The sequence below is a fragment of the Marinitoga aeolica genome, assembly GCF_029910535.1.
Taxonomy (GTDB): domain Bacteria; phylum Thermotogota; class Thermotogae; order Petrotogales; family Petrotogaceae; genus Marinitoga; species Marinitoga aeolica.
Genome location: NZ_CP069362.1, coordinates 2,249,187 through 2,444,241 on the forward strand (window position 1 = coordinate 2,249,187; position 195,055 = coordinate 2,444,241).

General features: G+C 26.1%; 189 protein-coding genes, 2 tRNA genes, 1 pseudogene and 1 riboswitch (1 of these 193 running past the window's edge). Of the genes and pseudogenes, 83 read left to right on the forward strand and 109 right to left on the reverse strand.

Translation table 11 applies throughout. The annotated features are described in order from the left end of the window. The 5 genes from JRV97_RS10660 to JRV97_RS10680 form a co-directional block, all read right to left on the reverse strand. A protein-coding gene (locus JRV97_RS10660) for a FecR domain-containing protein (protein WP_280998708.1) crosses the window boundary here: on the reverse strand, nucleotides 1-449 show its 5' portion. It extends 1,660 nt beyond the left edge of the window; the window shows 449 of its 2,109 coding nt (coding positions 1-449); its start codon is at nucleotides 447-449; the stop codon falls past the left edge of the window. Between the two features lie 4 nt (nucleotides 450-453). Further along, nucleotides 454-1,107, reverse strand: coding sequence for a DUF3307 domain-containing protein (locus JRV97_RS10665; protein WP_280998710.1), 654 nt, complete (start codon nucleotides 1,105-1,107; stop codon nucleotides 454-456). Beyond that, a complete protein-coding gene (locus tag JRV97_RS10670) occupies nucleotides 1,100-2,278 on the reverse strand; it encodes an HD-GYP domain-containing protein (RefSeq protein ID WP_280998712.1) in 1,179 nt (392 codons plus the stop codon). Before JRV97_RS10670 ends, JRV97_RS10665 begins: the two co-directional genes overlap by 8 nt. Beyond that, nucleotides 2,271-4,265, reverse strand: a complete 1,995-nt coding sequence (locus JRV97_RS10675; RefSeq protein WP_280998714.1) for a CHASE2 domain-containing protein — start codon at nucleotides 4,263-4,265, stop codon at nucleotides 2,271-2,273. Before JRV97_RS10675 ends, JRV97_RS10670 begins: the two co-directional genes overlap by 8 nt. A gap of 94 nt (nucleotides 4,266-4,359) precedes the next feature. Then, nucleotides 4,360-6,513, reverse strand: a complete 2,154-nt coding sequence (locus tag JRV97_RS10680) for a methyl-accepting chemotaxis protein (protein ID WP_280998716.1) — start codon at nucleotides 6,511-6,513, stop codon at nucleotides 4,360-4,362. A gap of 223 nt (nucleotides 6,514-6,736) precedes the next feature. On the opposite strand from JRV97_RS10680, the gene JRV97_RS10685 reads away from it, so the two are divergent. Further along, nucleotides 6,737-7,192: a chemotaxis protein CheW gene (locus JRV97_RS10685; protein WP_280998718.1), complete on the forward strand. Its 456-nt coding sequence runs from the start codon at nucleotides 6,737-6,739 to the stop codon at nucleotides 7,190-7,192. A 2-nt stretch (nucleotides 7,193-7,194) separates the two neighbouring features. Here the strand turns inward: JRV97_RS10685 and JRV97_RS10690 are convergent, their stop codons facing one another. The 11 genes from JRV97_RS10690 to JRV97_RS10740 all read right to left on the reverse strand — a co-directional run bounded on the left by JRV97_RS10690 (nucleotide 7,195) and on the right by JRV97_RS10740 (nucleotide 19,122). After that, nucleotides 7,195-8,367, reverse strand: coding sequence for a TolB family protein (locus JRV97_RS10690; protein WP_280998720.1), 1,173 nt, complete (start codon nucleotides 8,365-8,367; stop codon nucleotides 7,195-7,197). Nucleotides 8,368-8,370: 3 nt separating this feature from the next. After that, nucleotides 8,371-8,808: a GatB/YqeY domain-containing protein gene (locus JRV97_RS10695; RefSeq protein WP_280998722.1), complete on the reverse strand. Its 438-nt coding sequence runs from the start codon at nucleotides 8,806-8,808 to the stop codon at nucleotides 8,371-8,373. A gap of 91 nt (nucleotides 8,809-8,899) precedes the next feature. Beyond that, nucleotides 8,900-9,841 (reverse strand): glycoside hydrolase family 130 protein, encoded by a 942-nt coding sequence (locus JRV97_RS10700; RefSeq protein ID WP_280998724.1) that lies wholly within the window; start codon nucleotides 9,839-9,841, stop codon nucleotides 8,900-8,902. Beyond that, entirely contained in the window at nucleotides 9,838-10,830 is a 993-nt protein-coding gene (locus JRV97_RS10705; RefSeq protein ID WP_280998726.1) for a LacI family DNA-binding transcriptional regulator, read from the reverse strand. Before JRV97_RS10705 ends, JRV97_RS10700 begins: the two co-directional genes overlap by 4 nt. 11 nt (nucleotides 10,831-10,841) lie before the next feature. After that, nucleotides 10,842-12,302 (reverse strand): beta-galactosidase BgaS, encoded by a 1,461-nt coding sequence (gene bgaS, locus JRV97_RS10710; RefSeq protein WP_280998728.1) that lies wholly within the window; start codon nucleotides 12,300-12,302, stop codon nucleotides 10,842-10,844. Nucleotides 12,303-12,329: 27 nt separating this feature from the next. Then, entirely contained in the window at nucleotides 12,330-13,643 is a 1,314-nt protein-coding gene (locus tag JRV97_RS10715; protein WP_280998730.1) for a GH1 family beta-glucosidase, read from the reverse strand. A gap of 4 nt (nucleotides 13,644-13,647) precedes the next feature. Continuing rightward, nucleotides 13,648-14,553: an ABC transporter ATP-binding protein gene (locus JRV97_RS10720; RefSeq protein ID WP_280998732.1), complete on the reverse strand. Its 906-nt coding sequence runs from the start codon at nucleotides 14,551-14,553 to the stop codon at nucleotides 13,648-13,650. Beyond that, complete coding sequence (locus tag JRV97_RS10725; RefSeq protein WP_280998734.1) at nucleotides 14,546-15,517, reverse strand: ABC transporter ATP-binding protein; 972 nt, start codon at nucleotides 15,515-15,517, stop codon at nucleotides 14,546-14,548. The genes JRV97_RS10720 and JRV97_RS10725 overlap by 8 nt, the downstream gene beginning before the upstream one ends. Nucleotides 15,518-15,522: 5 nt before the next feature. After that, on the reverse strand, nucleotides 15,523-16,380 hold the full coding sequence (locus tag JRV97_RS10730; protein WP_280998736.1) for an ABC transporter permease: 858 nt from the start codon (nucleotides 16,378-16,380) through the stop codon (nucleotides 15,523-15,525). A gap of 1 nt (nucleotide 16,381) precedes the next feature. After that, complete coding sequence (locus tag JRV97_RS10735) at nucleotides 16,382-17,371, reverse strand: ABC transporter permease (protein WP_280998738.1); 990 nt, start codon at nucleotides 17,369-17,371, stop codon at nucleotides 16,382-16,384. 65 nt (nucleotides 17,372-17,436) lie between these two features. Then, nucleotides 17,437-19,122 (reverse strand): ABC transporter substrate-binding protein, encoded by a 1,686-nt coding sequence (locus JRV97_RS10740; protein ID WP_280998741.1) that lies wholly within the window; start codon nucleotides 19,120-19,122, stop codon nucleotides 17,437-17,439. Nucleotides 19,123-19,364: 242 nt separating this feature from the next. Between JRV97_RS10740 and JRV97_RS10745 the strand changes: the two genes are divergently transcribed. From JRV97_RS10745 to JRV97_RS10755, 3 genes are read left to right on the forward strand one after another with little or no spacing between them, the layout of a single operon-like run. Then, entirely contained in the window at nucleotides 19,365-20,003 is a 639-nt protein-coding gene (locus JRV97_RS10745; RefSeq protein WP_280998743.1) for a TetR/AcrR family transcriptional regulator, read from the forward strand. Between the two features lie 58 nt (nucleotides 20,004-20,061). Next, nucleotides 20,062-21,111 carry an NAD(P)H-dependent flavin oxidoreductase gene (locus JRV97_RS10750; RefSeq protein ID WP_407081598.1) on the forward strand — a complete coding sequence of 350 codons (1,050 nt, stop codon included), beginning with the start codon at nucleotides 20,062-20,064 and terminating at the stop codon, nucleotides 21,109-21,111. 13 nt (nucleotides 21,112-21,124) lie between these two features. Continuing rightward, entirely contained in the window at nucleotides 21,125-21,361 is a 237-nt protein-coding gene (locus tag JRV97_RS10755; RefSeq protein ID WP_280998749.1) for an acyl carrier protein, read from the forward strand. Nucleotides 21,362-21,421: 60 nt separating this feature from the next. Here JRV97_RS10755 and ligA read toward each other — a convergent pair whose 3' ends face one another. The 13 genes from ligA to JRV97_RS10820 form a co-directional block, all read right to left on the reverse strand. Then, on the reverse strand, nucleotides 21,422-23,422 hold the full coding sequence (gene ligA / locus JRV97_RS10760) for an NAD-dependent DNA ligase LigA (protein ID WP_280998750.1): 2,001 nt from the start codon (nucleotides 23,420-23,422) through the stop codon (nucleotides 21,422-21,424). Between the two features lie 17 nt (nucleotides 23,423-23,439). Beyond that, the gene (acpS, locus tag JRV97_RS10765; RefSeq protein ID WP_280998752.1) at nucleotides 23,440-23,793 is read right to left on the reverse strand and encodes a holo-ACP synthase; all 354 of its coding nucleotides are present in this window, start codon (nucleotides 23,791-23,793) and stop codon (nucleotides 23,440-23,442) included. After that, a complete protein-coding gene (locus JRV97_RS10770; RefSeq protein ID WP_280998754.1) occupies nucleotides 23,790-25,859 on the reverse strand; it encodes a cell division protein FtsA in 2,070 nt (689 codons plus the stop codon). Before JRV97_RS10770 ends, acpS begins: the two co-directional genes overlap by 4 nt. Nucleotides 25,860-25,909: 50 nt before the next feature. Beyond that, nucleotides 25,910-28,225 carry an endonuclease MutS2 gene (locus JRV97_RS10775; RefSeq protein ID WP_280998756.1) on the reverse strand — a complete coding sequence of 772 codons (2,316 nt, stop codon included), beginning with the start codon at nucleotides 28,223-28,225 and terminating at the stop codon, nucleotides 25,910-25,912. Between the two features lie 3 nt (nucleotides 28,226-28,228). Then, nucleotides 28,229-28,792, reverse strand: coding sequence for a hypothetical protein (locus JRV97_RS10780; protein ID WP_280998758.1), 564 nt, complete (start codon nucleotides 28,790-28,792; stop codon nucleotides 28,229-28,231). Nucleotides 28,793-28,811: 19 nt separating this feature from the next. Next, complete coding sequence (dxs, locus tag JRV97_RS10785; RefSeq protein WP_280998760.1) at nucleotides 28,812-30,647, reverse strand: 1-deoxy-D-xylulose-5-phosphate synthase; 1,836 nt, start codon at nucleotides 30,645-30,647, stop codon at nucleotides 28,812-28,814. Nucleotides 30,648-30,657: 10 nt separating this feature from the next. Next, nucleotides 30,658-31,086 carry a transcription antitermination factor NusB gene (gene nusB / locus JRV97_RS10790; protein ID WP_280998762.1) on the reverse strand — a complete coding sequence of 143 codons (429 nt, stop codon included), beginning with the start codon at nucleotides 31,084-31,086 and terminating at the stop codon, nucleotides 30,658-30,660. Next, nucleotides 31,083-31,532 carry an Asp23/Gls24 family envelope stress response protein gene (locus JRV97_RS10795; protein WP_280998764.1) on the reverse strand — a complete coding sequence of 150 codons (450 nt, stop codon included), beginning with the start codon at nucleotides 31,530-31,532 and terminating at the stop codon, nucleotides 31,083-31,085. Before JRV97_RS10795 ends, nusB begins: the two co-directional genes overlap by 4 nt. Nucleotides 31,533-31,545: 13 nt before the next feature. Further along, nucleotides 31,546-32,103, reverse strand: a complete 558-nt coding sequence (gene efp / locus JRV97_RS10800; protein ID WP_280998766.1) for an elongation factor P — start codon at nucleotides 32,101-32,103, stop codon at nucleotides 31,546-31,548. A gap of 24 nt (nucleotides 32,104-32,127) precedes the next feature. Then, nucleotides 32,128-33,213, reverse strand: a complete 1,086-nt coding sequence (locus tag JRV97_RS10805) for a M24 family metallopeptidase (protein WP_280998768.1) — start codon at nucleotides 33,211-33,213, stop codon at nucleotides 32,128-32,130. A 47-nt stretch (nucleotides 33,214-33,260) separates the two neighbouring features. After that, on the reverse strand, nucleotides 33,261-35,678 hold the full coding sequence (gene mutS, locus JRV97_RS10810; protein WP_280998770.1) for a DNA mismatch repair protein MutS: 2,418 nt from the start codon (nucleotides 35,676-35,678) through the stop codon (nucleotides 33,261-33,263). Nucleotides 35,679-35,791: 113 nt separating this feature from the next. Then, complete coding sequence (gene clpP / locus JRV97_RS10815) at nucleotides 35,792-36,388, reverse strand: ATP-dependent Clp endopeptidase proteolytic subunit ClpP (protein WP_320415407.1); 597 nt, start codon at nucleotides 36,386-36,388, stop codon at nucleotides 35,792-35,794. Further along, nucleotides 36,385-36,630 (reverse strand): DUF370 domain-containing protein, encoded by a 246-nt coding sequence (locus tag JRV97_RS10820; protein WP_129407880.1) that lies wholly within the window; start codon nucleotides 36,628-36,630, stop codon nucleotides 36,385-36,387. The genes clpP and JRV97_RS10820 overlap by 4 nt, the downstream gene beginning before the upstream one ends. A gap of 65 nt (nucleotides 36,631-36,695) precedes the next feature. Here JRV97_RS10820 and obgE point away from each other — a divergent pair, with 65 nt between their 5' ends. Then, entirely contained in the window at nucleotides 36,696-38,024 is a 1,329-nt protein-coding gene (gene obgE / locus JRV97_RS10825) for a GTPase ObgE (protein WP_280998774.1), read from the forward strand. A 5-nt stretch (nucleotides 38,025-38,029) separates the two neighbouring features. Then, nucleotides 38,030-38,590 carry a nicotinate (nicotinamide) nucleotide adenylyltransferase gene (gene nadD, locus JRV97_RS10830; RefSeq protein WP_280998776.1) on the forward strand — a complete coding sequence of 187 codons (561 nt, stop codon included), beginning with the start codon at nucleotides 38,030-38,032 and terminating at the stop codon, nucleotides 38,588-38,590. 1 nt (nucleotide 38,591) lies between these two features. Here the strand turns inward: nadD and JRV97_RS10835 are convergent, their stop codons facing one another. Continuing rightward, complete coding sequence (locus tag JRV97_RS10835; RefSeq protein WP_280998777.1) at nucleotides 38,592-39,158, reverse strand: HD domain-containing protein; 567 nt, start codon at nucleotides 39,156-39,158, stop codon at nucleotides 38,592-38,594. Then, nucleotides 39,152-39,925: a TIGR00266 family protein gene (locus JRV97_RS10840; RefSeq protein ID WP_407081550.1), complete on the reverse strand. Its 774-nt coding sequence runs from the start codon at nucleotides 39,923-39,925 to the stop codon at nucleotides 39,152-39,154. The genes JRV97_RS10835 and JRV97_RS10840 overlap by 7 nt, the downstream gene beginning before the upstream one ends. Nucleotides 39,926-40,049: 124 nt before the next feature. Here JRV97_RS10840 and JRV97_RS10845 point away from each other — a divergent pair, with 124 nt between their 5' ends. Further along, nucleotides 40,050-41,633, forward strand: coding sequence for a 4Fe-4S binding protein (locus JRV97_RS10845; protein ID WP_280998779.1), 1,584 nt, complete (start codon nucleotides 40,050-40,052; stop codon nucleotides 41,631-41,633). Between the two features lie 79 nt (nucleotides 41,634-41,712). Continuing rightward, on the forward strand, nucleotides 41,713-42,375 hold the full coding sequence (sfsA, locus tag JRV97_RS10850) for a DNA/RNA nuclease SfsA (protein WP_280998780.1): 663 nt from the start codon (nucleotides 41,713-41,715) through the stop codon (nucleotides 42,373-42,375). Here sfsA and JRV97_RS10855 read toward each other — a convergent pair whose 3' ends face one another. The 7 genes from JRV97_RS10855 to JRV97_RS10885 all read right to left on the reverse strand — a co-directional run bounded on the left by JRV97_RS10855 (nucleotide 42,376) and on the right by JRV97_RS10885 (nucleotide 48,721). Beyond that, nucleotides 42,376-42,816 carry an SRPBCC family protein gene (locus tag JRV97_RS10855; protein WP_280998781.1) on the reverse strand — a complete coding sequence of 147 codons (441 nt, stop codon included), beginning with the start codon at nucleotides 42,814-42,816 and terminating at the stop codon, nucleotides 42,376-42,378. Nucleotides 42,817-42,837: 21 nt separating this feature from the next. Beyond that, nucleotides 42,838-43,731, reverse strand: a complete 894-nt coding sequence (locus JRV97_RS10860) for a hypothetical protein (protein ID WP_280998783.1) — start codon at nucleotides 43,729-43,731, stop codon at nucleotides 42,838-42,840. Nucleotides 43,732-43,841: 110 nt separating this feature from the next. Continuing rightward, nucleotides 43,842-45,461: an L-glutamate gamma-semialdehyde dehydrogenase gene (gene pruA, locus JRV97_RS10865; protein ID WP_280998785.1), complete on the reverse strand. Its 1,620-nt coding sequence runs from the start codon at nucleotides 45,459-45,461 to the stop codon at nucleotides 43,842-43,844. 14 nt (nucleotides 45,462-45,475) lie between these two features. Further along, nucleotides 45,476-46,615 (reverse strand): NAD(P)/FAD-dependent oxidoreductase, encoded by a 1,140-nt coding sequence (locus tag JRV97_RS10870; protein ID WP_280998787.1) that lies wholly within the window; start codon nucleotides 46,613-46,615, stop codon nucleotides 45,476-45,478. Continuing rightward, nucleotides 46,605-46,883 (reverse strand): (2Fe-2S)-binding protein, encoded by a 279-nt coding sequence (locus tag JRV97_RS10875; RefSeq protein ID WP_280998788.1) that lies wholly within the window; start codon nucleotides 46,881-46,883, stop codon nucleotides 46,605-46,607. Before JRV97_RS10875 ends, JRV97_RS10870 begins: the two co-directional genes overlap by 11 nt. Nucleotide 46,884: 1 nt before the next feature. Further along, the gene (locus JRV97_RS10880; RefSeq protein ID WP_280998789.1) at nucleotides 46,885-48,420 is read right to left on the reverse strand and encodes an FAD-dependent oxidoreductase; all 1,536 of its coding nucleotides are present in this window, start codon (nucleotides 48,418-48,420) and stop codon (nucleotides 46,885-46,887) included. Further along, on the reverse strand, nucleotides 48,407-48,721 hold the full coding sequence (locus JRV97_RS10885; protein ID WP_280998790.1) for a (2Fe-2S)-binding protein: 315 nt from the start codon (nucleotides 48,719-48,721) through the stop codon (nucleotides 48,407-48,409). The genes JRV97_RS10880 and JRV97_RS10885 overlap by 14 nt, the downstream gene beginning before the upstream one ends. A 229-nt stretch (nucleotides 48,722-48,950) precedes the next feature. On the opposite strand from JRV97_RS10885, the gene JRV97_RS10890 reads away from it, so the two are divergent. The 37 genes from JRV97_RS10890 (at nucleotide 48,951) to JRV97_RS11070 (ending at nucleotide 87,823) form a co-directional block, all read left to right on the forward strand. Further along, nucleotides 48,951-49,538 (forward strand): HD domain-containing protein, encoded by a 588-nt coding sequence (locus tag JRV97_RS10890; RefSeq protein ID WP_280998791.1) that lies wholly within the window; start codon nucleotides 48,951-48,953, stop codon nucleotides 49,536-49,538. Continuing rightward, the gene (locus JRV97_RS10895) at nucleotides 49,522-50,019 is read left to right on the forward strand and encodes a transcription repressor NadR (protein ID WP_280998792.1); all 498 of its coding nucleotides are present in this window, start codon (nucleotides 49,522-49,524) and stop codon (nucleotides 50,017-50,019) included. Before JRV97_RS10890 ends, JRV97_RS10895 begins: the two co-directional genes overlap by 17 nt. A gap of 16 nt (nucleotides 50,020-50,035) precedes the next feature. After that, complete coding sequence (ltaE, locus tag JRV97_RS10900) at nucleotides 50,036-51,064, forward strand: low-specificity L-threonine aldolase (RefSeq protein ID WP_280998794.1); 1,029 nt, start codon at nucleotides 50,036-50,038, stop codon at nucleotides 51,062-51,064. A gap of 20 nt (nucleotides 51,065-51,084) precedes the next feature. Beyond that, nucleotides 51,085-52,593 (forward strand): YifB family Mg chelatase-like AAA ATPase, encoded by a 1,509-nt coding sequence (locus tag JRV97_RS10905; RefSeq protein ID WP_280998796.1) that lies wholly within the window; start codon nucleotides 51,085-51,087, stop codon nucleotides 52,591-52,593. Further along, the gene (locus JRV97_RS10910) at nucleotides 52,553-53,677 is read left to right on the forward strand and encodes a GNAT family N-acetyltransferase (RefSeq protein WP_280998798.1); all 1,125 of its coding nucleotides are present in this window, start codon (nucleotides 52,553-52,555) and stop codon (nucleotides 53,675-53,677) included. The genes JRV97_RS10905 and JRV97_RS10910 overlap by 41 nt, the downstream gene beginning before the upstream one ends. A gap of 344 nt (nucleotides 53,678-54,021) precedes the next feature. Continuing rightward, nucleotides 54,022-54,525 carry an NADH-quinone oxidoreductase subunit NuoE family protein gene (locus JRV97_RS10915; protein WP_280998800.1) on the forward strand — a complete coding sequence of 168 codons (504 nt, stop codon included), beginning with the start codon at nucleotides 54,022-54,024 and terminating at the stop codon, nucleotides 54,523-54,525. Between the two features lie 12 nt (nucleotides 54,526-54,537). Next, the gene (locus JRV97_RS10920; RefSeq protein ID WP_280998802.1) at nucleotides 54,538-54,936 is read left to right on the forward strand and encodes a (2Fe-2S) ferredoxin domain-containing protein; all 399 of its coding nucleotides are present in this window, start codon (nucleotides 54,538-54,540) and stop codon (nucleotides 54,934-54,936) included. A gap of 13 nt (nucleotides 54,937-54,949) precedes the next feature. Beyond that, complete coding sequence (gene nuoF, locus JRV97_RS10925) at nucleotides 54,950-56,740, forward strand: NADH-quinone oxidoreductase subunit NuoF (protein WP_280998804.1); 1,791 nt, start codon at nucleotides 54,950-54,952, stop codon at nucleotides 56,738-56,740. Nucleotides 56,741-56,755: 15 nt separating this feature from the next. Next, entirely contained in the window at nucleotides 56,756-58,489 is a 1,734-nt protein-coding gene (locus JRV97_RS10930; protein WP_280998806.1) for an NADH-dependent [FeFe] hydrogenase, group A6, read from the forward strand. A gap of 54 nt (nucleotides 58,490-58,543) precedes the next feature. Then, a complete protein-coding gene (locus JRV97_RS10935; protein WP_280998808.1) occupies nucleotides 58,544-58,969 on the forward strand; it encodes a hypothetical protein in 426 nt (141 codons plus the stop codon). 169 nt (nucleotides 58,970-59,138) lie between these two features. Beyond that, nucleotides 59,139-59,483, forward strand: coding sequence for a ferritin family protein (locus JRV97_RS10940; protein WP_280998810.1), 345 nt, complete (start codon nucleotides 59,139-59,141; stop codon nucleotides 59,481-59,483). A 100-nt stretch (nucleotides 59,484-59,583) separates the two neighbouring features. Next, nucleotides 59,584-61,209 carry a putative manganese-dependent inorganic diphosphatase gene (locus JRV97_RS10945; RefSeq protein ID WP_280998811.1) on the forward strand — a complete coding sequence of 542 codons (1,626 nt, stop codon included), beginning with the start codon at nucleotides 59,584-59,586 and terminating at the stop codon, nucleotides 61,207-61,209. A gap of 242 nt (nucleotides 61,210-61,451) precedes the next feature. Continuing rightward, complete coding sequence (locus JRV97_RS10950) at nucleotides 61,452-61,763, forward strand: ArsR/SmtB family transcription factor (protein ID WP_280998812.1); 312 nt, start codon at nucleotides 61,452-61,454, stop codon at nucleotides 61,761-61,763. A gap of 77 nt (nucleotides 61,764-61,840) precedes the next feature. Beyond that, the gene (locus JRV97_RS10955; protein ID WP_280998813.1) at nucleotides 61,841-62,326 is read left to right on the forward strand and encodes a Na+/H+ antiporter subunit E; all 486 of its coding nucleotides are present in this window, start codon (nucleotides 61,841-61,843) and stop codon (nucleotides 62,324-62,326) included. Further along, a complete protein-coding gene (locus JRV97_RS10960) occupies nucleotides 62,323-62,571 on the forward strand; it encodes a cation:proton antiporter (RefSeq protein WP_280998815.1) in 249 nt (82 codons plus the stop codon). The genes JRV97_RS10955 and JRV97_RS10960 overlap by 4 nt, the downstream gene beginning before the upstream one ends. After that, nucleotides 62,568-62,909 carry a monovalent cation/H(+) antiporter subunit G gene (gene mnhG, locus JRV97_RS10965; protein WP_280998816.1) on the forward strand — a complete coding sequence of 114 codons (342 nt, stop codon included), beginning with the start codon at nucleotides 62,568-62,570 and terminating at the stop codon, nucleotides 62,907-62,909. The genes JRV97_RS10960 and mnhG overlap by 4 nt, the downstream gene beginning before the upstream one ends. Then, nucleotides 62,896-63,141 (forward strand): Na(+)/H(+) antiporter subunit B, encoded by a 246-nt coding sequence (locus JRV97_RS10970; RefSeq protein ID WP_280998818.1) that lies wholly within the window; start codon nucleotides 62,896-62,898, stop codon nucleotides 63,139-63,141. The genes mnhG and JRV97_RS10970 overlap by 14 nt, the downstream gene beginning before the upstream one ends. After that, nucleotides 63,141-63,890 (forward strand): Na(+)/H(+) antiporter subunit B, encoded by a 750-nt coding sequence (locus tag JRV97_RS10975; protein ID WP_407081599.1) that lies wholly within the window; start codon nucleotides 63,141-63,143, stop codon nucleotides 63,888-63,890. The genes JRV97_RS10970 and JRV97_RS10975 overlap by 1 nt, the downstream gene beginning before the upstream one ends. Then, nucleotides 63,891-64,235 carry a sodium:proton antiporter gene (locus JRV97_RS10980; protein WP_280998822.1) on the forward strand — a complete coding sequence of 115 codons (345 nt, stop codon included), beginning with the start codon at nucleotides 63,891-63,893 and terminating at the stop codon, nucleotides 64,233-64,235. Then, the gene (locus JRV97_RS10985) at nucleotides 64,228-65,628 is read left to right on the forward strand and encodes a complex I subunit 5 family protein (protein ID WP_280998824.1); all 1,401 of its coding nucleotides are present in this window, start codon (nucleotides 64,228-64,230) and stop codon (nucleotides 65,626-65,628) included. The genes JRV97_RS10980 and JRV97_RS10985 overlap by 8 nt, the downstream gene beginning before the upstream one ends. Before the next feature lies 1 nt (nucleotide 65,629). Next, nucleotides 65,630-67,471 carry a proton-conducting transporter transmembrane domain-containing protein gene (locus JRV97_RS10990; RefSeq protein ID WP_280998826.1) on the forward strand — a complete coding sequence of 614 codons (1,842 nt, stop codon included), beginning with the start codon at nucleotides 65,630-65,632 and terminating at the stop codon, nucleotides 67,469-67,471. Next, nucleotides 67,468-68,379, forward strand: coding sequence for a respiratory chain complex I subunit 1 family protein (locus JRV97_RS10995; RefSeq protein WP_280998828.1), 912 nt, complete (start codon nucleotides 67,468-67,470; stop codon nucleotides 68,377-68,379). Before JRV97_RS10990 ends, JRV97_RS10995 begins: the two co-directional genes overlap by 4 nt. Continuing rightward, a complete protein-coding gene (locus tag JRV97_RS11000) occupies nucleotides 68,370-68,963 on the forward strand; it encodes a NuoB/complex I 20 kDa subunit family protein (RefSeq protein WP_280998830.1) in 594 nt (197 codons plus the stop codon). The genes JRV97_RS10995 and JRV97_RS11000 overlap by 10 nt, the downstream gene beginning before the upstream one ends. Then, complete coding sequence (locus JRV97_RS11005) at nucleotides 68,947-69,462, forward strand: NADH-quinone oxidoreductase subunit C (RefSeq protein ID WP_280998832.1); 516 nt, start codon at nucleotides 68,947-68,949, stop codon at nucleotides 69,460-69,462. Before JRV97_RS11000 ends, JRV97_RS11005 begins: the two co-directional genes overlap by 17 nt. Further along, entirely contained in the window at nucleotides 69,459-70,571 is a 1,113-nt protein-coding gene (locus JRV97_RS11010) for an NADH-quinone oxidoreductase subunit D (RefSeq protein WP_280998834.1), read from the forward strand. The genes JRV97_RS11005 and JRV97_RS11010 overlap by 4 nt, the downstream gene beginning before the upstream one ends. A gap of 13 nt (nucleotides 70,572-70,584) precedes the next feature. Next, nucleotides 70,585-72,438: an FAD-dependent oxidoreductase gene (locus JRV97_RS11015; protein ID WP_280998836.1), complete on the forward strand. Its 1,854-nt coding sequence runs from the start codon at nucleotides 70,585-70,587 to the stop codon at nucleotides 72,436-72,438. A gap of 164 nt (nucleotides 72,439-72,602) precedes the next feature. Beyond that, the gene (locus JRV97_RS11020) at nucleotides 72,603-75,866 is read left to right on the forward strand and encodes a PD-(D/E)XK nuclease family protein (protein WP_280998838.1); all 3,264 of its coding nucleotides are present in this window, start codon (nucleotides 72,603-72,605) and stop codon (nucleotides 75,864-75,866) included. Next, nucleotides 75,866-79,024 (forward strand): UvrD-helicase domain-containing protein, encoded by a 3,159-nt coding sequence (locus tag JRV97_RS11025; protein WP_280998840.1) that lies wholly within the window; start codon nucleotides 75,866-75,868, stop codon nucleotides 79,022-79,024. The genes JRV97_RS11020 and JRV97_RS11025 overlap by 1 nt, the downstream gene beginning before the upstream one ends. Nucleotides 79,025-79,326: 302 nt before the next feature. Then, nucleotides 79,327-79,417 (forward strand) — tRNA-Ser (locus tag JRV97_RS11030). A 277-nt stretch (nucleotides 79,418-79,694) separates the two neighbouring features. Continuing rightward, nucleotides 79,695-79,869, forward strand: a riboswitch (Lysine riboswitch). Between the two features lie 78 nt (nucleotides 79,870-79,947). Further along, on the forward strand, nucleotides 79,948-80,931 hold the full coding sequence (locus tag JRV97_RS11035) for an aspartate-semialdehyde dehydrogenase (protein WP_280998842.1): 984 nt from the start codon (nucleotides 79,948-79,950) through the stop codon (nucleotides 80,929-80,931). A gap of 4 nt (nucleotides 80,932-80,935) precedes the next feature. Then, a complete protein-coding gene (locus JRV97_RS11040) occupies nucleotides 80,936-82,159 on the forward strand; it encodes a diaminopimelate decarboxylase family protein (protein ID WP_280998844.1) in 1,224 nt (407 codons plus the stop codon). Next, complete coding sequence (gene dapA, locus JRV97_RS11045) at nucleotides 82,152-83,027, forward strand: 4-hydroxy-tetrahydrodipicolinate synthase (RefSeq protein WP_280998861.1); 876 nt, start codon at nucleotides 82,152-82,154, stop codon at nucleotides 83,025-83,027. The genes JRV97_RS11040 and dapA overlap by 8 nt, the downstream gene beginning before the upstream one ends. Beyond that, nucleotides 83,024-83,680 (forward strand): 4-hydroxy-tetrahydrodipicolinate reductase, encoded by a 657-nt coding sequence (locus tag JRV97_RS11050; RefSeq protein WP_280998862.1) that lies wholly within the window; start codon nucleotides 83,024-83,026, stop codon nucleotides 83,678-83,680. The genes dapA and JRV97_RS11050 overlap by 4 nt, the downstream gene beginning before the upstream one ends. Before the next feature lie 15 nt (nucleotides 83,681-83,695). Continuing rightward, nucleotides 83,696-84,388, forward strand: coding sequence for a 2,3,4,5-tetrahydropyridine-2,6-dicarboxylate N-acetyltransferase (dapD, locus tag JRV97_RS11055; RefSeq protein ID WP_280998863.1), 693 nt, complete (start codon nucleotides 83,696-83,698; stop codon nucleotides 84,386-84,388). 8 nt (nucleotides 84,389-84,396) lie between these two features. Beyond that, on the forward strand, nucleotides 84,397-85,587 hold the full coding sequence (locus JRV97_RS11060; protein ID WP_280998865.1) for an aspartate kinase: 1,191 nt from the start codon (nucleotides 84,397-84,399) through the stop codon (nucleotides 85,585-85,587). Beyond that, nucleotides 85,584-86,720 carry an aspartate aminotransferase family protein gene (locus JRV97_RS11065; protein WP_280998867.1) on the forward strand — a complete coding sequence of 379 codons (1,137 nt, stop codon included), beginning with the start codon at nucleotides 85,584-85,586 and terminating at the stop codon, nucleotides 86,718-86,720. Before JRV97_RS11060 ends, JRV97_RS11065 begins: the two co-directional genes overlap by 4 nt. Further along, entirely contained in the window at nucleotides 86,717-87,823 is a 1,107-nt protein-coding gene (locus JRV97_RS11070; protein ID WP_280998869.1) for an amidohydrolase, read from the forward strand. The genes JRV97_RS11065 and JRV97_RS11070 overlap by 4 nt, the downstream gene beginning before the upstream one ends. 20 nt (nucleotides 87,824-87,843) lie before the next feature. Here the strand turns inward: JRV97_RS11070 and JRV97_RS11075 are convergent, their stop codons facing one another. The 3 genes from JRV97_RS11075 to JRV97_RS11085 form a co-directional block, all read right to left on the reverse strand. Further along, on the reverse strand, nucleotides 87,844-88,299 hold the full coding sequence (locus JRV97_RS11075; RefSeq protein WP_280998871.1) for a hypothetical protein: 456 nt from the start codon (nucleotides 88,297-88,299) through the stop codon (nucleotides 87,844-87,846). A gap of 111 nt (nucleotides 88,300-88,410) precedes the next feature. Further along, nucleotides 88,411-89,205: a diguanylate cyclase domain-containing protein gene (locus tag JRV97_RS11080; protein WP_280998873.1), complete on the reverse strand. Its 795-nt coding sequence runs from the start codon at nucleotides 89,203-89,205 to the stop codon at nucleotides 88,411-88,413. Between the two features lie 206 nt (nucleotides 89,206-89,411). Next, on the reverse strand, nucleotides 89,412-89,576 hold the full coding sequence (locus tag JRV97_RS11085; protein WP_280998875.1) for a hypothetical protein: 165 nt from the start codon (nucleotides 89,574-89,576) through the stop codon (nucleotides 89,412-89,414). A gap of 231 nt (nucleotides 89,577-89,807) precedes the next feature. On the opposite strand from JRV97_RS11085, the gene JRV97_RS11090 reads away from it, so the two are divergent. The 16 genes from JRV97_RS11090 (at nucleotide 89,808) to JRV97_RS11165 (ending at nucleotide 110,929) form a co-directional block, all read left to right on the forward strand. After that, a complete protein-coding gene (locus JRV97_RS11090) occupies nucleotides 89,808-91,145 on the forward strand; it encodes a TldD/PmbA family protein (protein ID WP_280998877.1) in 1,338 nt (445 codons plus the stop codon). 13 nt (nucleotides 91,146-91,158) lie between these two features. Continuing rightward, on the forward strand, nucleotides 91,159-92,385 hold the full coding sequence (locus tag JRV97_RS11095) for a metallopeptidase TldD-related protein (RefSeq protein WP_280998879.1): 1,227 nt from the start codon (nucleotides 91,159-91,161) through the stop codon (nucleotides 92,383-92,385). A 72-nt stretch (nucleotides 92,386-92,457) separates the two neighbouring features. Beyond that, nucleotides 92,458-93,999, forward strand: coding sequence for an ATP-binding protein (locus JRV97_RS11100; RefSeq protein WP_280998881.1), 1,542 nt, complete (start codon nucleotides 92,458-92,460; stop codon nucleotides 93,997-93,999). A 107-nt stretch (nucleotides 94,000-94,106) separates the two neighbouring features. Beyond that, nucleotides 94,107-95,819 (forward strand): M3 family oligoendopeptidase, encoded by a 1,713-nt coding sequence (locus JRV97_RS11105; RefSeq protein WP_280998883.1) that lies wholly within the window; start codon nucleotides 94,107-94,109, stop codon nucleotides 95,817-95,819. 44 nt (nucleotides 95,820-95,863) lie between these two features. Beyond that, nucleotides 95,864-97,081, forward strand: coding sequence for an alpha/beta hydrolase-fold protein (locus JRV97_RS11110; RefSeq protein WP_280998885.1), 1,218 nt, complete (start codon nucleotides 95,864-95,866; stop codon nucleotides 97,079-97,081). A 34-nt stretch (nucleotides 97,082-97,115) separates the two neighbouring features. After that, nucleotides 97,116-98,261 (forward strand): MFS transporter, encoded by a 1,146-nt coding sequence (locus tag JRV97_RS11115; RefSeq protein ID WP_280998887.1) that lies wholly within the window; start codon nucleotides 97,116-97,118, stop codon nucleotides 98,259-98,261. Between the two features lie 16 nt (nucleotides 98,262-98,277). Then, on the forward strand, nucleotides 98,278-99,660 hold the full coding sequence (locus JRV97_RS11120) for an amidase family protein (protein ID WP_280998889.1): 1,383 nt from the start codon (nucleotides 98,278-98,280) through the stop codon (nucleotides 99,658-99,660). A gap of 99 nt (nucleotides 99,661-99,759) precedes the next feature. Further along, entirely contained in the window at nucleotides 99,760-100,440 is a 681-nt protein-coding gene (locus JRV97_RS11125; RefSeq protein WP_280998891.1) for a response regulator transcription factor, read from the forward strand. Then, complete coding sequence (locus JRV97_RS11130; protein WP_280998893.1) at nucleotides 100,430-101,860, forward strand: HAMP domain-containing sensor histidine kinase; 1,431 nt, start codon at nucleotides 100,430-100,432, stop codon at nucleotides 101,858-101,860. Before JRV97_RS11125 ends, JRV97_RS11130 begins: the two co-directional genes overlap by 11 nt. Next, entirely contained in the window at nucleotides 101,853-102,629 is a 777-nt protein-coding gene (locus JRV97_RS11135; RefSeq protein ID WP_280998896.1) for a DUF3919 family protein, read from the forward strand. The genes JRV97_RS11130 and JRV97_RS11135 overlap by 8 nt, the downstream gene beginning before the upstream one ends. Before the next feature lie 100 nt (nucleotides 102,630-102,729). Next, entirely contained in the window at nucleotides 102,730-103,713 is a 984-nt protein-coding gene (locus JRV97_RS11140) for an ABC transporter substrate-binding protein (RefSeq protein ID WP_280998898.1), read from the forward strand. 38 nt (nucleotides 103,714-103,751) lie between these two features. Next, nucleotides 103,752-105,443, forward strand: coding sequence for an ABC transporter permease (locus JRV97_RS11145; protein ID WP_280998900.1), 1,692 nt, complete (start codon nucleotides 103,752-103,754; stop codon nucleotides 105,441-105,443). Between the two features lie 20 nt (nucleotides 105,444-105,463). Further along, on the forward strand, nucleotides 105,464-106,543 hold the full coding sequence (locus tag JRV97_RS11150) for an ABC transporter ATP-binding protein (protein WP_280998902.1): 1,080 nt from the start codon (nucleotides 105,464-105,466) through the stop codon (nucleotides 106,541-106,543). A gap of 24 nt (nucleotides 106,544-106,567) precedes the next feature. Next, nucleotides 106,568-107,560, forward strand: coding sequence for an ABC transporter substrate-binding protein (locus tag JRV97_RS11155; protein ID WP_280998904.1), 993 nt, complete (start codon nucleotides 106,568-106,570; stop codon nucleotides 107,558-107,560). A gap of 61 nt (nucleotides 107,561-107,621) precedes the next feature. Further along, nucleotides 107,622-109,820: an ABC transporter permease gene (locus JRV97_RS11160; protein WP_280998906.1), complete on the forward strand. Its 2,199-nt coding sequence runs from the start codon at nucleotides 107,622-107,624 to the stop codon at nucleotides 109,818-109,820. Nucleotides 109,821-109,831: 11 nt separating this feature from the next. Next, nucleotides 109,832-110,929 carry an ABC transporter ATP-binding protein gene (locus JRV97_RS11165; RefSeq protein ID WP_280998907.1) on the forward strand — a complete coding sequence of 366 codons (1,098 nt, stop codon included), beginning with the start codon at nucleotides 109,832-109,834 and terminating at the stop codon, nucleotides 110,927-110,929. Nucleotides 110,930-111,002: 73 nt separating this feature from the next. Here JRV97_RS11165 and JRV97_RS11170 read toward each other — a convergent pair whose 3' ends face one another. Together JRV97_RS11170 and JRV97_RS11175 are read right to left on the reverse strand one after the other, a co-directional pair. Continuing rightward, nucleotides 111,003-111,305 carry a hypothetical protein gene (locus JRV97_RS11170; protein ID WP_280998908.1) on the reverse strand — a complete coding sequence of 101 codons (303 nt, stop codon included), beginning with the start codon at nucleotides 111,303-111,305 and terminating at the stop codon, nucleotides 111,003-111,005. A 225-nt stretch (nucleotides 111,306-111,530) separates the two neighbouring features. Then, nucleotides 111,531-112,724 carry an FprA family A-type flavoprotein gene (locus JRV97_RS11175; RefSeq protein ID WP_280998909.1) on the reverse strand — a complete coding sequence of 398 codons (1,194 nt, stop codon included), beginning with the start codon at nucleotides 112,722-112,724 and terminating at the stop codon, nucleotides 111,531-111,533. Between the two features lie 134 nt (nucleotides 112,725-112,858). On the opposite strand from JRV97_RS11175, the gene JRV97_RS11180 reads away from it, so the two are divergent. Beyond that, nucleotides 112,859-113,275 carry a hypothetical protein gene (locus tag JRV97_RS11180; RefSeq protein ID WP_280998911.1) on the forward strand — a complete coding sequence of 139 codons (417 nt, stop codon included), beginning with the start codon at nucleotides 112,859-112,861 and terminating at the stop codon, nucleotides 113,273-113,275. Beyond that, nucleotides 113,268-113,993 (forward strand): class I SAM-dependent methyltransferase, encoded by a 726-nt coding sequence (locus tag JRV97_RS11185; protein WP_280998913.1) that lies wholly within the window; start codon nucleotides 113,268-113,270, stop codon nucleotides 113,991-113,993. The genes JRV97_RS11180 and JRV97_RS11185 overlap by 8 nt, the downstream gene beginning before the upstream one ends. A gap of 4 nt (nucleotides 113,994-113,997) precedes the next feature. Here the strand turns inward: JRV97_RS11185 and JRV97_RS11190 are convergent, their stop codons facing one another. Continuing rightward, nucleotides 113,998-114,903: an MBL fold metallo-hydrolase gene (locus tag JRV97_RS11190; protein WP_280998915.1), complete on the reverse strand. Its 906-nt coding sequence runs from the start codon at nucleotides 114,901-114,903 to the stop codon at nucleotides 113,998-114,000. A gap of 126 nt (nucleotides 114,904-115,029) precedes the next feature. On the opposite strand from JRV97_RS11190, the gene JRV97_RS11195 reads away from it, so the two are divergent. Then, the gene (locus JRV97_RS11195) at nucleotides 115,030-115,230 is read left to right on the forward strand and encodes a hypothetical protein (RefSeq protein ID WP_280998916.1); all 201 of its coding nucleotides are present in this window, start codon (nucleotides 115,030-115,032) and stop codon (nucleotides 115,228-115,230) included. A gap of 33 nt (nucleotides 115,231-115,263) precedes the next feature. On the opposite strand, the gene JRV97_RS11200 is transcribed toward JRV97_RS11195, so the two are convergent. Next, nucleotides 115,264-116,157, reverse strand: a complete 894-nt coding sequence (locus JRV97_RS11200) for a DHH family phosphoesterase (protein ID WP_280998918.1) — start codon at nucleotides 116,155-116,157, stop codon at nucleotides 115,264-115,266. A 56-nt stretch (nucleotides 116,158-116,213) separates the two neighbouring features. On the opposite strand from JRV97_RS11200, the gene JRV97_RS11205 reads away from it, so the two are divergent. Next, nucleotides 116,214-116,600 (forward strand): VOC family protein, encoded by a 387-nt coding sequence (locus JRV97_RS11205; RefSeq protein WP_280998920.1) that lies wholly within the window; start codon nucleotides 116,214-116,216, stop codon nucleotides 116,598-116,600. A 24-nt stretch (nucleotides 116,601-116,624) separates the two neighbouring features. Here JRV97_RS11205 and JRV97_RS11210 read toward each other — a convergent pair whose 3' ends face one another. Continuing rightward, nucleotides 116,625-117,314 (reverse strand): DNA alkylation repair protein, encoded by a 690-nt coding sequence (locus tag JRV97_RS11210; RefSeq protein WP_407081600.1) that lies wholly within the window; start codon nucleotides 117,312-117,314, stop codon nucleotides 116,625-116,627. A gap of 114 nt (nucleotides 117,315-117,428) precedes the next feature. On the opposite strand from JRV97_RS11210, the gene JRV97_RS11215 reads away from it, so the two are divergent. Next, nucleotides 117,429-118,130 carry a class I SAM-dependent methyltransferase gene (locus JRV97_RS11215; protein ID WP_280998924.1) on the forward strand — a complete coding sequence of 234 codons (702 nt, stop codon included), beginning with the start codon at nucleotides 117,429-117,431 and terminating at the stop codon, nucleotides 118,128-118,130. 30 nt (nucleotides 118,131-118,160) lie between these two features. Here JRV97_RS11215 and JRV97_RS11220 read toward each other — a convergent pair whose 3' ends face one another. From JRV97_RS11220 to JRV97_RS11255, 8 genes are all read right to left on the reverse strand, one after another. Continuing rightward, nucleotides 118,161-119,531 carry an ATP-binding protein gene (locus JRV97_RS11220; protein ID WP_280998926.1) on the reverse strand — a complete coding sequence of 457 codons (1,371 nt, stop codon included), beginning with the start codon at nucleotides 119,529-119,531 and terminating at the stop codon, nucleotides 118,161-118,163. Between the two features lie 101 nt (nucleotides 119,532-119,632). Beyond that, the gene (locus JRV97_RS11225) at nucleotides 119,633-121,000 is read right to left on the reverse strand and encodes an ATP-binding protein (protein ID WP_280998928.1); all 1,368 of its coding nucleotides are present in this window, start codon (nucleotides 120,998-121,000) and stop codon (nucleotides 119,633-119,635) included. Between the two features lie 1,091 nt (nucleotides 121,001-122,091). Then, nucleotides 122,092-122,280 (reverse strand): hypothetical protein, encoded by a 189-nt coding sequence (locus tag JRV97_RS11230; RefSeq protein WP_280998930.1) that lies wholly within the window; start codon nucleotides 122,278-122,280, stop codon nucleotides 122,092-122,094. A 107-nt stretch (nucleotides 122,281-122,387) separates the two neighbouring features. Next, nucleotides 122,388-124,193, reverse strand: a complete 1,806-nt coding sequence (locus tag JRV97_RS11235) for an ABC transporter ATP-binding protein (RefSeq protein ID WP_280998932.1) — start codon at nucleotides 124,191-124,193, stop codon at nucleotides 122,388-122,390. Beyond that, nucleotides 124,153-125,934 carry an ABC transporter ATP-binding protein gene (locus JRV97_RS11240; RefSeq protein ID WP_280998934.1) on the reverse strand — a complete coding sequence of 594 codons (1,782 nt, stop codon included), beginning with the start codon at nucleotides 125,932-125,934 and terminating at the stop codon, nucleotides 124,153-124,155. Before JRV97_RS11240 ends, JRV97_RS11235 begins: the two co-directional genes overlap by 41 nt. A 167-nt stretch (nucleotides 125,935-126,101) precedes the next feature. Continuing rightward, nucleotides 126,102-127,139, reverse strand: a complete 1,038-nt coding sequence (locus JRV97_RS11245; protein WP_280998936.1) for a radical SAM/SPASM domain-containing protein — start codon at nucleotides 127,137-127,139, stop codon at nucleotides 126,102-126,104. Beyond that, nucleotides 127,136-127,420 carry a hypothetical protein gene (locus JRV97_RS11250; RefSeq protein ID WP_280998939.1) on the reverse strand — a complete coding sequence of 95 codons (285 nt, stop codon included), beginning with the start codon at nucleotides 127,418-127,420 and terminating at the stop codon, nucleotides 127,136-127,138. Before JRV97_RS11250 ends, JRV97_RS11245 begins: the two co-directional genes overlap by 4 nt. Nucleotides 127,421-127,614: 194 nt before the next feature. Further along, nucleotides 127,615-127,746, reverse strand: a complete 132-nt coding sequence (locus tag JRV97_RS11255) for a hypothetical protein (RefSeq protein ID WP_280998940.1) — start codon at nucleotides 127,744-127,746, stop codon at nucleotides 127,615-127,617. Between the two features lie 277 nt (nucleotides 127,747-128,023). Between JRV97_RS11255 and JRV97_RS11260 the strand changes: the two genes are divergently transcribed. Both JRV97_RS11260 and JRV97_RS11265 read left to right on the forward strand, forming a co-directional pair. Next, the gene (locus JRV97_RS11260) at nucleotides 128,024-128,539 is read left to right on the forward strand and encodes a hypothetical protein (RefSeq protein ID WP_280998942.1); all 516 of its coding nucleotides are present in this window, start codon (nucleotides 128,024-128,026) and stop codon (nucleotides 128,537-128,539) included. Nucleotides 128,540-128,577: 38 nt separating this feature from the next. Beyond that, a complete protein-coding gene (locus JRV97_RS11265; protein ID WP_280998944.1) occupies nucleotides 128,578-129,621 on the forward strand; it encodes a hypothetical protein in 1,044 nt (347 codons plus the stop codon). A gap of 394 nt (nucleotides 129,622-130,015) precedes the next feature. Here the strand turns inward: JRV97_RS11265 and JRV97_RS11270 are convergent. From JRV97_RS11270 to JRV97_RS11290, 5 genes and pseudogenes are all read right to left on the reverse strand, one after another. Further along, nucleotides 130,016-130,156, reverse strand: a pseudogene (locus JRV97_RS11270) (ATP-binding cassette domain-containing protein); the annotation flags it as partial. Between the two features lie 112 nt (nucleotides 130,157-130,268). Further along, complete coding sequence (locus JRV97_RS11275; RefSeq protein ID WP_280998948.1) at nucleotides 130,269-132,218, reverse strand: ATP-binding cassette domain-containing protein; 1,950 nt, start codon at nucleotides 132,216-132,218, stop codon at nucleotides 130,269-130,271. A gap of 15 nt (nucleotides 132,219-132,233) precedes the next feature. Beyond that, a complete protein-coding gene (locus JRV97_RS11280; RefSeq protein WP_280998950.1) occupies nucleotides 132,234-133,502 on the reverse strand; it encodes a radical SAM/SPASM domain-containing protein in 1,269 nt (422 codons plus the stop codon). Between the two features lie 104 nt (nucleotides 133,503-133,606). Beyond that, nucleotides 133,607-133,744: a hypothetical protein gene (locus tag JRV97_RS11285; protein ID WP_280998952.1), complete on the reverse strand. Its 138-nt coding sequence runs from the start codon at nucleotides 133,742-133,744 to the stop codon at nucleotides 133,607-133,609. 159 nt (nucleotides 133,745-133,903) lie between these two features. Continuing rightward, complete coding sequence (locus tag JRV97_RS11290; protein ID WP_280998940.1) at nucleotides 133,904-134,035, reverse strand: hypothetical protein; 132 nt, start codon at nucleotides 134,033-134,035, stop codon at nucleotides 133,904-133,906. A 277-nt stretch (nucleotides 134,036-134,312) separates the two neighbouring features. Here JRV97_RS11290 and JRV97_RS11295 point away from each other — a divergent pair, with 277 nt between their 5' ends. Then, nucleotides 134,313-134,828 carry a hypothetical protein gene (locus tag JRV97_RS11295; RefSeq protein ID WP_280998942.1) on the forward strand — a complete coding sequence of 172 codons (516 nt, stop codon included), beginning with the start codon at nucleotides 134,313-134,315 and terminating at the stop codon, nucleotides 134,826-134,828. A 38-nt stretch (nucleotides 134,829-134,866) separates the two neighbouring features. Next, the gene (locus tag JRV97_RS11300; RefSeq protein ID WP_280998954.1) at nucleotides 134,867-135,916 is read left to right on the forward strand and encodes a hypothetical protein; all 1,050 of its coding nucleotides are present in this window, start codon (nucleotides 134,867-134,869) and stop codon (nucleotides 135,914-135,916) included. 205 nt (nucleotides 135,917-136,121) lie between these two features. Here JRV97_RS11300 and JRV97_RS11305 read toward each other — a convergent pair whose 3' ends face one another. The 12 genes from JRV97_RS11305 to JRV97_RS11360 all read right to left on the reverse strand — a co-directional run bounded on the left by JRV97_RS11305 (nucleotide 136,122) and on the right by JRV97_RS11360 (nucleotide 145,663). Then, nucleotides 136,122-136,298 (reverse strand): hypothetical protein, encoded by a 177-nt coding sequence (locus JRV97_RS11305; RefSeq protein WP_280998955.1) that lies wholly within the window; start codon nucleotides 136,296-136,298, stop codon nucleotides 136,122-136,124. Continuing rightward, nucleotides 136,295-137,017, reverse strand: coding sequence for an ABC transporter ATP-binding protein (locus JRV97_RS11310; RefSeq protein WP_280998956.1), 723 nt, complete (start codon nucleotides 137,015-137,017; stop codon nucleotides 136,295-136,297). The genes JRV97_RS11305 and JRV97_RS11310 overlap by 4 nt, the downstream gene beginning before the upstream one ends. An 11-nt stretch (nucleotides 137,018-137,028) precedes the next feature. Further along, a complete protein-coding gene (locus JRV97_RS11315; RefSeq protein WP_280998958.1) occupies nucleotides 137,029-137,841 on the reverse strand; it encodes an ABC transporter permease in 813 nt (270 codons plus the stop codon). A gap of 3 nt (nucleotides 137,842-137,844) precedes the next feature. Then, on the reverse strand, nucleotides 137,845-138,006 hold the full coding sequence (locus JRV97_RS11320) for a hypothetical protein (RefSeq protein ID WP_280998960.1): 162 nt from the start codon (nucleotides 138,004-138,006) through the stop codon (nucleotides 137,845-137,847). Further along, entirely contained in the window at nucleotides 137,990-139,330 is a 1,341-nt protein-coding gene (locus tag JRV97_RS11325) for a radical SAM/SPASM domain-containing protein (protein WP_280998963.1), read from the reverse strand. Before JRV97_RS11325 ends, JRV97_RS11320 begins: the two co-directional genes overlap by 17 nt. Next, a complete protein-coding gene (locus tag JRV97_RS11330) occupies nucleotides 139,327-140,622 on the reverse strand; it encodes a radical SAM/SPASM domain-containing protein (protein WP_280998965.1) in 1,296 nt (431 codons plus the stop codon). The genes JRV97_RS11325 and JRV97_RS11330 overlap by 4 nt, the downstream gene beginning before the upstream one ends. 283 nt (nucleotides 140,623-140,905) lie before the next feature. Continuing rightward, nucleotides 140,906-141,649 (reverse strand): hypothetical protein, encoded by a 744-nt coding sequence (locus JRV97_RS11335; protein ID WP_280998967.1) that lies wholly within the window; start codon nucleotides 141,647-141,649, stop codon nucleotides 140,906-140,908. Beyond that, nucleotides 141,642-142,487 (reverse strand): ABC transporter ATP-binding protein, encoded by an 846-nt coding sequence (locus JRV97_RS11340; protein ID WP_280998969.1) that lies wholly within the window; start codon nucleotides 142,485-142,487, stop codon nucleotides 141,642-141,644. Before JRV97_RS11340 ends, JRV97_RS11335 begins: the two co-directional genes overlap by 8 nt. Before the next feature lie 127 nt (nucleotides 142,488-142,614). Next, nucleotides 142,615-142,824: a hypothetical protein gene (locus tag JRV97_RS11345; protein WP_280998971.1), complete on the reverse strand. Its 210-nt coding sequence runs from the start codon at nucleotides 142,822-142,824 to the stop codon at nucleotides 142,615-142,617. Between the two features lie 65 nt (nucleotides 142,825-142,889). Further along, nucleotides 142,890-144,173 (reverse strand): hypothetical protein, encoded by a 1,284-nt coding sequence (locus tag JRV97_RS11350; protein WP_280998973.1) that lies wholly within the window; start codon nucleotides 144,171-144,173, stop codon nucleotides 142,890-142,892. Between the two features lie 4 nt (nucleotides 144,174-144,177). Beyond that, entirely contained in the window at nucleotides 144,178-145,407 is a 1,230-nt protein-coding gene (locus JRV97_RS11355; RefSeq protein ID WP_280998974.1) for a radical SAM/SPASM domain-containing protein, read from the reverse strand. A 121-nt stretch (nucleotides 145,408-145,528) separates the two neighbouring features. Beyond that, nucleotides 145,529-145,663 carry a hypothetical protein gene (locus JRV97_RS11360; RefSeq protein WP_280998975.1) on the reverse strand — a complete coding sequence of 45 codons (135 nt, stop codon included), beginning with the start codon at nucleotides 145,661-145,663 and terminating at the stop codon, nucleotides 145,529-145,531. Between the two features lie 270 nt (nucleotides 145,664-145,933). Between JRV97_RS11360 and JRV97_RS11365 the strand changes: the two genes are divergently transcribed. Beyond that, nucleotides 145,934-147,532, forward strand: coding sequence for a hypothetical protein (locus JRV97_RS11365; protein ID WP_280998976.1), 1,599 nt, complete (start codon nucleotides 145,934-145,936; stop codon nucleotides 147,530-147,532). 215 nt (nucleotides 147,533-147,747) lie between these two features. On the opposite strand, the gene JRV97_RS11370 is transcribed toward JRV97_RS11365, so the two are convergent. The 3 genes from JRV97_RS11370 to JRV97_RS11380 form a co-directional block, all read right to left on the reverse strand. Beyond that, nucleotides 147,748-149,328, reverse strand: coding sequence for an ABC transporter transmembrane domain-containing protein (locus JRV97_RS11370; protein WP_280998978.1), 1,581 nt, complete (start codon nucleotides 149,326-149,328; stop codon nucleotides 147,748-147,750). A gap of 30 nt (nucleotides 149,329-149,358) precedes the next feature. After that, nucleotides 149,359-150,681 carry a radical SAM/SPASM domain-containing protein gene (locus JRV97_RS11375; RefSeq protein WP_280998979.1) on the reverse strand — a complete coding sequence of 441 codons (1,323 nt, stop codon included), beginning with the start codon at nucleotides 150,679-150,681 and terminating at the stop codon, nucleotides 149,359-149,361. Between the two features lie 127 nt (nucleotides 150,682-150,808). Beyond that, nucleotides 150,809-150,940, reverse strand: coding sequence for a hypothetical protein (locus JRV97_RS11380; protein ID WP_280998981.1), 132 nt, complete (start codon nucleotides 150,938-150,940; stop codon nucleotides 150,809-150,811). Between the two features lie 553 nt (nucleotides 150,941-151,493). On the opposite strand from JRV97_RS11380, the gene JRV97_RS11385 reads away from it, so the two are divergent. After that, the gene (locus tag JRV97_RS11385) at nucleotides 151,494-152,168 is read left to right on the forward strand and encodes a DUF2202 domain-containing protein (protein ID WP_280998983.1); all 675 of its coding nucleotides are present in this window, start codon (nucleotides 151,494-151,496) and stop codon (nucleotides 152,166-152,168) included. A gap of 54 nt (nucleotides 152,169-152,222) precedes the next feature. Here the strand turns inward: JRV97_RS11385 and JRV97_RS11390 are convergent, their stop codons facing one another. From JRV97_RS11390 to JRV97_RS11400, 3 genes are all read right to left on the reverse strand, one after another. Then, on the reverse strand, nucleotides 152,223-152,498 hold the full coding sequence (locus tag JRV97_RS11390; RefSeq protein ID WP_280998985.1) for an STIV orfB116 family protein: 276 nt from the start codon (nucleotides 152,496-152,498) through the stop codon (nucleotides 152,223-152,225). Nucleotides 152,499-152,655: 157 nt separating this feature from the next. Beyond that, entirely contained in the window at nucleotides 152,656-153,564 is a 909-nt protein-coding gene (locus JRV97_RS11395; protein ID WP_280998986.1) for a pseudouridine-5'-phosphate glycosidase, read from the reverse strand. Continuing rightward, nucleotides 153,558-154,649: a PfkB family carbohydrate kinase gene (locus JRV97_RS11400; protein ID WP_280998987.1), complete on the reverse strand. Its 1,092-nt coding sequence runs from the start codon at nucleotides 154,647-154,649 to the stop codon at nucleotides 153,558-153,560. Before JRV97_RS11400 ends, JRV97_RS11395 begins: the two co-directional genes overlap by 7 nt. Nucleotides 154,650-154,833: 184 nt before the next feature. Here JRV97_RS11400 and JRV97_RS11405 point away from each other — a divergent pair, with 184 nt between their 5' ends. Next, a complete protein-coding gene (locus tag JRV97_RS11405; RefSeq protein WP_280998988.1) occupies nucleotides 154,834-155,100 on the forward strand; it encodes an SHOCT domain-containing protein in 267 nt (88 codons plus the stop codon). A gap of 48 nt (nucleotides 155,101-155,148) precedes the next feature. Here JRV97_RS11405 and JRV97_RS11410 read toward each other — a convergent pair whose 3' ends face one another. Continuing rightward, nucleotides 155,149-156,081, reverse strand: coding sequence for a radical SAM protein (locus tag JRV97_RS11410; RefSeq protein WP_280998989.1), 933 nt, complete (start codon nucleotides 156,079-156,081; stop codon nucleotides 155,149-155,151). A gap of 94 nt (nucleotides 156,082-156,175) precedes the next feature. On the opposite strand from JRV97_RS11410, the gene JRV97_RS11415 reads away from it, so the two are divergent. Beyond that, entirely contained in the window at nucleotides 156,176-156,997 is an 822-nt protein-coding gene (locus JRV97_RS11415; RefSeq protein ID WP_280998990.1) for a DMT family transporter, read from the forward strand. Nucleotides 156,998-157,296: 299 nt separating this feature from the next. Here the strand turns inward: JRV97_RS11415 and hflX are convergent, their stop codons facing one another. Continuing rightward, a complete protein-coding gene (hflX, locus tag JRV97_RS11420; protein ID WP_320415418.1) occupies nucleotides 157,297-158,577 on the reverse strand; it encodes a GTPase HflX in 1,281 nt (426 codons plus the stop codon). A 135-nt stretch (nucleotides 158,578-158,712) separates the two neighbouring features. Here hflX and JRV97_RS11425 point away from each other — a divergent pair, with 135 nt between their 5' ends. Then, complete coding sequence (locus tag JRV97_RS11425; RefSeq protein WP_280998991.1) at nucleotides 158,713-159,567, forward strand: DUF4382 domain-containing protein; 855 nt, start codon at nucleotides 158,713-158,715, stop codon at nucleotides 159,565-159,567. A gap of 37 nt (nucleotides 159,568-159,604) precedes the next feature. Here the strand turns inward: JRV97_RS11425 and JRV97_RS11430 are convergent, their stop codons facing one another. The 3 genes from JRV97_RS11430 to JRV97_RS11440 form a co-directional block, all read right to left on the reverse strand. Next, nucleotides 159,605-161,197, reverse strand: coding sequence for a gamma-glutamyltransferase family protein (locus JRV97_RS11430; RefSeq protein WP_280998992.1), 1,593 nt, complete (start codon nucleotides 161,195-161,197; stop codon nucleotides 159,605-159,607). Between the two features lie 11 nt (nucleotides 161,198-161,208). Then, nucleotides 161,209-161,952 (reverse strand): sulfite exporter TauE/SafE family protein, encoded by a 744-nt coding sequence (locus JRV97_RS11435; RefSeq protein WP_280998993.1) that lies wholly within the window; start codon nucleotides 161,950-161,952, stop codon nucleotides 161,209-161,211. Nucleotides 161,953-162,045: 93 nt separating this feature from the next. After that, the gene (locus JRV97_RS11440) at nucleotides 162,046-162,879 is read right to left on the reverse strand and encodes a DegV family protein (protein WP_280998994.1); all 834 of its coding nucleotides are present in this window, start codon (nucleotides 162,877-162,879) and stop codon (nucleotides 162,046-162,048) included. A 183-nt stretch (nucleotides 162,880-163,062) separates the two neighbouring features. Here JRV97_RS11440 and JRV97_RS11445 point away from each other — a divergent pair, with 183 nt between their 5' ends. Continuing rightward, nucleotides 163,063-163,881, forward strand: coding sequence for a M55 family metallopeptidase (locus JRV97_RS11445; RefSeq protein ID WP_280998995.1), 819 nt, complete (start codon nucleotides 163,063-163,065; stop codon nucleotides 163,879-163,881). Here JRV97_RS11445 and JRV97_RS11450 read toward each other — a convergent pair. The 13 genes from JRV97_RS11450 to JRV97_RS11510 form a co-directional block, all read right to left on the reverse strand. Continuing rightward, complete coding sequence (locus JRV97_RS11450; protein ID WP_280998996.1) at nucleotides 163,876-164,871, reverse strand: alanine racemase; 996 nt, start codon at nucleotides 164,869-164,871, stop codon at nucleotides 163,876-163,878. The genes JRV97_RS11445 and JRV97_RS11450 overlap by 6 nt on opposite strands. A 49-nt stretch (nucleotides 164,872-164,920) precedes the next feature. After that, complete coding sequence (locus JRV97_RS11455) at nucleotides 164,921-165,688, reverse strand: TSUP family transporter (protein WP_280998997.1); 768 nt, start codon at nucleotides 165,686-165,688, stop codon at nucleotides 164,921-164,923. Nucleotide 165,689: 1 nt separating this feature from the next. Beyond that, nucleotides 165,690-166,145, reverse strand: a complete 456-nt coding sequence (locus JRV97_RS11460; RefSeq protein WP_280998998.1) for a YdeI/OmpD-associated family protein — start codon at nucleotides 166,143-166,145, stop codon at nucleotides 165,690-165,692. After that, nucleotides 166,132-166,416 (reverse strand): hypothetical protein, encoded by a 285-nt coding sequence (locus JRV97_RS11465; protein WP_280998999.1) that lies wholly within the window; start codon nucleotides 166,414-166,416, stop codon nucleotides 166,132-166,134. Before JRV97_RS11465 ends, JRV97_RS11460 begins: the two co-directional genes overlap by 14 nt. Next, nucleotides 166,413-167,033: a hypothetical protein gene (locus tag JRV97_RS11470; RefSeq protein ID WP_280999000.1), complete on the reverse strand. Its 621-nt coding sequence runs from the start codon at nucleotides 167,031-167,033 to the stop codon at nucleotides 166,413-166,415. The genes JRV97_RS11465 and JRV97_RS11470 overlap by 4 nt, the downstream gene beginning before the upstream one ends. A 114-nt stretch (nucleotides 167,034-167,147) precedes the next feature. Continuing rightward, a complete protein-coding gene (locus JRV97_RS11475) occupies nucleotides 167,148-167,843 on the reverse strand; it encodes a rhomboid family intramembrane serine protease (RefSeq protein ID WP_280999001.1) in 696 nt (231 codons plus the stop codon). A gap of 88 nt (nucleotides 167,844-167,931) precedes the next feature. Further along, complete coding sequence (gene rlmD / locus JRV97_RS11480; protein WP_280999002.1) at nucleotides 167,932-169,080, reverse strand: 23S rRNA (uracil(1939)-C(5))-methyltransferase RlmD; 1,149 nt, start codon at nucleotides 169,078-169,080, stop codon at nucleotides 167,932-167,934. A 12-nt stretch (nucleotides 169,081-169,092) separates the two neighbouring features. After that, on the reverse strand, nucleotides 169,093-169,569 hold the full coding sequence (locus tag JRV97_RS11485; protein ID WP_280999003.1) for a peroxiredoxin: 477 nt from the start codon (nucleotides 169,567-169,569) through the stop codon (nucleotides 169,093-169,095). 15 nt (nucleotides 169,570-169,584) lie between these two features. Continuing rightward, nucleotides 169,585-170,508 carry a 1-phosphofructokinase family hexose kinase gene (locus tag JRV97_RS11490; protein ID WP_280999004.1) on the reverse strand — a complete coding sequence of 308 codons (924 nt, stop codon included), beginning with the start codon at nucleotides 170,506-170,508 and terminating at the stop codon, nucleotides 169,585-169,587. Between the two features lie 2 nt (nucleotides 170,509-170,510). Then, entirely contained in the window at nucleotides 170,511-172,199 is a 1,689-nt protein-coding gene (locus tag JRV97_RS11495) for a dynamin family protein (protein ID WP_280999005.1), read from the reverse strand. 11 nt (nucleotides 172,200-172,210) lie between these two features. Next, nucleotides 172,211-173,113 (reverse strand): aldo/keto reductase, encoded by a 903-nt coding sequence (locus JRV97_RS11500; RefSeq protein ID WP_407081601.1) that lies wholly within the window; start codon nucleotides 173,111-173,113, stop codon nucleotides 172,211-172,213. Between the two features lie 112 nt (nucleotides 173,114-173,225). After that, a complete protein-coding gene (locus JRV97_RS11505) occupies nucleotides 173,226-174,599 on the reverse strand; it encodes a carboxypeptidase-like regulatory domain-containing protein (RefSeq protein ID WP_280999007.1) in 1,374 nt (457 codons plus the stop codon). Between the two features lie 14 nt (nucleotides 174,600-174,613). Continuing rightward, nucleotides 174,614-175,084 carry a hypothetical protein gene (locus tag JRV97_RS11510; RefSeq protein ID WP_280999008.1) on the reverse strand — a complete coding sequence of 157 codons (471 nt, stop codon included), beginning with the start codon at nucleotides 175,082-175,084 and terminating at the stop codon, nucleotides 174,614-174,616. A 171-nt stretch (nucleotides 175,085-175,255) separates the two neighbouring features. Between JRV97_RS11510 and JRV97_RS11515 the strand changes: the two genes are divergently transcribed. Continuing rightward, nucleotides 175,256-175,624 (forward strand): PadR family transcriptional regulator, encoded by a 369-nt coding sequence (locus JRV97_RS11515; protein WP_280999009.1) that lies wholly within the window; start codon nucleotides 175,256-175,258, stop codon nucleotides 175,622-175,624. Further along, nucleotides 175,599-175,988: a NifB/NifX family molybdenum-iron cluster-binding protein gene (locus tag JRV97_RS11520; protein ID WP_280999010.1), complete on the forward strand. Its 390-nt coding sequence runs from the start codon at nucleotides 175,599-175,601 to the stop codon at nucleotides 175,986-175,988. Before JRV97_RS11515 ends, JRV97_RS11520 begins: the two co-directional genes overlap by 26 nt. A 36-nt stretch (nucleotides 175,989-176,024) precedes the next feature. On the opposite strand, the gene JRV97_RS11525 is transcribed toward JRV97_RS11520, so the two are convergent. From JRV97_RS11525 to JRV97_RS11555, 7 genes are all read right to left on the reverse strand, one after another. Then, nucleotides 176,025-176,684, reverse strand: a complete 660-nt coding sequence (locus JRV97_RS11525; RefSeq protein WP_280999011.1) for an endonuclease III domain-containing protein — start codon at nucleotides 176,682-176,684, stop codon at nucleotides 176,025-176,027. After that, nucleotides 176,674-177,636: a 2-hydroxyacid dehydrogenase gene (locus JRV97_RS11530; RefSeq protein ID WP_280999012.1), complete on the reverse strand. Its 963-nt coding sequence runs from the start codon at nucleotides 177,634-177,636 to the stop codon at nucleotides 176,674-176,676. Before JRV97_RS11530 ends, JRV97_RS11525 begins: the two co-directional genes overlap by 11 nt. Nucleotides 177,637-177,738: 102 nt before the next feature. Further along, a tRNA-Leu gene (locus tag JRV97_RS11535) sits at nucleotides 177,739-177,827 on the reverse strand. A 102-nt stretch (nucleotides 177,828-177,929) separates the two neighbouring features. Further along, the gene (locus tag JRV97_RS11540) at nucleotides 177,930-178,310 is read right to left on the reverse strand and encodes an SHOCT-like domain-containing protein (RefSeq protein ID WP_280999013.1); all 381 of its coding nucleotides are present in this window, start codon (nucleotides 178,308-178,310) and stop codon (nucleotides 177,930-177,932) included. Continuing rightward, a complete protein-coding gene (locus tag JRV97_RS11545; RefSeq protein WP_280999014.1) occupies nucleotides 178,310-178,711 on the reverse strand; it encodes a DUF2089 domain-containing protein in 402 nt (133 codons plus the stop codon). The genes JRV97_RS11540 and JRV97_RS11545 overlap by 1 nt, the downstream gene beginning before the upstream one ends. A 13-nt stretch (nucleotides 178,712-178,724) precedes the next feature. Continuing rightward, nucleotides 178,725-179,252 (reverse strand): hypothetical protein, encoded by a 528-nt coding sequence (locus JRV97_RS11550; protein ID WP_280999015.1) that lies wholly within the window; start codon nucleotides 179,250-179,252, stop codon nucleotides 178,725-178,727. Nucleotides 179,253-179,689: 437 nt separating this feature from the next. Then, nucleotides 179,690-180,397, reverse strand: coding sequence for an MBL fold metallo-hydrolase (locus JRV97_RS11555; RefSeq protein ID WP_280999016.1), 708 nt, complete (start codon nucleotides 180,395-180,397; stop codon nucleotides 179,690-179,692). Nucleotides 180,398-180,529: 132 nt separating this feature from the next. Here JRV97_RS11555 and JRV97_RS11560 point away from each other — a divergent pair, with 132 nt between their 5' ends. From JRV97_RS11560 to JRV97_RS11570, 3 genes are read left to right on the forward strand one after another with little or no spacing between them, the layout of a single operon-like run. Continuing rightward, nucleotides 180,530-181,237, forward strand: a complete 708-nt coding sequence (locus tag JRV97_RS11560; RefSeq protein ID WP_280999017.1) for a metal ABC transporter solute-binding protein, Zn/Mn family — start codon at nucleotides 180,530-180,532, stop codon at nucleotides 181,235-181,237. Between the two features lie 52 nt (nucleotides 181,238-181,289). Next, nucleotides 181,290-182,477 carry a BaiN/RdsA family NAD(P)/FAD-dependent oxidoreductase gene (locus JRV97_RS11565; RefSeq protein WP_280999018.1) on the forward strand — a complete coding sequence of 396 codons (1,188 nt, stop codon included), beginning with the start codon at nucleotides 181,290-181,292 and terminating at the stop codon, nucleotides 182,475-182,477. Nucleotides 182,478-182,490: 13 nt separating this feature from the next. Next, on the forward strand, nucleotides 182,491-184,560 hold the full coding sequence (locus tag JRV97_RS11570) for a metallophosphoesterase (protein ID WP_280999019.1): 2,070 nt from the start codon (nucleotides 182,491-182,493) through the stop codon (nucleotides 184,558-184,560). 46 nt (nucleotides 184,561-184,606) lie between these two features. Here the strand turns inward: JRV97_RS11570 and JRV97_RS11575 are convergent, their stop codons facing one another. The 6 genes from JRV97_RS11575 to JRV97_RS11600 form a co-directional block, all read right to left on the reverse strand. Beyond that, nucleotides 184,607-185,011: an ATP-binding protein gene (locus JRV97_RS11575; RefSeq protein WP_320415419.1), complete on the reverse strand. Its 405-nt coding sequence runs from the start codon at nucleotides 185,009-185,011 to the stop codon at nucleotides 184,607-184,609. A 33-nt stretch (nucleotides 185,012-185,044) separates the two neighbouring features. Next, nucleotides 185,045-187,843, reverse strand: coding sequence for an AAA family ATPase (locus tag JRV97_RS11580; RefSeq protein ID WP_280999020.1), 2,799 nt, complete (start codon nucleotides 187,841-187,843; stop codon nucleotides 185,045-185,047). After that, nucleotides 187,833-188,987 (reverse strand): metallophosphoesterase family protein, encoded by a 1,155-nt coding sequence (locus JRV97_RS11585; protein WP_280999021.1) that lies wholly within the window; start codon nucleotides 188,985-188,987, stop codon nucleotides 187,833-187,835. Before JRV97_RS11585 ends, JRV97_RS11580 begins: the two co-directional genes overlap by 11 nt. Nucleotides 188,988-189,074: 87 nt before the next feature. Beyond that, nucleotides 189,075-189,650 carry a thymidine kinase gene (locus JRV97_RS11590; protein ID WP_280999022.1) on the reverse strand — a complete coding sequence of 192 codons (576 nt, stop codon included), beginning with the start codon at nucleotides 189,648-189,650 and terminating at the stop codon, nucleotides 189,075-189,077. After that, nucleotides 189,650-190,924, reverse strand: a complete 1,275-nt coding sequence (locus tag JRV97_RS11595) for a ComEC/Rec2 family competence protein (protein ID WP_280999023.1) — start codon at nucleotides 190,922-190,924, stop codon at nucleotides 189,650-189,652. Before JRV97_RS11595 ends, JRV97_RS11590 begins: the two co-directional genes overlap by 1 nt. Beyond that, nucleotides 190,924-192,132, reverse strand: a complete 1,209-nt coding sequence (locus JRV97_RS11600; RefSeq protein WP_407081602.1) for a 2,3-bisphosphoglycerate-independent phosphoglycerate mutase — start codon at nucleotides 192,130-192,132, stop codon at nucleotides 190,924-190,926. The genes JRV97_RS11595 and JRV97_RS11600 overlap by 1 nt, the downstream gene beginning before the upstream one ends. Nucleotides 192,133-192,279: 147 nt before the next feature. Between JRV97_RS11600 and JRV97_RS11605 the strand changes: the two genes are divergently transcribed. After that, a complete protein-coding gene (locus tag JRV97_RS11605) occupies nucleotides 192,280-192,933 on the forward strand; it encodes an HAD family hydrolase (protein WP_280999025.1) in 654 nt (217 codons plus the stop codon). On the opposite strand, the gene JRV97_RS11610 is transcribed toward JRV97_RS11605, so the two are convergent. Further along, nucleotides 192,930-193,700, reverse strand: coding sequence for a Rossmann-like domain-containing protein (locus JRV97_RS11610; RefSeq protein ID WP_280999026.1), 771 nt, complete (start codon nucleotides 193,698-193,700; stop codon nucleotides 192,930-192,932). The two genes, JRV97_RS11605 and JRV97_RS11610, sit on opposite strands and share 4 nt — an antisense overlap. Before the next feature lie 133 nt (nucleotides 193,701-193,833). Between JRV97_RS11610 and JRV97_RS11615 the strand changes: the two genes are divergently transcribed. Then, nucleotides 193,834-194,772, forward strand: coding sequence for a GAF domain-containing protein (locus JRV97_RS11615; RefSeq protein ID WP_280999027.1), 939 nt, complete (start codon nucleotides 193,834-193,836; stop codon nucleotides 194,770-194,772). The last annotated feature ends 283 nt before the right edge of the window (nucleotides 194,773-195,055 follow it).

Below are 195,055 nucleotides of genomic sequence, written 5' to 3' on the forward strand. Positions count from 1 at the left end.
TGTATTACAGTATCGTTTGAAAGAGAATCCCAGATATCTGAATTAGGGGTTTTGTATAAAACATTTCCTCTTTTTTCTAATATTATTAATTTTGTTTCAGGTAAATCCATGCTTTCTTCAATTACTTTTAATTTTAAAACCTTTTCGAATGTTTTATCTTCATTAAAAAAAGTAATAATAGAATCTCCAGGTATTAAAGGAGCAAGAAAGGTTAAATGAGCCTTTCCATCAATCAGGTCAAATCCATCAAATAAAATTAGTGGATCATCAAAACCACCACTTGTAACATCAACATAAAGATGTGTTAGCGTTGTTTGATTTGTTTCAATTTCTATAGGTACACTTTCACCAGCATAAATTGTTGTATTTTCAACATTAATAGAGAATTCTCCAAAAAACAACGATACACTTAGTAAAAATAAAATCACCATTCCCCATTTTTTAAACATAATTTCACCTCCATATGGTTAAATAAGTAATTATTATACTAAACGCCAGTGGGCCTAACTCTGATTTAGTATTTATTTCTTCTTTTTTCATCATAATTAGTATTGAAGATATAATAAATAAAAACGAGAATATTAAAAATAATATATTGCTATAATACTTTATAAAAGGCAAAGAAAATCTAAATAAATATCCCAAATAATCTCTTTTGTAAGGCTTTGAAAATCCATCAATCATATAAAATAATAAACTTATGAAATAAGCATTAAACAATCCAAGTGTAATGATTTTTGTATATTCAGGTAAAATGAAAAAGTTTTGAGGTTTATATAACATACTTGCCAAAATCAACGAAGAAAAATGCATAACTTGGTCTAAAATATAATAAGTATGTGAATTAAATGCTTTTTTTGCTCTATTCTTAAATTTTAAAGTATCTATAGATAAATGGATAAAAGTTAATAAGATTATTATAAAAAAGTTATAAAAATTCAAATCTGAAGGTAGAAATAATATAAACATTGAAATAAAAATAATGGAAATATGCAAAATTAAGACACCAACTTTTAAATTTTTATATCGAGCAATATAAGACGTTTGAAATACATAATCACCAATTAAATGAGAAAGTAAAAAATAAAAAAATATGTTTTCAATCATTTTTAACCACCTCTTTTAAAACATCTACCAATATTGGATTAAAAAAAACATCACTATAACTATCAATTAATTCAATAGCTTTTGTTTTTGGTAATTTACTACGGTATGGTCTATCCTCTAACAGTGAATAATATGTATCAAGCAAACCAATAATTTGTGCTAATAAAGGAATATTATCTCCTGTTAATCCTTCGGGATATCCTTCGCCATTCCATTTTTCATGATGATACAAGACAATTTTTTTGACTTCTTCTGGGATAGTTGGGATTTTTGATACAAGATTATATCCATATATAACATGTTTTTTTATTAGATTATTTTCTTCCAAAGTTAATTCTCCTTTTTTTGACAAAATTTTCTCTGGTATTCCAATTTTTCCGATATCAAATATCATACTTCCAAATTTGAGATTTTGGATATTTTTATTACTTAAATTTAATATTTCCCCAAATTTTATAGCTGATTTCAAAATATTTTCACAATGTTTTTCAGCTCCAGGTACTCTAGTTTCTAGAATAATTGTTAGTACATTCAATGATTTATCAAGAATAATGTTAAATTTATTTTCTAAAAATGAATTTTCAATATTCTTTTTAATGTAATCATTCAATTTGTATATTAAGGCATAATCATATAATGTAAAACCTTTATTTCGTATTAAAACAAAATAACCAAGATCAAGATTTTCTAAAATTACAGGGATTCTCATTTTATCAATATTGCAACTTATATAGGGAATAATTCTTTCTGTAGAAGTAATAAATTCGATATTTTCAAAAAATTTAGTATTAGCGGACAAATAAAATTTAATCTCATCAAGAGAAAAAGTGCTTTTTAAAGTTTTTTTTATGTTTTCAATAGTTTTTTTAAATTTAATATTTGGTTTTAAATTGGAAATAAAGTTTAATATCTTTTCGTCAATATCTTTTTCTTTTTTTATGGAACAAAAATCTTTAACAATAGAATCCAAACTTAGCAAAAAAATATAATCAATATTTTCAAAAAAGACGATTTCTACATAATGTTTTCCTTTATATTGAACTTTAATATGTTCTTTTTTATTAGAACTTGAATTTTCATAAATTTCATTATCTATAATAATTCTAAAATCTATACCAAGTAGTTTTAATGTGTTAATATTTTCTAAAAGCAGGTTATGAAATTTATTCATTAAGATCTCCTTCCTTGATAGCATATAATTTCAAAGGTAATTTTTTCCCTTTAACTTTAAAATCCCCTATATATTCGAAGTTAAATTTTTTAGCTCTTTTCACAATTTCTTCGGTTACGATTAACCATTGATTTAAATCACGAGTTAAATGTTCAATTCTTGAAGTGGTATTTACCGTATCTCCTATACATGTGTAGTCCATTCTAAAATCTGCACCAATATTACCTATAATAACTTCACCATAATGCATTCCAATTCCAGCATTTACTTCAAAATCAAAACCCATTTCTTTTAATTTTATGTTTATTTCTTTGAGTTTTTTTCGCATATCTAAAGCACAGGAAATAGCTCTATCAACCTCATCTCCAAATTCTATAGGGGCACCAAAAATGGCCATTATTAAATCTCCTATAAATTTATCTATTGTACCATAGTATTTATTTCTTATAATATCAGCCATTTCAGATAAGTAATAATTCAAAAACCTTACTACCTCTTCTGGAGAAAGCTTTTCAGATTTTTCAGTAAATCCAACTATATCAGACATTATAATAACGACTTCTTTTTTTTCACCACCAAGCTCTGTTTTACCCTGATCAAGAAGTTTTTGGGCTACAAAATCCGGCACATATTTAAAAAAGAACGATTTTATTTTCTTTTTTTCTTTAGATTCTTTTAATACAGATTGAACAGTATCTACAACTGGGATTATTAGTGTTGAAACAACAGGATAAAAAGTATCAACCCATATATTATTTTTGAATAAAAAATAAGAGATGAAAATATATAATGTAGGTATTGAAAATGAAAAGATTTTTATGGAAACTTTTTTAAACATAGAAAATAATAAAGATAAAAAGAGCAATGAAAATAATATAATTACACTATAAAAAAAGTTAATTCTTTGAATTTTATCTTTGTTTATTAAATTTTGCACAGCAGTAGCATGCAAATAAACACCTGGTTCATCATTTGAAAAAGGAGTTATTCGTAAATCATACAGTCCTTTTGCAGTAGCTGAATACCCTAGAATTGCAACCTTCCCTTTAAAGTCGTAATTATCATATTTATTTGTATAGACTAAATCATAAAAAGATATAGTATCAAATATGTCCGATCCCTTCCCGTAAAAGTTTAACAAATAAAATCCATTTTTATCTGTTTTTATAGTTTCACCATTAACTTCTATTGAATAATTTTTTGGATCAAAAATAAATTTATTTACATCATAATCTTTATAAAAAGCATATAAAATAAGATCCATATGTGGAAATAAACCTGTACTATATCCTTTTTCTGCAGCCCAGTTCTCTTTAAATATTAAAGGTAAGCTTCTGGCTACTCCATCTGGATCTAGCTGTCCAATTTCATATGTGGATGCTGGAGCCAATGATGAAAATTCCGGGATTGGAGGTATTATTTTATATGCAGTTAATGGAAAGAATAAAGGCAAATATTCTGGGTTTTTTAATTTGAAGGAATATTTCAAATAAAATCTGTTTTTTTCTAATTCTTCCTTAAATTTATCATTATATTCTTCGAAATTTTGTTTTTTTACAGTTAAATATGTTCCCAATACAACTTTATTATATTTTCTTAGAATTGCAGATAATAACACATCATCTTTTGATTTTCCATTACTCATAATATTACTTTCTGATGGTGTTGTGAAAGAAACATCAAACCCGATAGTTTTAATACCTAATTTAAATAATTTTGCAATCATTCTTGCATAATGTTCTCTATTCCACGGCCATTCATCATTAAATTGTGTAGACATATTTATTAATGAATTTTCATCTATAGCAATAATAACGACTTTGGAATTTATCTTTTTTTCTCCTCTTATTCTATATCTTAGATCCAGTGTTTTCAATTCAAAAATTTCAATCCAGGGATTGTTAAATAAGTAAGTTATTAAATAAATAGAAAGAAATAGAATAAAAAGTATATGTATTATTTTTAGTTTAAATTTAAAAATTTTCATACTATCACCTAATATAATTATAACATATTATTTATTATTTTTTATATCAAAAATAGAACTCCGAGAAAAAATCCCGGAGTTCTTATAAATACTACTATAATTTAAAATTTTTTGAGAAATTAAGCATATCAGTTATCATATTTTCCAGTTCATCAATCAAAATATCAAAATCATTTAATTTATTTTTTTGCCTTTTCATCATAGAAGAAACATCTTCAACTTTTTCTGTTATATGTTGAATAGAAACAGAGATTGCTTCAATGGCATTAGTGATTTCTGAGGTTGAAATTTTTTGTTGATTTGAAATATTCGAAGTATTATCAACCATTTCAGAAATAACATCAATTTCAGAAAGTATATTTTCCATTTGTTTTCCAATCTCTTTAATAGACTCTACTATTTGATTAACATTACTAGTAATATTAGAGCTTTCTTTTAATGCTTCGCTGGCATCATTAACGAGTGAGTTGAGGTTTTCTGTAATATTTGCTGCAGAGTTACTTGATTCATCTGCGAGTTTTCTGATCTCATCAGCTACAACAGCAAAGCCTTTCCCTGCTTCACCAGCCCTTGCAGCTTCAATAGCTGCATTCAAAGCTAATAAATTTGTTTGTTTTGAAATTTCAGTTATTTGATTAACAATTTCTTCTATTGCTTTTGATTTGTCAAATAGTTTAGAAATCATAGAATTACTTTTTTCTACCAATCCTTCAATATTCGTAACGTCATTTATCATATTTTGAATATTAGACTTACCTAAAGAAGCGCTAATGGAAATTTCTTTTGTTTTAGAATTTAAATCATTTGCGGATTTTGATAATAAATCTGCTCCTGATGTTATTTCCTGAATATTTGCTGTTGTTTCTTCTGCAGATGATGCTACAATTTCTAACTTTTCTTTAATTTCTTCAAATGATTCAAATGTTTGAGTTGTGATATTTATTAATTCATCAGATGTTGAATTAAGATTTTCCTCTGCATTTTTTAAGGTGTTAGAATAATTATTGAATGAAATGGATATATTTTTTATGGTATCTTTTAATTTATTAAAAATATTTCCAATTAAGCCAATTTCATCTTTTCTAACAATTGAAATTTCTTGTGTCAAATCTCCTTCTGAAACTAACATAGCATTCTTTTCAATAGTTTTTATTGGATTTGTTAGGCTGTTTGCAAAAATAATGGCAATAATTATAGCTACTATTAAAGTAATACCTATTACAACAATCAACATATTTTTCAATTTATTAATAGGCATATATGCTGCATTTTTGTCTTCTTCTAACACTATTTTTAATGTTTCATTATTTAGTTTTATTTTGGATAGTATTCCTAAAACTTTTTTCTTTTCATAATTATTATATTCGGTAATAATATTTGGTGATGAAGGTATTTGTGTAAATTTCTTTCCAATATTAACACCATTTAGTGTTGAAATTAACATATTATCTTTATTTAATACGTAAATATCTGTATTTGAAGTTTTATTTATAGAATTAAATATAATATGTCCTATTTTTTGAAAGTCTATTGCTATTATTATATAACCATATCTAGCATATCTATATACAAAAGGTTTTCCAATAAATAATATTGGCTTATTGTTTTTATATTTATAAAGGGATATATTCGAAAACTCTATTGTAATTTTATCATCTGATTGTTTTTTTAGTGAATTAAATAATTTACCTAATGAAGTATCTTCCAATTCCTTTATGTTTTCTGTAAATTCTGAACCTTTATTTAAGGTATATATAATATCTCCCTCAGTATTTAATAAATAAATATCTTCAATATTTTGGGATAACGCATATGTAACTAAATTAGGATGATACTTTCTATGCAATAAATCATAATCGGAAATTGAAAATTCATCATCACCATATTTTTCTAATTCGTCCTCATTAATGTTATTTAATTTATATCTTTCTTCTGGAGGATTTGGATTTTGATCTACATATACATCTTTTAAGTTTGCTATATTTTGAAAATCTTTAAAATAAGAGTTCATTGATTTAAGCATTATAGGAAGGTATTGAAAATTAGAAATATTTTCTAAAGCGCCTTTATATCTATCAAGTATCAAAGTTAATTCAAAAGTTTTTGATTCCATTATGTTCGAGAATTTTGATTCTATTTCGTTTTTTAACACTTTTTCAGAACTATTTATAGAAAAATATCCCAAAATGAGAAATGGAACTAATAATATAACAACGAAAATGAGAAGAAGTTTACTTTTTAATTTCATTGAATCCCTCCTTTTAATTTCCTGACAAGCAATTATATCATAATTTTATAGTTCTTCAAATTGAATAAAAATTATTACATAACATGATTATTATATTTAATCAAATTTAAATGAAGATATTGGTTAAAAACTAATATACACAATAAAATTTTCCTCTGTTTTGAAAGTTTCAAAATATAATTATTTATGATATAATATAATAAAAGTAAAAGGAGGGGAAAATATGTCTGTTGAATTGAAGGCTGTAAGTTTTAATATTGAAGATGAAAAGTTTGCTATTGACATTAATCATGTAGATACTGTTATAGAATATCAAAAAACAACTAAAGTTCCAGAATCTTCTGATTTTATAGAAGGAATTGTTAACTTCAGGGATGGAGTTTTGCCGGTTATTAATTTAAGGGTTAAGTTTAGCTATCCTCAATTTGAAGATAAAGATAAAGCAAAAATATTGGTAGTAAAAATTGGTGAGAAAAAATTTGGTCTAATGGTTGATGAAGTAAAAGAAGTAATGAATATAAAGCAAGAACAAATCGAGGAATCTCCTTCGGTAGGAGGAACTAAAGCAGATTATATTAGTGGTATAATAAAAACAGATGATAGTATGATATTTTTAATAGATGTTGAAAAAATATTATCAAAAGAAGAAAAAATAGAATTAGAAAAAGTAATAAAATAAACTTATTTGGAGAGTCGGATTGCAAAAATATCCGGCTCTCCATTTTTATAATATAATGAAAATAATATAATATTATCATATGCAGAAGGATAAAATGCGTCATCAGATATGTTGATAGTTAAAGGATTTTCTTTATTATTTTCAGTGTCATATAAAGTAATCCTATAATACCCATCTTTTGGTTTTGAATAGATAATATAATTTCCAAAACCAAATGGATCAACTTCATTTAGATCAGAAGATATGATTGTTTTAATATTATGATTTTCTATTGTACAAATATCATTCTGTCCACTTCTGGGATTTATCATCTGGAAAATTATTTTGTTTTTCCATAAAGTGGGTCTAAATTTAAAAGTATTTTTTAAAGATGTAATTTTGTCAATTTTATTTTCTTTTATGTTGTATTTATAAATTTCTGTCCAACTTTCTCCATTTCGTTCTTCAGCGGAAAAATAAATATTCCCTTTATAATAATATGGAGTATATGCATTATATGAATCATCGGAAATTCTTTTTACTTCTTCATTTTCAGGGTTATATATTAAAACATCCCATTTCCCATATAAAGAACTTTGAAATACATAAGAACCATCTTCTGTTATATTAGGAAAATATTCAGAAGAAAAATTAAGAGGTATATTAATATATTTATTTTCTATTAAATTATAACCCCATACATTTCTATTCCCAATATATCTGTCTGAAATAAAAATTATTTTATTTTTATCTGGAGAAATCATAGGGTATTCATCTATTCCATCCCAAAAAGTTAACTGGAGAAAATTCCAATTTTTACTATACTTAAGCCTTTTAAAAGAAATTTTTTCAAGTACTTTTGTAGAGAAAATCTTAATCCAATCTTTATTATTTTTAATTTTTTCAGTTAAGTCTATTCTTGTTCCATCAAAAGTAGCTAAAATTCTAATGTTGTTTTTTGAAGAGTCTTCTGTGAAATCTATTTCAACATCATAATTTAAATTTAAGATATTTTTCTTATTATATTTATATACATTATAGGAATACGAAAGCTTTGACTCAAATTCATCGATAATTTGATCAACAATCCATGAATCTGAGTTTTTCTTTAATAAAATATTTTCTTTTTTAATTCCAATTTGTGAAAAATTCACTATAACTAATATTAAAAATAGAAATATAAAAATTTTTTTCATTTATTATCCCAACAATTTTTTTACTATTGAATTTACTCTGCTACCATCAACTTTTCCCTTTAATTCCTTCATAACTTTTCCCATTGCCTGACCAAACTTAACGTTTTCTCCTAAGTCTGCTATTATATTTTTAATAATATTTTCAAGTTCTTCATCTGACATTTCTGGAGGAAGATATTCTTTTAAAATATTTAATTCATATTCTTCCTCTTCCACTAAATCTTCTCTATTAGCTTCTCTATATTGTTGAATAGAATCTTGTCTCATTTTAATTTGTTTTCTGATCAAAGACATCATTTCATCTTCATTCAACTCTCTTTGTTTTTCAACTTCAGCTTTTTTTATTTCTGTCTTTAATATTTTAATAGCATTTAAAGCTTTAGTGTTTTTTGCTTTCATATATTTTTTCATATCGTCATTTAATTTTGTTTTTAAATCCATACTTTCATCTCCTTTCTAATTTACTTTATTATACCATATTATATTTTAAATTCAAATAAAAGAAGAATTCTAAAAAGGAATTCTTCTCAGTTTAATTATCATTTTTTGTAAATTCTATTAATTCATTTAAATATGCGAAAGCTACTCCTATGTAAGTATCTGCAGCTCCATAATAAATAGCAATTTTATCATTTTCAACTAATGCTGAACAAGGAAATACAACATTTGGAACAAATCCAATTGTTTCATAACTTTCTTCTGGGGTCATTAAATAATTGTTTGATCTATATAACACTTTTGATGGATCTTCTAAATCTAATAATGCTGTTCCAAAACTATACACATATCCATTACATGTATTTGTAACTCCATGATAAATTAATAACCAACCTTTATTAGTTTCAATAGGTATTGGACCTGCACCTATTTTTAAATTCTCCCACCAAGAATCATTTTTCCTACCCATTAACCATTTATGATTTCCCCAATGTATAAGATCATTACTTTCGCTAATAAAAATATCTCCAAATGGAGTATGACCATTATCGCTTGGTCTGCTAAGCATATAATACTTCCCATTTATTTTTCTTGGAAATAAGACACCATTTCTATTAAATGGCAAAAAAGCATCTGGAAGTCTTTCAAATTTAATAAAATCCTTTGTCCTTCCTACTCCTATTGTAGGACCATGTAAATCAGTACAAAATGTTATATAATAATAATCATCCAGTTTTACTAATCTGGGATCATAAGCGTATATAGGAACTGATATATTTCCATCTTTATCTATCCATTCAATAGCATTTTCGTTAAATTCCCAGTTTATTCCATCCTCACTTCTTCCAATATGAAGATTAGGTACTGTATTATTATGATCTACTCTAAAAACACCAATAAATCCATTATTATATGGTAAAACAGCGGAATTGAATATTCTAGCTCCGTTTTTAAATTGATTTCTTTTTGTTATAGGATTTTTAGAGTATCTCCATATAATCTCATTTTTATCTTTCCTTTCTTCCCAAGGTATCATTTTTTCACCTCTTTTACAGAATTTCTTTCTATTATTTCAGTTGGTAAAATAATCTTTCTTTTTACTTTACTTCCATTTCCTTCTATTCTTTCAACTAGCAATTTTGCTGCATTTTCACCCATTTCTTTTCTAGGTTGGTGAACCGTTGTTAATGGAGGGTATAAATACTTAGAATATTTATCATTATCAAATCCTATTATTGAAATATCATCTGGTATTGAATATCCAGCTTCATATATTGCTCTTGTTCCACCTAATGCACTTTGATCATTTATAAAAAAAATTGCCGAAAAATCCTTCCCATTTTTTTCTAAATATTTTTTTATAGAACTATATCCACCCTCAAACTGAAAATCACCTTCTAAAATTTTCAAGTTAACTTCATATTTTTTAGAAAAATCAATAACAGCTTTCTCTCTAACTTTAGCTGAATATACTTCCCTCTCCCCGCTTACAAAAAGTATATCTCTATGTCCTTTATTATACAAATATTTCATAGCAATGTATGCAGAATGATAATTATCAATTCCTACAGTATCAACATTTATATCACTATCATTTCTATCCACAGCAACTACTGGAATAGCAGATCTAATAAGTTTTTCTATATGTTTATCATCATTTTTTGTAGTACAAATAATAATTCCATCCACTCTTCTTGAAAAAAATTGTTCTAAAATTTCTATTTCTTTATTCAAAAGCAAATGTGTGGAAGTTACAAAACTATCATATCCATGTTTAGACAATTCTAATTCAATACTTTCAGAAATCATATTATAATGATTCCCTAAAAGATTCGGAACAATAATTCCTACAAGATAATGTAATTTTTTCCTTGCAACCTGAGGGGGCTGATAATGATATTCTTGTAAAGCTTTAAGTACTTTTTTCCTTGTTTCTTCTGAAACATTTTCAGCACCATTTATTACTCTTGAAATTGTTGCAATAGATATACCGATTTTTTTAGATATTTCCCTCAAAGTTGCCATTTTTCTCACTCCTATTCCAAATTATATGGATATTTAATATAATTAAGCAAATAATTATTTATTCCTTTGTTTTCAATTATATCTTTATACACAAAATAAGCAGGTTTACATGTTCTTACTTTAGTATCATAATCAACATGAATTAAACCAAACCTTTTTGAAAATCCTTCTGGCCATTCGTAATTATCTAATATTGACCAATACATATAACCTTTTACATTTGCTCCTAATTCAATAGATTCATGAATATTTATTAAATGAGAAATTATGAAATAAGGTTGAATATCTCCTTTATCAGAAATACCATTTTCAGTAATATACATTATTGGATTATTATATCTTCCTTTAATTTCTAAAATAATGTTCTTTAATCCTAAAGGATAAACTTCCCATCCCATATCAGTTACAGGTTTATCTGTCTTAATTAATTTACCATTACAAGAGTATCCATATCCATCTACAACTTTCCATTTATTATCATGTTTTTTTACAACAGTTCTTGTATAATAATTTATTCCTAAAAAATCTGTTTTACCTTTCATATCTTCTCTGAACTTTTTACTTCCATCAATATGAAAATCTAAATTCCCTCTAAAAATCATGTCAGTAAAATGATAATTATTAAAATATTTTGCATCTTCAACAACCTCTATATCCTCAGGAGATTCAGGATCAATCCATGTAAAGGAATATATAAATCCTATAGGTTTTTTTGTATATTTTTTCATTGCATCATATGCTCTACAATGAGCTTCTGCTTGATGTTTTTGAGCTAATTTATAATACTCTTCATTTATTATTGATGGTGGGAATCCTGACTTTGGTTGTAAATATGCTAAAGAAGATACGATTTGTGGTTCATTCATAGTAGACCAAAAATCTACAATTTCATCTAATTCATTGGCTAGAAACGCTCCATATTTAGTAAATTCAATTACTGTATTTTTATCAACCCAACCAAAAGGAGCTTTATGATATAAGTTAACATTAATAGGATCGTGTATCCATAATGGCAATGAAAAATGATTTAAATCCACCATTACTTTAATGTTTTTTTCTTTAAGATCAATAATTATTTTTTTATAATGCTCTAAAGCTTCTAAATTTGCTAATTTTTTTAATTCTAAAATAGCATTTTCATCAACTTCTATAGAAATAATATCATCATTCTTTTCAATGACTTTTGTTTTTACCTCAAAGGTTGGATTTGGAAATATTCTTGACCATTCAATACCAATTCTTACAATATTCAGTCCTAATTTTTCCATTAATTTATTATCTTTTTTATACAATTCCCAATAATTTGTTCCATTTTCTGGAAAATCTCCACTCACTAATCCAGCATTTATTATTCTTTCATCATGGGTCCATTTAAACCAATCAGTATTTTTATCTATTACTTTTCCACCCATCTCAAATTGAAATCCAGACATCGAAATTCCAAATAAAAAATCTTCAGGGAATTTTTTCATATTATACCTCCAATATTTTCTCATTAATTATTTATTCAATAAAAAATTTTTATACCACAAAGCACTATCTTTTAAATATCTTTTTTGAGTATTATAATCAACATATACTAAACCAAATCTTTTTGAATATCCATGTGCCCATTCAAAATTATCCATTAATGACCAAATAAAATATCCTCTCAAATCTACTCCATCTTTTATTGCATCTAATGTTGATTTAAAATGATCTTTTATATAATTTATCCTATAATCATCATGAATTTGTTCGTTTTCTAATTTATCTGGTCCAGCCATTCCATTTTCTGTTATATATAATGGTAATTTATATTTATTATTAAATTCTACTAGCTTATCGTATAATCCTTTTGGGTATATCTCCCATCCCATTTCAGTTTTTGGTAATGGACCTTCTGCATGCTTGAATTTTAAAGGATGATTTTCATCATATGATATTACTTGTCTTGAATAATAATTTACTCCAAAGAAATCTATTGTTTGTGAAATAATATCAAAATCATTTTCTGGTATATCTAATTTTATATTTTTTAAAGAATTTACTGCTTCTTCAGGATATTTACCATATACTATTGGATCATGATACCATCCATTTATATATTGATCAACTAATTTTGCAGCTTGTATATCTTTTTCATCATTTGATAATGATTCTACCTTTGTTACTACATTTGTTATTCCTATTTTTCCATCTTTTACAATATCTCTAAATGCAATAACTGCTTTTCCATGAGATCTTAAAAGATTATGAGCTACATAAAATGATTCTTGGAAATCTTTATGACCAGGAGCATGCTCTCCAACAAAATATCCTAAAAATGCAGAACACCATGGTTCATTTAAAGTTATCCAATGTTTTACTCTATCTCCTAATTTGTTAAACATTAATGATGCATAATCTTGAAAATAATTTGCTATATCTGGATTTAACCACCCATTTTTTTCTTTGTATAAATATAATGGTAAATCCCAATGATATAATGTAATAAAAGGTGTAATATTATTTTCTAATAATTTATCAACAAGCTTTTGATAGAAATCTATACCTTTTTCATTGGGTTTTATACCATCAGTCATAACCCTTGGCCATGAAATAGAAAATCTATATGCATCAACACCTATGTCTTTCATTATTTCAATATCTTCTTCATATCTATGATAATGATCACATGCTACATCACCATTATCTCCATTCTTTGTTTTTCCTGGTGTATGTGAAAATTCATCCCATATTGACGGACTTCTATCCTCTATTCCACCTTCTATTTGATATGATGCTGTTGCTGTTCCAAATTTAAATTCTTTTGGAAAATCTGTTCTTTTCATTTTACTACCTCACTTTCACAATATGATTTTTTTCAAATTCCATATATATATCATCATAACTTTTATTTTTTAAATAAAATTTTTTTATTTCATACTCTACAGTTTCTGGTAAAAATTGTTCATTAGGATCCCATTTTTTATCTATTTCAGGAACAGAATTTAACAACATTTTTGTATATGGATGAATAGGATTATTATATACATCGTATGTATCTCCCTGTTCAACAATTTCTCCTTTATACATTATTAAAGATCTATCGCTTAAATAATATCCTAATGATAAATCATGGGTTATAAAAATAATAGACATCCCTGTTTTTTCTCTTATATCAGATAATAAGTTTAAGACATCTATTCTTGTAGAAGCATCTAACATACTTATTAGTTCATCTGCAACTAGTATTTTTGTATTCATTAACAAAGCTCTAGCTATTAACAACCTTTGTAATTGTCCCCCACTTAATTGATGAGGATATTTGCCTAAGATATTGGTTGGATTCATACCAACTTGATTAATAACTTTTTCTATTTTTTCTTTTCTATTTTTTTCATCTGGATAGAATGTTTCAAAAACCATATTAAACACTCTATCAACTTTGAATAAAGTATTAAAAGAAGAAAAAGGATCTTGGAATATAGCTTGCACGTTTCTATAATACTCCTTTGTATCATCTATATCCCAAATATTTTTATTTAAAAATAATATTTCACCATATGTAGGCTTTAATAATCTCAATATCATTTTTCCTACAGTTGTTTTCCCACTTCCACTCTCACCAATCAAAGATAAAATTTCACCTTTTTTTATATTAAAAGATACATTATTTACAGCTTTAAATTTATTCTTACCAAAAAAATCTGTTCCAAATTCTTTTGTTATATTTTTTAATTCCATATATATTTCACTCATTATTTTCACCTACATTCCAACAAGCTACTTGATGTCCATCTTCATATGTTTTTATTGGTGGATTTTTTAAACACTTTTCATTAGCCAATGGGCATCTAAATCTAAATCGACAGCCTTCCTCAATATTCAACAAATTAGGTGGTGTCCCTTTTATACTAGATAATTTTTTTTCTTTTATTCTTATGTCGCTTTTTGGTATAGCCTTTATCAATGCTTTTGTATATGGATGTTTAGGATTGTTTAATATTGTTTCTGTTTTTCCAATTTCTGCTATTCTTCCGGCATACATAATCATAATTCTATCTGCTATTTGATTAAGAACAGCTACATCATGAGTAATAAATATCATAGATTTAACTATATTCATATCTCTAAATTTAACTAACATATTACAAACAAATCTTTGCGAGCTAACATCTAATGCTGAAGTTACTTCATCAGCAATTAACAAATCTGGATCTAATAAAGTCGAAATAACCATTATAACTCTTTGTTTCATACCTCCAGATAATTCAACAGAATATCTATCTATTACATCTGGATCTAAATTTACTAATTTCATTCTTTCCTTTACTTTTTTAAAAAATTCTTCATTTGGAATAATCCCGTGTTCTCTAACAAGATCTGAGATAAATGTTTTTATTCTTTTTGTAGGACTAAATGCATCCATTGCATATTGAGGTATAATAGATATATTTTTAAATCTTATATTTTTCATTTCTTTTTTTGATAAATTCATTATATTTATTCCATTTAAATTTGCCTCTCCAGATATATAATTCATAGGTGGTTTTAATAATATTAAACTGTTTCCCAAGGTACTTTTACCACATCCTGATTCTCCAGCTATTCCTAAAATTTCCCCTTGGTTTATATGAAAAGTAACGTCATCTATTGCTTTTACATACCCTTTTAACGTTTTATAATACACTTTTAAATTTTTTACGTCTAAAACTTTATTCATTAATATCACATCTCCCGTAATTTTGGATTGAATACTTCATCTAAACCTGTATTAATAAAATATAAGGAGGTTACTAATAATGTAATAACTAGCCCAGGAATAATAGCCCACCACCACATTCCAAGTTGAATTGCATTCCAATCTCTAGCAACTTGCATAATTAAACCTAAGGATATTCCTTTCGTTGGACCTAATCCTATAAAATCTAAAGTTACTGCTGATAATATAGCTCCTCCAAATTGAAGAATATAAACCATAAATATATATGAAAACATATTAGAAGCAATATCTTGTAATATTATTTTTCTAGTTGGTAATGCTGAAATTCTTGATAAATTTACAAAATCCTTATTTTTAATTGACATTGTTAAAGATCTTACAGCTCTTGCTGTCCATGGCCAATTTGTTAGCCCTATAATTACACTTTCAAAAACCATACCTCTAAATGATAAATATGCCGATATAATAATTAGAACCGCTAATGTAGGAATAACAAGCATGATATTTGTAATCATCATTAATGATTCATCTACCCATTTACCTTTGTATCCTGATAAAAAACCCACAAACAAACCTATTATTGTTGCAAGTGTTCCACCAAAAAAGCCTACAAAATATGAACTACGCAATCCATATACTAATTGCGTAAAAATGTCATGACCAAAAATATTTGTCCCCAACCAAAATTCTTTACTTGGAGGCATATATCCAGGGCCAGCATATTCCAACGGATCATATTTTGCAAAATATGGTCCAATTAAGCCTAATAAAAGAAAAAATGTGAATATTGTCATTCCTATAATAACTTTTTTATTTTTTAATGCAAAATATAAATTTTCATATTTTTTTAGATTTAATTTCATTTTAAACCTCCTCGACATACGAGTATCTTATTCGTGGATCTATAAATACATATATTACATCAACTATAAAATTACCAGCTAAAACCATTATTACAATAACTAAAAAAATTCCCTGAATCAAAAAATAATCTTGATTTTGTATTGCTTGCAATAATAAGAACCCTAAACCTGGATATGAAAAAACACTTTGTGTTGTTAAAGATCCTAATATTATAGTTCCTAACTGTAATGCTAAACCTGTTACTTGTGGCAAAATCGCATTTCTAAAAGCATATCTTCTAATTAATTTATCTGATGCACCTAATGCTTCCATATATTTTGAATAATTTGAACCCATTTCATATATAATCATATTTCTCATACCTATAGCCCAACCGCCCATCATTACCAAAAACAATGATAAAAATGGCAAAGCTAAATGGTATAAAAAATCTAAAATAAATTCCAATGTAAATGATGGTGTCATCGTATAACTATATGCTCCAGATAATGGAAATATGGGTATCATAAATCCTAAAAACCAAGCCATTAACATAGCCATCCAAAAATATGGAGAAGAAGTTAAGAAAAAGAAAAATGGTATAATCGAATTATCTGTTTTTTTATTTATTGCAGCTAAAGCTCCTAATTTATTTCCGGCAAACCAACTTAATATTATTGCTGGAACTAATAAGACTATATCATATAAGATAGAGCCTTTTATAATATCCACTACACTTTTTGGATATAAAAATACACTAACTCCTAGATCTCCTTTAAATAAAGAAATCCAAAAATTAACATATTGTTTCCATAATGGTTGATCTAATCCAAATGCTTTAGTGAAATATGTATTTAATTTTTCTGTAGCCTCTGGAAGGCCTGAAAATCTTGATAATAATAATGAAACAGGATTTCCCGGCATAAAGCGAGGAATAGCCCAATCAATAGAAACTGCAACAAAAAATGTTATTATATATATTAATATTTTTTTTCTTAGATATTTTCCCATTATAATCCTCCTGTTTATTTATATGCCCCAACCCTTTCGAGTTGGAGCGATTTATTATTCAAATATTATTTTGCAGGTTTTAAATTTAATAACATTATGTTTCCGCCAACTTGCCATCTTCCTCCCCACAATGATGGCCATGCTACTGGATTCTCTTCACTTGGATAATTTGTCCAATACTTTTCACTTGCTTGGAACCACATTCCGTTATACCAAAGAGGAATAACAGGCATTTCTTCTAAGAATATTTTTTCAATTTTTAATGCAATCTCTTTACCTTTCTCTTCATCTCTTGTTTTATTAAATTCATTTACTAGATCAAATAATTCTTGATTAACATATCTTCCCCAATTTCCACCATATTCTTTTTCATTGTTAACTTGATTTGATTCAAATAACCAGTTAAAATATGTCCAAGGTGTTGATGAAACATTACTATTGAAATTATTAATTAACATATCAAAAGTTGCAGAATTCATATCTTCCATGTATTTTCCATAATCAGGGAATTTTGGTTCAGCTTTAATTCCGATTTTTTCAAAATCAGCTGAGATATTTTTAATAGATTCCATCCAGTCTGTCCAACCAAAAGGAACAATTATAGTTAAATCTATTTTTTTACCATCAGGTGTTTCTCTAAAACCATCATTATCAATGTCTTTATATCCTGCTTCATCTAAAATTTTATTTGCCATTGCTGGACTATATGTAAATCCGTATTCTTCAACTATTTTTTCATCATAATATTTCATCCATGATTCAATAGGCAAGAATCCTAATGGATTAGCTTTTTCAACTTGGAATTCAAAAACTCTTCTAATTATAGGTGCAACATTTATTGAATAAGCTAATGCTTTTCTGAATTTAGGATCATCCATTGGTTTTTTTCTTGTATTTAAGAATAATAATGCAGTATTATCTGATAACATATATGGTGCATTTTTAAACCAAGTTTTTATTCCGTATATGTTTTTAACTGATGGAATTCCAGGTAAGAAGAAGTTACTTACATCTAATTCGCCTTTCATTAACATTCCTAATGCAACATTATTTGAGAATATTTTTAATTCAACTAAATATTTTGGAGCAGGAAGACCAAAAATATCTTTTCCCCACCAATTATCATTTCTTTTGAAAATCATTCTATCATCTGTTTTGTCATATGCTAAATACATACCAGAACCTATAGGATTTTCATTAGCTAAGGTAACAACATCGTCTATAGGATAATTTTCCCAAATGTGTTTAGGGATTATGGAAATTTGGTATAATTGATAATTCCATTCATGATATCTTGGATCTGAAAATTCAAAAACCAGTTCTGTATCACTTAGTTTTTTTATGTTTGTCATCCAGTTCCAAATAGAAGAATATGTAATGCCTGTATTCATCTTAGCTATTTCAAAAGTGTAAATAACATCATCAGCATTTAATACTTCGCCATCTGTCCATCTTAAATTATTTCTTAACTTTAAATAATAGTGATTATCATCTTGCCAATAACCTTTTTCAGCTAACCACGGAATAAATTCATTTGTTAATGGATCATATGCAAATAATGTTTCATAAATCCCACCAACTGTACCAGGAACAGCTGCCCAAGGAGTTAACGGATTCCAGTTAGAAGGAGCACTCCATAATCCACCACCAAAAAAGAATGTTTCATCTCGTTTCAATGTTTCAGAAAAAGAAGTTACAGCTAATACAATTAATACAAATACTATAAAATAGCTTTTCCAAAATGATTTCATAATTAACCCTCCCTATATATATTTTAACAATTTCATTCTAGCATGAAAATTGTTTCTTTATAAATTTTCAATTTGTTTCATAATATGTTTCAGAAAGAAATATTCTCAATTAATAATAAAAATCTTTAATTTAATTAAATATTAAGAATAATGAAAAAAAAAACTCTTCTTTTTATATATTGACAAATAAAAAGAAAAATGTTATAATCGTAAAAAATGACCAATGGTCAAAAGGGGTTTTTATGGCAAGGCATAATTATGATGAAGAAAAAATAAAAGAAAAGAAAAAACTAATAATGGAAGCTGCAAAAAAAATTTTTTATGAGAAAGGTTATGAAAATACTTCTATGAATGAGATTGCCAGAAAATTAAAGATGGCAAAAGGTACGTTATACCTATATTTTTCAAGTAAAAAGGATTTATTTTTTTCTTTGGTATATGAAGGATTAAAAATATTGGAAAACATGATCAAAAACGATATTAAATCAGCTAAAAGTGGATTGGATAAGATTTTGAATATGGGAAGAGCTTATATTAAATTTTATAGAGAATATCCAGATTATTATAGTTTTGTTATAAAATATGAGTCTGAAAAAGCTGATCTGGATACAAATGAACCATTGGTTATAAATTCATATGAAAAAAGTGAAGAAATTTATGATATTTTAAAATTACTAATTTTAAAAGGGATAGATGATGGTTCAATAAGAGAAGATATTGATATTAATAAAATTTCTATGTTGTTATGGTTACAAACTATAGGTGTTGTACAGCAATTTGAATTGAGAAAAAAGTTATATGAAAATTGGGATGAGAAATTTCCTGCTTCTGAAATTTTAGATTACTATATTCATTTTATGAAAAAGAGTTTGAAGAAATAACTTTTTTATTTTTCTAATAAACTGACCAATGGTCATTTAATAAAGTGAGGTGAGTTTTATTTTAAAAAAATTAAAAATAGGAGATATTGAAACAAAATACCCTATTGTCCAAGGTGGAATGGCTGTTGGAATTTCATTAGATGGCTTATCTTCCGCGGTAGCAAATGCTGGTGGAATAGGAGTTATTGGTACAGCTGGAATAGGTTTTTTCTCTAATATAAAAAATTATAAAAAGGCTAATATAGAAAGTCTAAAGAATTATATTAGAAAAGCTAAAGAAAAAACTAAAGGTATTATAGGTGTAAATATTATGGTAGCTTTAACTGATTATGCTGAAATGGTAAAAACAGCTATTGATGAAGGTATAGATATTATATTTTCAGGTGCAGGCCTCCCTTTATCTTTACCATCTTTTTTGAAAAAAGATAGTAAAACAAAGTTAGTACCTATAGTTTCATCTTTAAAGGCAGCTCAAATTATAGTAAAAAGATGGATGTCTAAATTCAATTATCTTCCTGATGCTTTTGTATTAGAAGGTCCTTTAGCTGGTGGTCATTTAGGATATAAAAAAGATGAATTATTTTCAGAAAATAATAAATTAGAAAACAATATTCCTATATTAAAAGAATATTTATTGAATGTAGAAAAAAATTATGGAAAAAAAATACCTCTTATAGCTGGAGGAGGATTATATTCAAAAGAAGATGTAGAAAAAGTCTTAGCATTAGGAGCTGACGCTGTTCAAATGGGGACACGATTTATTGCGACAGAAGAATGTGATGCTGATATAAAATTCAAAGAAGCAATTATTAATGCTAAAGATGAAAATATTACAATAATAAAAAGTCCTGTTGGATTACCTGGAAGAGCATTGAAAAATTCATTTATTGAATCAGTAGAAAAAGGCGAAAAGAAACCATATGAATGTAGATATCATTGTATAAAAACATGTAATTTTAGAACAGCTCCATATTGTATTGCAAAAGCATTGTATAATGCAGCAATAGGGAATATTGAAGAAGGATTTGTTTTTACTGGTGGTGCAGTTTCGAAAATTAATAAAATTCAAAAAGTTGAGGATATTATTAAAGAATTATTTGAAAGTTAAGGAGGAGATAAAAATGGATAAAAAAGAGTTATTTGAAAAAGTAAAAGGAATTATGACTGAAAGTTTAAGTATTGAAGAAGAGAAAATTACAGAAAATGCAAGTTTAACAGATGATTTAGAATTAGATTCATTAGAGTTAGTTGATCTAACTATGGATTTTGAAAATGAATTAGGAATTTCTATTGATGATTCAGAATTAGAAAAAATAAAAACAGTTGGAGATATTGTAGAAATATTAGCAAGTAAATAACCTTCACCAACCCTCTTTTTGGAATTAAAACAGGGAGAATATTCCATATTCTCCCTGTTTTTACATAATATTATATTTATTAAAAAATTCTTCTTCAGTCATTATCGGTATGCCAAATTTTTTAGCTTTTTCAAGTTTGCTACCTGCATTTTTTCCAACAACTAATAGGTCTAATTTTTTAGTAACGGTATCTTTGAAAACCCCTCCATTTTTTTCAATTAATTCCTTTAATTTGCTCCTAGGCATTCTTTCTAATTCTCCAGTAGCACATATAGATACTCCATTAAATATTCCTTCAGAAGTTATTTCTTCATTTTCTAATTTTACACCAGCTTTTTTTAATTCATCTATAATTTCTCTAACTCTATCATTTCTAAAAAAGTCATATATTTGTTGAGCTATATCATCGCCTATACCTTCAATTGAAATTAATTCATCATATTCAGCAGTTATTAAATTATCTATAGATTTAAATTTTTTAGCAAGGTCTTTTGCTATTTTTTTTCCAACATTTGGTATTCCTAAACCATATAATACCTTATCAAGACCTCTTTGTTTTGAATCTTCTATTTGTTGAAGTATTTTGCTAATCATTTTAGGTCCAACTCCATAACCTAACGTTGCTAATTTAAAATGATCTAATTTATATAAATCTGATACTTTTTCTACTAATTTTGCCTCAACAATTCTGTTTATAAGTTTAGGACCAAGACCTTGAATATTCATCGCATCCCTTGAAACCCATACTTCTAAATTTCTTTTAAGTTTTGCTTTACACAATGGATTTAAACACCTTATAGCAACTTCAGATGGATTTAATTTTCCAACTTCTCCACCACAAACAGGACATTTTTCTGGTTCTTTAACTGGTATTTCATTGCCATTTCTTTTTTCTATAATAACATTAACAATTTGAGGTATTATTCCACCAGCTTTTTCTATTTTAACATAATCATTAATCCTAATATCTCTTTCTTTAATATATTCAAAATTATGTAAACTTGCTCTTTGAACTGTAGTTCCTTCTAAGAATACAGGTTCAAAAATTGCTACTGGGGTTATAATTCCCGTGCTCCCAACTTGAAAAACAATATCTTTTACTTTAGTTATTGCCTGTTCTGCAGGGAATTTGAAAGCTATAGCCCATCTTGGAGATCGCGCTGTACTACCTAAAATTGCTTGTTCTTCAAAAGAATTAACTTTTATTACTGTACCATCAATATCATAATCTAAATCCTTTTTATTTTCTGTCCAATATTTCCAATATTCTATTACTTCATCAATATTTTTCGCAAGTTTTGAATGTTCATTGGTTTTAAATCCTAAGTCTTTTAAATATATTAAAGCTTCATATTGAGTTTTTAAATTATAATTTTCTGGATTTAAAATATAATATATAAAAGAATCAAGATGTCTTTTTGCAACTTCTGATGTGTCAAGAGATTTTATCGTTCCAGCAGTAGCATTTCTTGGATTAGCAAAAACTGCTAATCCTTCTTCTTCTCTTTGTTCATTTATTCTTAGAAATTCTTTTTTAGGCATGAAAATTTCTCCACGCACTTCAATATCGATTTCCTCTTTTAATTTCAATGGAATGCTGCGAATTGTTTTAACATTCTCCGTAACATCATCACCAGTTATTCCATTTCCTCTTGTAATAGCTTGGGATAATATTCCTTTTTCATATCTTAAAGAAATAGATATACCATCAATTTTTAATTCACAACTATAATCAACATTTTCTTTATTTAATAGTTTTTTAACTCTCTCATGAAACTCAAGAATATCTTGTTCATTATAGGTATTATCCAAACTTAACATAGGAACTGTATGTTGTACAGTTTTAAATTCAGAAATAATATAACCACCAACTCTATAACTTGGTGAATCAGGTGTTTTTAATTCTGGATATTTTTTTTCTAATTTTATAAATTTATTAAATAGTTTATCATAATCAGTATCTGAAATTAGGGGATTATTTAAAACGTAATAATGGTAATTATATTTTTCAATTAAATTTTTTAATTCATTGTATTCTTTTTTAATATTTTCCGGTATCATATAAACCTCCATTTATTTTAATTATCTTCGATTATAACTATTGATGTAGCATAATTTCTTTCATGAGAAATAGAAAGATGTATTTTATAATTCCCAAATTTTTCCTTTAAATAAATTATAGTTTCTTCATCAAAATAAGGTTTTCCTTTTTCATCATTCAATATAGTTATTTCTTTATAAGGAATGAAGGTCCCAAAAGCTTTTATTAAAGACTCTTTTACAGAAAATCTTCCTGCAATAAATTCTTTTTTTCTATTTTCTCCAGAAAAATTTTTAAATAATTCCAATTCTTTTTTACTTAAAACTTTTTTTTCTATACCTAATGTAATTCTATTTATTTCAATAATATCAATGCCAATTCCTTTTATCATTCAAATTCCATCCTTATAATATCTCCATTGTTTATTTTTTCATTAAAACTAAAAATTTCTTTTTCGTTTATAAATATTCGATATTTTGTGAAATTTGAAATATCAAAATCAATATGTAAGAATAAGTCTAATAATTTAATTTCTTTTTCTATTTTTTCGACCTTCAAATTCATATTATTATAAACTTTACTATTAATATCTATTCTATTATTATTTTTATCCTTTATAATAATTTCCTCAACAGGTAATTCTATATTATTTCCATTTAGTGTTACAGTTATATATTTTTCCGGTTTTATATCTACAAAATCCTTAATAGCTGGTAATTCCAAAATTTTAGAATTTAAATTATCATTATCATATAATTCATCGAAATCACCTAATATTACACCATTCCTTAAAATAATTTTCCCAGCTGGAATTTCATAGGGTACATTATTAATAATAAATTTTACAATAGAAGATTCCAAGGTTATATCTTTAACATATGGATTCTTAGTTTCTATTTTATCACCATCATTCAATTCTTCTTCAATGCTGGCATCTTTTCCATTTTTTAATATTCTAGGATATATTTCATATTTTTGACCATCAATAAATATTTTATATGGTTTTATCACATCTTTTAAAAATGCTTTTTTTGTTTTTCCATCCTCAGGTTTTCCCACTTCAATAATATCTCCTGGTTTTATAGGAGTTTTTAAATCTGATAATAAACCATTTATTTTAATTGGAGCCTCTTTTCCTTTTTCACCAGGGATAAATTTTAATTCACCGTTTAATTCATAAGATATTGCAGGCGCAGGTTTCCCAACAAGATCATTTATTGTAAACCCTGCTTGTAATAGAACCTGTATTACAGAAATATTTCCGCCCACAAGCATCATATTTATAGGTTTATTATTGACCATTACTCTGGCAAAAACATTTCCTTCATTTTTATGAGCAACATATGCTATTCCAACAGGTGTAATAAATTCACTACCTTCAAAATTTACATTATTTTCGAATTTAACATAATCTATATTTTTAATATTTTTCAAGGTGATTCTATTTCTTGATAAATTCAATTTTAAGGATAACTTATCTATAAATTCTGGAACTTTTCCGCCACCACCAACTACCATAACAGCAATAGGAGGCTTCCCATTTAATTCAAGAATTTTTTCTGAAATTTTGCTTGTGATTTCTTCTATTACGGGTTCAATAATTTGCATAATTTCTTCTTTCGTTATTTCATGTTCAAAATCCAATATATCTTTGTATTTAATAATTTCATTATCATCAGAATTTAATGTTCTTTTTATTAGTTCAGCAGTTTTAAAATCAACTAATAACTCCTTTGAAATAGCTTCGGATATTTCATCACCTGCCATTGGCACCATACCATAGCCAATTATAGTTCCATCTTTTGATATAGCAATATCACTTGTTCCTGCTCCAACATCAACCATTGCAATATTCAATGTTCTCAAATCTTCAGGAACGATTAAATTCATTGCAGCAATAGGTTCAAGGGTTATATGAACAGGTTCTAGGTTATTCAGTTCTAATACAGCAAGCATTGCATCAACAACATTTTTAGGTAAAAAAGCTGCAATTACCTTAACTTTAGCTATGTTACCTTTTTGACCTTCTAATTTTTTTATCCATTCACCATCTAATTCATAATATAATACAGAATAGCCAACGCAATAGAAATTTTTTTCTATATCAAGGTTTTCTACAGCATTCTTTACTGCTTCTAGTTCAAGACTTTTCATTGTATTATAATCAATATGTTTAAATTCAGATATATCTTTTTCATATTCACCTACGGCTGTTACTAGAAATCTTCCAGCCAATGCGACTGCAACATTTTTTATCTCATTATTGTTTTTCTTTAATTCATTAATTACTTTCTCTACCCCTTTTGAAACTTTTGTGACATCATGAATTTGGCCATCTAACATAGCTCTATTTTCATGTTCTTTAATAGCAACATCTTTTATTATTATTTCTGAATCATTAACCATATCAGATATTATACCCACGATAAATCTTGTTCCTATATCGAGCGCAAACATAATACACCTCCAACGAGGAATTAAAATAAATTAAAAATTCAAATATTTTCCTATTTAAGTTCTATAAATGTAACACCTGTTCCCCCTTCATTATCATTACCCAATCTAAACGTTTTTACTCTTTTATTTTTTCTTAAATAATTCCAGATTCCTAAAGCTAGCTTTCCAGTTCCTTTACCATGAATAATATATCCACCATTTAGGTTTGAAGCTAATAAATCAGATATGAATTTTTCTACTTCAGGCAAAGCCTCTTCTACAGTTTGACCACGTATATCTATTTCATTTTTAACATTTTTTATAATATGAATTTTGTTGTTTACATTAGTTTCTTTTTTTATTTCATCTTTTTTAAAATCTATCTCATCTATTGAAACACTTAATTCGAAAGGTTTATCAATAAAACTTACAAGGATTTTTTCTCCTTTTTTCTTTATAACTTTTGCTTTTTCTCCAGATATATTTACAATATCTCCCACTTTAATATTTTTAACTTGATTTTCCTTTTTTTGAATCTTTAAATTATCTATTTCCTTTTTTTTAGTTTCAACTAATTTGCTTAGATGTCTTATATTAGTTATGTCCTTTTCTTTTTTTAAAATATTTATATAGTGATCTATTTCTTTTTTTAAATTTTTTAAATACTCTTTATATTGTTTTACTTCTTTATCGATTTTTTCTATTTCCTTTTTTTTCAACAATTCCAGTTTTTTCTCTAAATCATTTTTTAAAGATATTACTTCTTTATGCTTTAATTTATGTTCTTCCTTTTCTTTTTCAAGCTCCTCATAAATTTGCGTTAAATTTTCTAAAATTTTTTCATCGAAAACCTGTTCTTTGCTAAGAAAATTATTGGCTTTTAATAATACATCTTCTGGTAATCCTAGCTTTTCTGCAATATCTATGGCGTGAGAAGCACCAGGAACACCTACTAATAATCTATAAGTTGGGGATAAAGTTTCTTTATCAAATCCCATAGATGCAGATAATAGATTTTCATTTTCTATAGAGAATATTTTTACAGCAGATAAATGGGAAGTAACAAAAAAAGTTGAATTTAATTCAATTAACTTTTCAATAATAGCTAGTGCTAATGCGGAGCCTTCAATGGGATCTGTTCCAGTCCCCAATTCGTCTATCAATATCAAAGACATATTATCAGCATTGTCAAGAATAAACTTCACATTTTTCAAATGAGCAGAAAAAGTACTTAATGTTTGTTCAATGCTTTGTTCATCACCTATATCTGTGAAAACATTTTTAAAATATGGTATTTTTGCATTATATGCTGGTACTGGAAAAACAGAATGAGCAAATACAATGCTGAGACCAACAGATTTTAATACTACGGTTTTTCCACCTGTGTTTGGTCCTGTAATTATCATACCCAATTTTTTGGGAGATAATTTTAGATTAACAGGAATAACCTTTTCTTTTTCTATTAATGGATGCCGAATACCATCCAAATAGATAGTATGTTCAATTTTATTTGGTAATGAAAATACATAATTATTTTTTTTGGCATATCTTATTTTTGTATTTAATCCATCAATATACTCAATAATTTTTATCGTTTTATTTATATTGTACAAATTTTTATTGGTTTCTAAAAATATCTTTCCTAAAATTCTTGAAATTTCCGCTTTTTCTGAGGCAATTAAATCAGATAATTCGGAATTTAATTTACCAACTTCATATGGTTCTATATATGCGGAAACTCCTGTATCTGAATAAGCTATAATAGAACCATTTATCTTATTTTTATGTTCCGATCTTATAACAATGCAATATCTATTGTTTTTTAATGTAGGTCGTTCTAAAACTACATATTTACGATACTTTGATATAATATGTTTTAATGAGTTATATAAATTTTTTTTTGTTATTTCAATTTTTCTTCTTAATTGCCTTAAATTATCACTTGCAGTATCTTTTACATTACCATCATCATCGATAGATTTTTCTACTAATTTTACATAATTCATAGTATCAGGAATAGAAAAAATTATTTTTTCTAAATTGTTGTACCCTTTTAAGAATGATTTATTTTCTTTTATTATATTTAATGATTGAGATAAAAAGTTTGAAATTTTTTTGTATTCTATAGGAGTTAAATATATATTATTTTCAATTTTTTCAATTTCAGAATATATAGCAGGAATACCTCTTAAATCAAATTCACCATATTTTATAATAAAATTATTAAACTCTTCAATAATTTCATATTCATTTTTTAACACTTCATAATCTTTTATATATTTGAAGTTTTTTATAATAAAATTTTTTCCGTATTCAGAAGATGAGAAACTTGATATAATTTCTAATATTTTATTTATTTCAAGGTCTTTATAGGTTTTTAAATTCATTAATTAAAAAAGCACCTCCACTCCCAATGACATTGGTAAATAATTTATTGTTACCATTTTATTATCTGTTGTAAAATATCTGGATTCATACCCCCCGAGGAGAAAAATATTAAGAGATGAAATTTTATAGGATAATCCGATATTTATGTTTATTGAAGTAGATAATGATTGGAACTGATCTTCAGTATGAATTCCTCCCAATGCCATGACGTTAAATTTTGTGTTAAATAAAAATTCAGTGTTATATAAAGTAGCTATTCCTAACTCATATCCGGTATTTTCAATTATTGAATTCAAGTCTTTTAATTGAGTTTTATTCAGATTATCGTAAATAGTATATCCAAAATATGGTCCAAAAAGCATTTCAGGAGAGTCTTCAGCTGGATACATTATTGCAACCTTAAATGAATAATAATCAAACTTTTTAAATGTATCATCCCAATTTGAAATATCTAATGATGTAGAAGAAGAAGTAAATCCATATGTGCCTAAAGTTAATAAATTAAAAGAAAATCCCCATGACATTATCAATGCAATAAAAGCTAACACAGCAACATTTTTTTTCATTTTATTCTCCCCTTTCATCTTACTTTATTTTTTCAGTGGAATATAATAGTTTCTTTATTTCATCCGGTTTTACAACAAACTCATTTAAAAGTTCTTTTCTTGTTCCCTGTGGAACAAACTCATCTTTAATACCAAAAGTATGTAAGGAACATTTAATTTTCTTTTTTAATATATATGATTTAATCTCTTCATTAAAACCACCCTTTAGACTATTTTCTTCTATTGTTATTACATTAATATTATCTTTAAGATATAATTGCAATATATGTTCATCAATATTTTTAATATTTCTAACACCTATTATTGTGGCATCGAGTTCTTCCCAAAGCTTTTTATATTCTTCCACTAATTGTCCAACAACAAAAATAATATTTTTATCATTTCCTCGTTTTATAATTTTCCATGAGTAATCTACAATCTTTAAATTAGCAATTATTTCATCAACATTTAAATATTCTCCACCACGTGGAAATCTAATAAAGGTTGGTTTATTCAGATCTTTTTCAAAGGATGTAAAAATCATATTTGCTAAATCTTGAGCATTCAAAGGTGTAAGTATTTCGATATTTGGGATTAAACGTAAATAAGAAATATCAAAAACTCCATGATGAGTAGGTCCGTCTTCTCCAACTATTCCTGCTCTATCTAAAAGAAATAAAACAGGGATTTTTTGTAATGCAATATCATGTATAATAGAATCAAAGGCTCTTTGCATGAAAGTAGAATAAATATCAACCACAGTAAATAGTCCGGCTAATCTAGTTGCTCCAGCTGCAGTTACAATAGAAGGTTCTGTAATGCCAAAATCAATTACTTTTTCCGGGTATTTCTCTTTTAATATATTTAATCCCGTACCTTCTTCCATTGCAGCAGTATATGCAATAAAATTGTGTTTACTAGCAATATTTTTTAATGTATATCCAACAACCTTAGAGTAAGATGTGCTGGTTGTCTTTTTGTTATTCACTCCATGAAATTTTGTTGGATTTTTTTCAGCAAAATCTAAACCTTTCCCTTTAATTGTTTTTAAATGTAATATACATGGTCCATCTTTATAATTTTTTATAAATTCCAGGTATTTTTCTAATTCTTTGATATTGTGTCCATCAACAGGTCCATAGTATTTAATTCCCATATCCTCAAATACACCTAATGCATTATTGTAAACTGTATGTTTAATTCCATCTTTAACTTTCTTTAGAGCATTTTCTATATCCTGTCCAACGTCAGTGCTTTCCAGAGAAACTTTTATTTTTTCTTTAAGGCTAAAATAATCTGTGGAAATTCTTATTTTATTCAACATTTTCGCTAATGCACCAACATTAGGAGATATTGACATTTCATTATTTAATAAAATAATTTTTATTTTAGAATTTATTGACTTTAATTGATTTAATGATTCTAAAATCATACCACTTGTCATAGCCCCATCGCCAAATATAGCTATAACATTTTTATTTATATTTTGACTTCTAAATCCAAGTTCATAGCCTAAAGCTGCTGCAACAGAAGTTCCAGCATGACCAGCACCAAAATAATCATATTTACTCTCATTAATATTAGTAAAACCACTAATACCATGTCTTTGTCTCAGAGTAGAAAAAGAATGCCATCTACCTGTCAATAATTTATGTATATAGGCTTGGTGACTTGTATCCCAGATTATAATATCTTTTTCAGGATCAAAAACTCTATACAAAGCTAATGTTAATTCAACGGTTCCTAAATTTGAAGATAAATGACCAGTATTTTTCTTTACCGTTTCATAAATATATTTTCTTATTCGATTTGCAAATCTATCTAATTGTTCATAATTCATTTTTCGGATCGCATAATACAAAGGTTTTTCTTTCATCAGATCACCCCTATAATCTTTTAAATTCCTCTTTAGCTAGTCTATCTAATATTCCATTTATAAATTTTGCACTTTTCTTATTTGCATATTTTTTGGCTAACTCAACCGCTTCATCCAATATTACTTTTGGCGGTATGTCGTTTCTGTTTTTTAATTCAAAAATAGCTAATCTTAAAATAGATTTTTCAATATTTGCTACTCTATCAAATTCCCAATTTAATAAATAATTTTTTATTAAATTGTCATAATCATCTTTATTATTAAAAATATCTTCTATATATATTTCTGCTTCCTCAATAAGGCTTTGAGGGACCTTTTTATTTTCTAAAAGGTCCCTCAATAAACTTAATATTTCTTCATATGTTACATTATTATTGAAATCCAATTGGAATATAGATTCTAGAACAACTTCTCTAATTTTTCTTCTTTTTGAAATCAATTTTCAACACTCCCATTATCTTCATCATAAAATTCGTCTTCTTTTTTCTCTTCTACATCTGTATTTTTTTCCTCAATTTCAGGTATTTTTTCTAATTCTTCAATGTTTTCTTCTGCTTGAGATACAATTAATCCATCTAAAACTATATCTATATTTCTTACAGGTACTTCTGTCATTTTTTCAACTTCGGATTTTAAAAATTCCTGTAAATCTTTTGCGAATTGTATTATACTTGTGCCGTATTTTGCCTTTGTTTTAATATAAACAGAAATGGTTTCATCATCATTTTCAACTATCTTTATCATTTTAGCGATATCTTTATCGTTTAATTCAAATTCAGGTACATTTTCTTTAAAAAATAATTGATAAGATTTCATGGCCAATTCTTTTAAAGCACTATCGCTAAAAGAGAGTTCTCCAAATTGATTATTTTCATTAATGGCCATATTTCCCCTCCTTTCAGGCTCTTTCAATATACTCCCCTGTTCTTGTGTCAATTTTTACTTTTTGCCCTACTTCAACAAAGAATGGTACAGTTGTTTTTAACCCTGTTTCTAAAATTGCAGGTTTTCCACCACCTGAAGCAGTATCTCCCTTGAAATTGGGTTCTGTTTCAGTGACTTCTAAAACAACAACCGTAGGTAAAACAATTCCAACTGGTTTTTCTTCATAAAAGGTTAATGTAACTTCTAGATTATCAATTAAGAAATCTTTAGCATCTGAAACATCATCTTCAGATAATAAATATTGTTCATAAGTACTTAGATCCATAAATACATAATTATCTCCATCGTGATATAAATATTCAGCAGGTCTATAATCTAAAGCTGCTTCTTCAACCTTTTCGCCTGAATTGAAATTTTTATCAATAACATAACCAGTTTTTATATTTTTTAATTTTGTTTTAATAATACCACTACCTCTACCTGTAAAATGTTTCTGCATTCCTAATACTCTATATAATTCACCATCTACCACAATAATCATACCTTTTTTTAAATCTCCAACTACCACCATTTTCTACTCCTCCTATATCTAGAATTATAAAATAATTAAATTTTTATCAAATGATGTTAAAACTTCACACCCATCTTCTGTAATTAATATATCATCTTCTATTCTAACTCCCAATTCACCAGGTAAATAAATTCCAGGTTCTATTGTAATTATATCACCAGGCTTTGAAATTATATCAGAAGCCTTTGAAACTCTTGGCGATTCATGTACTTCTAAGCCAACACCATGTCCTAAACTATGATTAAAAAACTCTCCATAGCCATTTTCTGAAATTATGTCTCTTGCAACTTTATCCAGATCAGAATATCTCATTCCAGGTTTTGCTGATTTAATAGCTGCTGTTTGTGCTTTTAATACTAAATTATATATTTCTTTTTGTTTTTCACTGATTTTACCTACAGCAATTGTTCTGGTAATATCAGAATTATATCCATTTGCATATGCTCCAAAATCGATAACAACTAGTTCTCCGTTTTCAATCTTTTTATTAGAAGCTATACCATGTGGTAATGCCCCACGAAAACCAGAAGCGACTATTGTTTCAAACGCATAATTATCTGCACCAAATAATTTCATATTATATTCTAATTTAGCAGCAAATTCCTTTTCTGTCATCCCAACAATAAATGTATCAAGTGTTTCCTGTAAAGCTTTTTCAGCAATTATTGCAGCTTCTTTAATAAATTTAACTTCATCTTCTGACTTTGTTCTTCGCATTTCAATAACTAAATCTTCCGCAGGTATAAATTCATAATTTTCGAAAGTTTTCAATACTTTTAAATAAATGTTTGAAGATACCGTGTTTGATTCAAAACCTATTTTTGAACCTTCTGGTAAATTATTTAATAAATTTTTTAATTCTTCAGATAATTTATTTTTGAAAATAATAGGTTTTACTCCAGTTTGTTTTTGAGCTTGTTCGATATATCTTCCGTCTGTCATAAATTTAACATCATTTTGTGTAATACATATAATAGAAAATGACCCAGTAAATCCTGTTAAATAATAAGAAGAAGGTTTTGATGAATTTTCGATGTTAATTATTAAATAAGCATTTAAATTTTTTGATTCCATTTTTTCTCTTAATTTATTAATTCTATTTTTGAACACAATATATCCCCCTTATCTTAAAATATATATGATATTATATCATAGATTTAAAAAAGTTTTAATTGATTTTTGTTCTTGTTAAACTTCCTTTGCTTAATTTTCTTCATGCTTTTTAACTTATTTTCAAATTCTGTTTTATTAGATATTTCTTCCATGACTTCCTTAGCTCTTACAACAACTTCATTTGGAATTCCTGCGAGTTTTGCAACCTCAATTCCATAACTTTTATCACTAATTCCATCTTCAATTTTATGTAGAAATATTATACCAGATTCAGTTTCTAAAACTTTTACTCTTTTATTAATAATTCCCTCATAAAAATCATTTAACATTGTTAATTCCATATAATGTGTTGCAAATATAGTATATGATTTTAAAATTTGATAAATATATTCAGATGTAGCCCATGCAACACTGATTCCATCGATTGTTCCTGTCCCTCTTCCAACTTCATCTAGAAGGATTAAACTATCCTCGTTGGCATTATTTAATATAGTAGATACTTCAGCCATCTCAACAAGGAAGGTAGACTTTCCACTAACAACATCATCTTTAGCGCCAATTCGAGTAAAAATATTTTTTAATATAGGTAATTTTGCATATTCAGCTGGGACATAAGAACCAATTTGAGCCATTATAGAAATAATACCAATTTGTCTTAAGTATGTGGATTTTCCACTCATATTAGGTCCGGTTAAAATTACAAACCTTTTATTTCTATCAAGTTTTATATTATTAGGTGTAAATAAATCAGTAAATTGCTCCACCACAGGATGGCGACCATTTATAATAATGAAATTATCATTATCAAATTCCGGCTTTACATAATTATTTTTTATTGAAGCCTCTGCAAAGCCCCTTAAAATATCTATTTTTGAGATATTAGAAGACAAAATCTTAAGTTCTTTTACGTATTTTTGTAATTTTAAAATTAAGTTATTAAAAAGTTTTTTTTCTAATTCATCGATCTTTTTTTCTGCAATAGAATATTTTTCCTCTAAATTTCTTAATTCTTCAGTTATAAAACGCTCAGAATTTACAAGTGTTTGTTTTCGAATATAGTGTGGCGGAACTTTATCTATATTAGCTTTTGTAACTTCTATATAAAAACCATATATTTTATTTCTGGCTACTTTTAAATTGTTAATACCGGTTCTTTGTTTTTCATTTGATTCTATTTCTTTTAAAAATTCAGAAGAATTTTCAAAAATTTTTTTATATTGATCTAATTCATTATTGTATCCTTTTTTGATAACTTTTCCACTTCCAACTTGATTTGATGGCTCATCTGCAATAGCATTATTAAGTAATTGTTTTAATTCATGTAATTCGTTTAATAAATCAAGACCCAAAATATTTAATAATTCATTTATATATGGCAATACATCTAAAGTATTTTTTAATGCTGTTAAATCTCTTGGAGTAGCTCTTAAAAGAGATATTCTTGAAGATATTCTTTCTATGTCTCGAATAGAACTTAGATATTCTTTTAATTCTTCCATAATTAATGGATCATTTCTAAATATTTCTACAAGTTCTAATCTTTTTTCAATATCTTCCTTTTTTATTAATGGTTTAGAAATCCATTGTTGTAATGTTCTTGCCCCCATTGATGTTTTGGTAAACTTTAAAATATCATATAAAGTTTTTCCTTTATTTTCTTTATTTGGAAGTAACCCCAAATTTAATATAGTAGTAGAATCTAAAATCATATTGTTTGAACTTTTAAAATGTTTTGGGAAAGAAAAATGGGTTATTTTTTGTTTTTGTGTAATTTCTAAATATTTAAAAACAGCTCCTAATGCTAATAATTCATTGTTGCTTAAATTTAATACGTCGATATTTAAAATTTCATAACTTTCCTTTAAAATATCTTCAAAATTATTGTTAAAATACCATTCATCTAATTCTTCAACATATAAAGCTGGATATATATTTTTTATTTTATTTTTTAATGTTTTTAAGTTACTAGACAATAATATCTGAACGAAAGAATAAGAAGATATAAAATCTAAAATTTCATTTTCTGAAAGATTAAAAGAATCTACATATAACTCTCCGGTACTAAAATCAAATATTACAAACACATAATTATTATTATCAATTAAATAAATTAATAATGAATATCTATTATTTTCATCTATCATATTTTCCTCAACAATTGTCCCTGGAGTAAGTATTTTTGTAACCTCTCTTTTAACAATTCCCTTTGCAGTTGAAGGATCTTCCACTTGATCACAAATAGCAACCTTAAACCCCTGTTCTAAAAGTTTTTTCAAATAGTTATCTAGTGCATGATGAGGAATTCCAGCCATAGGATGTCCATTTCTTTGAGTTAAAGTAATTTGAAGTGCTTCACTTGTAATTTTTGCATCTTCAAAAAAAGTTTCATAAAAATCACCTAGTCTAAATAATAAAATACAGTCTTTATATTCATTTTTTATTTCTAAATATTGTCTTATCATTGGAGTTAAATTACTGATGCTATCACCTTCCCATTACATCAGGGTGCTTTCGCACCCTGATAATGAAAATTATATTAGAATAAATATACATCAGGGCGCTAAGCGCCCTGCAATTATTTTATTTCTTTTCTACTTTTAATTACTTTATCAATTAATCCATATTCAAGAGCTTCTTCAGCTGACATGAAATAGTCTCTATCTGTATCTTTCTCAATGGTTTTTAATTCTTGTCCTGTATGATCGCTTAATATCTTATTTAACATTTTTTTGATTCTTAATAATTCCTGAACTTGAATTTCCACATCTTTTGCAGTACCTTGGGCGCCACCCCAGGGTTGATGAATCATTATTCTTGAATTAGGCAAAGCAAATCTCTTTCCTTTAGCACCTGCAGCTAATAAGACGGCGCCCATTGAAGCAGCTTGACCTATACATATTGTTGCAACATCAGGTTTTATATATTGCATTGTATCATACATTGCTAAACCAGCTGTGACAGAGCCTCCGGGACTATTTATATATAAATAAATATCTTTTTCAGGATCTTGAGCCTCTAAAAAAAGTAATTGCGCAACAACTAAATTGGATATATAATCATTAACTTCTGAACCTAAAAAAATAATTCTGTCTTTTAATAATCTGGAATATATATCATATGCTCTTTCGTATCTACCTGTTGATTCAACAACTACTGGAATAGGCATGCTCATTGTTCATTCACCTTCCTTATTTTTTCAAATATTTTTTCTACTGGGAGAGCCAATAAAAACATATGGCCACTATCTGTAAAAATTATTGATCTTACACTTTTGCCATAGGTTAAATCAACCAAACTGGTTGTATTTTGATGTTCTTTTTTTAGCCTCTTATAATGTGCAAATTTTTCTGGTATAATAGAATGTATTCTTTCCGCAATTAAGAAAGAGTTTTTTGTTACATTTATGATAGCCATATTTTCACCTCCATAGATTATATTATACACCGAAAATATTAAAAAATCAAAACGGAGGCGATAAAATGAGTGAAAATATATTTATTGATGAAGCGATTATTACTGTATTCGGAGGGAAAGGCGGAGATGGTGTAGTAAGTTTTAGGCGTGAAAAATTCGTTCCTAAAGGTGGACCAGATGGTGGAGATGGTGGAGATGGTGGAAATGTTATAATTGTATCTTCTATTGAAAAGAATACACTAACTGATTTTAGATACAAAAAAAAGTTTAGAGCAGAAAATGGTAAAAATGGTCAGGGGAAAAAAATGCATGGCAAAAATGGTGAAAATTTAATAATTAAAGTTCCAGTGGGAACGTTAGTTTATGATTATGAAACAAATGAGTTAATTGCAGATTTGAAATATCCAAATCAATATGTTGTAGTTGCAAGAGGTGGAAAAGGTGGAAGAGGTAATATACATTTTGTAAATTCAAAAGTTCAAGCACCAACAATTGCTGAAAAAGGTGTTGAAGGTGAAACAAGAATTTTAAAACTAGAGTTAAAAGTATTAGCAGATGTTGGGATTATAGGTTTCCCAAACGTAGGGAAGTCTACTCTAATATCTGTAATATCTAATGCAAAACCTAAAATTGCAAATTATCATTTTACAACATTAATACCAAATTTAGGTGTTGTTAATATGGGGGATGGGAATTCATTTGTAGTTGCAGATATTCCTGGTTTAGTTCCTGGAGCTCATGAGGGCGTAGGTCTTGGAGATAGGTTTTTAAAACATGTTGAAAGATGCTATTGTTTAGTTCATATAGTAGATATTTCAGAGAGCGAAGGTAGAAAAGCGGAAGATGATTATTATGTAATTAGAGAGGAATTAGAAAAATTTTCTCCGGAATTAGCTAAAAAATTAGAAATAATTGCAGCGAATAAAGCAGACTTATTAGATGAAGAGGAATTAAATAAGAGAATATTGAATTTAGAAAAAAAGTTAAATAAAAAAATAATTCCTATTTCCGCTGCTACTAAAATGAATATAAATAAGTTACTCAATGAAGTATGGGAGAATATTAGAAATATGAGAATAGATAGACAAAAAGAAATATTAATGTCTCTGAAAAATGCACCTGAAAAAATTAAATTGAATGTTAAACCTGTTGATATAGAAGTACCTAAAAAAGTTAGATTTGAAATTATAAAATGGGATGAAGGAATTTATGAAATAACGGGCAGAGATGTTGAAATTTTATTAAAAAAATATCCAATCGATCAAAAAGATGCAAGAATTAAGATTTTAGAAATTCTTGAAAAAAGTGGGTTAGAAAAAACATTAAAAAATCTTGGGGTAAAAGAAGGAGATACGGTTTATTTGGGAAACTTCGCATTTGAATATATGGAGTGATTATAATGATAGTATTGTATGGAGGATCTTTTAATCCACCTCATATTGGGCATAGGATAATAGCAGAATATGCATATGATTATTTAAAACCTAATAAATTTTTAATAATTCCAGCAGTGATTCCACCTCATAAATTAGAAGAAAAAAATATTGCAAATTTTGAATTACGAAAAAAATGGTGTGAAATTACTTTTCCAAAAGAGAGATTTACAGTTTCTGATATAGAGAATGATTTACCTAAACCATCATATACTTATCAAACAGTATTGAAATTAAAAGAACTATATAATGATGATATATATCTATTAATAGGAGAAGATTCTTTGATTAATTTTCATACATGGTATAAATGGGAACAATTAATAGATGAAGTAACGTTAGTTGTCTATAAAAGATATTCAGAAAGATTAAAATTTGAAAATTATAATTTACCACATATATTTTTGGATTCCCCTTTAATTGAAATTTCATCTACGGACATTAGAAATAGAGTAAAAAAAGGATTAAGTATATATGGAATGGTTTCAGATGATATAGTCGAAGAAATAAAAAATACCTATAGGTAATTCACCTATAGGTATTTTTTATTTCGTCTTTTATTCCGTTATAATATTCTTCTATAATTTTTATTTTTTCAAGTGCAATTTTTTTCCCAGTTTCAGTATTCATGCTTTCAGGAATTTTAAAAATTTTATTTTTTATATATTCTAAATGTTCTTCCAAAGATGTTCTTTTTTTATTCATTAATATTCTTGCTAATCCAGTATATCCTAATAAATCTAATTTATCAGCATCTATTAAAATATTAGCTTCTAAAATATCAGTCCTTTTTAATTTATGACTTGCAATACAAAATGCAACATCTGAAGAATTTTTATAATTATATTTATTTAAAAACTCTTCTGCTCTGTGCGCTCCTTCTAATGCATGGTCTTTTATTATTCCATCTACTTCATCTTTTTTAGATATATCATGTAAAAGAGCTGAATAGGTAATTATTTCAATGTTTCCTCCTTCTTTTTCTGCAATTTTCCTAGCATTATATGTAACTCTTTTAATATGACCTAAATCATGAGTTATATCAAGTTCAATATTATTTAAAAATTCGAATATTTTTTCTTCTATATCTACCATTTATTATCTCCTCCGAATAATCCTCCCAATAAACTGCCGCCTATACCATCTATTCCTTTAGTTTCACCTTGATTTTTAAATCGTGCAGCCGAATAAATCCTATCAGCAAGTCTAGAGAATGGTAAACTTTGTAAATATACTGTACCAGGACCAGTTAATCTAGTTAAAAAAATACCTTCTCCTCCAAATAAGGCGTTTTTAAAACCTCCTACAAACTGAATATCATAATCTATTGTGTTTGAAAAACCGACAACACAGCCAGTATCTACGCGTAATGATTCTCCAGGAAGTAAGTTTTTTTCAATAATCATACCTCCAGCATGGACAAAAGCTAAACCATCACCGATTAATCTTTCTAAAATAAATCCTTCACCACCAAATAATCCAGCACCAATTTTTTTAGTAAAGGCAATCTCAATATCTATTCCTGCTGCTGAACACAAATAACTATCTTTTTGACATATAAATTCCCCACCAAATTTGATTAAATCAATAGGAATTACTTTACCAGGATATGGTGCGCCAAATGCAACGTGTTTTTTCCCAGAGCCACTATTAATAAAATTTGTTATGAAAAAGCTTTCTCCTACAAACATTCGCTTTAAACCTTTGAAAAAACCACCACCAGTTGTTGTTTGCATTTCTATTCCATCTTCCATATACATCATCGCTCCTGCTTCAGCACGAACACCTTCCCCAGGATCTAATTCTATCTCCACTAATTGCATGTCATCACCTATTATTTTGTAATCAATAATATCGGCCATAATACACCCCCTTGAAATGGTATTTATATTTTCATTATATCATAAATTTAAATTCTAAGGAATTTTTAAGAAAAGAATGATATTATATCAACACTAATTTATATATAGATAAGGGGGCGAAAAAATGAAAAAAATGAGTTCTTTACAAAAATTACGGCTTTTTGTACAAATAGCTTTCGTCATTTTTGTCATTTATGTTAGTGTAGGACATTATTTAGTAGAAAATAATCCTGAATTAAACTTATTTGGGGTTGCAAGTCTTCATACTTTATGTCCTTATGGTGGTGTAGTAAATCTTTATACGTTTTTCTCGACAGGTGATTATGTAAGTAAATTACATCAATCAGTATTTATTATGTTATTTGCATTATTAGGATTATTATTATTTTCAGGAGCATCTTTTTGTGGATGGATATGTCCATTGGGTTCGGTTCAAGAATGGTTTGGGAAATTAGGTAAAACAATATTTAAAAAGAAATATAATAAAGTTCCTGTTAAACTCGATAAAATTTTAAGTTATTTAAAATATATCGTTTTAGCTATTATTATTATTCAAACTGCAAGAACAAGCAAATTAATATTTGAACCTTATGATCCATATTATAATCTTTTTAATATATGGACAGATGAAATTGCTATTACAGGTTATATCTCGGTTTTATTAACTCTTGGCTTATCATTATTTGTTGAAAGACCATTTTGTAGATATGCATGCCCTTTAGGAGCAATAAATGGACTTTTTAATTCATTTAGTATTTTCAATATAAAAAGAAAAAAAGAAACTTGTATAGATTGTGGATTGTGTGACAAGGCTTGCCCTGTTGGGATAGTTGTATCTAACAAAAATGCACTTAATAGTCCTCAATGTATAAGATGTATGAAATGTGTTGAAGCCTGTCCAGTGAATGACAGTGAAAAATTAACTTTACAAGTTAGACCGATATTATCTAAACCAGAAAAAAGCAAAAAGATACTTAACAAATGGACATATTCATTTATAGTATTATTTATATTTTTAGGTGTTATTTTATTTGCAAATGTAACGGGAAATTTTATTACTGAAAGAATAAAGACATATGAAGATATAAACGATATTAGAGGATCATCTACAATTCAGGAAATTATAGATCATTATCCGATATCTAAAGAAGAACTTTATAAATCTTTTGGTATTCCAAGAACAATAATAACAACTGCAAAATTAAAAGATTTATCTGAAATGATGGGATTGGATGAGGAATTAGAAATAGTTTCTCCAGAAAGTATCAGAACGTTTATGGGATACATAGATAAACCTATTTTAGAATTTGTTAATTACCTTGGAAAAGATATAAATGAAATAGAAGAGTTAAAATCAATAGATGGAATAGAAAATATGACAGTTAGAGATATTATAAAGAAAACTAAACCTGGGTTTATAGCATATTTAATTAGTGGATATTGGCCTGAACAAGAAGCAGCCATTGAAATAACGGAAGAATCAATAAACAATAGTGTTACTGATGAACATGAAACAACAGAATTCATAGTAAAAGGCAAAACAACATTAAAAGAAATAAAAGATAATATTGATGATTTTGATGCGTTTTTGAAGAATTTCAATATTTCAGAGAATGAAGATTTGAATATAGCATTGAAAGATTTAGCTGAAAAATACAATATATACATGGGAGATATAAAAACATATATTGAAGAGCATATAAAATAATTTATAAATATGATAAACTAGCCTTTTCTAAAGATTTAGAAAAGGCTAGTTTATATGTTATAATTGTTGTGGTGATAATATGAAAATTTATAGTATAGGGAAAACAATCAAAGGAATCTTTATAGAAAGACCAAATAGATATTTGGCTAAAATTAAAATAAATAATGAAATTGAAGATGTCCATGTTCATGATCCTGGGAGATTAAAAGAATTATTATATCCAGGAAACAATGTTTTTATTAAAAATGCGAATAATCCTAAAAGAAAAACAAAGTATGATTTAATTGCAGCAAAAAAGGGAAATGAATACGTTTTAGTAAATTCTATGTATCATAGATATATTGCCGAAAAAATACTAAAAGAAAAATATAAAGATTTAAAAGCTGAAGTAAAATATAACAATAGTAGAATAGATTTTTTAGCAGATAATAATATATGGATTGAAATAAAAGGCTGCACTTTGTCAAAAAATGATATTGCTTTGTTTCCAGATGCGCCAACCAAAAGAGGATTAAAACATTTATCTGAATTAATTGAATTAAAAAACATGGGCTATGAAACCCATGTATATTTTTTGATTTTTTCTAAAGCAAAATTTTTTTCTCCAAATTGGGAAACTGATCCGGAATTTTCAAAAAAATTAATAGAAGCAAAAAGAACTGGTGTAAAAATACATCCTTTATTATTTTCATATAAAAATAATATTATATACTTCGAAAAGGAAATTGATTTAAGGGAATAATCAAATAATGATTATTCCCTTTTCTATATATGTTTTCGCTAAAGTAATCATTTGTCCCCATCCTACAGCACACCCGTATTTGATACTTAACTCATTAATATCAAATATTTGAGTATAATCTAAAATTTTTATCCAAGTTCCTTCATCACCTTTTGTAAATTCTATATCAACTTTACTCCTATAACCATTTTCATATTCATACCACCAAAACGATATTTTCTTTTTATCTATAATATCAACAATATATCCTGTATCTTTTACAACTTCACCTAAAGTTAATCTTTCCCATCTGAAATATATTTTTCCATTAGGGATTAATTCCATTTTCATCCCATCTGTAAACCATGGATCCCAACCATTCTTATTAACAAAAGTTTCCCATACTTTTTCAATAGGTGCTTTAAAAAATTCCATTACTTCAATAGGGGGAGTATCTAACATAAAATCACCTCTTAAAAAACTTTATATTATTCCAAGATATTCATATATTTTTTCTGAAGTAACCTCTAAATTCCAATCATCTTTTATAATTTGGTTAAGTATGTCTTTGCCATTTTTAAATTCTAATTCTTTGATGAAATTGGCATAAATTTCAGGAGTTATTTTATACATTTTTTCTAATTCCTCAAAGGTAAAATTAGTATTTTTAATATTTTGTGGATCAAACATACATTTTTGCGGCATTAATGGACAAGTTACTTTTTCTCTTTCTTTACCAAATTCAAATAACATACCACATTTAGCACAATAATATTTTCCAATCTTCATCTCACCAAAAATATTTATAAAATCTATTGTAATATTTTTATCCAATTGAAGAAGATCTTTTAAATAATTTACACTGTCGATTACTATATTTTTTAGTATTTCTTTATTTTCCCATACTTTTTCTGGATCCATAATTATAAAAGCTACCTCTTTATTATTTATTCTTTGAGCGGTTTCGCATCCACTTAAAATAATTATAAAACTTTTTATGGTTTGAATAGGTTGATTTGCATAGTTTATATTCCAATCATTTAAGAATTTAATATAAGCTTTTGCAAAAGCTTTCCCTAATTCATCAACAGATTTAATTAATTTTGACATAAATTTTTGAGGTAATTTTGGATAATATAATCCAAATTTTTCTATAGCTTCGGGAGATTCTGCAGACAAATTTTCTACAGCAATTGGTGTATTAATACACATATTTGTCATATAAGGACATTTAGGTTCGTTTAATCTAAAAAACTTTTTACATGTAGCACACCAATACCTATTCGAAGTTGATTTCATACCTTCTGGTAAAGATTTTAATTTTTCCTGAATCATCATCATTTTTGACATATTGTTCATATTCATATTATTTTTCACATTATCCCTCCCTATATAGGTAGTTTTTTGTATTATAATATACGAATATTACAAAATCCTTACTAAAAAAATTAAGCCACCTTAAGGTGGCTTTGGAGAATAATATAAAATTATTTCATAAATGGATATGTATAATCTTCAGGTGGGTTAAAGTTTTCTTTTATAGATCTTGCTGATGTCCATCTTAATAGATTCAAATAACTTCCTGCTTTATCATTTGTACCAGAGCCTCTTGAGCCTCCAAATGGTTGTTGATCTACAACAGCACCTGTTGGTTTATCATTAATATAAAAGTTACCTGCTGCATGAACTAATATTTTTTCAGCTTTTCTTATAGCTTCTCTATCTTGCGCAAAAATAGAACCGGTTAATCCATATGGAGAAGTTTGATCACATAATTTTAAAACCTCTTCATATTTATCATCATCATATATATATAATGTTAAAACAGGGCCAAAAATTTCTTCTTCCATTGTTTTGAAATGTGGATCATCAGTTAAAACTATTGTTGGTTTAATATAATAACCTACAGAATCATCATATTCTCCACCAACAAGGATTTTTGCATTTTCTCTTGCATATTCTATATATCCTGTTATTTTTTTGAATGCAGCTTTATCTATCACAGCATTAACAAAATTCGAAAAGTCTGTAGGAGCTCCCATTTTTAGATTTTTTGTGGTTTCAATCAATTCATCTTTTATATCTTCCCATACAGTTTTTGAAATATATGCTCTTGATGCTGCAGAACATTTTTGCCCTTGATATTCAAAAGCACCTCTTATTAATGCAGTAATAAGAGCTTTTCTATTTGCCGTATGATGAGCAATAACAAAATCTTTTCCACCAGTTTCTCCCACGATTCTAGGGTAAGATTTATAATTTCTAATATTTTTACCAATAGATTCCCACATTGAATTAAATGTATTAACTGAACCCGTAAAATGAACACCACCAAAATTAGGATCTGAAAATACTATCTCTCCAACTTTAGAACCAGGACCTGGAATAAAGTTTATTACACCATCAGGTAATCCTGCTTCTTGAAGCAATTTCATTATATGATATGCAGTATATACTGCTGAAGAAGCAGGTTTCCATAAAACAACATTTCCCATAATAGCTGGAGCTGTTGGTAGATTCCCAGAAATAGAAGCAAAATTAAATGGAGGTACAGCAAAAATAAAGCCATCTAAAGCTCTATATTCCATTCTGTTTAAAATACCTTTTGAAGATTGTGGTTGTTCTGTATAAATTTTAGTTGCATAATATGAATTAAACCTAAAGAAATCTATTAATTCACATGCAGAATCGATTTCTGCTTGGAAAACGTTTTTCCCTAAATCAAGCATTGCTGCAGCATTTAATGTGCTTCTCCAAGTAGTTGATAATAATTCAGCAGCTTTTAAAAATATAGATATCCTATCAATATATGAATAATTTTCCCATTCTTCTTTTGCTTTTATAGCCGCATCGATAGCCATTTTAATTTCCTTTTCTCCTGCCATATGATAATGGGCAAGTATATGATTGTGATCATGGGGCATTACACATTTCCCTAAATTACCAGTTTTTATTTCCTTTCCTCCAATTATTAATGGAATTTCAATTTCTTTAGAGGATAATTCCCCCAATTTTTCTTTTAATTCTTCTCTCTCTTTTGAACCAGGTGCATAAGATAAAATAGGTTCGTTTTTTGGCCTTTCCATCACAAAAATACTATTAAACATACCATATCCCTCCCTTAAACTACTGATGGTTCTTTAATAATTTCATTGCGTTTAAATCTGCCAATATCTAAAACTACATCCCAAGATAATTTTTTTTCCAAAATAATATCTTTCATCAAAATGCCTACTGCAGGTGCCAGCATAAATCCATGACCACTAAATCCTATTGCTAAATAAAAACCTTCAATTTCCTCACATTTGCTAACAATGGGTTGATGATCAGGAGACATATTATAATATCCAGCCCATTGACGCACAACTCTTAAATTTTTGGTAGGTGGTAGTAAGCGAGTTACTTTTTGAGCCATACTTTCTAAAAACTGCCAACTACTTCTCAAACTTGTTGTTCTTTCTTTCGGACCATATCCCATAATAAATGAACCATGGGGAGTTTGTTGGCAATATATGTTATATGAAAATGACATAACCATTGGCCCAAGTATTTCATTGACAGGTTCTGTAGCTAAAATTTCATGTCTCTCAGAGTAAACAGGTAAATCAATCCCAACCATTTTTCCAATATTCTGGGACCATCCACCAGCGGCATTAACCACTTTTTCTGTTTCTATAAATCCATGATTTGTATACACACCTTTTATTCTTCCATTTTTTACTAAAATGTCCAATACCTCTACTCCTTTATTTATCTCCACACCTAAATTTTCAGCAGCTTTAGCATAAGCTATAGTTGTTAAAAACGGATTAGCATGACCATCTTTTTCATAATAAGCTGCACCTAATAAGTTGTCAGTATTTAAAAATGGCACTATATTTTTTGCTTCATCTGGAGTTAATAATTTTGAATTTATCCCAAGCGAATTTTGTAATTGAACATTTTTCTGAAATTGATTCCATTCTTTTTCGGTGAAAGCTAATAAAAGATATCCTTTTTGCTTGAATTCAATATCGATGTCTATATTTAATTCATCTTTTATATTTTCAAAGATTTTCACACTTTCTCTTGCTAATATACAGTTTTGTTTTGTCCCCCACTGTTGTCTAACTCCTGCTCCACATCTTCCTGTAGCGCCATAAGCTAAATATTTTCTTTCTAATAAAACTATATCTTTGACACCAGCTTTCGCTAGATTATAGGCTATAGAAACACCTGTAATACCTCCACCAATAACAACTATTGAAGCTTTATTCTTCATTACTTTCACCTACAATCTCTTTAAAGAATAATCCTCCAAAAGGTGGTCTATTACTTGGTTTATATACTTCTTCTATTGGCTTACCTGTTATTTTTGAAATTTCTCTCGCAATAATTGGGCCGCATGTTTTTCCCTGGCAAGGTCCCATTCCTGCCCTTGAAACCCTTTTTATTTCCTCAACAGTGGTATAACCTTCATGAATTAAATCTCTAATTTCTTTTAATGTGATATCTTCACATCGACAGACAATAATTTTTTCTTCATCCATATTATATCACCACCCTTATGTGGCGTGCATTATTAATATTTTCTTTTGAAACTTTTACTTCTATTAAATTGGTTTTATCTTTCATTTTTCTAACGTTCAACACTATATTTTTTTCTAAGAAATTACCTTCTCTATCCATGATTTCAACCATTTCACCTTTTTCGGGCACAGGTAAAAATTCATAAGGTAATAATACACTTTCTTTTTTCTTATCCACTACAAAAATAGCTAATCCAGGACAAACAGCTACGCAATTTCCACAACCTATACATTTTTTTTCATCTAATTTTGGTATCCCATTCAATGAATCCATTGATATAGCATTAGTTGGACAACTTGCAACACATGGGTTACATGGTATATTTTGAAAACACTCCATTATTGCGAATCTATTACTATCTTTTGGAATAATATTCTCTATCATTTCTTTTTCAGGAACACCTGTCCTATGTAACTTTCCTAAATCTTTTTGTGAATCAACAATAAAATCTTTATATAAATTTAATTTTTTTAAACCACTTACTACTTTTGATGAAGTTTTTCTTAGTTCCTTTAAATGTTCCTTAATTTCATTAATTCTTTTATCAAAAGTATTGGTTATTTCATATGATGCGTATAAACCTGCTAGTTCTCCTTCAAGCATTGCAGCGGTTGCTTCTTCTATTCCAGAAGAATCACCAGCTACAAAAACATTTTCTACAGTTGTTTTCATATTTTCATCTCTTACAGGTACATATCCACCTAATTCTGGTATATATTTCATTTTACAATTAATTTGATTCAAGATATCAGAAAGTGGCATTAATCCAGTAGCCAAACATATTACATCACAAGATATTTCTTTTTTTTCTTTAGTTTCAACATTCTCAATTATAGCTCCTTTAACTTTTCTATCACCTAAAGCTTTAACTATAGTATGTTTTGTATATATTGGTATTCCCAATCTTCTTACTTTTGAAGCATGAACTAAATATCCACCTATTTTTTCTGAAATTTCTACAATACCTTTTACTTTAACTCCCACTTGAGCAAGTTGATAAGATACTATTAATCCGATATTTCCTGAACCAATCATCAATATTTCTTTTCCTGGTAATATTCCATACACGTTCATTAATGTTTGTACAGCCCCGGCACCAAACACGCCAGGTAAATCATTATTTTCAAATGGTAATGATTTTTCAAATGCTCCAGTTGCTATAATAATTTTCTTTGGCTTAAATTTTTCCATTTTCTCTTTAACTAAAGCAGTAACAACACCATCTTCATAATATCCAAGAACCATAGAATTCAAAAATACATCGATTTTATCTTTATTATTAACTTCATTAATTAATTTTTGTGCAATATATATTCCTCTTGTTCCAGCTGATTCATCTTTTGAACCAAAGAATTTATGTGTTTGCTTAACTAATTGACCCCCTAAAATTTCTTTTTCTTCAAATAAAGCTACTTTTAAATTTAATTTAGCAGCTGCCAATGCTGAACTTATTCCTGCAGGCCCTCCTCCAATTATTAAAATATCATAGTTTTTCAATTAAATCACCCTTTGGTAGTTGTTTTCTAACTTGTATACCTTCTTTAACTGGAGTTATACAAATTCTTGTATTTGGAACACCGTCAACTTCCATTAAACATGAAGAACAATGACCTATAGCACAAAACAGTCCTCTTGGTCTTCCAGTTTTTAATCCTTCTCTATATTCCCAAATTCCAAGTGCATGCAATGCTGCGGCTATAGTTTCTCCTTCATATCCCCAAACTTCCTGATTTTCAAAAAAAAACTTTACTTTTTTTCCTTTTTTAAAATCTAAAATTGGATGTTCTTGAATTCTCAATATATCCCCCCCTATGAAAAAAGTTTCATTAGTATTATACAATATATGTTAACATATATAAACTAAAAAAGACATTATTTTTACTTAGTATTACGAATTAATTAACCGTAATTTCTTATAACTCATTATTTTCAAACAGGAAAACTTTTATTAATTTATATAGATTTTCATCTTTTTAAAATCATATGTTATAATTAAAATAAATTTAAATTAGAATGTAGGGAAATATATGGATTACATAGGTATAGTCTTTAATTATATAAAAAAATTGGAATATGATCATACTCATGATATTGGGCATATTTTAAGAGTGACCAAAACCTCTGAACTCATTGCTATTAAAGAAAATGCAGATGTTGAAGTTGTAGTTTTATCAGCTCTTTTGCATGATATAGCACGACCAGATGAATTAAAAGGAATAATAAAGGATCATGCTTTAGAGGGGGCGGTAAGAGCCGAAGCTTATCTGAAAAGCATTAATTACTCAAAATACAAAGATGTTTCGTATTGTATTAAAACGCATAGATTTAGCAATAATATAATTCCAAAAACATTAGAAGCTAAAATTTTACAAGATGCAGATAAATTAGATGCGTTAGGATATATTGGAATTTCCAGGGTTTTTATGCATAGAAATGGTGGCAACCTAGACGAAAGAATTAAACATTTTTATGAAAAAATTTTAAAATTAAAAGATTTAATGTATACAGATACTGCAAAAAAGCTTGCGAATGAAAAAGCAAAAATTGTAGAAAGTTTTGTTAATGGTTTGGAAAAAGAATTATATTATGAGGTGTATCATGGAAAAGAAAAATAAGATATTAAGAATATTAATGGATTCTGAAGAGCCTATAAAAGGAAAAGTATTAGCAGAAAAAATCGGCGTAAGCAGACAAATGATCATTCAGTATATTTCAAAATTAAAAACTGAAGGACATAAAATAGCTTCTACAAGAGATGGTTATATATTAGAAAGAGAAAAAGGCATCAGAAAAATGATAGCAGTAAAACATTCTTCTAATGAAATTGAGGATGAACTCTTTTCTATTGTTAATGCTGGCGGAACAGTTTTAGATGTTATTGTAGAACATCCTTTATATGGCGAAATAAAAGGAAGAATAGATGTAAAAACTGTAAATGATGTAATAAAATTTATGAGCCTATTAAAAACTACACATGCTACTCCTTTATTGGAATTATCAGAAGGAATACATATTCACACAATAGAAGTTAAAGATGAAAAAACTTTTGAGGAAGTAAAAAAAGCAATAAAAAAATATTTGATATTAGATTTATAATAAATGGGGGGATAATATGAAATTTATCGACTTAAGAAGTGATACTGTTACCGAACCAACTGAAGAAATGAGAAAAGCCATGTGTGAAGCAGAAGTTGGAGATGATGTATATGATGAAGATCCTACTATAAAGAAATTGGAAAGTATGGCTGCAGAAATTCTTGGTAAGGAAGCAGGACTTTTTGTTCCAAGTGGAACATTTGGTAATCAATTATCTATTTTTTCCCATTGCGAAAGAGGCAATGAGGTAATTGTCGGAGATGATTGTCATATCGTTCAACATGAAGCTGGAGCTTCTTCAATTATTGCTGGAGTTCAATTAAGAACTATAAAATCAGATAGAGGTGCCTTACCTCCAGAAGAAGTTGAAAGCAAAATCAGAAAAATAGAAGATATTCATTTTCCAAAAACCGGATTAATTTGTCTTGAAAATGCCCATTCTAATGGTAGAGTTATACCTTTATCAAATTTTGATAAAATAAGAAAAATTGCTGACAAATATAATGTTCCAATACATTTAGATGGTGCAAGAATATTTAATGCTGCCACTACCTTAGATGTTGATCCAAAAGAAATTGCAAAATATGCTGATTCTATAAGTTTTTGTTTATCAAAAGGATTATGTGCTCCAGTGGGGTCTATTGTTGTAGGTAATAAAGAATTTATTGATGAAGCTAAAAAAAGAAGAAAAATAATGGGTGGTGGAATGAGGCAAGCTGGAATTTTAGCTGCTGCGGGAATAGTTGCATTGGAAAAAATGAGATTTAGATTACATGAAGATCATGAAAACGCAAAATATTTAGCTGAAAAATTAAGTAATTTTGATTTTATAGAAATTATTGAAAAAGTAGAAATCAATATGGTATTTTTCAAAATTAATAAAGAATTTAAAGATGAAGATTTTATTTCATTCATGAAAGATAATGGTATAAAAATAAATCCACCAGAAGAAGGAATATATAGATTTGTTACGCATTATTGGATAAAAAAATCTGATATTGATAAAACAATAAAGATTATAGAAGAATTTTTTACTAAATTATAATGCAGTAAAGGGGGATTGGGGTGAAATATTCCAGAGTAAATAGCGCATATGTTTCTGGATTTGAAGTAAAAAATATAATAGTTGAAGTTGATATAAATTCAAAAGCTACACAACAAATTTTTAAAATAGTCGGAATGCCAAATACTGCGATTTTAGAAAGCCAAAAAAGAGTTTATAGTGCTATTAGGAATTCTGGGTTTACTTTTCCAAACGGTAATGTAACAGTTAATCTAGCTCCAAGTAATATAAAAAAGCAAGGGACACACTTTGATTTACCAATTGCAATTTCTATCTTACTAGCATCAAAACAAATCTCTTATGAAATAGATGATTATTATATCTTTGGCGAAATAGGGTTAAATGGTGAAATAAGAGGAATTCCAGGTATAACATTATTATTATTAGATATATCCCATAAAAACAAAAATGCTAAATTCATAATACCAAAAGAAAATGAAGAAGAGTCTATATTTATTGAAAATAATGAAGTTTATGTGATAGAAAATTTAGTAGAAATAATAAAAATTCTTCATCCAAATGAAAAAGAAAATTATAAAGCAAATCCCACTAAAAATTTTTATGAAGAAAAAGAAGAACAACTGGATTTTTCAGAAATAAAAGGGCAATTTTTTGCTAAAAGAGCAGCTGAAATTGCAGCAGCAGGATTTCATAATTTATTAATGACAGGAAGTCCAGGATCTGGAAAAACAATGATAGCCAGAAGAATACCTTCTATTCTTCCTGAAATGACACATGATGAAATTATAGAATCAACAAAAATTTATTCCATATATGGTTATTTAAATAAAATAGTTAATAAAAGACCATTTAGAGCACCTCATCATTCTGCATCAACTGCTTCTATAATTGGTGGTGGAAGTGATTCTAAACCTGGAGAAGTAAGTTTGGCAAATAATGGAGTATTATTTTTAGATGAATTTCCGGAGTTTAGAACAGATGTAATAGAAGCTTTAAGACAACCAATGGAAGATGGTATTGTGACAATTTCTAGAGCAAAATTAATAGCAACTTATCCTGCAAAGTTTATGTTAGTTGCTGCACAAAATCCGTGTCCATGTGGTTATTATGGTGATCCAGAACATGAATGTACGTGTTCACTAAATCAGATAACTAATTATAATAAGAAAATTTCAGGTCCAATCAGTGATAGAATAGACATTAAAATAAAAGTTCCAAGAGTAAAAATAGATGAAATGTTTGACAATTCACCAGGGGAAAAATCAGAAAAAATAAGAGAAAGAGTAGAAAATGCAAGTATAATACAAATAAAAAGACAAGGGAAATTAAATGGAAAACTCTCTCAAAAAGAGGTAAAAAAATATATAATATTAGAAGAAAAAGTTGAAGAATTTTTGAAAAATGGAGCAAGAAAATTTAAAATGACAGGTAGAGGTATAAATAGAATATTAAAAGTTTCGAGAACAATAGCTGATTTAAAAGGGAATACCGATATTTCTATAGAAGATATTGCAGAAGCATTTCAATTCAGGGGGGATAGTAATTTATAAAAATCGTTTAGGAGATTTATTTTTTAAAGTAAAAAGTGAATCTGAGTTTAGAGAAATTTTAGAATCTATTATAAAAATACCAAAGAGATATGTATACTTCTTTTCAGAAGTAAAGAATGAATTTTATTATATGAATGATATTGGAGAATTATACATTTTTAGAGCGAAAAAAGAAAAAGAAAAAATTAAATCGTTTGTAGATTTTTATCCAGATAATAAATTGATTTATTCTATATTAAAACTTGCCCAAAAATCTCTTATACCTTTTACAATATGGGATTTAATAAATTTTTATAAAAAAGGATATAAGATCAGATATTTAGAACAAAATAATGAAATAATTTCCCTGTATATATTAAAAGATAATATAGTTGAATTTACATTTTTTGATGTGGAAAATATTAATTTAATGATTCAAATGTTAAATGATATTTCAAATTTTGTTGATGATGAATTTATTATTATAGTATATTCCAATCAAAAAAATTTTAAAAATTTATTATTAAATAAGAATTATTCAGGAGAGAAAAAATTTACCTTATATAGGTTAGATAGTGCAGGTATTTTCATAACTATGCCTAATAAAAATGATACAATAAATATAATAGAATTTTATGAGCGGGTTTTGCAAAACAACAAAACTTTAGCTACGCAATTAAGTGAATTTGATAAAACTACAAAGGATTTTGAAAAAATTATAGATCTTTCAAAAAATCTATTTGGCTTAAGAGTTTTGGTTGCAAAATATAATGACAAAATAATAGGCAATTGTGATATATATTGGAATATCCAAAGAAAAAGATTAGAAAGAACTGCAAAATTAGGTATAAGTGTACTCGAAGAATTTAGAAACATTGGTATTGCAACAACAATGATGAATAATCATATAACCTGGTGCATAGAAAATCCTAATATACATAGATTGGAATTAGAAGTATTTTCTAATAATTCTAAAGCAATTTCATTATATGAAAAGTTAGGATTTATTAAAGAAGGTAAAAGAAGAGAAGCTGCATATATTGGAAAAGAATATTATGATATTATATTTATGGGGATTATTACTGAACCTGTAAATTTTTTTTAAAGATTGTGAAGAAAGCGAAATAAAAAGCAAAGAAAAAATTTATTATTAATCTAAAAGTAGTTTTATATGGCTTGTTTTACGTAAAGTTAATGTTTTCTTTTCGTATTCGTTATATTTCACATATTAAATTAAATCATAATATACTATAATAAATATGAAAAAATTTTCATTTTAATATGTTTTTGTGAGATTGTGAAAAAAGTATCTAAATCGGATAAATATTATCGTATTTAAAATTCAATTAAACTTTTTTTAATATAGTTTGTGAAAAAAATATCTATATATTCAATATATATAATTTTTGTATATAGAATAAAAATATCATTTGTCAAGGAGGGAACGGAATGTCCGTAGAACTTGAAACTAAATTTAAGCAGGTAGAAGAATATATTGATTCATTGAATTTAGAAGGTAAAGACAAAGTAACCAAAAGGAGTTATCTTATTCATGTTTTACATAAAGCTCAAGAAATAATTGGTTACTTGCCTATTGAAGTTCAAAAAATCATTGCTAAAAAATTAGATGTTCATGCATCTGATGTATATGGAGTAGTTACCTTCTATAACTTTTTTAGTATGAAACCAAAAGGGAAATATCCTATTAATATTTGTTTAGGAACTGCATGTTATGTCAGGGGTTCTGGAGATATTTTAGAAGAATTTAAAAAACAACTCGGAATCAAAGAAAATGAAACAACTGAAGACGGATTATTTAGTATTCATGCTGTAAGATGCGTAGGAGCTTGTGGATTAGCACCAGTTGTTATGATTGGTGACGAAGTTCATGGAAGACTCACTACTAAAGATGTAAAAAGATTAATAAAAGAATATAGAGAAAAGGATAAATAAGGAGGGAATTTTATGCCTAAAATTAAAAGTTTGGAAGATTTATTAAAACAAAAAGAAGCTGCTAAAAATAAATTATTTTTGAGAAAAGTTGCCGATAAAGAAAATGTTATTACATTAAAAGTTGCCATGGGAACATGTGGAATTGCAGCAGGTGCGAAAGAAACTTTTGAAAAATTAATGGAAACTATAGAGGAAAAAGGTTTAGATAATATCAGAGTTATTCAAACAGGTTGTATGGGCTATTGTCATGCCGAACCAACTGTGGAAGTTAATGAACCAGGAAAAGAACCGATATTATATGGAAAAATAAAAGGAGATAAAGCTAGAGAATTGATAGAAAAGCATATTTTAAATGGAGAGTTATTGCAAGATTCGATTATAGGGGAAACTCACAAATCAATTAACGAGTAAGGAGGGAATAAAAATGTCATCATATAAATATCATGTTTTAATATGTGGCGGTACGGGATGTACCTCTTCAAAGAGTGAGTTAATAAAAGACAATATGGAAAAATTGGTAAAAGAAAATGGATTGGAAAATGATGTACAAATAGTTAGAACAGGTTGTTTTGGCTTTTGTGAACAAGGACCTATAGTTAAATTTTTACCCGATAATACTTTTTATGTTAGAGTTAAACCAGAGGATGCAGAAGAATTAGTAAATGAACATATAATAAAAGGTAGAAAAGTACAAAGATTATTATATGTAGAACCAACTGAAAAAGAAAAAATTGATGAATCTAAAAAGATGCCTTTTTATAAAAAACAAATAAGAGTTGCATTAAGAAATGCTGGTTTAATTAATCCAGATGATATTGACGAATATATAGCAAATGATGGTTATCAAGCATTAGCTAAAGCATTATCAATGACTCCAGAAGAAGTTGTTGAGGAAATAAGAGAATCAGGATTAAGAGGTAGAGGTGGAGGTGGATTTCCAACAGGATTAAAATGGGGATTTGCTCAAAAAGCTAAAGGAGAGATAAAATATGTAGTATGTAATGCTGATGAAGGTGATCCTGGAGCTTTTATGGATAGATCGGTTTTAGAAGGAGATCCACATTCTGTAATAGAAGGTATGGCGATAGCTGCTTATGCTATTGGAGCAAATCAAGGGTATGTTTATATAAGAGCTGAATATCCATTAGCTGTTAAAAGATTAAAAAATGCAATAAAACAGGCGAAAGAATATGGGTTATTAGGAGAAAATATATTTGGAACAAACTTTTCATTTGACTTAGAAATTAGATTGGGAGCTGGAGCTTTTGTGTGTGGAGAGGAAACTGCATTATTAGCTTCTATAGAAGGTTATAGAGGTGAGCCAAGAACAAAACCACCGTTTCCAGCAAATAAAGGATTGTGGGGAAAACCAACTATTATTAATAATGTTGAGACATTTGCAAATATAGCTCCAATAATGTTAAAAGGAGCAAAGTGGTTCAGAAGCTTAGGAACAGAAAAATCACCAGGAACAAAAGTATTTGCCTTAGCCGGTAAAGTTAATAATGTTGGTCTTGTAGAAGTTCCTATGGGAACAACATTAAGAGAAGTAATATTCGATATAGGTGGAGGAATTAGAGATAATAAAAAATTCAAGGCTGTTCAAACTGGTGGGCCATCTGGAGGATGTATCCCAGCTGAATATTTAGATACACCGATAGATTTTGACACTTTAACTGCTTTAGGATCTATGATGGGTTCTGGTGGTATGATTGTTATGGACGAAAATACCTGTATGCCAGATGTTGCAAAATTTTATCTTGAATTTTCTGTAGAAGAATCATGTGGTAAATGTACCCCATGTAGAATAGGAAATGTAAGATTATTAGAAATACTTGATAAAATTACATCTGGTAGAGCAACAATGGAAGATTTAGAAAGAATGGAAATTTTAGGAAAAACTATAAAAGATTCTGCATTATGTGGTTTAGGACAAACATCACCTAACCCAATATTATCTACAATGCATTATTTTAAAGATGAATATAAAGCTCACGTATTGGATAAAACATGTCCAGCAGGTGTATGTAAGAATTTAATTACATATAAAATCGATAAAGATAAATGTGTGGGTTGTACAGCGTGTGCAAGAGTTTGTCCTGTTGAAGCTATTAGCGGATCAATTAAAAATCCTCATGAAATAGATCAAGAAGTATGTATCAAATGCGGCGCTTGTTATGCAACATGTAGATTTGGTGCTATTGAAAAGATATAGGAAGGAGGAAGAAATATGCCAAAAATTACTATAAATTGTAAGGAAGTTGAAGTACCAGAAAATTATACAGTTTTAGATGCTGTAAAATCAATAGGAGGTTATGTTCCTACTTTATGTTACATGAAATTGGATGATATCGGAATAGAAAATAAACCTGCTTCATGTAGAGTATGTATGGTTGAAATAGAAGGTAGAAGAAATTTAGCACCTGCATGTGCAACTCCTGTTGCAGATGGTTTGGTTATTAAGACTCATTCAAGAAGAGCAATTCAAGCAAGAAGAACTGCAGTTCAGTTATTATTATCTGATCATCCCCAAGACTGTTTAAAATGTCCTAAAAATGGAGAATGTGAATTACAGGACTTAGCAGCAGAATTAAATATTCATAATAATCCATATTTTGGAAAAATGTCTGTACATAAAAAAGATATATCTGCAGCAATAATTAGGGATCCAAATAAATGTGTTATGTGCCGAAGATGTGAGACAATGTGTAATGAATTTCAAACAGTAGGTGTATTATCAGCAGTGGATAGAGGTTTTGACGCTGTTGTAAAACCAACCTTTGATTGGTCTTTAGAAAGCACTGCTTGTACTTTCTGTGGTCAATGTGTTGCTGTATGTCCAACTGGTGCATTGGTTGAAAGATCATATATAGATCAAGTATGGGATGTAATAGAAGATCCTAAAAAACATGTAGTTGTTCAAACAGCCCCTGCAGTTAGGGTTGCGATTGGTGAAGAATTCGGATATGAACCAGGAACTATTTCAACAGGAAAATTAGTTGCTGCATTAAGGGTTTTAGGCTTTGATAAGGTTTTTGATACTAACTTTGCTGCCGATTTAACAATCATGGAAGAAGCTTCAGAATTCAAAGAAAGATTAGAAAATGGTGGATATTTACCTATGTTAACAAGTTGTTGTCCAGGATGGGTTAAATTCCTAGAACATCAATTCCCGAATTTATTGGAAATGCCTTCTTCTGCAAAATCGCCACAACAAATGTTTGGTGCAATTGCTAAAACATATTATGCTCAAAAAGCTGGTATAGATCCTAAAGATATTGTTGTCGTTTCAATAATGCCATGTTTAGCAAAAAAATATGAAGCAAATAGAGAAGAATTAAGAGATTCTGGGTATCAAGATGTTGATTATGTAATTACAACAAGAGAATTGGCAGACATGATTAGAGAATCTGGTATTAACTTCCAAAATTTACCAGAAGAAGAATATGATAGTCCATTAGGTGAATCAACAGGTGCTGCTGATATATTTGGTAGAACCGGTGGTGTTGCTGAAGCTGCTTTAAGAACTGCTTATGAATGGATTACCGGTGAAGAACTTAAAAATGTAGATTTTGAAGCGGTTAGAGGTTATGAAGGTGTAAGAATAGCTGAAGTTGATATAAAAGGAACAACTGTTAGAGTAGGTATAGCTCACGGATTAGGTAATGTAAGAAAATTATTAGAAGATATTCAGGAAGGAAAAATAGAAGTACACATGATTGAAGTAATGGCATGTCCTGGCGGCTGTGTTGGTGGTGGAGGACAACCTTATCATCATGGAGACTTCAATATAATTAAAAAGAGAACTGAGGCAATAAATAAAATTGATAGAAATAAGCCTATTAGAAAATCACATGAAAATCCTGCAATTAAGAAAATCTATGAAGAATTTTTAGGAAAACCATTAAGCGAAAAGTCACATCACTTGTTACATACGGAATACTTTGAAAGAGAATGGTTATGATATAATTAAGGCGGGTTCTCCCGCCTTAATCTATATAATAGAAGGAGGAATTTCATGTATACATATGGATTGATTTTAATTGTTGAAAATGAAAACGAAGCATATATTGAAGCATCTAAAAGAGCTGGAAGATATGGTGACCATAATGTTTCTTCATGTATTAATTATTCCAAAGAAAAAAAATTATTTGAAGAAACAGTAAGAGAAATGATTTCTATGTATGATGGATTAAAAAAAGCTTCAGAAAATATGATTGTAAGATTTGAAGGAAAAGTTCCTGAAGATGATTTTATATTGAATCAATTAAAAGAAAATATAAGAAGATATGAAAATGGTTCATATGCTTACCCAGAAGAATGGAGATTAGTTTATCATGACGGAAATGAATTTGAACATATAGATGATTATAAATATTTTGAAGAAATAATAAATAAAAATAATCCTGATAATATTTATTTATTTATTATAGATATACCATGATGGCTTTTAGCCATCATTTTTTATTTATTTGTGATATAATTTTAACCGGGAGATGATGACGTAACTCAATTATGGAATACAACACCAAGTGCTACAAAACATATAAATTTAACTAAAAAAGCAAGTATAACAATTTTACTTGGTGAAAATGAATAAAGGAGGGGATGGCATGCCTGAATTTGCAAATCCATTTTCTGGATTAAAAAATGATAAAAAATTAAGTAAAGAAGAACTAATCAGAGCTATAAGATTTTTTATTTCAGCTGAATATGAAGCCGTTCAAATGTATATGCAGTTAGCAGAATCTATAGATAATGAACTAGCTAAAGAAGTGCTAACAGATATTGCAAATGAAGAAAGAGTTCATGCAGGTGAATTTTTAAGATTATTAAAAGAATTAGATCCTGAAGAAGAAAAATATTATGAAGAAGGTGCAAAAGAGGTTGAGGAAGAGCTAAAAAAGCTGGAAAAAGAAAGAAAATTCAATAGAGAATTAAAAAAATTTGAAGAATAACTAATAATAAATCGACATCTTAATTGATGTCGATTTATTATTTGAAAATATATTTATTTATGATATAATATCTCCGTTAAATTAAAATTGGAGGGGAAATATGAAAGGAAAAGTTTATGTTATTGGACATAAAAGACCTGATACAGATAGTATTGCTTCAGCTATTTCATATGCGTATTTAAAAAATCAACTTGATAATGAAAATCATTATGTACCTTATAGATTGGGAGAAATAAATCCTGAAAGTAGTTTTGTTTTAAAACGTTTCAACATTCCACAACCAGAATTTTTAGATCATGTTTATATTCAAGTAAAAGATGTAATGGTTGAAGAAGTTATTGTTGCTGATAAAGAATCGACAATATATGAAATAGGAAATACTATGCTTGAAAAACATGTGAAAAGTATTCCTATTGTAGATAAAAATAAAAAACTTATAGGATTATTAACAGAAAGAGAATTAGCCAGAAATTTTTTACAGGAAATACAAAACTTTACTCTGGAAGAAAATCCTCCTAAAGTAAAAGACATAATAAAAACAATGAATGGGAAATTGATAGTTGGAGATGAAAATAAAAATTTAAAAGGATGTCCTATAATTGGTGCAATGACATCAAATGAAGTAAAAAGATATGTAAAAAAGGATGATGTGTTAATTACTGGAAATAGAAAAGATGTTCAAAAAATAGCTATTGAAAAAGAAGTAAGTTGTTTAATTATAACCGGTGGCTTTATTCCAGATGAAGAGATCGTTCAACTTGCAGAAAATAAAAAAATCCCTATAGTTATTTCCCCTCATCCTACTTATGTAACAGGTAGATTATTACGATTAAGTACTCATGTTGAGAGGATTATGGAAAGAAATCCACTCACAATACATCCTGACGAAATATTAAAAGATTTTGAAGAAGATTTGATGCAGGATAAAAAAGGTATTGCCATAGTTATAGATGGAGATGGAATAGTAAAAGGAATTCTTACCAGACATGATTTAATTAGACCAAAACCTAAAAAAGTAATACTGGTTGATCACTCTGAGAAATCACAAACTGTAAATGGAATAGAAGAAGCAGAAATATTAGAAATTGTTGATCATCACAGGTTGGGAGGACTAGAAACAGGATTACCTATTACTGCCCATATAAGGCCAGTAGGTTCTACAAATACTATTATTTGGGATTTATATAAAAAAAATAATATTAAACCTCCAAAAGAGATTGCTGGATTAATGTTGTCAGCAATATTATCAGATACAATGATATTAAAATCCCCTACTACAACTCTCGAAGATGAAAAAGTGGTTAATGAAATTGCAAAATACTTAGAAATAGATCCTATAGAATATGGAATAGAAATGTATAGGGCAAAAACTAACCTTGAAGGTTTTTCTGAAAAAGAAATATTAACTCTTGATCTTAAAGAATCAAGGGTTTCCCGGGGAAGAATTGCAGTTTCTCAAATTGAAGTTATTGCTTCAGAAGAGTTATTAACAAAAAAGGATGAAATTCTTAAAAGTATGAAAAAAATGGCAAAAGAAAGAAATTATATATTATTCCTTTTTTTATTGACCGATGTATTGAAAGAGGGATCTTATATTTTCGTCGCTGGACAACACAAATTAGCAGAAAAAATATTTAAATGTAAATTTGAAAGAAATATTCCTTTTTTAAAAGGTGTAGTGTCTAGAAAAAAACAGGTGATGCCATTAATATTTAGAAATATTTAATACTGATAAAAAAAGTCTTCATTTAAAAAGCTGTAAAGATACAATTAAAGAGCGTAAAAAACGCTCTTTTTTATTTTTTTTGTATATTTTCTTGATTATTGCTAATTAATAATAATTAAAATGTATTATTCTCAATTATAATTATAAATCTTTATTTTAGCAATTGAGGTTTTTGTATTATAATAATATTAGAATTTTCTAATATTCTTTTTCCATTAATCTTTAAATAGGGAGATGATATTTTGGATGAATGTAAGTTGATATCTAATGTTTTTAAATGTTTATCTCACCCGATTAGATTAAGAATAATCAAGCTTCTAAGTAAAGAAAAATTATCAGTTTTAGAAATTACAGAGAAATTAAATACAAGCCAATCCAGTATATCTCAACATCTAAAGCTTTTAGAAGAAAACGGTATTATTTTAAAAGAGAAAAAAGGTAACATAGTTTATTGTAAATTAAAACATAATTTGGTTTTAGAACTTTTATCCGATGGAAAAAGAATAATTTCACAAGAGCTCAAAGAAGCTAATAATATTATAAGAAAAGCATAAAATTAATTAGTATACTATATCTTTTGATAAAAATAAAGATTTTTTTCACAAACAATATTTCAAAAGGAGGGAGTATTTTGAAAAAGTATTTATCAACTTTTCTAACCCTGTGGGTTATCTGGATTGCTTTAACAGGTTTTAGCAGTGCAGAATTACTCACAGGTTTGATAGTTTCTCTGGTTTTGGCTGGAGTAATCTCAAAAGTAGTTGACTATTCTTTTGATTTTACAATTATACCAAAACTATTTGTCTTCATTTTTGTTTATGTACCAGTTTTTATAGTAGAAATGATAAAGGCAAATTTTGATGTTGCAGCAAGGGTTTTAAATCCTGCGTTACCTTTAAATCCTGGTTTTGTAAAGATTCCTACAAAACTGAAAGGAAATGTTGGAAAATTAACTTTAGCAAATTCTATTACATTAACTCCTGGTACTTTATCTATTGATGCAGACGATGACTATATCTATATTCATTGGATTGATGTAAAAGGTGAAACTCCCGAAGAATATCAAAAACATGTCTCAAGTAAATTTGAGAAAATTTTGGGAGGGATTTATAGATGAATATTTTGATAGGTACTTTAATAATCATAGGAGCATTTTTTTCTGTTTTACGATTAGTTTTTGGTCCTACAACTCCAGATAGAATAGTAGCTGTAGATACTTTAAATGTAATAATAACAGGATCAATAGTTTTTATAGCATTTCTTTTAAAAAGTGATTTATATTTAGACATTGCATTAGTTTATGGGGCTTTATCATTCTTAGAAACAGTTGTTATTGCCCGTTATTTGGAGGGGAAAAAATGAGTGCTATAGGATATATATTAATGATAATAGGTGCTCTTTTCTATGTTCTTGGTGGCTTAGGATTATACAGAATGCCAGATGTGTATAATAGACTTCAAGCTGCAACTAAAGCTACAACATTAGGTACTTTTTCTTTAGTTTTAGGTGTTGGGATAGCTCAACCTGAATGGTTTGTAAAAACTTTATTAATTGTAGTATTTTTGACAATTACAAACCCTGTAGGAAGTTCTGTTTTAGCAAAAGCTTCTTATATTTATGGTGCAAAACCATTTAAAGTAGTTAAAAATGATTTAGACGAACTCTACCAAAGTAGAGGTGATGAAAATGCAGATAATTGAAATTATTGTTGGATTTGCTTTATTAATATTTGCATTCATGGCTATTGAATCAAAAAAATTAATAAATTCAATTATTTATTTATCTATTTTAAGTATGTTATCAGTAGTTTCATTTGTATTTATGAAGGCTCCAGATGTTGCTATTACAGAAGCTGTAATAGGATCAGGTTTAGTTACTGCAGTGTTTATCTTTACCCTTTTTTCTTTAAAAAAGGCTGGTGATAAAAAATGATGAAAAGAGTTATTGCGGTATTATTAGTTGGTGTTTTAGGATTTTTCATTTATTCAAATTTATATTCTACTGGTAATGGAAACCTATTTCCAAAATTTGGAGAAGCAAAATTATCAGAAAGAGTTTCAAATAAATTTATAAAAAAGAGTGTTAATGGAAATGAATCCGAAGTTATATATAATCAAACTAAAGATGCCGAAAGTGGTTCAGCAAACATGGTTACATCAATAGTTGTAAACTACAGATCATTTGATACTTTAGGAGAAGTTACAGTATTATTCGTTTCAGCTTTAGGTGTTGGATTGTTGTTAAGTGGAAAATCAAGAATGAAATTCAAAACACCACCTAATTTTATTTTAAGATCTGCAGTCAGGGTTATTGCAGGAATAATATTAATTACAGGTGTATATATTTTCATTCATGGGCATTTAACACCTGGTGGAGGATTCCCAGGAGGTTCTATGATTGCATCAGCTGTATTATTGTTTTACATTTCAGATGATGAATTCAAAACTAAAGTTAAAGCATTTAAATTTTTGGAAGGTACAGCTGGAAGTTTATATTTGATTTTTGGGTTATTAGGATTATCCTTAGGTGGTTATTTCTTATACAATTTCTTACCAACAGGAGTTGTAGGAAACTTATTTAGTGCAGGAATTGTTCCAATAATATACATTTTTGTTGGATTAAAAGTAGGATCTGAGCTTTCAAATTTAATCTCAGATTTTCTCTCAGAGGAGGGGAAATAAATGATACAATACTTATTTATTGGATTAATATTAATAGGAATATATGGATTATTAACTCAAAAGAACTTAATTAAATTAGTAGTAGCTTTAAATGTTTTGGAAGTTGGAGTTAATTTGTTTATTGTTTCAACAGGTTATGTAAAAGATGGAATTGCTCCAATTTTATTTAAAGGCGCTACATCAACAAATAATAATTTCGTAGATCCATTGCCACAAGCATTAGTACTTACAGCTATTGTAATTGGTGTTGGAGTTACAGCACTTTCTTTAACAGTTGTAAGGAAAATATATGAAAAACATGGAACTTTGGAAATGGACGAGATAGGGAGTGAAAGCGATGATTAATCCTGTCTTATTAATTGCGATACCATTATTATTTGCATTTTTATCAGTAATGTTTAAAAAAGCAGACAAAGGTTTTCTAATTCTTGGAATTTTATTTAATTTAATATCTGCATTTTTCCTCAAAGAAACTGAAGTAATAATTGGTGGTTGGAAACCTCCTTTCGGTATTAACTTAGTTGCAGATCAATATTCAATATTTGGATTAATAATTTTAAACATTGTATTTGCATTCTCAGTAGTATCTTCTTTACCATCAGTAAAAAAATATTCAACATTATTATTAGTTTCATTGGCATCATTGAATGGTATGTTATTAACTGGAGATTTATTTAATTTATTTGTTTTCTTAGAAATAGCATCAATATCAGCATATATAATGTCAACAATGACAAAAAAATATAAAGGTACATTCAACTATATTATTTTAGGTGCATTAGGTTCTAATTTATATTTATTAGGTATTATATTCTTATATTCAACAGTAGGAACATTAAATATGTCAGATATGGCATCAAAATTACATTTAGTAAATAACAATGTACTTTTATTATCAATCACGTTTATATTTGCAGGTTTTGCCGTTGAAGCAAAATTAATTCCATTTAATGGATGGGTTAAAGGTGTTTATGGAAATGCAAATGATTTAAATGGTGGAATATTTGCTTCTGCATATGCAACAGCAGCTATTATGGTATTTGGAAGATTATTTACAAATGTATTTACATTAGATGGCACATTAAAAACTATATTGCTTGCAGTAACAGTATCCACATTTATTTTTGGCGAAATAGCTGCATTTTCACAAAAAAATATCAGAAGTACATTAGCCTTTTCAAGTGTTGGACAAGCTGGATTAATTGCAACTTTATTTTTAACTGGAATAACTGGCGGAGCAATGATGCAAGTTGCTAATAATGCCTTTGCTAAATTAGTAATGTTTACAATAGCTGGAGCGATGTATGTTTATACAGGAACAGATAATGTTGAAAAATTACAGGGATTATTTAAAAAACATAAATTAATAGGTTTTGGTTTTAGTATAGCAGCATTATCATTAGTAGGATTGCCAATATTCTATGGATTTTATGTAAAAATATTTGCTTTAACAAATTTATTTAAAATCAATAGCTATTGGTTACCAGCATTTATTTTATTCTCCAGTTTAATAGAAGGAATTTATTATATTAGAATGCTAGTTAAATTATGGAACCCTGGAGAAGAAGGAAAAGAATCAAAAGACGAATATACAACAAAACTTTCTTTGGAAAACACATTTGCTTATGCTGTGTTAGCAGTTATTATAGGATTATTTATCATTTATATAAGTGTTAATCCAGAATTCATAACACAAGGTATAAGCAATTACCTTTCCAATATACCGGGAGGGATGTGACATGGCTTTGAATACATTAATATTGTTCATATTATTAGGCGGATTAGTAACCTATTTTGTAAGTAAAGTAAATAACAAAGCTGGAGCATGGCTTACTGTAATTATTTCTTTGGTAGCTTTATTTTATGTTTATTCACTAAAAGATTCATCAGGAGAAGTATTTAACGTTTTTAATTATGGAAATTATTCATTGAATTTAGTAACTTCTAATTATGCATGGTTTTTCTCTATTGTAATGGTTTTAGTATATTCAATGGTTTCATTCTTTAATCCATATTGGATGGAAAAAGTAATACACCCTTCAGCATATAACCTATTTTATTTATTATCTTTAGGTGGTACTTTAGGTGTATTCTATGCAAAAGACTTTTTAACACTATTTATTTTCTGGGAATTAGTTGTTTGGTCATCAATGTTTATTATTCCTTTAGGTAAATCAAGAAGAGCATCTGTTGTATATTATGGAATTAGTACAATAGGTTCTTTTGCAATGTTATATGCAATTTTAATGCTTAATGTAAAATATGGAACATTTGATATTCAATCAAATATTCAAAATATGTCAAGTGATCCTAAATTTGCAGTATTATTCTTCTTTTTAATAGTAATGGCAGGATTAACGAAATTGGGTATTTTCCCATTTTACACATGGTTACCTATAGCTCATGGTAATGCACCACACACATTCTCACCTGTATTATCAGGTGGTCTTGTAAAAATGGGTGGTTTTGTAGCGTTTTTAATGACTGCAGTATTACCAACATCAAAAGTTTTTGCAAATCATGTACAAATAATAAATAATCCATATGAAAATTACATATTAATGATTCTTGGTGCAATAAGTATTATCATTGGAACATTAATGGCTATAAAACAAGATGATGCAAAAAAACTTATAGCTTATTCAACAGTAAGTAACAGTGGATATATTTTAATAGGTTTGGCAATGGTTGATCAAACAGGATTTGCAGGTGGTATGATGCATGTATTTAATCATGCTATGGCTTCAGGTGCAATGTTCCTTTCATTTGCTGCAGTAGCATATAGAACAGGAACCACAAAAATATCTGAATTGGGTGGATTAATCAAAAGAATGCCTGTAACCTTTACAGCATACTTAGTTGCAATTATCTCATTAGCTGGTATACCACCAATGAGTGGATTTGCTTCAAAATGGTTAATATATCAAGGTTTATTGAGAAAAGGAAATATGTTCATCGCTTTTGCAGCATTTTTTGGTAGTGTAGGATCATTTATGTATGTATTCAGACCATTAGCTGGAGCATTTTTAGGTCAATTATCTCCTAAACACAAAGAAATAAAAGAAGTTCCATTTTGGATGCAATTACCAATGTTAATAATGTCTGGTTTAACAATATTATATGGTGTATATCCAGGATTAATGTTAAAATACATTGCAAAAATACAAGAAACTATTGGATTAACTCCACTTCAAATTGATGGAACTAAAATATTAACTCCTAATGGTATGTGGGATTCATGGATTGTAACTCTCGTATTTACTATTGGATTCATTATTGCAGCTGTAATTTATTTTGTATTACCAAAAGCAAAATCAGTGGATTTAATGGATACATATACCGGTGGAGAATTTATTTATGATCCTGACAAATATCATTATTCATCAAACTATTACGCACCATTTGAAAGATTATATAAAAATCATCCTTCGGTAGAGAAATTTTATGATGCAATTGCATTGAGATTCCACGAATTTGGATTATTAGTAAAAACATGGTTCTTTAATGAAAATCCTGCATTTACTGTATTTTGGATTTCGTTAGTGATGACTGCAATAATAATGTGGGGTGATAAAATATGAGCACATTCTTTTTAGCTGTAGCTTTATTACTATTAGCATTTTTTTGGCAGATTACATTATCTGGTATTCAAAGAAAGGTTACAGCCAGAATTCATAGAAGAGTTGGATCACCTTGGTACCAAAATTTTATAGATTTGTTTAAAGCATGGAGTAAAAGTTCAATATCACACGGATTTATATATGATTTTGGTGTTTTAATGGCTCTAGGTGGAACAATTGCAACATTAATTTTTGTTCCTGCTGGAAACTTAATTGTTTTCAAAAATCTTGATAACTTTTTTGTTATAGTTTATTTATTAGCAATAGGTTCTTTGGGTATGGCTATGAGTGCAGTTGGCTCAGGAAACCCATGGGCTAGTATTGGTGTTATGAGAGCATTAACTCAAATGCTAGGATATGAATTACCATATATTATGACTGTATTTGGAATAATATATGCAAATAAAACTGCTTCTATTCACGCAATTGCAGAAGCACAACAAACTATGGGTATAATGGGATGGAATATGTTCAGAATGCCTTTAGGTGTAATTGTTGGATTTATATCATTAATGGGTATGTTAGGTAAAAAACCATTTGATACACCTATAGCTCCAGCTGAAATAGCATCTGGTCCATTGGTAGAATATGGTGGAAAACATTTAGGAATGTTGATGTTACAACATGAATTTGCAACTTTTGTAGAAGTAGGCCTATTTGTAAATTTATTTATGGGCGGAGGAACTATAATTACTTTCTTAATTAAATATTTTGTAGTATATATGTTAGCAACCATGATTGCTTCTGTAGTTGCAAGGTTTAAAATTGATCAATTAGTAACATTTTATTATAAAGTTCCATTAGCATTAGCATTTATTCAAACAGCAATTATAATATTCACCGGTTTGGGGGTGAGCATATGGCTTTAAATGAAAATGAAAAAATAAATGAAATAGATGTTAATGAATTGGATTGTAGAGATACATTGACATTCTGGGAAAAATTTGGAAATATATTCAGAAGTAAATCTATTTGGATGCTTCACTATTGTACAGGTTGTGGAGCTATGGAATTGCCTCCAACAATGACATCAAGATTTGATATGGAAAGAATTGGTATGGCTCCAATGGCTACTCCAAGACAAGCAGATGTTTTATTAATAACTGGATATTTAAGTGTAAAAACTTTAAGAAGAATTATTTATACATATGAACAAATGCAAAATCCAAAATATGTAGTAGGTTTTGGATCATGTACATTAAATGGTGGAGTTTATTATGATTCATATGCAGTTATTTCCAGATTAGATTATTATTTACCAGTTGATTTATATATTGCGGGATGTATGCCAAGACCAGAAGCTGTAATGAGTGGATTTAAAAAATTAATGGATATGATTAAAAAAGGTGAGGCTCTTGGTTGGAAAAGATATCAAAAATATTATGATTGGTACAAAAAGAATCAGGTTCGCGCCCTTGGGGAGGTGTATGTAAAAGATGAATTTCATGAATAATATAATTGAGGATATAAAATCTAGATTTAATCCTGAAAACACAGAAATAGTAAAAAAGAATCAAATTGCTATAGATTTTAAAAATGAAGAAGTACACTCTGCTTTGGCTTATTTAAAATCTCAAGGTTGGAAGCAATTAACGATACTTACATGTGTAGACTGGATAAAAGAAAATAAATTTCAATTAGTATATATACTAATGAATTGGGATAATTCAATAACTATTCAAGTAAGAACAAAAATTGATAGAGATAATCCTAAATTTAGAACAGTTATAAATATTTATCCTGGTGCAGAAATGTATGAAAGAGATGTTCATGAATTTTTTGGAGTAGAATTTGAAGGTAATCCAAATCATGAAAAAGAATTATTCCTTGAATTATGGGATGATTTACCACCAATGCGAAAAGATTTTGATCCATTAGCATATTCAAAGAAGAAATTTGATGTTAGAGAATATAAAGTTGATTTCATTCCGAAAGAAGGTGAAGCAGAATGAAAAGACAGGTGAAATTATTTTTAGGTCCTAATCATCCAGGTATGCATGGTAACTTTAGTGTTCATTTATATGTAGATGGTGACATTGTAGAAAAAGCAAGACCATTACCTGGTATGCTTCATCGTGGATTTGAAAAATTGATGGAAAGAAGATTATGGATGAATAATCTTGCTTTAATACCAAGAATTTGTGTTCCTGAACCTGATATAAATGAAATGGTTTATGCAATGGGTGTTGAAACATTAGCTAAAGTAGATGTTCCTGAAAGAGCTCATTGGATAAGAATGATTATTTTAGAATTAGCAAGGATTGCAAATCACTTAATGTCTTTAGGTGGAATAGGTGGTCCTACAGGATTATATACAGGTCCAAACTGGGCAATTGCTGATAGGGATTTAATACTTGATATTTTTGAAGAAATAACAGGCGCAAGGGTTTATCACATGTATATTGTTCCTGGAGGAGTAAGAAAAGATTTACCAAAAGGAATTGAAAAGAAAATAGAAAATTTCTTAGATTACCTAGAAAAAAGATTGCCAGAATATGATGATTTAATCTTAAAAAATCCAATGGTTCAAGCAAGAACAGTAGATAATATTGTTTTACCTGAAGAAGTTTGTTGGGAATTAGGAGTTACAGGTATAGGCCTAAGATCCTCTTCAGGAAAACCATATGATATAAGAAAAGTTGATCCATATGCAAGATACGATGAAGTAGAATTTGAAGTACCAACTGCAACATATTCAGATGCATATACCAGATTAACTATAAAATATAAAGAAATACAGCAAAGTATTAGAATAATCAGACAGGTATTAGATAAAATGCCAAAAGAAGGTCCAGTAAGAGCAAGGATTTCAAGAGGTAGTGCTTTAAGATGGAGAGTACCTAAGGGACAAGTATTCAGTCATATTGAATGTGCTCGTGGAGAATACGGATATTATATAGTATCTGATGGTTCAAATATGCCATATAGAATTGCAGTTAGAGGAGCTTCATATCCACAAGGATTATTAGGAATTGAAAAATATTTACCAGGCACAAGAATTGATGATGTTGCAATCTGGTTAGATACTATGGGCGTATGTGCTCCAGAAATTGATAGGTAGGTGAGGTGAGAAAATGTCTGAAATAAATAAAAGTTTCTTTTCACCAGCAAAAGCTTGGAAATATTTAACTAAGAAACCTGTAACTTTACCTCTAGAAGATATAATAGATAATCCAAGAGAAGCTGCAGATAATTATAGAGGATTTCATACAAATGATTGGGAAAAATGTATAGGTTGTGGAACATGTTCTAAAATATGTCCTGCAGAAGCTATTAATATGATAAGAATTCCAGAATTACCAGATGAAGAAGGCTCAAAACCAGAAAGACCTGCATTTGATTATGGAAGATGTACCTTCTGTGGATTATGTGTTGATATTTGTACTACAGGTTCATTGAATATGTCAAAGGAATATGTTCATTTATCAAAAGATCCAAATTCATTCTTCTTTTTACCAAAAGAAGATGGAATACATCATATAGAAGTTGAAAAAGCATATCAAAGAACAGAAGATTCAGAATTGTTGGATTTAGAAAGAGTTCCAATGGAAATATTAGATGCAGATACAAGAAAGAAAACATTCCTTGAAGTTGTAAAAGGTTTCTCAAAACAACAAGCTATTGAAGAAGCCGCAAGATGTGTTGATTGTGGAATTTGTACAAAAACATGTCCAGCACATATGGATATTCCAGACTATATTAGAACAGTATATGATGATAATGTAGAAGAAGGTTTAAGATGGTTATATAAAACAAATCCATTACCTTTAGTTTGTGGTAAAATGTGTACTCACAGATGTGAAACAGCATGTACTATAGGTCATAGAGGAGAAGCTGTTTCAATAAGATGGTTAAAAAGATACATTGTTGATCAAATTCCTGCTGAAGAATATCATGAAGTATTAAAACATGAACAACAAATAATCAAAAAAGTAGATAAAAAAATAGCTATAGTTGGTGGGGGTCCAGCAGGTTTATCAGCAGCATATTACTTAATTTTAATGGGATACAAAGTTACAGTATTTGAAGCAGAAAAAAGACCTGGTGGTGTTCTAAATTACGGTGGTCCTGTATATAGGTTACCTCTTGAATCATTTGAAAAAGATTGGAAATATATTGAATCGCTTGGCGTAGAATTCAAATTAAATACAAGAGTTGGTGTAGACGTAACTTTAGAAGAATTAAAAGACAACTATGATGCTGTTTTCCTATCTTCAGGGTTTACATTGGGAAGATCAACTGGAGTTCCTGGAACAGAACATCCAATGGTAAAACAAGCTATGGTTGTATTAAAAGAAATGAAATATTACATTATAGGAGATGGACCAAAACCATATATTCCTAAAAAATTAGTTGTTATTGGTGGAGGTAACGTTGCTATGGACGTTGCCAGAACAATGGTTAGATTACAAAATATTGAATATGGAAAATCTGAAGTACATGTTGTAAGTTTAGAAAGAACATTAGATGAAATGCCTGCTGATTGGGATGAAAAACACGAAGGTGGAGAAGAAGGTGTAATATTCCATCCAGGTTGGGGACCAATTGAAATAGTAACTGATGGCGATAAGATTAAAAAAGCAAGATTTAAGAAAGTTTTATCAATATTCGATGAAAATAGAAGATTTAATCCAAAATATGATGAATCACAAATATTAGAAATAGAAGCTGATATGGTTGTAGAATCTATAGGTCAAATGCCGGATTATTCATACTTACCAGAAGAAATTAAAGAAAAAATCGAAATCGTTAGAGGAAGAATAAAAACTGATGAATATAATCATGTTGTTGGTGTTCCATGGTTATTCGCTGGTGGAGATATCGTACATGGTCCGGATATTATTCACGGTATTGCTGATGGACACAAGGCAGCACAAGGAATAGATTTTTATTTAACAGGTTATGATCAAAATAAAAATAAGAAATAATTGATAAGCTCCCTGCTTTTTGCAGGGAGTTTTATTTTATGCATAATAACTTCATCACTTTGACTTTTATAAATAAGATGATATAATTTATTAAGATAGAATGTTAATTTTTTTAATAAAATTATTATTAATATGTATTTAAAGTTGAAAACGAGAGGTGAACCATGAAAAAAGCAATATTGATAGATTTAGAAAAAGAACATTTTAATAGAATTGCTGATTTTATATTACCATTATATAAAAAAGAACCTTTGAATTTTTTATTTATTGGTCCATCAGGTGATTATGTAAAGCAAGTAGCAGAAAATATTGCTCGAAAAATAGACAAAACCTTAAACAGAGATGCATTTAGAGTTATAAATCAATATATAGTGGAATTATTTAAAAAATACGAACCTTCTTCACTTTTTATAGATAGAGAATTCTTAAAAGCGTATATAGCAAAAGAATTAGAAGATTTAATTGAATTAGAAAAAAATAATATTGAATTTAAAAATTATCTGAAAACTCTTTCAAAATCCAAACAGTCAATTGAATATTTACTAGAAATTTTTGAGAAAAAATGGGAAATCTCTAGAATATCCGATAAGGAGATTATTAAAAAAAATGAATTATATTCAGAAATAGATAAAGATATAGAAAGTGATGATAGCTTATTAAAATTATATAAACATTTAGAAGAAAAATTGGAAGATATTTTAAATGCAAAGTTTGATAATTCAAAAATAGAAAACAAAAATTATGATCAAATAAGTGTATATAAGTGGTTCTACGAAGAATTTTCTAAAATAGAGAATAAATTAGGAAATACTTTAGTAATAGGAGGATTTTTTGATTTACCTCCTATTTTAATGAACGTATTAAGAACATTATTTGATATGTTTGATAATGTATATTTTTTGGCATGGAATCCTGTAAATGATGAATCATTTGATAGTCTAAACAAAATACTTTTATTTTTAAAAGATAATGGTTTTATTTTTAATAGCAAAATAGGGGATTTAAAAAACATTTTTTCTGAAACCAATTTTTTTAAATCACAATTTAAAAATAATATTTTGGAAATAGAAAATATTGCTAAAGAAATAAAAAGGAAAATTATATATGAAAATTACGAACCCCAAGATTTTGGAATAATTGTTTCTGATAGCCAAACTGCAAATTCATTTGCAGAGTTTTTTGATGAGTTAAATGTACCTTATAGATTGAAAAATGATATACCTCTTTCAGAAAGTTTGGTTGTTTCAAAACTATTATTGCCTTTAAAAACAAAATATTCTGGATATGAAATCAATGATTTAATAGCTCTAATAGAAACAGGCTATGGGGGTGAAAGAACATTATCTATTGATGAAATAGAAAATATATTAAAAAATTTAAATTTATTCTATGACTTTCCAAAATCCACCTTGAATAGCAGAAGAAATAAATGGTTGGAAACTATAGAAATAAGAATAAATGAAATAAATAATGAACTTAATTCCTCTGATGAAAAAGAAAGACTTGAAAAACAATTAGAAGAATTGGAAGAAGTACATTCATTATTCAAATCGTTATTTGATTTATTAGAAGAAATAGATAAAAATGATTTTGAATTATCTTATTATAGAAATTTATTAAACAAATGGATAGATAAAGGAATAATTAATTTCAAAAATATAGAAAAAGTAGAAAGCGAATTAAATGCATTATATAAATTTCAAGAGCTATTATTAAAAACGGAAAGAAATTTAGAAAAATTAGTGACAGGTAATATTAAACTTTCTAAATTCTATAATATTTTATCCAGTTTAATAGAAACAGAAAAATATAGAATATCTGAAAGATATTCCAATACTGTAGAAATATTTAGCTTAAATGATTCGAGATTTATACATAAAAAATATAAGATTTTTGTATCTTTTACTGATAACAATTATCCTTCTATTGGAGTAAATCCTCTTCTTTCATATATTACAGAAAACAATAATTACTCAAAAATTTCAGAATTGCAATTTAGGGAAAATTTATACATTTCCATGATTTTTGCTGATAATGTTATTTTCACATATCCAAAAGCTACACTCTCCGGAGAAGAAATACTTGCATCCCCATATGAAAAAGATTTTGAAAAAATATTTAAAATACATGAATATAATTTCTTCTCAAAAAGTGAAGAAATTATTCCAGAAACTTCTGATGAAATATATTCATTTGATCAGGCTGCATTATATTTTACATACAATAAATTAGATTCTGAAATTGATGAAATTAATGAGATTATTAAAGAAGTTAATGAGTTAAATAATAAAAAGAATAATAACAAGTGGATATTAAATGATAAATATGATATTGGAGAAATCAGTCATAATAAAATATCTACATATGTAGATTGCCCATTCAAATATTATTTAAGTTATATAGCAAAAATAAAAACAAATAAAGATTTTTCTGTTTTTTATGTTGGGAATTTAAAACATAAAATAATGAAAAAATTATTTGATAAATATCCTAATTATAATGAAATAAAATCAAAATTACAAAATATGGATGAATTATATGATGAAATAAAGAATATCGCATATGATGTATGGGATAACTCTGGGATTGAAGAATTAAAAACATATAAAATAGTAAAAGAAATTGAAATAGAAGAAATATCCGTCGAAGTTCTCAATGTAATTGAAAAATTAATAATTTCATATATTTATTTCGGATCTTCAAGAGGAAAAAATAAAGAAGAAAAAACGATCTTATATGATAAAGTATTAAAAAGTGAATATTCTATTTTTGGAGAATATAACAATCATACTTTATTTTCAAGAATAGATAGAATAGATATTTTAAATGAAGATTTGCGTCTTGAATATAATAAAAAAAATGAATTAAAACCTTTAAATAAAATAGAAAAAACATCTTATTCTATTATTGATTATAAAAACAAAAACAGCTTTCAATCAGAACAATTATTCTTCTATTATTTAATTTTATTGAATAATAAAGAGTGGAGAGAGAAAATTAAAAATCACTCTGTTTTTCTCAATTTTTTACCAATGAGTGAGATAAATGGGAAATATAAATCATTGCAATGGATAAAAATAGAAAATGAATCTATATATATAAAATATCCCGGAAATTCCACATCCTATGAACAAATAAGTTTAAGGGAATTCGAGATTTGGTTTAATGATATTATTAATTCTATTAGAAACTCTGAATTTTTACCGGCATTTATTGAAGAAGCGAAAAATTTAAAACTCAGGTTTTTAGATTATTTAAAAGATAAAGGGTATAATGTACAAAATTCAAATGAAAAATACTATTCTTGTATAGTTGGAAATGGGAACTATTGTGAATATCATAAACTATGCAGTTTATTATTATGGTCTGGAAATTATTCCTTAAGTAATAGAGGTCATATTACTAATAGTAATAGAGGTGGGAAATAATGTCTAATACTTTAAATATAGAAGAAATGAAAAAAAACTTAGATAAAAATTATTTCATATCTGCTTCTGCTGGAACAGGAAAAACATATACCATAACTCAATACTATTTAGCAATATTAGAAAAATATGAAAAAGAAAATAATGCAGATATTATTCAAAACATCTTAGCAGTTACATTCACTAATAAAGCCGCAGGAGAAATGAAAGAAAGAATATTAGAAGAAGTTGATAAAAAATTAGAAAAAGGAAAAAATTATAAATATTGGAGACAAATAAAAACTAATTTAAATAGAGCCTGGATAATGACAATAGACAGTTTTTGCTCAAGAATCTTAAGAGAAAATAATATAGTAATTGGAGTTGATCCGAATTTTACAATAATAAATGAATTAAGAATGGAAATAGAAATAGAAAAAGCTGTATATAATACTTTAAAAATATTATTTAAATTATATGAAAACCCCGAAAATGATTTAGATGAATTAACCAATTTCCTAAATGACAGAAAATTTATAGTCAAGAAATATTTAAAAGAAATAATTGACAACAAAGATAAATTTTCCAATTCTTTGAAATATATTCTTAAAGAATTGAAATTAGATACTTTTAAAAAGGTATTATCAGATACTTTAAAAAACTGGAGAACTGAAATGAAATTAAGTTCTGTTCCAGAATTCGATTTGATTAATAAGGATTTCAATGATGTATTATGGTTATTTAAAATAGCGGTTTTAATTGCTCAAGAGATATATTATTCATATACCAACGACCAATATCAATTTGATTTTAAAGGCGTTTTAGACAAAACACTTGAAACTCTTGATGAAGAAAGAATAAAAGAAAAATATCAAAGAAAATTTAAATATATAATAGTTGACGAATATCAAGATACCAATTTTCTCCAAAAAGCTTTATTTGATAAGATTCATAATGATAATAATTATATATTTTATGTGGGAGATAGAAAACAATCTATTTATAGATTCAGAGGAGCTGATGTATCTGTTTTTGCTGTAACTGAACAAGAATTTGATGAAAATAGTAGATTTCAATTAAATGTAAATAGACGTTCCAATGCTTCTATAGTTGAGTTTGCAAATGCTTTTTCTAAAGATGTTTTATTTAATAAAGAATTATTAGAAAGCTATTATAATGCTGAATATAAAAATGTTTTTAATAATTTATTATATAGTGAAGATAAAGATAGATCAGAATATGAAAAGAAAACTATAAATGATATTATTCCCTCAATTGGAAATGATGATAAATATAGAATAAAATACATATTTGTTTCTAAAAATACAGATAATAAAGGTTATGTAGAATATGAAACTATTGCTAAAACTATAAATTCCTTAATTGGAAAAAAGATGAAATTTAGAAAAAGAGAAAATGGGAAGATAATTTTTGAAGAAAGAGAAATTAAATATAATGATATCGCTGTTTTGGTTAAAGAACTCAAAAATTCCGAAGAACCTATAAGAAATGCTTTTAAGAAATATAATATACCATTTTATATATTAGGTAGTAAATCATTTTATAATAAAAATGAGGTGCAAACAGTATTTTCGGCTTTGAATGCTGTGCAAAATCCACATAATGATTTTAATTTTACAGGTTATATGATGTCATTAATGGTTGGCATGAATTTTGAAAAATTGAATGAATTAGTAAAAATCAAAAAAGAAAAGAATTATAAATCATTATATGAAACAGCAGAGAAAGAAAATATTTTATCTAAAGCAGAAAGAAAAGGGCTCGAAGTATTAAAAAAATATGTAGAATTAAAATATTATTTAAAACCAACTATAATATTAAAAGGATTAATAACAGAAAATAATTATTTTTCAAAATTGACTATTTTACCAGATTCACATTATGCTATTGCTAATGTTAAAAAGCTTATTAATGAAGCAGAAAAGTATAATACTTTAGCTGTTTCTTTTTCTGAATTAATTAGATTACTTAGAAAGACCTCGGAACTCACAGAAAGCGAAGCGGCAATTGAAGATGAAAAACAAAATGTTGTAAGAGTTTTAACCATTCATAAGTCCAAAGGATTGGAATTTCCTATTGTGATTTTAAGCGGATTAGATAAAAAATCACAAATTGATAGCGAAGAAAAAATTGATGAAGATATGAAAATCTCTACAGAAAGCGTTGAATTTTCTCTTCCAGATAATAATATTAGATATTTTGTTTTAAAAAAACTTTTTTTGAAAAAAATAAAAAGCATGGATATTTCATCATTATCAATGCAAGATAAGATAAAAATAGAACTTGGTGAAAAGTATTTAAAGATGTTTGACATTAATAAATTTTTAGAGGATACAGAAGAATTAAGATTATTATATGTTGCCATAACAAGACCAAAAGAAATGTTAATTCCTATTATTGTTGAAAAAGAAAAAAATAAATCAAATACACTATCAGACTTATTTAAAAAGGTAAAATATGAAAAGATAGATATTATCTCGTTTAACGATTTAAAATATGAAATAAAACACAAAGAAGAAAAGATAAAAGATAAAATAAAAGATATTAAAGAAGAAAATCTAAAAGATTTAACTGATTTTGCATATAAAAAGTACATTGCTCCTACATATATTATCAATGAATTAAAAAGAGAAGAAAACAGTGAAGATTTAACCGATGAAAATTATATAAAAGTAGATTTAAATGATTTCTTTTCAGAACAGGAATTTATTCTAAAAGGCACTGAATTACATTCTTTAATGGAAAGTATAAATAGTTTTAGCCAGATAAAAAATTTAATAAAATTAAAAATATTACCAGAAGAATTAGATAATAGTTTAATAAAAAGATTATTTTCATATAAAAATTTTAAAACAGAGTGGAGATTAGTAAAAAGAAAGGTCATAAATGACAGAGAATATATGATTTTCGGGGTGCCCGATAGAGTTGTATTTGATGAAAATAATAATATAGAAGTATTAGATTATAAATATTCTGATTTAAATAATCCAAATAAAATAGAAGATTATAAATTCCAATTACAATTTTATATGTATCTTTTAAAAGATTTTGGAATTCCTCAAAAAGGATATATTATTAGTTTAAAAAATGGTAAGATAATAGAAGTTGAATATGATGAAGAATTTGAAGAAAAATTAGAATCAAAAATTAAACCATTATAGTTTAATAAATATTCTAAATATGTTTAATTATGCTGTCCAAAAAGTTTAAAAGAAGTGAAGACTCGAAGATTGCCTTTAAAAATTATGAATGAAAGCCGTCAAAAAAACAGGATGTTTTTTTGAGTGAAGCTTTTGCATGGATGCAAAATCTGAACGACGGCTGGGAATGAATAATTTTTAAAGATTTGCAATCAAGCTGTCTGAACGATTTTAACTTTTTGGACAACCTATGTTTAATTTATACACTTGACTAAAAGCAAAAGTTATGATAAAATATGTTGGAAAGTTAATATTGTGAAGATGGAGAGATGGCCGAGCGGTCTAAGGCGCACGCCTGGAGAGCGTGTGACGGGCACAACCCGTCCGTGGGTTCAAATCCCACTCTCTCCGCCAGGAAGAGCAGGATTTCCTGCTCTTTTTTTATTTTAGATTTTGTGATATAATATATTAAACAAAATTAAAAAATAATCAGGAGGATATAATGACTTTTTTTGAAAAATGGAAAATGAGATGTCCAATTATTAGATTTATAGAACGCTTGAGAATGAAAAGAATAAAGGTAAAAGTTAATAAAATAAAAATAAAATGAATGTATTAACATAAATATAACTACCAAGAAAATAAATCTTAAATTTAATTTGTTAAACTACGGAAAAGTTAATATGTTTTACGAACAAACGGAGGCGCAACTGAGATGAGTAATCTACCTATCGCTTGGGTAGGCTTGGGGTAGGTGAAAGGCGAGGTTGCCGAAGGATGTAAGATTTACCCGTCTTACATGCCTGGTTGTATAGGGAATACCTATGCGACTGTCGCATGATTGCATGCGGAGAGCCGTTTGGGATAATATGTTATATATAATATTATTTCAAATATTGGCCTTCCCATGCGGAAGGCCAATTTTATTTTAGAGGAGGGAGAATATGAAAGTTGGTGTAGTTGGTGCAACAGGTGAAGTTGGAAGAACAATGGTTAAGGTATTAGAAGAAAAAAATATTGATATTAATGAATTGCGATTATTTGCAAGTAAAAAATCTGAAGGAAAAGAGATTAAATTTAAAGATAAAATATATTATGTTGAAGAATTAACTGAAGAAAAAATGAAAGAAAAATATGATTATTTATTATTTTCTGCTGGAGGTTCCGTTTCTAAAAAATATGCTCCAATTGCGAGTGAATATGGTAATACTGTAATAGATAATTCTTCAGCTTTTAGAATGGTGAATGATATACCTTTAGTTGTTCCAGAAATAAATGGAGATATTATAAAAGGATATAGAGGAATTATTGCAAATCCTAACTGTTCTACTATTCAAATGGTATTAGCTCTAAGAAATGTAGAAAAAGAATTAGGGATTTCAGAAATTTTTGTAAGCACTTATCAAGCAGTTTCTGGAGCTGGAAATAAAGGTATAAAAGAATTATTAGATCAACAAAATGGTATAAATAATATAAATCATTTTCCAGAAATAATAAACAATAATGTAATACCGATAATAGGACCTGTATTAGAAAATGGATTTACAGAAGAAGAAATGAAAATGGTAAATGAAACAAGAAAAATATATGATGATTATGGTATTAAAGTTTATCCAACAGCTGTAAGAGTTCCTGTATTATACGGACATTCTGAAAGTATTACTTTTAGGGTAAAAAAGAAATCAACATTAGAAGATGTTAAAAAGCTTTTATCTTCAGTAGATAATGTAGTATATACAGATGATTTAGTAACTCCTATAAACATAGCTGGATCAGATATTACATATGTTTCCAGATTAAGGCAAATGGACGAAACAACTTTTTTAATATGGGTTGTAGCAGATAATGTTAGAGTTGGAGCTGCAACAAATGCTGTAAGAATATTATTAAAACATTATGAATTAAATAATAATAAAAGAGATGAGTGAAAATATGAAAAAATTTCCTTTTAAAAATGAAATACACCAGTTATTAAAAAAATATCCAACACCATTTTATGTATATGATGAAATAGGAATATTAAATTCATTGAAAAAATTACAAAATGCATTTTCTTGGTGTGAATTTAAAGAATATTTTGCTGTTAAGGCTACCCCTACACCTTATATTTTAAAAATTTTAGGAAAAAATAATTGTGGAACAGATTGTAGTTCATTAGCAGAATTATATTTGTCAGAAATGGTTAATATTACAGGAGAAAATATATTATTTACTTCAAATAATACACCTATAGAAGAATATAAAAAAGCATATGAGTTAGGAGCTATAATAAATTTTGATGATATAGGTCATATTGATAAATTTATTAAAGAAGTTGGAATTCCCAAAATAGCTTCTATAAGATATACCCCTAAAGAAGCTTTTGGAACAGAAATAATTGGTGATCCAGTGAATTCAAAATTTGGAATGCCTTTTAATAAATTGTTAGAAGGATATAAAAAGATGAAAGATATAGGAGTAAAAAGATTTGGTTTACATGCAATGCTCGTATCAAATACATTAGATGAAGACTTGATTGCAAAAAATACAGAGATAATATTCAAAGCAGTTAATGAATTATCTAATATATTAAATATAGAATATGAGTTTATTGATATTGGTGGTGGTTTTGGAATCCCATATAAACCAGATGATAAAGAATTAGATTTGCATTTATTAAGCAATAATATAAAAGAATTGTATGAAAAACATTTTAAAGAATTTAAACCAAAAATATTTACAGAGAATGGAAGATATATCACAGGTCCCCACGGATACTTAATTACAAAGGTTTTACATATTAAAGAAAGTTATAAAACATATGTTGGTGTAGATGCAAATATGGCTAATTTAATGAGACCAGGAATGTATGGAGCATATCATCACATATCTGTATTGGGTAAAGAAGGTAACTTTAAAAAATATGATGTTGTAGGCTCATTATGTGAGAATAACGATAAATTTGCTATAGATAGAGAATTACCTGAGTTAGAAGAAGGAGATATTTTAATCATACACGACGCAGGAGCACACGGCCATTCTATGGGATTTAATTATAATGGTAAGCTTAGATCTGCAGAGTTTATATATGATGGAAATGAATTTAAAATGATTAGAAGAGCACAAACATTGGATGATTATTTTTCAACAATACAAGGAGGGGATATTTATGTTTAAAGGCGTTGGAACTGCAATTATTACACCATTCGATGAAAATTATAATGTTGATTACAAAGCATTAGAAGAATTTGTAAATTTTCAATTAGATTATGTGGATGCATTAATTGTATTAGGCACTACAGGTGAGGCACCTACTATTAATGAGGATGAAAGAGAAAAAATAGTTTCTACAGTAGTTAATGTGACAAATAAAAAAGTTCCTGTAATAGTTGGAACAGGCTCAAATAATCCAGAACATGTTTTACATAATAATAAATTAGCGGAAAAATCTGGTGCTGATGGATTACTTATTGTTAGTCCATATTATAATAAATCAACACAAAAAGGATTAGTGGAATATTTTTCATATGTTGCACAAAGAACAGATCTTCCTATAATATTATATAATGTACCTTCAAGAACAGGAGGAAATATATTACCAGATACTGCTATAGAAATATTTGAAAAAAATGCAAATGTTATAGGAATAAAAGAAGCCAGTGGGAATATTTCTCAAATTGCAGAATTAATATCAAAAAAACCTAAAGATATGAAGGTATATTCTGGAAATGATGATCAAGCATTACCATTAATGGCATTGGGCGGAGATGGAGTTATATCCGTTTTTTCAAATGTTTTGCCAAACCAAATGAAAGAATTAACTCAGTCAATTTTAAATAATGATTATGCAAAAGCTCAAGAAATAAATAATAAGTATAACATTTTAATGAGAAAACTATTTATTGAAGTTAATCCTATTCCTGTTAAATATGCAGTTTCTAAACTGGGATACTGTAAAAATATTTTAAGATTACCATTAATTCCAATAAGCGAATCAGGAAAAGAGGTAATTGATAATTTGTTTGAGGAGATGAATATATTATGAAATATGGAATTATAGGAAGAAATGGAAGAATGGGAAATGAAATATACAATCTATTTTCTGAAAAAGGTCATGAATTAGTTTTTTCATATGATAATACTGGAGAAAAATTTTTAGAAAAACCACAAGTGTTAATTGATTTTTCATTACCAGAAGCATTTGAAAAGACTATTGAATATGTTGATAAATTCCATTGTTCTTTAATTATTGGTACTACTGGATTAAGTGAAATACAGTTAAAAAAATTACATGAAATTGCCCAGAATGTTCCGGTTATACAAAGTTATAATTTTTCTTTAGGTATTCAAGTACTCTTAAAACTTGTAAAAGTTGCAAATGAATTATTAGATGATGTTGATATTGAAATATCAGAAACACATCATAGATTTAAAAAAGATAAACCATCTGGAACTGCTAAGATGATTAAAAAGGTTATAGGAAAAGATGTAAATATATCATCATTGAGATTAGGGAATATACCAGGAGATCATACCATATATTTTGGTAATTTAGGAGAAGTAATAAGTATATCTCATAGGGCATTATCTAGAAGGACATTTGCTGAAGGAGTATTAAAGTCTGCAGAATTTGCATTAAAAACTGTAGCAGGTTTTTATACTTTTCAAGATGTTTTTGAAATAACTATGAAAAGATGAGAAGGAGGAAATAATATGGATTCATATGAAATAATTGAATATATTGCAAAATCAAAAAAAGTAACACCAATAAAAGTTTATATAAAAGGTGATATAAAAGATTTACCATTTGAAGAATATTATGGTGATGATAATTGCGGTATATTATTCTGTGAATTAGATGAATTCGAAAAATATTTAAGTGAAAATAAAGAAAAGATAGAAAAATATAGGATAGAAATGGATAGAAGAAATTCTGCAATTCCATTGTTAGATTTGAAGAAAATAAATGCAAGAATAGAGCCTGGTGCAATAATTAGAGATTTAGTTAAGATAGGTGATAATGCTGTTATTATGATGGGAGCTGTAATAAATATTGGAGCAAAAATTGGTAAAAAAACAATGATAGATATGAATGTCGTTGTAGGTGGAAGAGCACAAATTGGAGATAATTGTCATATAGGTGCAGGATCTGTTATAGCAGGTGTTATAGAACCGCCAAGTGCAGATCCTGTAGTGATAGAAGATAATGTTTTAATTGGAGCAAATGCTGTTGTACTTGAAGGAGTAAGAATAGGTAGAAATTCTGTTGTGGCAGCTGGGTCTGTTGTTACAAAAAATGTTGAGCCAAATACTGTAGTTGCAGGAGTTCCAGCAAGAGTAATAAAAAAAGTTGATGAAAAAACAAAGGATAAAACAAAATTATTAGATGAATTAAGAAATTTGTAGGTGATAAAATGAATATAGTTGTTCAAAAATATGGTGGTTCATCTGTAGCAGATACTGAAAAAATAAAATTTGTAGCTAATAAGGTTAAAAAGAGAGTTGATGAAGGTTATAAGATAGTAGTAATTGTTTCGGCTATGGGTAAAACCACAGATAATTTAATTAAATTAGCAAAAGAAATATCAGAAAAACCACATCCTAGGGAATTAGATATGTTGCTTACTACAGGAGAACAAGTATCTGTAGCATTGCTATCAATGGCATTAATAGATTTAAATGTAAACACAAAATCTTTAAATGCTTTTCAAGCGGGGATATTTACAACATCTGATTTTAACAAAGCCAGAATACAAAAATTTAAAGTATCAAAAATAATAGACTTATTAAAAGAGCACGATGTTTTAGTAATAACAGGATTTCAAGGAATTACTGAAGAAGGAGATTATACCACTTTAGGTAGAGGAGGTTCAGATACTTCTGCTGTTGCAATAGCAGCTGCTCTTCACTCTGAGTGTGAAATATATAGTGATTTTCCAGGAATTTATACTTTTGATCCAAGAAGATATTCAAATGCCAAAAAATTAAAATATGTAACCTATGATGAAATGCTTGAAATGGCAAGTTTGGGTGCAAAAGTCCTTCACAGTAGAGCAGTAGAAGTAGCAAAAAAATTTAACGTAAAGGTTTATTGTGCGTCTACTTTTTCCGAAGAGGAGGGAACATATGTGGTTGCAGATAATATAGAAAATCCTGTTGTAACAGGAATGAGTGTTATGGAAAATCAGACTCAAGTTACAATAACTAATTTACCTTTTGATCATGCAATAATATATAATATATTTGATAAAATAGCTCAAAAAGGTTTTAATGTGGATATGATTTCCATTATTAATATTAATGATAGACTTAACGTTTCATTTACAATAATAGAAGAAGAAATGGAAAATTTTGATAAATACTTAAAAGAGGCACTTTCGAATTTCAACGAATCTCAGGTAACGTATGAACATGGTTATGCTAAACTTTCAGTAGTGGGCATTGGAATGAAAACAGAAAAAGGAGTTGCATCAAGATTTTTTAAAGCCTTAAAAGATGTGCCACTGAGAATGGTAACAACTTCTGAAATTAAAATTTCATGTTTGTTAGATAAAAAAAATTTAGAAAAAGCAACAAATGCATTGATAAAGGAGTTTGAATTATGATTTTGAAAATGTATGATTATTATAAAATGGATATTGATTATGCTGAAGGTATAAATATTTATACAAAAGATGGGAAAAAATATATTGATACTTTTTCTGGAATAGGAGTTTTAGCTTTAGGACATTCTAATAAAGAATTAATAGAAAGATTAAAAAATAAAATGGATAGATATATGCATTTATCCAACTATTTTTTAGATGAAGATGCAGAATGGGTGGCAAATAAATTAATTGAATTAACAGGTGAAAAAGGTTCTGTGTTTTTTACGAATTCAGGCACTGAAGCTACAGAAGCAGCTTTAAAAGCTATAAAAAAGTTAGCTACAAAAGATAAAAGAAAGATAATATATTTTAATAATGGATTTCATGGTAGAACATTAGGTGCTTTATCTATTAATGGGTTTGAAAATTTAAAAGCTCCGTTTAGGCCACTAATTCCTAATTGTCAGGAATTTGTTTTTAATGATGTAGAAGGATTTAAGGACTACATGGAATTTCATGGTGATGAAGTATTAGCAGTATTTGTAGAACCTATTCAAGGATCAGGTGGAATTGTACCTTTAACTCAAGAATTTGCTGATGTTTTAAGTTATTACCAAAAGGAAAAAAATTATATTCTTGTATCTGATGAAATACAGGCAGGTTTAGGTAGGACAGGAAAGTTTTATTCATATGAGCATTGTAATTTAAAACCTGATATTATTACCATAGGTAAAGCTATAGGTGGTGGATTACCTTTAGGAGCTACAATATTTTTAAATGATACAGCAAATATTTTAAAACCAGGTGATCATGGATCAACATTTGCACCTAATCCTATTGCATTAGCTGGAGCAAGATTTGTTTTAGAAAATATTCCAAATATGTTAGATGACATTAAAGAAAAAGGCAAATATTTTATGGAAAAATTAAATAGCTTAGAATCATTTGAAATAGCAGATATTAGAGGTAAAGGGTTAATGATAGGGATTGAATTAATTGAATCATCACCGGATTTAAAACAGAGAGCCTTTGAAAAAAATTTGCTATTAAATGTTATTTCTAATAATAGTGTTATTAGATTATTACCTGCATTGAATATAACTTATGAGGAAATAGATATTATTATTAATAAATTGGAGGAATTATTATGATATCTCCTATTGAATTAAGACATGTTTTACACCAAAATCCTGAAATTGGATTCATGGAATTTAAAACAACAAAAATTTTAGAAGATGCGATAACTGATTTAGCTAAACATTATAATATAGATATAGAAATATTAAAACCATTAGAGACAGGGTTAATTATTAAATATGCACCTCTAAATAATAATGAATATATATTATTTAGAGCAGATATAGATGCTTTACCTATTAAAGAACAAAATGATGTAGAATTTAAATCAAAAAATGATAATATGCATGCATGTGGTCATGATATGCATATGTCGATTTTATACGGGTTTATGGAATACATATTTAGAAATAAAATCCAAAAGAATATTTTATTTTTATTTCAACCAGCAGAAGAAGGTGGAGGTGGAGCTAAAAAGATTTTAGATACTGGAGTTTTGGATCAATTTAATATAATAAGGGCACATGCTTTACATGTAACTGATGAATATGATAAGGGTATAATTGCAGCATCTAAAGGAGTTTTGTTTGCATCGGCAGTAGAAATTGATATAGAATTTTTGGGTAAAAATGCTCATATAGCTTTTCCACAAGATGGTAAAAATGCGTTAAATGCTATGAGATTGTTTTTAGATGCAGTAGAAAAAATACCAAAAAATCCAGTTCAACCATTAATTTTTGGTATTGGAAAAGTTTTTTCAGGAGAAGTTAGAAATATTATTCCAGCTTATGCAAAAATAGAAGGTAGTATTAGATCTTTAAACTTAGATTATACAATGGAATATATAGAAATTTTAAAAGAAATACTTGAATCAATTAAAAAAATGACAGGGGTAACTTATAAAATAACATTAGGATCTATGTATAAGGAAGTAGTAAATGATGAAAATATATATAATGAATTTGTTGAAAAGTTAAAAGATAAATATCAAATAATTGATTGTGGTTACAAGATGACAGGAGAAGATTTTGGATTTATAGCAGAAAAATATCCTGCTGTTATGTTTTGGTTAGGGACAAAAACGGATAAAAAAGTAGGATTACATTCGCCCGATTTTCTACCTGATGATGATGTGATTAGTATTGGAATTAATATTTATAGTGATTTAATAAAATAGCATACCTTTTCGGGTATGCTTTATTCTTTTTTAAGGTTAAACAATGGTATTTTATTTTCTTTAATTTTTGTTTTCACATGTTTTATAGTATCAATTTCATTATTCATGCTATAAAATGTCCTTGAATTCTCCGGATCTTCAAAATGCCATACTCCTTCATTATCTCTCCATTCTGGTATATTTACCTTATAAATTGTACCTTTATTTGATTGATCAATAACTTCAATAGCTCCCATTTTTTTTAAGTTGCGAATAGCTTGTTCCGTAATTCCATATGAAATCTCCAAAGTTTTTGAAATTTGTCTATAAGATATTGGATAAGTATATTTCCTAGCTTTTCCAAGTTTCCATGAATGAGCAAGGGAGTTTAAATATAAATATATGTATATTTTTGCAGCATTTGCTGGTCTAACAGTAAGTATAAAATATACTGCATTATGAGGTAACATTAAAAAAGCATCATTTAAGTGAAACACTTACATCACATCTCCTTATCTATCTAAATAATTGACCACCTGTTTTTAATTATAACAAAAAATTAAACAAATACAAAAAAATCCCTCCACAATTTGGAGGGATAATAAATATTAACTTATCTTATAATTATTCCTTCCATCTTTTTTCGCACTTATTAAAGCATCATAAGCAATATTATACGGATCTTTAGTATAAATAGCATATTCCGTAATTCCTATACTTACTGTAACTTTAGCTTCTATTCCTTCATATATTATTGGATTACTAACTTCTCTTAAAATTTTTTCAGAAATATTTTTTGCCATTTGTTCATCAATATTTTTTAATACTAATATAAATTCATCGCCACCCATTCTTTCCAATTTAGCATTTTTACTATCTTCATACTCAATTTTTTCAATGGCTAATATTTTTTTAATCCTTTCAGGTATTTTAAATAATACAAAATCTCCAAATTTTCTACCATAATTTTTATTTATATTTGCAAATTTATCTATATCAATTAAAAATAAATAATTCTTTTTTTCCATAATAATACCTCCCTGCAATTTAATAGGTTCAAATAATAATAAATTAATACCTTTCTTTTTAACTTCACTTGGACATACACCAAATTCTTTTTTAAATGCTCTTGAATATGATTCATATGAATTATACTGATATTTAATAGAAATCTCTAGAATATTCATATTTGAATTTACTAAATCTTTTACAGATTCAGAAAGTCTCCTCTTTCTTACATATTCTTTTATTGACATTCCTACGATTAAATTAAATAATTTATATAAATAGGATAATGAATAATTTGCATAGTTAGCTATATCTTCTAAAGAAAAATAATTATCAATATTTTTTTCAATATATTCTAAAGATTTTTGAATACATTCAATTAAATAATTTTCCATTATAACTCCCCCTTCTTTGTGGCGCCACATTAAAATTATATAATAAATATGAAATGTAAGCATGATATTTTTTATCTAAATAGTTATATCTGAAAATCATTTTAAGTTAGAAAAGAAGTTTAAGAAAGTTTTTAAAGAAGGAAAATAGTGAAAAGATTTTTTTGATAATAATTTATATATACATAAAAAAAGGGCATTTGCCCTTTTTATTTTATGTTTTTATCTGTAAGAGTTCCAATAAGTAACCCTGCCCCTATTCCTATCAAAATTGATGCAATAAAATATAATGCAGAAAATTTAAGTAAAATAAATCCAACTCCAATTCCTATAAATGTAAAACCACCTGTAATAAAAAAACTCTTTTTTGTCATTTTCCCACCTCTTTAAAATATATTTTTATTATATGTTTAATTATAGTATATCATAAAACATGGATAATAGATATAACACAATAATTCTGATTTATATATAATTATAATTTAAAAATATAAATGTGTAAATAAATCTATAGAAATAATATCTCATCTATTATTTTTATAAATTCTAAATAAATGCTATAATAAATATATCTTACATTTATTTTTATAGAATGGGGGGATAAAATGTTCAAATTTCCTAAAGGTGTATATGTGGATGTTAGAATAGAAAATGTTTTTGAAACAAGTATTCAAAATACTTTAGGTAGATTAGAAGAATTTAAAGAAAGAAGATATTCAGGAGCTTTTATTAGACTATTTGATGGTAAAAGATGGTATTATTCATCCACAACTGATGTAGAGAATATTCAAAAGGAAATAGATGAATTGTATAAGATTTCATCTCCAAGTGAAGGTATAAATGAACATCCAATAGTAAAAAAATTTGAAGTTCATAATGGGAATTATTTGGAATTTGAAAAAAGCGCTATAGATAATATTGAAAAAAACAAAAAATTAGAACTGATGGAAAAATATATACCAATTGTTTCAGAAAATCAATTTGTTAAATTATGGAAAGCAAATTATGTAGATAAAAAAATAGTTAAACGATTTATATCTTCAAATGGTAGTGATTTTAAATTTGATTTTCAAAGAGTAGGATTTAGAATATTTTTTGAGTTAGTTGATGGAGAAAAAAAGTTTAGTGAAAGATTTGATACTGCATCAAATTATTTTGAAGATTTATATAATTTAGAAGATAAGGTAAAAAAATCACTAGAAGAAGCAATATATTATATGAAAAATGCAGAAGATGTAGAACCTGGACAATATACAGTTATTTTATCACCAGAAGCTGCTGGAGTATTTGCTCATGAAAGTTTTGGTCATAAATCAGAAGCGGATTTTATGATTGGTGATGAAAATATGAAAAAAGAATGGAGTATAGGTAAAAAAGTTGGTTCTGGTATTTTAAGTATTGTAGATGATGGAAATATTAAAGGAGTTGGATATACCCCGTTTGATGATGATGGAACAAAAGCAAAAAAAACATATCTTGTAAAAAATGGTGTTTTATCTGGTAGATTACATAGTGGTATTACAGCAGTTTCATTAAATGAGGAATTGACTGGTAATGCTAGAGCATTGAATTTTGAGTTTGAACCTATAGTGAGAATGACTACAACATATATAAAACCTGGAGAGAAAACATTAGAAGAATTAATATCTGAAGTGGATAATGGATTTTTAATTAAAACTATTAAACATGGATCAGGTATGTCTACTTTTACTATTGCTCCGAGTTTGGCATATAAAATTAAAAATGGGAAGATATATAAACCAGTAAAAATATCTGTTATTACAGGAACTGTTTTTGATACTTTAAATAATATAGATGGCTTATCAAATGAATTGAAATTGTTATCATTTGCATTAGGTGGATGTGGTAAATTTGAACAATATCCTTTACCAGTAGGTTTTGGTGGTCCGTATGTTAGAGTTAAAAATATGAATGTGCAATAGGGGGGGAGAAAAAATGATTAAAGAAAAATATCAAATTCATAATAGGGAATTATCTTTAAATATAGTTCAAACAGAAATAGAGTCAATTAGAAAAAAAGATATTGTTAAGACAGGTATTAGAATATATGACAATGGTAAAATAGGTGTTGCAGGAAGTTTGGGGAATTATAATGAAAAAGAATTAGAAACAAAAGCAAAAGAAAATTTGAAATTAAATATACCATATGAATATGATATAACACAAAATATATCAAGAGAAGAAGTTGAAATTGTAGAAATTTCAGAAAATGAATTTGTGGAGAAGATAGAAAAATTAATGAGAGAAATAAAAGAAAAACATAATGATTTTAGTTTTTCAAATAAAATCACATTAAAAAATAGTATAAAGATACTTGAAAATGATTTAAATACAAAACTATATTCTGAATTAAAATATTTTTCTTTTGAATTAATATTTAAGCACAAAAGTTCTGCTAATATTTTTGATGGATTTGTAGGATATGAGGGTTTTGATTACTCTCATGAGAAATTTATAAATATAGTAGATGAAGTTTGTGGAGCTTTTAATAATGTTGTTGATATTGAGGAAAATGAATATCCAATTATTTTCTTATCAGATGATTTTACAATATTAAAGAAGTTTTATACAGATTTAAACGGATTATCTTTTGGTAGTGAAAGTTCAATTTTTTCCAATAAAATAGGTGAAAAAATATTTTCTAATGATTTTACACTATATCAAAGCAGGAATCATGAAGATGGTATTATAGAACATTTCTTTGATGCAGAAGGAACAATAAATGAAGAAAATAGATTTCCGTTGATAGAAAATGGGGTATTAAAATCCCCTTATACAGACAAAAAAACTGCTAATATGTTTAATTTACCTTTAACAGGAGCAGCTGAAGCTGATTATGATTCCGTACCATCTCTTGGATTTGTTCCAATGTCAATAAAGAAATCAGATAAAACATTAAAAGAATTATTAAATGGGAAAAAAGGAATATTAGTATTTATAGCTTCAGGTGGAGACTTTACTCCTGATGGTAAATTTGGTACTCCAGTACAATTAGGGTTTTTATATGATGGCGAGAAATTAATTGGCAGAGTTCCAGAATTTAAAATAAATTCTGATATATATAGTATGTTTGGTAAAGATTTCATCGGAGTAGGAAAAGATTCAATTACACAATTAGGTAAAAATTTTGGAGTAGTAATTAATATGAAAATTATGAAATGAACCTTATCGTAAAATATATGATATAATTTGTATAGTATATGAACAGAATTGTTAGGTTTGGAGGATAAAACGATGAAAAAATTGCCAATAGGGATACAAGATTATAAAAAAATAATAGAAGGAAATTACATATATGTAGATAAAACAAAATATATATACGAATTAATAAGTTCAGAAGTGCCTATCTTTCTATCTCGTCCAAGAAGATTTGGAAAGAGTTTAACGATATCGACATTATATTACATATTCAAAGGAGAAAAAGAATTATTTAAAGATACATATATATATGACAAATGGGATTTTAAAGAATATCCCATAATAAGATTAAACATTTTATTAGCAGCAACAGATAGCGAAGAAAGATTTAAAAAGAGTTTGACAAAATTAATAAAGCAAGAAGGTCAAAGGAATAATGTTGAAATTATAGAAGAAGATTATAAATTTGCATTTGATGAATTAATAATAAAACTTTCCAAAAAAGGAAAAGTAGTAATATTAGTAGATGAATACGAAAAACCGATATTAGATAATATAAATAACAAAGAAAAAGCAGAAAGATATAGAGAAATATTAAGAGATTTCTATGTAACAATAAAATCCAGGGATGAATACATAAAATTCGTTTTTTTAACAGGAATAACGAAGTTTACTAAAACGGGTGTGTTCTCTGCATTAAATAATTTAAATGACATATCACTAAACAGAAAATACTCTCAAATGTTAGGTTATACCCAAGAAGAATTAGAACATTATTTCAAAGAACACATAGAAGAAACAGCAAAAGAAATGGGAATAAGTAAAGAAGAATTATTAAAAGAAATAAAAACATATTATAATGGATTCTCGTTTGATGGAGAACATTTTGTGTATAATCCATTCTCAGTATTAAGATTCTTTGATGAAAGGAAATTTCAAAATTATTGGTTTGAAAGTGGATCACCATCATTTATATATGAATATGTAAAAGGAAGAAAAATAGAATATGAGGATTTAGTAAAATACACAGTAGATACATTAGACTTTACAACAAGAGAAATAGAAGATGCAAATGCTAATATATTCTTTGCACAAGCAGGATATTTGACATTTAAAGGAATTAAAAAGTATGGAATAACAGAAAAATATATATTAGACTATCCAAATCTTGAAGTAAAAAATAGTTTCTCAAAATTAATATTAGAAGCAAATTATAGTTTAAACGAAGAAACATATGAAAAAATATATGAAATATATGAACTAGTAGAAGAAAATAAGATAGAGGGATTAATAAAAGAAATAAAAAGAATAATAAGTGCAATACCGTATAATTTACATCAAAATAGAGAAAGTTATTATCACTCATTAATATATACGATATTAGCATCAGCGGGATTAAATGTAACAGCAGAAGAATTAACAAATCTTGGAAGAATAGATTTATTATTAGAGCATAATGACAAAATATACTTATTTGAAATAAAACTAGATAAAAGCGCTAAAGAAGCAATAAATCAAATAAAAGAAAAGAAATATTATGAAAAATACACAAGTAGAAATAAAGAAATATATATAATAGGAATAAAGATAAACTCAGAAAAAAGAAATATTGAAGAATATATTATTGAAAAAATATAAATACTTTGTCAACAATCTAATATGCCGGTGTTTTACCGGCATATTTTGTTTTTATAGAAATATATAGTATAATTAGTATAACTAACAAAATAATGAGGGGGTAAATTATGATAGTTACAAATGAAAAAATTGAAAAAAAACCAAGAAAATATTTTAAAAAAGAAATTAATTTGAATATTTGGGAAGAAGTTAAAGGTGAATTAGAAAAACTCTTAAATGAAAAAATAAACTCTGTTGAAGATTTATTAACTTTTTTAGAAAAATGGTCTGAATTAGAAAGTATATTATCTGAAGAAATGGCATGGAGATATATTAGAATGACATGTGATACAAAAGAAGAAAATTCAAAAGCATTTAATGAGTTTTATGCTAATATAGCATCTCCTGCACAAGAATATGATTTCCTATTAAAAAAGAAATTTTATGATTCTCCATTTAGAAATGAATTAAAAGGAGAAAGTTATGAACATATGAATAGATTAATATCTAGAGATATAGAATTATTTAGAAAAGAAAATTTACCATTAAAAGTTAAAGAACAAGAATTAAGTTCGAAATATGGAGAAATTATTTCGAAAATAACAGTGAAATATGATGGAGAAGAAAAAACATTATCCCAAATGGGAATATATTTAAAAAATCCTGATAGAAAAGTTCGAGAAGAGGCTTGGAGATTAATAAATAATGCAGTACTTGAACATCATGAAGAATTAGAAAAATTATTTGATGAATTAAAAGAAATAAGAATTCAAATTGCAAAAAATGCTGGATATGATAATTATAGGGATTATATGCATGATGCAAAAAGAAGATTTGATTTTAAACCAGAAGATTTATATGAATTTCATAATGCAGTAGAAAAAGCAGTAGTTCCTGCATTAACAAAATTAAATGAAGAAAGAAAAGAAAAATTAGGATTAGAATCGTTAAGACCATGGGATACAGAAGTTGATGTTGACGGAAAAATATTAAAACCATTTGAAAAGGAAGAAGAATTTGTTGAAAAAGCTATAAAAATATTATCAAAAGTAGATAAAAGTTTTGCAGAAAATCTTGAAAAAATGAGAAATACAGGATTTTTAGACTTAATTAATAGAAAAGGAAAAGCACCAGGTGGATATAATTATCCTTTAAGTGAAACTGGAGCAGCATTTATTTTTATGAATGCTGTAGGTATTCATAGGGATGTTAGAACATTATTACACGAATCTGGACACGCACAACATACGTTCTATTCAAAAGATATTCCAATATCTCACTTAAAAGATTTTCCTAGTGAGATAGCTGAATTAGCATCCATGTCTATGGAATTATTAACTTTAGAATATTTAGATGAATATTATTCTGATCCTGAAGATTTAAAGAAAGCAAAAAGAGAACAATTAGAAGGAACATTAAAAATATTACCCTGGGTAATGATAGTAGATGCCTTTCAACATTGGATGTATTTAAATCCAAATCATACTCCAGAAGAAAGAGACGATTATTTTGCTAGTTTGATGGATAGATTTAATACAGGTATTGATTGGAAAGGTTTAGATAAAGAAAAAAGAATTAGATGGTTAAGACAATTACATATATTTGAAGTGCCTTTCTATTACATTGAGTATGCAATGTCACAATTAGGTGCTATTGCAGTTTATAAGAATTACAAAGAAAATGGTAAAAAAGCAATTGAACAGTATAAAGAATTTTTGAGTTCAGGTTATAAGTATCCAGTTAAAAAATTATATGAAATAGCTGGAATTAAATTTGACTTTTCAGAAAAATATATATCTGAGTTAGTTAAATTCATTATGAATGAAATTGAATCATTATAATTAAAAGGCGGAGTTTTCCGCCTTTTTATATAAGGAGGTGCAGAATGAAAAAAATTATCATTGTAATTTCTTTAATTATGATATTATTTAGTAGTTGTTCTGTTTTTCAAAATAATAACTCTAATGTTTTAGACGATGGTTATAATTATGTGACTATAATTGTTAATATACCAGATTATACACCTGATGATTCAAGTATATATATTGCAGGAAATTTTAATAGTTGGAATCCTGGGGATAAAAGATTTAAATTAAAAAATGAAAATGGTAAGTACAAAATAACTTTAAAAGCTGAGCCTGGATTTACTATTGAGTATAAAATAACCAGAGGGAATTGGGAAACTGTTGAAAAAGGTAAAGATGGAGAAGAAATACCAAATAGAATATACACTTTTGATAGTAAAAAAAATACCATTGAAATTACAGTATATAATTGGAGGGATTTTGTAGAAAAAGGAGATGGAAATGTGAAACATACAATTACTGGTAATGTGAAAATTATAAATGATTTTTATTTAAAAGAGTTAGATAAAAAAAGAAGAATTTGGATATATTTACCACCAGATTATGAAACATCAAATAAAAGATATCCGGTATTATACATGCATGATGGACAAAATGTTTTTGATGCAGCAACATCTTTTGTTGGAGAATGGGAAGTAGATGAAACATTAGAGAAATTATTTAAAGAAGGTAAAACATCAGGAGTTATTGTTGTTGCTATAGATAATGGCGGTAGTGACAGATTAAATGAATATTCTCCTTGGAAATGGGATAATACAAATATTCAAATTGCTAAAGGTCAAGGTGGAGAAGGAGATAAATATGTAGATTCAATAGTAAAATCAGTTAAACCATACATAGACAAAAATTTTAGAACAATACCTGAAGATAATGGTATAATGGGAAGTTCAATGGGTGGATTAATATCATTATATGCTGCAATAAAATACCCTGAAGTATTTAAAAAAGTTGGTGCATTATCATCAGCATTTTGGTTTGCTGACAATAAAATTACTGATTATGTAAAAGAAAGAGGTTATGTAGGAGATTTAAAAATTTTTTTATATATAGGCGGTAAAGAAGAAAGCTCGATGGATGATGCAAATAAATATAAAAATGATACAATTGAGATGGCAGAATTATTGAAAAATTTAGGTTATAAAAATGTAAAATTATTAATAGATGAGAACGGTATTCACAATGAAAGCTTTTGGGCAAAACATTTTGCAGAGATTTTTTTGTGGTTATATAATAATTAAAGTAATAATAAATTAGAATTATCAGAGGTGAAATATGAAAAAAGCACAATTAGTATTTGGGTTTAGTAGTTTTTTTATATTTGGTTTTTCTTTAATTTTAAACAGCACATTAATTCCTGTTATTGAAAAATCATATTCTATAGATCATTCTTTAGTGGGATTGGCTTTATCATTGGGATCAATAGCATTTTTGATTTCATCATTATTATATGGTTATTTGCTGGAAAAATACAAAGCGTTTTACGTTATTGTTAGTGGAATATTAGTATTATTAGCAGGTAATTTAACAATGCTTTTTATGAATTCATATATTATGCTTATTTTAGGTATGTTTTTTATAAATTTTGGTGGAGGAGCTTTAGAAGTGTCAGTTCCATTTTTAATCGGAGTTTCTGGCGAAGGGAAAAAAGGGAAGATTTTAAATTTATTGCATGCATCATTTGCAATGGGGGCTGTAATTAGTCCTATTGTTTCTTCTTTAGTGTTAAGATATACACCATATTGGAAATCATCATACTTATTTGCTGCATTAATTAATTTAATTCCATTAATATCAATATATATTATAAAAAATGATATTTTAAATTTACATACAAATTATTTGGAAAGCGGTAAAGGTTCATTAAAGGAAGTATTAAATTCTTCCTTGATAATATTAGTTTTAGCATTATCATTTTATGTTGGTTATGAAATGAATTTTACATCATGGATATCTACATTCTTGTTTGAAGTAAGAAATTTTGATGTATCTAATGCAGCTATTTTTCCTTCATTCTTATGGTTAGGGTTATTTTTAGGCAGATCATTTCTGTCTGGAATGCCAGAGAAAATGGGGTATAAAAAGTGGTTGTTCATAGTTGTATTTTTATCAATAGTATTTTCTACACTTACTATATTATTAGGTAAAAACATGATAATTTCAGCTATTGGAACTATACTTACTGGATTATCGTATGCTACAACATATCCAACTCTGCAGGCTATAATTGTTGAAAAATACAAACGTAATAAGGGAATAGCTTTAAGTATATCTTCTGCGGCAACATCTATTATTTCTGGTTGTTTTTCATATGTTATTGGTTTGATAGGAACATTGTATGGACTTTTTGCAGGATTAATAATTATTATAGTTATTAATGTTATTGAATTGCTTTTTATTTCGTTATTGAAAGAAAATTAATATTGGAGGGGATAGGATGGATTTGAGAAATTTAACAATAAAAAAAGCTAATGAATATTTTGAAAAAGGATTAACTTCTGTAGAATTGGTAGAATATTATTTAGAAAGAATTGCTAAATATGAGAATTTAAATGCTATATTAGAATTAAATCCTGATGCATTGTTTATTGCTCATCAACTAGATATTGAAAGAAAAAATGGTCATATAAGAAGTAAATTGCATGGTATTCCTATAATTATTAAAGGTAATATAGACACTGGAGATAAAATGCAAACAACAGCAGGAGTTAAAGCTTTAGAAGGTAATTATGTTGAAGAAGATGCATTTTCAGTAAAAAAATTAAGAGAAGCTGGAGCTATTATTTTAGCCAAAGCTAATTTAACAGAATTTGCTAACTTTGTATCTTTTAATATGCCAAATGGATATAGTACTTTAGGAGATCAAACAAAAAATCCGTATGGCGATTTTGATACTGGTGGATCAAGTTCTGGTTCTGCAGTTGCAGTTGCTGCAGATTTATGTTTAGCTGCAATAGGAACAGAGACATCAGGATCTATTTTATCTCCTTCTAGTTCAAATTCGTGTGTTGGATTAAAACCAACAACAGGTACTATTAGCAGAAGTGGAATTATACCAATTTCCTATACTCAAGATACTGCTGGACCAATTGCAAGAAATGTTGAAGATGTATATGAAATATATAACATTTTAATTGGTTATGACGAAAAAGATCCAGCATCTTATATTGCTAAAGATTATAACGTGAAATTAGAAAAATTAAATGATTTTAATGGTTTAAAATTTGGAGTATCCAAAAACCATTTAAAATGGTTGTCAGAAGATCAAAAAGATACATTCTATAAATCACTGGATAGAATAAGAAAATTTGATGGAGAAATTATAGAATTTGAATTTGATCATTTAGATAAAATAAATAATATAAATGTATTGTATTATGAATTTAAGCATGGTATTAATAATTATTTGAAAGACAAAAATTTAAAAGTTAAAACACTAAATGATATTATAAAATTCAATATTCATAATAGAGAAGCAATAAAATATGGTCAAAATATATTGATAAAATCTGATGGAACCAATTTAAAAGATAAAGAATATATTGAAAGTTTAATTAATGATAGAAAGTATTCTAGGAAATTCGGTATTGATAAGGTTATGGAAGAATATGACTTATTTGCATTAATATTCCCAGCAAATTATGGAGCTGGAATATCAGCAAAAGCAGGATATCCATCTGTAACTGTCCCTGCTGGATATACTAAAGATGGTCCTTTTGGAATAACCTTTACAGCAAAAGCATTAGAAGAAGGTAAAATATTATCTTTAGCAAAATGTTTTGAAGAAAAATATCCTATAAGAGAAATTCCTGAAATATAAGCAGCCTTAGCTGCTTATTTATTTTTTAAAAAAGCTAGAAATATTATATGGTATAATATAATTAAAATAATGTTAAACTTCAGGATATCGGAGGGGATTATGAAAATTTTGATTATTGAAGATGAGGATAGTATTAGAGATTTAATAAGGATGAATTTAATCTTGGAAAATTTTGATGTTATTGCTGCAGAAAATGGCAATAAAGGAATAGAATTATTTAAAAAAGAAAATCCAGAACTTGTCGTTTTAGATTTAATGCTACCGGATAAAGATGGATTTGATGTTCTAAAAGAATTACAAAGTATAAATTATAAAATTCCAATAATTATACTAACAGCGAAAAATAATCAAAATGACAAATTATTGGGATTGGAATTAGGAGCAGATGATTATATAACTAAACCTTTTGATAGTAAAGAATTGATTTTAAGGATACGCAATATCTTGAAAAGGATTAAAAAAGCTAATATTTTCTTAAAAAGAAAAGTTATAGGGCCATTATCATTAGAAAATGATTCAAGAAAATTTTTTATTAATAATAATGAGATATATTTAACAAAAAGAGAATTCGAATTAATGGAAATTTTTATGAATAATCATAATCAGGTTTTAAAAAGAGAAATATTATTAGAAAAAATATGGGGATATGATACATCTATAGATACAAGAGCTGTAGATATGGCAATTCAACGATTAAGAAAAAAAATGGGAGAATATGGAAAATATATTAAATCATTATATGGAGTTGGCTATAAATTAGAGGTGACTGATGAAGAATAGTATTAGAAATGAAATTTTGTTTTTAAATATCTCTACAACTTTTATTATTCTTATAATAATTTTTTTTATTACTCTAAATACTTTTCAAAAAAATATTATCAATAATACTGTCAAAAAAATGACTGAGTATAGTCAAGAAAGTCAAATATATTTTATGAATTCTCTAAAAGATTATAATTACAATGATGTGTTTGCCGAATTAGAAAAAATGGCTCCGTTTATTTCGGATTATTTATCTAAAAAATATCATCTACATATTGAAATATATGATATCAGAAAAAAACTTCTTGCTGATACCTCACCAGATATAAAATACTTCGTATATCAAGATGTTCACTATGCAATTAATAATTTAAAAAATTATATTTTAAAAAAAGAACGTAACCATATAATTTTATTTTTTTCAAGCCCAATTTTTTTAAAAAATGATGTTATTGGAGCTATACGTTTTATTTATCCTATGGATTCTGAATACCAATTAATATTGCAAGTAAAAAAAACTCTTATTATAATAGATATTATATCAATTATAGCAATAATATTTTTTAATTATATTCTTTCTAATTCTATTACAATACCTATAAAAAAATTAAGAAATGAAACAGAAAAAATTGCTAATGGGAATTTTAAAGAAAGAATAAATATAAAAAGTAATGATGATATTAATTCTCTTGTAAAATCATTTAATCTTATGGTTGATAAAATAGAACATTACATTAAATCATTAAAAGATGAAAAAGATAAGCAAAAAATTTTTATAAACAATATTACTCATGAACTTAAAACTCCAATAACCTCAATTTTAGGACATGCTGAACTCATAAAAAAACTAAATAATGAAGAAGATAAAAACATTTCTCTTAATTACATTATTAAAGAAGGAAATAGATTATTGAAGTTGGTTGAAGAACTATTATATGTATCCAAGCTTAATAAAAATTCTTTTGAATTTGAATTTGAAGAATATAATATAAAAAAGCTTGTGGATGAATGTATAAGTATATTGAAACCTCGATTCAAAAAATTCAATATCAAAATAAAGGCGAATGTTGATTTTATAGAATTATTTATTGACCATGAAAAAATAAAAGAAATTATTTTAAATATATTGGATAATGCAATTAAACATAGCAAATGTTCAAAAATTAAAATATATTCCGAAATAAAAAGAAATTATTTTTATTTAATTATAGAAGATGATGGTATTGGTATAGATGATAATGTAAAGAAAACTTTATTTAATCCCTTTTATATTCCTAAAAGAGAAAAAAGTAACGGTTTAGGTTTATGTATTTCTCAGGAAATTGCCAAAAAACATGATGGAGAAATATATTTGGAATCTGAAATGAATAAAGGATCCAAGTTTATTATCAAATTACCTTTAAATGTTAATAACAAAGGAGAAAGAAAGTATGATTAATAATAAAATTAAAATATATATAATCTTTTTTATTCTCATAGCAGCTATTTCTATAATTATGGGAATATATTTAAATAATAAAGATTATAATAAGGTTTTTTTTATAAATGATAATGACGAATTAATGAAAAAATATATTTCTTCTACTCCAATTAAAATTGAAGTTAAAATGAAATATTTACCCACATATGTTTTAAATAGCCCAACAGAAATTATTGAATTATGGAGAAAAATCATCGATTTGCCAACTTATAACTACATTTCTCCGAATTTAGATAATTCTGAAAATAAAATATATGGATATATATATTTTCTCGATGGTAGAAAAGTATATTATGAGTTTTCGAATAATTTATTAATAAACAATTTAACTTATGGATCTGAAAATGATGAAGATCTACTTTTTGTAAAGGAAAAATTAATAAATAAAATTTATTCTTTAGAAAATATATCAAGAGCTTTTCTTGATAATGATAATAAAATAATTATCTTTAACCATGAAAAAGGGGTTTATTTAAAAAACCCAAAAAAATTAATAGAATTGTATCAAATAATAGAAAAATCCAGCAAAATAAACTCCACAAAAAAAATAGGAGAAATTTTACAAAGTGAATCCAATCCAATTTATGTTATTAAAATATTAAGAAACAACAAAGAATTTTTAGTTTTAAACATATATAATGAAAAATATTTTTCTATATATTATATGAACAACTTCCTTTATCTCCTTGAAGGGAATTTCTTCCCATTTTTAAATTCTGCTTTTTAATCCTCATTTTGTTACATTCTTAATACATTTCTGATGATTTTTTAATTCATTTTTTTATTATTATGGTATTGTAACTAAATTTTGTATGGGGGGTATTGAAATGAAAAAGATTTTGTTAATTGGTTTAATGTTAATTGCATTAAGTCTTTCTTTTGCTGAATTAATTATTTATAGTAGTGTAGATGAGGCAAATGCTAGAAAAATTTTAAATGCATTTTCAAAACAAACTGGTATTGAAGTAAAGTATATATTCTTATCTTCAGGACCTGCATTAGCAAGAATGGAAGCAGAAAAAAATAATCCACAAGCTGATGTATGGTTTGGGGCACCAATGCCAAATCATATTATTGCAAAAGAAAAGGGTTTGACAGAGCCATATAAAACTTTAAGTGTATATGGTATATCTCCTAACTTTTATGATGTTGATGGATATTTCCATGCTTTTTATATGAATCCGCTTGGAATTGGTGTTAACTTAAAAGTTTTAGAACAAATAAAAGCAGATTTACCAAAAAGCTGGATGGATTTGTTAAAACCTGAATATAAAAATATGATTCAATATCCAAGTCCTCAAACATCAGGTACAGCATATGCATTTATAACAGGATTAATAGCTACTTACGGTGAAGACGGCATGATAGATTATTTAAAGAAACTAGCAAAGAATGTTCAATCATACACTCAAAGTGGAACAGGCCCTTCAAAAGCTGTTGGAGTTGGACAAGCTGGATTAGGAATTCAATTTACACCAGCATTCTTCCAATTTAAAGAACAAGGTTATCCAATAGAAGTTGTATTTCCTAAAGAAGGAGTACCATATGAAGCAGCATGTGTTTCAATTATAAAAGGAGCTAAACACAAATATGAAGCAAAAGTTTTAGTAGATTGGTTATTATCTAAAAAAGGACAACAAACAATAGTTGATGAAAAAACATTCTTCTATCCTGTAAGATCAGATGTTGATTTCGGTACATTACAACCATTATCAACAATAAAATTAATTACAGTTGATGAGAATTGGGCTGCACAAAATAAGAAGAGAATAGTTGAAAGATGGATAAAAGAGGTTTTACCAGTTAAATAACAAAAGGGGGTATTCCCCCTTTTTTTGGAGGAATTTATATGGAAATAGCAAATAAAGAATTCTCAAATAAAATAAAAAAAATGTTGAAAAATCCTTCTTTAATAATATTGCTTATTTTAATTTTTATATCTTTATTTATATTTATAATTTTCCCATTATATAAGGTCTTCATAATTAGTTTTACAAATTCAGAAAATAAGTTTTCTTTGGATGTGTATAAAGAAGCATTGGCTAATGATTATATGAGACAAGGTTTTAAAAATAGTATTTTTATTGCAACATTAACAGCTGTCATTGGTACTTTTATTGGATTTCTTTATGCATATACTATAAATAGAGCAAATATTCCATTTAAAAAATTTTTTAGAACAATAGCTATTATTCCCATGGTGTTTCCTCCCTTTATTGGAGCTATGGCAATAATTATGCTATTTGGTTTTAATGGATTATTGACAGCAAAACTATTTGGTATAAGGACATTTCCAGTATATGGGTTATGGGGATTAATGATAGCTCAGGTAATTACTTTTTTCCCTGTTGCATTTATCACATTAGATGGTGTCATTTCGACAATATCACCTACTCTTGAAGATGCCGCTTTTAATTTAAAAGCTTCAAGATGGCAGGTTTTTACAAAAATAATATTACCATTATCTGTTCCAGGAATAGCCAGTACAATGCTTGTTTTATTTATAGAATCATTAGCAGATTTTGGAAATCCATTAATTTTAGCTGGTTCCAGATTTCCTATATTATCAGTCCAAGCATATTTGCAAATTACAGGTATGTTTGATTTGAAAACTGGATCTGCTTTAGCTGTATGGCTTTTATTACCCTCTTTAATAGCATTTGTAATACAAAAATATTGGATTGGAAAGAAAAAATATATAACAGTAACGGGAAAACCCAATACTTCGCAATTAAAAAGTGTAAATAAATTTGCTAAATGGCTACTTTTTACATTGGTATTAATAATATCCTTATTTATTTTACTTATTTATGTAACTATTTTCTGGGGTGCATTTACGAAATTATGGGGAATGAATAATGAGTTTACTTTAGAAAATTTCAAATATGTTTTTGATGTTGGTAAAGAAGCTATAAAAGATACATTGACTATAGCATTAACATCAACACCAATTTCTGCAGTTTTAGGTATGATTATAGCATTTTTAATTGTAAGAAAAACATTTCCTGGTAAAAAAACACTTGAATTCGTATCATTATTGAATTTTGCTGTTCCAGGAACAGTTGTTGGTATAGGATATATCTTAGCTTTTAATTCAAAACCATTATTATTAACAGGAACTTTTGCAATTTTAGTTTTGAATTTTATTTTTAGGTATATTCCAGTAGGAATACAAAGTGGGATTTCTTTGCTTAATCAGATAGATCCTGCTATTGAGGAAGCAGCGTATACTTTAGGAGCAGATGATAAAACAGTTTTTAGCAAAATAACATTGCCATTAATTGTCCCAGCATTTTTTTCTGCATTAGTATATTCTTTTGTTAGAGCTATGACAGCTATTAGCGCTGCAATATTTCTGGTATCAGCTGATTGGAATTTAATGACTGTACAAATATTAAGTCAAACAGATTCTGGTAGATTATCTGAAGCGTGTGCTTTCTCTGTTGTTTTAATAATGTTGATTTTATCTTTTGTATTCATCTTGAAAATATTTTTGAAAAACAAAATTTCTTTAGTAAACAATAATTATGCTTCAGAATAGGTTGAATGGGTGGTGCAAAAATGAGTTTAGAACTAAAAAATATCTATAAAATATTTAAAAGTGAAAATACAGAAACAGTTGCAGTAAAAAATTTTTCATTAAAAGTTGAAAAAGGACAATTAGTAACTTTTTTAGGACCTTCTGGTTGTGGAAAAACAACAACACTCAGAATGATAGCTGGGTTTGAAACTCCAACAAATGGAAAAATATTTCTTGAAGGCAAAGATATAACTAATGATCCACCAAATAAAAGGGATATATCTATGATGTTTCAAAGTTATGCATTATTTCCACATATGACAATAAAAGAAAATATTGAATTTGGATTAAAATTAAAAAAATTACCTAAAAATACAATTGAAGAAAAAGTAAAAAAAATAATTAATTTAACTGGATTAGAAGGAATGGAAAATAGAAGGCCAGATCAAATATCAGGTGGCCAGCAGCAGCGTGTAGCATTAGCCAGAAGTTTGGTTATGGAACCTAAAGTTTTATTATTTGATGAACCATTATCTAATTTAGATGCTAAATTAAGGGAATCAATGAGAACAGAAATAAGAAGAATTCAAAAAGAATTAAATATAACAAGTGTTTATGTTACACATGATCAAATTGAAGCCATGAGTATTTCTGATGTCATTGTAGTTATGAATAAAGGTGAAATAATGCAAGTGGGAACACCATTTGAAATATATGCTAAACCACAAAATAAATTTGTAGCAGATTTTATTGGTAGAGTTAATTTTATAAATGGTAAAGTAGTTGATATTAATGAAGATAAAATAACAATATTTAATGAGGAATTAAATGCCACCTTCTACGGAATTAGTAATATCAATTTGGAAAAAGATGATGATGTATTATTAGTTGTTAGACCAGAATCTATAGACTACAAAGAAAAGAAAAATAGCATTTCTGGAATTATTGAAAAAACAGTATTTCTTGGTTCACATGTGGAATATGATGTGAGATTAGAAAACAATTATCTTGTTAGCGGTGTCTTATATAATCCAATAGAAAATCGTATTCCTAAAAAGGGTGAAAATATTAAATTATTTTTTAGTGAGAAAGCTTCATGGATTATTAAAAATAATGAATAATATCTTAAATATGGGGGTGTTTGTATGAAAAAGTTAGCATTTTTAGTATCGTTATTATTGATAGGTATTTTTGCTTTCTCAGCTGGAGATGTTGTAAAGGCATATACAACATTAGAAGAACCTCTTGCTAAAGAATTATTTGATAAATTTGAACAAGAAACAGGTATTAAAGTTGAATGGGTAAGATTATCTACCGGAGAAACAGTTGCTAGGTTAGAAGCAGAAAGAGAAAATCCTCAAGCATCAATTTGGGTTGGTGGTGTAGGTTTAGGTCATGTTGAAGCTAAACAAAAAGGTTTAACAACTCCTTATAAATCACCTTTAGCTCAATATACTCCTGCACAATTCAGGGATCCTGAAAATTATTGGATTGGTTTATATATTGGTGTTTTAGCTTTTGCAACAAATGAACAAAGAGCAAAAGAATTAGGATTAGAAGCACCAACAGGTTGGTTTGATATTATTGATTCAAAGTATGAAAAATTAGTAAGAGTTGCAAATCCTAATACTTCTGGAACAGCATATAACGTAATAACTACAATACTTCATATGTTCCATGAAGACGAAGAATTAACATTCATGTTCTTACATCACTTAGATAGAAGTATAGATCAATATACAAAATCTGGTTCTGCTGGCGGAAAACAAGCAGCTATAGGTGAAATACCTTTTGCAATTGGTTATGCTCATGATTTATTCAGATTAATAGCAAATGGAGCACCATTAAAAGTAACAGTTCCAAAAGAAGGAACAGGATTTGAGCTTGCATCTATGTCATTAATAAAAAATGGGCCTAATCCCGTTACAGCAAAAAAATTATATAACTGGATGTTACAAAAAGAAGCACAATCAATGATTGCTGAATGGTATGTTTTACCAGTTTCCAAATTAGCTCCAAAAGATAAAGCACCTTTAAATATTGATGAATTAAGAATAGTAAATCAAAATTTTGTTTGGGATGCAGCTAATAGAGAAAGATTAGTTGATAGATGGAATAGAGAAATAGGTGCAAAATAATTTTATTAGGCGGCAATCTTTTTGCCGCCTAAATTAAAATACTGTACAGGAGTTGAAAAATATGTTTACTAAAAGAAAAGTAGTCTATTTCATTATACTGCTAATTTTTGTCAGTGTATTAGATTTCTGGATATTTTCAAATGTAAAAAAATCCTATAATTCTGTTTTAAATGATAATTTTTTAAAAACAAGTCATATTATATCCAGATCAATTCCTCAAGATGGAGCAGATTATAAAAAATGGATAAAAAAATATGAAGAAGAAAATGAGAATTTAAAGATAATCTATATTAATGGATTGCCTGGATTTTTTGAAACAACTGATTATTATGATGATAATGACTTATATAATTTTTATAAAGAAAATTATAATTCTGAAGACTTTAAAAAAGGAATTGAAAGTGCCGAATATAGTGAATTTTACTTCTCAAAACAAGATTATGAGTTTAATAATTCAAAATATAGAATTATTTTTGCTCCTATCATAAATGATGATTATGATGTTTTAGGAATAGGTGTATTCTTTTTCAAAATGGATGGATATATGAAATTTTATAGACTAGTGAATATTTTTATGTATTCTATAATAATTATATTTGCATTGCTATATGGAATAATAAACTTTTCAAGAGATCCTGTAATGAATTTCATAATCTTAACTATATTTATTATAGTAGCACTTTTTACAGCTTATCCCTTATTTGAAGCTGTAAGATTGACGTTTATAAAAAACGGAGAATTTTCCTTAGAGATATGGAAAAGAATACTTACCACTAAACAATATTTAAGTGCTTTTTGGGGTAGTATTAAATTAGGAATTTCTACAGCAACTTTATCTACTTTAGTAGGATTTTTATTTGCATTTGTTTTAGCGCGAACAGGAATTAAAGGTAAAAAATTCTTTAGTACTATGGCGACATTACCTGTTATCTCCCCACCATTTTCTTTAACATTGTCGATATTACTATTATTTGGGAATAATGGTTTAATTACGAAAAAAATATTAGGTTTACATAATTTTAGTATATATGGTTTAACTGGATTAACTTTAGTTCAAACAATGGGAATGTTTCCGATAGCTTATTTAACCATGGTTGGTGTACTACATTCTATTGATTCTACTTTAGAAGATGCATCGCTTGATTTAAATGCATCTAAATTAAAAACATTTTTAAAGGTAACATTACCTCTTTCAATGCCTGGAATATTAAGTGCGTGGTTATTAGTGTTTACCAACTCATTAGCAGATTTTGCAAATCCCTTGATTTTATCAGGTAATTATAGAGTATTATCTGTTGAAGCGTATTTAGAAGTTACTGGTATGAATAGATTAGGAAATGGTGCAGCTTTGTCTATATTGTTGTTATTGCCTACAATAACCGCTTTTTTGGTTCAAAGATTTTGGGTATCAAAAAAGTCATTTGTAACAGTAACAGGAAAACCATCACCAAGAATAACAGAATTGGTTTCAAAACCAGTAAAAATAACTTTAGTAACTTTAATGATTTTTATCATAATATTCTTAATTTCATTATATGGAACTATTGTAGCAGGATGTTTCGTAAAGAATTGGGGAATTGATTATACATTCACATTAGAGAATATTAAAGAAGCACTTCAAAGAGGAAAAGATGCTATAACAGATACTGTAACTCTTGCAAGTCTCGCAACGCCTATAGCTGGTATACTTGCTATGATGACTGCATTGATTTTAGTAAGGAAAAGGTTTAGTGGAAAGCGTATTTTTGAAATATTGATTATGGCACCTTTTGCTATTCCGGGTACATTAATAGGTATTAGTTATATTTTAGCATTTAATAAGCCACCTATTATTTTAGTCGGCACAGGAGCAATTATTGTTATAAACTATATTATTAGGGAATTACCTGTTGGTGTAGAAGGAGGAGTTGCAGCACTAAGACAAATTGATCCTTCAATAGAAGAAGCAGCTCAAGATTTAGGTGCAGATGTTCCAACTGTATTTAAAACAGTAGTATTACCACTTTTAAGGCCTGCATTTATTTCTAGTTTATCATATACTTTTGTTAGATCAATGACTGCTGTTAGTGCTGTTATATTCTTGATTTCAGCTAAATGGTATCATATTACTGTATTAATATATAATTTCTCTGAAAACTTAAGATTTGGATTAGCAAGTGTTTTAGCTACAACTTTAATAATAATTGTATTAGCTGCATTTGGAATAATGAGATTATTAGTTAGAGAAAGTGAAACTTTAGAAAAAACAGTTTCTCAGTGAGAGGTGGAAATATGACAAAAAAACAAGTATCTTTAAGATTGGAAAATGTTACTAAAATATTTTACGACAAAAAATACAATACAGAAGTAATTGCTGTAAATAATTCAAATTTTGAAATAAAACCAGGTGAATTAATTACTTTATTAGGTCCCTCTGGATGTGGAAAAACTACAACATTAAGGATGGTTGCAGGTTTCGAATTACCCACAAAAGGAAAAATATATATAGGTAATGAAGATGTCACTTATCTTCCACCAAATAAAAGAGATACAGCTACAGTATTTCAAAGTTATGGATTATTTCCGCATATGACAGTATTTGATAATGTAGCTTATGGCCTTAAACTCAGGAAATTGTCAAAAGAAGAAATTAAAGAAAAAGTTTTAAGCACTTTAGACATGGTTGGATTAAAAGATCTTGCTAATAGAGCTCCATCAAGATTATCAGGTGGTCAGCAACAAAGGGTAGCATTAGCAAGATCTATTATTGTAGAACCTTCCATTTTGTTATTGGATGAACCTTTGTCAAACTTAGATGCGCTTTTAAGGGAACAAATGAGAATAGAGATTAGAAGAATACAAAAATCATTAGGAATTACAGCAATTTATGTTACTCATGATAGAGTAGAAGCTATGAGTTTATCAGATAGAATAATTGTTATGAAAGATGGAAAAATTATACAAATAGGAACTCCTAATACTATTTATGAAAATCCAAATTCAAAATTTGTAGCTGGTTTTGTTGGAAAAGTTGCTTTCTTTGATGTTGAAGTAAAAGATATTGTAGAAAACAAGTGTATTATTGATTTTCGTGGAAAAATTTTAGAGATTCCAAAATATGAATCAAATGTAGAAATTGGTTCAGGCAACGTATTAATGGCCAGACCAGAATCATTAGTTTTAAAAGATCCAAAAAAAGGATTAATAAATGGAAAGGTAAAAATAAATGTTTATCTTGGAAATACAATTGAATCATTTATTGATACCGATTTTGGAGAAATAATGGTTCAAATAGATAATCCTAGTTTAAAGAAAATTTATGATGAAGGTGAAGAAATTTCAATAGATATAGTTCCTGAATTATGTAAAATTTTAAAAAATGAAGATTAAAAATACTGTCTCTCCTTTTTGAATAAATACGAAAAATTTTAGGGTATTAGTGTTCTAATACCCATTTTTTATTTTAAAAAGCAGTTGAAAATTTATTGCCATTATATGTTATTTTATAGGATATAAGTTTATAATAATCCTTGAATTTTATAGAAATTCCTTCAACAGTTATTTCTTTATTAGGAATTAGTAACCCAGTATGCCTTGAATTTACCATTGTTTTATAAATATTATTAAATTTATCTTTGATATAAACATGGAATAAATATTTTGAATTATTTATTTTCTCTACTTTTTCTATAACTCCTATGATTACATCAAGTTTTTTTGATTTATTATGATATTTTTCAACATTAATTTCATAATTCATATTCATAAACACACCCCCATTTTTTGACTTATCTAATTTAATAATAAAGTATTTTTCTTAAAAAAAACTTAGAATATACTTAAAATTTTCTTAGAAAATACAGCGTAATTTTAGTCACGCATTTTTGTTTTTTATTTTTGTATAATATCACTATAAATAATCAAAATAAAAGGGGATTTTTTATGAAGAAAAAAATTACGCCTTGCAGAAGCAAGGCGTAATATATTTATATTAATTTTCTTTAACTCTTTTTGCCATTTCTTTAGCTAATTGTCTTAATTTTTCATAATGTTCTTCATGAGCAGAGAATTGTACTTCTACTGGATCACAAACCATTTCCCATTTATTTTTCTTAATATAATCTACAATACCTTTTACTCCTCCACCACTCCAACCATATGTGCCAAATACTCCAAATACTCTATTTTTAATTCCTTTATGTTCTAAATTTATAATTAAATTCTCCATTCTTGGGAATATACCATTATTATATGTATTTGTACCTAATAATACGCCTTTGAATCTCCAAATTTCGTTTATAATAAATGATTCATGAACTTCTGAAGAATTCATAACTCTTATATTTTTAATTCCTTCATCTGCTAAACATCTAGCGATGAAATCAGCCATTTTTTCTGTGTTTCCATACATTGAACCATATGCAATAACTACACCTTCTTCAGTTTCATATTTACTCCATTTATCATATAATGAAATTATTCTTCCAGGATTTGTTCTCCATACCGGGCCATGTGTTGAAGCTATAATTTTAATTTCTAATCCTGATAATTTTGCCATAGCTCTTTGAACCATTGGTCCAAATTTTCCAACAATATTAGAATAATATCTTCTTATTTCATTTTCATAATATTCTATATCAACTTCATCATCAAAAACTCCACCATCTAATGTCCCAAATCCACCAAAAGCATCCCCAGCAAATAAAATCTTTTCAGTTTCATCATATGTCATCATTGTTTCAGGCCAGTGAACCATAGGAGTTAAGTAAAATTTTAGTTTGTGCTTTCCTAAGTCTAATTCATCTCCATCTTTAACTTCGAGTAAATTAGTATCTATCCCATATAATGCTTTTAAGAATTCAAATGTTTTTTTATTTCCAACTATTTTAATATCTGGATATGCTCTTAATATTTCAACTATAGATCCAGAATGATCAGGTTCCATATGATTAATAACGAGGTAATCTAACTTTTTCCCTTCTAATATTTTGTCAACTTTATTTAAAAAAATATGAGTTTTAGTGGTTTTTACTGTATCAAATAATACAGTTTTTTCATCTTTTATTATATAAGAATTATATGAAACTCCTTTTGGTAAAGGCCACATATTTTCAAATAAATGGGTGTCTCTATCATTAACCCCAACATAATATACAGAATCAGTGATGTTTAAAATATTATCCATAATATCCCTCCTAATTGTATTAATTTCATTTTTAATATTATTATATCATATAATGTGAAATAAATAATAAAAATTAAGTTAAAAAACTCTAATATCATTATATCATGATATAATGAGTTGGAGGAGGTAAAAAAATGAAAATAGAAGCAAAAACTATAGAAGAATTTATTGAAAAATGTGGGGATAGAAAAGACGACATTATCTTTTTGGATAATTATATTATCAATCGTTTACCAAAAATCAAAAGATATTTATATTCATCAAAAAGTATTACTATGTTATCATATGGTGAAGTTCCGTATAAGACTACAACATATGAAGGGTTATTCCCATTAATAGGTCTTACTCCTCAAAAAAATAATATTAGTTTGTATATTACTATATGGAAAAATGGGAAAACATTACCAGAATTATATGGAAAAAAACTTGGAAAAGTAAATGTTGGTAAAAGTTGTATAAGATTTAAAAAAGTTGAAAATCTTGATTTGGATATTTTAAAAGTAGCATTATTAGAAGCATATGATTGGTGTAAGGAGCAAAAAAATGGATAATATATTTTTGGATATATTTAATGAAATTCCACGTGAAGGGCCTGGAGATGATTATTTTACAGAAAAAGCATTTTCATATATAACTATACCTGAAAATCCAGTAACTCTAGATATTGGATGTGGTTCTGGAAGTCAAACTATAAAATTATCTAAGTTGTCAAATGGTGTTGTATATGCTATTGATTATTATAATCAGTATTTAGAAAAATTAGAAAAGAAAATAAATACAAATAATATAATAATTATTCAAGGAGATATGAAAGAATTAAATTTTAAAAAAGATTTTTTTGATTTAATATGGTCTGAAGGTGCGATTTATATAATAGGTTTAGAAAAAGGATATAACAAATACAAAGAGTATTTAAAAAGAGGCGGATATATGGTAGTATCTCATATATCTTGGCTAAAAAGTAGTCCGCCTCAAGAATTACTTGAATATTGGAAAAATAATTATCCAGAAATTAATTATATTAGTGAAAATATAAAAATTATTGAAAAACAAGGTTTTAAAGTAAGAAAGACATTTATTTCAGATGAATATGCATGGTGGGATAACTATTATAATCCACTATTAAATAGAATTGAAGGATTAAAAAATAAATATATAAATAATGATAAATTTGAAAATATTATTAATGATATAAAACTAGAAATTGAAATGTATAAAAAATATTCTGATTATTATGGATACGTATTTTATATAGCAAGGAAAATTTGATTTTTTATATTATAGATTTCCATAATGCCTTGTTATTTTTGAAAAATAAATCTATCTTTTTTTCATCTTTTAAATAGCTCAAAAATGCCATTATTGTTGTGTTATATAAGTAATATAATATAGCATTATTAATGTCTAATTTATATACATAAAGCATATATGAAACTATTTCTTCTGTCGAATGTTCCTTTATGATATAATCAAGAATTTTATTTTCTATATCTTCTATTCTTTTTAAATTCGATTTTGCAAGCTCCGATATATTTTCTAATAATGTTCCATGTGATGGGATATAATAAGAATAATTTGATTCCATAAGTTTTAATAGAGTGTTTTTAGCATTTTTTATATTTACATTGACGGGTATTTTATGTTTTTCAAGTAATTCTTCTGAAATTAAAGCATCTCCACAAAACAAAACATCATCAAATAATATTCCTTTTTGAAATTCTGTATGACCATCTAAATGTATTATGTTTATTAAATTATTTTCTATATTTATTTTATTTTCTTCATCATCAATAACATCAGTAACCTTTGAAGATTTAGCAAGTAAAAATTTATTTCTTAAATCTTTAATTGGATAAGCACCAGAATATAAAAAATAAGGCATATAAATGGGATTTTCTATCATACTGATTTCAGATCTGAAAGCGAAAATTCTTACTTCAGGAAAATGTTTTTGTATATAATGATTACCTCCAATATGATCTGCATGCATATGAGTATTGATAATATATTTTGCATGAAAGCCGTTATCCTTTAAAGTTTTTACTATTCTTCTTCCTTTTGAATCATCGCTTCCACTATCCACAATTAACACATCATTATTGTCATTGATTTTAATAACTCCAATATTTGTATTATCACTAATATAAAATACATTATTTGTAATTTCATGAAATTGCATATTTCCCCTCCTCAGTATAAGATTTTTATACATAATTATAACATGAATTTATTTTATTTTGAGTGAATTTTAATAAACATAATAATATAATATATATATTATAATTTATTTGAAAGGAGTTATATTATGAAGCAATGCAAATGGTATTTTGTATGTCCTATGAAAAGATATTACGAAAAAGGGTTAATTGATAAAAAATGGATAGAAAATTATTGCAAAGGAAATTGGAAAGAATGTATTAGGTATCAGAAAGAGGAAAATGGCGAATATCATGAAGATTGGATGTTACCAGATGGAACATTAGATGAATCATTGAAAGGGGATTAAAAAAGTTTTTTATATTATTTCTATTAATATATCTCATTTATAACTTTTTAATGCATTTAAAATTGATCTATAATCAAAAAAATTTAGCCATATACCTTGTTGTTTTTTTATATTCAACTTTTTTTGTAAGGGTACTAGTAATTGATGATATACTTTTTGAACATGAATTTTCTTAACCTGTACTTTAATTCCCAAAGGTAATATACCTATAGAAACATCTATACCTAAAACGTCTAATAATCCATCGAGAAAAGCTTGATATTGATTTACATTATTGAAATTACCTACAGAAACTATTAGATCCTTTATTTTATAAAATTTTAAATCTTTTAATGAATTAATAAAATCTTTTTGATCTATGTTTTTTGAATATATTATATTGAGTATATCTTCAAATTTTTTATTTTTTATAAACTTTGAAAAATAATAAAATTCTTTTTCGCGAGCAGTTCTGAACATTAACGTATCAGTATATAAAGCAGTCGCAAAAGATAATAAAATTTCATCCTTTAAATGGATGGAATTTTTTATTGATAATTCATATAAATTTATAACATTTGCGCTTGCCTTATTGATATATGCAAAAACAGAATTAGATACAAAATCTTCATTTATTTTACTATGATGGTCAAAAATAACATATTCTTTATTTTCTAAACTTATAAAATCAATATCTTCATAATTTGAAGTGTCATATATAAAATAAATATCATACGAATCAACGTTTATGTTATTATCAGTTTTTAAATTGAGATAATCTAATAATCCTTCTCCGCTTCTTAACTCAGGACGTGGAATATAATAATCTCCTCCATATACGTTTATTCCCCAATATATTGAGGCTATTCCATCACAATCTGATAATTTATGAGTTGTATGCAAAACTCTTTTTCCTTTAATATATTCTTTCAAATCTAATATATTCATAATAAATCACCTATATATGATATAATTAATTATCAAGAAAATAGGAGGATATATTAATGATACCAAAAATAAATTTAATTACAATATGGACAGATAACATTGAAAGTATGAAAGATTTTTATTCAAAAACTATGAAATTTGAAATAAAATTAGATTTAGGAAATTATGTAGAATTTAATAATGATGGTGTTAGATTTGCATTATGTTCAAGAGAAGTTATGCATGAATTTTCTGATGAATATTTGATAAAACCCAAAGGACAACAGTTTGAATTAGCATTTGAATGTGATAATTTAGATGATTTAAATAAAGAATTTAGTAGAATCATTTCTATGGGAGGTAAATCTATTAGGCCACCAGAAAAAATGCCATGGAATCAAATCACTGCATTTTTTGCAGATCCAGATGGAAATATACACGAGTTATTTTTTGAAATAGATTAAAAAGTTCCCTGTGAGGGAACTTTTTTACCATGTACCTTTAAGAATTTTTTGCCTTTCTTCTTCAGGAAATTTTTCAATAGCATATCTAAGCATTGTCCTTGGCATATTTTTATAATATTTTTTTAAAAACTCCTCTTCAACTTTTTTATCTCTTTTACCAATTTCTCGTAGCATCCATCCAACAGCTTTATGGATTAAATCGTGTTTGTGGTTTAATAGCATTTCACTTATTTTTAAAGCATCTTCAAAATCATTATTTTTTATAAAATATAATGTAGTTATAATTGCAATTCTTTGTTTCCAAAGATTATCAGATTTAGCTAATTCATACAAAATACTTCTGTCTTTATCTTCTAAATAAGGACCTAATAGATATGGTGCTGAGGAATCTACTAAATCCCAATTATTTACTATATCTAAATTTCTTAAATAAACATCAATTACTTCTTCTTTTAGCTTTTTGAAATTAAGAATTAAAATGTATAAAGCAGTTAATCTATGTTCATGATATTTTGACTGTAAAAGTTTTTCAACATCTTCTAAAGGTAAATTTTTATATTTTTTTGCTATTTTTCTTTGTATAGGAACAGTTAATCCTAAAAATTCATCACCTTCACCATATCCTCCAGGATGTGTTTGAAAGAACTTATAATTTCCTTTAGCTTTCTTCTCATTATAATTTTCATTCATTTCTTTAATAATCTCTTCTAACATATTGCTCATAATATTCCTCCAGATTTTATTTTTCTATATTATATCATATAATGTAATTTTAATTTATACTATTAAATGATATAATAATAAAAAATGCAGAAAGGAGAATTTACTATGGAAAGAAAATTAAGAAACAATTATGATAAATTAGCAGAACATTATGCAAAGGATGTAGATACAAAAGCTTTTAATGCATATTACGAAAGGCCAGCAATGATAAATGCAATTGGAAGTGTAAATGATTTAAGAGTATTAGACGCAGGTTGTGGAGCTGGTTTTTATACTGAATGGCTCATAAATAATGGAGCAAAAGAAGTTATTGCTATAGATTTTTCAGAGAAAATGGTTGAATCAACTAAAAGGAGAATTGGTGATAAAGCTAAAGTATATGTCGCAAATTTAAATGAAAAACTTAATTTTGAAGATAGTTATTTTGAGTTAATTATATCCTCTTTAACTTTACATTATGTGAAAGATTTAGATTTTACTTTAAAAGAATTAAGTAGAATATTGAAACCAAATGGGAAGTTAATATTTTCCATTCATCATCCTATAATGACATATTTATACTTTAGTTTAGAAAATTATTTTGAAGAAATATTACTTGAAGATGTAATAAATAAGATTCCGGTATATTTTTATCATAGATCTTTTAATAAAATTTCTAATAGTATATATAATAATAATTTTTTGATTGAAAAAATCATAGAACCAAAACCTATAAATGAGTTTAAAAAACAAGATAAAAAAAATTTTAATAAATTAAATAAAAAACCACATTTTATTATTTTTAAAACAATAAAATATAATAAATAAAGAACTTCCAATTTTAGGAAGTTCTTTTATTTATTCGAACATAATATTTCCCATATCTCCTGGAGTAAATAAAAATAAGTTATCATTTTTCAAATTCAATAAATCTTGAGTAAACCCACTTTTTGAAAAGATTACATATTTTTTATTTATTAAATTAGTTTTTATAAATTCACTTCTTAATTTTAATTTATCATATACCTCAATACCTACTTTTTTATTAGTCCATTTGCATTCTCCAAATAGAATATTGTTTTTATCTTTTGCAACTATATCAATATCAAATGACTCACTTTTTTCATATGGTACTCTTCCCCAAGTTGATCCAATCTCTTCTGGAATAAATCCAAATGTTTCTGGATTTTCAATAATAAACTTTTTTGAAATTTCTTCAAATTGGAACCCCATATATATAAAAAAATTATTATATATTTTTTCTAAAGCTTTTTCTGGAGAAAACTCTAATAGAGAGTAATTTTTGTATATATTATTGAAATAAAAGTTATAATAATTATCTATAATAGCATATTTCATGTTTTTCTTTTTTTGATACAATAGAGGAGTTTTTTTAGAAATAATTTCATATATCTCAGACAACTCTTTTATATATTTAGAGACATTAGTAATAGGTATTCCTGAAATATCTGCTATTTCTGAACTTGTTTTTATATCACCAGCTAATGTTTCAAGTATAGAAAAATAAGATTTATGTTCTGATCCAAATTCTGAAATCAATATGTTTTTTGCTTCTTCTCTTAAAGGAGAAAAATCATCAAGAAAAATATCATATATAAGTTCCTTTAAACTTTTCTTTTTTTCAAATAACCACAAATATTTTGGTATTCCACCTATCATAGCATAAATTTCAAAAGCTTCTATAATATTATATCCAAAATCTTTTAGCATAATTATTGAATCCTTTAATGGGAATTCTTTTATTTTCATAATGTAATCATTTCTTCCATATAATGGCATTTTTTTATCAGTAAATATTTTTTTCATCATTCCAACATAAGAACCTAATACTATTAATTTAGTATTGTTTTTATTTTCATCCCAGGCATGTTGAAGTGAATATAATATTTCTTGATTAACTTTGAAAAAATTTTGAAACTCGTCAAATATTACATAATCATATTTCACAAATAAATCTGAAAAAAGATCATACCAATTAGAATATATAGCTTTTGAAAAAGATAAGCTAAGATCTATAAGTAATGTTTCTTCTTTTTTTACTTCAACAAAATAATATAAAACATTCTTTTTATTTTTAAATACTTCTTTAATTAAAGTTGTTTTACCAATTCGTCTTCTTCCATACATTACAACAAATTTTTTATTTTTTTCATTAATAATATTATTTTCAAAAAAATAAATTTCTTTTTTTCTATTATAAAATTTCATAATATCACCTCAAAAATTATACTATCCAGTATTATACCAATCAGTATTATACTGGACAGTATAATTATATACTTAATTATTATAAATGTCAATATATGGAATTAATCTTTTATTATTTCACTTAATGTATTTAAATCTATTAGTTTAATATTCTTAGACTCGCTAATATTTTCAAATCCTGATTTTGAGAATAAATAATATATTATTTCTTTGGGTTCAAATTTGATTTCATCAAGCATTTTATAGGTCTTTAATTGTAATTTCTGGAGTACTCTATCATCAACTTTTTTATTAGTATATTTACATTCACCAACAATTAATTTTTCTTCATGTATTGCTACTAAATCTATTTCAATATCTTTATCCCACCATTTTCCTATAATTTGAGGAGATTCAATTCTTTCTACATACTGTTTAGCTATTTTTTCAAAGGTGAAAGATATATACATACTTTTTTCGCTATTAATTTTATTTAATATCTTTTCACCGTGTTCTCTATATATTAGATCAATATTAGGATATATATATTTAAAATAAAATCTAATATATTCATCATCAATATAATATAAAGGCTTTTTCTTCGCTTTTTTTATAGAAAAAGGTAACTCTTTTTTTATTAGCTCAATTTCAAGAAGCTTTGATAAATAAGTGGATATTTTTCTGTTTTCAACGCCACTAAAATTGGAAATTTCATTAGGAGTTGTCTTTCCATCCGCAATAGCTTTCATTATAGAAAAATAATTTGATGGATCTTTTTTGAATTCTTCCATTGTTAAAAACTTACCTTCTTCTACTAAAAATTCTCCAGGAGTAAAGATTTTATTTTTTAATGCATTGTTAGAATTATTGTATTCTACAAATTCATTTAAATATAATGGAATACCTCCTGTGATGCTATAAATAAATATTTTGTCTTCAATAGAATAATTTAATAGGAATTTTGCAGAATCAAAAAAATCCATAGGCATAATCTTATATTGACCTGTTCTTCTTCCGTATAATGGACTATTATGTTCTAAAGCGATCTTTTCCATCATACCACTATAAGAACCACATAATATTATATTTATATTCTTTTTACTAAATTCTAAATCCCACCATCTTTGAAAAATTGAAATAAATGCAGGGTCTTGTTGAGGAATATATTGAAATTCATCAAAAATTATAGCATCATATTTTTTTTGCATTAATAACGCTTTTAATAATCCAAAAAAATCATCCCAAGATGTAACTTTTATATTTGTGGGCAAGGTACCCATTTCAGATATTATCATTTTTGAAAATCTATCTATTAAATGTAATGTATTAGAAAGATCAGCAGTAAAAAAAAGAACATTTTTAAATGTATTTTCTAATAAGAATGTTTTTCCAACTCTTCTCCTACCATATATTACTATTAATTCACTTTTATTAGTCTTTGCTTTTTTTAATAAGAATTCTTTTTCTTTTTTTCTATTAATCATTTTCATATTATTACCTCCAAAAATACAAAGATAAATTTTGCAAAGTTATATTTAGCAAAGATAACTTTTGCAAATTTCAATTATATTATATCATATATAAGAAAAAAATAAAAATAGAGATTAATTTAAAAGATAAAACAACTCTTTAAGCTTAAGGTTTTTGTTAAATGTTACGTAATATTTAAGTAATTTATTCTTAAAAAGAATTAGGCGATATAAGGGGTTTATAATGTTTTTGATGATAAATTAATCGTATTTGATATTTTCTTTTTATTATAAGCGATTTTTTTAGTTTGATAAAAAATATCCTAAATTAATAAAAATTGTTTTATGTCTTAACTTCGGTAAATCAAAATTTACCGAAGTTAAGAAAAAGCCTTTAATAATGCACAAAATAGCTATTTTATGAGTATTTTTGCTATATTTATTAATTGTTTTTGAGATATAATGTTTGTCATTTCTCCACAAGGACATCTTTTATTTCTTTAATTATTATATATTGTATAATTTATATATAATGTATATTATTAAATAAAATATATAATAAGAACAATATGGATTTACTTAATGGGATATTAAATTTATAATGTAATATGAAATATATAACACATACTATAATATAAATCATAATATGCAAATGATATGTGATATTTCGATGTATATGTTTCGTATATGGATATATAAATTAAAAATAACAATATACAATATAATATATATTTTATATGGATATATAAATAAAAATTCAAATAGAAAATTAAACTACATAATTGAAATGATATATACATTATATATGATATATACAATGTATAATATAGTCTGTATTAAATATTTCAAAACTTTTATATGAGTTGATAGTAAATAAAGTAAATATCTTTATTTTTATCAAAAACCTTATGAATAAACGTTTTAAGAATATCTCTTTACTTCGGTAAAGAATGATTTACTGAAGTTAGACTGCTTAATATTGCATAAATAGACGTTTATATAAAAAATTCTCTTCCTGAAAAAATATCAGGAAGAGATTTTTCATTTATTCTTTATATACATTGTTAAGACTTTTACATAAAAATTGCATGTTACGATTTTTTACTAAATAATCACCCAATATTTTCTTCTAGTTGCTTTGCAGCAATTATACCACTTCTTAATACATCCCATATACCCATTGCAGAATACAGCTGCATTTTTATTAAGAAAAAAATATTTACCATAGCATATAATGTTCCTGCATCACCAAGTTTAACTCCTCTATAAATAATAAAAAGATAAAATATTGCTGATAACAAATTCCTTGAAATATTAGATAACAATTGATCTATTAAATATACTTTTTTCGCCTGTTCCAGAAATTTTTTGTATATTTTTCATAGTTCTTCATTTCAAAATAAATTTTTTATTTATTCTTTATATATAATTCCGATTGAGCATACCATAAATTTCTATAATATTCTGACCTATTAATCAACTCTTTATGAGTTCCTATATCAATTATTTTTCCATTATCCATAATCACTATCTTATTACAATACTTTATAGAAGCTAATCTATGTGTTATTATTATTGCTATTTTTCCTTTGCTTATTTCTTCAAATTTTTCGTATAATTCATTTTCAGCTATCGGATCGAGTGCTGCTGTTGGTTCGTCGAGTATTATAATATCATAATCTTTAAAAATTCCTCTTCCTATTGCTACTTTTTGCCATTGACCACCTGAAAGTTCTACACCATCAAATTCCTTTGATAATATTGTATTTATGCCATTAATAAATTTTTTATTATTATAATTTATTCCTGCATAATTCAATGTATCTTTTATTTTTTCTTCATTATTTTCATTTTTCATATCACTAACAGATATATTTTCTTTCAAAGAAATCTTATATTTATTAAAATTCTGAAATACAGCAGTTCCTCTTCTTCTTATTGAATCTAAAGATAACAAAGAAGAAGCTATTCCATTATAATATATTTCTCCCCTTTGAGGACTATATAATCCCAATATTAATTTTGATAACGTTGTTTTTCCAGCCCCATTTTTACCTATAATTGCTATTCTATCTCCTTTTTCTATTTTTAAATTAATATTCTCAATTGCCATTTTCCCTGATGGATACATAAAAAATATATTTTTTAATTCTATATTTGATATTTCATCTATAGCATTTTTCCTATTTTTCAATTTTTCGTCATAATTTAAAAAGTTTATATATTTTTTTACTTTTACAAATATTTCTACAGCATTTTGCAGCCTATATTCAAATATTTCTTCAAACAATCCAAATAAATTTGAGATAGATGCATATACAGCTGCGAATGCTCCAACCGTTATTTTATTATTTATTATTAAATATATACTCAACCCTAAAATGCTCATATACCCAATTATATTTATTAATTTTGATAAGGCTTCTATTTTATTTAACTTTCTTTGATAGATCAATTTTAAATCATAATAATTATAGTTAGTTTTTTTAAATAGATTAATTATATATTTGGTTGCTCCTAATGTACGTGTTTCCTTTAAATAATTTTTATTTTTTATATATGATGAATATATTTCTTTTTCTCTTCTCAAAGGGGCATGTGTTTCTTCAAGTTTTTCATAATACTTTTTCTTTATAATTTGTGAAATTATTGTTGGGACAAATATAAATAATATACTTATACCTAATAAAGGATTTAAGGATATCATGTATAGCTCTATAAATATATAATATGGAATATACAAAAATAATATATCCATTATTATATTTAATAAACCCCTTACTGATTTAGCACCGATTATTGCAGAATTAATTATATTTCTATTATATGGAACATTAAAATAATTTGGTGAAATTTTTGAAATTTTTAAATTTAAGTTTTTTAATACAGTTTTTAATGTGATATCATGATAATATTCTCCAAAATACTCTGATATTCCACTTGAAACTTCTGATAGTATAGCAAAAAACATCAAATATATAAGATTTAATAATATCATTTTGTATTCACTATTATTATTAAAGTATTTAATAGCATTATCGAACACCTTTTGCATTTGAACTGTAACCATGCCTAAAGATATCGCATCAACTATTGAAAACATGTATTGCAAAAAAAATCTTATAGGAGATATTTTAGCAATATCAATAAATACATTGAATAGTTTTGTTGTATTATTCACCATACCATCTTCTTTGTTTTTCGAACATTTCATAATATACACCTTCTTTTCTAATTAAATCATCATGAGTTCCCCTTTCGATGATTTTTCCATTTGAAAAAACTATTATTTCGTCTGCATATCTTATTCCACCTAGTCTATGTGTAATTAAAATCTTTATCGATTTATATGGTACAGAAAAAAATCTTTCAAATATTTCTCTTTCTGCTATGGGATCAAGTGCCGATGTTGGTTCATCAAATATTTGTATTGGAGCATCTCTATATAAAGCTCTTGCCATAATTACTTTTTGCCACTGACCTTCTGATAAGTTATAACCTTTCCCATTAATGTATCCCAGTTTAGTTTTTTCTTTTTCTGGTAATTTTTTCATTATTTTATCTACACCAGTTAAATGAATTATATTATTATATAGTTCATTATTATTCTTTTTTACATCTCCTATTTTTATATTTTCCTCTAAAGTTAAAGGATATTTTGTATAGTCTTGATAAACAATAGAAAAATATTTATACCATTCTTCTATATTTGTGTTTTTTTGCTTTTTATTGTTAATGTATATTTCACCTTCGTATTCTTCATATAGTCCGAGTAATAATTTTATTATTGTTGTTTTTCCTGCTCCATTTTCCCCTACAAACGCATATGTTTTTCCTTTTTCTAACTTAATATTAATATTATTTAATATCCATTTATTTGAGTTTGGATATTTAAATGACACATTTTTAAATTCTATTGCTTTTATATCTTTAATATTTTTCGTTTTTAAATATATATCTTTTTCTATCTCTGGTAATTTTATATACTTTTGATAATCTTTTATATAATTTATACGTCTTACTAAATCCTTTACTATATTTGAAAATGTCCAGGACATTGGATGTATTAAATTAAATACAGCACCTGTTATACTTATAAACATTCCTGAGCTTATTTTGCCAGATTTTAAAACGAATAATAAACTTGCCGAAATACCAAAAGCTAATACAGCCATTAATATACTTAATATTTTTACTCTTGCAATATTTTTCATTGTTGCTTTAATATCTATTCTTCTAGCTTTTTCATATAAATTTTCAAATTTTTTTGCTATATTATCGCCATAATCGAATAATACTCTTTCATCTGCCATTTCACCCGTATTTAACATTAAATCATAAACTTTTGCTTTACGAAAATACTTCATAGATTCTGTATATGATTCATATTCGCGTTCTCCACTATAATAACCTATTATCGCCATTAGTATTAATAATATAAGCACTATGGTTCCTATTAGTATGCTACTTTTTATTATTATTGCTGATATTGATAATATTTCTACTATTATTTTTATAAATGCACTTATTTCATTTAATCCAATTGTTATTGCATTTTCAGAATTATCATATATTCTTTCAATTAATTCATAATTTTCATGATTTTCTAATATGTCATATCTTAGTTTTGCATTTTTCTTTAAAATATCTTTTTCAAATTGATTATCTACTTTTTTAGATATTCTGATATAAATTTGTTTTGATATAAGATTTATAAAATAATTTATTAAGAACATCATAAAAAACAAAAAAGATATTAATATGAATTTTTTATCTATGGTTTTATTATTAATAAAAATTTGAACAGCATCAATAAATAATGCTGTAATTATTATTCTTATCCATGGCATAGCATAGCTCAATGTTTCTATAATAAAATATCCTATTGATAATAATGGTGATTTTTTAAAAGAGTATATTATAATGTATTTAAATAATAATTTTATATTTTCCATTTTTATATTCCTTTATAAAACTAATTCCTACAGGCTATTTGCCTGCAGGATTCCTAATTTAAAAAAATACACTTCTTGATTTTCCGTTACAAGTTCCACCTTTACATCCCTGAGTTTGGACAACTATTTTTGATACTTTTATAATAGGTTTTTTATATTTCATTTTTTCACCTCCCTTCCTTTTCGCATAAATATTTAAATACTTCTGCATTTCTTTTATCTAGAGACGAACAACCTAAAAAGGTGTTATCTTCAGAGTAAGCGAACCCTGGACATCTATTACAAAAATCTTTTAAATAACAAGTTTTACAATCTTTTAAATCATATTTTGTTAAAGAATATATATATTTGAGTTTGTTAGAGTTATACCAAATATCTTTTAAATTTTGTTTTTTTAAATCTCCAATTTTATATAAAAAAGAATTACAAGGATATACATTTTTATTAGAATCTATATATATACTATATTTTAAATTAGGGCAAAGATCGTCTGAATTGTTATTTTTAAAAATTCCCTTTTCTATTTGAATTGGAATATCTTTATAAAACTTTAATAAATCATTAAAATCAAGAGAATTTTTTTTAGGAGTTTCATCACCATTTGTTTTCGATATAATTATTGGATTTGGTGAATATTTAAATCCATTTTTTATACAAAATTCTTGTAACTCTTTGTATGAATCTTTATTTTGTTTCATCAAAGGGGTTTTAATTTCTATATTGATACCTTGTTCTTTCATTTTCATAATATTTGATAATATTCTTTTTAAAGATCCTTTTACTCCTGTAATCATATCATTAATTTTTTCATTTAATGAAAAAATAGTTGTAGAAAATTCCGTAATAAATAAATCAGAAAGACTTTTAATTTGTTGATCATTAATTATTGTAGCATTACTTAGTAAAGTTACACGAAATCCCATAGCCCTAGCCCTTTTTACAATATCTATTATATCTTTCCTAAGAAAAATTTCTCCACCAGTTAGAACTAATTCAAAAGTTCCCAGCTTTCTTAATTGCTTAAATAAATGAATAATAAATTCATATTCTAATCCCATGTTATTATGTTCTGGAATATAACAATGTAAACATTTCAAATTACATAAATTTAATATTTCAATAGTTGCAATTAATGGAATTCTTTCATTATAAGCTTTTTGGACAATATTTTGATAAGAAAAAGAATTCTCATCATATATCCTCAAACCACCTCTACAATTTCTTGATTTGCAAGAACTTTAACAAAATCTATAAAATCTTTTTGAATAAATTTATCTGAGATAAAATTAAATTTGTTTTTTAAATTTATCAAACTCTTTTTTATAGTTTCACACTTTATCAAATAAATCCAAAATTCATATGCTATATCATCTAATAAAAATATATATTCAGTTCTTTCATCTATAACATAAACACAATTATCATAAATTTGCCATGAAATCCATTTACATATTTCAATTTTCTTATTTAGTATAAAATCGTCCATTATAATCCTCCTTCTACAAAAATAAAAATTTAGAAAATTAGTCAAAAATAATTAATAATAAAATTTAAGTTTTAAATTCACAAAATTTTAAAAATAGATAAGAATATAATTAACTTTTTAGTTTATAAACACATTGTATTACAAAAAATCATATGTTATAATGTTAATAAAACAATTGAGTCTAGAGATGTTTTTTATTCATAAATTTCAGTTTGAATTTGAGGATTTGATGAATTGGTTGATGAATAATCATAATCATCTTCAGCATATAGTATATTTGAGAATAGAAAAAGTATAATTAATATTGATACTATAATTTTTTTCATCCCCATCACCTCCCAATTATTATTTATTTTAGCAATTCTAACATGATTTTCAACTATTACTATAATGTTAACAAAGCTTTATTTATCAGGGTTTTGTTTTTACGATAAAATTACATTTATGTTATAAAGTTTTTTGTAACATTATTTGTGAATTGCATAATACATTTTAATAGTATATTTTATATACTAATTCTTTTTATTTCACAATCTAAAAAATAGCAAGAATTATGATTTTAAATTTTTGTAAATTATGTAACTATTTGGTTGGTGATAATATATGAAGATTAATAATATGTTTCTAAAAAAGATTATAGATATAGTCGAGTACGGAAGTTTTTCAAAACCAATTGTGAATTATATTGAAAGTAATATTAACGATATTTCATTAAAATATTATATTTCTTTATTAAAATCAAAATGGGAGATGGATTTTTCTTCTGCTATTTACTATGCAAATAACTCTATTTCAACAACAACAACAACAACAATACTAAAGGAACTTTCAAGATATGAACTTGTGTTGTTGTATTCAAGAATGAATAATTTTGATAAATCAAAAAAAGTTTTCAATACACTAAAAAATAATATAATCAATATTTCACCGTATGCAAGAAGAATAATTATACCTGGGTTAAAAGCCTTATCAGAGAAATTAAATCAAAATTTTGAGATTTTAAAATGTTATGGTGATTTATATGAGGAAAGTTATGTTCAAAAAGCAATAATAGAATATTCAAAGGCCAGAAGATTATTGTCTGAAAAAAATATGATGAAGCTTATAATAATTTTTTAAAAGGTTTTTCATATGCTAAAAAATTTAATCACCCTTCAATGATGTGTGCAGGTTTAAATTCTGCAACGTGGTGGATAAGGAATGAAGATAAGAAAAAAGCTTTAATTATTGCTAATTTACTGGAATATTATATTGGTTATTATTTCGATGATTTTAATTATATATCTAATTGGATTGATACTATTATAAGTGTAAAAGAATTAAACAATGATATAAGAGTTTTTGGCCTTTTAGAAATTATACATAACGCTTTAATATTATTTCCGGATTTAAAAATACTTATTGAAAATATGCAATGCCCAGATTTTAAAATAGAAGAATATACACTAAATAAAAAATTGAATTATTTTATTTATAAAAAAAGTAAAAAAAGATTGAAAGGTAAAACATTAAATGTTGTGGAATTAAAAAGATTTATTCAAAAATATGGTTTAACATATAAGAAAACATATCCATATGAAATAAAAAATGAATTATATAAAATACATATAAATAAAACTTTTAAAGAAAACATAATCAAATTTAAAAAGAAAAATAAAATAAAAATACAAGAATTATTTTTTGCAACATATTCATCATTAATAGAAAAACCATATTTTACAAAAAGTTGCATTTTAAAATTGGTTTTTGAAGGAGATAAAGATAAAATCATTAAATATTTCTCAAGTTATTATGAGAAAATGTATTTTTTTAACTTAATGCTATCTGAATTTGAGGTTAAAGAATTTGAAAAAAGGATAATGAATCCTGATGATTTTGAAAAGATAAAACCTGATGTATCTCCATTTTTCATATCAAGAAAAAAATTAATATTTAATCTTTTAAAAAATGCGAAAAATTTTAAAGAATTTATTCTTAAATATTTCGAACTCAACGAGGAAGAAATAAGAACTTTTGATGTGTTTTTAAGAAATTGTGTTCGTTATGATATAATATGGCCTATTATTCCAAAAGTTGATGGTAATTTAAAATCTTTCGCTTTAAAATATAATATTACTCAAAAACGCGTTGCTTTAGGATATTATTCTTTTGAAGACAATGAAAGACTTTTTCTTGATTCTATTATTGAGAAGTTTTTATAATGAAATTAGTGGATACTATATAAATAAATATTTAAGAACTGTAAAAGTTAAAATAGAATAGACCATAAAAATTTTGTGTAAATAGAAAAAATAAAAACCCTCTTCTTTGTATAGTAGAATACCAAGAAGGGGGTTTTCGATCTATTATTGGTATGTTATTTCTGAAATTATCAGGTTTTATATATTTTGTTTTATTTACTATACATAATTATCATTTTTTAAAACCCATGAATTCCTTGTTTTCTGGATTTGTTTCTAATAATTTAAATGAAATTATTCCTGTTATCAAATAAGTAAAGGTAAAATTGATAATATTATATATTCCGAATATATAAACCAAGTATTTATTGGTATAAAAAAAATTCCTCTAAATGTCCTATTTTCATATTGCAATTTTTAATAATGTGCTTTTTCCACTTCCGTTTTTACCTATAATTACTGTAAAATCACCCTTATTAATGGAAAAGTTTATATCCTTCAAAACTTCTAAATTTTTAAAATTTTTCTTTAAATTCTTTCCTTCTATTATCTTCATATTATCACCTGATTTTTATATTTATAATATAGTTCTAAAATTTCTTCATACTTCAACTTTTAATTTTTTAAATCATATTATATAAAATTATTTAAACTATCTTTTGATTAAGTTACACATTTTTCATTTTCGCAAAGTTTTTGTAGATTTTACTGTATAATTTTTGATTTTTGATTAATTCATTATGTTTTCCTTTTTCAATTATTTTCCCCTTATCTATAACAATAATCTCATCTGCCAATTCTTTTATAACATTTATTTTGTGCGATATTATTATTCCACTTTTATTTTCAATATATTTTTTCAATATTTTGAGATTTTTACCTTCAGATATTGCATCAAGACTTGTAAATGGTTCATCTATTATAAATGGTCCATTATGTTCTGGCAACAAAAATCTTGCCATACACACTCTATTCTTTTCTCCACCAGATATTTTTTTACCTCTTTGCCCTAACTTTCTATTTTCCAATTTTTCAAGTTCCAATTTTAATATTATATTTTCATATTTTTCTTTTATGTAGTAATTCCGTGAAAATAGTACTTCAGCTATAAATGATATATTAATTTTATTATTTTTAATTTTTTCTGTTATATCATATAGGATTTTCTCCTTTTCTGTATAACAGTCATTAATATTATATATTTCATATATCATTTCTATATATTTGTTGTTTAGTGTTTTAATATTCAATGGCTCTTTCATTTTTTTAATTTCTTCCATAAATTTGAATAATTGATTTTTGTAATTTTTCAATTTTTTCCTGTAGTCATTCTCAGATAATCCAATTTTTCCAAGAGTCACATTAAAATTTAAATCTTCATCAAATATTTCCATTTCCTGTGAATAATATTTTATACTGGAGTAAATAAAAGGTTTATGTATTTTTCTTACATCAATATTTCCTAATTCCACGTATCCTTTAAGAGGAGATATTTCTCCAAAAATCATTTTTAATATTGTACTTTTTCCTTCACCAGATAAACCCACAAGACCTATTTTTTTATTTACTTCCAGATTAAGGTTTTCTATTATCTCTGTATTGGAATATGAAAATGAACAATTGTTTATTTTTATTGTATTATTTTGAGGTAAATATAATTTGGGTTTTTTTAAAAGATTATCTTCTATTCTCTTATAAAACATTTCAAATTTATTTATATTCGAATATATTTCCTGAATTGAATCGATGGGTTTAAATACAATAGGAAAGTAGGATAATATTGCAATAAATGCTGATAATTCCAACTTCCCTTTCTGTATTTGAAACATTGCAAATATAAAAAATAACGTCAATACTATATTCTTTATGGCGGATATTGCTGAATTGCCAAATATAGATGCATATGATGCTTTTTTAAAGTAATTATCTCTTTTTTTAAATAGTTCATATATCTTATTTTCAAGTTTTAATATATTACCATATCCACTTATACTTCTTCTATTTTCAATGAACTCTAGCATTTTTGGATTTGTTTCAAATACCAATTCTCGTGCTTTTGTAAAGTTATTTATGTGTATTTTATTTGTTATCTTTATTATGGCAAATATTAATATATAGGAAACTATAACTAATGTCGGAAAAATCAATGTCCATTTTGCCGAGATTGTCAACGCAACTAAACTTACCATAACCCCTATAATCATGGAAAAATAATTCTTTTTTAACAACATTGATATTTGTTCAGAATTTCCAAAAAGGCCTGTCATATATGCCCCCGGTCCTCTTTGATCGATAATTTTATTATCCTGTCTCGTTATGGAAGTCAATAGTTCATATTGTATCCGTCCTTTTAAATTTCTAAATAGATTTTCCAATAATAATGATTCTATTACATATATTATAGAAATGGTTAATCCTGATATAAGAAAGACAAAAATTAATCCATTTTCAATATTATTATTAATAATCGCATCTATTATATTCTTTTGAAGTAATGGCAATATTATAGTGAGAATATTCACTATAATTGAAATTAACATTATAAAAAGCACACTTTTTTTAATTTTTTTCCCAAATCTTGAAGATACAAATTTAAAAACAATTTTTATTTTACCCATATTCAGCTCCTTCCATTAGGAAATACCTAAAATCTTTTTTAGATGTTTTTCTTTTAATTTTGGAATTAATCTTAGAGATAATTCTGTCATTTTTTGAGAATATATGCACCAATATATATTTTTATCATCAGAGGAACCTGTGAGTTTCAAATCGTTATAACTACATCCATGAGAACATGTATATCTATTCCAACATTTTTCACATTTTTTAAAACTAAAATTTAAATTAATTTTTTTTATTCCTGAATTTATATTTCCCATTTTATATTCTATTTCTGATGAATATCTATGACAGGGGTAAATATCACCTTTTATATCTATAGAATAGGTTGTTTCACCTAAACCACAACTAAATGCGTTTCTAATTTTAGGCATAAAAATTCTTCTAATATGGTCTGTAAACAATCCGAATGGGAAGTCATCATGAACTTTAATATATTCTACTATATATTCATAAAGATTTTCAAGTTGAGACAATAATTTAGGATAAGTATTTTTTATATTAGGATTTAAAATATCTGGTGGAACGTTAACTTCTCTAAATCCTAATTTAAGCAAATCATCATATATCTTTACTAAAGATATATCAAAATCAAAATAGGTACCTCTAGCGTGTACTTTTTTTACTTTACGTAATAAATAATCTAAATTTTTTACTATTAAATCATATGAATTTTTTTGATTTATTAAAGGACGTTGAAAATTTTGAATATTTCTTCCACCGTCAATACTTACAGCAACACCAAAATTATGCTCATAAAAAAAATCAATTTTTTCTCTACTTAGTAAAGTTCCATTTGTAACTATATGAAATTGATAAGATTTTTCTCCTAAATATTTTTTATTAGTATATTCTACAGTATTTATAATTTCCTTAAAGGCTAATAAAGGTTCTCCACCAAAAAAGATAATATATGCTTCAGCATCTTTAGGAATCATTTCCATAAACTTATCAATAGCTTTATAAGCAATTTCTGATGGCATTATTCCTTTTTCTTTTCCGTAATCTCCATGATTTGCAAAACAATATATACATTTTGCATTACATATATTGGCTATACATAAAAACAATCCATAACGTTTATTTCTAGTATTTAAATTTTGATATTCATCAATTTTAGTAATCCTATTTTTGTAAAAATTCAATATATTATTTTTTATTTTTTCATCGACAGAACTTTTCAAAGTTTCATATTCATTTCTATCTAAATAAAACAATTGTTTATAATTTGGTAAATATAAAAAAAAATCAAACTTATCTCTAAAAACATGATATTGAATCATTTATTTAGCTCCTTTCTTCTAAATAATACATATATATATTAAAGTATTAAAAATACTATCCACAAGGGATAGCATAATAGCTATCCCTATTTTTTCCCTACTTTTTAAGTTGTAAATTTTGGCCAGCTATCATCTGAACCACATCCAGCATATTCACAAGATAATATAATTTGTGAATCTTTTACCAAATGTTTTAAATAAGGATTAATTAAAGGTTGTTTAATTTCAATTTTCTGTTTCATTGAAGTATTCCTCCTTTCTAAATTAAAATTACTCAATAATCTTTAGCACTAAAAAAAATCAGCCGGCTGAAAAATTTTAATTTTAGTTTATAAACACATCGTATTACAAAAAATCATATGTTATAATGTTAATAAAACAATTGAGTCTAGAGATGTTTTTTATTCATAAATTTCAGTTTGAATTTGAGGATTTGATGAATTGGTTGATGAATAATCATAATCATCTTCAGCATATAGTATATTTGAGAATAGAAAAAGTATAATTAATATTGATACTATAATTTTTTTCATCCCCATCACCTCCCAATTATTATTTATTTTAGCAATTCTAACATGATTTTCAACTATTACTATAATGTTAACAAAGCTTTATTTATCAGGGTTTTGTTTTTACGATAAAATTACATTTATGTTATAAAGTTTTTTGTAACATTATTTGTGAATTGCATAATACATTTTAATAGTATATTTTATATACTAATTCTTTTTATTTCACAATCTAAAAAATAGCAAGAATTATGATTTTAAATTTTTGTAAATTATGTAACTATTTGGTTGGTGATAATATATGAAGATTAATAATATGTTTCTAAAAAAGATTATAGATATAGTCGAGTACGGAAGTTTTTCAAAACCAATTGTGAATTATATTGAAAGTAATATTAACGATATTTCATTAAAATATTATATTTCTTTATTAAAATCAAAATGGGAGATGGATTTTTCTTCTGCTATTTACTATGCAAATAACTCTATTTCAACAACAACAACAACAACAATACTAAAGGAACTTTCAAGATATGAACTTGTGTTGTTGTATTCAAGAATGAATAATTTTGATAAATCAAAAAAAGTTTTCAATACACTAAAAAATAATATAATCAATATTTCACCGTATGCAAGAAGAATAATTATACCTGGGTTAAAAGCCTTATCAGAGAAATTAAATCAAAATTTTGAGATTTTAAAATGTTATGGTGATTTATATGAGGAAAGTTATGTTCAAAAAGCAATAATAGAATATTCAAAGGCCAGAAGATTATTGTCTGAAAAAAATATGATGAAGCTTATAATAATTTTTTAAAAGGTTTTTCATATGCTAAAAAATTTAATCACCCTTCAATGATGTGTGCAGGTTTAAATTCTGCAACGTGGTGGATAAGGAATGAAGATAAGAAAAAAGCTTTAATTATTGCTAATTTACTGGAATATTATATTGGTTATTATTTCGATGATTTTAATTATATATCTAATTGGATTGATACTATTATAAGTGTAAAAGAATTAAACAATGATATAAGAGTTTTTGGCCTTTTAGAAATTATACATAACGCTTTAATATTATTTCCGGATTTAAAAATACTTATTGAAAATATGCAATGCCCAGATTTTAAAATAGAAGAATATACACTAAATAAAAAATTGAATTATTTTATTTATAAAAAAAGTAAAAAAAGATTGAAAGGTAAAACATTAAATGTTGTGGAATTAAAAAGATTTATTCAAAAATATGGTTTAACATATAAGAAAACATATCCATATGAAATAAAAAATGAATTATATAAAATACATATAAATAAAACTTTTAAAGAAAACATAATCAAATTTAAAAAGAAAAATAAAATAAAAATACAAGAATTATTTTTTGCAACATATTCATCATTAATAGAAAAACCATATTTTACAAAAAGTTGCATTTTAAAATTGGTTTTTGAAGGAGATAAAGATAAAATCATTAAATATTTCTCAAGTAATTATGAGAAAATGTATTTTTTTAACTTAATGCTATCTGAATTTAAGGTTAAAGAAATTGAGAAAAGGATAATGAATCCTGATGATTTTGAAAAGATAAAACCTAATGTATCTCCATTTTTTGTATCAAGAAAAAAACTCATCTTTAATCTTTTAAAAAATGCGAAAAATTTTAAAGAATTTATTCTTAAATATTTCGAACTCAACGAGGAAGAAATAAGAACTTTTGATGTGTTTTTAAGAAATTGTGTTCGTTATGATATAATATGGCCAATTACGCCTTATCCTAAAGGAAAGGTTCGTGATTTTGCAATTAAATATGGTCTTGGTCAAAAACGCGTTGCTTTAGGATATTATTCTTTTGAAGATGCTGAACGAAAACTTCTTGATTCTATTATTGAGAAGTTTTTAAGATTATAAACTTTATTAAGTTGCCTAAATTTTTTTGTGTAAATATTAATGGTCAAACTATTTTAGTAGATGGTGGATTGTCAAAATCTCCATTATAATAAAGTCCATAAAAGAGACCATAAAAAATTTTGTGTAAATAAAAATAAAACCCTTCTTATTTTACAATATCAAGAAGGGTTTTTTCTGTTTTTAACAGCGTATTTATAATTTAACTTCAATTTTTGTATTTCCATATGTTAATTATTGTTATTTTTAATAAAATATATCCTATAACAAACCAGAATATAGCATTTAATGCTGAAACTGATGCTGATATTCCCGATAATGTCATTGTTTGAATTAATAAAAATATAAATATAATTGAGAATTTATACAAAAACGAACTATTCATTTTATTAATTCCAGTAATCTTTCTTCATTTTTTCTCGTTGTTTTTTCCAGTAATTCTTCTGTTTTTATGTCTGCTGTTATTTCTCCTTTTTTTAATACCACTATTCTATCGGTTTTCTCTATTTCACTTACATCATGACTTGCTAATATTATTGTTTTTCCATTTTTGGATAATTCTTCCATCATTTCATATATTTTCATCTTTGTTTCTATATCCACTCCATTTGTCGGTTCATCTAATAAATATATTTCCGCTTCTTTTATTAATGCTCTTGCTAAATTTAATCTTCTTTTCATTCCTGTTGATGCTTCCATATATTTGATTTTTCTGTTTTCATATAACCCCATCTCTTTTAATCCCTTTTCTACTTTCTTTTTTAATTCTTTTCCTGTTAGATTATTTAACATTCCAAAAAAATTTAAATTTTCTTCTAAATTCAATCTATAGTAAAATGACCTTTCATTTGATGTTGCTATTGATATTAATTTTTTTATTTGTTTTGATTCTTTTTTTATGTCATATTCTTTTATTTTTATTTCACCGTCATCTGGTATTATAAACATCCCTATTGTTTTTATTAATGTTGTTTTTCCTGCTCCATTTGAGCCGAATATTGTTACTTTTTCTCCTCTGTTTATTGTAAGATTTATGTTTTTTAATGCTTTTATCCCATTTTTGTATATCTTTGTCAGATTTTTTATTTCTATTATTTTTTCCATTTTTTCACATCCTAATATTGCGATATTGTGCCATATTTTCTTGCTTTATCAAAACTGTTTTTAAACCAGTACATTCCTATTGGTAATATTATTATTGTCATTATAATCAATATTATTATATCCTCTTTTATTTGGTATAAAGTATATCCATTTATTAATGTTTTTCTCAATCCATCCATTGCATATGTTGTTGGTAATATATAAGATATACCTCTTAACCATTTTGGTAATATTTCTACTGGATAATATATACCAGAAAACATTCCTGTTAAGAATGAATATACCCAGCTCACAGGATCACCTTTTTTTGTTATTACAATAAATCCTGCACTTAATAATCCTATTCCACTTAAACTTATCATTGTTATTATTAATAATATTATTGAAGATATTATATTCATTTTTATTTCTACATCAAATGTATATATTAAAAATACAAATACTATTCCAGTATTTAATATTGTAAATATCAATTTTGAGAATATAGTGTATATAAACACTTCCCATAATGGTGTTTCAGATAGAAGCAGGTATTCTATTGTCCCCATTACCTGCTCCTGTCTTATTACACTTTTAAATGTTGTTAGAGAGAGAGTAGTATAACTCATAAATACGCTTCCAGATATGAAATATGCAAGAATATTTCCCCCATATTGTTCAATCATTGGAAAGTAATTACCCTGAGCTATGAACCTTCCCATGAATCCAAATTGTAATAATCCCAAGAATCCACTGAGTATTCCCAGTACTGCTTGTGTTTTATAACTTTTCCATATGAGTATGTCTCTACCTAAAAAATATAGAAATTTTTTTATTGTTTTCATGACTTAAGAATCACACCAATCCCAGAACCCTTTATCTTCTCCTTTGCATTTAGCATTTTGTTCACATCCTTGATTACTACATTCATCACAGTTTTCTACTTTATCTTTTCCAAAATCACAAAATGAAAATAAACTTTCTTCTTTTGGTTCATTTACGAATTCCATTTTTTCGCCTCCCATATGTTTTTTCTGTTAATAATATCATTTCTTCTAAATTATATTTTATTGGAAGACATCTTTCCCTTCCGTATTCTATTACACTATATTTTTCTGCTAATACTTTACCCAATATACATCCTCCCATACAATACGGTAACACTTTACAACTTTTACATTCTTCATCAAATGGATCTATTGCGAGCCATATGTTTTTTCTGTAGTTTAATTTCATTTTACCATTTTCTTTTAATTCGCCAATTTCTTTTGAAATACCACCAATTTCTCCCCAACATTTGTATAATTTCCCATCTGCATCTATTACTAATGAATTTATACTTGTCGCATCACATCTTGCTTGATTTATTTTTAAAAATGGATTGAAATTATAGTAATCTATCTTTTCTATTATATAATTATATAATTCACTTTCTATTTTGGCGAATTCTTTTAATGTGAATGATTTCAATTTTTTATTATCTCCCATTTCACCCTGTCTTAAATCTATTTCCACCTTTAATCTATCTTCAGATATTTTATCTATTAATCTTTTTATACTTTCTATATTGTGTGGAAATACATTAATTCTTATTTTTACAAAAATTTCTTTTGATGCATTTTTTATATTTTCATATATTCTTTTAAATGTTCCTTTTCCATTTTTTAATAATCTTAATTTATTGTGTTCTTCTTCTGTTCCATCCAGCGTTATTATTAATTTTTTTATTCCAGAATCTTTCAGTTCTTTTATGGTCATTTTATCAAGTAAATATCCATTTGTTATAATAAATGCATCATATTCCACTTTTTCTTTTTCACAAATCTTTTTTATTTTTTCGCTTAATTTTTTAATTTTTTCTTTTTCTAATAGCGGCTCTCCACCCCAAAAAGTTACACTAAATATTTTTGGCTTTTTTTCTTCTATTTTTTCTTTTACCAGTGTTATTATTGAGTCTATTGTATTTTCCTTTATATTGTTTATCTTAAAAGGTTTTATGCTTATTTCTTTTGCCTGGTTTTGATAACAATATTTACAATTAAAATTACAATTGGTTGTCATTGTCACTGTTAAATGAAAATAATCGTTTGAAAATTGAAATTTTTTATATTTTGCTATTATGTCGCTTAATTCGTCTTTATCATCTTCTATTATAAATCCACCTTTTTTAAGTATTTCTATATCCTTATCAATTTTTATTTTGCCTGATAATATTTTTTTTATTTTATCGACATTTTTCTTTTCTACTTTCAATATTGCATTGGTCATTCCATTAAAAAGAAGAAGACTACCGTCTTCTTTTTCAATTAACGTATTATACTGAGATGATTTCATTTAACCACCATCTTTTTCTCAAATTTTTTTACTCTATACCATAATTTTATAAAACTTTCTGTTTCTTTTTTTTCTTCAGGACAACCTTTGCTTCCGCGAAGTGCAGCATTTCTACATCCACCATGACATAAAGGCAATATTTTGCATTCTTTACAATTTTTATCTTCATATCCATTATAACTATGCCATTTTAACTGTTTTTTTGTTTCTAATTTTATTTTTCCATTTTCTATTTTCCCCATTTCCATTCCTTCTTCTACTGCAACTGTACATGGATATATTTCCCCTTCTGGACCAATTACCATATTATATACATTATCAAATTCGCAATACATATCTCCATTTAATATTGGTAACATTACTTTAAATCCTCTATTTATTGCCATTTCATATAATTTTGAGAGTTTTGTAAATGAATTTTCTTTTCTGAAATCTCTGACGTGTATATGAAATTCTTCATTCCTTTCTGATGCTTGGAATATCCATCTAAAATATATTTTCATTCTTTCTTTTGGAAACTTCTCTAAATAATCAAATAATTTCTCTATTTTTTCATAATTTTCAGGACCTACATTTACTCTTATTGATATATTTGTTTCTTTTGTATTTTCAAATAACGTTTCTATTCCTTCTATTATTTTTTTAAATGTTTTTCCTCCACCAACTAATGGTCGATATTTATCGTGTGTTTCTTCTATTCCATCAAGAGTTATCTGAACATTTTTTATTTTTAATTCATCAAATTTTGATATATCTATATAATTCAATAAATATCCATTTGATGACATTGATGAAAACAGTTCTGCTTCACTTTCATCTATTATTTTTTTATTTATATATTCAATGACTTTGAAGTTCATCAATGGTTCTCCACCAAACCAACCTATTGATATTATTTTTTTATTCTTGCTTATGTTGATAATATAATCTGCTATTTCTTCTGCTTTTTCTATTGTCATTATTTTATTTCTTTTTGTTTCATAACAATATACACAATCAAAATTGCATTGGAAAGTTGGAATTATTGTAAACGTCGCTCGAGAATTATCAAATCGCGCTCTATAATTTCTCATTTTTATTTCTTCATATTCATTATAATCTTTTTCTATAATATATCCACCATATTTTAATTGTTCAAATAATTCATCATCAACTATATTCCCTTTTAATATTTCTTTTATTTTTTGAACATTTTCACGTTTTACTTCAGCTATTGCTCCTGTTCTTAAGTTAACTAATACCGGAACTTTATCTATTTCTAAAAAGTAATTGTAATATGATTCTTTATACATTTTTTCCACCTGCTATTATAAAGATTTAGTTTTTATTTATTAATTATAATAATTTTAACAAAGAATATATATAATATAAATAACGTTAATGTAAATTTCTCTTTTCTTAAATTTAATAATTTTACTTATTTATTTTATCAAATGATATGTTTTTATTGTTAATTATTTAATTTATATTATACAATATTTGATATATTCTCTTTGTGAATGAGGTTAAGAAAATTCAGGAACTTTTTTGTGTCCATTTACAAATTCTATATGTTTTTACTAATATCTTTCTAATCTAATATTTTGGTTCATATTTTCTGAAAAATAGATATCCTATTATAAATACTGTTGTTGCCATTAATAATGGTATTATTATTTTCCACAAACTAAGATACATTATAAATTCTATTCCTTTTGAAGATATTAATTTTCTTGTCATTATATATACAAAATTTAATGGATGATATATTTTATTTTGAACTGGCAATAGGAAATAACTATATATTACAAATAATGATATTATTATTGAAAAGAGGTTATTTTTTACAATTACATATATCATCATTCCTAATAATGCAGTAAATAATATTGCTATTTCATAGTTTAAGTAGGCTACTATTGTTAATGACATCCCTTTTGTATCGGGTTTTCCAATTACTATCATATAGTAATATGTTAATATTATTAGATTATATATACTATACAATGTTGTTATCCAGAATAATGATATTGATTTTTTTATGTAGAATTTTAATCTTGTGTTTTCCATGAATATATATGTGTATAATCTGCTTTCTGTTATTTCATGTAATATTTTTATTCCAAGTATTATTGCTATTAATTGTATTAATCCCATAAAGTTCCACATTGATCCAAAGTATTTTGCTGCTATTATGGATATTGATGGTTTTCCATAATACCCCCTTGCTATCATATAAACTATACCTTTGGCTCTTATTGTTGAAAAGAAATAGTATATTATTAATGATGCTATAAAAAATTTATCTTTTTTTATCTTTTGTATTTCTGCTTTAATCATTTTTTCCATCCCCTGATGATATTTTTATAAATGTTTTTTCCAGGATAGATGTATTTTTTTCTATATCTTTTATTCTTACTCCATATTGCGTAAGTTTTTTCAATGTTTGTATTATATTGTTGCTTTTTATTATTGTTTTACCCTCTTCTATTTTGTATTCTAACCATTCGGGATATTTCTGTGTTTCTGTATATATTATATATTCATCATTTTTTTTAAATTCATCTTTTGATAAGATTTTTTTTATTTTTCCATCATGTAATATACCTACTCTGTCTGCCATTTCTTTTGCTTCTGATAATACATGAGTGCTTATTATTATACTTTTTCCTCTTTCTTTTAAATCTTCCATTAATTTAATGAAGTTTTTTCTTTCTATTGGGTCCAATCCTTCTGTTGGTTCATCAAATATGTATATATCTGGATCTATTAATAGTAATATTGAAACCGCAAGCCTTTTTTTCATTCCTGTTGAATATTTACCAACTTTCTTTTTTGCATGTTGTTGTATTCCCGTTATTTTTAAATATTTATCCATACTTTCTTTGTTTATTTTTTTATATATTGATGATGTTATATATTTTATGTTTTCGTATGCATTCATATTTTTCATAAATTGTGGTTCTTCTACAAAACCCAATAGTTTTTTGCCTTTTTTTATTTTTATTTCACCTTCATCTGGATTATATACTTTTGTTAATATATAAAATAGTGTTGATTTCCCTGCTCCATTTTCTCCTAATATTACAAATTTTTCCTCTTCTTTTACATCAAAGTTTATTCCTTTTAAAACTTCTTTTTCTTTAAACTTCTTTTTTATGTTTTTTATATCTATCATTTTTTCACCACCAATTTCAACACTTTTTATATTTTGTATTTCTAAATATTTTATGTTAAAATTATAATGTTTTTTAAAGTTTTTAATAAAAAATATCCATAGGGTTGTGGCTGGAAAAGTAAGTTTATTATTCTGGAATATCTATATTATTACCAGTGCAGTGATCAACAACACACCAATCGGCATCATTACAATCTCCTAAGTCAATAATCGTGCACCAATCAGGTGCAGGGCTACAATTTCCACCATCATAACCTGAACAATAATCAAAAGGAAGAGTACAATCACTATTCAAAGAATTCTTAGTTGTTCCATTAATAACCTTTATATGTTTCATAATATATCAACCTCCATTTAAAACTTGCTTTTCTTTTCCAGCCACAGAATTTAAAATTCATATTTTTATTCAAGTTTTAATTCATAAACTTCAAATATAAAAAGATTTTTATCTTCTTTTTTTTCTATTTCGTTTAATACACCATAATACTTATCTTTCATTTTAAAAAAATGTATTGCTTTATTCAAAATTTTATTTATGTTACCTGTTTCAAGATTTATTTTATAAATGTTTCCATTAAAAAGAAATATTTCAAATTGATTTTGTAAGTTCAAACTAACTTTAAAAGGTGTATTTGAACAGAGAAATGTAGCATAATCGGATTTTTTTAATTCGCTTTCCCATGATATTTTAAATTTATTATCTATTATTTTTCCTAATATTATTTTTGTTGTACTATCTTCCTGCACTTCTATTAATATTTTTTCATTTTTATAGGTATTATAGTGATAATTTATATTTCCTTCTTTCAAAAATGGATATATTTCTTCCATATTTATATTTTCTATTTTATTATTATCGAGATTATATCTTTTTATATTTATTTTTCCACCATAATTACCAAAATATACATATTTTTCATCTTGATATATATATGTATAATAGTTCATATCTGAAAATATTTTTTCATCTTTCTTTATTAATTCATAGTTTTTTGCATCAAATGTGTGTTTTAACTTTATGTATTTACTGTTTGAACCAAAAAAAGATGTCACACTTTTTTCTGGTATTGTTTCGAATAGATATAGTTTATCTTTATACTCTGCCATTTCTAATATCCCTGAAAAATCTTTTAATGTTATTAATTCTTTATACCAGTTTAAATCTTTATCCACTATCATTACCGTTCGTTCTGATTCATTTACTCCTACACTCATTATTATTTTATCTTTCAATTCATAATCAATCATAACTGCAAATGACTTTACTCCTAAATTAAGCTTTTTGTTAAATATATATTTTCCTTCTTTTCTTATATATTCATTTATTTCCATATCTCCATTTTTTTCATTTCCACATATTATCCAGAATTTATCATCAAAATTGTATACTGTTATTATTGTTGCACCTGTAAGTCCTCCGATCTCATATAATGCTGGAGCACGCATTTTTATTGTTTGTTTTGTATTATTTTTTAAGGAGTATATGCGTGTCTCAAAATCTTTTTCAGTAGTTACAACAAATGGTGTAATTATTGCTTCATTTTTTGTAAATGTTGCTATTAATTTTGGTGGTTTTTTTTCATTTTCTATTTCTATCTCAATTCTTTTTATCATTTTTAATCTATCAGAAAATAAAGAAATTGATATTGTTAATATAAATAAAATCATTAATATATTTCTTTTCATTTTATCATCTCCCTACTTTTAATTTTTCTACTCCTATTTTTGTTAGGTTGCAAGAAATACTTCGGCTTTTACTTTTTGTTAATAATTCATATGGGCATCCACCACCGCATATATTTCTCAATTCGCATAAACCGCAATCTTCTTCTATTTTTTTAACTACTTTCTTATAAAATTCCTTTTTATAGTTAATAAATTCTTCCCATTGCATCCCCACTTCTCCAAGTTCATAGTCTTTTTCACCTGTGAATCTCTGGCATGGGTATATTTTTCCATCTATATCTATTGATACTATTCCCAACCCCGCTCCACATGGATATTTTTTAATTTCTCCTTTTTTTATAGTTTCCCATACTCCACTTATATTTAACGGGATAAACCTTTTATCTTTTTCTTCTATTATTTCTTCAACTTCTTTGTATAATTTTTTCTTTTCTTTTTCTGTCCATTTTTTTGTGTAAGGGTATGATGCAATCGCAAAAGAATAGCCACCAACATTTAGCTCTTTTATAAAATGTTCTGCTATTTTTTTAATTTCTATTTTCTGATTTGTTACTGTTGCTCTAACGTTTAACTTTTTCCTTTTTTCCAGTATTAACTCTATATTTTCTGCTATTTTTTCATATGATCCCTTTCCTCCAACAAATGGCCTTTGAAAATTTTGTATATACTCACAACCATCTATACTTAATGTTAATGAAAAATTTTCTTTGATTAAAAAGTCTATTATTTCTTTATCCATTATCGTCCCATTAGTGGTTATTGAATATCCAATCTTTTTGTTATATTTCTTTCCTAATTTTTTTGATAATGCCACGCTTTCTTTTATTTTTTTGAATTCAAGTAATGGTTCTCCACCAAAAAACGTTATTGTTATTTTTTTCTTTTTTGTATTTGAAAATATATATTCTAAACTTTCTTTTATCAATTTCATATTCATACTTTCTGGTTTCTCTTTATGAGCATAGCAGTATATACATTCAAGATTACATGCTTTTGTTATATTTAATATAATATTTGATGGTTCAAATATTATGTCTGAATTATAGAATTTTTCGCTTTCTTTTATTTTTTTATTGATTATATTTTTTAATGTTTTTATATCTTTTTCAACATCTTTATTTTTTTTATTTTCTGTAAGATGTGAATAGGCTATTTCATCTAGTTCGACTAATGTTACACTATCAAGGTCCAATAGATACTTTCTTTTATTATTTTGATAGAGTTTATATTTCATTTTTTTCTCCTTTCTTTTTAATATTAAAAATGTATTGTATCATAAAACCTTATATGCTATAATTTAAATGTATTTTACAAATAACTGAGTATAAAGCTTTTAGTTTTCATATGATATCTTATTATCCTCTGGAATTTTCAATTTGAACTTGAGGATTAGTTGAATCAGTTTTATATTTATCCTCATTATCTCCTGCAAAAATAATATTTGTTAACATTAATAAAAAAATAATAAATAAAATTAATATTTTTTTCATCCTATCACCTCCGTTATTATTTTACTATTTCTAACATGGTTTTCAAGCATTTTTGGCTATTTTATAATTCTTTATTTATGGTATTTTTAATTTTTATATTTTCTCATTTTTTTATTAACTCCATCTTGTTACTTTATGTTAATATTAGCTATTTCCTTTTTCTTAATATTTTTAATTTAATCTTCTTCATTTTGTTTTTGTAAAAAATTACAAAATAAATCAGAGATTTTTAAGTAAAAATATGATTACAAATTTATTGAGGTGTTTTTAATGAAAAATAATATTTCTTTAAAATCCTTGATTGATATCATAAGTTTTGGATATTATTCTTATCCAATTATTAATTTCTTATATTTAAATATAAATGATATTTCTTTAAAATATTATCTTTTGTTATTAAAATCCAAATGGAAAAAAGATTATTATTTAGCTATTGATTATTCTAAAAAAACTATTTCAACAACAACAACAACAACAATATTAAGAGAACTTGCAAGATTTGAACTTGTTTCTTTATACAATAAAGTTGGGAAATATGATTTAGCAAAAAAAGAAATTAATATTTTAAAAAATAATTTTGATAAACTTCCATCATATGCAAGATATTTAATGGTACCAGGGTTAAACTTGCTCAATAAATCATATAACATAACTGATAATTTTAAAGTTTATTCAGACAATTATATTGAAAATGATTTAGATAAAGCTATTTTGATTTATTCAAAAGCAAGAGATTTCATTAAAGAGAAAGAATATTCTAAAGCATATAAAAGATTTATTGAGGGATTTTTTCTTTCTAAAAATTTCCCTCATCCTACTATGATTTGTAATGGTTTAAATGGTGCTGCGTGGTGGATAAGAGAAGTAGATAAGAAGAAAGCGTTAGTTGTAGCTGATTTATTAGAGTATTATGTTGGTTATTATTTTGAAGATTTACCTAAGATATATAATTGGTTTGATACTATTTTTGAAGTAAAGAAAATTAATAATGATATAACAATATTTGATATATCGAGTATTGTTATTAAGCTAAATAAATTAAATAAGGTTAAAATAAAAAAACAGTTTTTCCATTTTATTCCTGATATTTCTTCATCAACGTATAATATAACCAATGAATTAAAAAATTATATTTTAAAATATGTTGATTTAATGGTTAAAAAAGGAATAATAAATTCCAAAAGTATATTAAAAATCATAAATTCAAAAAAAATAAGTTATACCTCTAGAAAACCATATGCTATAAAAAATGAATTGTATAAAATGTATATAAATAAAACTTTTAAAGAAAACATAATCAAATTTAAAAAGAAAAATAAAATAAAAATACAAGAATTATTTTTTGCAACATATTCATCATTAATAGAAAAACCATATTTTACAAAAAGTTGCATTTTAAAATTGTTTTTTGAAGGAGATAAAGATAAAATCATTAAATATTTCTCAAGTAATTATGAGAAAATGTATTTTTTTAACTTAATGCTATCTGAATTTAAGGTTAAAGAAATTGAGAAAAGGATAATGAATCCTGATGATTTTGAAAAGATAAAACCTGATGTATCTCCATTTTTCATATCAAGAAAAAAATTAATATTTAATCTTTTAAAAAATGCGAAAAATTTTAAAGAGTTTATTCTTAAATATTTCGAACTCAATGAGGAAGAAATGAGAACTTTTGATATGTTTTTAAGAAATGGTGTTCGTTATGATATAATATGGCCTATTATTCCAAAAGTTGATGGTAATTTGAAATCTTTCGCTTTAAAATATAATATTACTCAAAAACGAGTTGCTTTAGGATATTATTCTTTTGAAGATGCTGAACGAAAACTTCTTGATTCTATTATTGAGAATTTTGTGAAAATATAGAGTTTATATATTATTTGTAATTTTTTTACAAATTCAATGATAATTATATAAATTTACAAATCCTTTGATACTTCATAAAAAGTAGAAGGGCGAACCCTTCTACAAGTTTTAGTTTAATTTAGAAGATGTGCCATTACAACAATTTGAAACTCCACCTACGCCACATTCTGCGGTATATCCTATTTTTTTAACTTTTAATGGTTTTAAAATTTCTCTCATTCTACCACCTCCTTCCTTTCCTCAAGAAATTTATTATCAATTATGTTATAAATTTTATCAGCAATATCATCAAATAGATTTTCATGGGATACAACCAATATTATTTTTTCCTTTTTTATTTTACTCAAATATTTTTTAATATTTTCTTTAGTTTTATAATCAAGGTTTGAAAGAGGTTCATCTAATAATAAAATACTTTTATTTTTTGAAAAATACAAAACTCTTGCCATATGTATTTTTTGTTTTTCACCTAATGAAATATTTAAATTTTGAAAATCTACTTTTTTATCTAAATTGTTTATATTTAGCATAGAGATTATCTCTTCTAAATAGTTAGAATCTTCTGCATTATTAAATATAATATTTGTTTTAACATCTCCCTCAAAAAGATATATTGGATTATATAAATACGAACAATTCTTAATAAAGTCTTTAGAAAAATAAAATACAGAATTCTTATTATTTTTTTTGATCATTTCAGGTGAAGATATTTGAGTTAATAAATTAAAAATAGTTGTTTTTCCAGCTCCATTTTTTCCTTTTATAATATATAATCCATTCCTTTTATTTAATATAAAGTTTTCTATTTCTAATAATTTTTCTTTATTTTCCGTATATATTGAGCAATTCTTTATTTCTATAATATTATCTTTATTCTCATTCTCTAAGTTAATATTTTCTTTTTCTTTATAATTATAGAAATCATTTATTCTATTCAATATACCTTTGTTTGAATGTTTTTCCACAATCGCTTGAGCAATTTGACTTAATGGTTCAAAAAGCATACTTAAATATTGAGAAAACATTATTAAACTACCTAATGTCATTTTTTGTGAAATTACGTAATATGCACCAATACCCATTATTGTAAAAGAAGATAATGTATTTACAAACATCGGTACTTCTTTTCCAAAATTATACCAATAAGAATATTTTAATCTAATATTTTTCCATTCTTCTAATTTTTTTTCAAATATCTTTTCAAAGTATTGTTCTTTCTGATATAGATTAATATGAATTTTTCCTTCTATATTCTTATTTGCATTTGTAATAAATTCATCAGCTTTAATTCTTTCTAACTTTGAATATTGTTCTAATTTTTTCTTATTTATTCCCATTGAAAATACATATAAAGGTATAAATATTGCACTTATCAAAGATAAAATTGGATTTATAAAAAATAATATTATATATCCTGAAATTACTCTAAGTATTCCAATAGTTAAAGTTCCTAAATAAGTAACTACCACATTAGCATATGTTCCGCTATCTGAAATAAGATAATTTAATAATTGTCCTTTATCAAAATTTTTGTAATTATATTTTTTTATTTTAAAAATTTTTTTCAGTAATATTTTTTTTAATTTCACTGAAAAATATAACGGTATTTTATCCCATTGATACTTTAAGAAATAAAAAATATATGAATGTAAGAATACTGAAAATCCCAATCCCAAAAATAACCAAATTTTTAATTCTTTAATATTATTAGCACTTATAATATTATCAATTAAATATTTAGTGAATATCGGAAAGATATAATATAAACATATACCAATAAACGAAAAAAATACCAATTGTATTATTTTAATTAAATTTTTTTTTCTTTAAAATCTAGAATTTTTCTCATTATTTATTGCCTCCTCATAATACAACTTTATCAAGTCATTCAAAATATATTTTTCTGGTATACATTTTTTAAGTTTTTTCGTTTCTAGTAAAAAACATCCACCCATACACCATGGTAACACTTTACAATTTAAACATTCTCCTGAAAATGGATTTCTTAATATTTTTTTATAATAATTCTTTTCATTCAAATTCAAATCTCCATTATTATCAATATATCCCATTTCAAAAGTCTTGTCATTTTCACTAGACGTACAATGATATAGTGTACCGTTTGTTTCAACTAGAAAGGTATTTATTCTATCAAAACCACAATTATAACCTTTTATATCATAAAATGGAACTTTTTTTCCATATTTTAATAAAGTTTTATATATTTTTAATAACACTTTGGAATACTCTTTAATATCCTTATAAAAAATATCTTCATTGGTATAATTTATATCAAATTTTTTTGCTTCATTAAAATGTAGCATTACATTTTCTTTAGATAAAATTTTATATTTTTTTAACTCATAAAGATAATTTTCTATATTTTCATTATTTTTATTTATATTTAATCTTAAAATTATATCTACTTCAGGCCATATATCAAGAAGTAATAAAATATTTTTTATAATTTGGTCATATGTACCTTCTTTATTTCTTAATATTCTGCTCTTATTATGTTGCTTTTTATCCCCATCTAAAGTGATCTGGATTGTTTTTATTTTGGTATTTTTTAGTTTTAATATATTGTTTTTAGTTAGTAAAAAACCATTTGTTGTTAAATTACTAAAAAAATTTATATCTTTATAGTTGTCTTGGATATAATTTTCTATTTCAATTATTGCATTAAGATTTAATAATGGTTCTCCACCAAACCAATGGATATTGAGAATATCTATATTATTTTCTAATACTGTTTTATCTATCCATTTCTTTATAGAGTTTATTGTGTTATCTTCCATCATTTTTTTATTATGACTTTGATAACAATAACTACATAAAAAATTACAATCATTTGTAGTTTTAATTGTTAGAGAATATATTTTATTATCAAATTTATTTTTATTATGTATATAATGCAATCTATCCATTTCATCTAATTCTTTGTTTATCCACATACCATATTCTATAAATTTTTCCTCTATTTCTGAATTTTCAATAAAAAAATTTTTGTAATTCTCATAATATTCCTCATTTAATTCAAGCATTCCATGGGTGTATGTATTAAAAATAATCCAATTATCATCTTTTTTTATTTCAACATTAAATTTTGAATGTTTATATTTTTGAGATTTATTTTTTATCTTATCCATAATGTCACCTCACTAACCTAATTTTATATATAATATATATTGTATTATAAAACCTCATATTGCTATAATTTAAATATATTCCACAAATAACTGAGTATAAATATTTTTTGGTATTCATAAGTTATTTTTACTCTGAAAATTCATGTTGAATTTGAGAATTGATTGAATCAGTTTTATATTTATCTTCATTATCACCTGCTAAAATAATATTTGTTGAGATTAATAAAAAGATAATAAGTAAAATCACTATTTTTTTCATCCCATCACCTCCACTGTTATTTTACTATTTCTAACATGGTTTTCAACCATTACTGTAATGTTAACAAAGCTCTATTTATAAGGGTTTTCTTTTTGCGATAAAATTACATTTCTGTTATAAAATTCATGTAACATTATTTTGTGAATTATATAATACTTTTTAATAGTTTATTTTATATACTAATTCTTTTTGTTTCACATTGTAAAAAATAGCAAAAATTTTGGTTTTAAATTTTTGTGAAGTATGTAACTATTTGGTTGGTGATAATATATGAAGATTAATAATATGTTTCTTAAAAAGATTATATATAGTCGAATACGGAAGTTTTTCATAACCAATTATGAATTATATTGATTCTATTATTGAGAAGTTTTTAAGATTATAAAATAATACCCTGGCAATTCAGTTTGCCAGGGTATTATTTATAATTTACAGATTATTTTCTAAGGAAACTCTAAGGTTATTTTAAGGGGATTCTAAGTATAATAAGTTATTATATAGATGTCGAAAGAAAAATATAAAAAAATAACTTAAATTTTAGGAGGCGGTTTATATGAAAAAAAGTTTATTAGTAGGAATAGTGGCATTGATTTTAGTAGTAGTATCATTTGCAGGTGGTTTTTTTAATAATCCAAGCGCAGCAGTATCTACTTTACCAGTTGAAACATTATCAGCAAGTGAGACTGAAGGATTATTATTAATGAGAGAGGAAGAAAAATTAGCAAGGGATGTTTATTTAACATTGTATGATACATGGGGTATTCAAACATTTTACAATATAGCGCAAGCAGAACAAACACATATGAATGCAGTAAAAAGTATTTTGGATAAATATGATTTACAAGACCCAATAACAGATTATACAGTTGGAGTTTTTAATAATGAAGAATTACAAAAATTATATTATGATTTAGTAGCAGAAGGTCAAAAATCAGTTATAGATGCTTTAAAGGTAGGAGCAACAATAGAAGATTTGGATATATATGATTTAAATAAATTATTAAAAGAAACAGACAATCAAGATATAAAATTAGTATATGAAAATTTAATATCCGGATCAGAAAGTCACATGAGAGCATTTGCGGGTCAATTAGATAGATATAATGTAACATATTCAGCCCAATACATAACCAATGAAGAATTACAAGAAATTTTAAATGGAAACAATGGCTCATCTTCTAATAATTCTAGTTCAAAAGGCTATGGAAATAAAGGTAGAAGAAGATAAAAATATTATAGAAAATAATAAAAGAGGTTTCGGAATATCCGAAACCTTTTTTAATTAATATATATATTTTAATCTATAATAATTTTCTCCAGAGATTACATATAATGTATCTTCTTTATTTAATTTATATGGGTTTTCATTAACTTTAACTTCTGTGCCTAATAATTCGCTTATTTCTTTTGCTTTTTCTTCACATCCTATATGACTTTCAAAACCTTCTTTAATTCCATGTTTTAATTCTTCCAAAGAAATTCTTTCAACTCTTAAATCTTCAACTGGTTTTACTAATATCAAATCTAAATCAACCTTATCTGAAATGTATTTAGCCATAATATCCCTCCCTGATTTGGTATTTTACAATTCTATTATACCATAGTTAAAACTTTAAATCAAATTAGATAAATCAAATTCTAACTGTATATCTAACGGTTCTCTCTCATAAATCTCTCTAATTATTACTTTTGAATATAAATATCAAAATCTATTTTTATAGATACTTTGCTATTTGTGCAGCTAATTTTGCATTATTATATACCAGCTGTATATTTGAAGCTAAACTTTCACCACCAGTAATTTCTTTAATTTTAGCTAATAAGAAAGGTGTTGTTTCTTTTCCTTTTATTCCTAACTTTTCAGCTTCTTTTAATGCTTCTTCAATTGCCTTGGTTATGACTTCATAATCCATTTGATATTCTTCAGGTATTGGATTAGCTATAACAGCTCCACCTTTTAAATTAAGATCCCATTTTACTTTTAAAAAATTTGCAATTTCTTCTGGTGAATCTAATCTGAAGTTTACATTAAATCCGCTTTTTCTTGTATAAAATGCCGGCAGTTCAACTGTTTGATATCCGATAACAGGAACACCAAAAGTTTCTAAATATTCTAAAGTTAATCCAAGATCTAATATAGATTTTGCTCCAGCACAAACTACAGCTACGTTTGTATTTGCTAATTCTTGAAGATCTGCTGAAATATCAAAAGTTTCCTGTGCATTTCTATGAACTCCACCTATACCTCCTGTAGCAAAAACTTTTATTCCAGCTAATGCTGCTATGATCATTGTACCAGCAACAGTTGTTGCACCATCTAGTTTTTTTGAAACAACATATGGAATATCTCTTCTACTAACCTTTATAACTTCTCTTCCTTTTTTTCCTAAATATTCTATTTCTTCCTTATTTAAACCTGCTTTTAATTTTCCGTTTATAATAGCAATAGTTGCAGGAACTGCACCATTTTCTCTAACAATTTGTTCTACATTTAATGCAGTTTCAACATTTTGAGGATAAGGCATTCCATGTGAAATGATGGTTGACTCTAAAGCAACAACTGGCTTTTTTGATTCTAATGCTTCTTTTACTTCTTCAGAAATAACTAAATATTCATTTAACATATTTCCATCTCCTTTATTATTTTTTTTATATTTTCAACATTTAAATCTTCAGATATTGTATTTTTAGATTGCAAAGCTATTATAGAAGCACCTATTGCAAAAGAACCAGAATATTTTAAATCATAATCATTCAAATAAGAATAAACTAATGCTGCGGTAAAAGCATCTCCTGCACCAGTTGCATTAGTTACTTTAATTTTCGGAGACTCTATCTTTATTATTTCTTTTTCATTTGCACAAATTATCCCATTTTCTCCCATAGTTAAAAACACCTGTTTTACACCTTTATCGATTAATACTTCACATGCTTTTTGAGCATCATTTTCATCATTAATTTTTATATTTGTTAAAATTTCGGCTTCTAACTTATTAGGTTTTATTGTATGAAATCTTCCTATAATATCTTTTACTTTTTCTGTTTTAGTAGTTGAAACTGTATCTAAGAAAATAGGATTTTTATATGTTTCTAATAAGTATTCAATACTTTCTTTAGGTAAATTTGTATCCAATATCAGAACTTCACTATTTAGTATTATACCCTTTCTTGATTTAAAAAAATCAATTGTTAGTTCATCGCAAATATCCATATGGGATATAGCAACTTCCATATCTCTGTCATTATTTAATATGGCTAAATATATAGATGTTTGATTTTTTGAAGATATTAGAGAATTTCCTATATCGATACCAATTTCTTTAGAATGTTTTATAATTTTTTCTCCATATATATCGTTACCAATAGCTGTAATAAATTTTACATTTAAATCTAATTTCGCCAAATTTTCTGCAATATTTCTTCCAACCCCGCCTAATGACATATTTACAACACCTGGATTAGAATCTTTTGATATAAGATCATTCTTTGGAAAGCCAGTTATATCGATATTTGATCCACCTATTACAAGAACATAATTATTTTTATTTACAATATAACCTCTTCCAAGTATATACCCTTTTTTAATTAAATTAGTTATATGTATTGCTACAGAAGATCTTGCAATATTTAAAATGGATGCTATTTCTTCTTGAGAAATAAAAGGATTATCTTTTATAAGCTTTAAAATTTCTTTTTCTCTATCCGTCATTTTATCACCTAACTTTTGTTTAATTTATAAACAATTTTATAATATCACAAATAGAATAATTTTTCAAGTAGTTCAAATAAATTATTATTTCTAAGGATTTTTTAAGTATATTCTAAGTTTATTTTAAGGGTTAAAGGTTATTATATCAGTGTCATAAAAAGATAAAATGAATGGAGGAGATATTATGAGAGGTTATTATCCAGGTTATCATACATTTGGCAGTTTTTTCGGAATTGGTTATGGTTGGATAGGAATGATTGTTATAGGTGTAATAATATTTATAGTTTTGTATTTATTATTTAAAGGTAGTTCTAGAAGAAATAAAGATTATTATTTTTCAGAAATGCAAGAAAAAAAAGACAAAGCATTAGAAATATTAAATGAAAAATTTGTAAAAGGCGAAATTGATGAAGAAGAATATTTAAGAAAAAAGAAATTAATAAAAGATTAGGAGATGATTATTTCATTAATATATAAAATAAAGCCCTTTAACAGGGCTTTATTTTATAATTTCTAGATATTTTTCATTATCATATGATACAATATTAAGCTTTTCTTTTAATTTATCCAATACTTTCTCTTTATCCTCATTAAATTCAGATATTATTTTCATTGCTTGTTCAAGACGTAAGGGATGTTTTTCTGTAATATCCAAAATTGCTTCTATTGAATTTTTATATCTACTAATATCAAATTCTCCTTCCTCTCTAAAAGCTATTGATGAAGAATTTGGGATTATTTTTAATGCATAAGCTAAAGATTCTTGATCAGGAATTTTTACCCATTTTTCAACAGGTGGCCTTACTGGTACATTAATAAACACTTTTTCAGGAATTGGATTTATTGATTTTATAATTTCAGCAATTTTTTCAATATCTTCTTTTGAATCATTAACATCTTTTATTAACATTATTTCAACCCATATTTTTCCTTTAAAATTTTTTGCGAATATTTTCAAACCATTTATTATTTCATTATATTCTACATTCATAATAGGTCTATTTATCAACTTATATTTTTTCTCATCTGGTGCATCAATACTTGGTAGAATCAAATCAACATCCATTAATTCCTCTCGGACTTCTTCAAGATAAAATAAAGAGCCATTAGTAACAACTGCAATTTTATACTTGTTTTGGTAAGTATCTCTAATCCATTTTATAATATCTCCTATTCCTGAATGTAAAGTTGGCTCTCCATCACCTACAAAAGTTATATAATCTATAGGTATATTACTAGTTTTAATTGCATAATTCAATTCTTCAATAATACTTTTTGTTGGTATATATTCTTTCCTTTCATTTGTAAAATTAGTTGTTTTACCTAATTGACAATAGATACAAGAATAATTACATGTTTTTAATGGTGTTAAATTTATTCCTAATGAATTTCCCAATCTTCTTGAAGGTACTGGCCCAAATACATTACCCATCATTTCACCTCATTCACAATATATATTTAATACATATATATTATATCATAATTTTTATGCTATAATAAATTAAAATATGTAATTAGGTGATATTATGAAAAAATCCATTATTTATATTTTACTGGCTTCTATACTCATGGGAAGCACATTTCCCATACAAAAAATTGGTTTATTAAATGTTGATCCTTTAACTTATATTTTTCTAAGATTTTTAATTGCCACATTTTTATCTTTTCTTATTTTTAAAAAGAATGATATCTTTCATTCTTTTATTTTAGGATTAGTTCTTTCTGTGGGATATATTTCTCAAATTATTGGGATCAAATATACAACTGCATCGAAATCTGGTTTTATTGTTTCGCAATACATCATTTTTATCCCTATATTTTCCTACATTATAGAAAAGGAAAAAATAACTAAATATCAATCTGTAGGATTTCTTTTTTCCATAATAGGTTCTTATTTATTATCTGGTGGAATAAGCGGTTTCAATTTTGGTGATTTATTAATGTTTATTTGTGCAATAAGTTTTGCTTTACATATTGTTTTGATTACTAAGTTTAGTAAAATAGTTGATGAAAAACATTTATTGAGTTTTCAATTTTTGACTGTAACTGTTATTAGTTTTATAGCTCTTCTTATTTTCAAAAAAAGCATCTATGTAACTCCTGTATCATTTCTTACAATTTTTTATACAGCAATCGTTGGAAGTATTATAGTAATCTATTTGCAGCTAAAATATCAAAAAAATATAGGAAGCAATCTAACTGCAATATTATTTTTATCACAACCTATTTTTTCTGCACTTCTATCTTTTATCTTATTAAAAGAATCATTTACATTTAAACAAATAATTGGTTCTTCTATTTTGTTATTTGGAATTATAATATCTAATTTTTCAAATAAAAAAAACTAATCATGCAGATACATGATTAGTCAGACTGTTGATAAAGTATTTTCTAAAAAAATAATATGAACGAATACTTGAAAATTCCCGAAAAAATATGAATGAAGGCGGATAAAATCACATGGATGTGATTTTAAGAGAAATCAATCAGGATGTGCGTTTGAGCGACCGCCGAGAATGAATATTTTTGAGGATTTAGAATTTTCCGTATGAGTGAATATTATTTTTGAAAATACTTTGTATTTAATTATAAAGTTTGTCTACAAACTAACTGATCATGCAGATACATGATTAGTTTTTATTAGTTTTTAATTGTTTAACTGTTTTTTCAGAATTTTATTTAAATAATTTTCTTTAGCTAATATTTCAATTTCATATCCATTTTCCAATTGTTTTTGTTTTCTAATACCTATATCATTCTTTAGTTTTTCAATCTTCCACATATTATTGAATTCAATAAAGACTTTAGTTGACTTTATAACATTAAACTCTAATAACTTATCTTCTAGTTTTAAAAGAAACTCATGAACACTTTCTTTAGATTTTGCACTTACCAACAAAGCATTTGGATATAATGTTTTTATATGTTGTATTTTCTCAAAGGAGAGTTTGTCAATTTTATTAAAAACGACAATTCTGGGAATCTCTTCTTTTAATATATCATTTATTATGTTATCTACAACTCGCATCTTATCTTCAAAATTTTCTTCACTAATATCTATTAATTCTATTATTACATCTGCATAATTAATTTCATCTAATGTGGATTTAAATGATTCTACTAATTCTACAGGTAATTTTCTAATAAATCCAACTGTATCAGAAAATATTGCTGACAATCCTGAAGGGAAATGAATTTTTCTTGAGAGTGTAGAAAGTGTAGAAAATAATTTTTGTGAAACCAAAATTTTCTCATCTTCAGATAATGCTTTTAATAACGTAGATTTACCTGCACTTGTATAACCTAATATTGAAATTTGTGGGATATATGATTCATTTCTTTTTTTATTTTTAACTTCTCTAACTTGTTCTAAAGATTTTAATTGCTTTTTTAAATAATTAATTCTATCTTTTATATTACGTCTTCTATATTCTAATAATGTTTCACCAGAACCTCTGGTTCCAGTTCCTGTACCTCTTGCACCTCCACCTATTCTTGAAAGTTCTTTACCTAAACCTATTAATTTTGGTAATTCATATGTCAATGTAGCTAATTCTACTTGCAATTTTGATTCTGCAGTTCGAGCATTTCTTTTAAAAATTTCAAGTATTACCTCATTTCTATCTACAATCTTAATTTCTTCTCCTAATTGTTCTTGAATATTTTTTCTTTGAGAGTTAAAAAGAGAATCATTAAAAACAATTACATCTGCGTTATATGCTTTAACGATCTCTAACATTTCTTGGAATTTACCTTTACCCAAATAAAACTTTTTGTCTATATGATTCCTATTTTGATATATCTCAGTCAATATTTTAATACCTATATTTTCACATAATAATTTTAATTCTTCGATTTGCTTATCAAAGTCTTTTTCACCTATATTAACAGCTACTATTATTCCATTTAAAAATTCGTTCGTATTAATCTCCTCCTCTAACTTTTATATAATTTATTATACCAGAAAACATAATATATTATGCTTGAATTTTATAATATAAAGGAGTATAATTTATATGTAAATAAAATAATCAAATTTATAATTCCTATAGGAGGGAAAAATATGAGTAAAAAAAGAATATTTTTTATATCATTTTTATTATTAATCTTATCTTTTAGTTTAGTAGGATGTTTCTCTGAGAAAGTCCCTTCTGCTACAAAAAATGTTTCTTTAGATGTATTATTAACGGATAGACCTGTTAGTGACATTGATGAACTTCATGTATTTATTAAAGATATATACTTTACTTATGAATTAAATGGAGAAAGTTTTGAGTCAACTCCAGTAACTATAAACAAGGATTATGATATTTTGAGTTTAGCAGGAACAGAAGTAACTTTGTTTTCACTGGATATTCCAGAAGGATCTGAATTAGGTACTATACATATGGATGTTGAACAGGAAGCTACAGTTATAATAACAAATAATAATTATACCGCAACTGTTGCAGCTAATGGGAAATTGGTTATTCCAAATGCTGGAATAGATGTTAATGCTGATGGTGAATTAGTAATTGATTTTGATGCAGCTAGTTCTTTAAAACAAATTGGTAATACAAACAATTACAAACTTATTCCTGTATTAAAACCATCATTCCGAAGGAAGAATTCTACTGATATATTTGCTATAAAAGGAAAAGTTTTAGATGTTTCTGAAAATCCTGTTAGCAAAGCCATAATTACTTTGTCCGCTACAATAACAAATGAGCCGACCATTATAAGAGTAAGTTTAACAAATAAAGATGGAGAATTTTATTTAGGAAAACATGAAAACGGAAAATATGATATAAATCTTTATACAAACGTAATTTTACCAGAAGATGGAGAAATTAATTTTGATTCTTTGGCTTCAGATTATTCTACAACTTTATATATAAACAGTGAAGATGTGAATATAACCATAAATTTAAATCAATAATAAAGTTTAAAAGACTGGCTCCAGCCAGTCTTTTAATTTAATAAACAGCTATATATCCATCTGCTCTTTTTTCAGTTCCTGCTACATAACTTTTACCATTTTTAATTATTATTTGACCTCTTCCGAATGGCCCGGAACTTAAAGAAATTTTTATGTCGTGGCCTTTTCTTTCTAAATTTTCAGCAACATATGTTGGAAAATCTTTTTCTATTAATATCGTTTTTTTCTCAATCCATTGCCATCTTGGAGCATCTAACGCAGCTTGAGGATTTAAGTTTTTATCAATCATATTTAATATAACCTGTAAATGTCCCTGTGGTTGCATAAATCCCCCCATTACTCCAAATGGTCCAATTGGTTGATTATCTTTAGTGATAAATCCAGGTATAATTGTATGATATGGCTTTTTTCTTGGTTCTAAATAATTTATATGATTTTTATTCAATGAAAAACTATGTCCTCTATTTTGAAGAGCAATGCCTGTTTCAGGAACTACAATACCAGAACCAAATCCCATATAATTACTTTGGATAAAAGAAACCATATTTCCCCATTTGTCTGCTGTTGCTAAATAAACAGTGTTAGACGCTGGTATCTTTCCAGGTGTTGGAATTATAGCATTATTAGAAATCAATTTTGCTCTTTCTTTAGCATAATTTTCTGATAACATTTCTTCTAATTTTACCTTCATTTTAGTTATATCAGTTATATATTCTTTTCCATCTATAAAAGCTAATTTTAAAGCTTCTATTGATTTATGATAAAATTCATAATCAGAATTTATCTCTAAGTTTTTATAAATGTTCAACGCCATTAAAGTGATTATTCCTTGGACATTTGGTGGTAATTCCCATATATCATATCCTTTATAATTTACACTTATTGGTTCTACTAAATTATTTTTAAATTCAGCGAAATCATTATAATTAAAATATCCACCATATTTTTTAGAAAATTCAATGATCTTTTTAGTTATTGAACCATTATAAAACTCTTCAGCATTAGACTCTGCAATTAATTCTAATGTTTTTGCATGGTAAGGAAGTCTTACTATTTCTCCAGGTTTAGGCGCATCATCTCCAAATGTTTCAAACCAATATTTAAAAACTTCTCCTTTTAATTTTTCCTTATAAATTTTATTTGCTCTATTCCAGTAATAAGAAACTGTTGGTGAAACTGGATACCCTTCTAAAGCATATTTTATAGCTGGTTCAAAAATTTCCCTAAATTCTAAATTCCCAAATTTATTCCACAATAAATTCCAACCTGCTGGTGTTCCTGGTACAGTTACTGCCTCCCAACTATGTGGTTTTATTTCATTGATTCTTCTTTTTCTTAATTCTTCAAGTGATAATTTTTGTGGAGCATATCCGCTTGAATTCATTCCATATAGTTTTCCTTTGTACCAAATAATTGCAAAATTATCTGAACCAATGCCATTAGAAGTAGGTTCAACAACTGTAAGAACTGCAGCTGTTGCTATCGCAGCATCAATTGCATTACCGCCTTTTTTCAATATTTCTAATCCAGCTTGTGCAGCTAATGGTTCGCTTGTAGCTACTACCCCATTTTTTGCAAATACACATGTTCTCTTTGAATTAAATGGATATTCCAAAAAATCAAATTCCATAATTTCACCCCTTATTTTGTAAGAGCATTATAAATATAATAAATACCTATAATGATCAACACAATAAATAATACTCTTTGTATCCATTTAGCACCTTTCTTAATTGAAAATGTACTTCCCAAATATCCACCTGAAATACTTCCTAAAGCCAATACAAAACCAGCTATATAATTAACCTGATCATTTACCGCAAATACTATAAATGCAAATAATGTATATATTAAAACTAAAAATACCTTTATTGCATTTGTTTTTACTAAATCATATCCTTCTAATAATACTAATGCAGACATTAAAAAGAATCCTACACCTGCTTGTATAAACCCACCATATATACCGATTAAAAAGAATACCACAAAACTTATAATATTGTTCCTTTTTACTTTTCTTTCTTTTGTCCATAAATCAGGTTTTTTTACTAAAAAAATACTCATAATAATTAATATAAATCCAACAATACTTTTTAATAATGCTTTATCTATATTAACGACAATATTTGCACCAACCAATGCACCTAAGGTAGCTGGTATTGCTAAAAATATTGCTCTTTTTAAATCTAAAACATCATTTTTTCTGAATTTGGTAGTTGCTGTAATATTTTGAAAAATTATTCCAATCCTATTTGTACCATTTGCTACATCAATAGGTAATCCTAATAAATTTAATACAGGTAATGTTATTAAAGATCCTCCTCCGGCTATAACATTAATAAATCCACTAAATAATCCAGCTAAAAATACCAAAATATATAACATATTATCCCTCCCAAAAATTTGCTAAGCTAATTATTCTTATTATATTGAAATTTACATATTTTGTCAACAAAAAAATTCCCCATTACCGGGGAATTAAAAGGAGATTATTATACCTTTATTTCCTGCATATGTTGCAAGTGTCGAGCCCATATAATTTATATATATTTCTTTAGGTTTATATTTTTCCTGAATTATATTTTTAAAATATTCTGCATCTTCTCTATTATTTACATGAGTTATACCTACTATTTTTTCACGAAAATCCACTTTGCTTTTTTCTATTAACTCCAAGACTTTTAAATGAAATTTCTTTCTGCCTCTAACTCTTTCAAGCATTTCTACTGCGCCTTCATTATTATGTAAAATAATCTTGAAATTTAATATCTTGGCTATTGTACCACGAAATTTACTTAATCTTCCACCTTTTACTATATTTTCAAGTGTATCCAACAATATTAGTATAGTAATTTCATCTCTAAGTTTTTTTAGTTCATTAATTATCTCTTCTAGAGAATATCCTTCAGAAGCCATTTCTGCAGCTTTAATAACCTGAACTCCTTCTCCTGATGAAGCTCCAAGAGTATCAAAAATATGAATTTTATTGTTTTCTCCAATTAAATTTTTGGCCAAATTAGCCGCTTGAACAGTTCCACTTAATTTCGAAGAAATTGTTAAACACAACACTTCATCCCCATCATTTATAATTTTTTCAAAAGCCTCTCTAAATAACTCTGGAGATGGCTGTGAAGTTTTTGGAAGTTTCTCAGTACGTAACATTTTATTTTGAAACTCTTCAGCTGAAATTGAAACTCCATCTTGATAACTAACTCCATCAATTTCAACATTTAAAGGAATAACTATAATATTATACTTTTCAATTATTTCTTTAGGTAAATCAGCCGCACTGTCAGTTACTATCTTTACCATATTCTCCTCCTGCATGATTAATATTATAGTATATTATTGTTAGTTATACCTATTATATCATATTTGTTTGTATAATAAAAAAGTGGTGGTCAATTATTTAGAGATATAAATTTATTATTTATATTTTACTAATTTGATTATATATTGTATAATTTAATTACAAATAAATCGGGAGGTGATTACATGAAAATTTACATATCCTTTGATTTTGAGGGGTTAGCTGGAGTTACTCAATGGAGTGATGTTACTAAAGGTAAGGATTTTAAACAGTATTATGCTATGGAACAATTAAAGGCTTTATTAAAACCTTTAAAAGAACATGATATTGTTATTTCCGATTCTCATGCAATGGGAGATAATATTCTCTGGGAAATATCTAAAGAATTTCCAAATGTTGAATTAATAAGTGGGGGTATTAGAAAATATTATATGATGTCAGGAATAGATAAATCTTTTGATAGAATGATATTTTTTGGTTACCATTCTGGTGTTGGAGAATTATATTCAACAATGGATCATACCTATTCAAGCTCTTCTATACACAATATCTGGATAAATGGGAAATATATGAATGAAACTTTGATAAACGCAGCTTTTGGTGGTTTGTTTAATGTACCTTTAGCTATGGTTATTGGTGATGATAAATTAAAAAAACAATTAAATGGATATTTTAATAATCTAATTTATGTATCAACCAAAGAATCTATAGGTAGATTCTCAGCTAAATTTAAACCTATGAAAAAATTATTAGAAGAAATTGAAAATGCTACTCAAGTAATGCTTAATTATAAAAAAGAAGACTTTACAATATTTACTTTTGAAAAGCCAATTGAAATGATTGTAGAATTTTCTGATACTTTAAGGGCAGATATGGTGGAATCAATGCCATTAGTAGAAAGAATAGATGGAAGAAAGGTAAAACTGGTTCATGATGATTACAAAGTTGTTTTTGAAGGATTATTAGCTATGACTTATATAACAATGGCTGCTAAATATTTATAAATTATTCAAATAAACTTTTCTTACATAGGGAGAATTCATTGAAAGAAGTAATCCTCCGTATGAAAGATTAAAAAAAATTTCATCATTTAAATTATGTTTTTTTTCTGATTCGGTTAAATCAAGAATTATATAATCATTATTTATATCAATTATCTTTATTTTTTTATCTGTTGGTATAAAATATTCTTTTTTCATTCCCGGAGTATTAATAATACATACTCCGATTTTTTTTATTTTATTATTTAAAATCTTCTTTTTTATTTCAACTAATTCAACAGCAAATTCGCATGTGTTTTGATGCAAATATTCAAACGGCATATCATTAAGACCTATTCCCAAAGCAATAGATGCCCCACATCTTAATTGATTTACATCTTTTGGAATATTTATTTCATCAATTAAAGATAGCGTCCCAGAACTTCCTCCGGAAATTTCTTTTATTTTTATGTTTAAATCCTTCTCTAACCTATTTTTTATATTTATTAATATATTATATTTTTCCTCTGAGGGTATTACTCCACCAAAACATGAAAAATTTGTTCCTAATCCTTTTAGTTTTATATTTTTTAATTTAATAACATTTTTTACAGTATTATATATTTCATTATAATTTTCAAAGAAAATACCTTCTCTTAAATCTCCAACATCTATCATTAACATTATTTCATATATTTTATTCCTTATTTTAGCATATTTATTAATCTCAAAAATAGTTTCTAATTCTGAATTCAAAGAAATGTCCGTATATTTTACTACTTCTTCTATTTCGCTTTTCATAGGTATTCTTATCAACATTTTTTTAATTTTTAAATCATTAAATTTTTTTAAATTCTTCAATCTAGAATCAGCTAATATATTTATACCACTATCGATAATGCTTTTAATTATATATTTATCTCCAGCAAAAACTTTGGTTACAGCAGCAACCTCACTATTTTTCTCTCTACATTTTTCAATTACTTTTTTTGTATTTTCTCTAATTTTTTTCAAATCAATTCTTAAAATAGGAAAATATATAACAGCACCTTCTCCGAATAAATTAGATTATATCAAATAATATTTTTATAAACAATATGGTTAATACTACTATTATAATAGGTTTTATTATTTTACTCCCTTTTTTTAACGCTAAACCCGAACCAATCCAATGTCCTGCTATTCCAAATATTGCAGCTGGTAATCCTATTGAAAATATTACTTTTCCTCCTATTATAAATGCTGTTAATGCACTTACATTGGAAGCTAAATTTACAATTTTAGCTGTTCCTGAAGCTTTCACATGATCAATAGATAATATAGATACATAAGCTATTATTAAAAAGGTTCCTGTTCCAGGTCCAAAGAATCCATCATACGCACCAATAAAAAATCCTATTATCGAAGATAAAACAATTACCTTCATTCTTGAAAAATTAATGCTATTATCTTCTTTATGCATACTATTATGTCTAAACAAAATAAATAACGTCGCTATTGGAATCAATATGGCTAACACTATTTTCAATATATTATCTGGAATAAACATTGCAATCCTTGCTCCCAAAAAAGATCCGATAAAAGAAAATATTGCTGAAAATACTCCTATTTCAAAAATAATAGCTTTTCCATGATTATATCTCAAAACACTTACAATAGTTCCTATGGAAGAAGAGAGTTTATTTGTAGCTAAAGCATTATGACTTGGAAGACCTATAAATAAATAGGCCGGCAATGAAATCAATCCACCTCCACCGGCTATTGAATCAACAAAACCAGCTAAAAATATTAGTGGGAATAATATGAGTTTATCGATTAAATTTATATTCATATTAACCCCTCTTTAATTCAGAAATTATTTTTTTTAGTCTTTTTAATTTTGTTTCTTCTTTCTTTGCATTTTCAATTAAATTATTATATTCTTTTTTCCTTGAATAAGATAATTTTTCAAAAACTTCAATTAGATTATTTTCTTTTAATTTGTTTTCTAATAATTTATTTAAAATTATTTTTCTTTCTTCAGTATCTTCGTATAAAGTTATTTCAACTTTATCTCCAATATCTTTATTAATTTTTTTTCTTATAGCCTTTTGAATACCTAAAATATGACAATCAGTCCCCATTTTTACTAGTGATCCTCTATATTCAACTCCATCAAAAAAAGCTACAACCTTTATTCTTCCTTTTTTTCCAAACTCTTTTTCCACATCATATGGGAATTCAATATATGCTCCGCCTTTTCCTATTTTAGATTCTTTTATTTCAGCAATAAAATTATATTTTTTCATTTTTATCCTCCAACTGTATATTTAATTTCAAATATTTATTAATAAAATTAAATATAATACCAACAAATAAACCTAATAAAAAACCAAAAATTGAAAATATTAAAGGCATTCCTATTAAAGCAAGAAAAGCTAATAGTGTTCCATAACCAACTGAATTGTGGATTATATCATAAATTAATCCACCAAATGAATATAGAATGCCTAAAACCATCCCTATAAAACCTAATACAATAAAATGTATTTTTGAAAAATCAAATATTTTTATTTTCATAGTTCTGTTGCCATCATTAAAAATCCAGTAAAGGCTGCATTATCAATATCTAAAGACTTATCTACATATTTTTTCATTTCTAAAATATAATTTCTATATTTTTCATAGAAATCATATGTTGGTTTTGGTGAATATTTGATATCTTCTAATTCATAATATTTTATTATTAACTTAGTAGTGTTTGGTTTTACAAATACTTCTTCCCTAGGACTATAATAATATGGAACTATTGTTAATAATGTCCATTTTGCTAATTTATAACTTCCTAAAATTTCTAAAGTTAAATTAAAACCTAATTCTTTATCTCCATGAATTAATTGTTTAATTCCTTCAGATAATTGTTTCTTTTCTTCTTCAGTCATAGCTTTAACAGCATCTCTGAATTTAGGTTTTTCAAATAATGAAACTAAAGATGCTTTGGAAACAATTTTAATTAAATTATCTGTTACTTTGTTTATATCCTCAAAAGCATCTAAATTAAAAAATTCTAATGCCATATTATGCATTTTTTCTGGAATATGTTTTTTTGCTAATTTTAGTAATTCGGGATTTGAAAAACCCCCAGGATAAACACTTAAGAATTTTTTTGATGCTTCTTCAATCTTATTAATATTCATTATTCTTCCTCCTTTTTAAATAATAAAATTCTAATTTTTCTTCATTATAATACAGGTTTAAATTTTAATATTTCTAGATAATACATATTATTCTCCCATTTAACAATAATAAAATTAATAATAATAAGTATAATAATTTTTTTCTTTATACTTTTTAGCAATATATGCACCAAATATAAATCCACCTATATGAGCCCACCAGGCTACTCCTGCACCATAATATGGACCCACTAACGATAATATACCATTAAATATTTGAGATAAAAACCATATTCCAATAAATATAAATGAAGGAATATTCACAAATATTGGAATCCATAATAGTAAAAATAATGTTTGAATTTTAGCCAATGGAAACAGGACAAAATAGATACCAATTACACCGGCAATTGCTCCAGATGCTCCAATAGTAACAATAGGCGAATTTAAATTAAAAATATAATGCGTAAAAGATGCAATAAATCCACTCGATAAATATATTAGTAAAAATTTAAAATGTCCTAATTTATCTTCTACATTATCTCCAAATAACCAAAGAGACCACATATTTCCTAAAATATGCATAAAACTACCATGTAAAAACATACTGGTAAATATTGTAAAAATATTTATTCCAATATATCCCATATCCCCATACGCAATAGCCTTCGTCAGTTCTGATGGCATAAAACCATAATATTGTATAAAAGATTCTCTTAAATGAGAAGGTAAAATCATTTCAAAAACAAATACTATAACATTTATAATTATAAGAGTTATAGTTACTACAGGTTTTTTACTACTTGGATTAATATCTCTTAATGGAAACATATACTTTCACCACTTTCAAATATTGTTTTTATTATATTATATATTATTATATTATTAAATAAACCCCATCCAAAAGATGGAGTTTAAATTATTTTCTTACAAGTTTCGCTACAGATTCAAGGTGTTTAGTATGTGGGAACATATCAACAAATACGAATTTTTCGATTTCATACATATCTTTTAAATAAATCATATCTCTTGCAAAATTAGCTGGATTACAAGACACATATACTACATTGTCAAATTTATTATCCATAATAAAATTAATGACATTCTTATGTAATCCCGCTCTTGGTGGATCAACTACTATTGTATCTAATTTCTCATCTAATAGTTTTACAATATCTTTTGCATCTCCTAAATAAAATTCAACATTATTTGCATTATTATCTTTAGCATTTTCTTTTGCTGCTTCAACAGCTTCTTTTACAATTTCAACTCCAATTACTTTTTCAAGTTTTTTAGCCATTAATAATGTTATAGTACCAGCACCACAATATAAATCAAATCCAGTTTTAGCATTTTCATCAATATAATCTAAGACCTTAGAATATAATACTTCAGATCCTAATGTATTTGTCTGTAGAAATGAAAATGGGCCTACCTTAAATTTAATTCCTAATATTTCTTCTTCAAAATAATCTTTACCATATAATTTTTTTAACTCATCTGGTTTAACTACTGTGGATTTAGCATCTGTTATAGTATGATATATACTTACTATTTTTCCTTCTAATTCTAATTTTAAAACTTCATTTACCCATTTTTCTACATGAGAATGATAATCTTCTGATGAAGTTGATATATTTAATAATATTTCATTTGTTTTAAATCCTTTTCTCATAACAAGATGTCTTAAATAACCACTATGTTTCTTATAATTTCTAAATGGCAAATCTTTAAAAAACATTTCTGAAAATTCAATTATTTTCCCAAAATCTTTTGGCGCAATTTTACATGTTTTTGCAGAATATACGTCATAAAATTTCCCTTTACCTCTTAATCCTATAGTTAATGGTCCATCTTTCATTTCATTTCCAAAAGAATACTCCATTTTGTTTCTATAATGATAAATTTCTGGTGAGCTTAATACACCTTCATAATTTTTTATTTCTATTTGACTATCTTCTAATATTTTAAGAATATTTTCTGTTTTTTCTTTTAATTGAACATCATAGTCTATATCTAAATAAGTACATCCTCCACATTTTCCAAAAACATCACATATATTAGACATTAGATACCTCCATTATTTTTGTAATTGTTTTATTTTATTTAATACATCTTCTGCATGACCTTTTACTTTTACTTTTTCCCATAGATAGGCTATTTTTCCTTCTGGATCTATTAATATGGTTGTTCTCACGACACCATAATATTCTTTTCCAAAATTCTTTTTTAGTTGCCAAACCCCAAATTTTTCTAATAATTCTTTGTTTTCATCTGAACCCAACTTTACTTTTAAATCATGTTTAGAAATAAATTTTTTATGTTTATCAATACTATCAGGACTAACTCCTATTACTTCTGCATTTAGTTTATGAAACTCATCAATTAATGATGTAAAATCTTTAGCTTCAGTTGTACATCCTGGAGTGTTATCTTTAGGATAAAAATATAACACTATCCATTTACCCTTTAAATCTTCACTTTTTATTATTTCACCATTTGTTTCTACAATTTCAAAGTCAACCTTATCACCAATATTATATTTTACATAACCCATTATACGGCCCCCTTACTAAAGCTTTTCAATTTTAATTTTAGGTAATAATTCCAAAACATCTTTTTTCCTACATAACTCTGTACCGGGAGTTAATACTGCAGCATTACCTGCCGCATTAGCTAATCTAAATGCCTCTAATTTATCTTCTTCATATTTCATTACATATCCTGCTAAAAAAGAATCTCCAGCACCTACAGCGCTTTTTACTTCTAATTTAACAGGATAGGCGTAATATGCTTCATCCCAATTTGCATAAACGCTACCGTATTTTCCCATTGAAACCAAAATTTCATTTAATTTATATTTTTCTAATGTTTCTTTTGCATATTTAGATATAGATATTTTATCTTTTTCGTCAATGTCTTTATCTAATAATCTAGATAATTCATGTGTATTTGGTTTTATACAATGTGGTTCTGCTTCTAATCCTGCTTTTAAATTTTTTCCATCCGCATCAAAAAATACTGTTGCTCCCCATTGTTTTAATGAGAAAATCAATCCAGTGTAATAATCTGGATCAACACCTTTTGGCAAACTTCCGGAAATTACAATTGTGTCTCCTTCTCTTACAAGAGAATGCAATATATCAAAAACTTTTTGCAGCTTTTCTCTTTTCACAGATGCACCAGGCATGCTCATCCTATATTGTGTTTTTTCTTCTAAAATAATATTCATACGAGTTTCATGTTCAATTCTAACAGAAGAATATATAACACCTTCTTCATCAAGCATTTCTTCTATTTTCCGGCCATTATAACCTCCAAGTAAAGCTACAGCAACTGATACTCCTCCTAATTCTTTAATTACTCTTGAAACATCTATCCCTTTACCTGCAGGATAATCAACCAATTTTTTTGCCCTATTCGTGTCATCTGGAATTAATTGATCAATATAGATATATCTATCAAGACTTGGATTCATTGTTAATGTAAAAATCACATTTATCCCCCCAATGTTTTAATATATTCATTCAATTTTTTCAAATACCTATTTAACGCTTTATCCAATTCCTCAAGTTTTTCATTTTCAGTTATTATATTTGCTTCAAACTCAGAAAATAATGTAGCTATATCATTATAAATCAATTCAACAACACCATATAAATTTGATTCTAAATTATTCTTTATTAATTCTTCACCTTCATCAAACTTTTTTTCTATCTTTTTTACTATCTTATTTTTCTTGAATGCAGCAAAAAGTGTTCCAGTCGCAACACCAAGACCAGTTATAATTCCTCCAGTTATATCAAAAATAGAAATTTGTGTTGATGCCATCAAGATGATTCCTAATACAGATAACCCAGTTCCGCTAAATACTGTAGAATTTATTGATTTTAATTTTTCTTCTTTTATTAAATCCATAAATTTTTCATTTTTTATATATTCATCAATTTTATTTATAGTATTTTCAATTAGTTTTTTTCTTTGTTCACCAAATTCATAATATATATTCTTTAAATCTACGGATTTTTCTATTTTTTTTAATTCTTCAAGATTTTTAATCAGCATACTTTTTATATTATCAATAAATTTAACAGATCTTTCAGAAGATATCTCTTTGGTAGAATTTAATAATTCATTTATAAATAGATTTTTTATCTCATCTTCGAGAACTCTCAAATTTTCTTTTTTAGAAAAAGATCTTTTTAATAATTTCCATAATGTAATTTCTTCCTCTAATTTAATTTTAACTTTTTTCGAAATATTTCTATAATTTTCTAAGATTATTTTTATCCATAATTCTACTTCATTTAAAGAATTCTTTTTTGAAATTTCTATATTTTTATTTATTATATCAATAATGTCTTTTTGTTCTATTAAGTTCTTTTTCTTTTTATATAAATCTTCTTTTATTTCTAATAGAAAAGCTTTTATTTGATTTGCTGAAGATTCTAATTTTCCAAATTCTTTTTTGCTACCTGTAACAGTGTCCAAAATAAACTTTCTAATTTCTTCAAATCCTGAATCTTTATTATTTTCAAATTCCATATCAGATGAAGTAATAAATATAGGTGTTTCTTTTCCCTTATCTTTAGCTCTTATTTTAGCATTTTCATAATTTATTTTTATTTGTTCTTCTTTAGCTATGTCTTTCATAGTAAGCACAATAATAATGTTCTTTTGGTATTTTTTTACAATTTTTTCAAAAAACTTCCATGCGCTTCCTGCTTCAATATTATTTGCAGGAAATATAAATATTATTAAATCAGCATTAGGAATAAATGATTCTGTAATTTCTTCGTGTTCTGCTATCATACTGTTAGTACCTGGAGTATCAACTATTCTAATGTTCTTTAATATTTCATAAGGTCTTCCAATATATTTTATATATTTATCCAGCAATTCTTTTTCGTATGATTGTTCAGAAAATTCTATAACATTTATTTTGTCTGTACATGTTTGAGGAGAAACCTTTGCTAAATCTTTACTTTTTAGCAAAGCATTAACAAAACTACTTTTTCCTGAATTTACTTCTCCTACAATCATAAATGTATATGGCTCGTTTATTCTGTCTTTTATTTCCTTTAATACAATATCTTTTTTTATTGTTTTTAAAATAAAATTCAAATCTTCCATGATGTTTAATAGCTCATTTTTCTTTTCTATTACCTTTTCATCTATAATATTCACAACATCCCTCCCTAAGGAACTTTATGACCAAGTGCTGCTTCATAAATCATAAACCATTGTTCTCTATTCATTTTTATATCTATAGCTTCAACAGCATTTTTTAATCTTTCAATTTTTCCACTACCAGAAATAGGGATAATTCCTACAGGATGATTTAATAGCCATGCATATACAATTTTATCCAAAGAAGACACATTAAAATCCTTTGCTACTTCTTTTAATGCTTTTAAAATTCTTTGCCCTTTTTCTTCAGAAGGATTAAATATTTTTCCTCCAGCTAATGGAGACCATGCCATCGGATTTATTTTTTTCTGTAATAAGAAATAAATATTTTCATTTTCAAAATGTTCTAAATTATATGGAGATATTTCTATTTGGTTAGTTATTAATGGGAGATTTGTATATTCCTGCAATGTTTTAAATTGTTGAATTGTAAAATTAGAAACTCCAAAATTTAAAACCTTACCTGATTTATGTAATTCATAAAAAGCTTCAGCAATTTCTTCTGGATTCATAAATGGATCTGGCCTATGTATTAGCAATAAATCTATATAGTCTGTATGAAGCTTTTTCAATGAATTTTCGACTGACTTTAATATATGTTCTTTACTTGTATTATAATGTTTAACACGAATATTCGAATTTTCATCCTTCCTTATAATTCCGCATTTTGTAATTAATTGTATTTCATTTCTTATACTGGGATTATTTTTAAGTACATTTCCAAATATCTCTTCACACTCTCCATTACCATAAATATCAGCATGATCAAATGTAGTAACACCTATATCTATAGCCTTCTGTATAAAATCAGTTAGTTCTTTTTCTGTATATCCCCAAGAATTTAAACGCATCATACCTTGAACTATTCTCGAAACTTCCAAATTGCTTTTTGATAACTTTACTCTCATAATTTTCCCTCTCTTTTGAAATTTTCTTTATCTTATATATTATATCATTTTTTAATAAAAAAACTCAGCCAATTTTAATGACTGAGTTTATACTTGTTATAATTTTAATATTATATTATTCAACAGGTTCTTGGGAAATTGCATTAACAGAACTAAGAGGTAAATTAAATACATATTCTATTGATCGTCTTAATAATAATATATACCATTCATTGTCATAACTATTACCATTATTAACATAGAATTCAAGTGGTGATGTTGAAGCAACAACTCTCCCATCTCCATATCTATATTCAATATACGTAGGATATTTTTCAGTTGATGAATATTCTTTAATGAATACTACTAAATTCTGTATATCTGCATCATTTAAATTGTCAAAACCACCATGACTTGCATAATTTCCATAAAGTTCATTATCATTTGGGAATCCTTCTAATAATGGATGGGTTAAATTTACAAGTTCATTATAATTATCATAATAATCTCTCCATGTTACTTCTCCAGGTAATGTTCCAGTAAAATCTCCCCCGGTCCAACCGTTATCACAAGCAATCCAGAATAATGTTCCTCCATTTTCTACAAAAGCATCAAATTTACTTGAATTTGTTTTATAAATTTCATAGAAATTAGTTGTTTGGTCTCCTTCAATAATTATTGCCCATGATGAATCAAAACTGTTTAAATTATTTATATCTGTAGAACTCATTATTTCATATTGATGAATACCAGCACCATTTGTGAATCCTATATCTTCTAAAATATTTGGTATAGCATCAGGTGCCCCCCAAGCAGATACATCTCTAAAAATAACAACATGTTCTGCAGCTTTTCTCAATATAAGATCTGGCACTATTGTATTTTTAGAATTTTCTACTAATACTGGTGCAGCATCTGCAGAATATTCAGAATTTTTTGAAGGATCATGTGCATAAACTACATAATTTCCAATTGGTACAAAATCAAAACTATAATTTCCATCTTTATCAGAAAACGTATACATACCAGGTAATGGTTCGCCTTCAGGAGTTCTAATTTCTAATAAAATACCAGTATGATCAGATTTATCAATATATTTTACATTTCCATTTAGTGTTCCATAATCGCCTAAAGGATATAATACTAATGTGTTGTCTAATATAATTTCAGAATTATCTTTTACTTCAATAAACTGTTTAGTAGGGAAATAACCATCTTTTTCAGCTTTAATAATATAATTTCCTGCTGGAATGTTTTCTAATAAAAAATCCCCATTTTTATCAGATAATGTATCTCCTAATGAAGAAATTGTATCTATTGGGCTAAATCCTTCCCCTTCACTTTCTAAACCCTCTATGGAAACTTTTATATTTTCATGATTACTAGAATCATTTAAGTTTACAATTCCTGATATATTACTATTACCTAATAATGGATCTATTTTTTGACAAGAAAATAATACAAGAATTGATAATATTGATAATAATATTATATATCCATATTTTTTCATATTTCCCCCTCCAATCAGAATCTTAATCCAAATTCACCATATACACCATAAATTCCAAATGTTTGTTGAAATGAAAGATCAATTATAGTATTAATCCCTCCAGTAAATACTAAAGGACCTAAATATAAAGATACTCCCGCTTTTGTTAAATACATTGTATAAGAGTATAATGAAAATTTATTATCGTAGAACTGGAATATAGGACTTATTCCTGTAAAAATTTTAAAATTTTTGAATGGTAGTTGAACTAAAATAAAAGTTGTTGGTTGAAAATAAGTTAATTCTCCTGTTTCAATTGTTTCTGGAGGTATAAATACTCCAACTTCTAATCCTATAATATCTTTATCACCTAATGTAATACCTCCTCCATAAAACGTTCTTTCATAACCAGATAACTCCATTAAATAACTTCCTGAAATTTCAAAACTGAATATAGAAATTGCGAAAACAAGGATAAATAATAATACAAATAATTTTGTTTTCATATTCCCCCTCCTTATTATTAATAAGTTATAATTATATCACTAAAAAGTTAAAATAAAACATATAATATATTTTTGAAATCAAATATTATTTAATTGTTAACATTTGATTTCAAAATAAACTATTGACATTTTGTCAATATTGATGTATAATAAATACCGGAGGGGAAAAATATGAAAAAAAAATGCCCAAGATTTAAAAGCGCTGATTTATTAAGTGGATATCTATTATTATTCTTAAAAGATAATCCCACTCATGGTTATTCATTGATCTCAAAATTAAAAGAATTGGGTTTTGAAATTAATGAACCTACAATTATTTATAGGCATTTAAAAAAGATGGAAAATTTTGGCTTTATTTATTCAAAAATTATGCCAAGTGATGAAGGACCACCTAAAAAAGTTTTTTTTATCACAGATTTAGGAAAGGTTTATTTAAAAGAAATATCTGAAAATATTAAAAATAGAGTAAAAGTTCTAAATATATTTTTAGAAAAATATGAAAGGAGTGCAGAAGATGAAAATAGCAATTCCGTTAATTGAAAATTTAGGAAAAAATTCTAAAATTAGTGAACATTTTGGTCATGCACCATATTTTGGCTTTATTAATCTTAAAGATAATGGTGAATATGAGCTTGAAGTAATAGAAAACCCTCTTGAAGAACATGGGCCAGGTGATGTACCAAATTTTCTTCATAGCAAGGGTGTAGATTTACTCATTGCGAGAGGTATTGGCGGAAGAGCAATAGCCTTTTTTGAACAACTAGGAATACAGGTAATAAGAGGAGCAAATGGAACAGTAGAAGAAATCATAAATGCTTTAAAAGAAAATATTTTAAAAGATAGAGAGTATGAAGTAAAAGAACATTTTCATAAACATGGTGACGATCACGATTGTAATCATTAAAAACATGACTCATCGGATATCCGATGAGTCATATTTTTAATTAAAATTTGTTTTATACGTTTTACATAAAAATTTTAATTTGCAGTTTTCGCATAATGGTTTCTTTTTACATATATTTTTAGAATGTTCTACAATCAAACCATGATAATTCTTATATAACATAATATCTTTAGGTAAATTATTTTCAAAAAAATTTTTATATGTATCATAATCAACTTTAATATTTAATCCTAATCTCGAAAACATTCTCTTTGTATAAGCATCTATAACAAAAGATAATTTATTAAATGCATATAGCAAAATTGAATCTGCCGTTTCTTTTCCAATTCCCTTAATGTTTAATAACTCATTTCTCAATATTTCTTTTTCTTTTTTATTTATAACTTCAAATGAAAAATTATATGTTTTAAACCATTCTAAGAGATTTTTTATATATTTTGCTTTAACAGTATAAAAACCAGAAGGTCTTATTAATTCTTCTAATTCATTTATGGGTAAATAATATAATGATTCAGGATTCATTAAATTTCTTTTTTTAATATTATCTAATGACTTTTCTACATTATTCCAATTTGTATTTTGAGTTAATAATGCTCCAATCATTATTTCAAATTCGTTATCTCCTGGCCACCAACCTTCAGGAATATTATATTCACTATATAACTTATTATATACTTCCATTAAATCAATATACATTGTTAGGTGGTACTTCCCCTTTCAATGCAGAAATTACATTTTCTGCAACCATTTTTGCCATATTATCTCTTGTTTCATATGTTGCACTTCCAGTATGAGGTGTTAAAACAACATTGTCTAATTCAATTAATTCTTGAGGAACTTTAGGTTCTTCCTCATATACATCTAATCCCGCTCCAGCAATTTTTCCTTCTTTCAAATATTTAATAAGAACTTTTTCATTTATTACAGGACCTCTTGCAGTGTTTATTATAATGGTATTAGGTTTCATCATAGAAAATTCTTTTTCATCTAGTAAATGATATGTTTCATCTGTTAATGGTGTGTGTAATGAGATATAGTCAGAATTTTTAATTAATTCCTCTAAAGTTGCATATTTTACCCCTAATTCTTTTTCTTCTATTTCTGATAATTTATTTCTCTTGTAATATAATACATTCATTTCAAAACCCTTAGCTCTTTTAGCCATTTCTTTTCCAATTCTCCCCATTCCAATAATACCTAATGTTTTTCCTTTTATATCATAACCTAAAAATAATTTTGGTCTCCAACCTACAAATTTACCTTCTCTAACAAATTTATCACTTTCCACAATCTTCCTAGCCACCGCGAATAATAAAGCCCAGGCTAAATCAGCAGTTGCATCACTTAAAACCCCAGGTGTGTTAGTAACATATATTCCAGCTTCTTTGGCTGCATCAACATCTATATTATTGTATCCAACAGCATAATTAGAGATAACTTTTAATTTACCTTTCCCAGCTTTAATAACTTCTTCATCAATTTTGTCACTTAATAATGTAATTAATGCGTCATTATTTTTTGCTAATTTAATAATCTCTTCGTGAGTTAATGTTCTATCTTCTCTATTTACCCACACATCAAAACCTTCATTTAATAATATTTTTTCAGCGATTTCTGGAATTTCATAAGTAAAAGCCACTTTAGCCATCTTTATCCCTCCCGAATAAGTTTTTTATAACTGATATTATTATATCAAAATTACATCAATTTTTAGTATATAATAAAAAAACCGGCTAAAAGCCGGTTAAAATGGTGCCGAGAGTGGGACTTGAACCCACACGAGGTTTCACCCTCAGTGGATTTTGAGTCCACCGCGTCTGCCAATTCCGCCATCTCGGCAAAACCAAAATTATTATACCATTAAAAATATTATTAGTCAAGTATAATTTTGAAATTTAAAAATAATTAAAAATTTGAGTAATTTATTATTTCAAATTTATTTTATTCTATGTAAATCTTTACAACATCTCCATCTTCTGAATCTACATCTACTATATTTTCACCTTCAAACTCATCAAAATTAATATTCTCTATTGCTTCTATAATTTGATCAATTTGTTCTTTACTCATATTTGTTCCTTGCTGAGCTAGTCCTAAGGGTATCATAGCTTTAGCTATTTTTATTAATCCAAGAGGTATCTTTACATTAACCTTATCACCTTTTGCTGAATCTACTTTGATAACTAATTTTCTCTTTGATTTTGATTTTTTAATATCTTCAGTCTTTGTATCAAAAAAAGCTTCTATTAAATCAGCAGCTTCATCAATTTCTATTGTACCTTCTTTTACCATATTTAACACTCTTATCAATTCTTCTCTCATTATTTTTCCCCCTTTAATAATTTTAATTTTTCTATAGCATCTTTTGGCTTTATTAAACCTTTTTCTAAATCATCAATAATCTTTTTTTTCTCACTAACAAGATTTTTATTTTTTTCATCATCTGAAATATATTCTTTTGAAACATAACCAAGATCAGATAACAATTTATTAAACTTATTTAAAACCGTTGGATATGATAATTTCAATATTTCAGATACTTTCGATAAATTTCCACGATTTAATAAATAAAGACGCAAAAATTCTATATTCTCATCACTCAAAGAAGCAAATTCATTCATTTCAAAATTTCCTTCAAGCTTTGATTTACAATTATCACATCTTAATACTTCAATATGCATTTTACTACCACAAACCGGACATATAATAGGTGCTTTATACATTAAATTCATCTCCTTAGGCTACATATATTTTTACTTTTGTTTTTCCTCCATCAGTTTCTACATCTATAAAATCACCATAAAAATCTGCAAAATAATCGATAGATTCTATCACTACATCAAATATCGGATCAAAATCAAAATTGATTCCACCAGTTTTTTCTTCTGTATCATATTTCATATATTTTTTCATCATTGGTTTCATCGCGTATAATAACGGTTTTGTTGCTATTAATATTCCTAATGGGAAAACTAAATTCACATTAGTTTCTTCAGATTTCACACTTATTACAAATTTTGTTCCTACAGGGTATTTTATTTTTCTACTAATGATTTTAGCTGCTTCTTCTGGATCATTTTCTTTAATAACTTTTACAATGGATTTTTCTAAAATCTTTTTTTGAGTCTTTGTTCTTTTAAAAGCTGTATAATAAGTATAAAAAATGTAAAGTCCTAAACTTATAAAGAAAAATGCCCAAAAAATTTTAGCTCCAAAAAATATAAGTATTAATCCATACAAAATTAATAATATCACTCCAACCATTTTATCACCCCCCATGTATAGAATTATAAACTATTTTTTATAATATGTCAAGTTAACTTTGAGAAATTTATAAATTTTATTTTCAAATTTTATAATTACTAATTTATAAAATATAAAAAAGCGAGACAAAAGTCTCGCTTCAGACTGTTGACAAAATAAAATATGAAAAAATAATATGAGTGAATCCTTGAAAATTCCCAAACTTTCGCTTCGCGAAATTTTAAATATTATAAACTAAAATATTGCTTTATTTATAACCTATATTAATTATTGTATTTTTTTAATATATAAACATTTGTTTATTTTTAATGCTGCGCATTAAAAATATGTTCATGAGCATTTTTGAGGAATAAGAATTTTCACTGGATGAATAAATATTATTTTGAATATTTTATTTTGTACTTTGTCTACAAACTAAAGTGTGACAAAAACCTCGCTTATATTTCTAAAGTTGTACCCGCACCAAATTTTATAATTCTTCCTTTAAATTCAACATTCATAACGTTAATAGCTTCAATTCCTGTACAATGGGAAGGTAATAAAAATTCAACCCCTGTTTTTTTAATTCTATCTAACCTAACAAATAATTTTTCTTCATATAATTTATAAAAATGAAACCCGCCTATCACAGCATGCAACTTGTCTTTAAAATATTCTTTTGAAAAATTAAGAATGTTTTCGATTTTAGGATGTGCACATCCAGCTATTATAACTAATCCTTTCTCTGTTTTTAAAACCATTGAATGTTCTGGAATATTTTCTTTAAATGTTCCTGTAGAATATATATTTTTTTTAATTTCAGTGGGTTTTTCACATATAACAACTTCTGTTTTCTTTTCTAATTTATTTATTAATTCTTCAGGAAATTGAGAAGGTATATAAGATTTTTTGACATTAAAATTTTCCAATATGAATTCTAATCCTCCTGTATGATCATCATGATAATGACTTAAAAAAAGAATATCGATATTTTCTAATTTTCGTTCTAATCCTAAATGTTTTATATTATGTTCCAAAATCCTATAATCTGCTCCAGTATCAAATAAAATCTTTTTATTTTCATCCTCAATTAAAATAGACAATCCCCAATCTCGTTTTAATAATGGATGTACTTTAAAATTATCAACTATGCCTGTTATTTTCATATTCACACTCCTCTTCAAAGAAATATTTTTAATTAGCCTCCTGAATCTTTAGTATAAAATTTATAAATTATTTTTTGTTTTCTCCATAAATTATGTTATAATTGAATTCAGTTATAGAATGGAGGTATTATTGTGAGGAATTTTATAGTTGCTTTTATTTTAATTTTAACAATCTCTGCATTTTCTTTGAACATCGTTACATCCATCAAACCTTTAGAATTAATAGCAAGAGAATTAGCTCCAAACTCTAATATTTATAATATTTATGATAATTATGATACTTTTTTAAATTTAAAAGTAGAATCTAAGGATTTTAAAAATGCAGATTTAATGATAGTTCTAAATAACGAAATAATTATTAACAGCAATATAAATAAAGTTATTTTATCAGAAGGTGTATTATTTTATCCATATAAAGAAAATCCTTTTATTTGGTCAGATCCTTTATATTCAGTTGTTATAGCCTATAAAATAGAGAAAAAATTAGAAAATATTGATCCACAAAATGCTTCTGAATATAGAGATAATTTGTTAAACTTTACTCAGAAAATCATAGAATTATCGGATGAATTTTCTAAGTCTATTAAAAATAAAAAGATTAGCATAATTGATATAAATAATTTATTTACACATTTTTATGAAAGATATGGTATAGATTATAAGATATATAATGATAAAATAACCATTACCAGTGATAAAGTACTAGTCGCAAACTATAATTATAAGAACACTACATATAATAATTTAAAAAATAAAAAAGTCTTAGTAGATATTTTTGCTTCCAAATATAATAATATCATAAATTTTTATAAATCAATAATAGATAATTTACTAAACTAAATTCCAAGACAGTCTTGTACTGTCTTTTTTTATCTATAGGAGGAAAAACTAAATGCATTATGATGTTATAATTATAGGTGCAGGTCCTGCTGGATTGTTTTGCGCTTCTAAAATCGAACACAAAAATATTTTAATCTTAGAAAAAAAAGAAAAACCTGGAAAAAAATTATTGGTTTCAGGTGGTGGAAAGTGTAATTTCACTAATAATGATGATATAAAAAAGTTTATTACTCATTATGGGGATAAAAAAAATTTTGTGAAAAGAGCCTTATATAATTATTCAAATTATGATTTATTAAATGATGTAAATTTCGAATATATAATTACCGAAGAGGGAAAAGTTTTTCCTAAAAGCATGAAATCAAAAACTGTTTTAAATTGGCTTATAAATAAGATTAATAATAAAAACAATGTTGAAATAAAATATAATACAGATATAACAAGTATAGATAAAAAAGAGAAATTTATTGTAAAAACTAACGTTGGTATATATACTTCTGACTTTTTAGTTATCGCCACCGGCGGAAAGTCATATCCCATGTTAGGCTCAAATGGTGATGGCTATATATATGCTAAAAGATTTAACCATACAATTATTAAACCAAGACCGGCATTATCTCCTGTTATTATTAAAGATTACCCTTTTTCAGATCTATCTGGAATTTCTATGGATATTATTTTAAGAAAAGGAAAATTGATATATAAGGGAACTCTTCTTTTCACACATAAGGGTTTTTCTGGGCCTATTATACTAAATACATCGAGATTTTTTGAAAATAATGATACAATCAAAGTTTCTTTTGTTACTTTTGAAAACGAAGAGATTTTTAGAAAAAGTTTCAATGATTCATTAGAAAATAATAAGAATGTATTATTATTTGATGTTTTAAAAAAATATAATCTAACTAAAAGATTTATAGCTGTTATGTTCAAACGTTTAAATCTTGATAGAAATAAAAAATGCAATAGTGTAAGCAAAGAAGAACGAAATAAAGTAATTAATTATTTGTACAATCAGGAATTTATTATAGATAAAGTTGGAGATTTCAATATCGCCATGGTTACTGCCGGAGGTGTTTGTACTAAAGAAATAAATTCAAAAACAATGGAATCCAAATTAGTTGAAAACCTATATTTTATTGGAGAAGTTTTAGACGTAGATGGAGATACTGGGGGATATAATATTCAATGGGCATTTTCATCTGCTAAAGCTGCAGCGGATAATATTTCAAAAAAATAATGGGGGTGTTTTTATGAAGAAAATATTTGTGGTATTTTTAGTTTTATTATTAGCTATTAGCATCTTTCCTCAATTGATGTTAAAAAAGGTAACAACTAATTCTTTATCTGAATTACCATATTTTTCGAAAGCAAAAAAAGATGATTATCTATTAAAAAATAATAAAATAGCTATTATAATAGGTTCTGAAAATAGAAATGATGAATATGCAGGAAAAATAATTGAAGCCTATACTAATGATTTTAAAAGAAATTTGTTAGATAATTATAAAATTTATACCCAAAATAAATTACTTATCCCGAAGAAAATAGAAATTAGAAAAAATAATGAATCAATTGAATTTAAAGTAATTAATGATGACATATATCCATTTTCTATATCTACTGTTTATAAACTTAAAGAGAATGATGATTATATTGAGATCTTAAACATCATTAAAAATATTTCTTCAAAAGATTCGAAAATGCTTTTAAAAGATATTGTATCATTTAATGAATTATTCCCAAAGATAATTAAAACAAATGAAAATGGTAAAAAGCTATTATTACAAGAAGATTTTATTTCATATTCTTTTATTCCTAAAAATAATTTAAAAATTTTCAGATCAATGTTTACCAATAATTTTAGCGCTTTAATATATAGGCCATTCAAAATAAACGCAAATGATGAAATAGTTTTTTCTCGATATTTTTATATTTCAAAGGATATAGAAGAGGTTAGAAAACAAATATATAACTCAAATAATATGATTTCGGGGAAAATATTGACTAAATTAAATCATCAAGAAAATATTCCTATTGTTTTGTATGATGACAATAATACACCTATTTCTTTAAACTATACAGATAAAAATGGGAATTTTTCATTTGTAAATGTCAAAGATGGATATTATGCCGCTTTAGAATTAGAAGGATTTAAGGAAGAAAAAATCCCTTTAACCTCAAATAAACAAAATTTGATTAATGCTACTCCATTAAAATCTGTAAATAATTTTATTTGGCCATTATATTTAACAGATCATACTACATCTTCAGTTATTTTTAATTGGAAAACTGAAATTCCAGCAACTGCTAAAATAGATATATATGATGGAAATAAAAAAATAAAATCTATTTTTGTCAATATTCCTTTATCACTTCAGCATGTTCCAATAACAGATCTAACTCCGGGAAAAGAGTATAATTATAAATTATATATAAATGACTATTATTTAAGTACCAATGCAATGATTTCTGGACATTTCAAAACCAAAAGTTTGAGTGAAGAAAACCTAAAATTTGCTATTTATGGAGATACCAGAACATATCATGAATGGCATAAATATGTTGCTGATACCCTGGCAAAAGATAATCCAGAATTTGTAATTAATAGTGGCGATTTAGTAGAAAAAGGAGATTGGTTAGATGATTGGAATTCATTCTTTAACGAAATATCTAATTTAGCTAAAAATTCTATTTATTATCCATTATTAGGAAATCATGAAAGAAATAACTCTTATTATTATCAAGCTTTTTATTTACCAAAAGGAAGTGGTGATTACAATAAAAGATGGTATTACTTTGATTATGGAAAAATAAGATTTATTTTCCTTGATTCTAATGCTGTAGGTACTCAACAATTGGAAAAATCTCAGTTAAAATGGTTAGAAAACATTTTAAAAAACTCTTCGGATAAGACAGTTTTAGTATTTTACCATCATCCATTTTGGAATAATTGTAAAGGTTATAACTACGGAATGGAAAGTCACTTAGAAGAATTGTGGAGACCGCTCTTTGAAAAATATGGTGTAAAAGCAGTTTTTAATGGCCACGTCCATTCATATGAGAGACATGAGAAAAATGGAATAATTTACGTTATCACAGGTGGTGGCGGGGCACCATTGGAAATTGAACATAGAGAAAAATTAGAACCCACAACGGTAAAAATAAATTATGGAACATTACATTATGTATTAGCAGAAGTGAAAAATAATAGAATTATTTTCACAGTAAAAGCTGTTGCAAAAATTAAAAATAAGAATAATGATAGAGACCTTGAAAAAATCAGTGAAATAATAGACACTTTTGAAATTCCATTAAAATAATATATTTAACCTAACCCATTTTAGGGTTAGGTTATTTCATAAAAAATCACATGTTAGCGTTAAGTATATAATAAGTATTTTTACCTTTTCCAATTTTTTTCAAATAACCTTTATCAACATACATCTTCAAAATATCTCTTGCTCTTCTTTCCTTAATATTTAAAAGGATTTCAACTTCTTTTCTGGTTATTTTTTCATTTCCAATTAAATAGTCATAGATTTTTTTATCCATTTCTAATTTTTCCGGCATTTTTCCGGCACCTTCCGGCACTATTCCGGCATTATTATTAGAAATAGCATTATTAAATATCTTTTTATTTTCTATTGTTTTATATATAACAATTTTGAAATATCTTCCATCATCATAAAAATCTGGTTCCTTTAATCCATTTAATCTACATAATTCCATAATTCTTCTAATTCCAGTTCCCCACTGTTCAATATATCTAATTTCTTATTTATCATGCAAATTATTATATCATATTTATAATTCTATAACATTTTCCGCCATTTCAGAAAATGTTCCATCATGAGTAACAATAAATGCCTGTCCTATTTCATCCAACATATTTTTAAGATTCTCTGCAAGCATATTTTTTCTTTCATCATCAAGATTTACTGTTGGCTCATCTAAAATATAGAAATTTGCTTTTGATAAGAATCTTGCTAATGCCGTTCTTAATGAAATTGCTACACTAACCTGCTCTCCACCAGATAATATAGAAAATTCTCTTTCTCCTTTTATTGAATCTTTTAAAATCACTCGATAATTATTCTTAGATTCCCATTTAATAGTTTCATTTTTCCCTGTCATTTTTCTATAATTTTCTGTAGCTATTGATGAAATAATTTCAGTAAAATTTGAACTAACATTTGTTCCCATTGATTTTATATTTTCTCTAAAATCTTTAACGAGTTTCAATTTTTTCTCAAGTATTTTTAGGTTTAATTCTAGTTTATTCTTTTGCTTTTCTTTTTCTTTTTTTTCATTTAATTGAATTTTAAGGTTTTTCAATTCATTTTTTAATTCACTAAGTTTAGAAGAGTTTTTATTTATTTCATTATAAATATTATTTATTTCACCTTCTATATTCTTTAGTTTTATTGATAAAATTTCTATGTCCTCATAATTTTTTAATTTTTCATTTAGATATATAATATTATTTTGAATGGTTAAAATCTCTTTTTCTATTTTTTCTAATTCCAACTGTAGTTTCTCTAATTTTCCAGCTATCTCTTTATTTTTTATATATTTTTCATATTCTTTTTTTAGAGAATTTTTTATTTTTTCTTTTTCACTAATTATTTTCTCGATATTATCAATTTCTGATAATACATTAGAAAATTCCTTTTCTTTTAAATACAAATTTTCCAATTCTTTATTTATGCTTTCTTTTTTAGATAAATTTAATTCTTTTAATTTAGTATTTTCATTAATGATTTTTTCTATATTACTTATATTTTCTTTATTCTTTTTTATTTGATTTTTTATATTTTTTATTTCATTTTCAATAGTACTTTTTAATGAGATTATTTTATTTTTATCAATATCGAGTTCATCTTTCTTTTCTGAAAGATTATTATATATTTTTTCAATAGCATTTTTCCTTAACAACAACTCTTCTTTCATAATTTTTTTCTTTTCAATTTCTGTTAATTTATTTTTAGCAGTTTCAATTTTTACCTTTTTTTCATTTATTTCTTTTTCTAATTTTACTTTTATTTTATCTAAATCTCCCAAAGAAATAATTTTATTATTTATTTTATCAATATCTTTTTGTATTTTCAAAATATTTAAATCAAAGTAATTGGTGCTTCCTCCTTTTTCTTCTAAATTCATACATTTTTCATTTAAAATAGGACACATACCATCTTGAAGTTGTTCTTTTGACTTTTTTAAATTTTCCAGATTTATATTTAGCTCACTTAATTTAGATTCTAACTCCTTCTTTTCATATATTTTTTCATTTATTTCCTCTAAAGATTTTTGAACATTTTCCAAATCTATATTGTTATCTTCTATAATCTTCTTTAAATTTTTTTCTTCTATAAGTTGATTTTCTATATCCATTAAAGTTCTTTTTATATCTCTATATATTTCATAATCTTTTTCAAATTTATTTATTTCATTAATTATCTCTTTTTCTTTTGATAGTACTTTACTCAACTCAATATTTTTTTTATCTAATATATCATTTAGTTGCAAATTTTCTTCTTTTAATTCATTTAATGTTTTCCCCATTTCTTCAATTTTTTCTGATATATTTTTTATTTCAACCTCTAAAACTTTTTGTTTATTAATATTAGAAGAAATATCATCCTGTATTTTTTTTAGTTGTTTTTCTTTTAATCTCAAATTTCTTTCAGTTAGGTACAATTCATTTAATTCAAATTCCCTTTTTATATACTCATTATATCCTTTTTCTGATTTCATTAATATTTCCTTAGCACTCTGAGATTCTAATATTTCTTTTTCCAGCTTTTCTTTATTTTTAGTCAATATTTCTAACTTTTCATTTTCTGTTTTCAATTCACTTTTTATTATTTTCAATTCTTCAATATTTTTTTGTACTATTTTTCTTTCATTTTCTATCTTTTCTTTTTTACTTTCAAGAGATGATTTCTCTTTTTCCATATAAGAAATTTCATTTTTAAAATAATCTATATTTTCTTCGAGATTAATGTAATTTTTTAATTGTTCAGATAATAAATTTATTTTTTCATTATCAGCTAATATTCTTTTATTATACTCATTTTCAACATTTAAGAGAGAATCATATATTTTTTTATATATTTCTGTATCAAAAATCTTATTAAATAATTCATTTCTTAATGATGGCGTCAAATTGAATATATTTACCAAGTCATTTTGATATGCACTAATAACATTTTTAAAAATATCCTTAGTATTTTTTCCGTTTATACCAGCTAATTCACCTATTTTTTCTAAAACATTAGTTTTTCTTTCAGAAATAACCGTTCCATTCAATTCTTTTAAAATATGTCTGCTTTGACTGCCTATTTTTCTTTCTACTATATAATCAACAAAATCATTCCCTGTAAATTCAACAGTTATAGTAGCTGTTTTTTCTTCCTTAGTTACTGCATTTTTTAAATTATTATCCCTGGGTTCAACATCAAAAAGAGCTATACCTAACGCTTCAAAAATCGAACTTTTTCCAGCTCCATTTTTTCCTAATAACAAATTAATACCAGATTCAAATTCAATAGTTGTATCCTTATGATTTCTATAATTTTTTAATTTTATTTTATTAATCTTCATTGTTTTCACCTTCTATAATTACATCTAAAAAATGATCAAATGAATCAAATATATCTTGAGAGTTTTCATATATTTTATTTTTTAATATTTCTAAAAACTCTACAGTTTTATCACTCTTAAGTGAATAGATATTTTTCCAAGATTTAATTACATTTTCTTCAATATCTTTCTTATTAAGATTTCTAATATCATCAATATTGTTTTTTTGAATATTAAAATTCATATTGCTAATTACTTTTAAAGCACCTTTTTCCAATAGAAGTTTTTCTATATTTTCTAATTCTATATTATTATCTGAATTAACAAATATATTTAATTTTATAATTTCTCCTTTTTCTACTTTTAAATCGTTTATTTTTTCATCAATAATATTTGAATCAAATGAATAATTAGAAACTTTTCTTTTCTTTGATTCGAAGAATTTATATGTATTAGCTTCTGTATCAAAAATAATATAGCCTTTTTCATCTTTTTCATTTAAATCCCAATATTCTGGGCACCCTGGAACAAAAAAATATGGATTCTCTTTTGGATAATATTTGAAAGTATGAAGATGACCACCAGCTATATATATAACTTTATCTTTAAAGAGATCTATTATTTCACTTTTTATACAACCTGGAATAAAATTCCCTCCAATGCCTGTATGTACAATAATGATATTTTTATTATTTTCGTCTATCTTTTTGGATAATTCTATTAACACTTCATCAATAATTACACCTTGATATGGCACACCATAAAAATAGATATCATTTTTTATATGAGGTTCAAAAATATATTCATCATTAATTTTTCCCATTTTTGGAATAATAACTAAATCACGATTTTCTAAATATCTTATCCATGAATCATCATGAGTATATATCTTATCATGATTGCCTTCTATTAATAACACATCTATTTTATTATTTTTTAGTTTTTCTAATAACTTTTCTGTTCTAAATAATATATCCGGTAACAATGAACTCCTATCAAATAAATCACCAGAAATAATAAATACATCAACATTATTTTCAATCGCTTTATTTACTATATATTCAGCAGCATTAAAATAATCTTCGTATCTAGTTTTCGAATATTCACCTATCCCACCAACTGGACGTCTTCCTAAATGCCAATCTGATGTGTGTAGTATTTTCAAAAACATCACACCTTTCATATAAAAATTAATGTTATAAATATTATATAACAAAAGGAGTTCAAAATGAACTCCTTTTATTCCAAACAATTAATTCTCAGAATTTATTTTTCTTTTTTCATTATTTAATTTTTCATAACAATCTCTACAAACTGCAATGTATTTTTCAAAACCACCTACATCTATTTCAGAACCATTCCCAACTATTTTAAAGGATATTGTTCCACTGTATTCACCACATTCATGGCATACAGCTTTTTTCTTTATTATTTCATCTGCATATGCAGATAATAATATTGTTGTTTCAAATGGATTATTTTTATACGTTAAATCTAGACCTGAACAGTATACATTAATACCTTTTTTAATTAAATCAAGAATTACATCTTTTAAACCTGTATCAAAAAATTGAACTTCATCTACAAACACCGCTTTTTCATCAAAATCAAGATAATTATACATTTCTTTTGATTCTTTTATTGGTATTGCATTCACCTTTGTTCCTGTATGTGATACAACATACTCTGAAGAATATCTGTCATCTATAACAGGTTTAAATACTTTTATTTTTTTCTTACCCAATGTATAAATTTCTACAAATGAAATAAGTTCTGAGGTTTTACCTGAATACATAGGTCCCACAATTAAAATGAATTTCCCTGACATTAAAATTCCTCCTTGATCCTATATTTTTTATACATAACATAATGAAAAATTATTAATAATAGTATAGATATAATATAAAAAATTATCTTTATATTCTCATTTAGATTTATATATAATATATAATTATTTATGTATTGTAAAATATTTTTTATAATAGATATATAATAATCTATAATTCCAGTTATAAATTGCGGTAGTGGTATAATCAAAAAAATAAAAGAAATTATTATTAAAGAATATACTATTGGAACAAAAACAATGCTCATTACAGGACTTAATAAAGAAAATCCTTTAAAAAATAGGATATTCCATGGTAAAATCGCTAAAAAAGCTGCTAAAGATATAATGAAAGGGTTTTTATTGTACTCTATTATTAATAATATAGATAATGCTGCAAAATAACTCATTAAAAACCCAGCTGAAAAAATAACAGTAGGATTATACAATAAATTTGTTACACCTATTATACCTAATAAATTTTTTGAATCTATATTAAATCCAAAAATTTTATTAATTTCCATAGCGGAAAGTAAGAATGTTGCTCTTGTTGCTGAATCTGAAAAACCTGTTGCAGCTAAATAAAAAAATAGAAATAATACGGTTAATATTCTTCTATAATTTATATACAATGTTGTTTTCGAATATAGAAAATATAAAGCTAAATATATAATGTATACGTGAAACCCAGATACTGCAAATAAATGTAATAATCCTGAATTTTTAAATATCTCTGCAGTTTTCCCCCTCAAACCACCAAAAATAACAGAAAATAATATTTCTTTATTTTGATATGGAAAATTTTTATATATTCTTTCTTTAAAAAAATTCCTTAATGAATATATTGATTTTTTGTGTGAATTAGACATATGCTCTATTTCAAACTTTCCATTATCTTTTTTACCTATTATATAAACCTTGTTTCCTATTTCAAATGGGTCTGTCGTATATTTATTATATGAAAAATATAATTTTTCTTTTGCCTTTTTCCATGAAACATCATAATAATTTTCTGATTTTACCACATAAAAATTATTTGTTTTATCTATAATTGTGCCTAATATACCAACTTCTAAATTTGGAGGTATATGATGGACATTTAAAGTATTAAAAAACATTATTGTTAGAAAAAATATGAAAAAAAATCTTGTTTTTATAGTGTATTTGAAAAGAAAAAAGACTACAGCCATAAAAATTATGGCTGTAGTCATCATTTTTGCTTTTAAAATAAGGATTAAAACTATTGAACTAAAAAATAAATTTACAAAAAATGGCATTATGCTCCAAATTTTTCAAGTTTTCTTGCATTTGCCATCAACAAACTCATTAAGTCCATTGCATATATTGTACCCATTGAACCTCTTGCTGCTTCAAATTCATCAAAAGATTTTGATAATCCTGCTCTTGTATAAGGTGATTTAATCATAAAAGGTACTGGATGCCAGCTGTGCCCGCTTATAGCAACTGGTGTTGAATGATCTCCTGTAACCACTAATACATCTGGATTTAGTTCTAACAATTTTGGTAATGCTTCATCTACCATTTCTATTACATGTACTTTTGCATCAAAGTTTCCATCTTCACCATATGAGTCAGTTTTCTTGATATGAACATAGAAGAAATCATATTCATCCCAATGTTTTTTTAATGTTTCAAATTCATCTGCTGGTGTTTCACCATCAACATGTAAAATATCCATACCAACCAATTTTGCTAAACCTTTATACATAGGATAAACAGCAATAGCAGCTGCTCTCATTTTGTATACTTCAGGGAATTGTGGGATATTTGGATATTTAGAAAAACCTCTAATCAATGCAAAATTAATTTTTGGTTCGTCTTTTAATACTTCTCTAATTTCTTTCATTAATTTTGTAAATATTTCTGCAGTTTTTTCTGCATCTGGATGCATAGCCTCTGCCCATTTTATTGGTAATCCTTCTTTTTGTGGATCAGCATCTTCAATTCTATCATCTAATCCTTCTCCTGTTAATTTAACAACAAATCTATGTTCTTTACCTGGGTAAAATTGAACTTTAACTCCATCAATTTCTTTGATATTTTCATTTAATTTTTCAACAATTTTCTTTGATTCTTCTGTTGCTGGTCTTCCTGCTCTTCTATCAACAACTATATCACCATTAATAGTTGCAAAATTACCTCTTGCTACAACATCCATTTCTCCTACTTCTACATCAATACCTAATGCTTCCAATATACCTCTACCAATTTGGTATTTTATAGGATCATATCCAAATAATCCCAAATGTCCTGGTCCAGAGCCTGGTGTAATACCTGGTAATACTGGAATTGTTTGGCCTAAGTCAGATTCTGTAGCAACTTTGTCTAAATTTGGAGTTTTAGCAGCTTGTAATGGTGTTTTTCCATTAACAACAGTATCTCCAATACCATCCATTACCAACATTACTATTTTGGAATCTGTTTTTGTAATTAATTTTTGTAAAAATTCCTGTCTATCTACCATCATGAGTTACTCCCTCCCCAAGTTAATTAATTTCAATAACATTATATCATACTTTAATTCTATCAATATAATAATTCAGTAAATTTTTAGATAATAGATTATGGTATAATACAATGAAAATAACAAAATATTAAAAGGAGTGAAAAAATGAAAAAAGGAATTATTTTTGATCTATACGGAACATTAATAAATGCTAACCATCTTTTTTTACCAATTGCTAAGATTATTTCTAAAGAAACAAAATATCCAGCCAGACTATTAGAATTAAAAATAAGAGATACTTATAACAAATATTTCAAAGATTATCATCTAAAACCATTTAAGCCAGAGAGAGAATATTATAAAATAATGTTTAATGAATTAAAAGATTTTCTGGGTTTAAAAAATTCAATTGATTGGTATATTGATGAAATGTATAAAACATTTATTGATCTTAAACCATATGATGATGTGGATTATTTAAAAACATTAAAAGAAAAGAGTTTAAAAATAGCTATTTTATCAAATGCTGATAACGATTTTGTAATTCCAGCTTTAGAAAAAAAACCTTTTCCATTTGATATATTGATTACATCACATTCTTCAAAACTATATAAACCCGATCCTAAAATATTTGAATATACATTAAATAAAATGAATCTAAAAAAAGAGGATGTTATTTTTGTTGGAGATAATTATTTTGTTGATGTAATAGGCGGAAATAGTTTTGGAATGAAATCAATATTGATAAAAAGGGCATTTAATAAATTCGAACATCCTGATACTATTTATAATTTATATGAATTAGAAAAATATATTTAAAATACTAAATTTACTTTGCGTGCAGCACCGCTTCTAAATAACGTTCTGGTGCCTGCACCTTTTTTTATTAAATCAAATAATTTTTCTGAGTCTTCAATATATGATCCAGATAATATTTTTACCGGAAATACATCTTCTACCATTATTGTAGAAGGTCCTGCTATAGCTACTCTATCAGTATTTATATAATTTAGTATATAATCAATAGTTCCATTTACTATAGTTGTTCCTGTAATAATTACAGCTGTGCACTTTGGAAGCATTTCAATTATTGCCCAATCTGGCAATATTTGATCATGTCTTCTCTGCCTATCAAAAATTAAAACATCCCAAACTTTTGGTCTTAAAGCATCTACAAATGGAGTTATTTCTCCAACAATACCTACAATATCTTTCTTATTAAATTCCATTAATTCTAAAGTGTCTCCTTTAACAAATCTTTCTGGATTTTTATTAAAAATAGCATTTACAGCTGCATATGAAACAGATCTTAATAATGGATCCCCAGAAAACAAACCGACATCTAATAGGTCTTTTACTTTCATTCCAACTTCAGCCTTACTTTCAGGTTTCCCATCTAACCCCATACATTTGTAAAATTCTTCACATTTACCCAAAGTATCTTCGCGATTTGTAGCGACAAATCCTGTTCTGCCATCGCTTAATTTAACAGCAGTTTCACCAATACCAATAACAAAATCTTCAACATATATATCTTCCGAAATGTTTTCTAATGCCTTTTTATATAATTTTTTTGATAATGCCATATTATCCCCCCAATATTATAATGTCAAAACAATTATACTATTTTTAACATTATTATTCAAATGTAAATTAAAAATTTTCGTAAGAAAAAAATGATAAAATCAAAGTAAATCAAAATTGTGAGGAGGTAATTACATGAGAAGTATATTACAAGATTTCACTCCAGAATTTTTAAAAATATTAAACAAAGACAAAATATATTGGTTTGAAGGTTGGAAAGAATATAAGCAAAGCAAACCTAAAATTATCAGAGAATATGAAAAAAAAGAAAATTTAACAGACGAAAAAATAAAAGAAAGATTAAACGCAATTACAAGAAAAGAATTTGATATGTTTAAACAAGACTGGGAAAATAATTTTTTAGAAATAAAAAAAGAAATGGTAATGAGATTATCTAGAAATGCTAATCACTACCAATTAAAAAGAGGTGATTTTGTAGTATTTATAATGGGACTTCTTGGATTAAATTCGCATTATTACATCGAAACATATTATGGAACCGTTATTTTAGTTGATTCATTTTACCATTTTCTATATAAAAAAGATATTAGAGAAACAATAGATAATGCAATATTAGAATTCATAAATAACACCCCTATTAATCCTAAAAAAGCTCTTTTTGCTAAATTATTATCTCAAATAGAAAAATATATATACGATAATAATGACAAAAATAAGGTAATGGAAAGAATTGTAAAAATTTTATACGAAAATGTGGACTATTATAATTGGGTAGGATTCTATTTAACAGACAAAAATGATAAAAATATGTTAATACTCGGCCCTTATTTAGGCGAGCCTACTGAACACATTAAAATTCCTTTTGGAAGTGGTATTTGCGGTCAAGCTGCTTCAACAAAAAATACTTTTGTCGTACAAGATGTAACAAAAGAAACAAATTATTTATCCTGTAGTGAAAAAACAAAATCTGAAATAGTTGTTCCTATATTAGACAAAAACGGAAATGTGTTTGGAGAGCTGGATATAGATAGTCATAAATTAGAACCTTTTACAATAGAAGACTCCCAATTTTTAGAAGAAATTATTAATTTATTCGTTGAAAAATTTCTTTAATTTTGTTAATTTTTATTTTTTTAACATATTCACAAAATCGAGAATAAAAGCTCATTTAATAGAAATATTTCTTAATGAAAGTAAAAAAATATTAAAATTATTAAATTTAGGATTATGCTAAAATTCGTTTTTGATAATAATTACATTGATTTAATTCCTTTGTTCACTAAGTTTTAAATCTCAACAAAGTTCATAAAAATTTTTCTTGATTATATATGTTAAATCTGATATCCTATATAGTGCTAAACATTCTTTTTATTTTTTTGGTCAGGGGGTAATTGGT

Excerpts from the sequence above, each read along its gene's own strand:
- JRV97_RS10665 (WP_280998710.1), bottom strand. The coding sequence starts at position 1,107 with ATGATTGAAAACATATTTTTTTATTTTTTACTTTCTCATTTAATTGGT.
- JRV97_RS10670 (WP_280998712.1), bottom strand. The coding sequence starts at position 2,278 with ATGAATAAATTTCATAACCTGCTTTTAGAAAATATTAACACATTAAAA.
- JRV97_RS10675 (WP_280998714.1), bottom strand. The coding sequence starts at position 4,265 with ATGAAAATTTTTAAATTTAAACTAAAAATAATACATATACTTTTTATT.
- JRV97_RS10680 (WP_280998716.1), bottom strand. The coding sequence starts at position 6,513 with ATGAAATTAAAAAGTAAACTTCTTCTCATTTTCGTTGTTATATTATTA.
- JRV97_RS10685 (WP_280998718.1), top strand. The coding sequence starts at position 6,737 with ATGTCTGTTGAATTGAAGGCTGTAAGTTTTAATATTGAAGATGAAAAG.
- JRV97_RS10690 (WP_280998720.1), bottom strand. The coding sequence starts at position 8,367 with ATGAAAAAAATTTTTATATTTCTATTTTTAATATTAGTTATAGTGAAT.
- JRV97_RS10695 (WP_280998722.1), bottom strand. The coding sequence starts at position 8,808 with ATGGATTTAAAAACAAAATTAAATGACGATATGAAAAAATATATGAAA.
- JRV97_RS10700 (WP_280998724.1), bottom strand. The coding sequence starts at position 9,841 with ATGATACCTTGGGAAGAAAGGAAAGATAAAAATGAGATTATATGGAGA.
- JRV97_RS10705 (WP_280998726.1), bottom strand. The coding sequence starts at position 10,830 with ATGGCAACTTTGAGGGAAATATCTAAAAAAATCGGTATATCTATTGCA.
- bgaS (WP_280998728.1), bottom strand. The coding sequence starts at position 12,302 with ATGAAAAAATTCCCTGAAGATTTTTTATTTGGAATTTCGATGTCTGGA.
- JRV97_RS10715 (WP_280998730.1), bottom strand. The coding sequence starts at position 13,643 with ATGAAAAGAACAGATTTTCCAAAAGAATTTAAATTTGGAACAGCAACA.
- JRV97_RS10720 (WP_280998732.1), bottom strand. The coding sequence starts at position 14,553 with ATGAGTGAAATATATATGGAATTAAAAAATATAACAAAAGAATTTGGA.
- JRV97_RS10725 (WP_280998734.1), bottom strand. The coding sequence starts at position 15,517 with ATGAATAAAGTTTTAGACGTAAAAAATTTAAAAGTGTATTATAAAACG.
- JRV97_RS10730 (WP_280998736.1), bottom strand. The coding sequence starts at position 16,380 with ATGAAATTAAATCTAAAAAAATATGAAAATTTATATTTTGCATTAAAA.
- JRV97_RS10735 (WP_280998738.1), bottom strand. The coding sequence starts at position 17,371 with ATGGGAAAATATCTAAGAAAAAAAATATTAATATATATAATAACATTT.
- JRV97_RS10740 (WP_280998741.1), bottom strand. The coding sequence starts at position 19,122 with ATGAAATCATTTTGGAAAAGCTATTTTATAGTATTTGTATTAATTGTA.
- JRV97_RS10745 (WP_280998743.1), top strand. The coding sequence starts at position 19,365 with ATGGCAAGGCATAATTATGATGAAGAAAAAATAAAAGAAAAGAAAAAA.
- JRV97_RS10755 (WP_280998749.1), top strand. The coding sequence starts at position 21,125 with ATGGATAAAAAAGAGTTATTTGAAAAAGTAAAAGGAATTATGACTGAA.
- ligA (WP_280998750.1), bottom strand. The coding sequence starts at position 23,422 with ATGATACCGGAAAATATTAAAAAAGAATACAATGAATTAAAAAATTTA.
- acpS (WP_280998752.1), bottom strand. The coding sequence starts at position 23,793 with ATGATAAAAGGAATTGGCATTGATATTATTGAAATAAATAGAATTACA.
- JRV97_RS10770 (WP_280998754.1), bottom strand. The coding sequence starts at position 25,859 with ATGTTTGCGCTCGATATAGGAACAAGATTTATCGTGGGTATAATATCT.
- JRV97_RS10775 (WP_280998756.1), bottom strand. The coding sequence starts at position 28,225 with ATGAATTTAAAAACCTATAAAGACCTTGAAATAAATAAAATATTAGAA.
- JRV97_RS10780 (WP_280998758.1), bottom strand. The coding sequence starts at position 28,792 with ATGAAAAAAAATGTTGCTGTGTTAGCTTTTATTGCATTGATAATGTCA.
- dxs (WP_280998760.1), bottom strand. The coding sequence starts at position 30,647 with ATGAAAGAAAAACCTTTGTATTATGCGATCCGAAAAATGAATTATGAA.
- JRV97_RS10795 (WP_280998764.1), bottom strand. The coding sequence starts at position 31,532 with ATGGCCATTAATGAAAATAATCAATTTGGAGAACTCTCTTTTAGCGAT.
- efp (WP_280998766.1), bottom strand. The coding sequence starts at position 32,103 with ATGGTGGTAGTTGGAGATTTAAAAAAAGGTATGATTATTGTGGTAGAT.
- mutS (WP_280998770.1), bottom strand. The coding sequence starts at position 35,678 with ATGATAAGACAATATTTAGAAATAAAAAATGAATATAAAGACTGTATT.
- clpP (WP_320415407.1), bottom strand. The coding sequence starts at position 36,388 with ATGAGCATGCCTATTCCAGTAGTTGTTGAATCAACAGGTAGATACGAA.
- JRV97_RS10820 (WP_129407880.1), bottom strand. The coding sequence starts at position 36,630 with ATGGCTATCATAAATGTAACAAAAAACTCTTTCTTAATTGCGGAAAGA.
- obgE (WP_280998774.1), top strand. The coding sequence starts at position 36,696 with ATGAGTGAAAATATATTTATTGATGAAGCGATTATTACTGTATTCGGA.
- nadD (WP_280998776.1), top strand. The coding sequence starts at position 38,030 with ATGATAGTATTGTATGGAGGATCTTTTAATCCACCTCATATTGGGCAT.
- JRV97_RS10835 (WP_280998777.1), bottom strand. The coding sequence starts at position 39,158 with ATGGTAGATATAGAAGAAAAAATATTCGAATTTTTAAATAATATTGAA.
- JRV97_RS10840 (WP_407081550.1), bottom strand. The coding sequence starts at position 39,925 with ATGGCCGATATTATTGATTACAAAATAATAGGTGATGACATGCAATTA.
- JRV97_RS10845 (WP_280998779.1), top strand. The coding sequence starts at position 40,050 with ATGAAAAAAATGAGTTCTTTACAAAAATTACGGCTTTTTGTACAAATA.
- sfsA (WP_280998780.1), top strand. The coding sequence starts at position 41,713 with ATGAAAATTTATAGTATAGGGAAAACAATCAAAGGAATCTTTATAGAA.
- JRV97_RS10855 (WP_280998781.1), bottom strand. The coding sequence starts at position 42,816 with ATGTTAGATACTCCCCCTATTGAAGTAATGGAATTTTTTAAAGCACCT.
- pruA (WP_280998785.1), bottom strand. The coding sequence starts at position 45,461 with ATGTTTAATAGTATTTTTGTGATGGAAAGGCCAAAAAACGAACCTATT.
- JRV97_RS10870 (WP_280998787.1), bottom strand. The coding sequence starts at position 46,615 with ATGAAGAATAAAGCTTCAATAGTTGTTATTGGTGGAGGTATTACAGGT.
- JRV97_RS10875 (WP_280998788.1), bottom strand. The coding sequence starts at position 46,883 with ATGGATGAAGAAAAAATTATTGTCTGTCGATGTGAAGATATCACATTA.
- JRV97_RS10890 (WP_280998791.1), top strand. The coding sequence starts at position 48,951 with ATGGATTACATAGGTATAGTCTTTAATTATATAAAAAAATTGGAATAT.
- JRV97_RS10895 (WP_280998792.1), top strand. The coding sequence starts at position 49,522 with ATGGAAAAGAAAAATAAGATATTAAGAATATTAATGGATTCTGAAGAG.
- ltaE (WP_280998794.1), top strand. The coding sequence starts at position 50,036 with ATGAAATTTATCGACTTAAGAAGTGATACTGTTACCGAACCAACTGAA.
- JRV97_RS10915 (WP_280998800.1), top strand. The coding sequence starts at position 54,022 with ATGTCCGTAGAACTTGAAACTAAATTTAAGCAGGTAGAAGAATATATT.
- JRV97_RS10920 (WP_280998802.1), top strand. The coding sequence starts at position 54,538 with ATGCCTAAAATTAAAAGTTTGGAAGATTTATTAAAACAAAAAGAAGCT.
- nuoF (WP_280998804.1), top strand. The coding sequence starts at position 54,950 with ATGTCATCATATAAATATCATGTTTTAATATGTGGCGGTACGGGATGT.
- JRV97_RS10930 (WP_280998806.1), top strand. The coding sequence starts at position 56,756 with ATGCCAAAAATTACTATAAATTGTAAGGAAGTTGAAGTACCAGAAAAT.
- JRV97_RS10935 (WP_280998808.1), top strand. The coding sequence starts at position 58,544 with ATGTATACATATGGATTGATTTTAATTGTTGAAAATGAAAACGAAGCA.
- JRV97_RS10940 (WP_280998810.1), top strand. The coding sequence starts at position 59,139 with ATGCCTGAATTTGCAAATCCATTTTCTGGATTAAAAAATGATAAAAAA.
- JRV97_RS10945 (WP_280998811.1), top strand. The coding sequence starts at position 59,584 with ATGAAAGGAAAAGTTTATGTTATTGGACATAAAAGACCTGATACAGAT.
- JRV97_RS10960 (WP_280998815.1), top strand. The coding sequence starts at position 62,323 with ATGAATATTTTGATAGGTACTTTAATAATCATAGGAGCATTTTTTTCT.
- mnhG (WP_280998816.1), top strand. The coding sequence starts at position 62,568 with ATGAGTGCTATAGGATATATATTAATGATAATAGGTGCTCTTTTCTAT.
- JRV97_RS10970 (WP_280998818.1), top strand. The coding sequence starts at position 62,896 with ATGCAGATAATTGAAATTATTGTTGGATTTGCTTTATTAATATTTGCA.
- JRV97_RS10975 (WP_407081599.1), top strand. The coding sequence starts at position 63,141 with ATGAAAAGAGTTATTGCGGTATTATTAGTTGGTGTTTTAGGATTTTTC.
- JRV97_RS10980 (WP_280998822.1), top strand. The coding sequence starts at position 63,891 with ATGATACAATACTTATTTATTGGATTAATATTAATAGGAATATATGGA.
- JRV97_RS10985 (WP_280998824.1), top strand. The coding sequence starts at position 64,228 with ATGATTAATCCTGTCTTATTAATTGCGATACCATTATTATTTGCATTT.
- JRV97_RS10990 (WP_280998826.1), top strand. The coding sequence starts at position 65,630 with ATGGCTTTGAATACATTAATATTGTTCATATTATTAGGCGGATTAGTA.
- JRV97_RS10995 (WP_280998828.1), top strand. The coding sequence starts at position 67,468 with ATGAGCACATTCTTTTTAGCTGTAGCTTTATTACTATTAGCATTTTTT.
- JRV97_RS11000 (WP_280998830.1), top strand. The coding sequence starts at position 68,370 with ATGGCTTTAAATGAAAATGAAAAAATAAATGAAATAGATGTTAATGAA.
- JRV97_RS11005 (WP_280998832.1), top strand. The coding sequence starts at position 68,947 with ATGAATTTCATGAATAATATAATTGAGGATATAAAATCTAGATTTAAT.
- JRV97_RS11010 (WP_280998834.1), top strand. The coding sequence starts at position 69,459 with ATGAAAAGACAGGTGAAATTATTTTTAGGTCCTAATCATCCAGGTATG.
- JRV97_RS11015 (WP_280998836.1), top strand. The coding sequence starts at position 70,585 with ATGTCTGAAATAAATAAAAGTTTCTTTTCACCAGCAAAAGCTTGGAAA.
- JRV97_RS11020 (WP_280998838.1), top strand. The coding sequence starts at position 72,603 with ATGAAAAAAGCAATATTGATAGATTTAGAAAAAGAACATTTTAATAGA.
- JRV97_RS11025 (WP_280998840.1), top strand. The coding sequence starts at position 75,866 with ATGTCTAATACTTTAAATATAGAAGAAATGAAAAAAAACTTAGATAAA.
- JRV97_RS11035 (WP_280998842.1), top strand. The coding sequence starts at position 79,948 with ATGAAAGTTGGTGTAGTTGGTGCAACAGGTGAAGTTGGAAGAACAATG.
- JRV97_RS11040 (WP_280998844.1), top strand. The coding sequence starts at position 80,936 with ATGAAAAAATTTCCTTTTAAAAATGAAATACACCAGTTATTAAAAAAA.
- dapA (WP_280998861.1), top strand. The coding sequence starts at position 82,152 with ATGTTTAAAGGCGTTGGAACTGCAATTATTACACCATTCGATGAAAAT.
- JRV97_RS11050 (WP_280998862.1), top strand. The coding sequence starts at position 83,024 with ATGAAATATGGAATTATAGGAAGAAATGGAAGAATGGGAAATGAAATA.
- dapD (WP_280998863.1), top strand. The coding sequence starts at position 83,696 with ATGGATTCATATGAAATAATTGAATATATTGCAAAATCAAAAAAAGTA.
- JRV97_RS11060 (WP_280998865.1), top strand. The coding sequence starts at position 84,397 with ATGAATATAGTTGTTCAAAAATATGGTGGTTCATCTGTAGCAGATACT.
- JRV97_RS11065 (WP_280998867.1), top strand. The coding sequence starts at position 85,584 with ATGATTTTGAAAATGTATGATTATTATAAAATGGATATTGATTATGCT.
- JRV97_RS11070 (WP_280998869.1), top strand. The coding sequence starts at position 86,717 with ATGATATCTCCTATTGAATTAAGACATGTTTTACACCAAAATCCTGAA.
- JRV97_RS11080 (WP_280998873.1), bottom strand. The coding sequence starts at position 89,205 with ATGGAAAATTATTTAATTGAATGTATTCAAAAATCTTTAGAATATATT.
- JRV97_RS11085 (WP_280998875.1), bottom strand. The coding sequence starts at position 89,576 with ATGACAAAAAAGAGTTTTTTTATTACAGGTGGTTTTACATTTATAGGA.
- JRV97_RS11090 (WP_280998877.1), top strand. The coding sequence starts at position 89,808 with ATGTTCAAATTTCCTAAAGGTGTATATGTGGATGTTAGAATAGAAAAT.
- JRV97_RS11095 (WP_280998879.1), top strand. The coding sequence starts at position 91,159 with ATGATTAAAGAAAAATATCAAATTCATAATAGGGAATTATCTTTAAAT.
- JRV97_RS11100 (WP_280998881.1), top strand. The coding sequence starts at position 92,458 with ATGAAAAAATTGCCAATAGGGATACAAGATTATAAAAAAATAATAGAA.
- JRV97_RS11105 (WP_280998883.1), top strand. The coding sequence starts at position 94,107 with ATGATAGTTACAAATGAAAAAATTGAAAAAAAACCAAGAAAATATTTT.
- JRV97_RS11110 (WP_280998885.1), top strand. The coding sequence starts at position 95,864 with ATGAAAAAAATTATCATTGTAATTTCTTTAATTATGATATTATTTAGT.
- JRV97_RS11115 (WP_280998887.1), top strand. The coding sequence starts at position 97,116 with ATGAAAAAAGCACAATTAGTATTTGGGTTTAGTAGTTTTTTTATATTT.
- JRV97_RS11120 (WP_280998889.1), top strand. The coding sequence starts at position 98,278 with ATGGATTTGAGAAATTTAACAATAAAAAAAGCTAATGAATATTTTGAA.
- JRV97_RS11125 (WP_280998891.1), top strand. The coding sequence starts at position 99,760 with ATGAAAATTTTGATTATTGAAGATGAGGATAGTATTAGAGATTTAATA.
- JRV97_RS11130 (WP_280998893.1), top strand. The coding sequence starts at position 100,430 with ATGAAGAATAGTATTAGAAATGAAATTTTGTTTTTAAATATCTCTACA.
- JRV97_RS11135 (WP_280998896.1), top strand. The coding sequence starts at position 101,853 with ATGATTAATAATAAAATTAAAATATATATAATCTTTTTTATTCTCATA.
- JRV97_RS11140 (WP_280998898.1), top strand. The coding sequence starts at position 102,730 with ATGAAAAAGATTTTGTTAATTGGTTTAATGTTAATTGCATTAAGTCTT.
- JRV97_RS11145 (WP_280998900.1), top strand. The coding sequence starts at position 103,752 with ATGGAAATAGCAAATAAAGAATTCTCAAATAAAATAAAAAAAATGTTG.
- JRV97_RS11150 (WP_280998902.1), top strand. The coding sequence starts at position 105,464 with ATGAGTTTAGAACTAAAAAATATCTATAAAATATTTAAAAGTGAAAAT.
- JRV97_RS11155 (WP_280998904.1), top strand. The coding sequence starts at position 106,568 with ATGAAAAAGTTAGCATTTTTAGTATCGTTATTATTGATAGGTATTTTT.
- JRV97_RS11160 (WP_280998906.1), top strand. The coding sequence starts at position 107,622 with ATGTTTACTAAAAGAAAAGTAGTCTATTTCATTATACTGCTAATTTTT.
- JRV97_RS11165 (WP_280998907.1), top strand. The coding sequence starts at position 109,832 with ATGACAAAAAAACAAGTATCTTTAAGATTGGAAAATGTTACTAAAATA.
- JRV97_RS11170 (WP_280998908.1), bottom strand. The coding sequence starts at position 111,305 with ATGAATATGAATTATGAAATTAATGTTGAAAAATATCATAATAAATCA.
- JRV97_RS11175 (WP_280998909.1), bottom strand. The coding sequence starts at position 112,724 with ATGGATAATATTTTAAACATCACTGATTCTGTATATTATGTTGGGGTT.
- JRV97_RS11180 (WP_280998911.1), top strand. The coding sequence starts at position 112,859 with ATGAAAATAGAAGCAAAAACTATAGAAGAATTTATTGAAAAATGTGGG.
- JRV97_RS11185 (WP_280998913.1), top strand. The coding sequence starts at position 113,268 with ATGGATAATATATTTTTGGATATATTTAATGAAATTCCACGTGAAGGG.
- JRV97_RS11190 (WP_280998915.1), bottom strand. The coding sequence starts at position 114,903 with ATGCAATTTCATGAAATTACAAATAATGTATTTTATATTAGTGATAAT.
- JRV97_RS11195 (WP_280998916.1), top strand. The coding sequence starts at position 115,030 with ATGAAGCAATGCAAATGGTATTTTGTATGTCCTATGAAAAGATATTAC.
- JRV97_RS11200 (WP_280998918.1), bottom strand. The coding sequence starts at position 116,157 with ATGAATATATTAGATTTGAAAGAATATATTAAAGGAAAAAGAGTTTTG.
- JRV97_RS11205 (WP_280998920.1), top strand. The coding sequence starts at position 116,214 with ATGATACCAAAAATAAATTTAATTACAATATGGACAGATAACATTGAA.
- JRV97_RS11210 (WP_407081600.1), bottom strand. The coding sequence starts at position 117,314 with ATGTTAGAAGAGATTATTAAAGAAATGAATGAAAATTATAATGAGAAG.
- JRV97_RS11215 (WP_280998924.1), top strand. The coding sequence starts at position 117,429 with ATGGAAAGAAAATTAAGAAACAATTATGATAAATTAGCAGAACATTAT.
- JRV97_RS11220 (WP_280998926.1), bottom strand. The coding sequence starts at position 119,531 with ATGAAATTTTATAATAGAAAAAAAGAAATTTATTTTTTTGAAAATAAT.
- JRV97_RS11225 (WP_280998928.1), bottom strand. The coding sequence starts at position 121,000 with ATGAAAATGATTAATAGAAAAAAAGAAAAAGAATTCTTATTAAAAAAA.
- JRV97_RS11235 (WP_280998932.1), bottom strand. The coding sequence starts at position 124,193 with ATGAAATGTTCGAAAAACAAAGAAGATGGTATGGTGAATAATACAACA.
- JRV97_RS11240 (WP_280998934.1), bottom strand. The coding sequence starts at position 125,934 with ATGGAAAATATAAAATTATTATTTAAATACATTATAATATACTCTTTT.
- JRV97_RS11250 (WP_280998939.1), bottom strand. The coding sequence starts at position 127,420 with ATGGACGATTTTATACTAAATAAGAAAATTGAAATATGTAAATGGATT.
- JRV97_RS11255 (WP_280998940.1), bottom strand. The coding sequence starts at position 127,746 with ATGAAAAAAATTATAGTATCAATATTAATTATACTTTTTCTATTCTCA.
- JRV97_RS11260 (WP_280998942.1), top strand. The coding sequence starts at position 128,024 with ATGAAGATTAATAATATGTTTCTAAAAAAGATTATAGATATAGTCGAG.
- JRV97_RS11265 (WP_280998944.1), top strand. The coding sequence starts at position 128,578 with ATGATGTGTGCAGGTTTAAATTCTGCAACGTGGTGGATAAGGAATGAA.
- JRV97_RS11275 (WP_280998948.1), bottom strand. The coding sequence starts at position 132,218 with ATGGGTAAAATAAAAATTGTTTTTAAATTTGTATCTTCAAGATTTGGG.
- JRV97_RS11280 (WP_280998950.1), bottom strand. The coding sequence starts at position 133,502 with ATGATTCAATATCATGTTTTTAGAGATAAGTTTGATTTTTTTTTATAT.
- JRV97_RS11285 (WP_280998952.1), bottom strand. The coding sequence starts at position 133,744 with ATGAAACAGAAAATTGAAATTAAACAACCTTTAATTAATCCTTATTTA.
- JRV97_RS11290 (WP_280998940.1), bottom strand. The coding sequence starts at position 134,035 with ATGAAAAAAATTATAGTATCAATATTAATTATACTTTTTCTATTCTCA.
- JRV97_RS11295 (WP_280998942.1), top strand. The coding sequence starts at position 134,313 with ATGAAGATTAATAATATGTTTCTAAAAAAGATTATAGATATAGTCGAG.
- JRV97_RS11300 (WP_280998954.1), top strand. The coding sequence starts at position 134,867 with ATGATGTGTGCAGGTTTAAATTCTGCAACGTGGTGGATAAGGAATGAA.
- JRV97_RS11305 (WP_280998955.1), bottom strand. The coding sequence starts at position 136,298 with ATGAATAGTTCGTTTTTGTATAAATTCTCAATTATATTTATATTTTTA.
- JRV97_RS11310 (WP_280998956.1), bottom strand. The coding sequence starts at position 137,017 with ATGGAAAAAATAATAGAAATAAAAAATCTGACAAAGATATACAAAAAT.
- JRV97_RS11315 (WP_280998958.1), bottom strand. The coding sequence starts at position 137,841 with ATGAAAACAATAAAAAAATTTCTATATTTTTTAGGTAGAGACATACTC.
- JRV97_RS11320 (WP_280998960.1), bottom strand. The coding sequence starts at position 138,006 with ATGGAATTCGTAAATGAACCAAAAGAAGAAAGTTTATTTTCATTTTGT.
- JRV97_RS11325 (WP_280998963.1), bottom strand. The coding sequence starts at position 139,330 with ATGAAATCATCTCAGTATAATACGTTAATTGAAAAAGAAGACGGTAGT.
- JRV97_RS11330 (WP_280998965.1), bottom strand. The coding sequence starts at position 140,622 with ATGTATAAAGAATCATATTACAATTACTTTTTAGAAATAGATAAAGTT.
- JRV97_RS11335 (WP_280998967.1), bottom strand. The coding sequence starts at position 141,649 with ATGATTAAAGCAGAAATACAAAAGATAAAAAAAGATAAATTTTTTATA.
- JRV97_RS11340 (WP_280998969.1), bottom strand. The coding sequence starts at position 142,487 with ATGATAGATATAAAAAACATAAAAAAGAAGTTTAAAGAAAAAGAAGTT.
- JRV97_RS11345 (WP_280998971.1), bottom strand. The coding sequence starts at position 142,824 with ATGAAACATATAAAGGTTATTAATGGAACAACTAAGAATTCTTTGAAT.
- JRV97_RS11350 (WP_280998973.1), bottom strand. The coding sequence starts at position 144,173 with ATGAAAAGAAATATATTAATGATTTTATTTATATTAACAATATCAATT.
- JRV97_RS11355 (WP_280998974.1), bottom strand. The coding sequence starts at position 145,407 with ATGAAATATAAACTCTATCAAAATAATAAAAGAAAGTATCTATTGGAC.
- JRV97_RS11360 (WP_280998975.1), bottom strand. The coding sequence starts at position 145,663 with ATGAAAAAAATATTAATTTTATTTATTATTTTTTTATTAATGTTAACA.
- JRV97_RS11365 (WP_280998976.1), top strand. The coding sequence starts at position 145,934 with ATGAAAAATAATATTTCTTTAAAATCCTTGATTGATATCATAAGTTTT.
- JRV97_RS11375 (WP_280998979.1), bottom strand. The coding sequence starts at position 150,681 with ATGGATAAGATAAAAAATAAATCTCAAAAATATAAACATTCAAAATTT.
- JRV97_RS11380 (WP_280998981.1), bottom strand. The coding sequence starts at position 150,940 with ATGAAAAAAATAGTGATTTTACTTATTATCTTTTTATTAATCTCAACA.
- JRV97_RS11385 (WP_280998983.1), top strand. The coding sequence starts at position 151,494 with ATGAAAAAAAGTTTATTAGTAGGAATAGTGGCATTGATTTTAGTAGTA.
- JRV97_RS11390 (WP_280998985.1), bottom strand. The coding sequence starts at position 152,498 with ATGGCTAAATACATTTCAGATAAGGTTGATTTAGATTTGATATTAGTA.
- JRV97_RS11395 (WP_280998986.1), bottom strand. The coding sequence starts at position 153,564 with ATGTTAAATGAATATTTAGTTATTTCTGAAGAAGTAAAAGAAGCATTA.
- JRV97_RS11400 (WP_280998987.1), bottom strand. The coding sequence starts at position 154,649 with ATGACGGATAGAGAAAAAGAAATTTTAAAGCTTATAAAAGATAATCCT.
- JRV97_RS11405 (WP_280998988.1), top strand. The coding sequence starts at position 154,834 with ATGAGAGGTTATTATCCAGGTTATCATACATTTGGCAGTTTTTTCGGA.
- JRV97_RS11410 (WP_280998989.1), bottom strand. The coding sequence starts at position 156,081 with ATGGGTAATGTATTTGGGCCAGTACCTTCAAGAAGATTGGGAAATTCA.
- JRV97_RS11415 (WP_280998990.1), top strand. The coding sequence starts at position 156,176 with ATGAAAAAATCCATTATTTATATTTTACTGGCTTCTATACTCATGGGA.
- JRV97_RS11425 (WP_280998991.1), top strand. The coding sequence starts at position 158,713 with ATGAGTAAAAAAAGAATATTTTTTATATCATTTTTATTATTAATCTTA.
- JRV97_RS11430 (WP_280998992.1), bottom strand. The coding sequence starts at position 161,197 with ATGGAATTTGATTTTTTGGAATATCCATTTAATTCAAAGAGAACATGT.
- JRV97_RS11435 (WP_280998993.1), bottom strand. The coding sequence starts at position 161,952 with ATGTTATATATTTTGGTATTTTTAGCTGGATTATTTAGTGGATTTATT.
- JRV97_RS11440 (WP_280998994.1), bottom strand. The coding sequence starts at position 162,879 with ATGGTAAAGATAGTAACTGACAGTGCGGCTGATTTACCTAAAGAAATA.
- JRV97_RS11445 (WP_280998995.1), top strand. The coding sequence starts at position 163,063 with ATGAAAATTTACATATCCTTTGATTTTGAGGGGTTAGCTGGAGTTACT.
- JRV97_RS11455 (WP_280998997.1), bottom strand. The coding sequence starts at position 165,688 with ATGAATATAAATTTAATCGATAAACTCATATTATTCCCACTAATATTT.
- JRV97_RS11460 (WP_280998998.1), bottom strand. The coding sequence starts at position 166,145 with ATGAAAAAATATAATTTTATTGCTGAAATAAAAGAATCTAAAATAGGA.
- JRV97_RS11465 (WP_280998999.1), bottom strand. The coding sequence starts at position 166,416 with ATGAAAATAAAAATATTTGATTTTTCAAAAATACATTTTATTGTATTA.
- JRV97_RS11470 (WP_280999000.1), bottom strand. The coding sequence starts at position 167,033 with ATGAATATTAATAAGATTGAAGAAGCATCAAAAAAATTCTTAAGTGTT.
- JRV97_RS11475 (WP_280999001.1), bottom strand. The coding sequence starts at position 167,843 with ATGTTTCCATTAAGAGATATTAATCCAAGTAGTAAAAAACCTGTAGTA.
- rlmD (WP_280999002.1), bottom strand. The coding sequence starts at position 169,080 with ATGTCTAATATATGTGATGTTTTTGGAAAATGTGGAGGATGTACTTAT.
- JRV97_RS11485 (WP_280999003.1), bottom strand. The coding sequence starts at position 169,569 with ATGGGTTATGTAAAATATAATATTGGTGATAAGGTTGACTTTGAAATT.
- JRV97_RS11505 (WP_280999007.1), bottom strand. The coding sequence starts at position 174,599 with ATGAAAAAATATGGATATATAATATTATTATCAATATTATCAATTCTT.
- JRV97_RS11510 (WP_280999008.1), bottom strand. The coding sequence starts at position 175,084 with ATGAAAACAAAATTATTTGTATTATTATTTATCCTTGTTTTCGCAATT.
- JRV97_RS11515 (WP_280999009.1), top strand. The coding sequence starts at position 175,256 with ATGAAAAAAAAATGCCCAAGATTTAAAAGCGCTGATTTATTAAGTGGA.
- JRV97_RS11520 (WP_280999010.1), top strand. The coding sequence starts at position 175,599 with ATGAAAATAGCAATTCCGTTAATTGAAAATTTAGGAAAAAATTCTAAA.
- JRV97_RS11525 (WP_280999011.1), bottom strand. The coding sequence starts at position 176,684 with ATGTATATTGATTTAATGGAAGTATATAATAAGTTATATAGTGAATAT.
- JRV97_RS11530 (WP_280999012.1), bottom strand. The coding sequence starts at position 177,636 with ATGGCTAAAGTGGCTTTTACTTATGAAATTCCAGAAATCGCTGAAAAA.
- JRV97_RS11540 (WP_280999013.1), bottom strand. The coding sequence starts at position 178,310 with ATGAGAGAAGAATTGATAAGAGTGTTAAATATGGTAAAAGAAGGTACA.
- JRV97_RS11545 (WP_280999014.1), bottom strand. The coding sequence starts at position 178,711 with ATGTATAAAGCACCTATTATATGTCCGGTTTGTGGTAGTAAAATGCAT.
- JRV97_RS11550 (WP_280999015.1), bottom strand. The coding sequence starts at position 179,252 with ATGGTTGGAGTGATATTATTAATTTTGTATGGATTAATACTTATATTT.
- JRV97_RS11555 (WP_280999016.1), bottom strand. The coding sequence starts at position 180,397 with ATGAAAATAACAGGCATAGTTGATAATTTTAAAGTACATCCATTATTA.
- JRV97_RS11565 (WP_280999018.1), top strand. The coding sequence starts at position 181,290 with ATGCATTATGATGTTATAATTATAGGTGCAGGTCCTGCTGGATTGTTT.
- JRV97_RS11570 (WP_280999019.1), top strand. The coding sequence starts at position 182,491 with ATGAAGAAAATATTTGTGGTATTTTTAGTTTTATTATTAGCTATTAGC.
- JRV97_RS11580 (WP_280999020.1), bottom strand. The coding sequence starts at position 187,843 with ATGAAGATTAATAAAATAAAATTAAAAAATTATAGAAATCATAAGGAT.
- JRV97_RS11590 (WP_280999022.1), bottom strand. The coding sequence starts at position 189,650 with ATGTCAGGGAAATTCATTTTAATTGTGGGACCTATGTATTCAGGTAAA.
- JRV97_RS11595 (WP_280999023.1), bottom strand. The coding sequence starts at position 190,924 with ATGCCATTTTTTGTAAATTTATTTTTTAGTTCAATAGTTTTAATCCTT.
- JRV97_RS11600 (WP_407081602.1), bottom strand. The coding sequence starts at position 192,132 with ATGGTAGATAGACAGGAATTTTTACAAAAATTAATTACAAAAACAGAT.
- JRV97_RS11605 (WP_280999025.1), top strand. The coding sequence starts at position 192,280 with ATGAAAAAAGGAATTATTTTTGATCTATACGGAACATTAATAAATGCT.
- JRV97_RS11610 (WP_280999026.1), bottom strand. The coding sequence starts at position 193,700 with ATGGCATTATCAAAAAAATTATATAAAAAGGCATTAGAAAACATTTCG.
- JRV97_RS11615 (WP_280999027.1), top strand. The coding sequence starts at position 193,834 with ATGAGAAGTATATTACAAGATTTCACTCCAGAATTTTTAAAAATATTA.